The sequence below is a fragment of the Haloarchaeobius baliensis genome, from assembly GCF_052060055.1.
Classification (GTDB): Archaea; Halobacteriota; Halobacteria; order Halobacteriales; family Natrialbaceae; genus Haloarchaeobius; species Haloarchaeobius baliensis.
In genome coordinates, this window is the sequence record NZ_JBPPFR010000003.1 from 392,282 (window position 1) to 617,833 (window position 225,552).

Consider the following 225,552-nt stretch of genomic DNA (forward strand, 5'->3'; position numbering starts at 1 on the left):
CGTCTACGGGGCCGACGAGACCGAGGACCCCCGGGGGATCGATTCGTGGAGCGTCATGGTGGAGGGGTCGCTCAGTCGGATCCCCGAATCCGACCACGACCGCTTCGACACCGCGGAGATCAACCGCCGCTTCTCACCGATCCGCGTGTTCGACGAGGACATCGAGGAGATCGAGATCGTCATCGTCCGGCTCGATGCCGACTCGGTGACGGGACGGAGGACGTCGTTCGACTGACCGGGGGCAGCGCCCTCAGCGACCGAACTCCGTGACGACCTCCACCCCACGCGTCCCGTAGTCACTCATCGCCGCCAGCCGGTCCGACACCGCCGAGAGCGGGACGCGTCGGGTCACCAGTGCCCCGGGGTCGATGCGCCCCGTCTCCATCATCCTGAGGAGCTCGTCGTAGCGCGTCGGCGGCATCCCACGGGAGCCGAGGAACGAGATGTCCCAGCGCGTCATGGCGTCGATGGGCAGCGACACCTCGCCCCGTTCTGCCTCGGTCGTCAACCCGAGCTGGACGTGGGTGCCACGCGTCCGGAGGCAGTCGACGCTGTTGCGACACGTCTCCGCACGGCCCAGCGCGTCGACCGAGACGTGGGCCCCGTCGCCGGTCACCGCCGCGACCTCGTCCGGCACGTCGTCGACCGTCGAGGCGTCGACCGTCGTCGTGGCACCGAGGTCGCTGGCGAGTGCGAGCGGTTCCTCGCGGACGTCCACGGCGACGACCCCCGCCCCGAGTGCGGCGGCGAGCTGGACCGCCGCGAGGCCGAGTCCACCGCAGCCGTGGACCGCAACCCAGTCGCCCGCGGCGAGGTCGACGCGATGCGAGAGCGCGTGGAACGCGGTCACGTAGCGACAGCCGAGCGCGGCCATCTCCTCTGGCGCCACGTTCGACGGGAGCTCGACGGCGTTGTACTCGACGTGCGGGACGTGGACCGCCTCCGCGAACGCCCCCTGGGCGTCCATCTCGAAGCCGAGCGCGTGGCCGTCGTCGCAGACGTTGCCGTGACCGTTCAGGCAGTGCGGGCAGGCACCGTCGCCGAGGTTGAAGGGGACCGCGACCCGGTCGCCGACCGAGAGCCGGGTCACGTCCTCGCCGACCGCCACGACTCGGCCCGCGGGCTCGTGCCCGAGCACCTGCCCGAGGGAGACCTGGTCGTCCGCCCACTCGCCGTGGCCCTGCCACGCGTGCCAGTCGCTGCGGCAGATGCCACAGGCCTCGACCTCGACCACCGCTCCGTGGGGTTCGGGCTCTGGCTCCGGGACGGACTCGATGCTGAGCGGCTCGCCGTAGGCTTCGAGGACTGCTGCGCGCATACCCGGACGGAACGAGGGAGCCACCTTAGCTCTGCGGTCGGCCGTGGCGGTGCGGGACCGACAAGAGCTAAATGCCGGTGCCACACAGTGTCCACAGAATGGCTATCGCCGAGGAGACGTCGACCGCGTCCGCTCTCCCCGCCAGTGACGGGCAGGAGGGCTGGAGGGCTGTTCTTCGGCAGGTGGAACGATGAACCGACGGGCGTCGGGTGACCGGGAGGACCGCCCGTTCGCGGCGACCTTCGAGCGATACCTCCAGGACAAGGGCAAGGGTCGCGGCGGCCAGGGCGGGAACTACCGTCGGAACGCCGCCCGCGAGCTGGAACGCTTCGCGGACTGGGCACGTGGCGACCGTGGCCCCGACGACTGGGCCGGCATCGTCCCCGCCGATGACCGGGAACCGGCGTTCGCCGACCTCGACGACAGGGTGTTCCGTGAGTACGCACGCCACCTCGCCGGCGACCGCGGGCTCAAGCCCAACACCGTCCAGACGTACTACGCGTACGTCTCCGCCTGGTGCGGCTGGTGCGTCAATGAGGGCTACCTGAGCGCCCACCACGCCCAGCGGGCGAGTGCGACGGCCCCGTTGCCCAGCGACGACGGGCGCAAACCCGGCGACCAGCAGGCCTGGACCCCCGAGCAGCGCCACGCCCTGACCCGGCACGTCGACGCGGCGGCCCGGGAGGCGGTCGAGTCGTTCACGACCCTCCCCGACGACACCGACGCGCTCGACCGCGGGCGGGCCCGGTACCGCGCCATCCGTGCCGCGAGGGACCGCGCACTCGTGTTCGTGGTCGCCTACACCGCCGTCCGCATCGGCGAGGTGCTCCGTGACCCGGACGACCCGCGCCGACGTGGCGTCCGCTGGAGCGAGGTCGACCTCGAATCGGGGAGCATGGAGGTCTACCGCAAGAAACAGCAGTGGGACGCGGCGAGCCTGCCCGACCCGGTCATCGGGCCGCTGCGTCGCTACCGTCGGCTGCTCGACCCGCCGAGCGACCGCTGGCCGGTGTTCCCCACCTTCGACCAGCGGACCCTCGCCGACCTCGTGCGGGAGGAGCTGGCCGACCGGGGGCTGCGACCCGCGGAGATCGACGCCCGCCGCGACGAACACGCCCGAGATCTGCTGCTCGCGCTCGACGCGGACATCCGCCCCCCGTCGCTGACGACCGACGGCGGCCGTTCGGTCCTGCGGCGGGTGACCGAAGCGAGCGACGTGTCCATCGACCACCCGAAACACGACTACCTCGCACCTCACGGTGGCCGTCGCGGGATGGGCGAGGTGCTCGTCCGGGCGTTCGGCTACACCGTGGCAGCCCGGTACCTCGACAACTCGGAGGAGATGGTCCGGGACCGCTACTCCCACATCGAGGCGGGCGAGCTCGGCGACGTCGCGACGGAGGCCCTCGACGAGGTGGACCTCTGACCGGGGCGGGTCGCCCCCGCGGTACCCTCGGTCGACTCAGGGCGACCCGACGACGTCGATTATCTCTGGCGCCTCGTACACGCGGTACCGTTCCCCGCCGGATATCTCCTCGACGATTCCCTCCGCCTCCAGTGCCTCGATGGCGTCGTACACCGCCTGTCGTGACCGGCCGGTGGCGTCTATCGCCCGGCTGGCGGTCAGGTACGGCTCCTCGAAGACGTAGTCCACCACGTCACGGACCGCCGGGCGGTTCGGGAACAGGTCGTGGTACTCGGCCTGGAGCGCCTGGAGCTCGACCCCACAGTCGTACGCGTCGATGGCCTGTTCCGCGACCGCGTTCAGGACGAACGTGATCCACTCCTCCCACGCCCCGTCCTGACTCACCGCCAGGAGGAGGTCCAGGTACCGCTGCCGTCGCCGGTTGAAGTACGCGCTCAGGTAGAGGTACGGCTCGGGGAGCAGTCCCGCCTGGTAGAGCTGGAGCATCATCAGCAGCCGGCCCAGCCGGCCGTTCCCGTCGCGGAACGGGTGGATGGTCTCGAACTGGTAGTGGGTGATGGCCACGTCGACGAGCGGCGGGTACGACCCACGGTTGATGTACGCGACGAGCTGCTCCAGGAGCAGGTCGACCGTGTCGGGGTTCGCCGGGACGAACCGGGCGCTCTCGGCGGAGCCGTCCGGCGAGCCGATGTACACCGGCACGTCCCGGAGCTCGCCCGGATGTTCGTCGACGCCCCGGGTGTCGTGGAGCAGTGTGTCGTGGAGCTCCCGGATCAGATCGACGCTCATCTGCTCACCGTCACCCAGGCGCTCGAACCCCTGCCTGACCGCGTCGACGTAGTTGTACGCCTCCCGCACGTCCCGCGAGTCGGCCGCCGACCGCTCCGGAGAGCCGTCGATCTCGTGCAGGATGATGTCCGAGACGGTGACGTTCGTGCCCTCGATCTGCGAGCTCATCGCGGCCTCGCGGACGACGAACGGGGCGATGAGCAGGTTCTCGTTGTCCACGTTCCGGTGGAGTGTCGCCAGCCGGCCGAGCGCGTACTGCGCGTCGCCGTACACCCGGAGCAGGTCGTCGGTGTACTCGATCTCCGGTGGCAGACTGGCCGGACGGTAGCACGGGAGGCCGTCGTACTCGTCTATGGTTCCCGGCCCGGCCGCGAAGTCCTCGGGGTCCATCTTGACGCAGACTCCGAACCGAACCCTTCTAAATCTACTGGATCGTGGAGTAGAAGATTTAGCTGCGTTCCGAGTCGCGCTGCGTCAACGGCGACTGCTCGCGGGCGAGACCGGCGCGGTCGAGCTTGACACAGACCGGGTACGGAGCGCTCTAAATCCACCGAGTTCCAGAAAGATGATTTAGCGGGCTATGAGAGCAGTCTGTGTCGGCCAGCGGAATCGGTTCGGAGACCGGTGAACCGCTGCATCCAACGTCGAACCCAGGGATTTCGACGAGTACACGCCGGCAGCCCTGGCTGGATACGCGTGCCACCTACGCCGTGGATTCGACCTCGTCCGAGACCACGTCCCACTCGGCAGGGTCGATCTCGTGGCCCTCGAACGACGACTGTTCGGGGTACGCCGTACAGACGACCCGGTCCGAGCGGTCCGAGAGGTAGTCCACGAGGAGGTGGAGGTTCCGGTCGGTCAGCCCACCGAGGCTGTCGACGAGGATGACCGGGACCCTGTCCGCCACGTCGTAGGCCTCGTAGCCCGCGAGTGCGGCGACCAGGCCGAGCAACACGACCTCACCCTCGCTGAGCGCGTCGAGCGACGCCTCGCGACCGTCCCGGGCGACCACGAGATCGAAGTTCGAGGTCAGTCGCGCGCTCTCGTAGCTAGTCTCGAACGTCTCGATTATCTCCGAGATCGCTTCGGAGAACGCCTCACGCGTCTCCGCCTTCATCCGCTCACGGCGGGTCCGGAGCGTCTCGATCTCGTCGGAGAGGGACTGACGCTCCTCCTCCAGCATCGACTGCTGACCGGCCTGGTCTTCGAGTGTGTCGACCTCCGAACGGAGGTCGGCGAGCAGCTCCTCCGTGTACTTGATCTCGCTCTCGACGGCCGTCAGTTCGCTCTCCTGCTCGGAGACCGTCTCTTCGAGCTCCTCGACCCTGTCTGTGACGTCCGCGAGGGAGTCGCGCTTCCGCTCGAGGCTCTCACGACGCTCCTCGAGCTGGGACTCGAGGTCCCCGATCTGCCGTTCGAGCTCCCGCTCTCGCCGCTCCTGCTGTCGCTGTTCGTCCTTCTTCGACTGCAGTGCTCGCTTCTCGGCCCGGTACGCGTTCGCGTCCTCCTCCAACTCGGTGATCTTCTCCTGGAGGGCCTCGAGTCGGGCATCGATGGTTCCACGTTCCGTCTCCGAGCCGCAGATCCAGCAGGACATCGAGTCCTCGACGAGCCCCCGGTCGATGTCCGAGACGAGCTCCGTACGGCCCTCCTCGACGATACGCCTGTTCGCGCTGTAGACGGATTTCAGCAGTTCGACGTCCGACTCGTGCTCCTGGACCCGCTCCTCGAGACGCGCGAGGTCATCGTCGATAGCGGAGTGGTCGGGGACTTCGAGGTCCGCCAGCTCGGCCTCGTGTTCCGCGAGGTTCTCCTCGATACGGTTGATACTCTTCTCGAGTCGCTCGATCTGCCCCTCGATGCGGTCCTGGTCGGCCCGCGCACTGCTCAGGTCGTCACGTGACCCGGCGTCTTCGGGTGGTTCCTCGATAGACTCCCGCTGAGCCTTTAGCTCCGCGAGTTCCTCCTCGAGCGATGCGATGCGCTTCTGTTTGGAGACGAGGTTCTCGCTGGCCGACTGCGCTCTGTTCAGCTCTGACTCCACCTGCGACCGCTCCGCTTGGAGGTCGGCGATCTGCTCGTTGATGTTCTCGAGTTCGAGCGGCTTCGTCAGGTACGCTTCGAGGTTCTCGCCGTTCTGCACCGCCGCCCGGATCGGGTTGTCCTCGGTCAGGAATGCGTAGAGGGAAGCACAGGTACGGTCGTACTCGTCCGCGAGATACGGCGTCCCATCCCGGGCGACGGTACGTCCTTCACGGCGCAGTCTGACCTCGTACTCGTCGGTGTCGGTCCGCAACGTCACGCGACCCTCGGCCGCGCCTTCTGTCAACGGCGACCGGGTCCCCATCGCGGTCTGTAGCGACCGGATGAGGCTCGACTTGCCGCGCCAGTTCTCTGCTCGCACCGCGTTCAAACCGGGCTCGACGGTCGTCTCCCCGTCGAGGATGCCGGCGATGTTCTCGATATCCAGGGTCCAGGTCATGCTTGTGGGTTGGTGTGTACGGTAGTTAAACTCGTGGACGGGACGCTGGGGGGTTGGAGAAGCTGTCGCCGACCTGTCACAGGCCGAACGACGGCTCCTGTCTGTGGTGGACCGACGTCGACCAGTGGAACGAGTCGTTCGCGTTCCCCATGAGTTCGACGGACCGCTCGGCTTCCTCCGGGGCGACCGACCGGTGGTCCGGACAGACGTAGTTCCGGTTGAGTGCGACGTCGAGTGGGACCCGCGAAGGGCACTCGCTGCAACAGAGCTGTATCCGGACGTCGACCTCGATGTCCTGCTCGTCCTCGATCCGTCCCTTCGATTTGAACGACTTCAGTGCCTCCTTCACCTTCGCCGTGCTCCGTTCGCGGGCGATCTCGATGCTCTCCCGCTCCCAGTCGGTGTCGGCCTGTTGCTGCTCCTTGCTCGCCCCCAGGCACTCCTTCAGGTGGTTTCGCATGGTGCTCCAGGAGATCATATCGTCGAGGACCGCCTCGCCGTCGACCCCCTCGGCTGCGAGCTCGTCGAGGACCTCCATCTTCTCGATACCGTCGTCCGTCAGCGCCTCGTAGTCGCCGTCGATACGCGCATTGATCGTGGTTCTGCCCGCCCGTTCGTACGCTTGCCGCAGCAATCGCTTGTTGAACCACTCGGTGAGCGTCCGATAGCCGACAGCAGACTGCCGTCCCGTTCCGAGCCACCGCGAGACCAGCTGGTCGTCGATGTCGTCGGTCGCCTCACTGGAGTCCAGATCGTACTCGTCGACGAGTAAACCGACTTTGCAACAGGCCGTGTTGGTCACTACGGGCCCTTGGAGAAACGGATTAATAAAGGTACCTGCTAGAAACGCGAGACGACCATCTGGCGGTTCATCGGAGAACCGAGCACCCGCCCCCAGGGCAGACTGCTAGAGTACCAGATACCTATATTTATCGGACACGTTTGGGCGCTCAGGAATCTAGCAGGTTCCCAGGAACTGGAGCGATTGTTGTCGGAAGTTCCCGTTGTCGGCCGGATTCGAGCGCGTTCCCGTTCGAAAATTCTCCGCCAGCTAGTCCAACGTCAGCGGAGGCGGCTCGCTCACGTTCCGGCCGAGAGTCGAGCGAAACGAGCGGAGTACGGACACATTGTATCATTGAACGAACACCCAGCGCGTGCCAGACACCAATAGTAAGTTGGCGAATACCTCCCCAGACAATCTAGTTTCCTTATATTTCGTGGCGGAGCTCCAGTCACGCCACCGCGAGGCCGTCGGACTCGTCTTCCGGGAGAGAAAACACACCTTACTACGGGCTCGGGTGAGTGCTCGAACGACCCACCTCCGGTCGGGGCGGTCGACGGGCCACCACGCCGAACGCAAATCATGAAGTACGTTGGCATCCAACGAGGCGCATGCCTCTGAGCGCGGAGTATGGGCTGTACATCGACGGAGATTGGCACGGGAGAGAACGTCAGTTCGAGGTCCTCGACCCGGCGACGAACCAGTCGCTGGCGCGGGTCGCGTCCGCGTCTGCCGAGGACACAGAGCTGGCGATCGACTCGGCCGCGACGACGTTCGAGGAGTGGCGGCAGGTGGACCACAGCGAACGAGGGAGACGACTGCTGCAGGCGGCCGATCTCCTGCGAGAGCATCGCGAAGACCTCGCCCGGACCGAGACCCTGGAGACCGGGCGACCCCTCGCGCAGTCGAGGCGACGGATCGGCGGTGCAATCGGCTTCTTCGACTACTACGGCGGGATAGCCGACAAGATCGAGGGCGAGACCATCCCCATCGACGGTGACCGCCACAGCTACACCGTCCGCGAACCGCTCGGCGTCACCGGCCACATCGTCCCCTGGAACTCGCCCAGTATACTTGCAGCACGGAGCTTCGCCCCGGCGCTGGCCTGCGGGAACACGGTCGTCGCGAAGCCCTCGCCCGACGCGCCGCTGACCGTCCTGCGGCTCGCTGAACTCCTGACAGAGGCTGGCCTTCCGCCGGGGGCAGTCAACGTGGTGACCGATGCGGACGCCGCCGCAGGCAAGGCGATCACCGAGAGCGAGACCGTCGCCGGCATCAGCTTCACCGGCTCGCGCACCGTCGGCAAGCAGGTGATGAAGACCGCCGCGGACACACTCACACCGGTCGACCTGGAACTGGGCGGGAACACACCGTGCATCGTCTTTCCCGACGCCGACCTCGACGCTGTCGTCCGGGACGGGGTCAAGGCGTACGACAACGCGGGACAGATCTGCTTCACGATCTCGCGCTTCTTCGTCCACGCGGACATCTACGACGAGTTCGCCGACCGGTTCGCCACGGCCGTCGACTCGCTGGAGGTCGGCCCCTGGGACGAGGAACCCGACGTCGGGCCAGTCATCTCGCCGGCCTCCCGCGACAGACTCGCCGACTACGTCGACGAGGCGGTCGGCGACAGTGCCCGGCTCCTCGCCGGCGGTACGATTCCCCGGGCGGAGGGCAACTTCTACAGCCCGACCCTGCTAGACAGGGTCGACGATACGGACCCCGTCGCCTGCGACGAGCTGTTCGGCCCGGTGAAGACGCTCCACGAGTTCGAGACCGAACCGGGGGTCATCGAGCGTGCCAACGACACCGAGTACGGCCTGTACGCGGTCATCTGGACGGACGACGTCTCGCGGGTCCACCGACTGGTAGACGCCATGGAGACGGGCGTGGTCGCGGTGAACGAGTTCCCGATACTGGCCCCGCAGACACCGTTCGGCGGCTACAAGGAGAGCGGAATCGGTCGCACGAAGGGTCACCACGCCATCGAGCACTTCACGCAGGTCAAGAGCGCGACGATCAGCTACCAGTGAACTGTCGTTCCGTCATGGCCGCTCGTCGAGTCGGAGATGGACCACCGCGGGCGAACCGTGATCGACCGCGGTGACCGCCTCCTCGAGACAGGCTTCGAGCTCCCGCTCGTTCTCAGCGATGGCCGTGTGCGCATCGACGATTCCCGCCGGGGCAGTGAGCGAAGGTGGGGGGTCGAACCGCCTCTCTGGCAGCCCGTCGTTCTCGACGACCCCCTCGGGGTACTGGCTCACCGTCGCCCGTTCGACCGCGTTCCAGCCGCCGTTGTCGTAGATGACGGTCAGCGTCGGCGCGCCGACGGCGGCCGCCAACCACGCCGAGACGGCGGGGTGCGTGAACAGGTACGCTCCGTCACCCACGATAGAGACGACCCGAGCGTCCGGCCGCGCGAGCTTCGCACCGACGGCGGCACCCCCAGCCCAGCCGAGCCCGGCCCCACCCTTGGAGAGCATCCCGTCACCGACCGGCACGTCGAGGTACTCCCGCAACGCGCCCATGGAGGTGACGGCATCCTCCACGACGATCGTCGAGTCGTCGACGATCTCGTTCACCACGTCGGTTGCGACCTCGGGGGTCAACGCCCCGGCTTCGCGATGGTGTTCGAGCGTCTCGGTGCGGTCCACCCGTCGCCGTTCGGCCAGATCGGCGAAGGGGAATCCGTTCGCCCGCCCCCCGTCGAGTGTTTCGACGAGTCTGTCGAACGTCTCTCCGGGATCGGCCGCGATTCGCTCGTCCACGCGGAAGTTCCAGACGGGGAAGGTGCGCTTCGTGGGCTCGGGGTCTATCTGCACGACCGTCGCTTCCGGAGCGGGTCCATCGCGTGACGGAATCCAGGGGACCTCGACTGACGCGAGCACGATAAGGTCGGCCCGGTCGAACGTCGGGGCAGGGTCGAAGCCGAGATGCTGTGGGTGGTCCCGGGGGAAGCCGACCCTCGTCGGGGCGTGTTCGACGACGCCGGCACCGGTCGCCTCTGCGAACGCGACGAGGCTCTCCGGGTCGCACGTGCCGCCAGTGATCACGACGGGTGCCTCGGCCGCCGAGACGGCGTCGGCCACTCCGGCGACGGACTGTGCACTGGGGCCTGGCGCAGCGGCCGTCGTCACCGACCGCATCGGCGGGAGCTCTCCCTCCTCGAAGCGGGCCTCCAGTGCCTCCCGTGTCGCGGTCAGATACACGGGGCCTGGTGGGAAGTCCTGCGCCCGTTCGAGCCCACGGGCCACGAGGTCTGCGGGGTCGGCGGGGGGGCGGTACTCATAGGTCCAGCGACAGTACTCCCGGACGATTCCCGTCTGGTCGAACACGTCCTGGTGGTAGTGGACGAAGTGGTTCCGCGACCCGAGGTGGCCCGCGTCGGTGACCGGCGCGAGCCCCGCCGCGACGAACACCGGCACGTTCGCCCGATGGGCGTTGTGCATCGCCGCCCCGAGGTTCTGTGTGCCGACGTCGACGTGGACGAGGACCGCCTGCGGCCGCCCCGAGACGGCCGCGTGGCCGTGCGCCGCGCTCATCGCGACGAACTCGTGGGGGCAGACCACCACAGCGGGGATCGCCTCGGCATCGCCACGCTCGCGGAGCCGTGCCGTCGCCTCGAGCAGCGGCGCATGGTCGGTCCCGAGGTTCGCGAAGATGTACTCCACGCCGTGTTCGCGCCACGCCCTGAGCAGTCGTTCCGCCGCGCTCGTCAGGGTCGACTCCGCGGTCTCGTCGGGTGGCTCTCGCGGGACGTCCATGGTCATTCAAGCGTCGCCCGGAGCTTATAGTTTGGTAGTACACCGCACGGTTCGGCCACGGCCGGCCATCCGACACTCAGGCGCCGAGCGTGTCCCCACAGATCGTCGCGAGGACCGAGGCCGGGTCGGAAGGGTCGCTGGTGCCGCGCCACGCGACGTGCTGGTCCGGGCGGACCAGCAACAGTGGCGCATCGTAGTCGTGCGAGAGACGATCTCCGTTCACCGTGACGACGGAGAGTGGGAGCTCCCTGTCCGCAGCTGCACCCCGGAGGCCGTCGACCGACAGCCCGGCGTCGAGTCGCAGGAGGGTGAGCCCCGGCCCGAGTTCGTCGTACAGCGAGCGGTCGGCCTCGCGTTCGAGCCAGCTATGGGGCAGGCGCGCCCCCGGATACGTCGTCTGGACGTGTTCGGTCCGACTCAGCGGCGGTGCCACCGTTCCGTCGTCCACGACGACCGGGGAATCGTCGTACCGGTAGCCGAGCACCATCCCGAGGCTGTGGAACTCCAGCTTCTTCTTCTCGTAGATTTCGGCGGCGAGTTCCCCGTAGTCGCTCGTCGCAACCTCTCCTGCATCACCGACGTGACCCGACACGAGATCGGCGGGCGAGGACTGCATGTTCTCCGTCGAGACGTCGACGACCTCCTCGTGGACGCCACGACGCTCCGTCTCGTACGTCTCCAACAGTGCGGGGTCTGCCCACCCGTTCAGCACCGCACCGAGCTTCCAGCCGATGTCCACCGCGTCGGCGACCCCCGTGTTGTAGCCGTGACCGCCCCACGGAGGATTCAGGTGGGCCGCGTCCCCGACGAGGAACACACGGCCCTCCTGTGCCTCGTCCACGAGCAGCATCTTCGCGGACCACGGGTCGGTCGTCAGCACCGTCATCTCGAACTCGTCGCCGACCATCTCGTGGACCAGCGACTCCGGGTCGACGGCGTCGAGGTCGTCGACGCCGACGGCGATGAGCCACCAGCGGTCCTCCAGGTCGAGCCGGCCCATGAATCCCTGCACGTCCGGCGTCAGGGTCCAGTAGTGGACCGCTGGACCGAGGCCGTGGCGCTCCGCGAGATGTGGCGCCCTGAACACCACCCCGAGGTTCTGGCGGGGGCTCGCGTCCCCTTCGTAGGCGGAGCCGATCTCCTCGCGGACTGTGCTCCTGACGCCGTCGCAGCCGAGCAGGTACTCGGCGCGGATCGCTCGTCGCTCGCCACGACCGACGCGCATCCGTTCGACCGTGCTCTCGACCGTCGCCGTCACGCCTCCATCGTCCTGTTCGAGCGAGACGAGCTTCCAGCCCGTCGTCAGCGTACAGTGCGGGTCCTCCTCGGCGACGTCCCGCAGGGTATCCTCGGTGAGGAACTGCGGAATCTGCTGGGCCGGCTCGGCGTACGATTCGGACGGCTGCATGCCGAACACGTTGTCGAACCGCGCGAGCTCGTCGCCGAGCAGGGCCGTACAGAAGACGACCTCCTGCGACCAGCCGATGGGGAGGTTCGCCGCCTCGCGGATCCGGTCGGCGACGCCCCAGCGACGGAAGTGCTCCATCGTCCGGACGTTCGTGAGCTTCGCCCGGGGGTTGGTGTGGCTCACGTACGTCCGTGGCTCGACGATCACGCTCTCGATACCGTGCAGGCCGAGTTCGGCTGCGGCCGACAGCCCTGTCGGTCCGCCACCGACGACGAGGACCCGTGTCTCGGTCGGGGGTACTGACACTCAGACCAGCTCCATCCGTCCGATGCTCGACGGCACCGACCCGACGGTCACGTAGGTGCCGTCCTCGTGGCGGCGCAGCACCTGCCCATCGACGTCGAGCCGGGGATCGGGGATGTCGAACAGCCCCCCGCCACAGAGCAGGGTCCCCGCGTCCTCGACGACCCAGTCCTCGATGACGTCGCGGGGCTCGCCGGGATAGTCGACGCGCTCGAACGTCCGGCCGAAGTTCGTCGACTCGAACAGCGCCGCCTCGTGGCTGTCCGTCTCCCAGTCCGGCGGCGCTCCGTTCGCGCCACTGAAGATGACCGTGCCGTCGTGCGTGAACGCCCGCCGGATGTAGGAGTACTCGTTGCCTGGCTCGAGGCGAGTCCACGTGTCTCCGGCGTCGGTCGTCCGGAACAGCCCGCCCCAGCCAGTCGCGTGGCCGAGGCCGGTCTGGAGCCCGACGTGTTCGAGTTCGAGGTCGAAGTAGCCCGTCGCTGCGAGCCAGCAGTCCCGGGTCAGCGGGAGGACGTGGTGCACGTCGTCCTCGACGCCCTCGCGGCAGTCGCGCCACGTGTCGCCCCCGTCGTCGCTGACGTGGACGCCGCCGACCTCGATGGCGACGACGATCCTGTTCGGCGCATCCGGCGGCTGTTCGATGTTCCGGATGCGGGCGCGCTTCGGGTCCTCCGGGGACTCCCAGTGCGGCTGTGATTCGAGCTCACGGAAGGTCCGGAGCTCGTGCCACGAATCGCCGTCGTCGTAGGAGCGGTAGAGCGCCGGCTGGTTCGTCCCCGCGAACAACGCGTCCTCGGTCGCCTGCACGGAGAAGACGATGTCGTCGCCCTCGAACCAGTAGCGCCCGCCAGTCGGGACGTCGAGTTCGTCCCATGTCTCCCCACCGTCGGTCGACCGGAAGACACCCGCAGTCGAGCAGACGAACACAGCCTCGGCGTGTGTGAGGTTCTCGACCTGTGTGACGCGGCCGCAGTCAAGGACCTGCGCCGCCTCGCCCTCGCCGAACGGCACGTCGGTAGCTCGGTACAGTCCGTCGTCTGTCCCCATGAGGAGTGCCATCATATCACAATCACGGAGGGACTACTTAGCCGTTGTCTCAGGTTCCCGGTACGTTCGAGCGGTTGTCTCGGGCCCCCGGTTACGGATCGCCCGTCCCACGAGTTCGGATCAACCCCGAGTCGGCGTAGGAGATGACCCGCTCCCCCTCGTCGTCGAGGGCGGTGACGACGAGCCGGTAGATGCCTCTACTCGGGTCGCTCTCGGAGCGTCGGGCGTCCGCGACGGTCAGTTCGACGGTGAGCTCCTCGCCCGGCCGGACCGGAGCGTACCACCGAAGCCCGTCGATGCCGAGCCCGGCGACGACCGCGAGGTCCCGTTTGAATCCCTCCGTCACGACGCTGTTGACCGCCGAGAACGTGTGGAAGCCGCTGGCGATGAGCCCACCGTGCTCCGACCCGCGTGCGAACTCCGGGTCGGTGTGTATCGGCAGCGGGTCGTACTGCCCCGCGAACTCGATTATCTCGTCCTCGGTCATCCGATAGGTGCCGAGCGTACCGACCTCGCCCGCCGGCAGGTCCTCGAAGTACGTGACCATCTCAGAGCAGGGCCTCCAGGTTGTCCCGGTAGATGGCCTGCCGTGTTCCGTCGCTCTCGACACCCTCGACGAGGTCGACCGCCTGCCGCATGAAGCGCCGTCCACCCTCCGGCCCGAACGGGTAGTCCGTGCCGAACAGGACGTGGTCGTCGCCGAAGAACGCTCTCCCACACTCGAAGGCGGCCGGCTCGCCGCCGATGACGGTGTCGCCGTAGAACTTCTCGAACTGCTCTCGAACCGTCGTCGAGAACTCGGGTGCCTCGAACGCCGGATACATGTCCGGGTTGTTCACCCGCGCCTCGAAGAACGTCGTGAGTCGGCCGATGAAGTACGGCACCATCGCGCCCATGTGATGCGTGATGACCGTGAGGTCGGGGTTGCGCTCGAACGCGCCGCTGAAGACGAGTCGCGCCATGGCGAGACTGGTGTCGAACGGCCAGCCGAGTGTCCGATGCAGCTCGAACTCCGAGTCCCACGTGTGCCACTCGTGTAGCTGGGGGTGGAGCCACACGGGTCTCCCCTCGCTCGCGGCGACGTCGTAGAGGGCCATGTGCGCCGGCGAATCGATGGGACGCCCCGCCTCGTTCGAGAACAGCTGGACGCCCTTCATGTCGAGGTCGGTGATGCACCGTTGGAACTCGGCCACGTAGTCGTCGGTGACGTACGGGAGCGTCGCCACGGGGATCAGCCGGTCCGGATACTCGTCGGCCATCTCCCGGACGAGGTCGTTCGCCAGTCGTGTCATCGGCAGCGCCTCCTCGGGCGACATGCCGCGCCAGATGGGCGGGTTGGCGAGCGAGAGCACCTGTCTGTCGATGCCGTGGTCGTCCATGTCCCGAATCCGCACGTCGAGGTTCCAGATGGGTTCGAAGTAGAGGTTCTCGAGCGCGGCCGTCGGGTGTACCTCGCGCATCTCCTCGTAGAACGTCGGCGGTGTCACGTGTGCAAACGCGTCTATCCGTCCTGCCATGTGGTTGAGTCTCTCTAGCAAACGAAATAGGTTTGGGTGACTCGCGTCGCCCGTGGCAGTGGGTGTCTGCTGTCGCCCGTTTTCCTCCCGGCTGTCGCCAGCGTTCGTCCGTTCTCGCGTCTTCGTCCGTCGTCGCCCGGTGCCTCCTCGTGGGTGCCTACAGGTCGACGACGACCTGGTCGCCGTCGACGCTCACGTCGAACGTCCGGAGTCCGACCCGGTCGTCGACGACGCTGCGACCGGACTCCAGGTCGAACTCCCAGAAGTGCCACGGACAGTGGACGGACTTCCGGTCCTCGTCGATGCTCGGGAGGTCCGAGTGCAGGACGCCCTTCCCGAGCGGCCCGCCCTTGTGGACACAGCGGTTCGAGATGGCGTGGAACTCGCCCTCGACGTTGAAGATGGCGATTGGGAGCCCGTCGACCTCGACCGCACGCCCCGAGCCCTGCTCGAACTCCTCGACCGCACCGACCACGTGCCTCGTCATATCCGAAACACGCGCTGGGCGTTCTTCGAGAGGATCTGCTCGCGCAGCTCCTCGTCGATGGCGCTGTGCTCGAAGGTCCAGTTGTGGAGCTCGGTCGTGTAGTGCGGGAAGTCCGTCGCGAACAGCAGGTTCTCCTTGGCGTTGATCATCTCCAGCGTCGCCTCGAAGTGACGTGGGTTCTTCGGGATGCTCATGGGCTGGCTGGAGAACGAGAAGTTCTCGTCGATGTACTCGCTCGGGAGCTTGTCGAGGTACACCTCCCCCATCTCGTGCATCCGTTCGACCATCTGGATGTCCTCGGGGTGGTCCTGGTACATCTCGTCGAGGCGCTGGCCGACGAACGGTACCCAGTTCACGCCGCCCTCGATCATCGCGATCTGGAGTTCGGGGAACTTGTCGAACACGCCGGTCATGATCATGTTGCCGGTCATCATGATTGCACGGACGGGGTGGACGAGGCCGTAGGCACACGACCAGGTGCGCAGGGACTGCCCGATGGGGTCCTTCTGGTTCCAGTTCGCGGTGCCGCCCCCGTGGAGGGCGAGTGGCAGGTCGCGGTCGACCAGTTCGGTGAACAGCTCGTCGTACTCCTTGTTCCCGAGCAGATCGTAGTGGCCGAAGAAGCCGTACATCCCGACGATGTCCTCCTCGTCACCGATGCGACGGACCTCCTCCGCGGCGAGTTCGGGGTCCCACTGCGGGATGAGCCCGACCGCCTTGATGTTCTCGTGGGTCGGCAGGACCTCGTCGATGACGTAGTCGTTGTACGCCATCGCGATCTCGGTCTTCATCAGGGGGTACTGGGAGTCGGGGAGCTTGTTGTAGCCCGGTGTGAGGATGGGCATGTCGATACCCATCGCCTCCATCACCTCGACGATGTCGTCGCCGTCCTCGACTGTCCCGTGGGCTTCCAGCCCGCCCTCCCCCATCGGCGTCGCGTAGCCGGGGTACCAGTACGACGTCGTCGGCGGGAAGCCCGTTATCTTCAGGTTGCGCTTTACGACGTCGCTCCGGATGTGGGGCAGGAGTTTCTCGACCGGTGCCCGGAAGTGGAAGTCGACGTCGACCACGAACGCCTCCTCCATCTCCTCCGTGAGCGGAAATCGCTCTGACTCTATGACTGACATGCACACCCACGTTTCTCGTTTGAATACATAAGTCTGCCGTCATTTATCAGTACTTTTTACCTTCCAATGTGGGAGTTCTAGAACTTCTACACGAGGATTCTCCCGGTTTCGGCGAGGGAGCTGGTGGAAACGATTAAGGGCATGTGAGGCAAGGTCACGCCATGCGATACGAGGGCCCGACAGAGCTGTATATCGACGGGGACTGGACCGGTGCAAAGTCGGAGGCGACCATCGAGACGGTCGACCCGGCAACCGAAGAACCGTACGCGACCATCGCCTGTGCCGAGGCAGCGGACGTAGATACCGCGGTCGAGGCCGCGGCCGTCGCGGGCGAACGGGCAAGCGAGTGGCGGACGCTCGACCCCGCAGACCGCGGCCGGTACCTCCACGCCTTCGCAGACGCACTGGAGGAGCTGGAAGAGGAGATCACGATGGTCGAGTCCCACGACAACGGCAAGACACCGTTCGAGGCCGGGCTCGACGTCGGCATGGCCATCGATACGTTCCGCTACTACGCCGGCTGGACCGACAAGATAGAGGGCGACACCATCCCGGTTCCGGGCGACCGTATCGACTACACCCGACGCGAACCCGTCGGTGTCACGGCCCACATCGCGCCGTGGAACTACCCGTTCCAGCTCGCCGGGCGTTCGCTCGCCCCAGCGCTGGCCTGCGGGAACACGGCCATCCTCAAGCCGTCGAGCACCACCCCGCTCTCGGCGCTCTACTACGGCGTGGCTGCCGAGCGCGCGGGGCTCCCGGACGGTGTGCTCAACGTCGTCCCCGGGTCCGGGCGGGAGGCCGGCACCGCACTCGCGACGAACGACGCCGTGGACCACATCGCCTTCACCGGGAGCACCGGCGTCGGCACGACCATCATGGAGCACGCCGCCCAGAACATCACCGGCGTCACGCTCGAACTCGGCGGGAAGGGGCCGAACATCGTCTTCCCCGACGCCGACCTCGACGCCGCCGCGGGCGGCTGCTACTACGGCATCTTCATGAACTGCGGCCAGATGTGCTGGGCCGGTTCGCGCCTGCTCGTCCACGAGGACGTCCACGACGAGGTCGTCGACCGCATCGTCGAACGGGCAGAGTCCACCCCCCTCGGTGGCGGCATCGAGGACGACGGCCGCATGGGGCCGCTCGTCGCGGACTGGCACCGCGACGATGTGCTCGACTACATCGAGACCGGGAAGAACGAAGGTGCGACCCTCGCCACCGGCGGCGGCGTCCCCGCCGACAAGGAGACGGGCTACTTCATCGAGCCCACGGTGTTCACGGACGTCACGAACGACATGACCATCGCCCGCGAGGAGATATTCGGGCCCGTCCTTTCGGTCATCGAGTTCTCCGACACCGCGGAGGCCATCGATATCGCGAACGACTCGCCGTACGGGCTGCTCTCGGGTATCTGGACCAAGCACATCGACACTGCCCACCACGTCGCCGAGTCGCTCGACTACGGCATGGTCAGCGTGAACGAGTACCCGGTGACGTTCCCGCAGACGCCCTTCGGCGGCTACAAGCAGTCGGGGTTCGGCCGGGAGCAGGGGACGCCGGCCATCGACGAGTACACCCAGGTCAAGAACGTCAACCTCAACATCGACCGGTAGGCCAGTGACGGCAGCATGCACCGGATCCAGACAGGGGGCGACACGCAGCCATGGTTGACGCCGTCGGCGTCGGTCTCTCGGTCCTCGCGGCGCTCGCACTCGGTTCGACGTCGATACTGGTGCGGCTGGGTACGCGGGCGGGGCGCTCCAGGGACGTCGTGATGTACACGTTCGGGATGAACCTCCTGCTGGCGGTGCCGGTCACACTGGTGTATCACTACCCGGACTACGGCCTGACGTGGCGGGCGGTCGGGGCGTTCGCACTCGCCGGCCTCACGGGGACGCTCTGCGGTCGTGTGCTGTTCTACCGGAGCATCCAGGAGATCGGTGCGAGCCGCACCGAACCGGTGAAGGCGACCCAGCCGCTCCACGCGGCCGTCGTCGCCGCGCTCGTCCTCGGCGAGGTGCTCACGGCAGCGAACCTGCTGGGCATCGCCCTCATCATCGCCGGGCTCGCGGTCGTCTCCCGCGAGATCGTCACCAGCGAGGAGAACGTCGTGGACGTATCACCCGTGATGCTCGTGGTCCCGCTCGGAGCCGCGTTCTTCTTCGGCATCGAACCCACCTTCGCCAAACTGGGGTTCGCGGAGGGGACGCCGGTGCTCGTCGGTCTCGTCGTGAAGGTCGGCGCGGCCGCCCTCGGGATGGTGCTCTACCTTCGGTATCGTGGCATCGCCGTCCTGCCGTCACCGTCTGCACTCGAACCGAGTGCCAGGAAGTGGATACTGCTCGCCGGCGTCACGAACACCTCGTTCCTGTTCGCGTACTACGCCGCGCTGGCGGTCTCGCCTGTCGTGATGGTGGTACCCATCGTACAGATGAGCCCACTCGTGGTCGCGCTGCTCTCGTTGTTGTTCCTGCCGCGTGTCGAGCAGGTGACCGCGAGGCTCGTCGGGGCTGCGGGAATCATCGTCGCCGGCGGCATCATCGTGACCCTGACGACCTGACGGTCGCGAGCACCCCCGTCAGGACCCACCGGGCGACGAGTCCTTCGAGAGTGCCCAGACGATGATGCCGTCGACGGCAGGGCACTCGACGTAGAGCTTTCGGAACCCCAGCCCGGGACTGAACCCGTCCGGGTCCTCGCGGACGGTGTGACTGTCGGCACAGTGTGGACAGTCGAACTCGTCACCGGGCAGCTCCATGGCGCCGGTCACTCGTGCATGCAGGTCATGACGGGGCGGTCGGTGTTCAGGAGGATCGACTGCGTCGTACTGCCGAAGAGGGCCTTCCCGACGGGTGACCGCTTCCGGCCACCGATGACCAGGTACCGGGCGTCGGTCCGTTCGAGCTCCTTGGCGATCTCCTGGGTCGCTTCGCCGACCCGTCCCCTCGTCCTGACGGTCACATCTGGGTCGTCACCGATGGCGGTATCGACGACCTCCCCGGCGACCGCGGCGGCGTCGTTCGCGGCAGCGTCGACGGTGTAGCCACCGCCGCTGTTCCCGCCCCCGGATGAGACCGTTATCTGTCCCTTCGTCTCGATGGGGTAGGTGACCGCGTCTTCGGACGAGAGCCGCCCACGGACGCTCTCGTAGTGATTCTCGGACATCACGTGCAGTACCACCAGCTCCTCGTCGAACGCACGAGCGAGGTCCGCGGCGGTCTCCACGGTGACCGCCGAACCGTCCTCTCCGTCCACTGCTGCCAGGATTACCATGCCATCGCTTCGGTCAGCACCGTCATAATTGTTGCTCCGGACCGGTACCCTGCCGCTCTGACTCCAGAGACGGTTCGGGGGCGGTTCGAGCGAGGACGAGTCCGATGCCAGAGAGCACGATCACGTACCCGAAGACCGCGGTGTAGGAGTCGGTGTACTCGAACAGCGCACCCGTGACGAGCGGACCGAGCGTGGCCCCGAGCACCGCGACTGCACTCGTCACCGACACCGCGGTCGCGGAGAGCGAGGGCGGCACTATCTCCCTCGCGTAGGCGAAGAAAATCCCGATTCCGAGCTGGATCGAGAGTCCGGCCACACAGAGCACGACCACGAGCAGGAGCGGGTCACTGACGAGTGCGAGCACGACGAACGCCGGCGTCGCGACGAGGAACGACCAGAACACGACCGGTCGTCGACGCCCGTCGAACCAGGTGTCCGAGAGCACCCCGCCACCCCACCTGGAGGCGATCCCCATCGCCGGGAACAACGCGACGAACGCCCCGCTGAACACCAGCGAGTAGTCGAACTCCGCGACGAGGTAGCTGGGCATCCAGTTCGTGAGCACGAGGAAGGCCGAGAACGAGATGAACGCGAGGATGGCCACCTGCCAGACCTGACGGTCGACGAGGGCACGGCGGAACTGATCGCTCGTCGGTGTCTCAGTCTGTGGGGTCGTCGGTGTCGCACAGTGCCGGGCGGCGAACGTCAGGGCGACGTAGATGCCGGCACAGGCGACGCCGTAGACGACGAAGCTCCAGCCCCAGCCGTCCGTCGCCAACAGCGGCCCGGTGAACTGCCCGAGTGCGAATCCAGCGGGGGCGCTGGTCGTGAAGAACCCGACCACGGTTGCCCGGCGCCCGACGTCGTACAGCCCGTTGGTGACGGTGATCCCGGCGGTCCACATGACGACGGTGACGATACCACCGAGGAACCGGGACCCCAGAAGCGACCAGTACGCGTCCGCGGACGCCGCGTACCAGCCCCAGACGGCGACGAACAGGAGCCCTGCCGTCGCCCACCCCACGAGCCTGACGTTGTGATAGCGGTCGAGCAGGACGCCGACCGGGACGTTGGAGAGTACCTGACCCGCGAGCGTGACGCTGATGAGCGCACTCGCCGCGAACGGACCGATACTCATCGACTCCCGGACCAGCGGAAGGACGCTGCTCGGCACGATGATGTACGCGTAGCCGACGGTCGTCAGGAGCCAGAGCGTCACGACGACGGGTAGTCTGTCGTCGAGCCAGCCGTCCTGATGCTCACCCATCGGACCGTTGGGGGCCACTCCTCGCAGTACTGGTTCTTGGTCTCATACACACGGGTATCTCGTCGGTCGCTGCTTAAACCTTCGCTGTGGGGTGGGAACGGGCGTTACCGGGCCTGTGTACGGTAGGACCGTGTCGGCGACACACCACCGCCACCAGAATATATACACCCTAAGGGTGTGTTTCTGACCGTGCCTGCTGTGTCTGTCGAACCTGTCGAAGCGGTTTACTCGAGGAAGCGACGGTCGACCAGCGTGCTCGTGTCGGGGATCTCCGAGATGAGTTCGGTCTGCTGTGAGAGCTCCAGCGCGAGCTGGATCTTCGCCTCGGTGAGCTGACTCGACTTCTCCTGGGGGAACATCTGGTCCTCCTTTGCGATGTCGATGGTCTCAGCCCAGACGTCCGCACCGAAGTCCGGGAAGTTCGTCGGCGAGTTCAGGGCGCTATTGGCCAGTTCTGTCGAATCGCCGCCGTAGACGTCGTTGTACGCGGCCTGCATCTCGTCGAAGATGACCTGATACATCTCCTCCTGCTCGTTGATCTGGTCCTCCAGCAGCGTCCACTGGGCCAGCGTCATCGGGTCGGTGTCGTCGTTGAGGTTGTAGAAGATCTTCGCGATGCCGCGGTTCTGGGCGCTGATCGCGCCACTGGTGAACACGGTCGTGGCGAGGGTGTCTCCGGACTCCATAGCGGCGATCCGGTTCGGCGTCCCGATGATGTACCGGTAGTTCACCTCGTCCGCGCTGCCGAGGTTCTGCCTGACAGCCGTCTTCAGCACCAGCGCAGAGAACGACTGCGGCGAGTGTGCGACGAGCGTCTCACCGCGAAGTTGCTCCCAGTCGTTGACCTCCTCCTGGACGATGACCTGCTGAGAGAACCGCTGCGAGAGCTCCATCACGGAGCGGATCGGGAACCCCTGCGAGGTTGCGTTGACGAGTGACGGCGGCGTGGTGTAGGCGAGGTCGACCTCACCACTGACCATCCCCGCGACCACGCCGGTGAATCCGCTGAACGTCTGGGGTTCGATGGTGACACCGCGATCCTCCATCCGGCTGAGGAACGTCGTGTACGTCGGGAGGTTGTACACCGGCCGTGCCGGCGACGGGTGGCCGATGCGCAGCGTGTCCGGCAACTCGACGGAGTCGTCGCCGCCGTCGGTCGTTCCACCGCCGCCACCACCACCGCCGCCGCCGCCGTTGTCGTCGGGTTCCGTCTCGGTGTCGTCACCGCCACCACCACCGCCGAGGCAGCCCGCGAGACCGACGAGTGCACCACCACCGGCGACCTGCAGGAATCGTCGCCTCTTCGATGCGCCAGTTCCACCTGCTGTCCGCTGGACTCTATCTGGTCGTTCGACCATAGTACCTTAACTCATAGTAGAGGATATAATCCTTTGGGTAATGTTATTACATGACACTCGCCGGCATGAAAGGTCGCCAGTGGCCGTGAATCGCAGTAGGTAGGTGGCTGTCCGATTCACACTCCGTTCGAGCCGACCGGAATGAGAATCGCCAACGGCTACTCCTCCGTGCGCTCCTCGTACGCCTCCAGACCCGGCCTGTATCTGCGTTCCTTGAACTGGCCGATCCCCTCTTCCACCCACTCGTCCTGCTGGTAGTACTTCATCTCCTCGCTCTTGCCCCGTTCGTAGTCCAGCGCGCGGTCGAAGTCCATGTAGCGGACCCGCTCGAGAACGGCGGTGTTGAACTGGAGTGCGACAGGGTTCTTCTCGACGAGGGAGTCCAGGAGGTCGCCGACAGCCGACTCGTACTCGTCTTCCGGGACGGACATGGTCACCGCACCCATCTCGTCGGCCTCCGCCCCGGAGAACGGCTCGCCGGTGGAGGTGTAGTAGAGCGCGTCACGCCGGTTCATGGTGTTCACGGCCGCCCACATCGCCCCGCCCCCGGGGATGATACCGAAGTTGATCTCGGAGAGGCCAAGCGTCGCCTCGTCGGTCGCGACGGCGAAGTCACAGACTGCCTGGAGGCAGTAGCCCGCACCGAACGTCCAGCCGTCGACCTTCGCGACCGTCGGCCGACGGTAGCCGTACAGAGTCGTGAACAGTTTCCCGGTCTTCCGACCGGCCTCGTAGAACGCACGGGGCCCCTCCTCGCGTGGCTCGTGGAAGCGCTTCTCCAGGTCCATCCCGGCACAGAACGCCTCACCTTCGCCCTCGACGACGACGACCCGTACCCGGTCCTCGACCCGTTCCAGCGCGTCGACGAGCTCAGTCGCGAGCTCCGGGACGATCGCGTTTCGTTTCCCGGGGCGGTCGAGCGTGACGGTCGCCACACCGTCCTCCTCGGTCAGCCGCACGTATTCGTAGGTCACGGTATCTGGAACCTTCTCCAGCGGCCCACCTCAATGTGTCGGTCGTCAACATCCCACGTGATTCTGTCCGCCAGACGACCCCCGACCGACGGTGAACGTTTCGGACGCAAACAGGTATTAGCTACTCTGCCGAACGCTACTCGCATGGCGTACGGAACGACCCTGCTTGACACCATCGCGTCGGGAGCCAGATGGTATCCCGACCGGCCTGCGCTCGTCCAAGGTGAGCGAGACCGGACCGTCACCTACGGGGAACTGCTCGAGGCCAGCCGTGCGGTCGCCCACGGGCTCCGGTCCAGGGGTGTCGAACCGGGCGACAGGGTTGCGATGGTCGACCGGTCGACGGTCGAGCACACCGTCGCGTTCCTCGGCGTGCTGTGGGCGGGTGCGATTCCCGCGACGGTTCACTTCCGCGAGTCACAGACGACGATCACGGAGATGATCGACAGACTGGACCCGACCGCGGTTGTGTTCCAGCCCGACCTGCAAGACACCGTGTCACCCCTCGTCGACGACCTCGACTCGGTCGAACTGTACGTGGCGCTGGACGACCTCGGTCCCGTGCCGTCGTTCGCGCACCCGATGACGGAGCTCCGCGAGGCCGAGCCAGACGACCTACCGTCGGTAGCGCGGGGGGACAGGGCGTTCATCAACTTCTCGTCGGGCACCACCGGAGTACCGAAGCCCGTGGTACATACGCACGAGGGTATCGTCGAGAGCAGTCATCTCGCCATCTTCAAGAAGCAGATCGGGCCGCGGACCCGGACGCTGAAGACGAACACACCGTCGTTCATCGCGTGGGCAAACGCGACGTTCCCGTCCCTGACCGCAGGTGCGACCGTCGTCTACCTCGAACGGTCCGAACCCGGGGAGATACTCGCGACGGTCGAGGCCGAACGGATCACCTCGATGGTGCTCGTCCCCACGGTCTGGAGGCGCGTCGTCGATGCTGCACACGAGGAGTGCGACCTCTCGTCCGTCGAGCTCGCGGGATACGCGGGCGCCCCGCTCGACCCGCCGCTGTTCGAAGCCATCCGGGACGCTATCTGCGAGCGCATCACGACGATGTACGGCACCACGGAGACGATGTCGTCCTCGACCGTGCTGTTCCCCGAGGACGTCACGACGGAGACACTCGACAGCATCGGCTACCCAGCCCCGAACACTGAACTCAGACTCGTCGAACCAAACTCGCGGGACCCGGCTGCCGAGGTCGAACGTGGGGAACCGGGCGAGGTTCTCATCCGTGGCCCCTCGGTCTCGGACGAGATCTGGGACGACCCGGAGGCGACCGCCGACAGCTTCCACGAGGACGGCTGGGTCTACACCGGGGACGTCGGGTCCGTGGGCGACGACGGGCTGCTCTACCTGCTCGGGCGGGCGGACAACATGATCGTGAGCGGTGGCATCAACGTCTACCCAGAGCAGGTCCGGGCGGCCCTCGTCGACCATCCGCGAATCGAGGATGCCGCCGTGGTCGGCGTATCCGACCCGGAGTGGGGAGAGACCCCGAAGGCGTTCGTCGTCCCGGCCGACCCGGAACTCGGCGAGGCCGACCTGGAGGGACTCTGCCACGAACTGCCTGCACTCGCGGACTACCAGCGCCCCCGCCGCTTCGAACTGGTCGACTCGCTCCCCCGGACCGGGACGAACAAGCTGGACTACACCTCGCTTCGTGGGTCCACGTCGAGGTGAGTGCGGCCGTATCCAGTCCCCGTGAGCACCCGATTTCCGGCGCTTGTTGCTGTGTTATTCCAAATTCCGTGTATCTATCATGAAAATTACCAAAGTGTATATGGCACGTCGAAACATGGGTGCCACCATGGCACAACGGAGCATGCAGCATGACCTGCGGGCGTGGCTCTCCGAGGTGGAACAGGCAGACTCGTTGAAGCGGGTCGACAGCGAGGTCGACTGGGACGAGGAGATGGCCGCCATCACCTACATCTCGCACAAGGAGGAGGGAGCCCCGGCTCTGCTCTTCGAGAACGTGAAGGACTACCCGGAAGGGTACCGGGTTCTGTTCAACATGTTCTCCTCGAGTCCAACCCGACTGGGAATCGCGATGCGGGAAGGACCGGATCTGAGCGAACACGACCTCATCCAGTCCGCCCGGGACAAACTGACAGCACGGAAGGAGCCGACACAGGTCTCACGGGACGACGCCGCAGTGTTCGAGAACACCGACGAGGGTGACGATGTGGACCTCTGGAAGTTCCCGGTCCCGAAGATGTGGCCCGGTGACGGCGGCCGGTTCATCGGGACGGCCGACCTGACCATCACCCGGAACCCCGAGACGGGCGCACTCAACATGGGGACGTACCGGCAGATGATCCACAACGAGAACCAGACCGGACTCTTCACCTCGCCGGGGAAGGACCTCCGCCTGCACATGAAGAAGGCGTGGGCGAAGGGCGAACCGCTGGAGGTAGTCGCTGTCTACGGGGTGTTACCCGAACTCTATCTCGCGTCGCAGCTCACCTTCGGGGAGGACCTGTCCGAACTGGAGGTCGCGGGCGGCATCCGCGACGCACCCATCGAGGTCACGGAGGGACAGATAACCGACCTGCCGATCCCGGCGAACGCGGAGATCGCTGTGGAGGGCAAGCTGTACCCGAACGAGCAGAAGATGGAGGGACCCTTCGGCGAGTTCACCGGCTACTACGGCCGGCCGGAGGAGCCAGCGGAGGTCCACACGGTCGAGGCGGTCCACCACCGCGACGACCCCATCCTGACCTGTGCGCTGATGGCCGACTACCCGGGTTGTGACATCAACCTGACCTACAGCGTCGGCCGCTCGGCCCGTATCTGGAACGACCTCGACTCCCTCGGAATCCCCGGTGTGAAAGGTGTCTACGCGCACCCCGCGGGCGCGTCGGGGATGTCGATGACGGTCGTCTCCGTCGAACAGCAGTACGCCGGCCACGCCAAACAGGCGGCGACGCTCGCCGCACAGTGCCCCGGCGGCGCGTACTTCAGCAAGTTCATCGTCGTCGTCGACGAGGACGTGAACCCGGCCGACACCAACCAGGTCATCTGGGCGATGGCGACCCGGTGGGACGCCGAACAGCACACGGACAAGCTCACCGATACCTGGAGCACGCCGCTCGACCCGGCGCGGAACCCACCGCAGGACCGCCCGTACGGCTCGCAGCTGCTCATCGACGCGACGAAGGAGCACAAGTACATCGACGACTTCCCGCCACGGACAGCGGTCCGGGAGGAGATGTACGAGAACGTCGTCGACCGGTGGGACGAGCTCGGCTTCGACTTCGACCCGCCGAGCCTCCCGCTGTTCTTCGCGGACACCGGCACCCCGGGAAGCGCCGACGACACGACCGACGACGGCCACATGGAGATGTGAGACGGAGGGAGCCAAGCAATGCCAAAAGACATCGAAGTCGACAAGATCTCGAAGACGTACGGGTCGGGAGACGGTGCGGTTCACGTACTGGACGACATCGAGTTCCACGTCCCCGAACGGGAGTTCGTCTGTGTCCTGGGCCCCTCTGGCTGTGGCAAGACGACCCTCATGAAGATGATGGACGGACTCGTCGAACCCACCAGCGGGCAGATCAAGATCGGCGGGAACGTCGTCACCGAGCCCACCGACGATGCCGCGGTCGTGTTCCAGAACTTCGAACTGTTCCCGTGGCGGAGCACGCTGGACAACGTCGCCCTCGGCCTCGAGATACGGGGGATGGGCGAGGAGAAGCGCTACGAGGTCGCGAGGGAGTGGATCGACAAGGTCGGTCTCGGCGGGTTCGAGGACAGCCTGCCCTCGGAGCTCTCCGGTGGGATGCAACAACGCGTCGGGCTGGCACGCGCACTCGCCGTGGACCCCGAGGTGTTGCTGATGGACGAGCCGTTCGGTGCACTCGACGCCCAGACCAAGGACCGGATGCAGACCCAGTTGCTGAAGCTCTGGGAGCGCGAGAAGAAGACGGTCATCTTCGTCACCCACGACATCCGGGAGTCCATCTTCCTGGCCGACCGGGTGCTCGTCATGGGTGAGAAGCCCAGCGGCATCGTCGCCGACATCGACATCCCGTTCGAACGTCCGCGCTGGAAGGACCGCATCTCGGTGGAGAACGACGAACGGTTCGAGGACATCGAGCGCGAACTCAGGGCCCATCTGGGCCTCGTCGAGGGCGGGTCGGAGGACACGCTGGAGGCCACGTGATGCGAGACCTCCGCGAGTTCATCGAGACGCTCGACGCGGACGACCTGAAGCACGTCGAACGCGAGGTTCGTCCAGCGGAGTTCGACGTGACCGGGCTGCTCCAGAACCTCGAGGACCGGGACGAGTACCCGGCCGTACTGTTCCAGAACCCGACCGACATCGAGGGCCGACCGACCGACATCCGCCTCATCAGCAACGTCTTCGCTGACAGGCGCCGCATCGCACAGGCACTCGACCTGCCCCGCGACGAGTGGCGGATGGAGACGAGCCTGGAGTACGCCCGTCGCGAGCAGCACCGAATCGAGCCGGAGGTCGTCCCACGGACCGAGGCGCCGGTCGGCGCCATCGAGGTGCCAGACCTCACGTACCTGCCGGTCGTCCGCCACCACCGACTCGACCCGGCGCCGTACGTGAACATGACCCCGACGATGAAGGACCCCGAATCGGGGGTCTACAACGTCGCCTTCCTGCGGAACATGGTGAAGGGCCCGAAGAAGATGGGCATCCACATGTCCCCGCGACACAACTACCGCATCTACCAGACCAACAAGAAGCAGGGCGAGCCCACCCGGATGGCGGTCGTCTGCGGCCACCACCCCGGCTACTACCTCGGCTCGCTTACCCTCGCCGGCTTCGAGGTCGACGAGTACGACGTCATCGGCGGGATGTTCGAGGAGCCGCTGCGGCTCACGCCCTCGGAGACGTGGGGCGACGAACTGCTCGTCCCCGCAGACGCGGAGGTCGTCATCGAGGCCGAGATCCGTCCGGACGACATGGAGGTCGAGGCACCATTCGGCGAGTTCCCCGGCTACTACGGCCCCCAGCGGCTGAAGCCGGTCGTCGACGTACGTCACATCAGCCGGCGCGAGGACGCCATCTTCCAGCACACGTTCGTCGGGCACCGGGACGTGCGCATCCTCGGCTCGGTGCCGAAGGAGGGCGGCATCTACCGCGACATCGCGGGCCGCGTGCCCGGCGTCGAGCAGGTCTACCTGCCGGGCTCTGGGTGTGGTCGGTTCCGGTGCTACGTGAGCATCGACCAGGACACCGAGGGCGAGGCGAAACACGCCGCGCTCCAGGCGCTCGCGAGCTCGGACTTCATCAAGCAGGTCGTGGTCGTCGACGACGACGTCGACGCCTTCGACGAAGAGTCCGTCCTCTGGGCGGTTGCGACCCGGATGCGCCCGGACGAGGACATGGACGTCATCACCAACGTCAAGGGCAACACGCTCGACCCGAGCGTCCGCGGCGAGGTCGCGAACTCGAAGGTCATCATCGACGCGACCATCCACCCGGACGAACAGTACCCGCCGCGCCTCGATATTCCCGAGGACGCGCTCGAACGCATGCAGCCGGAGGAGTACATCGACTGATGCCACGAGTGTTCTGGGCCCAGTGCCCGAAGTGCGACGAATCGTTCCAGGCTCACTACAACGAGCTTCGCAACAGCGGCATCAAGCTCCTCTGTCCGACCTGCGGTCACCGGTTCCAGGACAGCGAGGCGAAATCTATCACCGAATAACGATGGCATACTCAGAAGACGTACAGAAAGGCTTCCGTCGGGTGAGCGAGCTCCCCGGAATGAGCTGGCTCGCCCGCCACAGAGGGATCATCGTCAGACTGTTCGCGGTGCTCGTCGGGCTCGCCGCCTGGGAGCTCTACGCGCGGGGGCAGCCCCAGTACCTGTTCCCCGGACTCGAGCTCATCTGGGAGGCGTTCGTCGAGCAGTACGAGGAGTACGACCTCGTCGGGGCGTACCTGGAGAGCCTGAAGTCGATGTTCGCCGGCTACATCATCGCGGCCGTGCTCGGCATCGGTATCGGGCTCCTGATGGGGCTCGACCGACGGATCGACGTGATGCTCAACCCGTACATCAACGCGGTGTACGTCGCACCGGTGTCCGCACTGGTGCCCATCTTCATCCTCGTCGGCGGGCCTACCTTCGAGGTGCGCCTGCTCATCGTGTTCCTGTTCGCGTTCTTCGAGATCACCATCGACACGTACGAGGGCGTGAAGACGACGCCCGAGGGGCTGCTGGAGGCCAGCAAGTCCTTCGGCGCGAGCAAGTACTTCACCGTCAGACACGTCATCCTGCCCCACGACCTGCCGTACATCACGGCGGGCCTCCGGCTGGGGCTGGGTCGGGCCGTGCAGGGGATGATCCTCGCGGAGATCCTCGTCGAGTTCGTCAACCTCGGTGCCATCATCCGGACGTGGTCCAACCTGTTCCGCATCTCGGGCGTGCTCTCCATCGTCATCGTCCTGATGCTCACCAGTATCGTCCTGACGCGGCTGCTGCAGGTCGTTGAATCCCGCATGCTCGACTGGAACCCGGAGGTGGAGGTCTGATGCTCGACATGGAGCAGCGGTCCCACCGAATCGGCCTGCAGGCCGGGTTCGGGATCTTCCTGTTCGCCGTCTACGTCGTCGCGGCGATGACGTTCGTCGAGCAGCTCCCGATGCCCGACCTCATCCTCGACGCGTTCGTCCAGCAGGTCGAGGAGGAGGGGATGATCGACGCGTTCGCCTACGCGATGCGCGCCATCCTGCTCGGCTTCTTCACGGCCGTCGTGGTCGGCATCCCGCTCGGCCTGGCGATGGGCGTCAACCGGTTCGTCGAGGAGTTCATGGACCCGTACGTGAACGCGCTGTACGTCGTGCCGTTCGCGGCACTCGTGCCGGCGTTCATCATCTGGTTCGGTACCGGTCTGCAGGTCCGCTGGGTCATCGTGTTCATGTTCGCGGTGTTCCCCATCATCATCAACACGTTCGAGGGCGCGAAGACCGCGCCCGACAACCTGCTCGAGGTCGCCGACTCGTTCAACGCCGGCCGGCTGTTCAAGATCAAGAGCGTCATCGTGCCCCACGAGATACCGTACATCCTCGCCGGGCTCCGGCTGGGTATCGGCCGTGCCGTGAAGGGCCTCGTCGTCACGGAGATCATCGTCGCCGTCTCCGGTATCGGCGGCATCCTGAAGGCGTGGAGTGCGGCCTACAAGCTCGAAGGGGTCATCAGCATCGTCCTCGCGCTCATGGTGCTCGGCATCGCGCTCCCCTGGCTGCTGAAGGTGATCCACCAGCGCATCATCTGGTGGGACCCCAGCCACTGAACCCGGAGCCAGGACCCGGCTACTCTTCTATCGGTTGCGAGACTTCGATGACGTAGCCGTCCGGGTCGCGGACGAGGAACATCCGACGCCCCCAGTCCACGTCACGCGGTTCGATGAGGGTGTCGGCGCCGTGTTCCTCGGCGGTCTCGTAGACGGAGTCGACGTCAGCAACCTCCAGAACGATCACGACCCCATCGCCACGTGACTCCCCGGGCGGGCTGAGCCCGAACGCGGCGAGGGTCCCCTCGTCGAAATCGCGCTCGATCTTGAGTGTACACGGCCCGGTGTCGAACGCCGCGCTCCGGTCGCCACGCTCCGTACACCTGAGCCCGAGCGACTGCTCGTAGAACTCGACCGAGGCCTCGAGGTCGGCCGTCATGAGGTACACCTGGTTCGTTGTCGGTGCCATGCAGAGAGCGGGTCGCCGACGCTCATAAAATGTCGGGTGGACGGGCCGGTTCTGGTCACGTACCCGTACGAACCGGGCTGTGTCGCCGGATTCGCCGACCAAATCTATATACTACTGCGATTCGAACCAGATTGCGTGACAGAACGTATCGTGGTCGGGATGACGGGTGCCACCGGGCAGATCTACGGTATCCGTGCGCTCGAACTCCTGACGGACACCGAGTACGAGACCCACCTCATCCTCTCGAACGCGGCGAAGGTCAACCTCAAACAGGAGGCGCGCACGGAGGTGAACGAGGTCCTCGCACTCGCCGACGAGACGCACGACGTGAAGAACATCGGCGCGAAGACCGCGAGCGGATCGTTCCGGACCGAGGGGATGCTCGTGGCGCCGTGTTCGATGAAGACGCTCTCGAACATCGCCCACGGCGACGCGGGGAACCTCATCACGCGCTCGGCGGACGTGATGCTCAAGGAACGACGACCGCTCGTGCTGATGCCCCGCGAGAAGCCGTTCAACCGCATCCACCTGAAGAACATGCTCGAGGTGACCGACGCGGGAGCCATCGTCTTCCCGCCGTTCCCCTCGTTCTACCAGAAGCCGTGGGACCTCGACGAGATGATCAACCGGACGACCGCCCGGGCGCTCTCCCAACTCGACGTCGACGTGACCATCGAGGAGTGGAGCGGCATCGAGGCGCGCGACATGGAGTGAGATGACGGCTCCCGACGAGGCCACGGCGACCGGCCGGGTGGTCGGCGGCGAGGGCGACGCCGCGAGCTTCATCGAACAGGTGTCCGACCTGCTGGAGGACGCCGTTGGCATGCGTGTGTTCCCCGGGACACTGAACCTCGTTGGCGTCGCATCGCTCGACCATCTCGAGACCGAGCGGTACCCACTCCCGGGCGACGACCACTGCGACGGCCTCGACATCAGCCAGTGTCGCGTCGGGGGCGTTCGAGCGGCGGTGATCCGGCCGCTGGTCCCGGGCTACCCCGAATCCAAGACAGAGCTGGTCGCCCCTGTCCCGCTCCGGTCGGTCCTCGACATCGAGACTGGCGACGAGCTGACGGTCACGGAACCGGCCAGCTGTGAACCGACGCCACGAATCGACGGGCTGGCGGCGGACGCCTTCGACGGCGTGGTGTTCGACCTCGACGGGACGCTGGTCGACCTGGGCGTCGACTGGCCGGCGGTGCACGAACGGCTCGAAACGCTCCTCGAACCCCACCTCGACGGCCCTATCACCGACTACAGCCGCGTCGAGGTGTTCGACCTCGCGACCGAACACGGGCTCTACGACGAACTCGAGGACGTAGTCGGCGGTGCGGAGGTCGCACGTGCCGAGACGGCGCGGAAGCTGCCAGCCCTCTCCGTCCTGCCCCACATCGACTGTCCGGTCGGCATCTGCACGGCCAACGCCGAGGAGGCGGCACGGCGGGCGCTGGAGCGCTTCGGCGTGCTCGACCACGTGGACAGCGTCGTCGCCCGGGACACGATGGCCGCGGACAAACCCGAGCCGGCGACGCTCGCGCAGTCGCTCGACGAACTCGGAGTCCAGGCCGGGAACAGCCTCTACGTCGGCGACGAGGACGGCGACCGCGAACTCGCCGTGGCAGTCGGGACCTCCTACTCCCACGTCGAGCAGTTCTCTGTCTGAAGACGGGAGTCGGCACGAGAGCGTTCTGGAGACCGCCTACCAGACGTCCCTGAACAGCCGTTCGTACTCCTCGATTCGACCCTCGGGTGCCTGGTCGGTCGCCGCCGAGACGACGACCATCGCGACGACCTGCATCACGAGCAACGGCACGAACGGGAGGAACCCGAAGGTGAGCGAGTCGGGGAGCACGCCGAGTTCGAACGCCCAGAGGCCGACGAATCCGAACAGGAGGCCGACGAGGACGCTCTCCTCGGAGGAGTTCCGCCAGTAGAACGCGGAGACGAACGGGACGAACAGCAGCGCGTATCCGGAGAACGCGAACGTCGCGGTGTCGACGATGCTGTCCTTCGTCACCAGTGCACCGACGTACGCCAGCGCGAAGATGACGACGAGGAACGCCCGGGTGAGCCACACCTCCCGCTCGTTGCTGTCGATGTCGAAGAACTCGCGTGCCACGTCCTCGGTGAAGAACGTGCTCAGGGTGAGCACCTGTCCGTCGAGGCTGGACATGAGCGCGGCGAGGATGCCGGCGAGCGCGAAGCCGACGACCCAGACCGGCAGGAACTCGGCGACCATCGTCGGCAGGACGAAGTCGGGGTTGGCGAGTTCGGGGAACTGTGCGATGCCCCAGAACCCGAGCATGACCGCCGGGACCCAGACGACGACGACCGCGATGGGGTACAGCAGCGAGGTCTGCTTCAGCGTCTCGACCGACTTCGCGGTCATGTAGCGCATGATGAGGTGCGGGAACATGAACGCGCCGAAGGCGACGATGAGCCCCTGCGACAGCCAGGTCCGCGTCCCGAACGGCGGGATGCCGCCCCGGTTCAGGAGCACGCCGTTGTTGATGCCGGCCACGGCCTCGGTCGCCGCGCCGAAGCCACCGATACGGCTCGGCACCCAGACGACCATCGCCAGGAGGAACGTGATGAACACCGCACCCTGGAACGCGTTCGTCCAGCCCGTGCCGCGCATCCCGCCCTGGTAGACGTACAGTCCGACGACGACCAGCACGATGAGGGCACCGAGCCAGTAGGGGATGAGCCCCTCGGTCAGCGCCTCGAAGACGATGCCGCCGCCCTGCACGCCGACGAGCAGGTACGGGATCGTCCAGATGGTGAACATCGTCATGATGACCACGCCGAGGTACGACGAGTCCCAGCGGTGGTTGACGATCTGGCCCGGTGTGATGTGCCCGAAGCGCTTCCCGACGAGCCAGATGCGGTAGCCGACCGTCATCAGGAACATCGGGAAGAGGAACGCGAACAGCGAGACGAAGAAGCCGTACGCCCCGGCGCCGGCGCGGTACGCCAGCCCCGGGGCCCCGATCATCACCACGGCGGTCATGTTCGTGGCGAACAGCGCCGCGAGCAGGATGATCGTGTTGAACGAGCGGTCCGCCATGAGGAAGTCCTCGCGGCTCGTGCCTGTCGCGCGGGCCGCGATGTAGCCGACCCCCAGCACGAGGAACAGGTACACCACCGTGATGGAGAGGATGACGACGTTGTCAGCGACCATCGCCCGTCACCTCCGACGGTGTCTCGGTCGACTCCGGGCCGGACGCCGGCTCGAAGACGTCGGTCGGTGGTTCGGGGGCGAGTCTGTACATCGCGTACAGCACGACCACCCCGAACAGGTTGAACAGGATGTCGTAGGCGAGCTGTATCGGGAGCCAGCCGAACACCAGTGTTGTGGAGTCGACGATTCCGACGACCTCGCTCTGATGCAGTATCACCATCGCCAGGATGACCAGTAGGACGAGCCCGCGTCGTGGCTCGTCGGGCCACCAGAAGCTCTCTTTGAGCATCTGCGAGCTATGGTTCAGAACAATCCTAAATAAACATGTGGGTCGGTGTCAGCCGTTCATTCGTCGGTGAACTCCGCCGACCGACGCTCGCGGAACGCGGCGATGCCCTCGGCGTGGTCGTCGCTGTTGCCGAGGATGGCGTTCGCCCGCGCCTCGTTCTCCAGCGCCTCCTCGAACGTCGCGTTGACGCCCTCGTGGAGCAGCTGTTTGGACAGCCCGAGTGCGGCCGTGGGGCCGGCGCGCAGCTGGCCGACCAGTTCGTCCACCTTGTCGTCGAGTTCGTCGGCCGGGACGGCGTAGTTGACGAGGCCGATGTCCTCGGCCTCCGTGGCGTCGACGGGGCGGCCCGTCATCACGAGCTCCTTGGCCTTCACGAGGCTGGTGCTGTGGGTCAGCAGGTACGAGCCGCCGCAGTCGATGGCCAGCCCGACGTTCTTGAAGCCCTCGCTGAGCGTCGCGTCCTCGGCAGCGACGATGATGTCACAGGAGAGCGCGAGATTCGACCCGGCCCCGATGGCGTCGCCCTGGAGACGACAGACGACGGGTTTGTCGAGGTCCATCAGCGCCTTCATCGGCCGGTGGATGCCTTCAGTGATGTACTCCCGGCGCTCGACGCCGGTGGCATCCTCGTCGAGAAGCTCCCCGAGCGCCTTCACGTCGCCGCCACCGCAGAACAGGTCGCCCTCCGCACCGAGGACGACCACCCGCACGCCGTCGTCGGCGGCGGCTGTCTCGACGTGCTCGACCAGCCCCTCGATGACGTCGGCGTTCATCGCGTTCCGTGCTTCCGGTCGTGCGAGCGTGATCTCCGCGACGCCGTCCGAGACACTGTAGGTGACAGCTGACATGACACTACCATCGTGCAGGGGCGAATTAAAACTAGCGCCGAGAGACCCCCACATCGGCCACGTGAATCGGGTCACATATCGGGGTTGCGTAGATTTATTATGCAGTGGTGGGTTGTTTCTTCATACCATGGCCGGGTACGAGTCCGCGACACTGGACATCGACGGGTACGTACCGTTCCCCGAGGAGCGGTGCAGGCAGTACATCGAAGACGGGCACTGGCGGAACCTGACCTTCCACGACGTACTGGACAGGGCGGCAGCCGAACGGCCCGGACAGACGGCGGTCATCGGTCCACATCGGGAGCTCAGCTACGGGGCCCTCGAGCGACGCTCGCGCGAGCTCGCCGCCGGACTCGTGGAGGAGCTGGGGCTCGCTGTCGGTGACATGGCGGTCTTCCAGTTCCCGAACTGCACGGAGTTCGTCGAGGCGTTCTTCGCCTGCTCTCGTGCCGGCGTCGTCCCCGTGATGTTGCTCCCACGACACCGAGCAGCGGAGGCGACCCACGTGACGAACCTCACCGACGCGAAGGTGTTCTTCACTGCGGGAGACCGCTACGAGATGGGATTCGACCACGTGGGCCTCGTCGACGACATCGCCGACGACTGCGACTCGCTCGATCACAGGGTCGCCGTCTGCGACGGGGGTGCCCCCGACGGCTGGCACTCCTTCGACGAGCTGGCCGAAAGCGACGATACCGGCGTGGTCGACGAGGTCGACGTCAACCCGTGTGACCCCGGACTGATGCTCCTCTCCGGGGGCACGACCGGGATGCCGAAGGGCATCCCACGGACCTACAACGACTACGTGTTCCAGTGGGAGCACATGGCGACGGTCTCCGGGGTGGAGCAGGACTGGGTGTCGTTCCCGAGCGTCCCCATCGGTCACAACGCGTCCCTGAACTGCATCGTCGGAGCGACGTTCTGGGCAGGCGGCACGCTCGCCGTCGAACCCAACCTGAAACCGGAGTCGCTGATGGCGCTCATCGAACGCGTCGACGGCAACTACACCCTGCCGATTCCAACCCAACTCATCGACATCCTCGAGCACCCGAAACTGGACGAGTACGACCTCTCATCACTGAAGGTCGTGATGAGCGGTGGCCAGAAGGTACGACCGAAGGCCGTCTACGAGTTCGTCGACCGCTGGGACGTCGGCTTCGAGAACATCTTCGGGATGGCCGAGGGGCCGCTCATCTGCACGCGCCCGGACGACGACGTCGACGTGCAGGCCCACACCGTGGGCCGGCCCATCGCTCCGGACGACGACGAGGTGAAGATCGTCGACGAACGCCGTGAGGAAGAGGTTCCCCGTGGGGAGGCCGGCGAGCTCGCTGTTCGGGGGCCGGGATTCTTCACGGGCTACTTCCGGAACGAGGCGGAGAACACGGAGAACTTCGACGACGACGGCTGGTTCTACACCGAAGACGTGCTCCGAGTCAACGAGGACGGGCAGTTCGAGGTGTTCGGTCGGATGAAGGACACCATCATCCGTGGTGGCGAGAACATCTACGCACCGGGTATCGAGGACGAGATCATCGAGCATCCGTCGGTGATGAACGTCGCCGTCATCGGGATGCCCGACGAACGGCTCGGCGAGCGTCCCTGTGCGTTCATCGAGCTCGAACCCGACGCAGAGACCGTCACCGTCGATTCGCTCTCGACATTCCTCGACGAACGGGGCATCGCGGTGTTCAAACACCCCGAGCGGGTCGAGATCGTCCAGGAGATTCCGAGGACCGAGGTCGGCAAGATCGCGAAGGTGTCCCTGGAGGAACGCATCACCCAGCAGCTGAAAGCGGAGGGTGTCCTCTCCGAGGACTACTGATACCCCGACGCCAGGGTGCAACGGTCTCCAGCCGGCCCTCGTGGAATAATCTGCCGTTAGTGAAACCCTCGACCCGACTCGACTGTCGACCCGACTCGAGCGCCGAGAAACACACCCTAAGGGTGTATAATATCTGCGCCGGTCGTTACGGCGTGTCGTCCGAATGTACCTCGAGGTCCGAGAGAGGTCGTGCGACACAGGTCAGACAGTAGCCCTCTTCCTTCTCGCTCTCCGTGAGCATCATCGCGTCCTCCTGCCGGACCTCACCCTCGGCACGGGCCGCACACATCCCGCAGTGTCCCATCCGGCACTGGTACTGGAGGCTCAGGCCGTGTTTCTCGGCCATGTCCAGGATGCTGTCGGGACTATCCTCGTCCATCTCGAACGAGACGTCCTCGTTGACGAAATGAACGGTGTGCTCGGGCATGCTCAGAGCTCTCCTTCGTACGTGTGCTCGATCTGCTCCAGTCCGTACTCCTCGTATATCTCGCCGAGGTAGTGGTTCTCCGCGAGGACGTTCATCCGGTAGAAGGTGAGGTTCTTCTCGTGTTTGAACCACTCCTCAGCCTTGTCGAGGAGGGCTGCCTCGATACCCTCGCGCTGGTAGCCGCTCCGTACGTGGTGGCCGAAGATCATCCCGTGCTGGTCGAGCTGGAATATGGGATGGGCGCCCATCACTCTGACCTCGATGACTCCGAGAAGACCCTCGACCTCGGACGAGTCGGCGACGAAGACAGACGCCTTCGAGCTCCCGACCATCCGGTTGAGGAAGTAGTCACGCCACTGGTCACCGGCGTCCGCCTTGTGCTCGTAACGGGCGTCGAACTGCGAGAGATGGTCCGAATACTCGTACCACAGCGAGAGTATCTCGTCGGCGTCGTCCTCCTCGGCGTACCGTATCTCGTAGTTCATACTGTTGATTCGGAAGGGGATACCAAATGGTTTGCGGGAACGGGGTCCTGGGCGTGCATTCGTAGTGCTCGACCTCAGACCGCGATGCCGAGGGAGCGGAGCTGCATCTTCCCCTCGTCGGTCATCTTGTCCTTCGTCCAGACCGGGTCCCAGACGATCTCCACGTCGACGCTCTCGATCTCGTCGAACTCGCGGAGCCGCTCCGAGACCTCCTCGGTCATCAGCTGGGCGGCGGGACAGCCCATCGCGGTCAGTGTCATGTCGACCGACGCGTGGCCGTCCGCCACCGTCACGTCGTACACCAGGCCGAGGTCGACGATGCTGATGGGGAGTTCCGGGTCGGTCACGTCACGGAGCGCCTCGTGGCACTGCTCGTCCAGCGCGGCTGCTTCACCTGGCTGCATGCTACTGCGTAACGTCGTGAGTATATTATACCTTCTGGTGAGCCAGACCGGCGTTTCCCCGGAGAACACTCCGCTGCGGTACGTTTTTACCGTGGGCCGGCGATTGACTGTCCGTATGCGCACCGAAGTCAACGGTATCGAACTCGCGTACGAGGTCGAAGGTCGTGGTCGGCCGGTCGTCCTCGTCCACGGTCTCGGGAGCACACTCAACACGTGGGAGGGCGTGGCGGACTCCCTGTCCGTGGCATACGAGGTCTACCGGCTCGACCTCCGCGGCAGCGGCCGAAGCGACGTGCCCGAGGGCCCGTACGAGCTCGACGACTGGGTGAGCGACCTCCGGGCGTTCCTCGACGACCAGGAGCTCGACGCCGTCCACCTCGTCGGGCACTCGCTCGGCAGTATCGTCTCGATGCAGTTCGCCGCCGAGAGCCCTGACCGGGTCCGGACCCTGTCGCTCGCCGCTGCCGGACCGGGCATGCCCGACGAGAAGGTGGCCGAGCTGGAGTCCGTCGTCGAGGCCATCGAGTCTGAGGGGATGTCGGCCCACGCGGACGAGGAGACGGCGGAGTCGCTCTCTACCCACACGAAGGAGACGAAACCGGAGCTCGTCGGGCTCTACCGCGAGCTCGTCCTCTCGAACGACCCTGCGGGCTACGTGGCCTCGATGCGAGGGTTGATGGACGCCTCCGTGATGTCGGTGCTCGGGGACATCGAGGCACCGACACTGCTGCTGGCTGCGGAGAACGACACCGTGACGCCGCCCGTCGCCTCGCTCATCATCGCCGGGAAGATACCGGACGCGACGGTGACGGTGCTCGCCGACGCGGGACACATGGCCCATCTGGAGGCCCCGAAGGCCGTGGCGACGGAGCTGCACGAGTTCGTCGCGAACAACTAGTCGGTCCGGGCTGGGTCGGCATCGTCCCACTGGTACGGCTCGAGTGCGGACCGGAACTCGCCGGGTATCTCCTGGGTACCGTCGTCCCCGGTCGAGAGGCAGACCCTGGTCACGTCGATCCGGAACGCCTCGTGGTCCTGGGTCAGGTTCTCGGCGTGAGCCGTGACGTCGAAGGACTTCGTCCCGAACGACTCGACACCGACGTGGACCGCGACGTCGTCGCCAAGCTCGATCGGCCCCCTGAAGTCACCCTCCGCGTGTGCCATCGGGAACAGCACGCCGAGTTCGTCGGCGAGCTTCGGTATCGGGTAGCCGATGTGCTCGAACCACTCCTCCTCTGCCACGTGGGCGTAGTTGAACAGTCGGCCGTAGAACACCCGGCCGGCGTAGTCGATGTCGTCGAACCGTGCGGTTATCGTGTGCTCGAACATCGTCCGTACCTCCACAGGCGACGGGATGAATCTTGCCCCGGGCGGTGCGGAGCATCCAGAACCGCTGCTCGCCCGCATCGTGGTCGGCAGGGAAGTGTGCGAGAGCGTCGTTTTCTGCACGCTGTGGCGGGTGTGTTCGAAGCTAGCATTTAATACGGTGTAACGATGAGTATGACTCGATATGGGCGTCGTAGAACGTCAGTTAGAGGAGTTGAAAGCGGAGTGTAAAGCCGATGACGAGGCGGTCATCAGCAAGGTCTCCCGCGGCGAGAAGATCGAGACGATAGAGGAGATGAGTCCGGGCTATCTCCACACGCTCGTCGAGTTCATGCTCACCCAGCACGACACCGAGATCATGAGCGCCTGTGCGTACCACCCGGCGGCCACACAGAAGGCCCCGACGATGGACGCGAAGGTCTCCGGCAGCGCCGTCGTGCAGGACGAGATCGGTCACGCGAACCTCGGCTACCGCGTGCTCTCCGACCTCGGCTTCGACAAGGAGGCCCTGATGTACGAGCGCGACCCGAAGGAGTGGCGGAACATGCGGGTGTTTGACGAGCCGTTCGAGAACTTCGCGGAGTTCGCCTGCGGCGTCGGCTTCTACGACCGCGCCGGCACCATCCAGATCGGCGACATCGAGGAGAACTGCTCGTTCGGTCCGTGGAAGCGCTACGAGCGGAAGGTCGTCGCGGAGGAGGGGTTCCACAAGCGGCTGGGTGACATGTGGTTCAAACGTCTGGGCAGCGGCACGGAGCGGCAACAGGAGACGCTCCAGGCCGCCGTCGACAAGATGTTCCCGAAGGCTATCGCGTTCCTCGGGCACCCGGAGAAGGAGGGCAAGGCCATCAAGCGCATCCGCGAGTACAGTCTCCGGAAGGGCTCGAACCGCGAGCACCGTCAGGAGTGGCTCCGCCAGGTCGTCGAGACGTTCGACCCGCTCGAGGTCGACGTGCCCGCCAGCTACGACGAGGCGAACGACGAGTACGTCGTCGACCTCGACATGGACTGGCAGGGCGTCTACGAGGAGTGGAAGCAGTCCCCCGGCCCGGTCGACCACGTCCAGACCGTGAAGGGTGTCGCCTGATGAAGAAGACGACCTACGAGGTCCTCGGTCGCGTCTCCTCTGGCGAACCCATCCGGTCCGTCGGCAGCGTCGAGGCGCCCAACGACTCGTTCGCGACCCGCTACGCCGAGATGTTCTACGACGAGGAGGACTGGGACCTGCTGTTCGTCGTGGAGCGAGAGAACATGCTGAAGGTGAAGGGCCGGACCGGCCACGAGTACTCCGACACCGGCCGGGTGGAGGAGGCCGCGGTCGCCGCCGTTGCGGGTGATGGACGATGAGCACGGAAGTCAGCTCCGAGGGCCGCGAGGCAGCCTACGACCTCGCACTCGTCCTCGCAGATACCAAGTTCATCACCGCCCACCGGTACTCCGAGTGGGGGATGCTCGGCGCGCCCGACATCGAGGAGGACATCGCACTCTCCTCGGTCATCCAGGACGAACTCGGCCACGCACGGAGCGCGTACCGCGCCGCCGCGAAGATCGGCGCGGACGTGGACGGCGCGGCCGACGACGTCGACGAACTGCTCTACGAGCGCGAGACGGACGAGTGGCGCTCCGCAACGGTCCTCGACGGGGAGCTCGAGAACTGGGCCGACATCGTCGGCTCGCTCGCGTTCCTCGACTTCGCGACGGTGCTCGTCTTCGAGAACGTCCGCGACGGCACCTTCGACGCGCTCCAGGGCATGGCCGGGAAGGTGCTGCAGGAGGAGTCCCAGCACGTCCAGCACGGCCAGGCGTGGCTCGGAGTGTTCGCCGACCCCGACCAGGACGAGTTCGACGCCGCCGACATGCAGGCTGCCATCGACCGGTTCGTCCCCGGCGTCGCGGCCTGGCTCGGAACCGGCGGCTCGGAACTCGTCGACGCCGGCGTGTTCACCCGGACCAACGACGAGATGCGCGAGGAGTTCCTCGCGGAGATCGAGACGCTCGTCGAAGCAAACGGCTACGAGATGCCCGACATCCCCGAGGACTGGGACGACTGGGACGCATCGACCCGCCGAACTGCACCGCCGGACCCGGCCTCGTTCACGGAGACTGTCGACGAGGCCACGGGGCGGGAACACCGGTACCTCGCAGGCTGATGAGCGACGACACCAGGGCCGGTTCACGGCTCACGAACCAGCAGCGCGACGGCGTCGAGTGCCCGTACTGCGGCAGCGAGGAGACGACACTCGAGAGCCCGTTCGGCAGCACGGTGCTGAAGTCGCAGTACCACTGCGATGACTGCAACAACGTCTTCGAGCGCATCAAGTTCGAGGAGTAGGTCAGCGAGACGACCGCCGAAGCCAGACGGCACAGCACAGCCCGACCAGTCCGCTGAGTGCGGCGATGCCGAACGCGACCCGGTAGCCGACCAGCGTGTAGATCCGACTTCCTGCGACCGTCTCGCCCGTCCAGAACGCGTCGAGCGCGAGGCCCATGACGCCCGGCAGGACCGCCGCCCCGAAGAAGCCCATCCCGTTTATCGCCCCGGTCGCCGTCCCGCTGGTCGCCCCCGAGTGGCGCTCCTTGATGATGGTGAACGACAGGAGGAAGCCGCCGTGGAGGAACATGACGCCGAAGAACGCGACCGCGACGTACGCGAGCGGTGGCGTTCCGAGGAGCGAGATGCCGGCGAACAGCCCGGTGTAGAGCGTCGCGGTCACGACCGTTATCGACGTCCGACTGCCGAGCCGGTCCGAGATCCAGCCGACGAGCGTCGAACCGAACAGCAGTCCGAGGTTGCCAGCGAGCGGGAACAGCGACGCCGTCGCGACGGAGAGCCCGTACGCGTGGACCAGATAGGGTACCCCCCACAGCCCCATGACGGTGTAGTTCGTCCCGACTGCGAAGAACATCATCACACCGAGCACCCATGTCGTCCGCTCGGCGAACACGGTCCGGGCGTTCGCGAGCACCTGGCTCATCGTGAGGTCCGCCGACGCCACCGACTCGGACACCGGTTCGAACCCGGCGTCCGTCGGCGAGTCACGGACCGCGATGAACACGCCAGCTGTCGCAACGAGGCCGATGCCGCCGAGGAACAGGTAGGTAGTCCGCCAGCCGTACGCCGCGACCGCGAGGGCGAGCGGCGTCGTCGCGGCGAGCCCGCCGAGTGCCGACGCCGAGAGCGTCACCCCGGTCATCGTCGCGAACTCGTTCGACCGGAACCAGTTCGCGCAGTACCGCAGGATGCCGATGTAGACGACGCTGCCACCGAAGCCGATGAGCGCACGGCTGAGGAAGCCCACGACGTAGGCGTCGCTGCTGGCGAACGCGACTGCGCCGACGACCATGACGACCGAGCCCAGCACGGTGACCCGTCGGGTGCCCCGCTGGTCGACGAGCACGCCGGCGACCAGCTGCATCGGTGCGTAGATGTAGAAGAACGAGGCGTGGAGCAGCCCGAGTTCGGCACCCGTGGTGTCGAATGCCCCCGCGAGCGAGCTCGTCAGCACCCCGGTCGAGACTCGGTGAAAGTTCACCAGCACGAACACCGACGAGAGGACCGCCCACCCGAGCAGACGCCGTCGCTTGAACTCTCGCGTGAACGCCATGCTCGCAACTCAGAGGAGAGCCAGATAAAGATGCTGGCGCTGTCGGCTCACGGGTACACCGGAGCCGTGACGGAATATATAAGCTCTCAATAATAGAAACATGGATAGAAATTCTCTTGTATCATCTTGTGAGCCATCGTTTCGTGTTGCGTCCATGGGCCCAGGCAACGACCAACAGTGTCGCAACCTGCAGTATCGATCTTTCGTCGCATCGCCCCCGTCAGTGAACGGTTCCGGCACCAGTCGGCCATATCGGTAAGAGATTCTGTTCTGGGTGCCTGAATCGGAACATGTCGGTCGGTCCGGTCGCTCCCAAGGGGCCCTGGATCGACCGCGCCGATGAGCCCGGCACACGGCGGGACACGTCTCGTTCGACACCGAATGGCCACCCACATTATATTTAAAGAATCATATAACTTCCTATTCGTGCCAGTTTTCTAGTATTGTTGGAGGGCCGGTGCACTACATACCCGAAGAACCACTGTGATAGCGGTCAGTGGTCGAGACGGGTCCATATCTCGAGCCGGCGCTGAGGCGTACCGACCGACTTCGATGTACAGAAACGTGGCCGGCAACGCTGAGGAGCCATGGGACTGCTCGCAGAGTTCGAGATCGACTGCGATGTCTTGCCGTTCGTCGCGGTCCTCGAGTCCGTGCCAGCTGCGACGATCGAGGTGGAGCTGCAGCTGAACCACGGCGACACGCCGCTGTTCTTCGCCTATGTCACCGCGGACGACCACGCCGCGGTGGAGCGTGCGTTCGACGACGTCTCGTTCGTCGGTTCGTACACCCTCATCGGCGAGGCAGGTGGGACCCGCCGCTACCAGGTCGCCCCCGGTCCCGACATGGAGGCGCACATGGGCGACGCCATCGACGACCTCGACGGCCTGCGCGCGCTCGCCGAGACCGAGGCCATCATCGACCGCATCGAGGTGACCCGGACCGGCTGGGTGCAGGCGGGCTGGTTCGCCGACCGCGCGGCCTTCGACGAGTTCCGGTCGTTCTGGCAGTCCGAGGGCGGCTTCGTGCTCCGTCGGCTCACCCGTGACGGCGAGCCCGAACCACCGGGTGACGGGCTGACGGACCCACAGCGGGAGGCGCTCCGGACGGCGTACGAGCTGGGGTACTTCGAGGTCCCGCGCGGCGCGTCGCTGGCCGACGTCGCCTCAGAGCTCGACATCGGTGCCTCCGCCGCGTCCGAGAGACTCCGGCGCGCCCAGACCCACCTCGTCGAGACAACCGTGGCCTCGACGTGGCCGCCGCTGCCGGACTGACTTGAATGGCCGCACGATTCCGCGTCACCGTTAGCCGGGTCCGACCCCCAGAGACGACCACAGCATGCAGACCGTACCCTCCGCAGACGGGACACGCATCGCGTACGAACGACACGGCGAGGGACCACCGATGGTCCTGCTGCACGGCGACTCCATCGGCAAGGAGTACTGGGCCCCGGTCGTCCCACACCTGTCGGACGACTACGAGCTCACCATCTCCGACCGCCGTGGACGCGGTCGGAGCGGCGACAGCGAGGCCTACAGCCTCCAGCGGGAGGTCGAGGACGCGAGGGCAGTCATCGAGTCCGTCGACGGCGAGCCCGTCGTCTTCGGGCATTCCTTCGGCGGTCTCCAGGCCATCGAGGCAGCACGCGAGGTGTCGGTCAGGGCGGTGGTCGCCTACGAGCCCGCCATCCTCGTCGGGGAGTACCGCGAGCAGGCAGACCTCGCGGCACAGATGCAGGAACGGCTCGACGCGGGTGACCGAGAGGGGGCGATGCGGCTCCACGTCAGGGAGGTCATCCACGGCGGCGAGCTCGACGGTGCGGCCCTCGACGCCTGGCTCGCGGACTGGCCGGTCTGGCCCGAGTACGTCGCGTTCGTCGAGAACTCCGTCCGGATGAACCGGGCACTGGAGAACTACGAGCTCCCGGAGACCGTCGACGTCGGCGCACCGACGCTGCTCCTGACCGGCACGGAGGCACCGTCGCATCTCCGCGATGGCGTCAGGGCGGCACACGAGTCGCTCGTCGACAGTCGGCTGGTGGAGTTCGACGGACTGAGCCACATGGGACCGAGCGAGGACCCGGCGCGCGTGGTCGAGGCCGTCCGGTCGTTCCTCCCGGCGCCCGACGACGGGACGGCGGTGACGGAGTAGCCGGTCGAACGTCGGCCCCCTCGTGAACGGACGGACCTGCCCCGGCCGTCAGCACCATTCTCCGGGGCGTATGCGACCGATCGCCGGTGGAGATACGCGGGGTGTGCGCTCGACGACTCGGAGCCTATCGGTCGACACGGTCGACGGGGACCGCCGCCCGTCTGGCCGGCCAGACACGGAGCCGGACGTCGCCCGCGGTCTCGCCGGTGGTTCGCTGGTCGCTCCGTGCGGTCGCGGGGCCCTCGCGGTCCACCACGACCGCCTGTGGACCGTCGTCGTCACCAGCGGCTGCGGCAGATACGGCGTCCGCGACGGCGACGGCCGTCGGATGGAACTCGTCCGCCCCCGCGACCGTCACGGTCCCCAGAGACTCGACCGACGTTCCGGTCCCACCGTCGACGAAGACCACGTCGCACTCGACGTGTCGACGGACCCAGTCGCGCCGGTTGGTCGGCCAGCGACCGGACAGCCCCGGCGTGTGCCAGTCGAGCACCAGCAGGTCGACCTCCGCGTGGCGCACGTGGTTGGCGATGGCGTGCGCGATGTCGTGGCTGACCACCTCGCCGACCAGCACGTCCACGCCGGGACCGAGCTCCGTGGCGAGTTCTTGCGTGTCCGCCTCGAACTGGCGGTCGGCGTCCGAGAGCGTGGCGGCTGCGTGTTCGAGCGGCTGCTGGTCGGGCACCGTCTCGAACCGGAGGACGTGGAGTCCACGACCGCGACTGCGGGCGAGTGCGGCGCCGATGTCGAGCAACGTGCGCTCCCGGTCGAGCGTCGTGCCGGCGGTCGTGGCGACGACGACCTGGCCACGGCCGCCGTCGGCGATGGGGGCCGACGACCCACCGGCGCGGGCAGCGGCAGGCACAGCTGCTTCGGAGCCAGCTGCGCCGGGGGCGGTCCCGAGCCAGTCACGCGCCAGGTCGAGGACGAGCCCCTCGCGGTCGACCCGGTCGCGGCCGTAGACGAGGTACCAGCCGACGCCCGCGAGCACGATGAGGACCGCGCCGACGAGCGGGACGGTGCCGATGACCGCGAGCAACGCCAGGCTAGTGACGATGCCGAACACCTGGACCCAGGGGTACAGCGGCGCCCGGAACGGCGGCTCGTACTCCATCGAGCTCTCGCGGAACACGATGACGGCGAGGTTGACGAGCGCGAACACGAGGAACTGGAAGGCGCTCGCGAGCTTCGCGATCTCCGCGATGGGGACGAACGCCACGAGCACGAGCACGACCGCACCGGTCGCGGTGATGGCCGTCGACGGCGTCCCGAGTCGGTCGCTGATGGTCGCGAAGCCGTCCGGCACGAGCCTGTCGCGGGCCATCGCGAAGGGGTACCGGGACGCGGAGAGTACGCCCGCGTTGGCCGTGCTGACGAGCGCGAGGATCGCGGCGAAGACGACCGCTGCGACGCCGATGTCGCCGAGGGTCTGCTGGGCGGCGTCGGCCATCGGGGTCGCGGAGCCGGCCAGCTCCAACGCGGGCACGACGCCGACGACGACCGCCACGATACCAACGTACAGCAGCGTCGTGAACAGGAGCGACCCGATGATGCCGAGCGGGATGTTCCGGTCGGGCCGTTCGATCTCCTCGGCGACGCTGGCGACCTTCGTGACGCCCGCGTAGGAGACGAACACCAGCCCGATGGCCGTGGCGATGCCGCCGATACCGCCGGCGACGAACGGCTCGAAGCGTGCGGTCTCGACAGCGGGCCCGCCACCGACGACGAACCAGGCGAGGGCGACGAGCATCAGCGCGACGACGGCGACCTGCGTGAGGCCGGTCTGTTTCGCGCCGACGAGGTTGATACCCACGAGCAGCGTCGCCAGCCCGAGTGCGAGCGGCGTCACCAGCCCGTCCGGGACGGTGAACAGCAACAGCAGGTAGGGCACCCCGCCGACCAGCGCGAGCGCGCTCTTGAACGTCAGCGAGAACCAGGTACCGAGCCCGGCGACGGTGCCGAACAGGGGCCCGAGCCCGCGCTCGATGTAGAGGTACGCACCGCCCGATTTCGGCATCGCCGTCGCCAGTTCGGCCTGGCTGAGCGCGGCCGGAAGCACGAGCAGGCCGGCGAGGAGGTAGACGACGACGACGGCGGGGCCGACGACGCCGTAGGCCAGCGCCGGGAGGATGAAGATACCGCTCCCGATCATCGCGCCCATGCTGATGGCGACGACCGCCGGGAGCCCGAGGTCCCGTTCGAGCGTCTTCGTCATCTCAGCCTGCCCCCGAGTCCGTGGTATCGATGGCCCGTTCGAGGATGTGCTCCGTCCCGACGGCGTCGGCGAGCACCGACGCGGTGCAGACGACGTCGACACCGGGGATGTGGAACGCGTCGGCGTTCCGTGGATCGACGACGACCGCACAGACACTCGTGACGCCCAGCTTCGTCCGGAGGAGCTGGGTCACGAGGAGCGTGCGCGCGTCGTTTCCGGTGAGGACGACGACGAGGTCCTCCTCGTCCAGGGACTGCGCACGGAGCTCGCTGAGCGACGTGATGTCGGGGACGAACACCGTCTCCTCTCCGAGACGGTCGCCGGCGTCGGTAGTTCGGTCGGCGGTGGAGTCCATCGTGTCGATGTGGCGGACTGTGGCGTCTCCCGCGAGCATCTCCGCGAGCGCGCGGCCGACGTGGCCGCCGCCGACGAGGACGATGCTGACGGCTTCTTCGGTCTCCTGTCTCCCTCTCTGGGCCGGAGGTTGGTCCCCGTCCTCCGGCGGCGGCACGCGCTCGTCCGTTGCCGATCTCCCGTCGTTCGACGTGGTTGCCATACGAGCGCTTGGCCACGTCGAGCCTTAAGGCTTTCCCAAATTTTACCGAAACAGTAAATACTGCGGCAGTATTTTACCAGTACAGTAATGAAAGGCAGTTCTCGAGGGTCGGCCGGGAGCGTTCCTCGCGCGGAGCTTGGTCCATGACGACACTCGTCGTGGTTCTCACCGACCGGGGCCGGATCGTCGACACGGTCGAGTACGCCGTGCGCGAGGCCCGCGAAGCCGTCAGCGGCACGCAGCCGACGGTCCGGTTCGTCGTGCCGGCGGGCGAGGGGACCGATGCCCTCCCGTGGCCGACAGCAACCGACCTCGCGGCACGGGTCCGGACCGTCCTGGCCGACGGCGAGTTCGCCGACCTCCCCGTCCGCGTCGAGGTCGTCACCGTCCTCGGCGAGAGCCCGGGGAGCCGTGCGGCGTCGCTCGCCGCCCAGCTCGAGACCGACGACGCGAGAGTCGTGCTGCTGCCGAACCTGAAGGAGTTCGACCCGGCTGCCATGCGGGTCGCCCTCGACGCGACCGAGCGGGAGTCCGTCGTCGTCGAGCGTGCCCCTGTCGGACGGCAGGTCGTCCGGCCGCCGATCGCGCTTGCCAGGAGTCGACGCCGTCAGCTAGCCACCTTCGGGCTCGCCCTCGGCTTCTACCTGACCCTCGGGGACCCGACGAGACCCTTCGACGTCGCGACCGGGCTGGTCAGCGCGACCGTGGTTACGCTGGTCACCGGACGGCTGACGTTCGCGGCGGAGCCGTCGGTCGCCAGCCTGCGTCGGCTGGCGCGCGCCTCGGTGTTCGTGCCGTACCTGCTGTTCGCGGTCGTGCGCGCGAACCTGGCGATGGCGGCCGTCGTGCTCCACCCGCGGCTGCCCATCGAGCCGACCGTCGTCAGCGTGCCGGCCCCGCGGAGCAGGCTCGGACGCGCATTGCTGGCCAACAGCATCACGCTCACGCCCGGTACGCTCACCGTCGACGTCGAGAGCGACGCCCTCGTCGTCCACACGCTGACCGCGGCGAGCCGCGCCGACCTCGAGGCCGGCGCCCTGACCCGTGCAGTCGCGTGGGTCCTCGACGAGGAGCGGCCCGAGGAGCAGGGGCCCGAGACGCCGGGCACGACCGCAGAGGGAGGTGCCTGAGATGTCGGTGGAGCCGTTCGTCGCCGATGTCCTCGTCGCCGGCGCCGCAGGGGTCGTCACGCTCGCGCTGGTGCTGTTCGGCCGCATCGTGCTCGGCCCGACGACCCCAGACCGCGTCATCGCTGTCAACGTCGTCGGCACCGCGGCCGTCGTCGTCATCGCGCTGCTGGGCGCCGCCCTCGGCGAGCCCGGCTTCCTCGACGTGGCGCTCGTCTACGCCCTGCTGAACTTCCTGCTCTCCATCGGGCTGGCGAAGTTCACCATCGAGCGCGGGGGTGTGCTCTGATGGCCTGGGCCGACCCCGTCGTCCTCGCGGTCGCCGCACTGGTCGGTGCGAGCGTGTTCTTCTCGCTCGTCGCCGTCGTCGGCTTCTACCGGCTCCCCGACGTCTACGCCCGCGCCCACGCCGCCTCGAAGAGCGAGACGCTCGGTGCGCTGCTGGCGCTGTCGGCGGCCGCGGTTGCCTTCGGGCCCGGTGCCGAGACGGTCAAGCTCGTACTGCTCGCGCTGTTCGTGCTCGTGACCGGACCGACCGCCGCACACGCCGTCGTCCGGTCCGCGGCCGACGCCGGCACCGAGCCCTGGCAGTCCCCGCGGACGGACGCGAGCACGGCCCATGGTGCCGACGCCACTGCCACGGAGGACGGGGCGCGATGACCGTCCTCTTCGAGGCGGTCCTCTCGGTCGCGCTGCTGTCGTTCGTGCTCGCGGTCGCCGTCCTGACCGCCATCGTCCGTGACGTTCTCACCGCGGTCGTCGTGTTCGCGGCCTACAGCCTGGGGCTCGCGATGCTCTGGGTGCTCTACCGTGCGCCCGACGTGGCGCTCACGGAGGCCGCCGTCGGCGCCGGCGTCACGACGGCGCTGTTCCTGCTGGCGATCAGCCGGACCGTCCGGCCCGTCGACGCGGCCGGACTGGTCGACCGCCAGAGCGTCAGGCCCCGGTCGCTGCTCGTCGCCGGTCTCGTGGTCGCCGGCCTGCTGCTGACGGTGCCGGCCCTGCCCCCGGTCGGCGCGACCGACACGCCTGCGTTCGGCCCCGTCGCCGAGTACTACCTCAGCGACTCCGCCGACCGCGGCGTCGACAACGCCGTCACCGGCGTGCTCGTCGTCTACCGGGGGTTCGACACCTTCGGCGAGGTCGCGGTGGTCTTCGGCGCCGCCGTCGCCGTCCTCGCCGTGCTCGGTCGGGAGGTGATGACCTCGTGACGCGCGCACCCTACACCGACAGCCCGGTCGTCACCACGACGGTCCGGCTGCTCGCCCCGTTCGTGCTGACCTACGGCCTGTTCACGCTGTTCCACGGGACGTCCTCGTTCGGCGGGGGGTTCCAGGGCGGCGTCGTGGCGGCCGCGATGGTCGTCACGGTCGCGTTCAGCTTCGGCATCAAGCGGACGGCAGAGTGGCTCGACGACCGCGCACTGGCGGTCGCCGTCGCCAGCGGCGTCGTCTGCTTCGGGCTGGTCGCGCTGCTCGGGCTGACCGCCGGTGGCGCGTTCCTCCAGCTCGACGTGCTGCCTATCCCAAAGGCAACGGTGTACGCCACCGAGGCGATCGAGGTCGGCATCGGCGCGACCGTCGCCGCCGTCATCGTCGTGCTGTTCGTCCGCATCGCGGACGGCTACGAGGAGCCCGAACCGGCGGCCGAACCCGACGGCGGGTCCGAGACGCAGACTGCGGAGGTGCCGGCCGGTGACTGAGCTGCCGCTCGGCCTCGACGCCTGGTTCGCCCACGTCGTCTACGTCTCGCTGGTCGGCATCGGCCTCTACGTGCTCGTGAACGACCGGAACCTCGTCAAGAAGGTGATCGGCCTGAACATCTTCCAGACGGGCGTGTTCCTGTTCTTCATCACGAGCGCGTACCGGGCCGACGGGAGCGCCCCGCTGGTCACCGGCGAGGGCCCGTTCGTCAACCCGCTGCCGCACGTGCTCATCCTGACGGCCATCGTCGTCGGGGTCGCGGTGACCGCGGTCGCCCTCGCGCTGGTCGTCCGGCTGTACGGCGACCACGGGACGCTCCGGGAGGACGTCATACGGGAGCGCATGGCGGACGCCGCGACCGAGGAGACGGTCGCCGACGGCGGCTCGGGGGTCGCGGCGGCCGACGAGGAGGGGGTCGCGTGACGGCCGACCTGCTCGCGATGCTGGTCGCGGTCCCGCTGCTCGCCGCGGTCGTGCCGCTGTTCGTCGCGCTACGGAGCCGCCGGCTCGCCGCTCGCCTCGTGCTCGTCGTCCTGCTCGGACAGGTCGCGCTGGCGGCCGCCGTGGCGTGGCTCGTGCACACCGACGGGGCAGTCTCGTACGTCGTTGGCGCCATCCCCGCCGGGTTCGGCATCGGGCTCTACGCCGACCAGCTGTCGGCCGCGATGGTCCTGCTCGTCGCCGTCGGCGGTGTCGGGGCGTTCCTGACCGCCGGTCGCGAGCGCACCGGCCCCGAGTCGAGCCTCTGGCTCCTCCTGGTAGCCGGCCTCACCGGCGTGGTCGTGACAGCCGACGTGTTCAACCTGTACGTCTTCCTCGAGATTTCGGGGCTTGCGGCGTACGCGCTCGTCGGCACCGGCCGGGGGAGCGACGCCGCCCTCGCGGCGCTCACGTACCTGCTGGTCGGCACCGTCGGCGCGACGCTGTACCTCCTCGGCGTCGGCTACGCGTTCGTCGCGACCGGAACGCTCGCGATGGCCGACCTCGGCCCAGCGCTCGCGGCCGCCGGCTACGACTCGACGCTCGTCGTGACGGCCTACCTGCTGATGGCCGCCGGCCTGGGGGTCAAGCTCGCACTGTTCCCACTCCACGCCTGGAAGCCCGACGCGTACGCGGCGGCGCTGCCCGACGTGGCTGCCGTGCTCGCCGCGCTCGGCTCGACCGTCGCCGGCTACGCGCTGCTCCGGCTCACCTACGGTGTGTTCACGGCCGCGTTCCTGACCGCCGTCCCGTTCGTCCGGACGCTCCTGCTCGTCGCGGCGACGGTCAGCGTCGTGGCCGGCGGCCTGCTCGCGCTCCGGGCGACGGACACCCGCCGACTGCTGGCCTACTCGTCGGTGTCGCAGTTCGGCCTGTTCGGCGTCGGGCTCGCGCTCGCCACGCCGCTGGCGCTGACGGGCGCGTTCGTCAGTCTCGTCGGCCACGCGGTCGCCAAGGGTGGCCTCTTCGTCGCCGTCGGACATCTCGCCCGCGAGCACGACGCGACGACCGTCGAGGACCTCGCCGGGCTCGGTTCGCGCGCGCCGCTGGTCGCGGCGGCCATCGCGACCCTCGGCGTGAGCCTCGTCGGCCTCCCGCCCACCGTCGGCTTCGCCGGCAAGTTCGGGCTCGCTCTCGGGGCGGTCGACGCCGCCGAGTGGGCGGTTGCGGCCGTCGTCGTGCTCAGCACGCTGCTGTCGCTGGCGTACGTCGGTCGGGTCGTCGAGCGGCTCTACCTCGGCCCCGGCGGTGACGAGCCGAGCGTGGCCGTCACCGACGGCGGTGCGCGCCGGGCTCCCGACGCGCCGGTGGCCGTCGCCGTCGCGGCGGCGATCGCCGTCCTCGCGCTCGGGGTGGGCTCCAGCGCGCTCGCCGACTGGCTCGCGCCGGTCCTGGAGGTGTGGCTGTGAGCGACGTGTCCTCGCTGCTGCCTCTGCTGGCGGTGGTGGTTCCGGCGCTGGCGGTCCCGTTCGTCCTCGCCACTGGCGACCGGCCGCGGCTCCGGGAGGCCTGGACCGCACTCGCCGGCCTCGGGACGTTCGCCGTCGTCGTCCTGCTCGTGCGCTCGCCCGCGACCCACCGGACCGACCTCGGGTCGTTCGCCGGCGTCGAGCTGGCGCTCCGCGGCGACCCCGCCGGCCTGCTGTTCGCGCTGCTCGCGAGCACGCTCTGGCTCGCAACGAGCCTCTACAGCGTCGGCTACATGCGCGGCCTCGACGAGCACGGACAGACCCGGTACTTCGCCGCGTTCGCCGCCAGCATCGCCGCGACGATGGGCGTCGCCCTCGCCGCTGACCTGCTCACCCTGTTCGTGTTCTACGAGCTGCTGACGCTCGCGACCTACCCCCTGGTCGCCCACGCCGGCACCGCGGCGGCCCGGGCCGCCGGCCGCCGCTACCTCGCCTACACGCTCGGCGGCGGCGTGCTCGCCTTCGGTGGCATCCTGCTCGTGCAGGCGATGGCGTCCACGCTGGCGTTCGTCCCCGGGGGCATCGTCGCCATCGCGACGTCCGACCCGACGCTCGCACGGGCCGCCTTCGGCCTGCTCGTCGTCGGCTTCGGCGTGAAGGCCGCGGTCGTGCCGCTGCACGCGTGGCTGCCCGCCGCGATGGTCGCGCCGACGCCCGTCTCCGGGCTGTTGCACGCCGTCGCCGTCGTCAAGAGCGGCGCCTTCGGCGTCGCCCGCGCCGTGCTCTACGTCGTCGGCCCCGAGACCGCCGGCGAGCTGGGCGTCGCCCTCCCGCTCGCGGTGCTGGCTGCGGCGACGATGCTGCTCGCCGGGCTCGTCGGCCTCCGGCAGGACAACCTCAAGCGCGGGCTGGCGTTCTCGACCATCAGCCAGCTGTCGTACATCGTCCTCGGCGTCGCGCTGCTGACGCCGGTCGCGGCGTTCGGGGCGCTCCTGCACGTCGTCGCCCACGCGTTCATGAAGATCACGCTGTTCTTCGTGGCCGGGCTGGTGTACGTCGAGACCGGCGAGAAGTACGTCTCCGACCTCGCGGGCGTCGGCCGACGGCTCCCGCTCGCCATGACCGCCTTCGCGGTGGCCGCCGCGGGCCTCGTCGGCTTCCCGCTCGTCGCGGGCTTCGTCAGCAAGTTCCACCTGCTGCTCGGCGCCGCGGCCAGCGAGCAGCCCGTCTTCGTGGCCGTGTTCCTGGTCGCCGGCGTGCTGAAGCTGCTGTACTTCTGGCCCATCATCTACGTGGCGTTCTTCGGTGGCCGCGGGGACGCCGCCAGCGCGAGCAGCCACGCGTTCGCCCCCTCGCACCACGCCGACGGCGGGTCCGGCGGTGACGGCGCGCTCGGCATCCCAGTCGCCGCCGACGGCGGGCTGGCCGGCGCGAGCGCCCACGAGCGGGTTCCCACGGTGTTCGAGCGCCGCCCCGGCCGCGAGACCGCCGTCGCGTTGCTCCTGCCGGTGCTGTTCACCGTCGGGATGGCGCTGCTGCTCGGTGTCGTGCCCACCGCACTCCCGTTCTGGGAGCTGGCCGAGCGGGCCGTCGCGGAGGTGTACGCATGAGCACCCTCCTGCTTCTCGTGCCGCCGTACGTCGCATTCCTGGTGGCCGCCGTGGTCGCCTGGGTCGCGCCGCGCCGCGTCGGCTACGCCGTCGGCGTCCTCGCGACCGCCGTCACCGTACCGTGGCTGCTGCTCGCGCCCGACGGGACCGCCCTCTCGGTGGCCCCGCTCGGCTTCGAGCAGACGCTGCTGCGCGTCGACCCCCTCACCCGGCCCGTGGCCGTCGTGTTCGGGTTCGTCGCCGCCGTCGCGGTCGGCTACGCCTACGCGACCGACGCCGACGCACGGACGAACGCCCTCGCGCTCGCCTACATGGGCAGCTCCGTCGCGGCGGTGCTGGCCGGCGACTGGCTCACGCTCCTGCTCGCCTGGGAGCTGATGGCCGTCACCGCGACGGTCCTCGTCTGGCACCACGGCGGCGAGGCGGTCCGGGCCGGCTTCCGGTACGCCACGTACCACCTCGTCGGCGGCGCGCTCCTCGTCGGAGGCCTCGTGCTCCACTACGACGCCACGGGCTCGTTCGCGCTCGACGGCGGCATCACGGGGGGGCTCCCGACCACGCTGGCCGTCCTCGGCGTCGGGGTCAACCTCGGGTTCGTCGGCCTCCACTACTGGGTGCCCGACACGTACCCGCGTCCGCACGTCGCGTCCAGCGTCGTCCTCGCCGGGTTCACGACGAAGGTCGCGGTGTACGCGCTGCTCCGCGTCGCGCCGGACGGGCACCTCATCGTGGCCTGGATGGGGGGCGCGATGGCCCTGTACGCCGTCTGGATGGCGGTGCTCCAGACCGACGCCCGGCGGCTCCTGTCGTACCACATCGTCTCCCAGGTCGGCTACATGGTCGCCGCCGTCGGCCTCGGGACCGCTGCAGGGACCGCCGGCGCGGTCGCCCACCTGAGCACGCACGTCCTCTACAAGGGCCTGCTGTTCATGGTCGCCGGCGTGCTGCTGTACCGGACCGGTACGGAGTCCCTGAAGCACCTCGGCGGCCTCTGGCGGCGCGCCCCGGTGACGTTCGCGGCGTTCCTCGTCGCGGCGCTCGCCATCAGCGGCGTCCCCGGCTTCTCCGGGTTCGTCAGCAAGGGACTCGTCCTCAAGGCCGTCGACACGGCCGGGACCGAACTGCTCTGGTGGGCGCTCGTCCTCGCCAGCGTCGGCACCGTGCTGTCGTTCGCGAAGTTCGGCTACTACGCGTTCGTCCGCTCGGCACCCGAGCCCGTCGAACTCCGCCCCGCGCCGCGGGCACTGACCGCCGTGCTCGTCGTCGCCGCGGTGCCGAGCGTCGTCCTCGGCGTCGCCCCCGGGCTGCTCTACGGCGCACTGCCCGGCGACACCGCCGGCTTCGCCCCGTACGCGACGAGCGAGCTGACGAAGGCCGCCGCGGTCACCGCCGTCGGCGTCGTAGCCTTCGCCCTCGGACGGTCCACCATCGCCCGCGTGCCGGTCGTCGACGTCGACACCGTGCTCCACCCGCTGGCGTTCCGCCTGACCCGCGGACTGGCCGACGGCATCGACAGCGTCGGTCGCCGTGCGGCCGCCGTGCCCGTGGCCGCGGTCGCGGTCGGCGGTCGCCTCGTCTCGTCCGACGACGAGCCCACGACGCTCGGCGACGCACTCGCCGCCGTCGCGGTGGTCGTCGGGCTCGCACTGCTCGTCGGCCTCATCGGCTGACACCACGAAACCATGACCGAAGTACACCCGCACACCGACACCGGATCGCCCGCCGACTACGACGCCCTCGTCGCGTTCCTGCAGGAGCGCTACGCGGAGGAGCTCCGCTGGGTCGCGACGTTCCAGACCACGACCTACAGGTACGACGTGCGCTACATCAGGAGCGACCTGAAGACGGAGCTGTCCACGCACGACCTCGACACGGTAATCCACCGCAGCATCGCCCTGTTCAACCGCCCGTACCTCGAGAAGGTGTACACGCACCTCGGCCACGTCCGGTCGTTCGTGCTCCAGCACGAGCGCGCGACCGCCGTCCACCTCTACCTCGGCGGGGGCGAGGGTATCGTCATCAAGGTGCGACGGGGCGCAAGCGTGACGCTGCCCGACTTCGTCGACGAGTGCCTGGACGTGCTCTACGACCGGCCCCGGCGATGACCAGACGCCCGGCGACGGGACAGGGGAAGCTTGAACTACCCGACGGGCGGACGGGTAGTCGATGACGCTCCAGGGGATCGACGAGCTGGACCGGCAGATACTGTTCGCACTCCAGAGAGACGGCCGAGAGACCTCCTCGCGGGACATCGCGGAACGGATGGACGTCTCGCCGAGCACCGTTCGCAAACGCATCGACAGGCTGGAGGACCAGGGAGTGATCACCGGCTACCGCGCCGAGGTGGACTTCGACCGCGCCGGCTACCAGCTGCAGGTCCAGATCAGCTGCTCTGCGCCCGTCCCGGAGCGCGAGGCGCTCGCCGATGCCGCGCTGGAGGTCGACGGGGTCGTCTCCGTCCGGGAGATCGCGAGCGGCGAGGAGAACGTCCAGGTCAGGGTCGTCGCGACCGACAACGACGACCTCACGCGCATCGCCGGCGAGCTGAGCGAGCTCGGCCTCTCGGTATCCGGCGAGTTGCTCATCCGACGCGAGACGTTCACGCCCTGGGCCGGGTTCGACGAGCGTAGCGAGGAGTGACTCTCTCGGTCTGAGAATCACAGTTCTGCTATATCTCCGACGGGCGCGTACTAGCAGACGGTGCACAGACATGACCAGAACGACCACCTACACCGAACCCGCGGAGACACTCTCGCTCACGAAGTACGACGACCGCACGGTTGCTGGCCTGCTGCTGTTCGTGCTCGGTGCCGGGTTCATGACCGCCATCATGCTCGCGGCGGCGCTCGTCCCGGGCTACGACTTCCGCGGGGGCGCCATCAGCGACCTCGGCGTGTTCGCCGAGTCCGCACTGCTGTTCAACGGCGGTCTCCTCGTCGTCGGCGTCCTGAACCTCGCCGGGGGCTACCTGCTCTACCGGCGCCACGGCAAGCGGTGGCTGCTCGCCATCTACGCCCTCGCGAGCGTCGGCGCCGTCGGGACCGGGCTGTTCCCGCTCGACACCGGTGACGCGCACTCGCTGTTCGCGCTCCTGGCCTTCCTGTTCTTCAACCTGGAGGCCATCGGGACCGCGACGCTGCTCCGCGGCGCGATGCGCGCCATCTCCGTCCTCGCGGGCGTCCTCGGCATCGTCTTCCTCGTCCTCATGGCGATCGGGGACGCCGGGAACGCGACCGCCTTCGGCCCCATCGGCCACGGCGGCACCGAGCGCATGATCGTCTACCCGGTGATGCTCTGGCTGGTCGCCTTCGGCGGCTACCTGCTCGGGTCCAACCCCGCTCCCGCGAGCGAGTAGGCACCGGTTATCCTTCTCGAAGCTGTAATCGGACCGACCGAAATCTGCAAACCAAATGGCTGCGTAGCCGGACAGCAGATGACGGACCCCGTCGGCCTCGATGGACGCGACGAACCGGCACGGAACGGTGACGACCACTCGGAGCTGCTCTCGGAGCTGGACTCCCACGACCTCGCGTTCTCCCTCGAGGTCGTCGACACGGACGACGCGGACGTGTTCGAGCCCGACGCCGAGGGCGACCCGGACGAGCTGTTCCCCCAGTCGGTCGCGAGCGGTGGCCCCACCCCCACGGGTGTCATCCTCTGGACGCGCATCGCGCCGGACGCGTTCGACACCGACATCCCGCTCGCCGTCGAGGTCGCCGATGACGAGTCCTTCGAGGAGACGGTGTACGACGGCGTCGTGACCGACGCCGACAGCATCCGGTCGCACGACCATACCGTCAAGGTCGACCTCGACGGACAGCTCGAGTCCGGCAGCCGCTACTACTACCGGTTCGTCTACGACGGGGTCGCCTCGCGCACCGGTCGCTGTCGGACGCTCCCGCACCCGAACGACTCGCCCGAATCCGTCTCCTTCGCCGTGGTCGCCTGCCAGAACTACCTGAACGGCTACTACCCAGCGTTCCACTACATCGCCAACGAGGACGTCGACTTCATCGTCCACGTCGGCGACGCCATCTACGAGTCCGACGCGGGCGACTTCAAGGGGTTCGGCTCGTACGACTACCCCGGCCGCGAGAAGGACCTCCCGAGCGGCAACGACCGCGTCTGGGGCCTCGAAGACTACCGCTATCTCTACCGGACGTACCGCTCGGACCGGTTCTTCCAGGAGGCGCTCGAGTCCCACACGCTCATCGTCGGGTGGGACGACCACGAGCTCGTCAACGACGTCTACTGGGACAGCGAGACCGACGCGCCCGCCGGCGACCATCCCAGGGGTGACGACCCGGAGTTCATGACCGAGCTCGTCGCCGACGGGATGCACGCCTGGTGGGAGTTCATGCCCGCCCGCGTCGAGTACGACCCCAACGGCGAGTCGCTCCAGGACCGCTTCCGGCTGTGGCGCACGCTCCAGTTCGGCGACCTCGTCACGCTCGCGATGACCGACGAGCGGCTGTTCCGTGACCCACCACGGGAGGCCATCCCGACGGTCGACAACGTGGGGCCGCAGTACGAGCCGCCGGGACGCACCATGCTGGGCGAGGAGCAGCGCGAGTGGCTCATCGACACCATCACCGGCTCCGAGACGTGCTGGACCGTCTGGGCCGACGAGGTGCTGACGGTGCCGTTCCGGCTCGGCTCCGGCCCCCTGTCCGTCTACCCGGTACAGGGCGGGTGGGACGGCTACACGCGCGAACGCCACCAGATCACCGAGTCCATCGGTGCCGCCGACGTGGAGAACTTCGTCACGCTCACCGGCGACATGCACTGCTACGTCGCGGCCTACCAGCAGACCTCCTACCCCGGCCGCGTGACCGGCGGGGAGGGCGTCGCACAGGGCGAGCCCATCGGCGTCGAGTTCATGACGCCAGCCATCACGTCGCTCAACGCAGCCGAGGCGCTGCACCTCACGCGGGGCTGGCGCGGGAAGATCACCGAGCCACTCCTGACGAAACTCGTCACGGCGATGAACCCCCACATCGAGTTCTTCGACAGCCACAACTGGGGCTACTCCACCGTCGAGTTCACCCGGGACGACTGCACCTACGTCGGTTTCGCCGTCGACAAGACCGACGATTCGGAGTACGCCGCCCGCGACGTAGTCGCCGCCTACCGCGTGCCCGAAGGGACGGTGGAGCTGGAGGACGTGACGGGGATCTATCGGCGACGGCACCCGTCACGGTAGCGGTTCAGGCGCCGGTCCCCGTGCCGAGCTCGAGGTCGAGCGGGTCCTCGATCTCCCCCATCACCGCCTCGAGTGCGTCGGTGGCGGTCACGAGTCCGACCGCGGTGCCATCAGCGACCACGAGCGCGAGCTCCTGATGCTCGCGCTGGAAGACGTCGACGGCCTCGCTGATCGTCGTCTCCGCATCGATGGTCAGCGGGTCCGCCGCCACGTCCTCCCAGCTCGTCGTCCCCGCCCGGAGGTCGTCGATGTGGTCGACGACGCTCGGCACGTAGACGATGCCGACGAACTCGTCGGGGCCGTCGCCGACGAGGGGGAGGCGGGTGTGCGGACTCGACCCGATGCGGTCGAGGTTCTCCTCGACGGTGGCGGTCCGCGAGAGGAACACGACCTCGTCGACGTCGGTCATCACCTCGGCGACCGTCCTGCCACCGACGGTGAAGGCGTTGAGGATCTCCTGCTTGCGCTCGTCGCCGAGTTCGCCGCGGTCGAGCAGGGAACCGAGGCGGTTCCGGAGCTCCGCACGCGACTCGACGCGGTCCGACTCCGTCTCCAGCCACGCCCCGGTCATCTCGACGCCGAACAGGCCGAGCGTCCACTTCGCGACGCTGTCCCCGACGTAGATGGCCGGCGAGACGAGCGTCGCGAACCAGTACAGCGGCGTCGCACCGTAGCGTGCGACGAACTTCGTGCGCTCGACGCCGAGGTAGGTCGGCGTCTGCTCGCCGTGGGTCAGGTGGAGCAGGTTGATGATGAGGAACGCGAGTGCCCCACCCGCGCCGACCGACGCCAGCGCGCTGTTCTCGAGGAACGGCTCGAAGAGGGCCGCGAGCGCCGGTTCGGCGACGATGCCGACCGCGATGCTCGACGCGGTGATGCCGACCTGACAGCTCGTGAGGTAGATCTCCAGGTCGTCCGTCATCTCCCACGCACGGCGGAGCCCCGGTCTGTCGAACTCGGCCTCGGGGTACTGGCGAACCCGGGTCAGCGCGAACTCGATGGCGACGAAGAACCCGTTGGCCAGGATGAGCAGCAGGCCAGCGACGAGCCGGGCACCCACCTCGAACTCGTTCATGTGTGGCGTTTCTCGGAGGGGCTTCAAGTCTCTGCTGCCGGTTCCCACGGTCTGGGCCCGACTGCGGGGGGCGGGGCGGCTCCCAGCCCACGAGAATCGGGTAAACTGCCTTACGGCTGGGCGGCGAACCATCGACCGATGTACGACAGAATCCTCCTGCCGACTGACGGTGACACGAGCACGACCGACGCGACCCGTCACGCGGTGGACCTCGCTGCGGCCACCGGAGCGACGCTCTCCGTGCTGTACGTCGTCGACGAGGACGTCTTCGGCGCCTATCCCGGCGACGAGTACGTCCACGAGCACGAGGGGGCCGAGTCCGGGCTGGAGGAGGCGGGGCAGGAAGCTCTCGATGCCGTCGCCGAGCTGGCCGAGGCGGCCGACGTCCCCGTCGAGACGACCATGCGCTACGGCCACCCGCACGAGGAGATCCTGGACTACGTCGCCGAGACCGGCACCGATCTGGTGGTCATGGGCACGAGATCGCGGTCCGGCGAGTACCGACAGTTGCTCGGCAGCGTGACCGACCGTGTCGTGCGGCTCAGCGAGGTGCCGGTGACCGTCGTGAAGACCACGACCGGGTGAGAACTCCACCCACCCGACAGGAATGGTACCAGCGATTGGTGACCATGAGGCCGATTTTCTGCAGCGGGGCGAGCGCATCACAAAACGATTAATACGTATCATCCCGAATGGGTTCTCACGACCCTGGGCACGTTCGTACCCGTCGGTTCGTCGGCAGCGTCTTGGGCACAGTTCGCTGCCGACTCCGGAAGATGCATGCGGGTGGTGGAATCCAGATCCGACGATCGTTCACGTGACGCGGGGACATGGGGAGGCAGGTATCAGCCAATGCAAGACGATAGCCACACGAAGACGGGGGAGACCGAACGCCAGCAGTACGACTTCGAACGGACCGACCCAGCGGTCGCGGTCGTGAAGACGCTCGCCGACGCGACGGGCAAGGAGCCAACGGAGATGGAGTCGCTCTTCGGCCACATCGACCCGGACGCACTGAACACACTCCTCTACTCGAGCAACGGCTCCGAGATCGACCACGTCACCACGGTCACGTTCACCGTCGAGGACCGACAGGTGAGCGTCGGCAGTGACGGCTTCGTGGTCGTTTCCGCGTCGGGATGAAGCAGGTGCGGGCGACGGAGAACGGACCGAGAGCGACCGCACCGTCCGTCCCGCGGACCCGGAAGCGGGACTGACTACCGGTTCTGCCGGCGTGCAGCCACGATCAGTGCCACGGCCAGCACTGCGACCAGGGCCAGCGCCACACCGAAGCCGGGCGAGCCACCGTCCCCGTCGGTCGGGGTGTCGGTGGTTGCTGCGCTCGTCGATGGGGAGCCGTCCGTCCCGCCGCCCGCCGTCCGGGTCGGCGTCGACGTCTGGGTCGGCGTCTGGGTCGGCGTCTCCGTGTTCGGGCTGGACCCGGCCACCATCGTCTCGTTCACGACCACCAGATCGCTGACCGACGTGGTCGAACCGTCCTCGGCGAAGACGGTGACCGTCACACTGCGCAGTCCGGTCTCCTCGAACTCGTGGACGACGGTGCCCGAGGTGGTCCGCTGGTCGACCTGACCGTCGCCGTTCCAGTCCCACTCGTAGGCGGTGATCGAGGCGTTCGCGGAGCTCGCGTTGACGGCGAACTCCATCGCGCCGCCGTTCTGGACGACCGTCTCGTCCATGGTGGCCATCGGCGAAGCTCCGTCCGGACAGCCGCCGGAGCGGACCCGGACGTCGTTGTTCCGGCTGAGCTCCTGGACGCCGCCGTCGGCGGAGTGGAGGTACCACGCTTCGGTCCGGTTCTCGCCCTGCGCCCAGCTCCAGCTCCCCCACTTGTCCGCCTGCTCGTTGAAGCCGGGTTCGATGGTTATCCAGGAGCCGTTCGTCGCACCGATACCACGGAACGCCGCGCCGTCGTTGCGCTCGCCCGACCACTTCCAGTCGATGCTGGCCTCGGTACCGTTCGCGAAGTAGTCGAAGTTGTCCTCGCTCTCCGGGTAGCCGTCGTCCTCGACCGCCCACTCGCCGCTCTGGGGCAGCCCGAAGATGTCGAACGTGATGGTCCCGCCGTGGGCACCACCGATCCGGTCGTGGACCAGCACCATACTCGTTCCCTGGCTCCCCTCGTAGAACGCTATGAGGGAGTCCTGGTTGCCCTGCATGGACTGGGTTCCGTAGGAGCCCCACTCATCGCCGGGTGGGGTGGTGTTCGGCGTCCGGTAGTCGTAGAACTCCGACACTGATGAGCCGCCATCGCCGTAGGTCGAGACCTCCCAGCACTGGTCACCCTGGGAGACAGCGACGGTCTCTCCAGGTGGTGCTGTGGCGACTGCGGCGACCGATACGCTCGTCAGGACCATCGCGCACACGACTGCGACGGTCGCGACGACTCGCCGTTTCGCTGATTCGTTCGGGGACATTCGCCTCCGTCTTCCCCGAACGGAGGGTTTGTAATCGTGCGGTTACCAGGTCGGCCATCGACCGGTAGCAACCCACCATCGACGGTCGCGAACGATAGGCGGCTGCTACTCTCATGCCTTCGTGGATGTCACGGCGGGAGGACGGGAGATGCATCGAGATTAATTATAAATCAATCATCATGATTTGTCGGCGTAGTGATTCGACCTCCTGCTATCGATTCGAAACTGCCAACAGTGTTTTATCTGTGTAGTGTTATACTTCGACCATGCGGAGACCGGGCAAGCCATCGGACGGATGGCGGGAGGACGACAGTGCCGGTGTGATACGAGCGGAGTTCGACTGGTCCGAGACACCGCCCGCGATCGCAGTGGTCGAGACCCTGGCGGTCGCGACCGATACGGAGATACTCGGCGTCGAACCGCTGCTCGAGCACCTGGACCCCGACGCCCTGAACGCCCTCGTCGGAGACGAGAGCCGCCCCGATGCGGGGACGGTCGTCGTCTTCGCGATGGCGGGCCACGAGGTCTCGGTCCACTCCGACGGGCAACTCGTGGTCGCCCCGATCGAACCCACCCAGTGATGGTTCGAACCACCTACCGGTCGAAAGATGAACATATTCCGATAGATGTGTCGATGTTCTCTCCGTATCCCCGAGGTGTGACCCAGGGGATATCCACGAATCTCCGTATCCCGCGAATACCGCGTTAGGAACCGTCTACACCACCGTTCAGGCCTCGAAACGGACTCGCGTATTTATGCTCGTCAGCGGGAATCGAGATGCTGATGGTTCCGAGCCAGCAGCCTATGTCAGAGGAACGGAAGCGACGACTGTCACTGCCCGACGAGCTGTCGACCGCTCACTCGAAGCTGGTCTACCTCACGCTCGCGCTGGAGGGGGAGCACACCGTGCGCCAGCTGTCCACCCGGCTCCAGCTCGGGGCGAGCGAGATCTATCCGGTGCTGCGCGTCCTGCGCGAGGAGGACCTCGTCACCCGGCGTGGCGAGTGCTACGTGCTGGAGGAGGCCTGACCATGCCGGCGTGCAACAACTGCGGCCGCTACGTCTCTCACGACTTCGTCCGCGTCTTCGGACACGAGGGCGAGGTCGAACACTGCATCGACTGCGCGAGGAACGCGGACCTCCACGCCGGGGCGGCAGCCCGCTGAGCGCCCCGAGACGACCGTCACCCGAGACCACGGCGTGTTAGGTGGTCTATAGCAATGAGACGGCGGCCCCACGCCGGAGTGCATGCAGACCGTCATCCTCGCAGCCGGTGACGGGACCCGTCTCACCCCGTTGACCGACGCGACGCCGAAGCCCCTGCTGCCGGTCGGGCCCGGCTCGCTGCTCGTCGAGACTGCCCGGACGGCGGTCGAGGCGGGCGCATCGGCCCTCTACATCGCGGTCCCACCGGACTACAGATGCTTCCACGACGAGCTGGGCGACACGGTGGACGGAGTGCCCGTGACGTTCGCGGTACAGCCCAGGCCCGTCGGGACCGCCGACGCCGTCCAGCGGGCGACGCAGTACTTCGACGGCCCGTTCGCGGTGCTGCCGGGGGACGCACTCCTGGACCGTGCCTCCGTCCGAGCGCTGTTCGCGCACGCACCGGCGGTCGGCGTCGACCCCGACCGCGGTCCCGGTACGACGGCCGTCGGTGACGGCGGCCAGCCGGACGCGCTCCAGCGCGGCCGGCAGTGGGACCTGCCCGGTCGGCCCACCGGTGCGTGTGCGCTCCCCGCGTCGGCCCACGACCTGCTCGAGGTCGGTGTCGGCGAGACCGGCGAACGGGAGTTCGCCGACGCGCTGGCCAGTCTGGTCGACGAGGTCGAGCTGGAACCGGTCGAGCACGGCTACGTCGTCGACGTCGACCGACCGTGGGACCTCCTCGCGGCGTCCGAACTCGCACTCCAGGCGTGGGCCTCGGAGACTGGTGAGGCTACCTGCGCCGGTACCGTCAGCGACAGAGCGAGACTCGCGGGCGCGGTCCGGGTCGGGACGGATGCCCACATCAGCGACGGCGTGGTCGTCGAGGGGCCGGCTATCATCGAGTCCGGGGCCAGCATCGCACCGAACACCGTCGTCCGAGGGCCGAGCTACATCGGTCCCGACGTCGAGGTCGGCCCCGCCGCAGCCCTGTCCCGGTGCGTGATCCAGCGCGGCTCCACCATCGGCCACGGTTCGTACGTCGCCGACAGCGTGGTCGGTGCGAACGCGAGTCTGGCGCCCGGCACGACCGTCGCGAACCGCCGCCACGACGGCGACACAGTGATCGCCCGCGCCGGCGACGAGCGCGTGCCGACCGGGCGGTCCGCGTTCGGCGCCGTCGTCGGTCCGCGCGTCAGCACCGGTATCGACACGAGCATCGACGCGGGAGTCACCCTCTCGACCGGAACGCGGACCGAGCCCGACGAGTGCGTCCTGCGGGACCGCTGAGCGACAGTGTGGTCGCCAGCCGTCCCCGAATGGAACGTATAACAAAACGCCCGACAGCGCGTGCTACAACACCATGCGCGGGACGACCACATCGTTGCAGGACCTCGAACAGCTCGTCGACAGGCTGCGGGAACGGCTTGAGTCCCAGGAGGGCCTCCGGATGGAGGCCATCCCGGTCGACATCGCCGAGACCGACGACAGCTACGTCGTCACCGCCGACGTCCCCGGCTGCGACCGCGAGGACCTCGCGGTCCGACTGCTCGACCCGCAGACCCTCCAGATCGCGATGGACCACCGGGAGCACCACGAGGAACGGGGCGACCGGTACATCCGCCAGGAACGGGAGCACCGCAGCGCCAGTCGCACCCTGGAGCTACCGGCCACCGTCGACGAGGACGACGTGACCGCCAGGTTCGAACGCGGCGTGCTCACCGTCCGACTGCCCCGCTCGACGGCGCAGCAGTCGGGCACCGACATCGAGATCTCGGGCTGACGATGTACGAGACCCTCCTGGTCGCGACGGACGGGAGCGACCGTGCAGCGGCGGCTGTCACCCACGGGCTGGAACTGGCCGAGCGGGACGACGCGACGGTCTACGCCATCCACGTCGTCGATACGCGTCGGGAGGGCGAGCCGGCGCTGTCGAGCGCGGAGCTCGTCCTCGACGAGCGCGAGGACGAGGGCTGGCGACGGGTCGACGAGATAGAGCGACTCGCCGCCGAACGCGGCCTCGACGCGAACACGAAGGTCTGCCACGGCCGCCCGGCCGAGGAGATCCTCCGGTACGCCGACGAGGCCGACGTCGACCTCCTCGTGCTCGGCTACAGCGGGGAGGGCCATACCCGGACCGACACCATCGGCCACGTCTCCGAGCGGGTGGTGAAGGACTCGAACCGACCGGTACTGCTCGTCTGAGGCGGGTTCATCCCAGCCTAGTCGGTGCAGATTCTCCATAACAAAGCCCGACACTCGCCCAGATGCTCGCGTCACGTATCCCGGACCGACCGGGGGACCCGGCCTGACCCATGCAGCTGACAGTCAAAGAACTGCGAGATCGGACCGCCCGGAAGGACCGTGCGGCCGTCGATCTCGCCGCGATGTCGCGCCTCGGCCTGATGAGCGGCGAGCACGCCGAGGTGCGCGGACCCGACGGGGTCGTCCACCCACGGGTGTGGCCGTCGCACGTGGAGGACGAGGGGGCGAAACTGATCCGGCTGGGGCAGGAGCACCGACGGGCTGTCGGGGTATCGGTCGACGACACCGTGGAGCTCCACCCGACGGACGTCGACGAGGCCGAGGCGTTGCTGCTCGGTGTCCCGGACAGCTACGAGCTGACCGAACCGCTCGCACGGGCCATCAAGGACCACCTCGTCGGCTGTGTCGTCGAGACGGGCGACACCGTCGCCACGCCGACCAACGGCGAGGCTGCACGGGACCGGATTCCCGTCCGTGTGGCCGGCACGCGACCCGGCAGTCCCGTCTCCGTCGTCGACTCGACGGGGATGAAGCTCCAGACGTACAGCGAGCGAGCCGAGGCGGTCGACGACGGGCCGACGTACGCCGACGTCGGTGGGCTGGACGAGGCACTCACGCGCGTTCGCGAACTCGTCGAGCTCCCGCTCCGACAGCCCTCGCCGTTCGACGAGCTGGGGGTCGACCCGCCGACCGGGGTCCTCCTCCATGGACCACCTGGCACCGGGAAGACACTCATCGCCGAGGCCGTCGCCAACGAGACCGAGGCGAGCTTCGTCTCGCTCTCCGGCCCGGAGATCGTCTCTCGGTACTACGGCGAGAGCGAGGAGCAGCTCCGCGAGGTGTTCGAGCACGCCGCAGAGAACGCCCCGGCCGTGGTGTTCATCGACGAGATCGACGCCATCGCCCCGAAGCGGGGGGAGGCGAGCGGCGACGTGGAGCGACGGATCGTCGCGCAGCTGTTGACGTTGATGGACGGCATGGAGGCGGCCGACGAGGTGGTCGTCCTCGGCGCGACGAACCGGCTGGACGCCGTCGACCCGGCACTCCGCCGTGGTGGCCGGTTCGACCGCGAGGTCGAGGTGGCGGTCCCATCTGCGGCGGAGCGCCTCGACATCCTCGAGATCCACGCTCGAGGGATGCCGTTGGCCGACGACGTGGACCTCGAGCCCTACGCCGAGCGAACCCACGGCTTCGTCGGCGCCGACATCGCCGCCTTCACCCGGGAGGCGGCGATGCACGCACTGGAGCGTGTCGAAGGGGGCCCGGGCAGCGCCCTCGGGGCGACCATCCTGGGAACCCTTCAGGTGACCACCGAGGACCTCGATGCCGCCCTGGCCGCCGTCGACCCGTCGGCGCTGCGGGAGCTCTCGGTCGAGGTCCCGGACGTGAGCTGGTCGGACGTCGGCGGGCTCGAGGAGGTCAAACGCGACCTGCGCGAGGTCGTCGAGTGGCCGCTCAAGCACCCGGACGTGCTCGGTCGTGCCGGCATCGACGGTGGGCAGGGCGTCCTGCTCTACGGTGCTCCCGGCACCGGCAAGACGCTGCTCGCCCGGGCGGTCGCGAGCGAGTCCGACTGCAACCTGCTGTCGGTCCGCGGCCCCGAACTGCTCTCGAAGTGGGTCGGGGAGTCCGAACAGCGGGTGCGGGAGCTGTTCGAGCGCGCCCGCGACAACGCTCCCGCCATCGTCCTGTTCGACGAGATCGACGCCATCGCGGCCCAGCGAGGGCGGGCGACCGGCTCCGGCGTCGGCGAACGTGTGGTCGGCCAGCTGCTGACCGAGCTCGACGGCGTCGAACCGCTCACCGACGTGCTCGTCCTGGCGACGACCAACCGACCGGACCTCGTCGACGGGGCGCTGCTCAGACCGGGCCGCCTCGACCGCGAGGTCCACGTTCCGGTCCCCGACCAGTCGGCCCGACGGGAGATCTTCGCGGTGCACGCCGCGGAGTCGCCGGTCGCCCCGGCCGTCGACTTCGACCGGCTCGCCCGTCGGACCCCGGGATACGTCGGGGCCGACATCGCCGCCATCTGCCGTCGTGCCGCGACCAACGCGACCCGCGAGTACCTGCACGGCGAACGGGAGACGCTCGTCGTCGAGGCCGGCCACTTCGAGCGGGCGCTGGAGGCGGTCGACCCGAGCGTGGAGTCCTCGACCGTGGACCGGTACGAGAGCCGGAGCCAGCACCGGCCCGCGACCCAGGACGGTCCCAGTGGGTTCGAGTGAGTGGTCCGCGACGGCCCGCTCACTCGGCGTTTCTCGTCGCGAGTACGAGCTCGTGGAGGGACGCGGCGGCACGCTCGACCCCGGTCGCGACGGCCTCGGGTGGCACAGCCAGCGCGACAGCGCCACTCCCCGTGTCGTAGTCCACCAGACCGGCCTCGTCGAGCTTCGGCAGATGCGTGTGGTGGAGTTCGAGCTGTACGCGCTCGACCTGGCTATCGTCGTCGGACAGCTGTCGACCCAGCTCCTCGACGGACAGCGGCCCCTGTCCCGTCGAGAGGGTGGCGAGCACCTGTCGCCGTCGTCTCACCGAGAGCAGATCGAGGAGCCGGTCGTTCCCGACTACCTCCCTGCGGTCCGTGTCGTCCATATACCCGGACGGTTGTCATCGCGGGCTAAGGTTAGGAAGGTCCTGTCGATGGCCTCGTGCCGACACCTCCGGCCGTGAACTGTCCCGGCGCTGGCCATCGCGGAGACGGCATCGTTCAGCGTTTAGAAGGGTCCTACCGGCGTAACAGCGGGCGTACCAGACTGAACCGTTCTCGGGGTTTATGTTGGGCTCCGACATTGGCATCGCTCGCGGGCGAACTACCGGTCCCGTAACCGGACGTCCGCGACGCACCCATGGTTCGAAACTTCGAAGCCGGCGACAAGGGAAGCGAGGTGTACTCCGCCGACGGTGACATGATCGGCACCGTCACCGACGTGAAAGGCAACCGTCTTCACGTCAAACCCGACACCGGTCTGGCGGGCAACATCCGTCAGATGCTCGGTTGGGAGGGAGACGAGGAGGAGTACGAGCTCCGACACTCGTCGGTCGACAAGATCGCGGGGAACGAGATACACCTCAAGAAGAACATCTAGGGGGAGCGGCAGCGACGACCACGTCTGGGGGGACGGCAGCGACGGACCTGTCCGACGGGCGTGCCGGAATCACGTTTCCTGGACCCGTTTTTCGACCGCATCGAGGTGGTCCTGCCCGAGTATGGCGACCACCGAGCCCTCCGCGCGCAGCGACCGGAGTCGCGCGGCCATCGTCGCCTCGCGCAGCTGGTCCAGTTGCGCGACGTCCGGCGGGAGTTCGACCGCGTCGAGCAGCGACCGACTCCGCGAGAGCTGTCTGTACTCGTCCTCGGCCTGCGCCGCCGCCTCGTCCTCTGCAGAGACGTCGAACTCCGTCGGCACGTCCGGGACCAGCCTGAGGTGCGTCCGGGCGTCGAGGATCGCCGCCACACGGTACCTGAGCGCGTGACGGAGGATCGGCGTCGCACCGGCGAGCACGCCTGCCACGGTCTCCCAGGCCGGGCGCTCCGCTCTGACGTAGTCGGCGAGCTCGCGGACGAACCGCCGGCTGGGCGCGTCGATACCGACGACGCGACTGTCGCCCCGTTCGCTCAGCGCAGCGGCCATCTCGCCACCGTAACGCGGGGGCGAGTCTGCACGGTCCGCGTGGCGCTCGAACAGCGGGAGCCCGAGCTGGGGGAGCTCGAGCGCGAGCACCGACGGCTCGAGACGACGCACGGTCTCGGCGGCACGGTGGAGGCTGGACGGGTGGTCGTGGACGACCCCGACCAGCAGCACCCAGCCGTCGCCGTCGCTCGCCGGGATGTGTCTGAACCAGCGGTCGTGGAACCGTGGGTCGATATCGGTGGACGGCAGCGGGTCGGTCGTGTCGGGCGCGGACATCGGGGGAAGTGGGGTAGTTCTCTGCTACCCCGGTCTATCACGAATATGGGATGGCTACGTATGAATGTGTCGTGGGGGGCGGTGGCCATGCGCACTGTTGGCAATACAACAGTTCTTCGAGGGAGTCCGGCGAAAACGACGGTCTACCCCGGCTAGCGGTCGCATACTAAAACCGGTCCTCCGTGACCCCGGCAGTATGGACATCAGAGACGCTCACGGCATCGCGGAGGACGTCCTCGACGAGGTGACCGGGGCGGTCATCGCTGACCGCCAGGTCCTTCGAACCACCCTCACGGGGCTGTTCGCGCGGGGACACGTGCTGCTGGAGGACGTCCCCGGGACGGGGAAGACGCTCACGGCCCGCAGCTTCGCGAACGCGCTGGGGCTCTCGTTCAACCGCATCCAGTTCACGCCCGACCTCCTCCCGTCGGACGTGACCGGCACCTCGGTGTTCAACGAGCAGTCACGGGACTTCGAGTTCAGCGAGGGACCGATCTTCGCGAACGTCGTCCTCGCCGACGAGATCAACCGCGCGTCGCCGAAGACCCAGGCGGCCCTGCTGGAGGCGATGGACGAGAAGCAGGTCACCGTCGACGGCGAGACCCACGAGTTGCCGACGCCCTTCTTCGTCATCGCGACGCAGAACCCCGTCGAGCAGGGCCAGGGGACGTTCTCGCTGCCGGAGGCCCAGAAGGACCGCTTCCTCGTGAAGCAGAGCCTCGGCTACCCGGGCAAGGAGGGCGAGCTGGAGCTGCTGAACCGTCGCGAGGCGCGCTCGACGCCGCTCCCCGAGGTCGATTGCGTGGTCGACGCCGCGGACGTGCCACAGCTGCGCGACGTGCCCGAGACCGTCCGCATCGACCCGGACCTCAAGGAGTACATCGTCGACGTGGTCCACGCCACGCGGAACGACAACCGCGTCGAGGTCGGCGTCTCGCCGCGTGGCTGCCAGCGGCTGTTCGAGGCGGTCCGCGCCTACGCGGTGCTCGACGGCCGCGGCTACGTCGTCCCAGACGACGTGAAGACGCTCGGACAGCCGGTGCTCGCCCATCGGATCATGCTCACGCCCGACGCGATGGTGGACAACGTGAAGAAGCGCGATGTCGTCGAGGACGTGTTCGAGGAGGTCGGCGTCCCGACGGTGAACCGGGCGGCGAAGACACAGCAGTAGCGCCCCGCCGTCTCAGTCGTGGAGTGCGGCCGTCAGCACGAGCACCGCGACCACCAGCAGGACGAACGAGGGCAGCGACGCCGTGGGTGCCTGGACGCCGGCGACCTCCCGGCTGAGGCGGATGGCTACCCAGGCGACGACCAGCGTCGCGACGCCGTGCATCACCTCGATGCTCCAGGTGCGTGCCCGGCGGCCGAGCTGCGTGCCGACCGAGATGGCGTTCTCCCCGAGGTCCCACGCGACGATGCAGAGCGTGCCCATGAGCACCTGCTCCGCGCCGGTCGTCTCCTGCAGGACCGCGCTCGCGAGCACGGCGACGAACGCCAGGCCGACGCCGACCCGGAGCGACCAGCGCGAGCCCGTGCCACGGATGGGCGCGAGCGCCAGCCCGACCAGCGCGACACCGAGGAGGCCGGGTGCGACGTCGAGGAAGGCCGGTGGCCGGCCGAGCGACCCCAGCGCGTACCCGATGCCCGCGACGACGACCGCGAGCCCCGCCGCGACGACGACCAGCCCCACGACGCGCCACCCCCGCCTGGCGAGTGACGCCCCGAGCGCCACGACGACGAGCCCCCCGATCTCCACGCCGAGTCCCGTTCCGACGACGGACTCGTGGCCGACGAGCGACACCGCGTAGGCCACGACCAGCACGGCGAGCAGACTGCTCACCCACGCCGGGCGCTTCGAGACGGTGACCGCGTCGGTCACGACAGCCACCTCGTCTGGGTCGCGGCGACGGAGCGGCCGAGCGGCACCTCGGGGTCCCACTCGACGACCGGCACGTCGCCCGCCCGGAGCATCGTCACGCGGTTCGACCGCTCGATGGTCGCGAGCTGGCGCCCGAGCGTGTCGCTCTGGACCACCTCCGGGCTGACGACGCTCACGGGGTAGCCGTAGGCGTCGAGCCGCCGCACGGTCGTGACGATCCAGTCGTCACAGAGCGGCGAGAGCAGGATGATCTGTGCGCCGTCCGGCAGCCGCTCGCGCAGCGTCTGGAACTGCCGGTCCTCGTCGTCGTCGTCCGACGGCGGCACCGGGTGGAACGCGGGGTGGGTCGCGAGGGCCTGCTGGGTCCGGACGAGGTGCTCCCGACCGTTGCCCGCCGGCACCCAGCAGAACTCGCGGCCGAACGCGGCGACACCGGCCTGGTTGCGGTCGCCGAGCAGCTGGACGAGGAGCTGCTCGGCGGCGGAGACACAGAGCCCGACCGCGTGGATGTCGTCGTGCGTGGCGTGGTACGCACTCGAGCGGGCGTCGACGAGCACCACGACGTTCACCGAGCGCTCTGTCCGGAACTCGATGGTCGCCAGCTCGTTCGTCCGCGCGTAGCGCTTCCAGTCCACCCGGTTCTTCGCGTCGCCGTGTTTGTACTCGCGGGTGCGGTCGAACTCGATGCCCTGGCCGACCTGTTCCGAGAGGACGCGGCCGACGTAGTCGAGCGTCTGCGGCCGGAGCGGCGAGGAGTCCAGGTCGGCGGTGCAGTCGATCTCCGTCTCGCCGACCACGGTCGTCTCGAGCTCGTGCTCGCCGCTGAGGTCCCGGACGACGGCCGTCGCGGGCTGGAACCGGTGCTTGCCCCGCTTCGCCTCGACGGTGTAGGAGTACGTCACCTCGGCACCGGGTCGCAACACGGCACCCCGACGCGGAGAATCCGCGACGACCGAGAGCGCCGGTGGGACCCCGTCGACGAACCGGAGGTCGAACAGCGGCCGGTCACCGTCGTTGCGGACGGTCGTCTCCACCTCGACGTGCTCGCCGTTCTTCGGCGTGGTCTCGCTCAGCTGCCGGGAGACGGTCAGTTCGGGCTCCCAGGCGGGACTCACCGCCGGGTACGCGGCGTAGACGACGCCGACGGCCGCGAGGACGAGCAGCGACGGCCGGTTCGCCGCCAGTCCGACCACGAGCGCGAGCGCGGAGAACACGAGCACGCCGCGCCAGCGGTTCGTGTCCTCGAACCGGCTCACGAACCTGTCACCTCCGACTCAGGACCGGCGGTCGTCTCGGGACGCTCGGCCCGGCGAGCGGTCGCATCGACCTCCTCGCTGGCGTCGACCAGCGCGCGGGCGGTCCGAAGCGCGCCGACCTGGACCCACGGCCGGAGCCGGAGCCACGACCGGAGCATCGCGCTCGCCCGGTCCGTTCTGCTGCCGCCGTCCGCGAGGAACAGCGCTGCGTCGGGGTCGTCCGTCCAGTTACCGGTCGCGACCTGCAGTTCCGCCTCGGTCCGGCTGTAGTTCTCCGAGCGCATCAGCCAGTGGACCACGTCGGCGCGCAGGCGGTCGCGCATCCCGCTCCGGTCGGTCCCACCGACGAGGGGGACCAGGGCGATGCGACTCCCCATCGCGGCGTCGAAGTCGTCGCCCGGGACGGGGAGGGAGACGGCCCGCTCGGGGTCCGGCGTCGTCACCTCGTCGACGTTGCCGGGCCGCCCGGAGAGCACGAGCAGGAGCGCGAGCGCGAAGCCGACGGCCGCGACCGCGGCGACGACCAGGTAGTCGTTGCCCAGCAGCCCGACGGCGGCATCGACCGGGAGCAGCGTCGCGATGCTCCCGTCCGTCAGCAGGAAGCCCGCGACGGCGGCGATGCCGACCAGTCCGAGCCCCGCACGGCGGAGCTTCATGCCACGCCCCCGTACTGGCGCTTGAACTCCTCGACGGTCTTGCGGGCCCGGCGGGAGCGCTCCTCCGTCACCGGCTGTCCCGCGTACCGGACCTCCTCGTAGAGGTCGGTGAGCGTCCGGGCCAGCGACGGGTCGGCACCGGCCTCCCGCGCGGCTCGCTCGCACTCGCGTGGTGTCTTGGAGACGTCCTGGTCGAGGCCGAGCGTGCTGACCATCTCGTACCAGGCCGCGCTCACCTCGTCCTCCGGGTCCGCGACCCAGGTGACCGGCGCGGACTGGGCCGCCCGCTGGCCGTCGCGCCCGTCGAACAGCCCGGAGAGCCGGTCCCGGAACACGTACAGCAGTGCGACCGCACCGAGGAGCAGCACGAACGGCAGGAGGCGCCCGAGCAGCGCGAGGAGCCGGTCGAGCAGCGAGCGCTCCGGTTCGGTCGGCGTCGACCCCTGCCCCAGCTCGTCACCGGGTGCCTCCTGGTTCCCATCCTGGTCCCGGTTCGCACCGGCGTCGTCCTGGGGGTCACCGCCCCGGTCCCGTGGGATATCTCGCTGCTCGTCGCCGCTGCCGTCCTCGAGCTGCTGGCCACCACCTGGTCCCTCGCGGTCGGGGTCGACGGACTCCATCTCCCCGTCGTCGTCCGGGACGACGCGCTGGCCGGTGGTCCCGGGTTCGGTGCTGGGCCCGGTCTCCTGCTCCCCGGTCACGGCGTCGCGCAGCTCGCCGGCGTCGTCCTCGCTGAACGGCAGCGAGGAGTAGTCGACGTCGATCACCTCGTCCGGATCGGTCGTCACGGCGTCTCCGAGCGCGTTCGAACTCGCTCCGAGCGCGAACAGGAGACAGACCGCGAGCCCGACGCTCAGTAGGTTCTCTCGCTCCATGCTGGGGGTGTCTCGTCTCTCCACTGGGGGGTGCCGCTGTTAACTATACGGCGCCTTGTCTGCGTAAGCGGTGTCTGTCGTCGGAGCGGCGGTGACGGGGCGGACCTAATGGGTACCTTCCGATCCGGTGGTCGGTGACTGCTCTGCAGTAGTTCGGTGCCTTCGGGTGAGTAGCTCTATGCTGACATACAGCATGATTTCGTACGTCCACAATTACTATTCCCGGCTTCGCAGTCCCTTCGAGTATGTCCGGACGACTGTCCGAGGACGACTGGCGGCGCATCGAACGCTTCGCGAAAACCCCCGCATACGAGCGACAACCCGAGCAGTTACTGCCGGAGGGCGACGAGGAAGTCGAAGCTGAGTGACTCACCCGAGACTCATTCGACCAGGTTCTGGGCCTCGATCTGCTCCCAGATACGCTCGCCTTTCTCCGTGATGCCGTAGACGCGACCCTTGCGGCGGTTCTCCGGGACCAGCAGCTCGACGAGGTCACGGTCGCGCAGCTCGTTCAGCGCACGTGAGACGTGCGTGATGGCGACGTCCCACTCGCCGGCGATCTGGGAGGGGGTCGCGGGCCCCTCGTCGAGCCGTCTGAGCACGGTGACCCGATAGTTCGAGCTGATGACGAAGCCGATGTCGTTCCACTCGTCGCTCACGCCGACCACCCCGTAGCGCTCGGATAACAAAGCGAGGGGACGGCCTGTGAGTAACCGTCCCATGGAACGCGTACATCCCCACGACGGCACCGACGCGACGACCTGCGAGAACTGCGGCACTCACGTCTCCGCCAGCTTCGTCCGTGTCTTCGGAGACAACGACGGGACACTGCACCGGTGCTCGGAGTGCACGACGGTGAGCGAGCTGATGGACGGGCTGGGGTCTGACCCACAGCGGTGACCCCCGGCCGATGCCGGGTCGTAGGTTGCCGCATCAGCGACCACCCCGCTGGACCGGGATTCTGTCCATCTCACTGTTCCGACGACGGTTCGTGACGAAGTGTACTGTTGACAACATGGCGAACGCACCGACGATGATGACGCCTGCGACGGGCGTGCTCAACGCCCCGAAGACCGGGACGTTCGCGACGACGAGCAGGAAGAACGCGGCCGACAGCCCGGCGAGGGCTATGTAGTACCGGTGCCAGGGTGGCTCCGGTTCCTCCTCGTCGGGCATGTACCGGTCGATCTCCCGAGCACTGTCGGAGAGCTCGATGAGGCCGGAGTCGGGATCGTACGTGATGAGCCCCACCGACTCCAGCTTCGGGACGTGCGTCTGGTACACCGAGACGTAGACGCGCTTGCTCTGTTTGTCGGTGAGTTCTTCCACGGTGGTGTCGTTCTCCCAGGCGGCGATCTCGTTGGCGAGGTCCATCAGCTCGATCGGTTCGTCCCTCTCCTGCAGTCGTGAGAGGATGAACCGGCGACGCGAGTTGCTGAGGATGTCGAACACGACGTCCTGGGTCAGCCCCTCTCCCTCTGTTCCTGACATTACTGGGGATTGCGCCGCCACGTGCAGTGTGGCCGGATACGACGGTGTACGGGTGAGGCCCGCTTTGTTATCGAGCGATTAGCGCTTGTATGCCAGCGATACCTCACGGCCCGGGTCGAGTCCGGCAAGGGTTCGTTACTCATCTGTTCACTCCACCGTGACGCTCTTGGCGAGGTTCCGTGGCTTGTCGATGTCGCGCCCGAGGGCGTCGGCGACGTGGTAGGAGACGAGCTGGAGCTGCACGTTCGCGAGGAGCCCGCGCAGACACGGCGGTGCCTCCGGAATCGGCAGGACGTCGTCGACGACCGTCGTCACCTGGTCGTGGTCCGGGTGGGTGATCCCGACGACCGGCGCGCCGCGGGCCTTCACCTCCTGGACGTTCCCCAGGGTCTTCTCGACGTTGCGGCCCGTGAAGACCGCGAAGACCGGCGTCTTCGGCCCGACGAGCGCGAGGGGGCCGTGTTTCAGCTCGCCCGCCGCGAAGCCCTCGGCGTGCTCGTAGGTTATCTCCTTGAACTTCAGCGCCCCCTCCAGCGCGACCGGGTAGCCCTCCGCGCGCCCGATGAAGAAGTACGCGTCCTGGTTCCGGTAGCCCTCCATCAGGTGCGCGACGTCGTTCGTCCCGAGTACAGACTCGAGCTGGTCCGGGAGTGCCTCCAGTCCCGCGAGGAGGGTCTCGAGCGAGTCGCTGTAGGAGCCGGTGCGGTCACGGGTGAGCACCTCGGCGAGCAGCGCGAGGGTCACCACCTGCGAGGAGAACGTCTTCGTCGCCGCGACGCCGATCTCGGGGCCGGCGCGGATGAACAGCGCGTCGTCGAACTCGCGGGCCGCCGTGGAGCCGACCACGTTCGTCACCGCGAGCGTGCGGGCCCCGGCGGACTGCGCGTGCCGGAGCGACGCGAGCGTGTCGGCTGTCTCGCCGCTCTGGGTCACCCCCACGACGAGCGTGTCCTCGTCGAGCGGCGGCGGGTTCGTCGCGTACTCGCCGGCGCTGTGCACGTTCGACGGGATGCCCCGGTCCAGCAGGAACTGGCGCGCGTACAGCGCGGCGTGGTAGGAGGTCCCGCAGGCGACGAACTGGACGTCGCGGACGTCGTCGAACTCGCCGGGTTCGAACTCGTCGAGCGCGACGTGCCCCAGCCCGTCCGGGATGCGCCCCTGGATGCTCTGTCTGACCGCGTGGGGCTGCTCGTGGATCTCCTTGAGCATGAAGTGGTCGTAGCCGCGCTTCGTGGCGTCCTCCGGGTTCCAGTCGACCGTCTCCCGCTCCGGTGTCACGTCCTCGCCGATCGGGCTGCTCACCGTCGGGCCGTCCCGGGACAGCACGACCACGTCGCCGTCCTCGATGTACACCACGTCGTTCGTGTGTTCGAGGAACGCCGGCACGTCGCTCGCGAGGTAGAACTCGTCCCCGTCGAGTCCGAGGACGAGCGGCGACCCCTCGCGGGTCGCGAACAGTCGGTCGTCGTCCGCGAACAGCGCGACCAGCGCGAAGCTGCCCTCCAGCCTGTCGACGGCGTACCTGAACGCGCGCTCGTGGTCGTATCCCTCCCGTCGCGCGGCCTCGATGAGGTGCGGGACCACCTCCGTGTCGGTCTCGCTCTCGAACTCGTGTCCGGCGGCCTCGAGGTCGCGGCGGAGCTCGTCGTGGTTCTCGACGATACCGTTGTGGACGACCGCCACGCGCCCGTGGCAGTCCGTGTGCGGGTGCGCGTTACGGTCGCTGGGCTCGCCATGGGTGCTCCAGCGAGTGTGTCCGACGCCGACGCTGCCCTTCAGCGACCGTCCGTCGAGTGCGGCCGCCAGCTCCGATATCTCACCCTCGCGCTTGCAGACGGTGATGTCGCTGTCGCGCACGGCGACACCCGCGGAGTCGTACCCCCTGTACTCCAGGTTCGCGAGCCCGTCGAGCAACGTGTCGACGGCGTCGTCCGTCCCGACGTAGCCGATGATGCCACACATCAGTCGGCCCCACGAGCGGTGCGACGGTCGAACGGTTGTAGTAATGCGAGCGTGTTCATGGTAGATCTGCCCCGCGGTCTCGCGGGGAATACGATACCGAACCGTCCGTGAGTATCCGTTTAGTTATACGTCAGTTGGGTCGGCACAGAAACTCGTTGTGTGCGGTAGTTCGCTCCTACAGGAGCGCGGATTGTTCGTTGGCACGGGTCCACCGCACACCGGACCGTGCTGGCGACCGTCGGTGCAGCAACGACCTCGAATCGCGACGGAGAAAACTGTCAGTCTGTCGTCCGCTGCAGGCCCAGACTGGTTCCGCTGAGTGCGAGCACCAGCAGCGAGGTGAAGACGACGATCCCACCCGCGACGACACCAGGGAAGCCGCCGAACGCCGCCAGGGCGTAGCCGATGACGGCCACGCTGCCGAGGACGAGTGCCTGGCGCGAGCCGTCGTCACGACTCGTATCCACGTTGAGATACGGTTCGAGCTGGTCCACGTTCGGCCCCTGGGAGATCGTCCCGCGGTTCTTGTCGAACTCGACGATACCGGAGTCCGCCATCTTCGGCAGGTGACACTGGTAGAGCCCGACGTAGACGCGCTTGCGTTGCTGTGCGGACAGTGCCTGTTCGGTCGTGTCGTTCTCGATGGCGGCGATGTGCTCGGCGAGGTCGCCCAGTGCGACCGTCTCCTCGTCCGTCTCGTCGAGGTACCGGAGCACCAGCCGTCGACGCTCGTTCCTGATTATCTCGAAGACGATGTCGAGAGGGAGTTCGCGGGCGTCCGCCGACGATGGCGACTCCTGTCCGCCCGCGTTCAGTTCCTCCCCCCGTTCGACCTCTGTAGGTGATTCTCCACTGTCCGTCGAAATCGTATCATTCTGGGCACTCATTTTCCGTTGTTTCGTGGTCTCAGATCGTTCGAACTCCCTGTCAACTGGTCCCAAAGCAGCACCAGACGGTCGCCTACTGCAACGGGCGCGAGGCGGGTATGCCACCGTTCGCCAAGGCGCCCAACCATGCATACCAATGACAAGGTGGAATATAAAATTAATTCCACGAATCTTACCATAACCGCATCTGACCGTCGTTGTCATACACGGATTAATGAAGTGTGGCGGGGCCTCACCCGCTACACTGCCTGCCTGCAGTCTCCGTATGACATATGTCGGCAATAATCAAGAATTGCCGGGTCGAGTCTCAGACCTGTGTGATCTCGATGCTCCCGTCCCCGGAGACGAATACCCGACGTCCCTCGTAGAGAAAGGAGACGGAGAGTGGGGAATCAGCGGACCGGACGAGCGAATCCAGCGCCTCGCAGTCGACTGTCTCCCCGAGTGGGTCTAGATCCATTACGTCCCGTTCTGTGACCTCTGCCACGGCTACCGCGACAGTCGTCGCGACCGATTCGTCGCTCTGCTGTTCGAACCGAGTCTCGTACTCCTCGATGGTGCCCGCATCGCCGTTCGTAGTGCTTCCCTGGGTCATAGTCGTTCCCCGAGTGTCGCCGATGCCTACTGCCGCCGGCGCTTACTATCAACAATCACGACTGTGTCCTTGCCCGATGGCGAATCCTCGGATACCTGCTATAGAAAGTCCCCTGTTGATAAATCACCCGGAATCGTTCTCGACGCGCTCCCGGTTTATATCGTCGAGATGACCGTTCCGCGCCCGGTCCAGTACCATCGCGAACAGCACCGCCGTCACCGAAACCCGGGCGAGTCTGTCGGTCCACTCGGTCCGGCCCAGCAGGCGGGCCAAGAGGGTGACGACCACCCCGACGATCCCGAGCGCGTAGAGGGCGGGCACGTCGCGCACGCGTCTGTCGAGGTACCGGACCCTGAGCCGCCAGAGGAAGCTCCGGAGCAGCATCGCGGACACCCGTGGCACGTACGAGCCGAGCGAGATGCCGCTCTGTTCGTCCCCGTAGGTGACCGGTCTCGGCACGTCGACCACGGTGCACTCTTGGACGTTCAGTCGGACGAGCAGCTCGTTGCAGTAGCCGTAGTACTCGTAGAGCTCCTCGATCTCGACCGCGTCGAGCGCCTCGAGCGAGATGGCGGTGTAGCCGCTCTGTGGGTCGCCCGTCGCCCAGTAGCCACTCGCGATGCGGGTCAGCAGCTCGAGCAGCCGGTTCCCGACGCGTCTGAGCCGCGGCATCCCCCGGATGTCGTCGTCCGAGACGAAGCGGTTCGCCTTCACGTAGGCCGCGTCGCCGTCGACGATGGGGTCGAGCAGGCTGTCGAAGATCTCGACCTCCATCTGCCCGTCGCCGGCCATCACGACCGTCACGTCGGTCCGGTCCTGCCGGGCGCGCAGGTAGCCGGTCTTGATGGCACCGCCGACGCCCCGGTTCGCCTCGTGTCGGATCGTCTCCACGGTCGGCCCATCCTCGCGCGCGTTCCAGCTCGATGCGGCCGCCTGCATCTCGCGGAACGTTCCGTCCGTCGAGTGGTCGTCGACGGCGTACACCCTGTCGACGAAGGGTGGAACCGTCTCGATGACGTCGCCGACGAACCCCTCCTCGTCGTACGCGGGGACGACGACCCCGATAGTCTGACCTTCGTACATGGTGGTTGTGCGGGACTTCGTGGGACTGGAGCCAGCGTGCGGCCATTGTTAGCCGGCGGTTGCCGGCGGCGGTGCCAGCGGGCGCGACGACAGGCAGCCAGTACCCGGTCCGGGGACGGGACCCGCATCCGGAGCATAACAATGGGTCGACTCACCGCAGACCACCGCGATGTACGAACCGGACACGACCGAGACGGACGGAGAACGACGGGCGGGACGTGCTGCGGCAGTGGTCCGGAGCCGCACCGTTGTCGCGCTCCTCTTCGTCTGTCTCGCGGTCCTCCTGGGTGCTGTGGTCGTCGGTGGCGCGACCGCTCCGCCCCCGAACAGCTACGCCGTCGTGCAGGGCGACCGCTGCGTCGCCGTCTCCCCCGTCACCGGCGGCCAGTCCGTCGAATCGGCGTACGACTACCGGAACCCGTACCCGAACGAGACCGGGAACCCGCCAGCCAGCGACTACAGCGCACACGGCTTCCGGCAGTACCAGCGCGACCGCACCAGCACGCTGTTCGTCTACCGGGGGACGAGGGGCGACAGCCTGGTCGCCCTCCACGGCCGACTGGACAACGGCGGCGGTGGCGGCAGCACCGTCACGTTCGAGTTCCGCAACCTGCCTCGGAGCGGCTCGTGGGCCGTCCAGGACGACGATTACCCGGGACGGGACGACGACTGGGCGGTGGGTGCGACCGACGCGACGGTCACCTGGCTCTGGGGGCCTGCCCGGACCGACGGTGGCGCGTTCCGCGGCATCGGATCGGCGACCGAACCCATCGTCGTCCGGCCGGCGTTCAACGAACGGGCACCGGCCTGGGGCACGTGGGAACACTCCGGGACGCCCGACCATCGGGTCCAGCGGTGGCTGCTGGTCGGCGGTGGCGGCCGGACGATCACCCTCGACATGAGCGAGCCGGTACTCGTCGCCCCCGGCGGCTGTGCGGGCTTCTCGCTCCCGACGCCGTCGGTCGGTGCGTCGCCCGCGGAGGTGCCACGTGACCGCCCCGTGACGCTCGATGCGACCGCGGACGGCGGTGTGGCCGCCACCAGCTACCGGTGGGACGTCGACGGCGACGGCACCGTCGACCGCGTCACGGAGACCCCCACCACCGAGGTCCGGTACCAGCGCGCCGGGACGTACGACGCGACGGTCGTCGCCGCCAGCGCCGTCGGCACCAGCGCCCCGGCGTCGGTGACCGTCCGGGTCGGTCAGTCGGACGAGCCGGCGATCAGCGTCGCCAGCGTCGAGGCCACCACGGCTGTGGCCGGCGAGCCGACGCCCGTCAGCGTCACCCTGGTCAACGACGGTGGTGGCGAGGGCAGCATCCAGGTCGACGTCGTCGCGGACGACGAGCGGGTCGGGTCCCGGGAGGTGTCCGTCGAGGCGCTGTCGAACGAGACCGTGACGCTGAACGCGACGTTCCCCGAGCCCGGCGAGTACGGCGTTCAGGTCGGCGGCGCGCGGACCGAGGTCGCGGTGGCCGAGGCCCAACCGGAGCTCTCCGTGTCCGCGGTCGCTGTCGACGATCCGGTCCGCGTCGACGAGCCGTTCACCGTCACGGCCACCGTCGAGAACGTCGGCAACGCCCGGGACGAGTTCGACGTGCGCCTCGAGCTGTTCGGCGAGGTCGTCGACTCCCGGGCGGTCGACCTGCCGGAGGGCGAGCGCCGCGAGGTGACGTTCGACGTGACGGTCAGCGCGCCGGGCACCTACACCGCGCGGGTCGGCGACCAGCAGACCGAGGTCGTCGTGCGCGGGAGCGGCGAGTCGACCGACGAGCCGACCACCGGCGCAGGCGGTGCCGGCGACGGGGGGACCCCCGGCTACGGTGTCCTGGCCGGGCTGTTCGCACTCGCTGCCGTGCTGGTCCACCTGCTCCATCGGGCCGGCAGGTGACTCCCCGCCACGGGAGCGCGTGTAGGATTCGCCTGCGGGACCCGATAGCAGCCTGTTACCCCGGACAGCTACTCGGTAACAAAGCGACGAGCATCGGAACGCCGGCGTATGCGACTCAGACACCTGAAGTCGTCGAGCGTCGTCGTCGAGGAGGGCGACACCCGCGTCCTCTGTGACCCCTGGCTCGTCGACGGGGCGTTCTACGGCTCGTGGGCGCACTACCCGCCGCTGTCGTTCGAGCCCGAGGACTACGCGGACGTCGACTACATCTACGTCTCGCACATCCACCCGGACCACTGCCACCCGGAGACCCTCCAGCGGCTCGACACCGACACGCCGGTCATCGTCCACGACTACCAGTGGGACTTCCTCGCCGACAACCTCCGCCGCTGGGGGTTCGACGTCATCGAACTGCCCCACGACGAGCGGATGCACCTCGGCGACGACCTCCACCTGAACGTGCTGGCCTCCGACGACTGCGACCCGGAGGTCTGCGGGAAGTACTTCGGCTGCGGCTGGTTCATGGACGACGTGACCGGCGGCACCGAGGGCTCGACCCAGATCGACTCGATGGGCGTGTTCGACGACGGCGAGCACGTGCTGGTCAACGCGAACGACTGCCGCTGGCCGATGACCGCCGCCGCCAGCCAGCGCGTCCTCGACCGCTACGGCGAGGTCGACATGCTGCTGATGCAGTACGGCGCGGCGAACTTCTACCCGCAGTGCATGCTCGACTACAGCCACGAGGAGCGCCTCGAGGCCGCCGACGATGTCGCCGTCGAGATGTGCCAGGACGCCGAGTCGTTCATCCAGGTGTTCGAGCCCGACTACTACATGCCCTTCGCGGGGAGCTACACGCTCGCCGGGCCGCTATCGGACCTGAACCAGTACGTCGGCGTCATGCGCCGTGCCGAAGCGAAGGAGTACTTCGAGGGGAGCGAGAACGTCCCCGACGACTCGACCTGCATCCTGCTCAACAGCGAGGAGGCGTTCGACCTCGAGACGGGGACGCAGTCGGCGCCGTACACGCCGGTCGACCCCGAGCGGAAGCAGGCGTACATCGACGCGGAGCTCGCGGACCGGTCGTTCGACTTCCACGACGACGAGATGCCCTCCCTGCAGGAGCTGCAGGAGCTGCTGCCGCAGGCGTACGAGCACATGGAGGAGAAGCGTCGTGGCATCGGCTTCGAGAGCGATACGACCGTCCTGCTCGACCTCGTCGAGGACACGACGGCGGCGCTCTCGCTCCAGGGCGACGGCATCGAGTACCTCTCCCGCGACGAGGCCGCCGAGGTCGAGGAGTACGTCCGGATGCGCATCGACCCCCGCCTGCTGCATCGCATCCTGAAGGGACCGGCACACGCCCACTACAACAACGCCCAGATCGGCTCGCACGTCCACTTCGCGAAGGAGCCGGACGTCTACGAGCGGCCGGTGTACTACTGCATGAACTACTTCCACGCCTGAGGCCGGCACGCCGCACCGACGTGGGGTGTCGTCCGGGCAGGTGCGTCGGTCAGGAACCGACGTACCGACGCCGGGGCAGGTCCTCGGTCACCGTTCCCCACTCGCCACGACAGTAGGTGAGCGGCGGCGCGGAGGCGTCGAGGACGGCCGCGTCGACGACCCGGCCGACGTGGAGCACGTGGTCGCCCAGATCCACCGTCTCCACGTGCTCGCAGTCGAGGAAGGCGACGGCGTCGTCGAACACCGGCGCGCCCGAGCGGCTCGTCGTATGCGACCGCCGGAACGGCTCCCCGAGGTCTATCATCCCAGCGAAATGTTCCGCGAGGTCCCGCTGGTCTGCGGCGAGGAGGTTGACACAGAAGCCCGTCGCCTCGCCGCGCAGTCGTTCGTTTGTCTCCGACTCCCGGTCGAGGCCGACGACCACGAGCGGGGGTTCGAGCGACCCGCTCGCGAACGAGCTGACGGTGATGCCGTGCGGGTCGACACCCTCGTCATCCGAGACGGTGACGACGGTGACCGCGGAGGGACTGTTCGACAGGGTGGCTTTGAGCGTCTCCGGTTCGACCGGTGTCCCGACCATGGCAACTATTCACACACAGGGCAGATTGTTAGTCGCGGCGTTTGCCCACTCCCGAAACCGCCTCCCGTCGACCGCGCGAGGTAGGCGTCCCATTACAATGCGACGGTCGGCCCAGGGAGCGAGATAGTGACCCGAATCGACAGCATCGCGCCCCCCTCGACCGAACCGGCGAGCCGCCATCCAGTCCACCGATGAGCGACGCGCACGTCGGTGGCGAGAACACCACGACTCGGGAGGCGACACGGAGCGACCCCGCGCCGCGGTACTCCTACGACCTCGCGTTCCTCGTGGGGTTCGTGCTCGGTGCGGCCGTGCTCCTCTCGGTGCTCGACAGCGTCCTCCTCCGGACAATCGTCGGGGTACCGGTGGTCACCTTCGCACCGGGGTACGCGCTGGTGGCCCTGCTGCTGCCGGTCCGCGCGCCGGACGCGACGGACCCCGGGAGCCTCGACCGCGTCGAGCGCGTCGCCGTCGCCGTCGGCGCGAGCGTCTCGCTCGTCGTCCTCGGCGCCCTGCTGCTCTCGCCGGTGTTTCCGGGGGGACTGGCCACCGTCCCGTTCCTCGAGCTGCTCGTGACCTGGACCGTCCTCGGCGCCACCGGAGGCTACCTTCGCCGCAGGAACCACCCACCCGAGCGACGCGACGGCGTCGCCGATCCGCGCACCCTCGTCGCCGAGGGCCGGTTCGACCGCCTCGACCTCGTCCTCCTGCTGGCGATGGTGGTCGCCGTCGCGTCGGTCGGTCACGGGCTCGCCGCGCCCGGCCCGGACGCCGCACACACCAACGTGACACTCGTCACGCAGGACGACTCCGGCGAGTACGTCGCCGCCGACTACCCACGGTCGGCGACGGTCGACGAGTCCCTGGAAACGCCCCTGCTCGTGGAGAACGGCGAGGGCGAGCGCACCACCTACACCGTCGTCGCGGTGCTGGAGCGGCTCGGCCCGTCGGACGAGGTCGTCCAGCGGAGCCGACTCGAACGCGAGACCGTGACCGTCCCCGCCGACCAGCGGGTGGTGCGAGAGCTCTCGGTGCGCCCCGACCTGCTCGGTGAGTCGCTCCGCCTGAGCTACTACGTGTACCGGGGCGAGGTCGCGGCGAACCCGAGCCCGGAGGCCGCGGACCACCACCTCTACCTCTGGCTCTCCGTGGAGGAGGCGGGCGGCGGTTCTGCCGACGCCCCGGTCGACGACGGCGGGGAGGAAGACAGCGATGATGACGAGGACGAGGACGACGATGACGACGATGACGACCGTATCGCCCGGCACCACGCCCACACCGCAACGACGACGGTCGGTCCGGGGGGCCACTGACCGTGTGGCCCTGGGAGCACGTCGCGGTCGCGTACGTGGCGTACAGTCTGGGGAGCCGACTGGCCGGGCGCAGGGTGACAGGCGCCGCCGCCGTGGCGGTCGCCTTCGGGGCGCTCTTCCCCGACCTCGTCGACAAACCGCTGTCGTGGGTGGTCGGCGTCTTGCCGGGTGGGCGGTCGCTCGCGCACTCGCTGCTCGTCGCCGTCCCGGTCGTCCTCGCCGTCCAGCTGCTCGGGCGCGACCGACGGACGGGACTGGTCGCGACCGCGTTCTCCGTGGGTTACCTCAGCCACCTGCCGATGGACGTGCTCGCGTCTGGGGTCCTCGGCGGCGAGTTCGACACCGGCTTCCTGCTCTGGCCGCTGACGCCGACGGCGACCGGACAGCCCGCCAGCCCGGCGTTCGTCCACCTGCTCGAGCAGCACCGCGAGTTCATCGCGTTCCTCACCGGCCCGACCGGCCGCCGGTACCTCGCCTTCGAGCTGGCGTTGCTCTCGGTCGCGACGGTCTGCTGGTGGCGCGACGGGGTCCCGGGGGTGAGCTGGCTCCGGCGGCGGGCCGGCGGGCTCCGGAAGCTCGTCCACGGATCGTAGTCGGGGCACGACAGTCCGCCAACCTGCAGCCGTAGCCCGATGCTACCGGCGGACTGCCGCCACATAACGAAACCCGTTCCACGGTCCATGGCAGGTAGCATGACGCTCACGACCGCAGTCGTCGGTGCCGGAACCGTCTCCGAGACCCACCTCTCCGGGCTCTCGGCCTGTCCGCGAACCGACCTCGTCGCCATCGCCGACCTCGACGGAGACGCCGCGCGCGCCGCGGCCCGCCGGCACGCCATCACGCCCTACACCGACCTGGACCACATGCTCGACACCGAGGAGCTCGACTGGCTGCACGTCTGCACGCCGGTCAGGACCCACCGGGACATCGCCGTCACCGCCATCGAGCGCGGCATCCCGGTGCTCATCGAGAAACCCGTCACCGAGACGGTGCGTGCCGTCGAGGACATCGCCGACGCCGCGGAGGCGAACGACGTCCCGGCCTCGGTCGTCCACAACCACCTGTTCGGGCCGGCGGTCCGGGCCGCCCGCGACCGCATCGAGGCCGGCGAGCTCGGGACCGTCCGTGGCGTCGACCTGCTCTACACCGGCTCGACCCGGCCGGACGTGCCGAACCGGGGCGAGTGGAGCTTCGAGCTGGTCGGCGGCGAGTTCGAGGAGGGGCTGCCGCATCCGCTGTACATCCTCCTGAACGTCGGCGGCTATCCACGGGACGAGGACGCCGTGCAGGCGACGACGACCCTCGGCGGCGAGTACGAGATGGACTTCGGCTACGACGGGGCCACCATCCAGTACCCGACGGCCGACGGTCGGCTCTGCTCGGCGACCATGCTCTCCGGCACCGTCCCCCACCGCTCGCTGTACGTCCACGGCGAGGAGGGCTCGCTCGTCGTCGACCTGGTCTCGCAGTCGCTCGTCCCGCTGGAGCGCGACTACAAGGCGTCCTCGAAGGCACGGGCGATGAAGAACGCCGACGAGGTCCTCGCCCGCGGACGGTCGACGCTCGGGAACCTGCGGTCTGTGGCACGGCGGGCGCGCGACGGGAGCTGGGAGTCCGAGATGCAGCTCAACGGCCACTACTACCAGTACGACGAGACGGCCAGGGCCATCGAGGCGGGCGAGCCGATGCCCGTGCCGCTCTCCGAAGGGCAGTGGACGGTCCGGCTCCAGCAGGCGATCCGCGACGCCGCGACCGGGGCACAGGAGGGCGGCACCGAGCAGCCGCTCGTCGACGGCGAGTGACCGTGCAACGGACCGCTCGTGCGCCGGCTGCAGGCTCTGATCGCCACGCAGCCGTGCCTCGAGAGGTGTCGGCTGCAGGAAAAGGGGTGGCGAAGCGGATGTTGAATCCCCGCCGAGCGTGGGCGGAACGTGAACCCCGGAGTCGGTGGATGGGTAGTGACGACGTTCAGTCGCAGGGGGTCTGGGGGGTTGAGAGACTGGTGACTCTCGACCACGGAGCGCCGCTTCTCGGCCACCCCGGCCTTTGCTTGGAGCGCGAGCCGAATAGTTATAGAGTTGTTTTACAGCACCAGTATTCAGACATAACAGAAAACAGTACGTTACTGTCGAGGTATGTTCGCCAGGGTTGAACGTGCCGTCAGGGCACTCGGCCGACGCAGCGTTTCCGCCTACCCGTGGACCGCTCGGCCGCTCGGACACGCGCGCTCGCTCTACGCCGGCTCGTACCTGGCCTGGGTCCGTCTCCGGTCGTACCTGTCGGACGACGCACCGATCGACCCGTTCCGCGTCGACCGCATCCGTCCGTCGGCTGTCGAGCGCACCGCGGAGTTCTTCGACCACGCGCCGAAGTACCGGCGGGCGGGTCGGGTCGTCGGCGGGAACTGGGACCAGCACCCGGAGCGGTTCACCGACCGGACGCTCTACCGGTCGTTCGAGGCCCACTTCGACGACGTCGTCCCGTGGACGGAGACGGCGTTCTTCGCGGAGACCATGGCGCGGATCGAGGACGGCGAGCGCCCGTGGGGCTGTGACCGTCGGGCCGACCTGGAGCGTCGGTGTACCGAACTGGACGAGCTCTACGAGTCGATCGCCCGCAACGGCGTCCTGTCCCAGGCGGAGCTGCTCGGCGGCGACGGCAAGGAACCCGCCCGCAAGGACCGCCCGAACGGGCTGGCCCGTCGGATAGAGGACGAGATCGCCGTCCACGTCGGGCGCGACGGCGAGTTCCTTTTCTGCGACGGCCGGAACCGGCTCGCCATCGCGAAGCTGCTCGACGTCGACTCCATCCCGGCCCGCATCATGGTCAGACACGAACGGTGGCAGTCCTTCCGCGACGACGTGGCCGCGGGGCGGGTCGAACCCGGCCGACACGCCGACCATCCGGACATCCGTCCGCTGCTGGACTGAGTCCGCGCCGTGGTCACCCGTCCGGGTCGGCGGCGAGACGCTGGATGCCCTCCTCGAGCCCGACCGTCGCATCGAACCCGAGTCGTTCGCTCGCCTTCCGGACGTCAGCACAGCTGTGCTCGATGTCGGCCGGTCGCGGATCGTCGTGAAGTACGTCGACCGACCCGGGGACCGCCTCCTGGACGAGCCGTGCGAGCTCCCGAACGGTCGTCGAGTCGCCGGTGCCGACGTTGAACGCCTCGCCCGTGGCGTCGGTCGACGCGGCGGCGAGCACCGCCCGGACCACGTCGTCGACGTGGACGAAGTCGCGCGACTGGGTCCCATCGCCGTGGATCACGAGCGGCTCACCCTGCCGGGCACGCGAGAGGAAGGTCGCGAGGACGCCGTTCCGGTGGCCGGGGCCGTAGACGTTGAAGAACCGCAGGCTGACCGCCGACACGTCGTACCAGTCGGCGTACCGGCGTGCGTAGCGGTCGGCGGCGAGCTTCCCCACCCCGTACGGACTGCGCGGGCGGAGCGGCGCATCCTCCGGGATCGGCGTCTCCGCCGGCCGTCCGTACACCGCCGCGCTCGAAGCGAGCACGACCCTCGCATCCTGGGCCCGGGCCCGCTCGAGGATGGCCGCGGTCCCGACGGCGTTCACGTCGAGCGACCGGGTGGGCTGCTCGAGCGTCGCGGGCACCGACGAGAACGCCGCGAGGTGGAACACGACGTCCACCCCCGCCATCGCCGCGGCGAGGTCGGCCGGGCGCGTCACGTCCCCCTCGAGCACCGCGACCTCGTCCGGAAGCTCGGCCCGACGGTCGCCCGTCGAGTGGTCGAGCACCCGCGTCTCCGCGACGGGCGCGAGCCGCTCGACGAGGTGCCGGCCGATGAAGCCCGCGCCGCCGGTGACGAGGACGGTGGCGTCCGCGAGTGCTGCTGTTGGGTCCGACGTCGATTCCTCCGCGGGTCGGGCCGCGCCAGCGGCGCGGTCGTAGCTCGACGGCATCCCCCGCACTGGGTCGGGCGAGGGGATTTGTTATGCACCGACTGCAGTCCGGAACGACGTGCCTGCCACGGTGAACGGTCCAGCGGTTTTTCCCGCTCCCGTCGCGCCCCTCTACACGACCGACCGAGTCGGTCAGACCCCTACCCACCATGCGCCCGAACGAACTGGAACCCTACCTCGGCTTCGCACTCGACTACCCCGTCGACGCCGACGACGTCCGGCGGCGGCTGGGGCTCGTCGAGGTGAGCGCTCCCGGCGTCGACGCCACGACGACCATCGACGACCTGCTTCGCCCCGCTGACGGCGCGACCTTCGACAGCGCCACGGCCCTGTACGAACAGCTCGTGTGCAACCTCGACGAGCGTCACGTCGGGCGGAAGTTCTACGACGACCGGGGTGGGCAGGCCGCCTCGACGGGCGGGCCCCGCGACGAACGCAACACCTCCTTCTAGCCGGCCGCGTCGGCGACCACACGCCGACGGTCACCGGACGAACGTCCGGAGCTGGTCCACGTCCAGCAGGCCCGAGCTCACCCCGAGCACCGCCCAGACGCCGACGCCCATCCCGACGACGCCGAACAGCGTCCCCAGCCCGCCCACGAGTGGGAGCGCGAGCGTGACGACGGCACCCATCCCGAGCGCGATCCCACAGACGACCGCCGCGCGGCGGACGAGTCGCAGCGGGCGGAGGCCGAGCTCGGTGTGGATGACGTAGACGTTCGTCCCCGTGTAGACGGTGTAGGTGAAGACCGTGGCGGCGGCCGCACCGACCGCCCCGTACACCGGGATGAGGAGCACGTTCAGCCCGGCGTTCGAGACGGCCATGGCGCTCTTGACGGCCGCCCTGGCCCGTGCCCGCCCCATGTAGTCGAGCGCGTCGCTCGTGATCTTGTTGATCGCGTTGACGAGGATGAAGCCGCTGAACACCTGGACGACCGGCACCGCGGGCGCGTAGGCCGTCCCGAACACGTAGACGACGGTCGGTCGAGCGACCAGCACCAGCCCCAGACACGCCGGCACGTAGCAGAGCAGGACGTACGTGAGCGACTGTTCGTAGAGCCGGGCCGCACGCTCGCGGTCGCCGGTCCCGGACTGCTCGCCAAGCACCGGTGAGAGGGCGAAGCCGAACGACGCCGCCGGCATCGACACGATGTCCGAGAGCTGCTTGGCGACCGTGTAGTAGCCGGCAGCGGCGAGGCTGGCGAGGGAGCCGACCAGCACCACGTCCACCTTCTTGTCGAGGACGTTCGCGCCACGGGTCGCCGTGAGCGGGACGGCGTACTCGACGAGCCGTCGACCGAGGCCGGCCTCCATCTCCGCTGCGGCGTCACCGGCGTCGTAGACACGGCCGAGGAGCAGAACGCCACCCACGGCGACGGCGACGGCGTAGCCGGCGACGTAGCCGAGGAACGCCCCGTAGGCACCCAGCCCGATGGCGACCAGCCCGACCGCGAACGCCACCCGGGCCACCCCGTTCACCCCGGCGGTCAGGGCGCTGAGGTCGACGCGGTTGACCCCCTGGAAGACGGCGTTGAGGAACTTGAATCCGGCCCGGACGGCGACGTACAGCGTGCCGACGAGCAGGAACGGTGCGACCGTCGGCTGTCCGAGCAGGTCGGCGATGGGGCGGTGGAACACGGCCAGCGCGAGGACGACGACGACGGTCGTCAGGCCGACGGCCGTCGCACCGGTCCGGAGGACGTGCGGGACCTGTCCCGAATCGCCGTCGAGGTGGTCGTTGACGTAGCGTGCGGTGGACTTCGGCAGCCCGAGCGTCGCCAGGATGGAGACGACCGAGAGCGCGGCGAGGGCGACGTTGAGCAGGCCGTACTCCGCGGGCGTGAGCAACACCCGTGCGAGCAGGACGACGAGGACGACGTTCGCGACCTTGTCGAGGACGCTCGCCGCGAGCGAGGCACTCGCGCCCCGGCGGAGCGTCGCGATTGGGTCGTCCGACACGTCAGACACACCCGCCGGCGGTCGGCGCTTCGTCACCCCGGTGCCGGTCGGACCGCTCGTCCAGTCCCGGACACGCGACCGCCGCCGTGCCCGACTCCCCGTCGGCCTGGCCGTCGCCGTAGAGGTAGTACAGCTCCAGCCCGCCGTTGCTCGACACCCGGTTCACACCGGGGTCGGTCTCCAGCTTGGCGAACCCCGTCGCGTTGTACCGGAGGCCCTCGAACAGCACCACCTCGCGACGGTAGCCGCCGTCCCCCACGGTGAAGTAGCGGTCCCTGTTGAACTCGTAGCCCAGGCCCCGTTCGAAGGTCGGTCCCGCGACGGCGTCCTCGTAGCCGGGGAACTCGAGGCGGTTCCGTGCCTGCTCGGTCCCGTAGACGGCGTCCACGTAGCGCTGTGGGCCGCCGCGGATGCCGGTGAACTCGACCCCCTCCGCCCGCACGTCGAAGGCGTGCGAGTAGCCCTCGTAGTCGAGTTCGGTGACCTGCGAGTTCGACTGGTAGACGTACGGGGAGCCGAACAGCGCTGGCACCCCGAGCGGGACCAGCGCGAGCAACAGACACGCCATGAGCACCCGTGCGGGGACCGGGAACTGGTCACCGAGACCGTCGGTACCGAGCCAGCGGACGAGTGCCACCCCACCGAGGATCGTGACCGGCACCATCAGCAGCCCCTGGTAGCGGAAGTACATGTCACCCGGTCCGCCGAGGAACATCAGCAGGAACAGACCCGTGAGCGGGACGAACGCGACGCCGAGGTACCGGGCGAACTGGGTCCGGGCCGCGTCGGCCGCGGTCGACCGTCCCAGGAACGCCAGCGCGATGGCCGTCGCGGCGAGCAGTGACAGTACCACGTCGGGTAGGAACAGCTTCACGAACAGCTCCGGGACGGAGCCTCCCACGGCGGTGAGCGACGTCGACTTCTGGGTGACGACCTCGGAGCCGCCCCCGGAGCCGTACACGAGGTTGTACGCGATGGAGCTCGTGTTCCCGCCGACTCGCTGGAACCGCGGTGCCCAGACGACGAACGCGAGGGCGAAGATGATGGTCTGGACGTACACCGGCCGCTGGCTCGCCGCGGTGCTCTCCGGGAACAGCACCCGGGCGAGGAGCTGGATACCCGCCACCGTCGCGAAGACGAGGAGGAGGTTCGCCGCCTGCTGTGGATGCACGAGCGTCACCGACAGGGAGGCGAGTGCGAGCAGCACACCGACCGCAGTCGTCGGGTTCCGCGCGGGACGCCAGCCGTCCTGCTCGAGGTAGACGAACAGGAGGAACAGGACGAACGGGGCGTACATGACCGCCTGACTGGAGGTGTGCGGGAGCATGTGCATGGCGATGACGTTGATCGGGACGAACAGCAGCCCGAGGAACGCACCGACGAGGAGCCCCTCGTCACGGCCCGAGAGCAGCCGGACCGACAGCGAGACGAACAGCACGAACAGCGTGGCGAACAGGAGGACCACCCAGAGCATCGTCAGCCGGAACGTGACGCCGGTGACGCTGCCGAGGACGACCGTGAGCTCGTGCACCCCGGGGTAGAGGAGCTGGTACGGCGAGAGCGAGCCGCCGGCCAGCTCGCGCGCCCAGCCCAGGTGGCTCAACGAGTCGCCGGAGCCGTAGAAGTAGTACTCCCGGAGCAACGGCACGCCGGCGAGCGAGACACCGGAGAGGACGACGAGTCCGGTCGCCGCGAGCCGTCGGCTCCGGGTCACCCCGGGGGAGAGCCCGGCGACCGCGGCCGTCACGAGCGCCGTGGCGATGCCGAGCCAGAAGCCGGGCGGCGTCGCCCCGTAGATCGAGAGTTCGTACCCACGTGCCGGGGACCCGTGGGCGAGTGCGGCCCCGCCCCCGAGTGCGACGTACCCGACCGCGAGCAGGGCCGTGCGGGCGGCGCGTTGGCTCGTCATCGTGCCGATCCGACCCCGGGCAGCAAGTCGGTCGAGACGCTGTTCTCCCCCGAACACACCGGCAGTGACCGGTGCGTGTCACTCGTCGCGACGAAGCGTCGCATACTGTCCCGCCCGTCGGTGAGTCCGGCCTTTGTTATTCGACCGATACGGGTGTCGGTGCGATGGCAGGCCGCCCCGAAGGCGAGTGCGGCGCCGGCCTCGCGCTCGGGACGGTCTGGAGCGGCTCGGAGGGCTTCGATGGACACGTGAGTGCGCGGTCCCGACGGTACCAGGCGCCTACCCCCGTCGGGCGGTCGCTAACAAACATCCCCCCTCGTGCAACTCGCGCACATGGTCGAACACGTCCCGTTCACCGAGATACACGTCACCGACGACATCGTCGACCGGACGGCGTCTGTCGTGCGAAGCGGCAGATACGTCGACGGACCACAGCTGGACGCCTTCGAGGCCGAGTTCGCGGACACGTTCGACGTCGACCAAGCGGTCGGTGTCAGCAGCGGCACGGCGGCACTGTCGCTGGCGTTGCGAGCCGCCGGCGTCGGCGAGGGCGACGCCGTCCTGCTGCCGGCCCACACCTTCTTCGCGACCGCGAGCGCGGCGATGAACCTCGACGCGAAGCCCGTCTTCGTCGACGTCGACCCCGAGACGTACGCCATCGACGCGGAGGACCTCGAGGCGAAGGCGTCGTTCGCGTCCCGACCGGCCGCGGTCGTCCCGGTCCACATCTACGGGCAGCCGGCCGACATGGCTGCCGTCACCCGCGTCGCTGACGACTACGGCATGACGGTCATCGAGGACAGCTGCCAGGCCCACGCGGCCCGGTACGACGGCTCGTACGCCGGCACCATCGGCGACGTCGGCTGCTTCAGCTTCTACCCGTCGAAGAACATGACCGTCGGGGGCGACGGCGGGATGCTCGTCACCGACGACGCCGAGCTGGCCGACGCCGCACGGCGACTGCGGAACCAGGGCCGGAACCCGGCGGGCGTCCACGTCGACCTCGGGCTCAACTACCGGCTGGACGAGTTCAAGGCGGCGTTCGGCCGCGAACACCTGCAACAGGTCGAGGAGTGGGGACGGATGCGCCGCGAGAACGCCGCGCTCTACGACGAACGACTCGCCGACGTGCCCGAGATCGAGACCCCGACCGTCGCGGACGAGCGCGAGCACGTCTACCACCTCTACGTCGTCCAGGCGGCCGAACGGGACGCGCTCCGGACGTTCCTCTCGGACCGCGGCGTCGAGACCGGTATCCACTACGAGCACGCCCTCCACCAGCACCCGGCCATCGTCGACGAGGCGGACGGGACGCCCCGGCTCCCTGTCGTGGAGCGGCTCGTCGACCGCATCGTCTCGCTGCCGATGCATCCCTGGCTGCAGGAACGGGAGGTCGAGCACGTCTGTACCGCTATCGAGGACTTCTACCGGGGTGAACGGCCGTGAAGCTCGCCGTCGTCGGCACCGGCTACTGGGGGTCGAACCACGCCCGCATCGCCGGGGAGTTCGTGGCCGAGGGTGTCGTCGACGACGCCATCGTCTGCGACGCCGACCCCGACCGTGCCAGGAGCGTCGCGACCGAGCACGGCCTCGACTACGTCACCGACCACCGGACCGTCGCCGACCAGGGCGTCGACGCCGCCATCGTCGCCACACCGTCGCCCACCCACGAGCCCGTCGTGACCGACCTGCTCGCCGACGGCGTGGACGCGATGGTCGAGAAGCCCCTCGCGCTGTCGGTCGAGGCCGCGAACCGCATCGTCCGTGTCGCCGACGACCACGACCGCATCCTCGGCGTCGGCCACGTGTTCCGCCACCACCCGGCGCTGGACGCCGTCCGCGAGCTGGTCAGGGAGGGCGACCTCGGCACCGTCTCGCACCTCCGAACCGCCCGGCACGCCTGCCAGCCGGCCCGGCCGGTGGGCGCGCTCCACTCCCTCGCCGTCCACGAGGTCGACATCTACCGGTACCTGCTGGAGCGCAACCCCGACACTGTGTACTGCCGACTCGACCAGGCGGTCGCCACCGAGACGCACGACACCGTCACCCTGGTGCTCGACTTCGGCGACGTGACGGGCGTCGTCAGCGAGTCCTGGTCCATCCCCGTCGCCGGGAAGCGCCGCGAGCTCGTCGTCGTGGGGAGCGACGCCGTCGCCGCGGTGGACTACCTCGAGGACACGGTCGTCGAGCTGTACGACGTGCCGCCGTCGAGCCAGCCCGCGGGGACCCGCCAGAGCCACATCGTCGAGAGCGAGGCGCCCGCCGAGATCGTCGAGCTCGACGGCGGCGAGCCACTGAAGGCGGAGGACCGGGACTTCGTCGAGGCGGTCCGCGACGGCCGCGAGCCGGTCACGACCGGCGTCGACGGCACCTGGGCGGTGAAGCTCCTCGCGGACGCCGAACGGTCGGCCGAACGCAACGCCGTCGTCGACGTCCGCGGCGACGCGATGGTCCAGCCGCGACGGTCGGTCCGGTCGCAGAACTAGCCGGCCTCGGCGCCGGGACCGCCCCCGTCGGTGCTCAGTTCCGGAAGCCGACTACCTCGGCGGGGTTGCCGGCGACGATGGCGTTCGCCGGGACGTCCTCGGTGACGACCGCGCCGGCGCCCACGAGCGCGTTCTCACCGACCTCGACGGGCAGGAGCGTCGCGTTCGTCCCGATTACCGCCCCGTCCCCGACGGTCGTCGACTCCCAGTCGTCGGCGTCGCCGCTCGGCGGGTGGCGGTCGTTGATGAACTTCGCGCCGTGGCTGACGAACACGTCGTCGCCGAGCGCCACCCCCGAGCAGACGAACGCGTGGGTCTGGAGTCGGCACCGGTCGCCGACGACGGCGTCCGCCTGCACCTCGACGAACGAACCGACCATCGACTCGTCGCCGATCTCGCAGCCGTAGAGGTTGGCGTACCGCCAGATATGGCAGTCAGAACCGAGCTCGCAGTCGACGACGGTGGAGTACGGTGCGATGGTCGTTCCATCCCCGACACTGCTGTCCCGGACGTCGCCGGCCGGCTCGCTGGGGGTCTGCCTGGACATACCCGCATCTCGGAAGAGGTGCTTGCTAAGAATGCGGGTCCTACCCGGACGGACCGACGCGTACCGGGACGGTTACAATGCCGCACCGGCACCCGGTTCGGACCGTCATGGAAGCGATCGTACTCGCGGCGGGTCGCGGGAGCCGGCTCCAGCCACTCACCGACGACCGGCCGAAGGGACTCGTCAGGGTCGGCGGCCGCCCGTTGCTCGCCGACTGCCTCGACCAGCTGCTCTCCGTCGGCGTCGACCGGTTCGTCATCGTCGTCGGCTACGAGGCCGGACAGATCATCGACCACTTCGGCTCCGAGCACCGCGGCCGACCGATCAGCTACGCCCACCAGTCAGAGCGCGACGGCGTCGCCTCCGCGCTCCTCGCCGCCGAGGAGTCCGTCACGGACGACGAGTTCCTCGTGATGCTCGGCGACAACGTGTTCCGCGCGAACATCGGCGCAGTCGTCGGGGCGTTCGAGTCGGACGGGACGGACGGCGCGGTGCTCGTCGAGGAGGTCCCCGCCGAGGAGGCGAGCCGGTACGGTGTCTGTCGACTCGACGAGGACGGCCAGATCGAACACATCGTCGAGAAGCCGGACGACCCGCCGTCGACGCTCGTCGCGACCGGGCTGTACGCCTTCACCGACGACGTCTTCGACGCCTGTCGCCGCATCGAGCCCTCCGACCGCGGCGAGTACGAGATCAGCGACGCGATCAACGAGTACGTGACGGGGCACGACGTGGAGGCGGTCTCCCTCGCCGGCTGGCGCGTCGACGTCGGCTACCCACGTGACAGGAACGAGGCGGACCGCCGCCTCGTCGGCGACACGCCGACCCCGGGCGAACGCGCCGGCGCGTCGGAGTCCTTCGAGTAGCTCCGCGGCAGCAGCGGTCGCGGTTATGCGTCGATGACAGACCGGTAGACGGACTCGATACGTTCGCCCATGCGGTCCAGCCCGAGCTCCGTGACCGCCCGTCGCTCACCGCCCGGCTCGCCCTCGCTCGGCAGCACCTCGGCGAGCCCCGCGACGAGTTCCTCGTCGGACCGGCAGACCCGCGAGCGCTCGGTGCCCGCGACGCGCTCGGCGACGTCGCCCACGTCGACAGCGACGACCGGTGTGTCGCAGGCCAGCGCCTCCTTGACCGCGTTCGTCGACCCCTCGTGCCGCGAGGTGAGCACGAGCGCGTCGCTGGCCGCGTAGTACCGGGCCATGTCGTGGTGGTCGACGCCGGTGACCGTCGTGAGCTCCACGGGGCGGTCGAGGAACCGCGCGGCCTCGTCGACCACCCGGCGAGCGCGCGGGTAGTCCTTGACGGCCCGGTCCTTCGAGTACGGGAACAGCACGTAGTAGCGGTCGGACCGCCAGCCGAGCCGGTCGCGGGCCGCCGCCTGCGGCATCGGTTCGAACACGTCCAGGTCCACCCCGTGCGGGATGACGTGGGCGTCGGTGTCGAGCGCCGCCGCCATCCCCTCGGTCATGACGATGACTGCGTCCGCCCGCCTGGCCGCAGTTCGCGAGACCGCTCCGAACCGGCCGAACAGGTCGGTGCCCCAGAGCGAGACGACGACCGGGAGCCGCGACTGTGCCAGCGCAGCCGGTGTCGTCAGGCCGTTGTTCGCGTGTATCAGGTCGAAGCCGTCGCGTGCGCGTCGCACCGCACGGGGTACGAGTCTGGCGTACGAGAGCGGTGAGCGGTGCTCGTCCGCTTCCGGGCTCTCCGGGACGGCGACGGTCTCGAGCTCGATCCCACGATCTGCGAGCGTGCTGCACTGCTTCTGGAAGAACGTCGCCTCCGCGGTCGTGACGAGGTTCAGGACCCGCACGGTCATCGTCTCACGAACTCGTAGACGCGCTTTGCCACGGCCGTCGGTGCGCCCCCCGACTCGACGACGTGGTAGGGCACGAGGTCGGCCCCGAACTTGCTCTTGTACTTCGCGAGACGCTCCGTGTCGGCACCCATCAGGTCGTAGCCGGTCAGCGAGTCGAGCGGCGTGCCGGCGGCGACGTCCTCGACGATGCGCCAGTGCAGCAGCGCGTTGACGCTGGTCCCCTCGTAGTCGGCCCGGGTGCCACCCAGCCAGTACAGCGCGTCGTCGTTCGAGAACAGGGCGACGATGCCGCTGAGGAACTCGCCGTCGGGGCCACGGACCACGTAGACGCGGGCGCGGTCGTCGAGCCAGGTCACGAGGTCCTTCACGTACTGCCAGGGCAGGGTGAACGACCGACCCTGCTCCTCGTACCGTTCCTTCGTGCGCTCGAAGACCTGTCTGGCAGCCTCGACACCCTCGACGGACACCGAGATGTCGAGCTCCCGCCCGTCGCGGACCGACCGCCTGAAGCTCTTGCTGGCGGCTGCGAGGGCCTCGTCCGGCGTGGTGTCGGCGAGGTCGAGCCGGTACGTGAACGACATCGAGACGGCGTCGTCGTCCCAGATGTACGGTCGGGGATCGCCGTACGCTGGCGAGCAGACGAACCGGAACATCGTCGTGGAGTCGTCGAGCGAGAGCTCGTCACGGACCCCGCGGACGAACTCCTTGTTGGTCCGCTCCTGTTTTCGTCGTTTCGGGCTGAGCGGGGTGACGAGCGGGCCGAGTTTCGGGACGTTCATCGAGGGGGGCGGAGAGGTGACGGTCCGACCGACGGTCCGGTCTGTCACGAAGACCGGGAACTGGCCGACGGTCTGCCCGCCGTGGGAGGCGACGAACAGCTGCAGCTCACCGTCGGTGTGGTCTTCGAGCACTCGGAGCGCTGCTGGCAGGTGGAACACCTCGAACCCACTGTCTGGCAGTGCATCCCCCCACTCCGAGAGACCGACTCGTTCGATGTCCATGATGTTGGCGGGGAATCGCGTGAGCCACCCATTGTTACCGTCCGGCTACCCCTCGGCGCGAGGGTCGTGCGTCGGACGCGGCTGAGGGCCACTCGAGCAGTTCGTACAGTCGCCCCGGCGGGCCGACCCAGGCACCCCTGTCGAGCGCAGTCTCGACGAGTCGCCGGTAGAGTCGGGTGTGGCCGGGGAAGTCGGATTCGGCGAAGAAGCGCGGGTGCCAGAGGACGGTCATCACCGCGTCGTTGGCCGCGGCCTCGTCCAGCAGCTCCTTCAGTGCCGCCCAGGCACGGTCGAACTCCGCACCCGGGTCCGGGAGTGCCGACTCCATCACCGTCAGCGGGAAGACCACGAACTCGTCGTCGAACGGGCGACGGATGCCGTACTCGCCGTCGAACCCGAACGTCGACGAGGTCCCGGGCGTCGCGTCGTACCGCAGGCCGACGGCTCGCTGGTGTCGCCACGTCGCCGGCTCGTCGAGGTTCAGGTAGTGCTGGCGGCCGCCCAGGACGGGCTCACCGAGGATCGAATCGAGCCTGCGCTTCTCGCGCTCGAGCCTGTCCCTGTCCCGGTAGGAGTGATAGGAGCCGTGGAGTCCCACCTCCCAGTCAGCCGCCGCGAGCGACCGGACCAGCGCGACGATGTCCTGGTCGGTCAGGGAGTACCGGCCGCAGAACAGCCGCCAGCTCTCCGGATCGAACCAGCGCCGGACGGGGAGGTCGGTCAGCGTCCGCTCGTCCATGAAGTAGAACGCGGAGCGAACGCCGAGGTCCTCCTCCAGCTCGCGGACCGCGTCGAACGTCCAGAACGGGTTCTCGCCGTAGAGGAACTCACCGACCTGTGCGGGGTCGCGGTCCCGGAGCGCGTAGTACAACGACTGGTAGGTCTTGTACGGCCGGTCCACGTCGTGGGTGAGCAGCAGCGCGAACTCGTGGTCGTCGGGTACCGCACTCATCGTTCGGCCTCCAGCTCGAGCAGATCGAGCATGTAGCCCGTCACGTCGACCTTGTCGGCCAGCAGCCGGTTGCGTCCCTCGCGCCAGCGCGCCGCGGCCGCTGCGGGCTGTCTCGCCACGCCGTTGACGAGTTCGAGCAGCCGGTCGCCGTCCTCGGTCGACTGGACGAGCCCGTACTCCGACTCCAGTTCGACGAAGTTCTGGAGCGCTCCGGCACCGAAGGTGTCGTAGCGCAGCGCGGGCGTGCCGAGCAGGCCGGCCTCGGCCGCGGTCGTGTTCGAGTCGCCGACGTAGCAGTCCGCGAACCTGAGGAGGTCGTGGAGGCGCTCCGGCGGCACCGGCAGCGGTTCGGTCCCCGGCGGTGCGCCGCCATCGCCCTCGACGGACGCGTACACGGGGCCGAGGTCGCCGAGCGTGTCGACGACGCGCGACCGGACCTCCCCTGGCAGTGCGTCGTTCCCGTAGTCGTGGTGGGCGTCGCCGGCGACCAGCCGGACGACCGAGTAGGGTTCGTCGACGGCGACACCGTTCTCTCGCAGTGCCTCCGGAGACGGGTCGAACCGCGACGGGTGGAGGTACGCGAGCTCCTGGTACCCCTGGTAGCGACGCTGGCCGCCCCACCGTTCGTCGAACCCCGCCGGCGTACAGACCACGTCGGCGAGCGGGAGCGTCGAGCTCGCGAGCCAGCCAGCCGGTTCGGTGTCGTGGAAGACCACGCTCGGCGTGTCCGTCAGCCGTGCGGCGTGGACCGCGGCCGGATTGAGGCGGCTCACGACCACGTCGGGGTCGAAGCGTCTGACCTCGCGGAGCACACGCAGCTCGCGACCGAGCCACTCCCGGGCCAGCGCGAGCGGCGACTCGCCCTTCCTGGAGAGCGACCGGTGCTCGATACCCGCCGCGTCGAGCAGGTCCGTCGTCACCTCCTTCTCCCGGGAGAGGACGCGGACGTCGTGGCCCCCGCGGTCGAGCTCGGCGATGGCGTGTTTGAACAGGTGGACGTGGGCCGGGTGGGTCACGTCGAAGAGCGCTCGCATCGGTGCTCACTCCAGGTAGCCCAGGTCGGCCAGCCGGCGCTCGACGCCGGCGCTGTCCCCACCGCCGCCCTCGTGGTCCTCCGGGAGTGGTTCCCGGGTCCGGACCGGTGTCTTCCCGGGGACGGACTCGGGGTCGAACACGTCCAGCACCCGGCCGTCCATATCCGCCGGCACCGTCATGCCCATGGTGTGGAGGAGCGTCGGCGCGAGGTCGACGATCCGCGCGTCGAGGGTCAACCCCTCGGCGCGGAACGACGGGCCGGAGAACAGGAACAGCCCACTGGACTCGTTGCCACCCCGCCAGACGCCCTCGTCGGCGTACCACAGCCCCGCGCCGACGGCGTCGCTGGTGTGGACGTTCGGCCCCTGATCGAGGATGAGGTCCGGAGCGTTCTCGGCGTAGGGGCCCTCGTAGTGCTCCTCGCCGCGGTGGACCGCCTCGACGAGGGGCGCACCCGTCTCGGGATGGGTGAGGCCGGTGAGCTTCTCGACGAGTTCCTGCCGGACCGTCTCGTACCGGGGGTCCTTCTTCGACAGCGTGAGGTAGATCGGCCCCTGGTTGCTCGCGACGGCCGTCGTCCGCTCCCAGTTCACCGCAGAGAGGACCCGGTCCCGCTTGACGCCCTCCTCCCACGGGACGACCTTCTGGACCGACTCCGGGACGACCTTGCTGAGCGTGTCGACCATCCCGAGCTTCTTCGCGACCGTCAGCGCACGCTCGCGGGTGACACCCACCCTGCGGAACAGCTGGTCGACCGTCGTCCCGAGCGAGAGGTAGCCCTCCTCTGCCAGCCAGCGATTGATGTAGAACACCGTGTCGACGCGCTGGGTGCCGTGGTCGGACATCACGAGGATGTCGTGGTCCTGCTCGGTGAACCGCGTCAGGTTCTCGTCGATGCGTCGCCACGCCCGCTCGACCGGGGCGTCGCGCCAGAAGTAGTGCTGGAGCGCCATCGAGTAGAACACCGTCAGGTGGAGGAAGTCGGGCTGTTCGCGGTCGAGCAGCTGCTCGGCCGCCTCGAACCGCATGTCGATGAGTTCGAGGATGGCGTCGACCTCGTCCTCGCCGGTGTCCGACGGCGAGATCATCGGTGTGGGGTGGACGCTGTAGTCGAGCTCCTCGTCGAGGTAGCGCTCCACGTCCGCTGGCGTCGCGTAGCCGCTCTGGAGCGACCGGTACTCGGAGTCCGAGGCGTCGGGGCCACCGGCGACCATGAACCCGTCCATCTCCTTCGGCGGGTACGTCGACGGGACGTTGACGACGCCGGCACGGAGCCCCTCGTCCTCGACGTAGTCCCAGAGCTCGGCGCTCCGGAAGTCCGTCGCGTCGTGGAACACGTGCTCCCGTTCGTCGGTGTCGATGCGGTCGAACCGGAACACGTCGAGCTTGCCCGGGTTCTTCCCCGTCGCGTAGCACTTCCAGTTCGGGACGGTCAGCGGCGGGAGACAGCTACGGGAGGTGCCGCCGATGCCGTCGTCGATGAGTCGTTGCAGGTTGGGGAGTCTACCCTCGTCGAGCCACTCCCGCAACAGGGGCCAGTTCGCGCCGTCGAGTCCGATCACGATGGTGGTCATGGTAGTTGGTGGAGTCCGTGTTTGACGATGTTCGTCGCGGTGTCTTTCGTGCGCTCGACCAGCAGCTCGACCACGTCGCCCGCCCACCGGTTGGGATGCGAGAGGACGCACGCGCGGGAGACCCGGTGGTTCCGGAACAGCGTGGCGAGCTCGTGGGTCGTGTCGGCCGAGACGCGCTTGTCGCCCTCGCCCATGGTGTGGTCCTTTATCTTCAGGGCGCCATCTCGCCAGGTCCGGCCCGTGTCCGAGAAGTAGACCACGTCCTCGAAGTCCATCGAGAGGTACGCCTCGCCGAGCAGGTCGAACTCGGCGAAGCCGGCGTGGTCCCAGAGGTCGCGGTTGTCGTGCGGCGTCAGCGGGTTGCCGTGCATGCAGACCGTGTCGACCGAGACGAGGCTGCGCAGCATCGACAGGTTCCGGCCGAAGACATCGCGGGCGAGCTTCGGGTCGCCGTCGGCCCGGTCCATCGACTCGTAGTGCAGGCCGACCTCGTGGCCGAGCGACTCCAGCCGCCGGATGAGGTCGGGGCGGAACACCTCGTCGGTGGTCCGGACGTAGTAGGTGGACTGGATGCCTCGGTCGGCCTCGAGCTCCGCGAAGACGAGCGAGTTCGCGGGCTTGCGGTCCACGTCGTGGCGGTGGACCACGAACGATTCGGGCAGCTGCTCTCGCTGCAGGTACTCCCGCATCGTGAGGCTCTCGTAGCCGCAGGCGTCGAGCGTGTCCAGCAGCAGCCGGTAGGCGTCGTACGTGAAGTCGGCCGGGGGCTCGCCCGCCACGATCAGTCACCTCCCACGGTGTAGACCCGGTGGTCGGTGTCGGCGAGGTCGAGCGCCTGCCGCCCGTCGACGACGGCGAGTCGGTCGAACGCCGCCCAGTCGAGATCGTCGAACTCGTCGTGGGCCGTGACGAGGACCGCCCCCTCGATGTCGCGGTCGGACAGCTCGTACGGGTCCAGGACCTCGTGGGGGAACCCGGGGACGTGGTCGACGAGCGGGTCGACCCCGAGCACGGTCACCCCGGCGTCGGCCAGCCGGGCGGCGAGCGGCTTCGCCGGCGTCGCCCGCACCTCCGCGACGCCCGGCCGGTAGGTCAGCCCGAGGACGGCGACGGTGGCATCCTCGGGCGATGTCCCGACGGCGTGGAGCTCGTCGAGCAGCCGCTCCGCGACGAACGCGGGCATCCGGTCGTTCACCGCGCGGGCGGTCCGGAGCAGCGGCGCATCGGGTTCGAACTGCCCCATGACGAAGTGCGGGTAGTACGGGATGCAGTGCCCGCCGACGCCGGCGCCCGGCGTGTGGATGTCACAGAACGGCTGGGTGTTCGCCGTCTCGATGGCCTCGGTCACGTCGATGCCGAACGCGTCGGCGAACTGCGCGAGCTCGTTCGCAAGCGCGATGTTCACGTCGCGGTACAGCCCCTCGAACACCTTCACCGCCTCCGCGGTCGTCGCGTCGGTGACCGCGTGGACGCCGGCGTCGTTGATCTCCCGATAGACCCGCCGGGCCAGCTCGGTGCTCGCCGGGTCGACCCCGCCGACGACCTTCGGGTAGCTCCCGCGGATGTCCTCGATGGCCCGACCGCTCATGGTGCGCTCCGGGCAGAACGCCAGGCCGAACTCGTCCGGATCGAGGCCGCTCTTCGCGACGAGCGCCGGCTGGAGCCGGTCGACGCAGGTACGGGGTGGGACCGTACACTCGACGAACACCGCGTCGCCCGGCTGGAGGCCGGCCGCCACGTCATCGATTGCGGCGTCGAGTGCACCGAGTTCGGGCTCGCCGTCGGTGACGAGCGTCGGGACCATCACGACGTGGATGCATGCGGACGCAGCCGCCCGTTCGCCGTCGGTCGTGGCCCGGAGCGCCCCCCGCTCGACGGTCCGCGAGACGAGTTCGTCCAGCCCGGGCTCGCCTGCGACGTGGCTCTCGCCCGCCTCGACGGCGGCGACGACGCCCTCGTCGACGTCGACGCCGACCACGTCGCCGGTCGCCTCGGCGAAGACGGCCGCCAGCGGGAGGCCCATCTTCCCGAGCCCGTACACCGCGACCTGGTACTCGCCGAGACCGAACGCCCAGGGGAACGTCCGTTCGTCACCGTGGGGCGGGTAGGGTGCCTCGGGGACGGTCTCGCTCACGGCTCGGCCACCTCCGTCCGGCCGAGCGCGCCCTCGACCTGCTGTGCCAGTGCCACCGCGCGGAGCCCGTCCGCCGCCGTGACTATCGGCTCGGAGCCGTCCCGGGCCGCCTGCGCGAACGACCGGAGCTCGTGTTTCAGCGGCTCGCCGTTGTCGACGATGGGTCGCTCGACGACGCTGGCAGTGCGGTGGCGGACCCCCGACGACCCGGCGACGACCTCCGAGAGCGAGTGCCGGTACACCTCGACCGACTGCGCGAGGTAGTCGAGCGTGACGTAGCACTCGCCAGCGGTCAGCGTCAGCTCCCTGACCTTCTGCTGGGTCGCCCGGCTCGCGTCGACCGTCGCGACGGTGCCGTCCGCGAACCGGAGCTGCGCGGAGACGTGCTGGTCGGCGAGCGTGCCGACGGCGGACACCTGGCGGACCTCGCTGTCCACGATGGAGGCCACCACGTCGAGGTCGTGGACCATCAGGTCCAGCATCACCGAGTCCCGCCCGCCACCGCTCGGAGGCGGCCCCAGCCGGCGCGCGGACATCGCCACGACGTCGAGCTCGTCGACGAACGACTGCAGCGACCGGACGGCGGGGTTGAACCGCTCGACGTGGCCCACCTGCAGGGTGACCCCCGCGGCCTCCGCCCGCGCGGCCAGATCGCGTCCGGCCTCGATGTCGTGGACGAACGGTTTCTCGACGAGCACGTGGACGCCGGCGTCGATGCACGCCCGTGCGGTCTCGACGTGATACTGGGTCGGGACGGCGACGGAGACGACGTCCGCCCGGGCGAGCAGTTCGGACTGCGGGAGCGCCGGGACGTCGTGTCGGTCCGCCACGGTCGCGGCCGTCTTCGAGTCGGCGTCGGTCACCCCGACGAGGGTCGTCTCGGGGAGTTCGTCGTAGACGCGGGCGTGGTTTGCACCCATGTTGCCGACGCCGAGCACGCCCGCCGCGAGCACGTCGTCAGGCACGGTAGAACCCCCTGACCGCCTCTGCGACTGCCCGGGCCTCGCGGTCGTCGAGTCCGGGGTGGACCGGCAGCGAGAGCACCTCCTGGGCGAGGCGCTCCGCCACGCGGCAGTCCGCCTCGACGGACTCGAACGCCGGTTCCCGATGGACCGGCGTCGGGTAGTAGACGCCGCTGTCGATGCCGCGGCGCTCCAGGTGGTCGGCGAGGGCCTCGCGCTGTTCCGTCAGGACGGTGTACTGGTTGAACACGTGCAATCGGTCGGCTGGCGTCCGGGGCGTCCGGATCGGCAGCCCGGTGAGCCGCTCCGTCAGCGTCGCCGCGTGGGCACGGCGCCGACGGTTGAACTCGGGAAGTCGACGGAGCTGTTCCAGGCCGATGGCCGCCGCGATGCTCGTCATCCGGAAGTTGTGCCCGGTCTCGACGAAGCGCCCGGTGCCGTCGCGGCCGTGGTCGACGAACCGACGGATGCGGGCGGCGACCTCGTCGTCGTCCGTCGTCACCATCCCGCCCTCCCCGGTCGTCATGTTCTTCGACGGGTAGAAGCTGAAGCAGCCGGCGTCGCCGTGGGAGCCGACCGGTTCCTCGTCGACGGTCGCGCCGTGGGCCTGGCAGGCGTCCTCGACGAGGGTGAGGTCGTGTTCCGTCGCGAGCTCGCGGAGCCGGGGCATGTCGGCCGGCAGCCCGAACAGGTGGACCGGGACGACCGCGTCGACGTCCCGACGGCGGGCGACCTCCGCGACGGCGTCTACGTCGATGGTGTACGTCGTCGGGTCGACGTCGACGAACAGCGGCTCCGCGCCGACGTGTCGGATGGCGTTCGCCGTCGCCACGAACGTGAAGGGTGACGTGACGACGGTGTCGCCCGAACAGACGCCGCAGGCGACGAGCGCGGCGTGGAGCGCGGTGGTCCCGTTCGACGTGGCGACGGCGTGGTCCGTGCCGCAGTAGTCGGCGAAGGCGTCCTCGAACGAGCGGACCGTCGAGCCGTCGGCGAGCTGGCCGTCCGACAGGACCGACGCGATCCGGTCCCGTTCCCTGTCGCCGACGACCGGGTCGACGAGGTCGATCATGGCTCGGCGTTCCCCCCCTCGAGCTCGTCCGGCAGCGGCTGGAACGTCGCCGGTACCCCCGTCGCGAGCGTGTCCGGTGGGACGTCGCGGGTGACGACGGCGCCCGCAGCGACGAACGACCGCTCGCCGACGGTCAGGCCCGGGAGCACCGTCGCGTTCGCTCCGATGGACACGTCGTCCTCGAGTCTGGGCCCGACCAGCTCCACCTCCCGGCGCGTCGGGTACGGGTCGTTCGTCAGGGTCGCGTTCGGGCCGAGGAACACCCGCCTCCCGAGGTCGGAGTTCGTCGGCACGTAGGCGCCGGTCTGGAGGCTCGTGCCGGAGCCGACGGCGGTCTGCCCGTCGACGACGGCTCTGGTCCCGACGACCACGTCGTCACCGAGCGTCGTCCCCTCCCGGACGAGCGCGTGGTGGCCGGTCTGGAGGTTGTCGCCGGCGACGACGTCCGAGTAGATGACCGTCCCTGCCCGCACACGCGGGGCGTGCCCGAGGGTCGGTGGCTCACCGTCCGGTGGTGTCCCGAGGACGGCCGTCTGGTCCACGTGGCCCTGTTCGCCGACGGCCGCACGCGTCCGAGTCCGGTCGCTCATCGCACTCCCCTCCGGTCACGTCGCCGGTTCCCCACCGCATCGAGAACGATACTTCGTGGCATGATGGTCGATCACCGGCCCCTCGGCCGGAACTGGTTCGCTGGTCAGTTGGACTACCCTTTGTTATGGTGTAGTTGCGACTTCGTCGTCTCCGTCTAACCGATATCGACGATTGCGTCTCCGCGCGAGGTCCACTCCGTCTGGCGGTCTCTCGAGGGCTCGTCGTGCGCCCCGTCTCGGACGCGACCGGTCTGGCCGGACGGACACGAACCGGGCGGCTGCCTTCGGTCGTGCCAGCGCGATCCGGCCGACACGCGATAGTGGCCGCATACTAACGGTACGTCCGCACCGGACCCGGCACATGGGAACGGTCGTACTGTCGGTCGATGCGGAACTCGCCTGGGGCTTCCACGACAAGTCCTCACCACCGATGGCCCGGATAGCGGCGGCCCGTGAGGGATGGCGGGCGCTCCTGGACGTGTTCGACGAACACGAGCTGCCCGCGACCTGGGCGGTGGTCGGCCACCTGTTCCTCAGCAGCTGCGACGGCTCCCATCCCGACATCCCGGCCCCGCCGGGGTGGTTCAGTGCGGAGCGCGACGGCGACCTCGCCGACGAGGTACTGTTCTGTGCCCCCGAGCTCGTCGGCGACATCGGCCGGGCCGACACCGAGCACGACCTCGGCATCCACACGTTCTCGCACGTCCAGTTCGGCGCGCTGGAGACCACGGCCGCGCTCGCCCGGACCGAGATCGAGCTCGCCGTCGACGTCGCCAGACAGGCGGGCTTCGACCCCGCGTCGTTCGTCTTCCCCCGGAACGACGTCGGCCACCGGTCAGAGCTGGCGGACTCACCCATCCTCTGCTACCGCGGCGTCCGACCCACCGACGGGGGTGGACTCGGGAGCCGCAGTGGCAAGGTCAGGGCCGCGGCCTTCGGGCCGACGGCACCACCGCTGGTCGAACCGAGCATCGACGAGTTCGGCCTCGTCGACGTCCCCGCGTCGCTCTACCTGTACGGCTTCCAGGGCGTCGGCTGTCGGATGGCGTCGCTGCTGCGGGAGGACCCCGTCGTGGCGGCCGTCAGGTCGGGACTGGACGCGGCAGCCGAGCGCGACGGCGTCCTCCACCTCTGGCTCCACCCGAACAACCTCGTCACCGAGCGCGACCACGAGCGGCTCGGACAGGTCTGTGAGCTCGTGGCGCGCTACCGGGACGAGACGGACGTCGCGGTCGAGACGATGCGGTCGGTCGCCCGACGCACGCTCGCGGCCCGGTCCGACACGGCCGGCGACGACCCGACGCCGGCCGACCCCCAGTCACCGTGAGTCGTGCTCGCTGAAGGTGAGCGCCCAGTTCTCCGGTCGGCGGATGTCGAGCCCACCGACCTGCCAGGCCTGCTCGCCGGCGTCGGCGAGGTCGTAGGCGATCTGGCGTGACGGTGACGCGCCGAGCGAGAGCGGTCGTCTGTCGTCCGGCAGGAAGCCGAAGCGACGCAGCAACCCGGGGTCGACGGTGTCGCCGGCGACGGCGACGAGGGTCGAGTCGCTCGCGTCCTCGACGACGGCCGCCAGGAGTGCCCGCATCGCGGCCCGCGGCCGCACCGTCCGGTCTATCGGGACCGGCTCCATCACGTTGGTCACCGTCCCACGCTCGGTTCTCGCGGTTCCCGTGATCAGTGCAGCGACCGCCTCGCCGTCCCGTTCGGCGACGTAGCTGTCGTACGACCAGCGCGGGTTAGCGAAGCGCCAGCGGTAGAACGGTTCGTCTCGGACCGCGTGGACCCGCCGTTCGGTCGCCCGGCTGGCCAGCCCCGCGAGGCGCTCTGCCGGCGGGTCCTCGTACCGAACGACGCTCCCACCGAAGTCGACGTCGCGCAGGGTCCGCTCGGCCGTCCGCGCGGCCGAGACGACCCGACCGCCGACCGAGGCGAGACTGTCGGCGCCAGCGGGAGACCCCTCGTCGATGACGCTTCCGGGGTCGTGGACACGGTACCGTGTCACCAGCTCCTGGACGAGTTCGCCGCCGACGTTCCGGTAGCCCGGCTCGGACAGCGAGTTAGGGAAGTTGAACGCGAACCGGGGGGGCTGCCCGGAGTAGTAGTCCATCGCGAACGCCGTCGTCCGGGTGAACAACCCCTTTCGCCGGTGGTCCTCGTGGACGATGGTGTCGCCGAACCGGAGTGCGAGGGTCCGGGTCTCGCCCGCCTGCATCCGGTAGGGTACCTGCGGCCGCGCTGCCACGACGCCGTCCGTGTCGTCGACCGCGACGACGACCGGAACGTGGGCGACGTACGGGTTGTCCTCGTACTTCCAGCGGAACCAGGCCTCCGTCGCCGGTCCCATCACGGACCGGTAGAGGCCCAGGAAGTCGTTTCTGTCCGCCGGTTCGAAGAATCGAATCGTGTAGTCGTCACCCCCCGACTGGCCGTCGCCCATCAGTCCGTTGCCGGGCCGTCAGACTCGACGAGCCTCCCAGCGACGTTCTCGGCGGTCGCGTCGGCCTCGACCTCGGCGTGTGACTGGAACACCGGGCAGTCGGTCGCGTGGTGGAACTCGAACCTGTCGTTGCAGATGTCCGCCCGCATCGGCGAGACGAACGTCTCCTGGATTGCACAGTACGGCCGCTCGTGGTCGAACTCGACATCGTCGTCGGCACGGCGGTACTCGAGGTACGGACACGGCATACTCCCCCCATCCGGATGTGGCGTCAATGTAATAGCACCGTTATCGGTTCTAAGGGGTTGCTTCGACGAATCCGGTACGGACGGACGACACCGCCCCGCTCAAACGCGACGTTCGAACCGGTTAGCAACCGTATGCGTCCGCCGGGGGGCACGTACGGACCACATAACGAGATGCTGCTCTCGGTAAGCTGACCGTGATGAAACCGACCGTTCACCAGCGAACTGTCGCACGCGACGGAGGTGACAGACCGTGACCGCCGACCTGGACGTCGAGGTGATCGACAGTGTCCACGAGGTCAACGAGAACCAGTGGAACAATCTGGTCGAGCAGGCGGACCTCGGCTCCGTCTTCCACCGCCACGGGTGGCTCGCGCTCGTGGAGGAGCACGTCCCAGAGTGCCGGCCGCTGCACGTCGTCGTCACGAAGAAGGGCAACCCTGTCGGTCTGCTCCCGAACTTCGCCGGACCGATCTACCTCCCGACGGCGACGCGGCTCGGGAATCGCCTCCCGCTTCGTGAGGTCGTCAGCGTCGACCCCGGCTTCGGCGGGCCGGTCGTCTCCAGCGACGAGCGGGACTGTCTGGAGCTGCTGTTCGACGCCCTCGACGGGGAGACCGGCGTCGGGACCCTGTACCACGCCATCAGGACCAACGACCTCGGCTACGTGCGCTACGGCAAGTGGCTCGCGAAGCGGGGGTACGAACCCACGCTCGTGAACTGCCGGTTCCGGATCGCCCTGGACGAGGACTGGTCGGCCATCAAGTCGGAGATGCAGAGCGGGCGGCGACGCGCGCTCAGGCAGGCCGACGAGGACGGCGTCGAGGTCGTCGAACGGGCTCCCGACCAGGCGACCGCGAGAGAGCTCTACGACGACTACGTCGCGAACGTCGAACGCGTCGGTGGCGTCCCGTACGAACGGCCGTTCTTCGAGGCCCTGCTGACCGAGTTCTCCGACCGGGTCCGCGTGTTCAGTGCGGTCCACGACGGCGAACCGGTCGGCTCGTACGTCAACATCCTCGACGACGAGCAGAAGACGGTCCACTTCTACTTCTCCGCCATCCCGGACGAGGACTGCTTCTCGCACCACCCCTCCGAGGTCCTGCATAGACGGGGCATCAGATGGGCCCTCGACAACGGCTACCGCTACTACGACTTCGGGGCGACCGGTGCCCACTTCGACGAGACGGTGTTCAGGTACAAGTCCCGCTACGGCGGCGAGGCCGTGCCGACGCTCCAGTGGCGGAAGGGCCACTCCCGTGTCGGCTGGCCGGCGTTCAAGCTCGGCCGGAACGTCTACCAGAAGGCGACGTACTGAGCCGGCTTCGGTGGGTGTCGGCCCGACGGGAGGAGTGTCGAGTACCGTATATCGGACAGACGACTGTCGTGACACGGACTTGTCCAGGTCCTGTTGTACGCGGTTCCCGTGCAAAGTCCGGTCATTCAGATGCTGAACCTGTTTCCCCCACCTCTCATATACCGACGAGAGCTTACAGGAATTTTATATAATTTCCGCCAGCACTTACCGTATGGGAAGTCGTCTTTCGAGACTCTCTCCGTCCCCCGTCTTCGTGTTCTTCTTCGTGGGGGTCGTGCTCCTCCTCGTCGTCTCGACTTCGTTCGGAATCGGAGCGATCCGGTACGAGTTCAGCTACGTCGGGACGGTCGACGACCCGACCGATGCACGCTGGCGGTTCGACTACGAAGATCTCACGGCCGAGGACAGACGGGTCGTGCAGCGGGCGATGGAGGGGGAGCGGTTCGTATTCGAAAGCGACGGGCAATTGCCCGGGCCAGGACGTGGAGATATCGCATTCAGGTATCAGGGGGAGTGGCATCTGTTCGAGCGGCGGATGTACTTCGAACCGGAGTCAGCGTTCGGAATCGCGTCGATTGCGAGTGGGCTGGCTGGGTTCGCCTGTATCGGGGAATCAGTTCGACGGAAGCGACGAGCGTGAAAAGCAGGATTCGGAGCTGCATCCTCACGATGGTCGACGGCACTGTCCGGTTCCGAATCCGGAACAGACGCCGTCTCGACGTGTCGTCCGTGTCCCTCGTACCCGTGGTATCGGATTCGACCGCCCTCAGTCCATCCCGAGCATCTCGCGGGCCTCGTCCGGCGTCGCGAGTTCCCGACCGAGGTGGTCGACGATGTCGACGGTCCGACGGACCAGCTGCTGGTTGCTCTCGGCCTGTGCGCCACGCTCGAAGTAGAGGTTGTCCTCCATCCCGATGCGCACGTGGCCCCCGAGGATGGTCGCGAACAGCGTCAGCGGGAGCTGGTGCCGGCCGGTCGCGAGGATGTTGAACTCCGAGTCCTCCGGGAGCGTGTCGACCAGCGCCTGCACGTGCCGCGGGTGTGGCGGGGTGAACACCTGCCCGCCGAAGATGATGTTGATGTAGTACGGCGGGTCGAGGAGGCCATCGTCGATGAGCCGCTTCGCCTCCTGGAGCTGGCCGCTGTTGAAGCACTCCAGCTCCGGCTTGATGCCCTTGTCCTGCATCTCGGCCGCGAGCCGGTCGATGTTGTGGCGGGTGTGCTCGGTGATGATGTGCTGGTCGCGCTTGAACGGCCCCAGGTCGAGCGACGCCATCTCCGGGGCCGGCTCGGTCCGGATCCCCTGGATGCGTTCGGGCAGTGTCGCCTGCCCGCCGGTGGTGTTCTGGATGATGATGTCGTCGCAGCGCTCCCGGATGGCGTCGTTGACCGCCTGGAGCCGGCTCGCGTCGTTCTCGCCGTGCTCGTCGCGGCCGTGGACGTGGACGATGGCGGCCCCGAGTCGTTCGCACTCGGCGACCTGACGGGCGATCTCGTCCGGCTGCTCCGGCAGGTTCGGGTTCGCGTCCTTCCCGTGGACACCGCCCGTGGTCGCGACGGTGAGGACGAGTTTCTTCCCGGACAGATACTCCTCGTAGGTCATGCTGACCGGGTTCGAGGGGACGCCCCGGTTTTGTATTGAGCCGGGTACCGGTCAGTACGGACGGTAGCCAGTTCCTGACGACCGGAACTGTGTTTCAGGACGAGCCGCAGCAGGGAACGTGAAGCGGCGGCAGTGGCGCCGGTGGAGTGGCCGCGTCAGCCGGGACCTGCAGGGGACCGCCGGAGCGTCGCGACCCCTCCCGGGAATCTCGGACTGCTCACGCCATGTCCGAGAGGTCGACGAGGTCGTTCTCGCCGACGACCATGAAGGCGTCGTCGTGGAGCATGTCCTCGTCCTCCGGGAGCAGCAGCAGCCGCTCGTACCGCTCTGCCTTCACCACGCTGATGGAGAGGTACTCGTACTCGAGGTCGGTCTCGGGGTGGGGGTGCGGTGCAGCGTCCTCCCACTTCTGTTCGAGGTCGGTCATGGCTGCTCACCCCCGAACCGGATGTCGACGTGGCCGTTCACGGAGACCTCCTCGATCACACCCGAGTACCGGTAGACGTGGGTATCGCCGTCGACGATGCCGACGACCCGCCCGTTCGTTGGCGAGCCGGGCTGTTCGACGGCTTCGGCGGCCGAACTCGCGTCGCTGTCCGGCCGGATGCTCCCCGAGACCGACACCGTGTAGGTCGCGTCGTCGTGGGTGTCGCTCCCGTCGACGACGAGCCGGCTCGGAAGCCCATCGGCGGATCCGGCCGGCTCCGCTTCGGCCTCCTGGCCCGGGTCCCGGACGTCCGTTCCTTCCGTGCGGTCGCCATCGGGAACCTGCTCGAGGTCCGTCCCATCCGTTTCCTCGGTGGCGTCCTTCCAGTCGACCTCCACGTCGACCACGAAGCCGTCAGATGCTTCGGTGATCGAGACCGACCGATGGTTCTCGTCCGACCTCTCGTTCGAGCTCCCCGGTTCCCGTCTCCTGTCTGCCATTTCAGACACCCTGGAGCGTGATGTCGGCGTTCCCGTCGACCGTCACTTCGGTGACCGAACCGGAGTAGCGGTAGACGTCGGTGCCGTCGTGGACCAGCCCGATGACCTTGCCGTCGCGGGCGACGTCCTCGAAGCGGTCGAACAGCCCGGCCGCCGAGCTGTCGGCGTTGTCCTTGACGATGTCGCCGGAGACCGTCACCGTGTACGCCGTGACGCTGTCGGCGTCGGTGCTGTCGACGACCAGCTCGTTCGGGAGCTCCTCGTCGCTGCTCCCGTCGTCGGCCGACCCATCGTCCGTGGAGTCGTCCGTCGAATCGTCGCTGGAGCCGTCGTCCGAGCCGCTATCGTCGCTGCTCCCGTCGTCGGCCGACCCATCGTCCGTGGAGTCGTCCGTACCGTCGTCGGTGGACCCATCGTCCGTCGACCCATCGTCGGCGGCGTCGTCCGTCGAGTCGTCGCTGGACTCGCCGACGAGTTCCGCGAACGTGGTCGGTTCGCCGTCGACGGCGACCGAGACGTCGTAGCCGTCGGAGACGCTGTAGTCCACCGGCTCGCCGCTGAAGATGAACGAGTCGACCGCATCGGGGTCGAGCGCGCGGCTCGCGATGGTCGTCGTGCCGTCGTCGTTCTCGCTGACGACGTCCTCGTCGGTCTCGGACTCCGGGCCGTACTCGGCGTCGCCGGTGACAGTGACCGACACCTCGGGCACGTCGCCGTCGTTATCGGCGGACGCGGAGATGCGGAGCTCGTGCTGTTCGGTCGTGTCGCCCGAGCCGTCGTCGCTGGAACCGTCGTCGGTCGGCTCCTCGCCGACCAGCTCGGCGAACGTCGTCATCGTCCCGTTGAGCGAGACGTCGACCGTGTAGCCGTCCGGAACGCTGTAGTCGACGACGTCGCCGTCGAACAGGAAGCTGTCGAGTTCGTCGGGGTCGAGGTCCCTGCTGGTGATCAGCGAGCCGCGGTCGACCACGTCGAGACTGTCGCTGTCAGACTCCGCGTCGCTCCCGAAGCCGGCGTCGCCCGTGACCGTGAGCGTGACCTCCGGCACCGCCTCCTCATTGTCGGGGGAGGCGTGCAGCACGACGTTGTTCTCGTAGTCCTCGGGTGTCGGCTCGCTATCGCCGCCCGAGTCGGGCTCGCTTGCCCCGGCGTCGATGGGCGCCCCGAGGAACTCCTCGAAGTCGGTTCGGGGCGGCGTCGCGCCGTCGCCGCGGGTCACGTCCACCTCGTCGACGCCCTCCATCTCGAGGTCGCCGCCACCGGAGATGTGGACGTTCTCGGCGCTCCAGCTCGCGTCGTCGCTCTTGTTCCGGACGACCGGCTGGCCCGTCTCGTTCAGAACACGGCAGTTCCGGAGCACACCGCTCGTCTCGGAGGCCCTGAGCTCGACCGGCGAGCCAGTCCCGGAGACGTCGCGGTAGACGAAGTCACAGTTCTCGATGACGTGGTCGCCCGGTTCGCGCAGCCGGATACCGCGAGCGTTGGCCGAGTTCTGTCCGTCCGTCGGCACCTCGCCGTCGATGATGACGAGCGAGTTGTACACCTCGCTGTCGCCGAAGCCGAGTCGGATGCCGGCGATGTTGTTGTTGTGCGAGACGCAGTTCTCGTAGACGACGCGACCGTTGTCGGTGTAGGCGCCGTTGTTACCGAACCCCTGCCAGTAGCAGTTGCGTACGAAGGCCTCGCCAGCGTGCTCGCTGTCGGCGTAGAGGAAGCGGTCCTCCTCCTGGCTCGCGCCGTCGGGGGCACGGATGTGCTCGAACCGGAGGGTGCCACCCTCGCCCACGGCGAAGGTAATGCCGGCCTTCGGCTCGGGGTTGGCCCCACGGAAGGTCACGTTCCGGAACAGGACCGTCCCGCTGCCGTGTGCGAACTCGCCGCCCAAGGTGCTGTTAACCCTGAACTCGACGTCGCCGATCTCCCCGTCGCCGACGAGCGCCGCGTCGCCGTCGTCCGGGCCGGAGAGGGTACCGTTCCACTCGTACTCGCCCGGCGGGATATGGACCTCGTTACCACTCTGGAAGTACTCGTCGATGTAGGGGTCGATCTCGTCGCCCGACGAGAGCCCCTCCGCACCGAGGTCGACCACGGTCCCGAACTCGCCGTTAGGCGCCGCCGAAGCAGCAGACCCGAGCGCCCCGAGCGACGCCGCCGAAACGGCCGCTGTCCCCAGGAATCGAAGGGTTTCACGCCTGCTTACTCCACCAGTCTGTTCGTCACCGTTGGCCTTGTCAGATGCCATGGGCCAGTAGCCCGGCACTACCCCATTAGTAATTTTCACCAACTCGCACCCGAACAGTACCCGACTGCAACCGGTTGACGGCACGATACAGACCGATTACAGACCAGTTACCGTCGGTTCGCTGTGGGTTGTGGACCGGTAGTCACCGGTATTCCGGGGCCCGCGAAAGCAGGCGTTTCCGTGGGTAACCGTCGTCTTTCGTATCCCCGGCACCGGTTCTCGTGGCCGAAAACGTCTCCATACCTCGCTGTATCGGGGTCCTAACCGCCGGTTCGCCGTCGTTCGCCGCACGGTGAGACCACCGCAGACCGGGCGAGAACTCAGGCGCAGGCCGGCTGAGAACACAGGCGCAGGCCGGTTGAGAACACAGACCAAGGCTGGTCGAGAACAGCGACACCGACAGGCAGAGGACACCGACACGGCGTGTCATGCGTTCACCTGTCGGCGGCGGTGTATCCGGTTCACCGAACTGCAGCTGCTGGGACCACGACCGCCGGCTGCAGTGAACTGCCCTCCAAGCCCACGCTCCTGGGGTCGCGAACCCGTCCAGCAGATCCCTCGTTTCCAGCGGGACACAGACGCTCGTCGTCCACCGGCTAACGCGGGGCCGTCCCCCACATATGGCTGCATAACAAAGGGTCGAGGTCCGCTCTCAGCGTCCACATGCCAACCGAGTCGGACGCGGGTCTCGAGACACTGCTCGTCGGTCTCGATGCCGCCTGTCCACGGGTCCTGGACGAGCTCTTCGAGGCCGGCGTGACGCCGAACCTGGCCGCGTTCTACGACGAGGCCGCGAGTGGTCCGCTCGCCTCACAGCTCCCCCCCTGGACCCCGAGTGCCTGGCCCTCGATCTACACCGGAGTGAACCCCGGGAAGCACGGCGTGTTCGGGTTCCTGCGCTTTCGTGGCTACGACTGGGACATCGTGAACTACGACGACGTCCGTGAGTTCTCCCTCTGGGAGCTCCTGGGCCATCAGGAGAAACGGAGCGTCGTCGTCAACGTTCCCGTCACCGGGCCACCCCGTTCGTTCCCCGGCGCACTCGTTCCGGGCTACGTGGCGCCGGAGAACCCGACCTGTCACCCCGAGGGACTGCTCGACGAGCTCCGCGAGGTCGTCCCCGAGTACCGCGTCTACCCTCCCGATGCGGACGATCGCGACGAACAGGTCCAGCACTATCGCGACTGCGTTGCCGCCCGTGGCGAGGCGTTCGACTACCTCGCCGGGCGGTTCGACCCCGACTTCGGGTTCGTCCAGTTCCAGGTGTGTGACACCGTCTTCCACCAGAATCCGGGGGACTGGGACGCCGTCGAATCGGTGTACGCCGCCATCGACGACGTGTTCGGCCAGCTCCTGGTGGAACACGACCCCGAGACGGTCATCGTCGCGAGCGACCACGGCATCGGTGAGTACGACGGCTACGAGTTCCGGGTGAACGAGTACCTCGCCGACAGAGGCTACGTCGAGACGACCCGTGACGGGACCGGGATGCCGTCGTGGTCGAGCATCGCACGCGAGCGGTTCCACACGGACGACGGACAGGGTGGGAGCCTGACCGACGCCGTCGACCAGGCGGCCCAGCGAGCTGTCGCGACAGCCGCCCGCGCCGGCGTCACCGCAGACCGGGTCTACCGCTATCTCGACCGTGTCGGACTGGCCGAACCGGTGGCCGACAGGCTCGATCCCGAGCTCGTCCGGGCGGGCACCCGTCGTGTCGACTTCGGTGAGTCGATGGCGTTCATGCGCGACCGGATCGAGCTCGGCATCCGCCTGAACCTCGTCGGACGTGAGCCCGACGGTGTCGTCCCGACCGACGACTACGACTCGGTCCGGACCGAACTCATCGACACACTCGAACGCGCTCGGACACCGAACGGCGAGCGAGTGTTCGAGCAGGTCCTCCCGCGCGAATCGGTGTTCCACGGCCCCTACATCGAGGAGGCGCCGGATCTGATCGTCGTGCCGGCGGGCTTCGACCAGTTCCTCTCCGCCTCGCTCCGTGGCGAACAGTTCAGTGAGCCGACCGAATCCTGGAACCACAAACCGACCGGCTCGGTCGCCGTGGCCGGACCGAACGTCGACCAGCAGCGGTCCATCGGCGAGCCCGGGCTGCTCGACATCGCCCCCACGGTGTGTGCGTCGGTCGGCGTGCCCGTCCCGCACCGGATGGATGGGGAGCCACTGACGGTCGTCCCGACCCCCCCTGAGGAGCGGTATCCGCCGTATCCCCACGGTGGCGGGAGCGGGGCGAGACAGCGCTACACTGCCGGTACGGACGGCCGTGAAACACGCGGGGAGGTAGAATGAGCTACCACTGTGAGGAACTCGACCCGACCGACCGAGACCGATGGAACGAACTCGTCGAGACCGCACCCCAGGGAACGCCCTTCCACCTGTTCGAGAGCCTCGAGGTGTTCGCTCGCGACTCCGGGACCGCGCTCCACCCACTCCTGGTGAAGAAGGGACAGGAACCGATCGGTCTGTTCCCGGTCTTCGATCGGCGTGTCGGCCCCGTTAGGGTGGCGTTCTCCCCGCCACCGGACCTGAAGATCGAGTACATGGGCCCGGTGCTCGTCGAGCGCCAGCAGCTGAAACCCCGCCGGCGCGAGAAGCGGCTCGCACGACTGGTCGAAACGAGTCTCGACTGGGTCGACGACGAGATCGACCCGCGCTTCGTACACGCCCGAACGGGGGCGAGGTTCGACGACCCGCGACCGTTCGTCTGGCGCGACTGGCAGGTCGTCCCGAGACACACCTACGTGATCGACCTCACGCGGGACCTCGACGACCTGTTCATGGCGTTCAGCTCCGATGCGCGGTCGAACGTGCGGCGAGCCGAGGAGTACGACGTCGTCGTCCGGGAGGGCGACCGCGACGACATCGAGCCCATCATCGACATCGTCCGCCGTCGCCACGCCGAACAGGACGTGGCATTCCCCCTGAGAGCCTCGACAGTGACCGCTCTCTACGACACACTCCCCGAGGGCGTGGTCAGACCGTACGTCTGTGAGCTGGATGGGTCGTTCGTCGGCGGGCAGCTGTCGCTCGAGCTCGACGACGACCACATCGTCTGGACCGGCACGAGCGAGCGTGACATCCCCGTCGACCCCAACGACCTCATGGACTGGCACGCGATCCAGGAGGCTGCCGGGCGGGGCGTCGAACGGTACGACTTCCTTGGTGCGAACAACGAGCGGATCACGGGCTACAAGGCGAAGTTCGCGCCCGATCTCGAACGGTACTACCGACTCGAACGCTCGACGCTCCCGACCCGTGCCGCAGCTAGCATGTACCAGCTGCTCTCGTGAGCACGGTGCGGAACGGGGTCCGCTCAGGTCGACAGCTGCACGATGAGTAGTCCGTTGTGCGTCGCGGCCGCCGCCGCCGTTACCGTTGGGATACCGTAACCAACGTACCGGACCAGCCGCGCTGGCCGGTCCAGACGCTCACAGAGGAGTACCCCGAACTCCGTGATGACGGTGACCAGCAGGACACTGGCGACGGAGAGCCAGAACAGCGCCGGGAAGACGCCGACGGTCTCGAACCCGGCTTGGATAACTGGATTCACCTCCTCGGTGTCGTCGAACATCGAGAGACCGACGAGCGTCGTCAGGGCATCGAGTGACTTCGCGACCGTCACCATGAGGATGCCAGCGCCAGCAGTTGGGCGCCTCGCTCCTTGCACGGGGGATGCGATGGCCATTCGCCCGTTCGGACGCTCGGGGCGTCCTTGGTTAGCTGGCGAGTTCAGCTAGGTCCGGCTTACGGGCCGGGGTCGACACTCCGGCTCTGTGAACCGTCCAGTCGTCGTCGGTAGCCGACCGCCCGATGTGGATATGAGGGTCCTTCCAGGCACGTAGCCGGTCTGTAACAAAGCATCCCGACCGTGTGAACTCCGACCGTATGTCGCGCAGCCCAGAGTTCGACAGGCCGGATCGGCAGAAGGTAGGCGACTGTCCACACTGTGGGACGCGACTAGGACGGGGGGATGTGCTTATCAGCTACATCGAGGACGAGCGACGACGCCACTGGGCCGACTGTCCCGACTGTCGAGAGGTAGTCCACCCTCAGCGACCGTGAACGGGACAGGTTCCAGTGACTGTCAGCCGTGGCGTCCCTGCCCGGAGCCAGGCGCCTGCCTGCCGCGCGTCTGCCCCGGACACCTGCCGCGCACCTGCCAGCAGCACAGCTGCGTTGGAGGAGAACCCGAGGACCGTGGTCAGTGACCGGCCACGGGAAGGGGACGCTCACTCGTCCACCGTAGCGAGGGGACGCTCGCTCGTCCACCGTAGCGACGACGTACCAGAGCACCCGGGACCCAGAACGCAGGCACGACGGCGAACCGGTCCCGCAGGGAAGGGGTCTCTCACAGCGCGACTCCCGTGTTCGATGGCGACCGACTTCCGGTGGGGGAGCTGCGATCTGCGGTCTGCGGTCTACAGCCTGCGGTCTGCGGTCTCCGGCCTGCGATCTGCAGTCTGCTGTCTGCGGTCGTCTACCACCCGTGCAACCCGAACGAATCATGATCCAACAATACGATACGACGCTCGACAGCGACTCGCTGACAGTCGAGCTGTTCGTCTGCGCATCGATGTACGGAACGTACGAGAAACAGACCGAGGTCATCCAGCGGATCGAACGACTGGTCGAGCGGGATGTGGTCGACGAGTTCGCCCGCCACACGTGGGCCCGCGAACTCTCACCCGCCGCCGAGGACACCTGGTGCCGGTTCGCTCGCGACAAGTACGACGAGTTCACCCGCTGGGCGGATGCGACCGGCCGGACGCTCGAACCGGCGTTCACGAGACGGACCGTCACCAACGAGTACGTCGGTGAGCGGTACGAGGTCATCCAGTTCCCTGTCATCTCGGTGGCGGTCTACGACGGTGATACCCTTGTCCGACTCTCCCCGTCGGTCGACGGAGATGGCGTCGCCTACACCGTCGAGGACTGCCTCGCCGAGCTCGAACACCTGGTCGAGACCGAGCGTCACCAGCCGCAGCGCGTTCCCGAGCCGTAGCGAGACACCCACCACCGTTTCAGCAATTCTGGACAGCCTCAACTGTCCCCCTGCACCGGTCCCATGTGTCGACGGTCGTGCGGCCGTCCCGACTCGAGTTCCAGACGGACAGCTGGAAGTCCGCCACACACCCACCACCGTTTCGGCAATTTCACAGTAATCCGGAGCTACTCCAGGGAACGACGAATGCAGTTCTACGGGTCGGAACACCCACCACCGTTTCGGCAATTCGGTGTACCGTTTCACGGATCAGTTGTGCTGTCTCACGGATTAGAGCCCGGCTATTCCACGCGTTCTCCGGGCTGAAGCGGTCCTGAACAGACGGGTGACGTTCCAGACCAACTGCCGGGGGGACACCACCGTTTCAGCAATTTCGCGGGTGAAAACGTCGGTGGGTAAGTCGCTGCTACCGACTCCACCAGCGAACACACCCACCACCTTTTCAGCAATTCCACCCCCCTTTCAGCAATTCAGGGGGAGCTTCGGACCTCGAGACACTGGCGGAGGACGCCTGTCGTGACGACCCGTGTGCCCCGGTCAGGACACAGGTCGAGAAGACCGGTCGATGGGGTGGACGAATCGCCCGAGACACCCACCACCGTTTCAGCAATTCACGTGCAATCGCGAGACTCTCTCGGTTCGCCGATCCGGGCGCTGTCGGGCCACGCTGACGGACTGAGCGGTCGCTACGACGAACACACACCCACCACCGTTTCGAGAATTCATCGGCTGACCGGGTCATCGGTGAACGAACGACTCGACCAGACAGCTGGCGGAACACACACCCACCACCGTTTCACGAATTAATCGAAGACAGAGCGTCAGCACAACCGGGTCACGTACGAAGAACAGCAACACGTGAGGATGAGCGGTCGAGGATGATGGGATGGACAGTAGTAGATGATGGGGTGGGCGGTAGCAGCAGATGATGGCGGGATGAGCGGTAGGAGTTGGTGAGGAACGAGAGGTGACGGACGATAGTGCACAGTGAGAGAGAACGGACGTGGACCTGTGTGGAGACAGCGGATCTTGCGAGAACAGGGACGGTCGGTGATGTGGGACGTGTGGGACATGTGGGACGCCTGGGACATGTGGGACGTCTGGGAGGTGGCGAGTGCCGATCGGAACGAGGGAGTCGAGCGGCGCGAGGGGCTCGGTGTGGTAACGAGACACGACGTGAGCGCGACACACCCACACCACCGTTTCACGAATTCACGGCAGGACAGGTGGGGTGGGTTCCGACGAAACTCGGGGAAAACCTGTCGGCTATGTGTGATGAATCAGTGTTTTATATATAAAGTGTCGTAGATTTTGGATTGAGTCCCTCTGAAGCTGCTTCAGATAGCGTCTACTCTCCCCCTTACTACTACTAACCGTTAACGTTATAATATATAATAATAGGAGGAAGGCCGTCATATGACCGAGATCGACCGTATCAACCCATCGAGAACCCCGTATCTGGTGTCTTCCCACGTCTCACCGACTGTTCTCCCCCACCCCACCCTTCTCCCGAGAATTCACGAAACGGTGGTGTGGGTGTGGTGGGACCCCGACAGCAAAATTCCAGACGTTCTCGACATTCTCGAAACCGGGGTTTTATGTTGTAGGCCCGTGTGGAGTCTCGGTAATGACTCAGTTCTCCGAGACCTCGCCGATCTTCAAGCGGGAGGAGGTCCTCCGTGAGGAGCACTATCCGGACGAACTCCCGGAGCGGAAGGGCGAGATGGACGACCTCCATATGTCTCTCGCCCCTGCAGCGCGAGGTGTCGGTGCGAACAACGTGTTCCTGCACGGAAAGGCAGGACAGGGGAAGACGGCCGCAGCCCAGGCGAAGCTCTCCGAGCTCCAGCAGCACGCCGAGGAGGAGTCCGACCATCTGAATCTCACCACCTGCTACGTCTCCTGCGAGTCACACGACCTCTCCACCTCCTACAAGGCTGCCTCTCGTATCTACCAGGAACTCACCGGCGAGACCAGACCGACGGGGTACGCCACGGACGTCGTGATGGACATGATGTTCGAGGCGATGAACGACATCGGGGGCACCATCATCATCGTCCTCGACGAGATCGACACACTGGGCGACGACGACCGCATCCTCTACAGTCTCCCCCGGGCTCGTGCACAGGGCTACGTCGACGACCACGTGTTCCCGAGCATCATCGGCATCAGCAACGACCTGCAGTGGCGGGACAACCTCAGTCCGAAGGTCAAGAGCTCGCTGTACGACGACTCGGTGCTGTTCTCCCCGTACGATGCGACGCAGCTCCAGCAGATCCTCCGACGACGGGCCGCGAAGGCGTTCCGCGATACGGAACTCGTTCCCGTCGATGCAGATGCTATCGACAAGGACTCCACGGAGGACGGTCTACCCGAGGGCGAGGACCCTGCGACGACGGTCGACGAGGTCGCGGCATCGGTGGACTCCGAGTCGACGGGCGAGCAGGAGTCCGCCCCCGACACGTCGGACGGGTCGGCGTCTGGGGAGGAAGGCGGTGACGGCACCGAGTCGACCGACGTCGAGGCTGAGGATCTCCCCGAAGGAGACTCCGACACGCCGATAGAGGGAACCCCGGTTCAGGTCGACAACTCGGGTCGCGAGTACATCTTCCGCAGCGGGATACTCACAGACGACGTTATCCCACTCATCGCCGCGCTGTCGGCGCAGGACACGGGGGACGCTCGGCAGGCCATCAAGTACCTCCGGAAGGCGGGGGAACTGGCGGACAAGAGCGACCAGCCGATGGTCACCGCTGAACACGCTCGCGAGGCCCAGGCGCTCGTCGAACGCGAGGCGGTCGTCGAGGCGATGCGCGAGATGACGACCCAGGCACACCTCGCGCTGGCGGCGCTCACGGCACTCGAGCTCTCGGGGGACGCCCCCGTCCGCGCGAAGCCGATCTACGGCGTGTACAAGAGCATCGCGTCGGAGGTCGACGCGGACAAACTCGGCCAGCGACGGTTCAAGGACCATCTCCGAGAGCTGGACATGCAGGGAATCGCCGACGGCGAGAAGGTCGCAGCCGGCTCTATCGGCGGCCCAGCCTGGCAGTACCAGCTCCAGGTCGACACCGAGATCGCCGTCGAGGTGCTGAAGGACACGACCCGCGTCGCGAACATCAACTTCAAGACCATCCGGGAGGACCGCTCGCTCCCCTGAGCGTCGGCTCCCGTCAACCTCCCTACGCTCTCCGTCGGTCCATCGATTCTCCGTCAGTCCATCGATTCTCCGTCGGTCCGATCGGGCCGTCCTTCGGCTCCCTGCCGGTCGGCCGCAGCTGGGCGACTGGTCCCCGGTCCGTGTCATCGTGTGCGAGACCGGTGCCGTACCCGCCATCAGTGGACCACATCCTACTCACACGAGCCTGATTCCCGACACACACCCACATCCACACCCACACCACCGTTTCGAGAATTACGTGGGTGCAGTCACCTGATTTCCCGGATGAATCTCGCCCTGCCCCCGGCGAGTCTTGTGGCTGTCGCGACTGTGCCAGCCCCGTAGACATCGGCCACCTCACGGACCGTCCTGCCGCCGGCTCTCGGAGGTCGGGGACCGGCACCGGTCTTTAACGTAGTGCACGTGGAATCCCCGGACGAGAACGATGTACGACACGGTCCTCGTTCCGTCAGACGGCAGCGACCACGCCGTCCGCGCCGCGGAACACGCGAGCTATCTGGCCGGCCTGTTCGACGCGACGGTGCACGTGGTCTCGGTCTCCGACGCGTCGGGAGATGCCGGCACGCAGAACTGCGACGATGATCAGGACGCACGCGGGCGTCCGGATACCCACCCAGAGGCCGCGACCGATGCAGAGGCCGCAATCGATACCGTGATCGGGGTGCTGGACGATTCGCTCGAGGTAGAGCGGGCAGTGCTCAGTGGCACACCCGCCGAGTCGATCCTCGGGTACGCCGACGACCACGGGATCGACCTCCTCGCGATGGGGACCCACGGCCGGACCGGGGTCCACAGATACGTCACGGGGAGCGTGACCGAATCGGTCGTCCGCCACGCGACCGCGCCGGTCCTGACGGTCCGCGCCGTCGAACGGAGCCGGGTCGAGGGTTCCTACGACGAGATACTGATCCCGACCGACGGGAGTGAGGAGGCCGGTGGTGCGGTCGAACACGGACTCCGGATTGCCAGGCAGTGCGACGCCCGGGTGCACGTCGTGAACGTCGTCGACGTCGTCGGCCTCGGTGGGAGTCCGGAGTTCACCATGCCGACGAACGTGCTCGAGGATCTGGAATCCGCCGGGGAGTCCGCGGCCGTAGCCGTCGCGGAACGAGCCAGAGCGGACGGACTCGAGGCCACGACGGCGGTCCGACACGGCTCGCCGGCGTGGAAACTGCTGGACTACGTGGCGGAGCACGACGTCGACCTCGTGACGATGGGGACCGCGGGCCGGTCCGGAATCGACCGGTTCCTCCTCGGGAGCACCACAGAGCGGCTCATCCGTCACGCGGACGTGCCGGTCGTGGCGGTGAACACCGGTCCCGACGGAGTGGAGTGAGGGGGGCGGAGCGCGGATACTACAGTCTTAACCAACAGACGTCGTTGTTGGTTAAACTCTCGATGGCGAACGACGTCAGCCGCCGGTGAGTGCATCCGCGACGGCCGCCAGTGACTCGGTCTCCAGGTCCGGCGACGGTCCGAACGGCTCCCACGGGACGCCGTGACGGTCGACCCACGCGGCCTGCATTCCCGCGTGGACGGCCCCGAAGACGTCGAACCAGCCAGCGGTGACGTGAAGCACGTCCCCGATGGGTGTTCCCGTTCGCGCAGCGGCGTGCCGGTACAACGTGGGGTCTGGTTTGAACGTCTCGACCTCGTCGGCACTGATGCAGTCGACGACGAGGTCGCCGATATCCGCGTGCGCTACCATCGACCGGAGCATCTCGGGATCGCCGTTCGAGACGACGTAGGTGGGGATTCCGGCATCGTGGAGTCGCTCGATACCGTCGCGGACGTCCTCGAAGACGTCGAGCTCGTGGTAGACCGCGAGGATCTCCTCCCGTTCCTCCGCCGGCAGCTGCACGTCGTTCGCGGCGAGCGCGTACTGGAGGGCATCCCGCAGGATGTCGTAGAAGGGCACGTAGCCGTCGATCTGGTTGGCGACGAAGGTGTACTCGAGCGAGCGCGAGCGCCACAGTCGTGAGACTGGCTCGGGCTCCGGAACGCGGTCCGCGAGCGCGTTCGTCGCCGCGGTCACGTCGACGAGGGTGCCGTAGGAGTCGAACGTGACCGTGGTGACGCGTGATGGATCGAGCGACATACTGGACAGTCTCGGGCCGGGACCGCATAGTTCTCGGGGGGTCGTGCAGGCGCCGGACCAGGCAGGAGAAGGTGGGTGGCAGGAGATAGGAGGGTGGCAGGAGGGGTCGGTTACCCGGCGGACACTCGAACAGTTACAAGCGAAGCGTCCGAGGGTAGCCGTATGTCGGACCCGTTCGTCATCGTCGGAGGGGACGCAGCTGGACTGAGTGCGGCCAGCAAACACAGGCGAGAGAACCCGGACCGGGACGTCATCGTCTTCGAGAAGGGGCGGTGGGTATCCTACGCCGCCTGTGGGATGCCGTACTACGTGAAGGGCGAGGTCGAGTCGCTGCTGGATATGCTCTCGTTGACGCCGGAGGAGGCAGCCGAGCGCGGCATCGACCTGCGACGGGAGCACGAGGTCGTCGCCGTGGACACCGAGGCGAAGGCCGTCACCGTCGAGGGACCCGACGGTCGGTTCGAGCAACCGTACGGAGACCTGCTCGTCGCCACCGGCGCACGCGCCGTCTCGGAACCCATCGAGGGGTCCCGGCTCGATGGTGCGTTCACCATCCACAGCATGGACAGTACGGCGGCGGTGCGGGCGTTCCTGACAGACCCGGCGGACCCCGGGTTCGCCGAACCGGACGTTCCCTACGTCGACACGGAGCTGGTGGAGAGCTACCTCGAAAGAGAGCCACCGGAGACGGTCGCCATCGTCGGCGGTGGCTACGTCGGCGTGGAGATGGCCGAGGCGTTCGCCGCCCACGAGCTGGACGTCCATCTGTTCCAGCGACCCGACAGACTCCTGGAACCGTTCGGGGAGGCTGTCGGCGAGACGGTCGCCGAGGCACTCCGCGACGAGGGTGTCTCCCTCCACCTCGGTGAGGAGGTGGATCGCATCGAGTCAGACGACGAGGGCCGCGTGGCAGGCGTCTCATCGACCGGAGGGACTGTCGATGCCGAGCTGGTCGTCGTCGGTATCGGCGTCCGTCCGAACAGTGGGCTGGTCGCCAACACGCCGGTGGAACTCGGCGAGTCCGGCGCCATCGCGACGGACCGGTACGGCGAGACCAGCGTCGATGGGGTGTACGCAGCCGGTGACTGTGCACAGATGCTGCACACGGTCACGGGCAGCCCGGCATGGGTGCCGCTCGGACTGACGGCGAACCGGGCGGGACGGGCGGTGGGCCAGACCGTCGCGGGCGACCCGACCCCGGTCGGAGGCATCGCCGGGACGGCGGTCGTCAAGGCGTTCGACGTCGAGTGCGGGCGCACGGGGCTGGTGGACCACGAGCGGGTCCGTGAGGCGGGGTTCGACCCGGTCTCGGAGACCGTCACCGCGGGCTCTCGCTCCGGTTACTATCCCGGTGCGGCGGAGACGACGGTCACGCTGACGGCGGACCGCGGGACCGGTAAACTGCTCGGTGGGAGCATCGTCGGGACCGACCGGGCGGCGATACGCATCGACACCGTCGCGACGGCACTCGAGAACGGCATGACGGTCGCCGAGCTGGAGCGGACGGACCTCGCCTACGCGCCGCCGTTCAGCCCGGTCTGGGACCCGGTGCTCGTCGCAGCGAAGGTCCTGAACGGGACGCTCGAGGACTAGGTCACTCACCGACTGGCACACCCCGCGCGTTGAGGGCGGACGAGCGCGGAACGAGTCGCGTTCCGGGGACTCACTCCGAGGGCTCTGTCAGATGTTCGAGCCCCCAGTCCCGCATCGCCACGATGACCGGCTCGAGGGAGGAACCGTGTTCCGTCAGGGAGTACTGCACGCGGAACGGTTTCTCGCTGATTATCTCGCGGTCCACCAGCCCCTTCTCCTCCAGGTTCTCGAGACTGTCCGAGAGTACCTTCGAGGAGATGCCGTCCACGTCGGTCTTCAGCTCGTTGAACCCGCTCGGCCCGTGTTCGAGCAGTCGATGGACGATGACCGGGTGCCACTTCCGGCCGATGAGCGACGCCGTCGTGGTAACCGGACACCAGTCCTCGCCGGCACACCAGACCTCGAGTTCCTCGAAGGTTTCCTCCGCTGACTGGTCGGTCATACGTGTCCAATCTCGGCGGCGGAGCTTAATAGTGAGCAGGAGAAAGCAGGTTTCGAAGCGAAACCCGGTTCGGAACAGTGTGACGGGCTCTGCACGAGTGTGACGGGCTCTGCACGGTGATCGGTTCCAGGCGAGCAGGTGACTGCCGTGTCCCGGACCGACGTGCCGCACGTTATCTCGACGCTTACTATCTAGTATTTGACCTAGAGCGACGTATCTCTCGTATGAACAGACGAAGCTTCCTCGGAGCAGGCGCGCTGGTCCTCGCGACGGGCGTCGCCGGCTGCACGACCTTCGAGATGCGGAGCAGCGAGTCGACGCTGGAGTCGGTCCCTGCGGCGGGTATCGAGCGGATCCGTGTGAGCAACGCGGTCGGCGACGTCAGCATCACCGGCGCCGACATCGACCACATCGAGTACCGTGCGGAGAAACGGCTCCGCGGCGACGAGAGCGACTTCGACCGGCTCACCGTCACGGCTGCACAGTCCGATGAACTGTGGGAACTGACGGGCGGGTACAGCGGGTCCGCGTCAGTGTTCGAAGACCGGGGTAGCATCACGTTCGATATCAGGGTCCCACGGGACATCCTCGTCGAGTCCGTCGACGTCGACGTCGGTCGGGTGAGCCTGCGAGATACCGTCGGCGACAGCATCGTCCACGTCGGAGTGGGTGCCATCGAGGCCCGTCGCGTCGACGGATTCCTCGACCTCTCCACCGAGACCGGGGACATCGAGGCGTTCGACATCACCGGGCTCGACCACGCGAGCACCGACATCGGCGACGTGACCGTCGAGGTCCGCCAGCTGCGTCGGGACGTGGACGTGACCGCGGACATCGGCGAGGTGGAGGTGAGTCTCCTCGGCGACCTCGACCTGGATCTCGACCTCCGCGGGTCGTCGGTCTCGAGCGAGCTGCGCCTCGAGGAAGAGATCCGAGAGGACGACCACATCACCGGCCGGCTGAACGCCGGCGGCCACCGACTCCGTGTCCGGACCGACCTCGGTGAGGCCCGGGTTCGGGAGCTCTGAGCGTGGGTCGGACTGACACGCCGCAGCGTCGCTCCAGACTGTTCTACGAGGGGGTCGCGCTTCACGGACGGCCGTGGCGAGCCAGCCGTCGCGTCCCACCCCGAGCGACGGGCGCGCCCCAGAAGCCACCGGTTCGAGACGACACCACAATAGGCGACGCATACCTGCGAAATCCTGGGGGTAGAACGCTCTTACCACGGTAACCAGTTCATTCGACCCGAACGCCCCCCGACCACTGCATCTGGTCTGTATCCATCGGTGTCGCTCGCCATCTGGTGGTGAACGAGACACAACCGCGCGGACAGTCGTGAGTTCCCGGTCTAGAGTGGTAACTACGCTTAAGGGGTAAATCCCAAATTACTGGCTCGATGTCCGAAGAACCGCCCGACGATTCGACAGGTAGCGACCTCGTACCCGGGACTCAGGGGCCGGAGTCCCGGCTCCGCCGGCGGTCGTTCCTCACGGCCGTGGCCGCGGCGAGCGCGGGGCTCGTCGCGGGCTGCAGCGAGACAGGTGATTCGACAGGCCCGACGTCCTCGCCGCCCGAGACGACCCACGGGTACGGTGGGGTTCCGACCACGGAGCAACCATCCACCACGACCACCAGACCGGCCCCGACGACGACCACCGGGCCGGGAGGGGACGGGACGACCGAACCGGAGACGGAGACGCCCGGGACCACGACGACCGACGGAAACTCCGGGTCCGGAGACGGTGACGACCCCGACGACACCGGAGGGAACGGTGCCGGCGGATCGAACGGCGGCGCCGGTACCGGCGGCTCGGGGAACGGCGACGCGACGGGAGTGCCCGAGGTACCGACCGTCGAGAACGGCGAGGCAGTCACGCGCCGGCTCGGTCGTGGCGGGACCGCCTGGGTCGCCCTGGGCGTCACGGCGCCGGCGTCCCTCGTGGCAGCCGCACGCCGAACGGCCGGGAGCGAGGCCTTCGCGGTGACCCTGTACGGCCCGGACGGCTCGCTCCTGGCACACGAGTTCGTGGACGGTTCGTCGACGACGCTCCGTGCGCGGGCCGACAAGACCGGGGCGCAGTACTGCCGGCTCTCGAACCTCGGGCAGACCGAGATCGAGTGCGAGGTCGCCGTCGAGACGTCCAACCCGAGACCGCTGACCCCGGGCGAGACCGACCCCAGCGAGGGCGAGGACTCCTTCGAGGTGACGCCGATCCAGACCGGTGACCCGGTCACCGAGACGGTTCCGGCACGGAGCACCGGCTGGTACCGGGTCGACTTCGACGCGGACGTGCTCGCCAGCGTCTCCGCGGACACGACTGCAACGGACGGTAGCTTCGCCCTCTCGCTGTACGAGCCGGCAGGCGGACTGCTCGACCACCGCAGCACCGAGAGTGGGGAACTGACCGTCGAGGCGGTGACGACGGCTGCTGGCGGCCATCTCGTCCGCCTCTCGAACACGAGCGCCGAGTCGCTCACGGTGGTGGTCTCGGCGAGCGTCGACCGCCTCGACGACGGAGGCTCCGGCACGACGACGACCACCGCCACCCCGACGACGGCTCAGCCGACGACGACCGCTGGGACGACCACTGCTGGAGGCACCACCACTGCAACGACCACCGCGGCCACCGCGACCACTACCACGAGCGGCGGCTCCGGCGACGACGGCGGACTCGCCCAGCTCGGCTTCGGGATGGGTGGCTACGGTGGCGCGACGAACTGACAGACGAACGACCACAGACACACACCGATACCAACGATGACCGACTACCACGGCTACAACACCCCCTCGCAGGGGACGATGGACTGGCACGTACCGCTCAACGAGAACTTCGAACAGATCGACACAGATGTCACCGTCTGGGACGCAGCGGACAACCGCGGCGACTACGCACCGAAGGACGGGGCGCACTTCGTCGCAGAGGACACCGGTGCAGTGTACCGCGGCGACGGCAGCTCGTGGACCCGGATCGGCTCCATCGCCGACAGCGACACCGGCGACGCTCCTGGCTCGGCCTACTACAACAAGGTGACCTCGTGGGGGGACCTGCAGGGTGCAATCGACGCCGCCCACGAGTCCGGCGGCGGCACCGTCCTCCTCGCGGCGGGCGAGTACGGCCCGCTCGGCGTCGACGACCAGATAACGATGAAAGGTGGCGTTACCCTTCGCGGCGAGGGCCCCGGCGTGACCCACATCGTGTACGAAGGTGGCGACGACTCCCTCATCGGTGACAGGCAGGCGGCCGACTCCGACATGGTCCTCGGCGACCTCTCCGTCGCCGGTAACGGCGTCGCCGACGGCGCCATCCACTGGGGCTACGGCAACGACGACGGCGTCTACAACGAACGCAACTACATCGAGAACGTCCACGTCACCCAGTGCGCGAACGGTGGCATCGGCTTCCGGCACGTCCACGACGGCGCGTTCCGCGACTGCGTCATCGAGGAGTGCGGCAAGGTGAGCATCAACGCCGCCGTCGAGTGCCAGGGCGTCGTCATCGCGAACTGCGTCATCAACGACTGCCGGACCTGGCCCGACTCGACCGACGACTTCCTGCACGGCACCAGCGTCGAGCAGTCCAGCGAGTGCATCGTCGAGAACTGCGTCGTGAAAGGCGGTGGCGGCGACGGCGCCTCGCCGGCGTTCAACTTCAACACGGTCAACAACTCCACGCTGACGGGCTGTGTTGCCCACGACGTCAACTGGGGCGTCGAGAGCGTTCGCGACGCCTACTCGAACACGTTCGTCGGCAACACGTTCACCGACATCAACGAGTACGGCATCTACGTCCAGCACTACACCGCGGACTCCGAGAACCCCGACCGCGAGGTGCTGTACAACCAGGTCGTCGGGAACAACTTCCGGAACCTCGGCGGACCGGCGTACGAGGGGGCCTACGGCTTCAGCTGCCAGTTCACGAACAACACCATCGTGAACTACGGCCAGAACACCAACACGGACGCCCAGCACGCCGTCTGCACCTACAACTCGCCGCTGCTCCACACCGAGGGGAAGGTCAGCGGGAACATCATCCGGGGCGGCGCACAGGACGTCGCGGCTATCAATCTCGGGGCGCCGGAGACGACGAACCAGCTCCACATCCAGAACAACTACTGCGACAACGACATCGTCGCCGAGGTGAACGGCACGCTCGCGACCGGGAACGACGTCGAGGGCGACATCGCCCTCTCCGGTGGCGACACCGCCGCGATGAACAACCGGGCCAGCGGGTCGGTGTCGGCGGATTCGGCCCAGGGCAACGTCTGAGACGGTCCGGTCGAACCGCGACCGCCCGAAACACGGACGGTCCCCCGTCCGAGGACTGCCGACGGGACGCTGCGTCGCCCGTGGTCACGATTCTCTCGACCACGCGCGGCGCAGCTCGTTGGTAGTCTTCGGACCGTGGCGGCGTGTGTCACTCCCTGTGCACGTCGTCACCATGCGGTCCGTCTGCGGTGACCCCGGAGTCGGGTGAACGGGACGCCGGTGTCCGACGTCGTTGCTGTCGTCGAAACGGCCAGTCCACGTCGATGACGCCAGTTCAAGACGATCGGTCGGCGACGAGTCAGTCGTGCGACGCCGGTGTCGTCGTCTCGGCGAGTCCGTTCACGAGGTTCTCGATACAGCGCTCGTTCGTCCGGTGGACCGCATCGTGCGTGTTCTGCGCGTTGTGCGAGCCCAGGAGCACGTCGTCGAGTTCGGTCAGGGGGTCGTCCGATGGGAGCGGCTCCCGCTCGAACACGTCCAGCGCGGCACCGGCGATGGTGCCGTCGCGGACTGCTTCGACGAGTGCGTCCTGGTCCACGATCTCCCCCCGGGAGGTGTTGACGAGGTAACCGTCCGGACCGAGCCGCCGGAGCGCCGCGCGGTCCACCATCTGCTCCGTCTCCGCGGTCAACGGACAGTTGATGCTGACGACGTCCGCCCGCTCGAACAGCTCCGCACGCCCGACGCGAGTGATACCGGTGTCGGCGATGAGTTCGTCGTCGAGTGGCACCACGTCGTACCCGAGCAGGTCCATCCGGTGTGCTGCTGCACGCCGGGCGACCGCGGAGCCGATGTTTCCGACGCCGACGATGCCGAGCGTCGCGTCGCGGAGCGACCTCCCTCGGGGGCAGTACCAGTCGCCAGCCCTGACCGCGTCGTCGACGTCGTGGAGGCGACGGGTGAGCATGGTGGTGTACCCGAGCACCACGTCGGCGACCTCGTCCGAGAGCGTGCCGGGCGTGTTGAAGACGGCGATCCCCTGGTCCGCCGCCGTCTCCCGGTCGATGTTGTCGGTGCCGACGCCCCACTTCGCGATGACCTGCAGCCGGTCGGCCGCGCGGAGCACCCGGCCGGTGAGCTCGTCGTCGCCGGCGAGGATGGCGTCGTACTCGTCGATGCAGGCGAGCAGGTCTGCTTCCGAGAGCTGCTGGTCGACGTCCGGCACGTCGTACGCGATGCCGTGCGAAGCGAGCGTCTCGTCGAACTCGTGGATGGTGTCCTGGATGAGCGGACAGGAGATGAGGGCCAGGTGCTGGGACATGGGGTACACACCGGTAGTTCGAGAACGATGAAATAGCTTCGAGAGGGTTCTAGGCTGCTGTACGGCGGTAATCGGCTCCTATCCGGGTACGCCGGATATAACAAAGCCCGTGTCTCGGCACCAACGGCGCATGCGTACCGTCGCCGTCATTCCTGCACGGATGGGCTCGACACGGTATCCCGGGAAGCCGCTCTGTGACATCCACGGCCTCCCGATGATCGAACACGTCTACCGTCGGACCTGCATGAGCGACAGCCTCGACGCGACGTACGTCGCGACCCCGAACGAGGAGATCAGGGAGGCGGCAGCGGAGTTCGGCGCGCCGGTCATCATGACGGGCGAGCACACCCGCTGCACCTCGCGCGTCGCCGAGGCGGCCGAAGGGCTCGACGCGGACGTGGTCGTCGTCATGCAGGGCGACGAGCCGCTCATCCGTCCCGAGATGGTCGACACCGCCGTGGCACCGATGCTGGAGGACCCGGACATCGGCTGTGTCAACCTCGCGAGCCGCATCCACGACCCGGCGGTGTTCGCGGACGAGAACACGGTGAAGGTCGTGCTCGACGGGAACGACCGGGCGCTGTACTTCTCGCGCGAACCCATCCCGAACCTCCACGACGTGGGCTTCGAGGAGGCGCGTGTCTACGAGCAGGTGTGTGCGATGCCGTTCCGTACGGAGTTACTCCAGACGTTCGTGGAGCTCCCGGAGACGCCGCTCGAACGGGCCGAGTCCATCGACATGCTCCGGCTGCTGGAGCACGGCTTCGACGTCCACGTCGTCGAGACGGACGTGGAGACCCACGCGGTCGACACACCAGCCGACCACGAACGGGTGAACGAGATGATGGCGGGCGACGACCTGTTCGCGGAGTACGCCCCGCGCGAAGCCTGACCGTCGCATGGACACGGCTGAATCGTCAGAGACGGCGGACGACGGTCCCGACCTCGGCTCGCTGCTCTACGGCTTCGCCCGGGGGAGCGGCATCCTGTTCGTCGCACTGGCCGTCGAGCTGGTGTTCCGCTTCCTCGGGAAGGTGCTCATCGCGCGGGTGCTCGGGCAGGTCGCGTTCGGCGTCGTCGTCATCGGCATCACCACGGTCACCGTCGCCTCGATGATCGCGACGGTCGGGCTGAACAAGGGCATCGGTCGGTTCTACCCGCGCTCCGACGACGGGGCGTACCGACGCGGTGTCGTGGTCTCTGCCCTCCAGATCGCCGTGCCGGTCTCGATACTCGCCGGGGCCCTCGTCTTCCTGCTCGCTGGGCCGATGGCGACGCTCGTCTTCGACGACCCGACGCTGGTGCCGGTGTTCCGCATTACCGCCCTCGCCATCCCCTTCGCCGTGGTCGTGAAGATGGCCGTCGGAGCCGTGCAGGGACGCGAGCTGACCCGGCCGAAGATCCTCGTCCAGAACGTGGCGATGCCGTTCTTCCGGCTCGCGTTCTTCGCCTGCGCCCTGCTGCTCGGTGCACGAGCGGTCGGCGTGGCCTGGGCCTACACCCTCGCCGTGGTCCTCCCGGCCTGTCTCGGCATCTACTACATCCATCGCTACACCGACGCGTTCTCGCCGGGGGAGTGGCGACCGATGCACCGCGAGATGCTGTCGTACTCCTCGCCGCTGATGCTCCGGAGCACGATGACGATGGTGCTCGTACAGGCCGACACGTTCCTGCTCGGTGCGCTGGCGACCGTCGCCGCGACGGGCGTCTACAACACGGTCTACCCCCTCGCGATGCTCATCACCATCGGGCACAAGGCGACCGACTTCCTCTACCTGCCGCTGGTCTCCGGGCTCCACGCCGACGACGCCAGGCAGGAGATCGGCACCATCTACCGGCTCGTCTCGAAGTGGCTGTTCGTCGTCAGCGTCCCCCTGCTCGTCGTGTTCGGCGTGTTCCCGGAGCTGGCGATCCGCTGGACCTACGGGCCGGAGTACGTCTCTGGGGCGCTTGCGCTCACCATCCTCGTCGCCGGCTTCTTCGTCGACACCGTCGCCGGCGTGAACGGCCGGACGCTCGAAGCCATCGGCTCGACCAGGGTGGTGATGTACGCGACGGCCATCGCGGCGACGGTGAACCTCGCCCTCAACTGGCTGCTCATCCCCCGGTACACCGTCGTCGGCGCCGCCATCGCGACGACCGTCGCCTACCTCCTCCTGAACGGCATCTACACCGCGAGACTCTACCAGGAGACCGGCATCGTCCCGGTCGACCGGACCATCGCCCGCTTCGGCGTCGCCTCGCTGGCGCTCGTCGCGCTGTTCGCCGTCGTCAAGTTCGCCCTGCTCGACCCCGGTCTGTCGGGGAGTCTGCTGCTCCTGACCGGGTTCGGACTGTGCTATCCCGTGGTCGTCGTCGTGCTCGGGCTCGACCGACCGGACGTGGAGCTCCTGATGCGGGCTGAACGCGAGCTCGGGGTCGATCTGACGCCCGTGAAGCGGGTCGTCGCACCGTTCGTCGACCGATGACGGACCGCGGTCGCCGTCTGAACCCGTCCGGGTCAACTCAGCTGCCCGCTGTGGGTGTCGCCGCAGGGCGCTCCGCCGCCAGCACCGAGTCGACGACGGACCGGATGGTCCGACGGAACCGTTCGCGGCCGAACGCCGACTCCACGTCCGGGAGCTGCTCGCGGAGCCGGTCCTGTTCGGCGCCGGAGTCGAGCACCGTGGAGATGGAGTCGACCGCCTCCTCGGCGGAGCTGTAGAGCAGTGCCGGCAGTTCGCCGACGACCTCCCGCTGGCCGCCGCTGTCGGGAACGAAGGGGAGCATGCCGCTCGCGACCTGCTCGGCGACCGCGATGCCGAAGTGCTCGGGCTCACGGCCGTGGAGGCCGTACCGATGACTCCCGAGCAGCGACAGCAACCGGTCACGGTCGACCTTCCCCTCGTACGTGACGAACTCGAGGTCCGACGCCCGTCGCTCGACCTGCTCCGTGTAGCGTCTGTCGTGGGCGGGGCCGACGATGTGCAGGTGGACGTCGTGACCACGCTCGGACAGCCGCTCGACGATCTCCACGTTCCGGAGGACGTTCTTCTCGGGGGCGATGCGGCCGACCGTGACGAACCCGGATTCGCGCTCGGGCCACGGCCGCCCAGCGGGCAGGTCCGTCGTGTCCACGGGCGGGTAGCAGACGGTCGGGCGCGTGCCGTAGTCCCGGGCGACACGGTCGGCCGTCCAGTCCGAGTTCGCGAGGATCGCGCCGTCCGGCCGAGCGGTGCCGGCGCCCGACGTCAGGAGCGCCGACAGCCACCGTCGACCACGGTCCAGCGTATCCGTCGCCGGCAGGTCGTGCTTGTGGTAGTAGACCACGGTCGGGGGCTCGAACGGGAACTCGCCGGCCGTCGAGACGACGAGGTCGGCGTCCCGCGTCTCCCGCTGGACCCACCGGACGAACGCCGCCCGACGGAGCGACTGCAGCGCGATCCCCAGCCGCCGGTCGGTGGCCTCGCCGAGACGGGCGAGCGTTCGCTGGGACGAGCGACCTCGCCCGGTCCTGAAGCGCACCGTCGACCGATCGATGGTCGTGCCGTAGAACTCGTCGAGCTCCGCGACCGGGGGTAGCGCCCGCGTGAACACGGTCAGCTCGTGTTCGTCCTGGAGCGCCTCGATGGTGGCGGTACAGACCGCCTCACCACCGCCGAACAGGTCGAGGCGGTCGTGGAAGATTGCGATGTCCGACATCTGGTTGGTTCTGCCCTCCCGACGGCGCGCTGGTACATAGGAATGGGCCGACTTTCGACGGAAAGCTGCCGTTACCCGCGTTCGGGCAGCAAAGTCGCCGCCTACTCAAGAGCCACGAGTCCGTGAACCGCCTGTGATTCGCGTATCGACCGACCGGCAGCGTCCGGGGCGTACAGGGAGGGACCGAGGATGGAACTGACCCGTCGAGACGCGGTCGTCGTGCTCGGGCTCACGGGCGTGGGTGCCGGTGTCTCGGGGCGACTGGTCGAACAGCTCGACGACGACCCGTTCGCCGAATCGGTGGCCGCGCTCGCGGGGACCGTCTACCCGTCGGCCGTCGACCTCGACGGCGAGTTCGTCCGGACGTATCTCGCGGGCCGACTGGAGTCCGAACGCTCCGAGTACGCCTACGTGATGGACGCGTTCGACACGCTCGACGAGCACGCGATGCGTCTCTACAGCCGAGAGTTCACCGACATCGGGGTCGGTCGGCGAGAGGACGTGCTGCGCGACCTCGGCGTGGACGCGGCGAGCGCCGAACGACACGGGTCGGTCCCCGAGCGGATCCGGTACCTCGTCGACGAGCTCCTGTTCGTCCTGTACACGTCGCCGACGGGGGGCCGCCTCGTGGGCAACGAGAACCCGACGGGGCATCCGGGCGGGCTGGAGTCGTACCAGCAGGAGCCGTGAGATGTCGGGGACAGGACAGCCACCACGGACCCCGTCCAGGGACCCCGACGTCTGCGTCGTCGGGTCCGGCCCGGCGGGTGCCATCCTCGCCGACTCGCTGGCCGGCCGCGGACACGAGGTCGTCGTGCTGGAGGCCGGGCCGCGGTTCGACTCGAGCGAGCGCCTCGACCGCATGGAGACCTCGATACGGGGGTCGAAGCCGAAGGCGGCGGTCTGGGACATGGGTGGCGACCGCGACCGCTACCGGATCGACTCGAACATGCCGTACCGCCTGAACCTCGCCAGGGTGAAGGGAGTCGGGGGGACCTCGCTCCACTGGGGAGGTACCGTTCCGCGCTTCCACGAGGTCGACTTCGAGCGGGAGTCCCGGTACGGGTACGCCTCCGACTGGCCGTTCTCGTACGAGGAGCTGCGGCCGTACTACGCGGCCGCCGAGCGGGAGATCGGCGTGGCCGGAACGGACGACTCGCCGTTCTCGCCGCCCCGCGAGAACGACTTCCCGGTCGCGCCGTTCCCGCCGAGTTACTCGGACCGCATCCTGGCCGAGGCCTGTGAGGACCTCGGTATCGCGGTCCACACCATCCCACGCGCCCAGGTCACGGAGCCGTACGAGGGCCGGTCCGTCTGCCTCGGCTACGGTACCTGCAAGCCAGTCTGTCCGTCCGGGTCGAAGTACGACGCGACCATCCACGTCGACCGGGCGGTCGAGAAGGGCGTCCGGGTGCTCGACCGCGCCCCGGTCCAGCGCCTCGAACACGACGCCTCGGGCGACCGGGTCACACACGCGGTGTACGAGACGCCGTCCGGCGAACGGTTCCGTCAGCCGGCAGACCACTTCGTCGTCGCCTGCGGCGCGGTCGAGACGGCTCGGCTGCTCCTGCTCTCCGACTCGGAGACGTACCCCGACGGGCTCGCGAACTCCAGCGGGCAGGTCGGTCGGAACTTCATGTCCCACCCCTACGTGACGGGCTTCGGCCGACTGGACCAGCAGACCGGACAGAACAGGATCGGCTTCTCGACGACGATGACTCACCAGTTCTACGAGAGCGAGGACGGACGTCCCGGGAGCATCCAGATCGAGTTCCTCAACAACGCCGAACCGGCCCTCGGGACGCTGGCGACGGCGAAGTCGTCGATCCTCGACGACTTCCTCGACCTGACCGCCGCCCCCGACCGGATCGGTGTCTGGCAGGACCTGCTGTCGGAGCCCATCGGGACGACGTCCTGGGGCGACGAACTTCTCGAAGAGATGCGGTCGGTGTACGGAACGCACCTCGGTGTGACGGCCACCGTCGAGATGCTCCCCGACCCGGAGAACCGGGTCACCCTCCATCCGACGCGGACCGACGACCACGGCAACCCCATCCCGGACGTGTCCATCCACACCGGGCAGTTCGCCGAGGAGACGCTCTCGTTCGCCGAGGACCGGATTCGGGAGATACTGGCGGCGACCGGCGCGGAGGAGATCGGCACCGCGCGCGGCTGGTCCCCGCACCAGTCGGGCACCGCCCGGATGGGGGAGGACCCGGCGACCAGCGTCGTCGACGCCCGGCTCCGGGCCCACGACCTCGACAACCTCTCCATCGTCGGGGCGAGCGTCTTCCCGACGGATACGGCGATCAATCCGACGCTCACCATCGTCGCGCTCTCGCTTCGCGCGGCCGACGACCTGCACGCGTCGCTGGGGTGAGCTGTCGCCGGCCGACCCGTCCTACTCGCTCCCGTCGCCGGCGGTCACGGTCCGGCCCGTGTGGCCATCGTCGGCTACAGACTTCACGGGACGTTCGTCGTCCTCGCCCGCAGACACGGCTGCGGTCGGTAGCAGTCCGACCACGGCGACGAGCGACACCGCCGCGATACAGAACTGGAGTACCTGACCGACCCACAGGGTGTGCGCCGCGAACTCGACGACGCCCACGATGCCGTGTGGGACGTACTGCTCGACGACCGCCGGCGGGAGGAGCGCCAGGTCGTTCACGACCGTGTCGGTGGCGGTCGCGACCCCCAGCCAGCCGATGCCGACGATCGCCAGGAGCAGCCCACGTTCGACCGAGGTGTTCGGAATCCAGTCAGTTCCCGGTCCCACCGACTCCGGGAGGACTTCGAGACGGTCGAGGAGGACGTAGCCAGCGGCGAGACCGACCGTCGAGACGACGGTGCCAACAGCTCCCTCGACCGCCAGCGGCGCGAAGGGGTACCCCTCGACGGTCGCGGCGAGCCCGCCGAACAACGCGTTCCCGACGCTCGCGGCGGCGACAGTGCAGACGAGGAAGGACAGCACGACCCGCCGGCGACCTCTCGGGACGTCCCTGTCGTCGCCGGGGACCCAGCAGCGCCACGCGACAGCCGCCGCGGCTCCCAAACCGACCACCATCGAGAACGAGTAGGCCAGGCCACCACCCACGAACAACGCCTCGACGACCGCACCGCCGACGACGCCGACCACTCCGACGGGACCGGCGGCGATCCCGAAGAGCACGGGAAGGCCGGCGGATGGTCTGAGGATGACGTGATGCGGGCCGCTCGTCGTCACCAGCGGGTCGACGACGAGCGAGACGAGTGCGTAACCGACGGCGAGCACGACGGCTGTGGCTGGACCACCGGTGGGCGCCACTCGCCACGACCCCCGGGCCATGGCTGTTGTACGGGGCTCCTGCAGGATAACTACCTGCTGGTTACTGGCACCGCGACCACGAAATCGGCACGTACCTGACGCCGGCGGAACCGTCCTCGTTGCACGGGGTCCATAACAATCCCCCTCGGCCCAGGGGACCCTCCATGGACGCAGTGCTCCTCGCCGGGGGCTACGCCACCCGGCTCTGGCCACTGACCCGCACCCGACCGAAGATGTTGCTCCCGCTCGGCAATGGGACGGTGATGGACCGGGCGCTCTCGGCACTGGAGGCGGAGGAGCGCGTCGACACCGTGTACGTCAGTACGAACGCACGCTTCGAGGCGGAGTTCGAGCGGTTCCTCGATCGGAGCGACTACACGAAACCGGTGCTCTCCGTGGAGGAGACGACCGGCGAGGACGAGAAGCTGGGGGTCGTCGGCGCGCTCGCACAGCTCGTCGACCGGGAGTCCGTGGACGACGACCTGCTCGTGGTCGCGGGGGACAACGTGGTCGGGTTCGACCTCGAGTCGTTCCTCGACTTCTTCGAGCAGGTGGGAACGACGACGCTCGCGGCCTACGACGTCGGCTCGCGGGAGGCGGCGAGCGCGTACGGCCTCGTCGAGACGGACGGGACTCGCGTCGTGGACTTCCAGGAGAAACCGGCGGACCCACGGAGCACGCTCGTCTCCATCGCCTGCTACGTGTTCCCCCGACCCGTCGTCGGGCTCCTCGACCGGTACATCGAGGCCGGCGAGGACCCCGACGAACCCGGCTGGTTCGTCCAGTGGCTCCACGACCGGCGGCCGGTCCACGCCTACGTCTTCGACGAGCAGTGGTTCGACGTCGGCACCCCGGAGAGCTACCTCGACGCGGTCGAGTGGACGCTCGACGGCGACGTGGCGGTCGCACCCGACGCAAAGGTGGTCGACTCCGAGCTGGGCCCCAACGTCCACGTGCTCCCCGGTGCCACCGTCGTCGACAGCGAGCTGCGATCGACCGTCGTCTTCCCACAGGCGGAGGTACGGAACGCCTCCCTCGACCGGTCGCTGGTCGACGAACACGCCCGGATAACCGACATCGACCTGCAGGGCTCGCTTGTCGGTCAGTACACCGAGCTACCCGGTGCGTGACAGCTGGGCGGAGAGTATGCTCCCGCGCCGACTGATTCTGGCCCGCAGGCTCCCGCCCCGTCGACTGCTTCTGGCCCACAGGTTCCCGCCCCGTCGACTTCCGACCCCACCGGTTACTGACTGGTTTCCGGTCGTGGAGACAGATACGGGTGGAATAACAAACAGCGGGCTCGGCGAACGCGTCGGTGTGTTCCGTACCGTTCGCCGGTCGCGAAGCCCCGCGTGGCACGTACCGAGACGGGGTCGCCGTCCCCTGGCTGGTCGCTCCCCGGTGAGTAGGAGCTGCGGTCGAGACCAGCCATGACCGAGACGAGCGTCGTCATCCGGTCGTTCAACGAGGCCGACACCATCGAACGAGTGCTCGACGCGGTCGAGGCCCAGGCCTACAGCGACTTCGAGGTCGTGCTCGTCGACTCCGGCTCGACCGACGGCACCCTCGACGTGGCTGCCCCGCGTGTGGACACCGTGGTCGAGATCGACCCGCGTGACTTCACCTTCGGCTACTCGTTGAACGTGGGCTGTGACGCGGCCGAGGGCCGGTTCCTCGCGTTCCTCTCCGCACACGCCATCCCGACCGACGAGCACTGGCTCGGGCCGATGGTCGAGAACCTCCGCGACGACGACGTGGCGATGACGTACTCGAAACAGCGCGGGGTCGAGTCGACGAAGCTCCCGGAGGAGCGCCACTTCGAGGAGCTGTTCCCCGACGAGCGGACGGTCCAGACGCCGCCGGACTACTTCGCGAACAACGCCAGCTCCGCCATCGAACGGTCGCTCTGGGAGCAACACCAGTTCGACGAGTACCTCACCGGGCTGGAGGACATCGAGTGGGCGAAGCACTTCATGGACCGCGGCTACGTCGTCGTCTACGAGCCGGCGGCCTGCATCTACCACATCCACGACGAGAGCTGGGAGCAGGTGTTCACGCGCTTCGAGCGCGAGGCCATCGCGGCCCGCGAGATCGGCGTGCGCTCGCCCGGCGACGCGGTCCACGAGTACGCGAGACTCCCCGTGGACATCGTCGGCGACGTGCTTGCGGCGGCCCGCCGCGGCGAACTCGACGGCGAGACGCTCCGGAACGTCCTCGGCTTCCGCTACCACCAGCGCCGGGGGGCGGCGACCGGCCTGCGCGCGGAGCCCGAGCTGCAGGAGAACCGGTACGAGTTCTTCTACGGTGGCGCGAACGAGCACGTCGTCGTCTCCGAACCCGGCGTCGCGTCGGTCGAGCGCGAGCCGCTCCCGGCGGTCAAGCCGAACGACGTCCTGCTCGCGGTCACCCACGTCGGCGTCAGCGACGACGACCTCGCGCTCTACCACGGTCGCTCCCCACCGGTCGAGCCCGACACCTACCCCGTCACACCCGGCAGGGAGTACGTCGGTCGCGTCGTCGATGCCGGGGCGAACGTCGAGCGCGTCGCTGAGGGCGAGGTGGTCGTCGGCGAGGCCACGCTCCACTGCGAGACCTGCGAGCACTGCACGAACGGGGACCGTGGCCGCTGTCCGGACCGCCAGCGCCTCGGTCTCGACGTCGACGGCAGCTACAGCCACTACCTCGTGGTCCCGTCCGATCACGTCCACGCCGTGCCGTCGTCGCTGGCTCACCAGACCGCGACGCTGGCCCGGCCGCTCGCGACGGTCCTCGACGGCCTGGAACGGGTCGGTGGGCTGCAGAACGGGCAGTCCAGTGTCGCCGTGCTCGGCGGCGGGCTGCTCGGCAACCTCTCCGCCCGTCTGCTCGCGAGCGAGGGAAGTGACGTGACCGTGTTCGAGGGCCGCTCGACCCTCCGCGAGGCTCTCCCTTCGTCGGTCCACGCCGAGGATGCGGCGGCCGACCAGCTCACCGCGTTCGACCTCGTGCTGGAGACCGACGGGTCGACCGCCTCGCTTGACGCGGCGGTCGGCTCCGCCGCGCCACGGGTCGTCCTGCTCGGTGCACCCTATCCCGACGAGTCGCTGACCGCGGACGGCGGTGCCGCACTCGACCGCGACGTGACGGTGGCGACGGTCGTCGACCCGTCGCCGTCACAGTACGATGCGGCGCTCGACCGGCTCACCGGGCTGCGGGCCGACGGGCTGACCGGCCAGGTGCTCCCGTTCGAGGAGTACGAACGCGCCTGGACGGTGGCGGACCGCGAGCTCCGGACCGTCCTCGCCGTCAACGGCCGCTGACGGTCCAGATGCCGTGGCGTGACCGGTCAGGAATCAATCGTGCCGGTCGGTCCCACCGTCGCCGACCGTCGGTGCCTGTTCCGCGCTGGCCGCCTCCCCGAGCGCCTCGAGGATGCGGACGGTGTCCCGTGCCTCGTCGAGGGTGACGGGTGGCGCCCGGCCCTCCCGGAGCGCGCGCTGGTGGGCGTCGATCTGCTCGTAGTGGCTCCGGTTCGGAATCGGCGGCTCGTCGTTCACCCTGGCGTCGTACAGCTCGGCGAGACGCTCCCCGACCTTCCCGACGACGTTCCGGGTGGCGCCGAGTCCGAGCCCGGCGTTCGACCGCAGGAAGTCGAGGACGCCCACCGAGTTGTCCTCGTTCGCGACGCGGTCGGTGAACAGACCGCCGCGGATGAAGTCGATGGTGAGCTCGGCGTTCCGCCCGTGGACGAGCAGCTGGTCCTTCGAGGTCGAGCCGGTGAGCACCTTGATGGTGACGAGCCGGTCGCCGCTCCCGTCGAGGGCCTCCAGCGCCACGCCGTCGAAGGAAACGTCGTCGTAGCCGCCGTAGTTCTGGGTCGTCACGCACGAGACCTCGCCCAGACCGTCGACGAACGCGAGCGGGAGGTACGCCTGGTGGGCGATGCCCTCGCCGATCTCGCCGCCGGGCAGGCCGAACACCCAGTCGCCGCGGTCGCTGAGGCTCAGGTCACGTGGCTCACCGAACAGCATCGTCACGGAGACGGGGTCGCCGATCTCGCCGCGGTCCACCTTCCTCCGGGCCTTCGTCACGAACGGCGTGAACAGCTTGTTGTGCACGACAGAGGCGGTCGTCCCGGTCTCCTCGCTGATGCGGGCGAGCTCGTCGACCGCCTCGACGGAGTCGGCTGCGGGTTTCTCGACGAGCACCGGGATGCCCGCCTCGAGGACGGGTTCGGCGACGGCGACGTGCGTGTGGGGTGGCGTGCAGACGTGGACCGAGTCGAGCGACTCGGCGGCGAGCAGCTCGTCGAGGTCAGTGTAGCGCGACACGTCGGCGTCCACGTCCACCGACCGGAGCCGCGACTCGTCTGCGTCGCAGACGGCGACGAGTTCGAGGTCCGGATGCGCCTCGACCACGGGGACGTGGATCTGGCTCCCGGCGATGCCACAGCCGACGACGGCGGTCTGGAGTTCCCTCATGGGGAACCACACCGGGTTCTGCCGTTTCGTAATAGCGGCGTTACCGGCCGGGCGACGGCTCAGGAGTCCACGGGACCGTGCCGGTCCGGCTCGCCGGTCGCCGACCGGAGCATCCGCGTCAGCCCCTCCCGAAGCCCGACCGAGGGTTCCCAGTCGAGGTCGCGCCGGAGCCTCGTCGCGTCGGCGACGATGCCGAACTGGTCGCCGGGCGTCCCGTCTGTCACCTCCACGGGGCCGGGGTCGCCGTCGTACACCTCGCCCATCGTCTCGAGGAGTTCGTCGACGGTCACCCGCTCGCCGCGCCCGAGGTTGTACGTCTCGCCGTCGGTGGCCGGTTCGTCGAGGGCCCGGACCCACGCGTCGACGACGTCGTCGACGTAGACGAAGTCCCGGAAGCGGTCGAGCGGCCCCTTCACGACGATGGGGCCGTCGTCCAGGCAGAACGAGAGGAAGATGCTCACCATGCCCTGTTTCATGTTCGCCATGTTCTGGCCGGGCCCGTAGACGCTGAACAGCCTGAAGACGGTCGTCTCCATCCCGAGGTTGTCGAACAGCCGGACGTACGCCTCGGCGCCGCGCTTGCCCGCGGCGTAGAACGTCTTCGGGTCCGACGGGTGGGACTCGTCCACCGGCAGGTACCGCGGGTCGCCGTAGACGCTCATCGAGCTCGCGTACAGGAGGCGGTCGATGTCCCGCTCGCGGCACCATCGCAGCAGCTCGAACGTCCCGATGACGTGGCTCTCCAGATCCGCGACGGGGTCGTCGAAGGACGCCTCTCCGGAGGACTGCCCGGCGAGGTGGAACACGGCGTCGACGTCGGAGACGCTCTCGACCGCCTCGTACGTCGCGGGGTCCGCGGTGTTCCCCGCGACGAACGTCGCACCCGCCGGTACGTTCTCCCGTCCGCCGGTCGAGAGGTTGTCGACCACGACGACCTCCCGGCCGGTGTCGAGCAGTCGCTCCGCCATCGCGGAGCCGATGAACCCGGCCCCACCGGTGACGAGCACCGTCTCTGTTGTCATCCGTTCCGACTGGTCGCGGGGTCCGGTTAGTAAGTCGGCCGTGATTCGGGTGCTGGCAGGGTAGGCCGTCGTTAGCTCGTGGCCGGCACCTGCTCCAGTCGCCGGTCGCCGAGTCGCTCGCGGATCCGGTCGAGCACGAGCTCCGTCGAGCTCGACCCGTCGACCTCGAACGCCGAGGGCGTGTAGCAGAACCGGCGGAGGTACTCCCGCTGGGTCTCGACGGACCGCTCGGCGGCGGCCCGGTCGAGGTTCTCGGTCCCCGGTCGGACCTGCACGATGTGCCGGTGGGTGAACGGCTCGAACGCCTGGTGGGTCTCCGTGTCGTCCCACGGCACCGTCAGGACGCCACAGACCTTCCCCTGGACGACCCCTTCGAAGAGCGCGGTCGAGTGGCTCGCGAGGATGACGTCGTAGTCCGCGATGTCGGCCGCGAGGCTCGGCTCCGACGACACCGCGACCTGCTCCCGGTAGCGGTCCATCTTGGCCGCGGAATCCTTCGGGTGCGGGCGGACCGTCACGTCGGCGACCTCGTCCAGCCTGCCGAGCCGGTCGACGTGCCAGTCGAGGTTCTCCTCGGTCCAGAAGCCGCTCTCGTAGGTCTGCTGGGAGAGGTAGAGCACCGAGTCCGTCCGCGGCTCGTACGGTTGGACGCCGCCATCGAACTCCGGCGACCCCGTGACCGTCACCGGGGTCGTGCCGTCGCAGGGGTACTCCTCGCGGAGTGCGGCGATGCGACGCTGGAAGAACGTCCCCATCGCCAGGACTTCGCCGACGAAGGGGTTGGTGTAGACGGAGAAACCGTAGGGGTAGAGCAGCCGTCGCTTCAGTCGCTCCAGCGGCGGGAACACCGGATCGAAGCTCGGCGAGAGGACGCCGTTGCGCACCGCCAGCACGCTCGCGTCGAGGTTGTTCGGGTACACGCCGTGCTGGAGGACGAGCGTCTCGACGCCGCGCTCGCCGGCGTCCCTTACGAGGTGCCGCAGGAACGGGATGGAGTCCATCGCGGCGACGAGGACGTCCGGGTCGGCGGCGTCGAGGTAGCCCGCGGTGTCGTAGAACGGCCGGTGCGAGAGCCGGTCGACGAGGAGCTTCTGTACCATCGCGTCGCGGAGGCCGTCGGGGAACCGGGTGAACACGGGCTCGTCCCGCTTCATGAACGATTCGGCCAGCCGGTGGTCGTGCCGTCGGTGGACCTTGGCCGGGACGCGGCGACCGCTCTCCGGCGGGTACAGCGAATCGAGCCAGAGGACCTCGCAGTCGACGGTGTCGTCGCCTTCGAGGGCCTCGACGAGCGGTCGCAGCGCGTTGTAGCTGGTCGTGTCCTCGATGGCGAATGCGACGGTGCCTGCTGCTGGCATCCCCGGCGCTTCGCCCCCGACCGACATTGGAATGCACCGGGAACGCCGAGTAAGCAGCTGCTACCCGACAGTTCGCGCTCTATCTCGCTCCCCGGTGTCCGGCCGGCGACGCCCGACGACCTCCTCGTAGAACCCCGCGAGCCGGTCGACGCTCCGCTCCCAGGCGTAGTGTTCGCGGGCCAGGTTCCGGGCTGCCTCGCCGAGCCGTCGGCCGAGCTCACCGTCGGTCGCGACCCGCGCGACGGCGTCCACGAACGACTCGTCCACGTCGGCGACGACGAGCGCGTGGTCGCCGTCGACGAGCGCGATCCCCTCCGCGCCCTTCACGGTGGTGACGATCGGCAGGCCGACGCCGAGGTAGTCGAACACCTTCGTCTTCGTCCCGCCACCGTGACGGATAGGTACCACGGCGACGTCGGCAGCTGCGAGAGTTCCGTACAGGTCCTCGACGAAGCCTGCCGTGGTCACCGCGGGGTCGTCGACCGCCGGCATCCCGTCGCCGACGAGGAGCAACTGGGCATCGACGCCGCGGTCGCGGAGTCCCGGCAGCACGCGGGTCACGAGCGCCGAAACGGCCTCCCGGTTCGGCGGGTGCGAGTACGAGCCGTGGAACACCAGCGTGGGCCGGTCGTCGAGCTCTAACTCGCGTCGTCTCCCGGCCGAGTCCGCGAGGGCCGCCGGCTCCGGCACGGTCGTCCCGGTCGGTACAGCCAGAATCCGGGCGGGGTCGACGCCGAACTGCCGGACGAACGTCTCCCGGTCGCGCTCGCTGACCGTCGTGACGTAGTCGGCGGCGGCGAGTGAGAGCCGCTCGATGCGCGGGATGAGGCGGGGGCCGACGAGTCGTTTGTAGACGGGGAGCGTCGGGTCGTCCACGTCGCGGGCGTGCTCGGCCTCGACGTTCTGGGCGGCGTAGACGACCGCGGCCTCGTGGCCGCCTGCCCGGACGGCGAGTTCGCTGGCGACGACACCCTTGGGGAGCGCGACGTGGAGCACGTCGAACGGCTCGCTGTCGAGGGCGCGACGGACCGCACGCAGGAACAACGGGTTGAGGTCCGTCAGGTAGCCCGGTCCGATCCGGTCGAAGCCGTACGTTTCGTCCACCCAATCCGGCGGTTCGGCCGCGAACTCTACGGGACAGAGGACCGAGACGCGGTGGCGCTCGGCCAGCCGGGAGGCCAGTTCGTGCAGGCGCGCGCCGGTCCCGGTCGTGGGTTCGAACACGTCGTGCGACGGTGAGACGACCAGGAGTCGGAGCGAGGTCCCGCGGGTCACCCCCGGCCGTTCCGGCGCACCGGCATTAGCTATGCAGCCGGTACCCGAATCTTGATTCGGTAAAAAGGGCTTACTGGGTGCATAAGACAGTCGATATCGGCGTTTGACTGGTTGGCTTGAAGTAGCTGGAAGGTGAACGTGCGGCCACCGAATGTCCTCCCCGTTCGAGGGCGTCGACGGTGGACTCGACGCCCTCCCGGCGCGACGGTTCGAGGCCGCGATAGCCGCCGTACTGCTGGGATTCGTGGTCGGTTTCGTCGGCGACGTGCCGCTGCTCAGGCCGGTGGCGGGCACGCTGCTGGTCCTCGTGGTCCCCGGTGTGCTCGTCCTCTCGCTACTCGGCGTGCGTCTCGACCGCGCCGAGTCGGCGGTGTACGTCGTCGGAACGAGCATCGCGGTGGTCCTCATCTTCGGGATACTCGGGAACGAGCTGCTGACCGGGCTGTTCGACCCGGTCACCTCGCTCGAACCCTTCGCCCCGGTGACACTCGCGGCCGGGTTCACGGCGCTCGGGCTCGTCGGGCTGGTACTGGTCTGGCTCTCCGGCACCGTGCCGCGGTTCCCCCGGCTGGCCGTCCTCGACGACCGCGACGTCCGCTTCCTGCTGTTCGGGCTGCACCTGCCGTTGCTCTCCGCACTGGCCGCCGTCGCTTTCCTCGTCCTCGGCACCAACCTCCCGTGGATGCTGGCGATGGCCCTCGTCTCGCTCGTCCCGCTCTGGGTGGTGGTCCGCCGCACGCCACGCCCGCATCGCTGGCTCGGCCTCTGGTGTGTCGGACTGGCCCTGTTCTACCAGGTCACGCTCTCGACGGCGTACTTCTCGGGTGGGGATGGCTCCATCGAGTACTTCTTCGGACACCTCACGCTGACCCACGACAGCTGGTTCGTGGGCTTCGAGGCGACGAAGGCGTCGCTGCTGAGTCTGACCATCTTCCACCCGACGGTCGCGGCGGTGACGGGACTGCCGTTGCGCTGGGCCATCAAGCTCGTCTACCCGCTCGTGTTCGCGCTCACGCCGGTCGCGATCTACCTGTTCCACCGGCGCCACGTCGGCGACACGACCGCGCTGCTCTCTGCGGTGGTGCTGCTGTTCCTGCACCCCTTCTTCAACCTGCTCGCCCAGAACACGCGGACCGGGCTCGCCATCTTCTTCCTGTTCTCGTTCGCCCTGGTCGTCGTCGACGAGTCGCTCCAGCCGCTCGCGCGCGGGCTGCTCTCCGTGCTGTTCCTCGGCGGTATCGTCGTCTCGCACTACGGCGTGTCCGCGATGTTCCTCGGACTGGCCGGCGTGGCGTACGTCCTCACTCGGGCAGACGACGTTGTCGGGTGGGCACACGTCGACCGGCCGGCGGTGTTCTCGCTCGCCACGGTCGCGTTCCTCGGTGTCGGCTTCTTCGCGTGGTACCTCTTCACCGCCACCGGGACGAACTTCTACAAGCTCGTCGGGGTGTTCGTCCAGGACGTGCTGTTCGGCTTCTCCGACTTCTTCTCCAGCGAGTCCAACAGCGTGCAGGCGGTCACCCGACCGCAGGGCGACTCGTTGACGTTCCAGCTCATCAAGGCCCAGTTCATCGGCCTGACGCTGCTCGGGGGCATCGGACTCGCCCGGACCCTGCTGGCCGCCCCGGTGCTCTCCCGGCTGCTCGGCGACCGGTTCCCCTGGCTCGACTCGCTCCGGCGTTCGACAGCCCCCGACGACGCGGTCGTCCACCCCGTCGCCGTCGCCTTCGCCGTCGGTGGCGCCATGCTCCTGTTCGTCTCGTTCACGCCCGTCTCCATCGTCGGCGTGGCACGCATCTACGCCGTAGCGGGGCCGTTCATCGTCGTCTTCGGCGTCGCCGAGGCACGGCGGTTCCTCACCTGGCTGTTCGGCAACCGGACCTCGCTGCCGGCGCCGCCGTCGGACTCCCTGCTCGCGGTGGCGTTCGCGGGGATGCTGCTGGTGAACGCGGGCGTCATGTCGGCCGCCGTCACGCACGACCGTTCGCCCCAGCCGCACTTCGACCGCGAGTACATCCTCGAGGACGGCACCGAGCGCGAGGTGTACCACTACTACCGGAGCTTCACGCCGCCGCCGGACGTCGCGGCGACACGCTGGGCGATCGACCACCGCGCGGCCGGGACCACCATGTTCTCCGGCATCCGCCACGGCGGCTACGAGGCGAACCTCGTCTCCACGCAGTACGGGACGTACCACCCGCCGGGGCCGCCCTACCAGCCGTTCACGTGCGAGGAGTACCGGACCACCCGCGGCTACTTCATCGACTCCGAGTACCAGCACCGCGAGGGACAGATCAACCTCGTCTACAGCTCCGAGGGGTCGTACCCGTACATCCGGTTCACGGACCTGTCGACCCTTCGGCTCCCGGACCGGTCCAGGGTGTACGACAACGGCATATCGTCGGTGTACTACAGCGACGGGATACCGACGAGGGAACCGGCGTGTGGTGGTTGACACCGACGACGAAGCACGCTGGGAGGGCGGCGGTCGCGGTCAGCCGTCCGCACCGTCGCTCGGTTCGTCGGCACCCTCGCCGTCGGCCCGCATCGCACCGACCGCCTGTTCCTCGCGTGCCGCCTCGATGCGTTCGAGCAGCGTCACGCACCTGATGCCGTCCGCGGCGGTGACCGGCGGCTCGCGGTCGTGGACGATGGCGTCGACGAACTGCTCGACGAGTGCGTAGTGCCCGGGCGCCGCGTACTTGCTCCCCGGGCCGCGCTGGTCCAGGGCGTAGCCCAGCACGTTGCCGACCGTGCTGGTGACCAGCTGCCCCGCGGCCCTCGCGTTGTCGGCGACGATGGAGACCGCCGAGCGGTCGACCGTGCTGTACTCGACGGCGGCGTAGTTGAACAGGTCGACGACGGCGAGCCGGTCCTCGCCGATGACCGTCGCGCGCTTCGACGGGATGGCGTGCTCGGAGGCCGTGATGGTCCCGCTCAGGCCGACCCGGTCGTCCTGCGAGAGCGCCACGGTCACCCCGAGGACGTCGCCGTCGTCCGTCGTGCTCGTGATGGTCACGTCCGCGTCCGACACGTCGTCCATGAAGTGCGTGACGAGGTAGATCGGGTGCGGGAGCCGGTCGCCGATGGGGCCGCCGTGGGAGTCGTCCGTCCAGCCGCGGTGGGGCGCATCCGGGTTCGGCTGGCCACCGAGGAACGAGCGGACGGTGACCAGGTCGCCGTACTTCCCGTCGGCGACCCGCTCCATGACGGCGCGCATCGGGTCGAAGAAGAGGTTGTTGTGGACGACACAGAGCTTCCTGCCGGTCTCCTCGGCGGCCGCCTGCATCTGCTCGCACTCCGCGACCGTCATCGCCATGGGCTTCTCAACGAGGACGTGCGAGCCACCGTGGAGCGCCCGCTTCGTCAGCTCCGCGTGGGTGAACACCGGCGTGTTCACGTGGACGATGTCGGGGAGGCTCTCGTACGCCTCGTCGACGTCGTCGTACCAGGGCACGTCGTGCTCGACGCCGGCAGCCCGGGCCGTCTCGGTGTCGAGGTCGCAGACCCACGCGAGTTCGACCCGGTCCAGAGCCTCGACGACGGGGAAGTGGTACTGCTTCGACGCCTTGCCGCAGCCGACGATGCCGACCGTCAGCACGGCAGACCACCCACGAAGCGGAGTTCGTCGCGGTAGGCGTTCGCTCTCGATTCCCAGCTCAGGTGTTCTGTGGCGTAGGTTCGTGCGTTCATCGCGTCTCTGGTGTTCGGTCGTTCGAGGTACGTTGCAGCCGAGGAGGCGGCCGCCGCCGGGTCGTCGAACTCCAGCACCCGACCGCAGGCCGCCTCGTCGACGAACCGATGCACGGGGAGGTCCGAGACGAGCGCGGGTAGCCCGGACGCCAGCGCCTCGTACAGCGCCAGCGGCTCGCCCTCGTATCGCGACGGCAGGACGAAGTAGTCCGCCGCGGCGTAGATCGCTGGCTTCTGGTCCTCGTCGACGAACCCGAGGAAGTGCACGTCCGGAAGGGCACGCTCGTCGACGAATCGCTCGGCTGCGGCCCGGCGGGGGCCGTCACCCGCGACGACGAGCGAGCAGTCGACCCCGGCCCGCTGGCGGAGCGTCTCGTAGAACCGCAGCAGCGTCAGCGGCCGCTTCTGTTCGGTCAGGCTGCCGAGCGAGAGCAGTCTGACCGGCTCCCGGCCCGATGGAACCGGCGAGCGGTCCTCGTCGTCCCCGTCCTCGCCGTCCTCGTCACCGCCGTCGCCGTCGAATGGTTCGTCCGGTGGGTAGACACCCCGACCGCCGCCGTCGGGTTCGGGAACGATGCGCTCGACGCGAGGCGTCGCCAGCATCGGGTACCGCCCCCCGTCGAGGTCGGCGACCCGCGCCGGGGCGAACCGCTCGACGTCCACGCCGTTGCCGACGTATCGGACCCGCTCCGGCGGGACGCCGGCCGCCCGGAGCTCGCCGACCACGTCGCGGGCCACCCCCGTGTAGCGCAACGCCGGACTCGCGTGGATTCCACGGCGCTCGACGGCACCGAACAACCGGTAGTAGACACGGGCGAGCCCGTCGTGGTACGCCGCCTTGGCCCCGCGGAGGTGGTTGTGGTAGGTGACCAGGCAGTGGTCGGCGACCGCGTCGGGGAGCAGCGGCAGGAGCCGCGGGTTGTGCAGCCAGACCGCGTCGTACTCGGCGTGCTCCCGGGCGAGTCGGCGGTACGCCCGGACCCAGAAGCCGAAGATGGCGTAGCCGAGGTAAGCCGGTTCGACGTCGCGGAGACGGTCAGTGATGGCCGCCGACCCGAGCGTGCTCGCCGTCACGCCTTCGGGGACCGGCATCGACGGCCGGGTCAGGTAGTGGTACTCGTTGTCGTGGTCGTCGTCGCTCACCAGGGCCGACAGCACGTCGTGGACGACGTGTTTCACGCCGAGTTCGGCCGTGGAGACGACGAGGACCTTCATCCCGGGCCTCCTCGTGGGGCGACGGCCCGTCGCGGGCCGGTGTCGTCGATCTCGACCGCCGCGTCGCGGATGGCGAGCTGTTCCCGTTCGTGCGCGAGTCGACGGCGGGCGAGGGCTTCGAGGAACTCCGTCGTCGGTTCCCCGTCCCCGTACAGGTTCGTCCGTTCGCCCGGGTCCGCGGCGAGGTCGTAGCACTCCCGACGGCTGCCGTCGTCCGTGTCGACCTGGAGGTACTTCCGGTCGCGCGTGCGGACCGCCGTGAGGTTCCGGCCGAGCCTGCCGTCGTACTCCGTCGCCACCGCCCAGTCGTCGCCGTCCGGGAGAGCCGCGCCGCGGCTCGCGGCGTCGACGACCGCGGGGATGCTGGCCAGGGAGATGGGGTCCGTCACCGTCCGTGATTCGACCCCCGGTCCGTCGACGACCAGCGGCACGTGGACGTTCTCCTCGTAGAGGTCGGCGAACAGGTGACCGTAGACGCCGCGCTCGCAGAACGCCTCGCCGTGGTCGGCGTGGACGACGAAGACCGGGTCGAACTCGGCCAGCCGGTCGCGCAGCTCGGCGACGAACCGGTCGCCGTACCGCAGGGCGTCGTCGTACAGGTCGATGATATGCTGGACCTGCGAGTCGGACAGGTCCAGTCCCGTCTCGTCCATGATGCGGTTGCAGAGCCAGTTGTAACGGTACTGGTCGAGCGTGCCCGACCAGCGGCGATGGCCCCGTGGCGTGATGTACGGGAAGTGGGTGTCGAGCGAGAACGCCCACAGGAAGAACGGTTCGTCGTCGTCCAGCGAGCGCACCCAGTCCTCGATGTCGTCGACGTACGTATCCCAGGTCTTGAACGCCTCCTGCCGGCGGACGAAGTTCCGGGCGTTCCGCAGCGCGGTGAACGCGCTGGAGCTCCCCAGGTGGTTCGAGAAGACGCACTGGTACCAGTCCGAGGTGAACAGGAAGTCCTCGTAGTGGTCGAATCCACGGTCGAAGCCGTAGTACCGGGAGGCGTACGCGTTGGGGTTGAACGCGGCGGTGGCGTAGCCCCGCTCGGCGAGCGACTCCGCGACGGTGCCGTGCCGCCGGAGGTGGCTCCGGGAGTGCCGCGGGTCCGAGACGCGCTCGCGGACGACGAGGGGTTCGCCGGTGAGGATGCCGGCCATCGAGGGGTTCGTCCGCGAGGCCGGGGCGATGGCGTTCTCGTACGTGGTCCCGTCGGCCGCCAGCCGGTCGAGCGTCGGCGTGGTGTCGCGGTCGTAGCCGCCGAAGCCGCAGTGGTCCGCACGGACGCTGTCGAACGTGAGGAGGACGACGTTCCGACCGCTCACGTCGCCTCGACCTCGTCCCTGGCGAGCAGCGACTCCAGTCCGTCGACGAGCCCGACCGTCGGCTCCCAGCCCGTCACCGCGGTCGTCCGGCTGATGTCGGCCTGGAGGTGGGGACGGTCCGACGCACGGACCCGCTCCTCGTCCTGTGTCACCTCGATGTCCGCGCCGAGGGCCATCGAGACGGCCTCGACGACCGCACGGACCGAGTACGCCTCACCCGTTCCGATGTTCAGTGCGGCCGGGGCCTCGTCGGCGTGTTCGACGAGCTGCTGGAGCCCGCGGCTCACGTCGGTGACGTGGATGTAGTCGCGCCGCGGCGTCAGGTTCCCGAGCTCGACCGTCCGGCTGCCGTCCCGGAGCTGCTCGAGGATGGCCGGGATGAGGTGCGGGTTCGTCTCCCCGGGGCCGTAGACGTTGAACAGCCGGGCCGAGACGGTGTCGACGTCGCTGCGCTGGTCGAACAGCTCGACGAGCTCCTCGGCGACCAGCTTCGACTTGCCGTAGGGGTCCATCGGACCGGGTCTGACGTCCTCGGAGAGCGGTTCGTCGATGGGTGGGTAGACGGCAGCCGACGAGACGTTGACGAGCGTCTCCAGGGTTTCGAGGGTACGGGCGGCGTCGAGCAGCGTCCGCGTCCCGAGGACGTTCACGTCGTACGTCTCGCCGGGGTGCTCGTCGCAGTACGGCACGTAGTGGATCGCCGCCAGGTGGACGACGACGTGCGGGTCGAACGACTGGAGGACCGGCTCGAGTTCGCGGGACCGGACGTCGATCCTGTCGAGCGGGACGCCCGAGGGGAGTCGGTCCGCGCTGCCGACGGAGCAGTCGTCGACGACGCGGACGTCGTGGCCCGCCTCGACGAGGTCGGTGACGAACTGCGTGCCCACGAAGCCGGCGCCGCCGGTCACGAGGACGCGCTTTGCTGACTGGCTCATTCGAGCGTTCATTCCGCAACCGGCTGTTTGAGTATACGCGTGCTACCTGGCGGATTCGGCGAGAACGCCGGAGTAGACCCGTGTTACCCGGTCGACGATGGCCTGCCAGTCGTGACGGCGGCCGAACTCCCGGGCGTTCCGCGACAGGCGCTCGCGCTCGGTCACGTCCGTGACGACCCGCCCGATGGCGTCGGCGATGGGTCCCGGCCCCTGTCCCGTGATGTAGCCGGTCTCGCCGTCCTCGACGACGGCCGTGCTGCCGTTCTCCGGTGCGTCGACGACGATGCTCGGGACGCCACAGGCTGCGGCCTCCAGGATGGTGTTCGGGAACCCCTCGCGGATGGACGGGAGGACGAACGCGTCGGCGGCCGCGAGGTTCGCGATGACGTCCTCGTCGGCCTCCACGAAGCCGAGGAAGTCCACCGCGTCGGCGACGCCGACCGATTCGGCGTGGGCCGTCAGTGCCTCGCGCTCCGGCCCGTCGCCGACGACGACCGTCCTCGGGACCCGACCGATGTCGTCCCGCAGCTGGGCCAGCGCGTCGAGCAGCCAGTCGACGTGCTTGTGCTCGGAGAGCCGTCCCACGTAGGCGAGCTCGTAGGGGGTGTCGACCGGCTCGATGGCCCGGAGTCGCTCGAAGTCGACGCCGTTCGGGACGACGGAGACCCCGCGGTCGCGGCCGATCCCGCGGAGGTCGTCGCGGATGGCGTCCGAGATGGCGATGACGTGCGGCGGCAGGTCGACGCTCACGCGCTCGACGAGCCGGCCGCCGTAGCCCTTCCAGCCGACGTACTCGTTCCAGTACGGCCCCCAGACCTCGTACCAGGTGGCGACCATCCGGGACCGCCCGAGCATGTCGTGGAGCTTCGCGGCGAACAGCGGGAAGTACGGGAACTGCTGGCAGTCCACCACGTCGAACGACTCCCGCAGCAGCGGCGTGCCGACCGCGGCGGCGAACCGCATGGCCTGCGGGATGGAGCGTCGCCCGTCGGTGTACAGGTCCATCGGCTCGCAGACGCCGTGGAAGGTGACGCCCTCGCGCTCCATCACGCTGGGGCCGTCCCAGTAGTGCATCCCGTAGAGGTGGACGTCGTGGTCGTCGGCCATGCGGCGGGCGATCTCCCAGACGCGCTTCTGTGCGCCGCCCTTCTCCCACGGGTACACCGCGTCGTAGACGTACGCTACGCGCATGGGTCCTCCTCGAAGTAGTGCCGGCCAGCGGCGACGGTCGCGAACAGGAGCACGCTCGCGACCCCGAAGCCCTGGATGAACGGGTACTCGCGCCCCTCGGTCCGGATCGGTGCGGCCTCGAGACTCACCAGCGGGCCGTGGACCGACACCGGGAGCGGCCCGTTCCAGAACGTGATGACGGCGGGGAACTGCAACCCGATCCCGCTCTCGACGACGGGGTACAGCAGCGTCACCGGCCCCCCGTCGAGCAGGTCGAGCACGAGGTGGCTCGCGAGGAACGCCGTCGCGAGCGTCGCAAGCACCCGTGTCCCGCGGAGCACCTGCTCGGCGCCGAACAGCGCCAGCGAGAGGGGGACGAGCAGGAGCAGCGACTGGAAGTACCCCCCGGTGCCGAACAGCTTGTCCGCGTCCGGGACCAGCGTGAACGCGCTCGTCGCGAGCATCGGCGGCGACCGGAGCACGCTCGGCGCGATGGCGACGGTCGCGGCCAGCGGCAGACCGACGTGTGTCAGCAGGTCCATCGTGGGGGCCTCACGATTCGAGGTACCCGAGCGACTCGAGCCGGTCCCGTACCTGTTGCTCGTCCACCTCGGCATCGGTCGTCCGGTCGTCCGTCTCGACCTCGTCGAGGACGACGGTGAGGACGTAGTCGACGTACGCGTCGACCGATTCGAACTCGGTGTGTGGGAGTCGATCGTCGATGCGGTCCGCCACCGACGGGGAGAGACGGACGTCTCTGCTGTCGGGCATGGGTTGCCGGAAGAGGGCACAGCGAGGGCTTCGTAATACTGCCCCTTCCCGTGGTACGTGGGAGTTACGCGGTGGCGGTCGGCGGCTGCGACCGGCGTCGGCTCACCCCTCGGGTCCGGTCACCGTCACCCAGAGCCTGACCTCCAGGTCGGGTGGTCCGGTGGTGTCGGTCCCGGTCCAGAGCCTGACCGCGAACCGGTACCGTCCGGGTGGCCCGTCGGGGGTGAAGCTGACCGGGAAGCGGCGCTGGGAGCCGGCGCCGACCGTGACCGTGCCGCTGCTGACCGACTCGTCGTCGAACGTCGCGACCACGGTGTAGCGCCGCTGTTCGTCCGCGTTGTTCGTGATCTCGACGACCGTCTGTCCCGCCTCACCGACCGCCAGCTCGGTCGGATAGCCGGCGGCTGTCCCCGTGTCGTCGACCAGTGCGAGCTCCGTGGGTCTGTCGGGGCCGACGGGCTGGACGAGCGCGATGGCGCTGGCTGTCGCGAGCAGGAGGAACAGGCTCGTGGCGAGCAGAACCGCCTCTACGTGTGTCCGGTCGTGGGCCATCCACGGTGAAGCTTGAAGGGTGCAGCGCCCAATAGTAAGAACACCGTATACCGTATGTCAGCCGACCTCCCTCCGCTCGACGCGGGTGCGGCGATGCGGCGTCGTAACGCCCGCCCACTGCTCGTCGCGACCGTCCTCGGGCTGCTCGTCAGCGAGCTGTTCGTCGTGGTCGGACCGGTCGAGACCGGCCTGTTCGGCTACGTCCTGGTGCTCGCGCTCGCCGCGGTCGCCGGGACCGGCTCCAGGGAGCACCGGGTCCTGCTCGTGCCGGCGACGCTGGCCTCGTGTCGGCTCGTGACCGTCGGCGCGCCCGACATCGCCGGTGTCCAGCCGGTCGTGGTCGCCTACGTCGGGACGTTCCTCGCGGCGCTCGTGCTCCTGGACGCGGACACCGTCGGCGTCGTGGACAAACCGACGAACCTCGTCCTGGCGAGCGCCGCGGGCGTCCTCGGCTTCGGCTTCGGCGCCCTCGCCGTGGCGGGCCTCGGGGGCTCGCCGGCCTCGTTCGGCTTCCCCGCGTCGCTCCCGGCGCTGGTGGTGTTCGTCGTACTGGTCCCGCTGGTGGTGCTGGTCGAGGAGCTGCTCTTCCGACGACTGCTCTACCCCGCGCTTCGTCGCTCGTTCGAGCCCGTGTCGGCGTTCGTCGGGACGACTCTCCTCTACGCTGTCGCCGCGCCGGCGACGGGCCAGTTCCGGTCGGTGTCGCTCGCGCTCGCCGCCGGGCTCGTCCTCGGGCTGGCGTACGAGTGGACCGGCGACACCGTGACGGCGGTCGCGCTCCACGCCGGCATCGTCTCCGGGCTGGTCGTCGCCCCGGTCCTGTTCTGAGCGCTACTGGCCGACCCCGGTGACGGCGAGGAAGAGCACGAGGGAGCCGAAGGCGACCAGCAGCGGGATGAGCGGGGCGAGCCGCTCCACACCGAGGTCGTGTGCCCCCTCCGTCTGTCGCACCGAGAGCACCGCGAGCAGGACGAGCAGGCCGAGGGCGACGTAGACGCCGCCGTCGGGCGCCGACTGGAGCGGGATCACGGCGACTCACGCTCCCCGAGCACGCTCAGGAAGAAGGAGTCGAACACGGTGAGGACACCGAGGACCAGGACGGTGAACGCGACGGTGTCGACCGCGGAGAGCGGGACGCTGTCGCCGTTGAGCCAGCCGACCGCGTTGACCGCGGTGTAGGTCCCACCGACGACCAACAGCACGGCGCCCAGCGCGAGGCCGTGTTCGAGCCTGAACCGCTCGGTGACGAATCTCGTGAGGGGGTCCGACGGCCGCCGGATGGGGTTCGCGACGATGGCGCTCGTGGTCGCCAGCACCGCCGTCTGGTGCGCCACGATGAGCAGGAGACAGCCGACGACGACCGCCCGGGCGCCCAGCCCGAGGGACGCGATCGTGCCGTCGGCGGCGACCGCCCCCAGCAGGCCGAGCCCCGCGGTACCGGTCACGACCGCCGGGATGGTGAACAGGTAGTCGGGGGCGTTGACCAGCATGAAGCGGACGTGTCGCCAGCCGTCGCGGAAGCTCTCCAGCGTCGCGTCACCGGTGCGCTCGCGGTACGTGATGGGCACCTCCCGTATCTCCAGCCCGGTGGAGGCGGCCTTCATTATCATCTCGCTCGCGAACTCCATCCCGTCGGTCCGCAGGTCGAGCTCCTCCAGGGCGTCACGCGAGATGACGCGGAAGCCGCTGTGGGCGTCGCTGATGTCGGTCCCGTAGAACACGTTGAGGAACCGGGTCAGGAGCGGGTTGCCGACGTAGCGGTGGAGCGCCGGCATCGCACCGCTCTCCATGTCGCCGTTCAGCCGGCTGCCCATCGCCATGTCGGCCTCGCCGGACTGGACCAGCGACAGCAGCTTCGGGAGCTCGCGGAAGTCGTAGGTCGTGTCCGCGTCCCCGATGACGACGTACTCGCCGCGGACCTGCTCGAAGGCGTACCGGTAGGCGTAGCCGTAGCCGCGCCGGTCCGGCGTGACGACGATGGCGCCGTGCTCGCGGGCGATCTCCGGGGTCCGGTCGGTCGAGCTGTCGCTGACGACGATCTCGCCGGTCACGTCCAGCTCGGCCAGCGCGGTCTTCGCCCACTCGATGCACTCCGCGATCCCCTCCTCCTCGTCCATGGTGGGCATGACGAAACTGACGGTGGGGGTCTGCTCGCTGTGGCGCGGGAGCAGCAGGGAGTCGGCGTCCCGGACGGCCCGCTCCGGTGACGGCTCGGACATTGTGGTACCGATGCCGCTACGCTGGGTCGGTACTTCGTTAGCCAGCTGGAACTCTGGAAACGGTCGGCTTCCACCGAGTACGCCCCGATTAGTCGGGGGGAAGCGGTCGCGTGCTTTCAGTGGATCCCGCCAAGCTGCGGGAACAGGGCGTCGACATCGGGCTCCCCGTCGAGGAGCTCGTACTCGCTGTCCGAGACCGCCACGTGGTCGGCAGTCCGGAGATGTTCGAGGTGCGCGTACGCCTCACCGGGACCGTGGAGGATGTGGATGCCGGCGAGGTCGCCGAACAGGTGTGCGCTCACGGTCCACGCGTCGGCCGGGCCGTGTTCGGCGAGCACGTCGACGACGCGACCGGTGCGCTCCCGGTGGTGGTCCAGGATGTGTCGCGCCCGCTCGGCGGGCTCTTCGATGGGTTCCCGATGGCCGGGGTAGGCGACGTCGAACCCGCCCTCGACGATGCGGACGAGTGCGTCGAGGTAGTTTTGCAGCGCGTCCTCGTCCCTGACGTCCGCGCCACCGACGTTGGGCGTGTACTTCGGGAGCAGCGCGTCGCCGCTGAACAGCGCCCGTTCGTCGCCGTCGTCGAGCACGAAGCCGCACTGGCCGACGGTGTGCCCGGGGAGGTGCCAGACCTCGACCGTACGGTCGCCGACGGCGAATCGTTCCCCGTCGGTGAACGGCTCGACGTCGGCGTCGCTGTCGGACCAGAGCGCGTCGTCGGCGAGGCTCGCTCGGAGCTCCGCCGCCGCAGACTCTGGCATCCCCCACCGGTCGAACAGCGCTGCATGCCGGTCCTCGTACTCGGCGAGTGCCGTCGGGTCGCGCGTGACGAGCGGCGCGTCGGCCTCGTGGACGCGGACCACGGCGTCGCTCGCGGCCTGGACAGCACCCGCCCCGCCGGCGTGGTCGCCGTGGAAGTGCGTGAGCAGCACCTGGTCGATATCGGCCACCGAGACGCCGACTGCGGCGAGTTCGTCCGCCAGCGCCGTCCGTACGACCGGCTGGGCGGTCGCGGTGTCGACCAGCGTGGTCGGGCCGTCGTCCCCGGCCCCGAGCAGGTAGACCGCGTTCGCCCCTTCGAACTCCCTGTTGTCCAGTTGTACCCTGTGCACGGCTACTGCGTCGGAAGGGGGCGAGGGGCCTTAGGTTGTCGTCATCCGGTCCTGCTGTGGGAGGTGTGCACAGTACGGCTGAATTAACCAACATAGCGAAGTGGAGCCGGTCCGTTGGATAACGGAGGCGCCCCAGATGCCGTTCGAACCACCCACCCCACCCGCGGAGATACCGCCCGAACTCGTCGAGAGCCTCGAGGACTGCTCGCCGACGCAGCTGCGCGAGGCGGCGAACTACGCGTTCGCACTGGCGACCTACCGAGAACGCGAGTCGCGGCTCGACGACGGCGACAGCGGGGAGGCACCGCCGGAGCCGATCAGCCGGCCGGCAGAGGTGCCCGCGAAGGCCAGCCTCACCACGAAGACCATCAACGAGAACCGCTACTACTACTGGCAGTGGCGCGAGGGCGACCGGGTGAAGTCGAAGTACCACGCGCCGGTCGACGAGTGAGGTCGCGAGTCCTCAGGGTGGAGCCGTTGCCGTCGGCAAAAAGACATATCCGGCACTGAGACGACGCCCCTGTCGTGACAGACCAACGGCGTCGCGCGTATCTGAAACATCTCTCTGCGTTCGGGCTGTCTGCTGCCCTCGCTGGCTGCTCCTCACGGGATCGGTCGTCCGGAAGCGAACGGACGACCCCCGAAACGACCCCCGAACAGACCACGCGCGGTCCGTCACGGGAGACGACCGCAGGTGGGCAACCGTCGTTCACGACATCGGTATCGCACCCCGGGGAGGCATCCGTCGGCGACACCGTGACCGTCACCGTCGACGTGGAGAACACGGGGGACGGCGCCGGGGCCGTCAGTCTCGCGCTCGGCATCGGCCGCGACGAGGTCGACACGGCGTCGGTGACACTCGACGGCGGGGCCTCCACGAGCGTGCAGCTACAGGGGACTCTCGACGAATCCCCTGCGGACCGAACGACTGCATTGACCCTGAACGGCGAGGTGGTCGGTGAGCTGACGGTCGTCCCGGCGACCGATGTCGAAGGCGACCCGGTCGGGGACCGGTCGCTCCCGCGACGGGTCGGTGCTTCATACACCGGTCCCAAGTACCGGGTCGACGAGTCGCTCGACACGGTCAACGACGGGGCGAGCAGCCTGGAATCGCTGGGCAGTCGCGTGTTCAAGGGGTGGATGGACGACCCCGACCTCCAGTACCCCTTCGTCGACTGGCCGTCGTTCGACTCCATCGTCGAGGTGTTCCAGCATCCCCGGTACCGCGAGCTCTTCGGGCGCGACTTCGACACCTACGTCTTCACCGGGAACGCCTACACGCAGGCGCGAGCCACCGGCGGGGGCGGGTACTTCTACCACGAGTTCTCCGAGGAGTACGCCGAGATGGAGACCGAGGCGTTCTACGACATCACGCGCCACCTGCTGGAGACGTACGATGGGACCGGGTTGGAGTTCGTCCTGCAGAACTGGGAGGGCGACTGGATCGTCGTCGGCGGCGCCGGGCGGGAGGGCCCACCCGACCCCGACGTACTCGACCGTGCGAAGCGATGGTTCAACGCCCGTCAACGGGGCATCGCCCGTGCCAGGGCGGAGGTCGAGAGCGACGTCGCCGTGCTCGGCGCGTGCGAGATCAACCGGGTCCGGCAGGCGATGACCGACGGCGAGGGGTGGATCGTCAACACCATCCTCGGCGACCTCGACGTCGACCTCGTCTCCTACTCGGCGTGGGGCCTCTGTGGCCATCTGGGTTCGTACCCCCGATTGAACGAGGAAGCGAGACGATCTGTCCGCGAGACGCTCGACTACGTGCAGTCACACGCTCCGGAGCCAACGGACTACGTCCGTCGAGTGCTCGGCGACGACGCGAAGACGGTGTACGTGGGGGAGTACGGCGGCGCAATCCAACGGTCCGGCGTTGACCCGGTCATGCGAGCGGTTCGGGGCGTCACCGAGGAGGCACTCGACTGGGGGGCACCGTACACGCTGTTCTGGACGACCTACGACAACGAGGTCCACATCGACGGCGAGCGCGTCGTGGTCGATCCGGACATCGAAGAGCGGCTCCGGGCCGCGTTCGATGACGGACCGGATATCGAGGACGTGCTGGGGTTCTACCTCGTCAGACCGGACGGCTCCCGGGCCCCAGCCTGGTTCTACCTCGCCGAGGTGCTCGGGACGAACGCGGCCGACTTCGTCCGCCTCGACCTCGAGTTCGAGCGCACCGTACCGGAGAACGAACTGAACGACGACATCCCGCCGGAGAGCGCACGTCAACTCGCGTTCGCCTGTTTCGAGGTGGGGGTGGAGGCGGTCGACGGCGGGACCACGCTCGACATCGGGACCATCGGTGACGAGGCCGCCCTGGCCAGCGGCGTGTACGACCCGGAGGAGACCGACGACGAGACATTCCGCTGGTTCGGGAGGTCTGCTGGCAGGACGACCGTCTACCTCCACAGGGAGGAACACGGACTCTCCGGGGCGCTCCAGCGGCTCCGGTTTGTCGGGAGCGGGGCCGACGATGGCCTGTCCGCTGCTGTTCGCCTGGACGGAACCGCCGTCGGCTCGGTCAGCCTCTCCCGCGGCCGAGAGCGCTACGATGTGGACCTGCGGACGGAGGAACGGTCCGGTCGCCCCGGTAGCTAAGTCGCAGTTGCCCCTGCCAGCCACGGAATCGAGTCGGCCGACTCGCCACCACCCCGGGCCGAGCCTAATCGACGGACACGCCTATGCCGCTGGAGCACTCGAGTTCGACCAACGCATGTCGTCGCCAGCGTCGGCCCGGGTCGCCGCCGCGAGCCCGGTGTTCGTCGAGCGAGCCACGGCCGCGGAGCTCGACGACTGGCTCTCGTACTTCGAGCCGGACGTGGTCGCCCTGGCCGGGACAGAGCCGGGCCGCCGGGCGAGCAGCACACTCCGGCGCACGACCGACGACGACACGCTCGTCTTCGACCCGAACGGGCACGACCCGGTCCGTGGCCCCCGTCGTATAGCCGGCGTCCAGTTCGTGCTCGCGCCGACGGTCGCCGACCTCGCCGATCTGGACATCGGCCGACCGGCCGTCGTCCTCTCCGGCTTGCTCTCACTGAACGTCGACCGTGCCGCGCTGTCGACATCGCTCGCGGGCCTGGACGAGTACCGCGAGGCGGTCGGTCCCACCGCAACCGACGAGTTCGTGCACCTCTCGACCCGGCTCCCCGCCGGCTACCGACGCGACTGGGACGGACTGAGGGTCGTCGGTGCCGGGGCCGACGCGGGTGTCGGCGACGAACCGCTGGTCGCGTTCGACTGCCGGGCCGACGGGCAGGTCCTCGAACACTCCCTGCGACGCTCGAACCTCGGACTGCAGGCGCTCGATGGCGTCGGCGACACACGTGCCCGGCGACTCAGGGAGGCCGGCCTCGACAGCCGACGTGCCGTCGCCGATGCCGGGGCCGAGGAGCTGGCAGAGCTCGACGGTCTCGGGGACTCCTCCGCCGACCGGATCGCCGAGAGCGCCCGGGCAGTCACGGACGGGGCGGTGATCCGGCGTACCGACGCCCGACTCCCTCCTGGCGACCCCCTGTTCGTCGACATCGAGACGGACGGGCTCTCGCCGACCATCACCTGGCTCGTGGGCGTGCTCGACGGCGCCGGCGCGGACGCGACGTACCGTTCGTTCGTCCAGCGCGACCCCGACGACCCCGGCGGCGCCATCCGCGAGTTCCTCTCGTGGTACGACGCCGAGGGCGACGGCCGGCCCGTCGTCGCCTACAACGGCTGGTCGTTCGACTTCCAGGTGCTGGACGAGCACGTCGCCGAGCACTGCCCCGAGTTCGCGTCCGTCTGGGACGGGATGGAGCGGTTCGACCCGTACCGGTGGGCGGTCCGGGACGACAACGCGGTCCTCCCCGGTCGGACCAACAGACTCGAGGACGTCGCGGCCGCCGTCGGCCACGAGTCGACCCAGACCGGGCTGACCGGGGCCGCCGTCGCCCGCGCCTACCGCGCCTGGATGGACGACCAATCTCCGGAGACGGAACTGGACTGGGAGCGATTCGACGCCTACTGCGAGGACGACGTGCGCGCGCTCGCGGCGATCTGGACCGCGCTCGATGAGAGCGGCCGGGTCGTCTCCGAGGCGACCGGCGGGGCGGGCACGGACGAGACCACCCAGGGAACGCTCTCGGACTGGTGAGACACGATGAGTCAGGACACACCCACGGACGCACCGACATCCGCCGACCGGCTCCGGGAGTCGCACCCCGACTACGAGGGCCAGCTCCAGCACGCCGAGACGATCCCGGCGCGACCGGCCCACACCGTCGACCCGCACGAGGTCCTGCGCGCCGACCTCGCGACCCGGTTCGCCGACGCAGTCGGCTCGCTGTACACGCATCAGTCGCGCGCACTCGACCAGCTCGCCGACGGGGAGAACGTCTGTGTCGCCACCTCGACCTCGTCCGGGAAGACGTACGTCTACGCGCTGCAGATCGCCCGGAACCACCTCGCCGACCCGGCGTCGACCGCGCTGCTCGTCTACCCGACGAAGGCGCTCTCCCGCGACCAGGAGCAGGAGCTCAACGAGTTCTACGCCGACCTCGGGCTCGACCTCTCGGTGCAGGTGTACGACGGCGACACACCGAGCGACCGTCGGCGGCACATCCGCGACACCGCCGACGTCATCATCACGAACTTCGCCGGCGTGAACGCCTACCTCGGCCACCACGGCGGCTGGCGACGCTTCTTCGCGAACTGCGAGCTGCTCGCGGTCGACGAGTCCCACACCTACACCGGCGTCCACGGGATGCACGTCGCGTGGACCATCCGCCGCCTCCGCCGCATCCTCGCACACTACGGGAGCGACCCGCAGGCCGTCTGCACGTCCGCGACGGTCGGCAACCCGGCCGAGCACTCCGAACGACTCGTCGGGAAGCCCTTCGCGGTGGTCGACGCGGACGGCTCGCCACGCGGGAGCCGCGACGTGGCGTTCTGGAAGCCGCCCGTCGACGAGGACGAACTCGACGACGACGCCGACTTCGAGGCGTTCAAGTCGGCCACCACCAGCCCGGTCTGGGAGGGCGCGTCGATCCTCGCCCACCTCGGCCTGCACGGGCTCCAGACGCTCATGTTCGCCCGGAGCCGGAAGAACGCGGAGCTGGGCGCGAAGTACGCCGGCGACGCCGCCAGCAAGCACCCGCGACACGGCTACGTCGACGTGGCGCCGTACCACGCGGGCCTGGGCAAGGAGACCAGACGCGGCACCGAGTACGAGTTCAAGACCGGCCAGCTCGACGGCGTCACCTCGACGAACGCGCTCGAACTCGGCATCGACGTGGGGTCGATGGACGCCACCGTCCTCACGGGCTACCCCGGCACCAGACAGTCGTTCTGGCAGCAGGTCGGCCGCTCCGGCCGCGGGACGAGCGACGCGCTCTCGGTGTTCGTCGCCCGTGCCGACGCCATCGACCAGTACATCCTCGACAACCCGGAGTACGTGCTCGGCGACGCCATCGAGGACGGGGTCGTCGGGCTGGAGAACAACCCCGTCTACGCCGAGCACGTCCGCTGTGCCGCACACGAGAAGCCCCTGACCGAGGCCGACCGGGAGTGGTTCGATGGCGACCGCCTGGATCGCGCCGTGGCGATGTGGCGAGACGCCGGCCAGCTCGCCGGCGACCTCGACCGGGCAGTCCGCTACACGGGCCCGCCGAGACCCCAGTCGGAGGTGTCGATGTACGGCGCGGCGGACACCCAGTTCGTGGTCAGGTGCGCCGACGGCGACATCGACATGGAGCCGGTCGACCGCGACCGGGCGTACCGCGACCACCACGAGGGCGCGCTGTTCCTCCACGCCGGCGCACAGTACCTCGTCACCGAGTTCGTCGAGGACGCCCCACAGCCGTACATCACGGTCGAACGCGTCCGCACCGACGAGTACACCGAGACCAGCTCGGAGAAGACGATCCGCGAGCTCGAGGTTGCCGAGCGCCGCGAGCTCGGCGACGGCTACGCCATCGCCCACGGTACGGGCACCGTCGAGATTCACTACACGCACTACCAGCGCAAGAACATCAGCACGGGACAGCCCACGACGCCGCTCCAGCCGACCGGTCTGCCGCCGGTCGAGCTCCGGACCGACCTCATGTGGATCGAGACACCGCCGGTGCTGCGCGACGAGATACTCGCCGACGTCGGCGGACTGGACCCGACAACCGCCTCGGAGGGCGAGGTGATGGACATCTTCGGCGGCGGCCTCCACGGCGCGGAGCACGGGATGATCAAGCTCACGCCACTCGAACTCAGGCTCGACACGGGCGACCTCGGGGGTCTGAGCACGCCGATGCATCCCGAGACCGGCGTGCCGACGTGGTTCATCCACAGCGCCGTCGAGGGTGGGCTCGGCTTCGCGCGGCGCATCTACGAGCGCGCCGAACCGCTGGCGCGTCGCACCCGCGAGCGCGTCGCAGCCTGTGACTGTTCGGGAACTGGCGGCTGCCCGGCCTGCATCATGGACTCGCAGTGCGGCAACCAGAACCAGTACCTCCACACCGACGCGACCGTGGCGGTGCTGGACGAGGTCCGCTCGCGGCTATAGCTCGCCTTCGGTGCCGACCGCCCGCTCGTGCTCGCTCCAGACGTGCCGGAACTTCCCGCTCTGGGGGTCCCGCTGGGGACCGCTGGCCCCGCGCTGGATCGAGAGGTCGGTCACGCCCTGTGACGCGAGGTGGGCCTCCAGCTCGTCGTGCACCTGGTTCCACACCTCGTCCCGGTCTCGTGAGGTCTCCAGCCTGACCTGCAGCGTCCGCCTGCCGGTCCGGAGGATCTGGGTGCGGACCACCCCCGGGACCGCCTCCACGACGGTCGTCAATGCCAGCGGGAATACCGTCGCCAGCTCGCCCGTATCGGTCTCGAACCGCAGGACGTCGCCCTGGCGTCCTTCGACCTCGAGCACGGGGAACGGGCTGCCACAGTCGCATGGCTCTTCGAACATCGTGACGCTGTCGCCCAGGTCGTACCGGACGAGCGGCTGGATGTGGTTCGCGAGGTTCGTCAGCAGCACGGTGTCCGAGGGGGTACCCGGCTGGACTGGCTGGTAGTCCTCGTCCACCGGTTCGAGAACGACCCAGTCGGTGTTCACGTGGAGCCGGCCGTGTGCACACTCGCAGGCGATGGCGTAGAACTCGCTGGCGCCGTACAGCTCGCGGACGGTGCAGTCGAACGTCCGCCGGAGCAGCCGCTTTTCGTTCTCGGTGATGCCCTCACCACCCGGGACGACGAGGGCGGGCGCGATGTCGAGCCGTCCCGCGCGCTGTTCGCGCGCCAGCTCGACCAGCACCGTCCCGTAGCCGATCAGCAGCGCCGGGTCGAACTCGTCCAGCGCCGTCACGAGTTCGGGAAGCGGTCGCGTCGGTGAGAACAGTTCGAGTCGGTCCCGGAGGAAGGCGTGCTCGCGACGGAACATGGCAACGCCGGAGGCCGCCGCGAAGTGGCCACCTGACACCGCGATCTCGGCGATCCGGAAGTCGTGCCCGAGGAACCGTCGGAGGGTTCGAGGGGCGAGCAGCACTGGAAACGTCCAGCGGTCGCTCACCGCGTCGGCGGCGGTCATCGCGCGCTCGTCCTGGAGGAAGACGCCGGGGTCGCCCGTCGTCCCCGAGGTCGTCCACACCGGGTACCGGCCCTGGAATCGACGGCCGATGTTCGACCGCTGCTGCATGAACGCTTCGACGTCGCCCCTCGTGACCGCGGTGTCGGTGACCACGTCGTCGAACTGCGCCATGAGCATCCGCTTGGTCACGGGCGGCAGCGACTCGAGCTCGGTGATGGGTCTGTCGACGTCCTCGTAGTGGCGCCTGTAGAAGCGGGACTGGCGGATCACGAACTCGAGGAGCGACTCGAGCCGTCGCCGTCGTCGTGACGCGATCTCGTCCGCCGTCACGCGGTTCGCGCGGAGCGCATCCGCCCGCACGCGGAGTTGCTCGAGTGGTCCTGGGTCGTGCATTGCTGTGTCCCTCTCGGCCCGCTCCCTGATTGGTATGCGCACGATTCCCGAGGTGTCGGTGGAAGACCCGCGTTACCGTCTCGCCTCGCCGCCGGGTGCGAGCCCGGGCGTCGGTGACGTCGCGTCGTTGCGGAACGGGAGTAGCACCGAATTATCCCGGGTTCGTGACTGATAACAAAGGTCGGTCGGCGCGACCAGTCCTGCGGAACGCGGCCGGTTCGAGACGACCGCGACCGCCGTCGCTAGCGGGGGCCGTGGTGGTGCCACGCAGGCAGACGACGACCGCACGACACTGACTCCCGATCCGAGGTGACAAGATTTGGCATCGACAGACGATAGCGAGGCGACGTACCGCGTGCTCGTCCCGGTGAGCGACAACGAGGCGAGCGCACGGGGGCAAGCGAACTTCGTGGCCGGGCTCCCCGCCGCGTCGAGTCGGGTCGAGGTGCTGCTGACGCACGTCCTCCACGGCGAGGAGCTGGAGGCGTCCCGGGACGGACGGACCGCCCAGCGAATCGGGACGGTGGTCCACGTCCGCGATACGCTCCGCGAGCGTGGCGTCGAGGCGCGGGTCGTCGAGGCAGAGGAGGTGTCCCGTCCCGTCGAGGCCATCGTCGACCTCGCCGACCACTACGCAGTCGACCTCATCGTGCTCGGGGGCGGGATGCACGGCCTGCTGGAGGACCTGCTCGAGGGCCACGTCGCCCGCTCTGTCGGCAGACGGACCGACCGGCCCGTCGCGGTCGTGGTCCCCGTGGCAACGGACGAGGGGCACGGCGGCGGGTGACGGTCACGAACCAGCATTCTCACAGAGAGATGACTCAGCAATCACACCCCATCGACGAAGGGCCGACCGACGAACTCCTGAAACGAACCCGTGGCGACGTGCTCCGACCGGACGACGAGGGGTACGACGCGGCCAGGCAGGTCTGGAACGGGATGATAGACCGCCGGCCATCCCACATCGTCCGCTGTACGGGGACGGCCGACGTCGTCGCGGCGGTCGACTTCGTCCGGGAGACGGACGCCGACGTGTCGATACACGGCGGCGGACACAACGTCTCGGGCAGTGCCGTCTCGGAGGGTGGCGTGATGATAGACCTCTCGCCGATGGACGGCGTCCGGGTCGACCGGGATGCACGGACCGTCCGTGCCCAGGGCGGGGCCCTGCTCGGCGACGTGGACCACGAGACCCAGCTGTTCGGCCTCGCGACCCCGCTCGGTGTCGTGACGGAGACGGGCATCGCCGGGCTGACGCTCAACGGCGGCTACGGCCACCTCACCCGGGAGTACGGCCTCGCTGCGGACAACCTGACCGAGGTCGACATCGTGACCGCGGACGGCACGGTCAGGACGGCGAGCCCGACGCGGCACGAGGACCTCTTCTGGGCGATCCGTGGCGGCGGCGGGAACTTCGGGGTCGTCACCTCCTTCGAGTACGAGCTCCACGAGGTCGGCCCGGAGCGGCACCTGTTCCTCGTCTGGGTCCACGCCGACGACGGCGCGGCCGCACTCGGCCGCCTCCCCGACTGGACGGCGTCCGCCCCCCGGTCGGCCAACATCCTCGCCTTCGGCGCTCACGTCCCCGAGCTCGAGGAGTTCCCGCGGGCGGCGTGGGGCGAGCCGGCGGTCGCGTTCGTCGGCTCCGCCCCCGTCGACGAGGGCCACCTGTTCGAACCGCTCGTCGAGGGACTGTCGCCCATCGCGGACTTCAGCGGCGCGTCGACGCACGAGGAGATACAGTCGGTCTTCGACGAGGACTACCCCGACGGGCTGCGCTACTACTGGAAGTCGACCTACCTCACGGCGCTGACCGACGAGGTCGTCGACCTGCTGCTCCGGTACAACGCGGAGGCGCCGTCGGCGCTCTCGACCATCGACCTCTGGTCGCTCGGGGCGGCCGTCGCCGACGTGCCACGGGACGCGACGGCGTTCTGGCACCGCGACAAGCCGTACATGCTCAACTTCGAGGCCAACTGGGAGGACCCCGACGACGACGAGGCGAACATCGAGTGGGTGCGGGAGGGGCTCGCCGCCATCGAGGCGCTCCCGGTCGCCGCCGGCCGGTACGGGAACTTCCCCGGCTTCGCCGACGACCCGGCAGCGCTCCAGTACGGCGAGAACCTCGACCGGCTGGCGACGGTGAAGGCGAGGTACGACCCCGAGAACCGCTTCCGGGCGGTCACCGGCATCGAACCCGGGGTGGCGCGGGACTGATGCACGGCCGGTCGCGTGGCCGCCGCGTCCCCGTGCCCGCTGTCACCGACCGCCGCGACAACGAGTTCCCCCACGATGGCCGCGACTGAGGGCGTCCCATGGCGGTCGCGCACCGTGCAGGTCGTGCTCTGCAGCACCGCGGTCGCACCGCTCGGCGTGCCGCTCATCAGCCCCGCACTCCCGGCGTTCCGTGACGCGTTCTCGTTGACGGAGGCCCAGACGAGCCTGCTCGTGAGCGGCTACTTCCTCGTCGGCATCGTCCTGTCGCCGTTCGTCGGCATCCTCGTGGACAGGCTCGGCCGGCGGCGCGTCCTCGTCGCCGGACTCCTGACCTTCGGCGTGCTCGGTGGTGCCATCGCGTTCGCGCCGTCGTTCGAGGTCGTCATCGCGCTGCGTGTGGTGCAGGGGACAGGGGCGGCCGCCATCTTCATCGCGACGGTGACGATAATCGGCGACACCTTCGAGGGGGTCCAGCGGACCGCCGTCCTCGGCGTCAACGTCGCCGTGCTCTCCGCGATGGCCGCGCTCTTCCCGGTCGTCGGCGGGCTGCTCGTCGGCATCTCCTGGAGCGCGCCGTTCCTGGCCTACCTCGTCGCGGTCCCCGTCGCGCTGTTCGCGTTCCTCGGGCTCGACGAGGCGCCACACTCCAACGCCGGATACGGGCTCTCGGCGCTCGCCGACGCGGTCGTCGGCATCGCAACCCCGGGGACCCTCGCGCTGCTCTGTATCACCTTCCTGACGGAGTTCCTCGCGTTCGGCGTGGTGTTCACGACCCTGCCGTTCCTGCTCGCCCCGGTGCTGACGGCGGTGCTCATCGGACTCCTCATCCTCGCCGCCGAGGTCGCCTCGATGGCCGCGGCGGCGACCAGTGGCCGACTCGCGCGTCGGTTCTCACCGATGCAGCTCGTCGCGGTCGGGTTCGTCGGCTACGGCTCCGGCTTCCTGCTCCTCGGCGCCAGCTCGTGGCTCCCGCTCGTCGTGCTCTCGATGGGACTGGCCGGCGGTGGGATCGGACTGCTCTTGCCGAGCGTCGACGCGGCCCTCACCGCCCGGGTCCGACCGGAGCACCGGGCCGGGGCGTTGAGCCTCCGGAACAGCACGACGTTCCTCGGTCGCTTCGCCGGCCCGATCACGTTCGTCGGCCTCGCGGGCCCGGTGGCCGGCCTCGGCTACCGGCCGCTGCTGTTCGGCGCCGGCGTCGTCGCGCTCTGCGTGGCAGGCCTCGTCGCGCTCGGTTCGCGCCGTGCGTAGGCCCTACCACCGGTGGCTCCCGACGCGCACGACCGCACCACAGTTCGCACACTCCGTCACCTGCAAGGGGTCGTCGGCGGAGTGCCTGACGACGACGTCCGCTGGTCCGATCGGACCGTTGCACCGTCTGCAGACGACCGTTCTCGCGTCGCTCATGACTGGTTCATCTCGGCAGTCGTACGTCGCCGGCGGGGATAACCCGGCACAGCATACCGTCAGGGAACGGACGTTCCGGCGGTCGAACTCGGGGGTCGGTCACGCCGGTGGCGAGAACACTCGCACCACGTCCCGTTTCGTCGACCCAGACGCGACCTCGGTGAGCCCGCAGTCGGTGAACACGTCGTGCCAGTCCCGGTAGAACAGCGGAATTCCACCGCGGACCGTCGTCCTCGTCCCGAACTCCCCGCTCTCGTTCTCGACGACCACGAGCAGCGACCCCGTCACCCGTGCGATCTCCGCGAACACCCAGGCCTCGTCTGGGTGGACGTGCTGGAGGGTCTCGACGGTGAACACGGCGTCGAACGCTCCGTTCGGGAGCTCCGGGAGGAACTCCTCGATGGCGGCGACTTGGAACGTCCCCGTCGCTGCCAGTTCCTCGAAGGTGTCGACGAGCACGTCGATGGCCTCTGCGTTCACGTCCACGCCGGTGAGGTCCGAGAAGCCCGCCGCTTCGAGCGCGGCGAGATGGCGACCCGAACTGCAGCCGAGTTCCAGCACGCTCGCGTCGGTCCCCACCCGCTCGGTGAGTGTCGAGACCAGCAGTTCGCTCGCCTCGTCCGACCCGCGGTAGGCGTAGTACTCCGGCGAGTACTCGCCTGAGCGCTCCGCCCACTCGCGTCGGACGTCGTTAGAATCCACGTTCGGTACGGGCGACGTGGCCGTAAAGGTCTGCCGACACGTCCGCCGCCCGCTGGCCGGACCGACCGCGCCCGACTACAGCTCGACGGTACCGAGGTCGGACTCCAGGTCCGCGACGAACTCGTTGTAGGCGTCGACGAAGCCCGCGAACCGGGGTGCGTACTCACGCACGTCGGCCGCCGAGGGCTGGTCGTACTGCGAGAGCAGGTAGAGGCCGCCCGAGCCACCCACACGGAGGTACGACGTGCCGTCTTCGTCCCACTTCAGCTCCCAGCGGTCGCCGTCGACCCGCTCGGTGAACGTGCCGTAGTCGCCGCCCTCGTAGCGGCGCAGCTCGGCCGCGATGGTGTCACAGACCTCCCGGATGCGGTCGGTGACGCGGTCGCGCTCGGCGACGACGGCGTCGGTGCTCGCCACCTCGGGGAAGTCGGTCGACACGTCGTCGAGCACACCGCTTCGCTCCTCGACGTAGCGGTCGAACGCGTCGACGAACGCGTCGTAGTCGGCCATCGCCGACGCCAGGGGCTCCGGCTCGGGTGGCTGCTTCGTCGAGATGACGTACACCTCGTCGCCGCGCCCGGGGTCGAACAGCAGGAACTCCAGATCGCCGCCCTCGTACTTCACGGTCCACTCGCCCTCGTCGGTGTCGAACGTCTCGCGGCCGTAGTCGCCGCCCTGGAGGCGGGCGAGCTGGTAGGCGATGCCGCCGGCGTGGTCGCGCACCGCGGCGACGAGTTCGTCGCGGTGCTCGATGGCGTCGGTCGGGTCCGCGGGTTCGCGTGGTGGCCAGTCTGTCACAGTCGCCAGAGTCACGCGATGGGCATAACCGACACGGTGTCGTCCGCCCGCCACCGAACATTCACCGATGAATGTACACGATGAACACGACCAATGAACATCATTCAGTCCCCCGGTTCTCTCCCGGACCGGTCAGTCGAGAGCCGCGGCCAGCCGGGCGAGGACCTCGTCCCCGCGCGCCGTGATCGGGTCCCCGTGACCCATGCACGCGAACTCGAACCCGAGGCCCCGGTCCGCCAGCGACCGGATGCTCTCGTCGTTCCGTCTGTCGTCGTAGGCGAGGGGCCAGGGGAGCGTTCCCAGCGAACCGTCCGTCTCGCGCACCAGATCACCGAGCATCGCCACGCCGAGCTCCGGATGATGGTAGACGGTGTGTCCGGGGGTGTGTCCCGGCGTATGGTAGGCGGTGAACCCACCCACCTGCTCCCCGTCGGTCACCCGCTCGACCGGCTGGTCCGGGAGGGTCAGCACGAGGCCCGCCGCACGCTGGAACAGCCCCTTCCGATTGCCAAGCGGTGGCTTGCGGCTGCCGGCGACGAAGCTCGCGTCGGGCTCCATCGCGTAGCACGGACAGTCGGGGTCGAGGCCGGCGATGCCGCCGACGTGGTCCAGGTCGAAGTGCGTGACGAGCAGCCGGTCGAGGTCGTCCACCGCGTAGCCGGCCGTCGCGAGCCCCGACCGGAGCCTGTCGACCGAGCGCGGCGTCCCGGCATCGACGAGCGTCACCTCGCCGTCGTCGACGAGGTATGCGTTCACCGACCCGAGGTCCAGCCGCCAGAGCCGCTCGTCGTCGTCGAGTGGGCTAGCGACCCTCATCCTTGGAAGAGGTTCACGACCTCGTCGGCCACGTCGGGCTCGACGGCGACGATGTACGTCTTGCCGACCTCGAGTCGCGTGTCCGACTGGGCCGCCCGGTCGCCGGCCGCGCCCGAGACGACGAGGCTCCCCCGCGGGAGCGCGATCTCCGCCAGCGTCCGGTTCGCGACCGGCGCACCCTCGAGGACCTCTATCTGGAGGATGTCGAGATCGCCGGCCATGCTCTCGAGCGTCTGGACGTCGCGCTCGATGAGGTTGACCGCGGCACGAGCACCGGCGGCCTCGGTGAAGATGACCTCGTCGACCATCCGGTCGTACTCGTCCCCGACGTCGTACTCGGTCCGCATGATGGTCCGCAGCCCCGGTTGGAGATGTCTGGCGGCCATGCAGATGGCGAGGTTGGTGCCGGTCTCCTGGGTCAGCGCGGCGAGCGCGTCGGAGCGGTCGAGGCCGGCCTGCCCGAGGATGCTCGGTCGGGTCGCGTCGCCCGAGATGACCGTCGCCACGTGCTCCTCCTCGAGCAACGCGACCTGCTCGGGGTCGTTCTCGATGACGACCACGTCGTGCCCCCGGTCGTCGAGGAGGTTGGCTGCTCGTCTGCCTACAAGTCCACCGCCAGCGATCACGATGCGTCTCTGTGTCATGGTCAGTCGTTCCCTCCGGTGGTGTCGCCGGTCGCGTCCGGACCGGCATCGTCGGTCGTCGGGGCGGTTCGTCCCTCGGTCGGCGTGCCCGGCTCCCTGAAGTACAGGAGGTAGAACACGACCCCGAGGAGTATCCACGCGACGCTCAACACGAGCGCGAGTGGGTCGGTCCGCAGCAGGTACTCCACGAGGACGCCCGTCAGCACGAGGTTCAGTACGATGCCCATGATGGGCGGTACCGGGTAGTAGGGCATCTCGTACGGCCGGTTCATGTCGGGGCGCTCGCGGCGGAGCTTGATGACCGCACCGTTGACGATGACGAAGGAGAGCAGGAAGAACAGGCTCGACATGTTCCCCGCGCTCTTGGTCGGCAGCCCCACCGAGAGCAGCATGACGACCGCGCTCGCCAGGATGGCGACGAACGGCGTCCCGTACCGGTGGTGGATGTTGCCGACCCGACCCGGCAGCTGGTCCTCGCGCCCCATCGCGAACGCCACGCGCGACGAGGCGATGACGACCGCGTTCAGGGCGGTGATGGTCGAGAAGATGGCACCGAAGACGATGATGGCGCCGCCGTTCTTGATGACCGGCAGCCCGGTCGGCATGAACGAGGTCGCCGCCGCCGCGATGCCGGCCTCGCCGGCCGCCGCCAGCCCGCCCGCGCCGAGTGTCCCGATGGCGACCGTCACGACGAGCATGTAGACGACGACGGTCACCGCGAGGCTCACGAAGATGGCCTTCGGGATGTTCTCGCGGGGGTTCTCCACCTCCTCCGTCACCGTCGTGATGAGGTCGTACCCCTCGAACGCGATGAACGTCAGGCCCATCGCGGGCAGGATGCTGAACGCGCTCTTGCCCTCCGGGAACAGCGGGTCGAAGTTCTGGAAGGTGAAGCTCGTCTCGCCGCCACCGCCGGCCGAGAGGAAGCCGAACGCGACGAACACGAGCAGGATGGTCACCTTCGTCGCCGTGAAGATGGTCTCGATGCTCCCGCTGGCGGCCGTCGAGACGGCGTTCACCGAGACGAGCAGGAGCACCGCGCCGAACGCGAGTGCGACCTTCGCGGGGATCGCGACCGGCAACAGCCCGAGCGTCACGGCACCGACCTCGCCCGGCGGCGGGACGACCCCGTAGACGTGCAGGAACTCGAGGAAGTTGGGTGCGAACCCCAGCGCGTACAGCGCCCCGGCGATCATGTACGCGAACCAGAGCATCCAGCCCATCACGAACGAGGAGAGGTCGTCGAAGATCTCACGGACGAACGCGTACCCACCGCCGCTCTTCGGGATGGACGACGCCAGTTCGGCGTAGCACAGGCCGGTGAACGCGGTCACGACACCGTTCAGGATGAAGACGAGGATGGCGGCCGGCCCGGAGATCTCGGCGGCGAGCCCGGTCAGCACGAAGATGCCCGCGCCGATCATCGCGCCCATGCCGATCATCGTCGCGTCGAGCAAGCCCAGCTCGGCGGCCGGTTCACGTTGGCTCATCGATTTCCATCTGGAACTCTATGGCAGAAGGGAAAGGAGTTGCCCCCAACGGCGCCCCGAAACGGACGACGGGTGCGGCTTCGCCGCTGAGGCTCAGGTGGCGCCGGATCGCTGGTCCTCGGCCGAATCTCGCACCTCGAGGAGCCGCAGTTCGACCTCGAGTCGCTCGCCCGCGAGTTCGTGGTTGAAATCGACCGTCACGGTCTCCTCGGTCACGTCGGTGATCCAGCCGATCTCGCCCGTCGCGCTCTGGACGAGCCGCCACGGCCGGGCGTCACGTCCACTCCGTGTCTCCAGCTCTCCTCGGGAGACCTCGACGACCCGGTCGTCGCTCCGGTCGCCGTACCCGTCCTCCGGGTCGACCGTGACCGTCCGCTCGTCCCCGACTTCCATCGCTCTGACCGCCGCATCGATTCCGGGGAAGACCTCCCCGGCACCGACCTCGAACGAGATGGGTCTGTAGTCGCGATGCCCGTGGTAGATGCCTTCCGAGAGGGCGACGTCGACGTCGGACGTGTCGAACACCTCCCGGGACTCCTCGCCCGTCGCGAATCGACCGACGTAGTGGACGACCGCGACGTCACCTGGTTCGACCATGTCGGATCACTCGACGGTCACGCTCACCGCGTGGGGCATGTAGGCGTTGTTGATGTAGCCGTCCTGGTTCCACGGGAACTGGTCGTTCTGGATACCGCGGAGGTTCTGGTCCGGGCTGGAGATGGTGGCCGGCTGGGTCCGGTCCAGCGCGTCCGTCGCTCGCGAGACGAGCGTGTACTCGCCCGGCTCGGGCGACCAGACGTAGCGGAAGAGCCGCCAGGAGAACGGTCCGAGGTCGGGCCGGAAGAACTCGGCCTGGTTCCACGTCTCGCCGCCGTCGTCCGAGATCTCGACGCTCTCGACGGCGTTGTCCCCGGCCCAGGCGACCCCGATGACCTCCACGCTGCCGTCGGCCCGCCGGGTGACGGTGCTGTCCTCGCCGGGGAACCCGATCATCGACTTCACCAGCTGGTCGAAGACGTAGGCGTTCCGGATCTGGTCCGGGTTCTGCATCTGCTCGTACGTGTCGTAGGTGTCGATGGTGCGGTACTGCTCGGCCGCCTCGTCCTGCACGGGGATGATGCGGTAGGAGTACTGCTGCCAGTGCGTGTACAACCGCTGGTCCTCGGTCTCCCACTCGTCGCCAAACACCATCATGTCCATCACGTGCATCCGGTTCACCCACTTGACGTTGTTGTTGCCGTACCAGCCCGGGACGACCAGCCGGACCGGGAAGCCGTGGTCGCCCGCGAGGGCCTGGCCGTTCATCTCGTACGCGAGGAGGCAGTCGTCCATCACCTTCCCCATGGGGAGCGACCGCGTGAAGATGTCCTCGCCCTCGGGGGCCTCGCCGCCCATGAACGACACCCACATCCCGTCGCTCGTGTCGGCGCCGTATCGCTCCAGGATGGCGCTCACCGGCGTGCCCGTCCACTCGGCGTTCCCGACCGCGCCGAACGTCCACTGGTTACCGCCGACCTGCGGGTCGAAGTACGCTCTGCCGTTCCCGGAGCACTGCATGACGTGGAACACCGTCTCGGTCGGGAACTCGCGCTTCAGCTCCGCCATCGACAGCTCGACCTCCTCGTCGAGCATCCCGGTCAGCGAGACGGTCCACTCGCTCTCCTCGATGTCCGGCGTCGGGTAGTGGTTCCGGATGTAGAACTCCTCGAGGGGCGTGATGAGCGTCGTGTAGGTCGCCCGCGCGGCGGCCTCGGCGTTCTCGGGTTCGGGCGAGAGGATGCGTAACCCCGGATATCGCTCCTCGAGCGACTGGCCCGGCTCCTCCGTCTGCTGTGTCTCGGTCGCCGTCTCGGTGGGCGGTTCGGTCGCGGGGGCAGTCGTGGGTTCGGTCCCAGTTGGCGTCCCCGTCTCAGCTCCCTGGTTCCCTCCACAGCCAGCGAGCAGGGCAGTTCCCCCGACCGCGCCGGCCGCTCTCAGGAACCGTCGGCGCTCCAGATACCGGTCCCGTAACGATGGCTCCGCGTCGGATTGCTCTCCCATGACTGGCGATATCGTCACTCCGTCTGTTTTGTTATAGCCAGCTATCCCGGCGTATGGTCGCCTTATCGTGGTCGAGCGAGAACACCCTCGATTCACACCGGCGGGAAGACCGACAGCCGGTGGACAGAACGGTCGTCCGGGCCGGGGACTGCCACGTTCACTCCTCGTCGTCCTCCGAGACGATCACAGTGCCGACCATCCCCTGGCCCGCGTGGGGTGCACAGACATAGACGTACTCGCCAGGCACGTCGAACGTGTGCTCGAACGTCGTGCCGACATCGTTGATAGCGAAGTGCTGTGTCCCCTCGTAGGAGGCGAACGGCTCGGCTCCCTCCGGATTCCTGACCTTCTCCGACGCCCCCGGCAGGGACGTGACGTTGTGTCCGGCGCTCTCGAACGTCCACCGGACCGTCTCCCCGACGAGTATCTCGACCGTCTCGGGCACGAACCGGAGGCGGCCCTCCGGGCCGGCCGCCACGTCGACGATTCCGGCTCCCGTCGGCGTCTCGGTCGGTTCGGCCGTCGCTGTCGGTGTGGACGCCGGCGAGGTCGTCGGCGCACCAGTAGGTTCTCCGGTGCCACTCTCCCCGATGCAGCCGGCCTGCGCCACCGCCCCCACGACAGCGAGGCGCTGGAGATACGTCCGTCTGTCCTCCATGGTCGGTCAGATGCCACGGATCACTGTTGTTACGAACCGCTTTCGTGCGGCCAGAGGGCGCAGGTGCTCGTCAGTCGGGGGACCTCCCGAGCGCGACGGACCGGGCGAGCGAATGCGACGGTCCCCGTCCCGAAGCGGAGAGTACCAGCCGCGGTAGGAGCCGACAACCCGCACAAGCCACCATTACCACTCACCCTGCCGTTCGGGTGGGGTCTGCGCTGGACCGGCGAATCGGATTCGCCCGACCCACCCGACCCACCCGACCCACCCGACCCGCGCACCGGTTTCAGACATCGCTCGCCGGGTCCCCACCGTCGAGCTGCTCGTACAGGTAGTAGGAGTACACGACGGTCACGACCGCCGTCGACAGCGCGGGCACGACCAGAAAGAGCACGGCGTACTCGCCGAACGCAAGCCCGACGACCGCGAGGACGGCGGTCAGTTTGAACAGCCGCGCGCCGAGCGCATGGGTCCGCCGCCACACCTCGTCGCTGCTCATCGTCCAGGGCGTCCGGATGCCGACGAACCAGTTTCGCTCCGCGTTCTCCAGCAGGATGCTGAGATAGTAGAACAGCCCCGCCACGCCGGCGAGGACGAACAGCGTCATGTCGAACGCGTAGCCGAGGTTGAACGCGACGATGCCGGTGTGCAGGACCGCGAGGTACGCAGCGAACACGACGACGAACCAGTCGTAGTACCGCCGGAAGGACGCGATGTTCTCACGGAGCGGGTCGATGCGTGGAACGAGCGCGAACAGGCCGAGCAGAACCGCTCCCAGACCGGGGACGAGCGCGAGGGCGGCCGTCTGTCCCATCGTCCCGTTGGGTTCACCGCCCGGGCCCCAGTTGGTCACCAGCTGGTCCGGGAGCTCGGGTGCGGCGAGGAGGCTCACCACGGCCGAGAGCGCGACGAAGGCGGCTGCGATGACGAAGCGCTGTCTCGTGTTCATGTCCCCGGAGAGGACGGCGAGACGGAAAAACCCACCACGGGCTGGCGGTCGCTCCCGACGACGCTCACTCGAAGTGGGTCGAGAGTTCGTACCCCCACGAGAGATTTCCGGAGCCGGTCGGGGGTGCGGACCGGTAGGTGACGGTGACGGAGTCGGCGTCCTTGGACGAGACGTAGTGGGCCCCCGCGGCGTCGGCGCTCTCGGCCCAGACGTTCGCCACCTCCGGCGTCTCGACCAGGTCGTGCGGGATGTCGAACGACCGGCCGCCGCTCCCGCTCGCGGTGTGGGTCCCGCTCGACTCGGTCCGATAGCCGAAGTTGTGCCTGACGACGGTGGAGTCGTCTGACGTCTCGATCCCCCGCTCGATGTCGTTCTGGGCGATCATGCAGTTGGTGGAGTCGATCTCGTTGACGTCAGACCCGCCCGTCTGCGTGAAGTTGTTGTTCGTGATGCAGACGTCGTCGGCCTCGTAGACGAGGATGGCGTCGTTGCTCCCCCGGGAGAAGCTGTTCCCGGTGACCAGCCCACCGGCACGGAGCAACAGCCCGCGGCTGGTGTACCGGTTGAAGTCGTTCGTGCCGATGAGGTTCGGGGAGCCGCCGAGGATGGCCGCGTAGGAGCCACTGACCTCGGAGATGGAGTTGTCGAGGAACCGGACCGGCCCGGTCACCGACCCGGCCGAGACGCCGTAGTTGCTGACGTCCTCGATCTGGTTGCCAGAGATGGTCACGTCCTCGATGCTCGAATCACCGATCTCCGAGAGACTGAACGCGGTGCTCCCGCAGGTCCGGACGATGTTCTCCGTGATGCTGACGAGCTGGGAGGTGTAGCCGTCGGGCGTCCGGAACCGCATCACGTTCCCGTTGACCCGCTGGAAGTCGTTGCCGGCCACGGCGAGCTTCTCCAGCCCCGTCGGGTTGCTGTAGAGGTTGATCGCCATCCCGTTGATCGCCTCGAACTGGGAGTTCCGCACGACCAACTCCCGGGGCTGCCCCCGGTTCTTGATGGCGTCCCCGGCGAGGTTTCTGAAGTCGCAGCCGTCGACGTACGTCTCGTTCGCGCCGGTGATGATGCCACCGCTCCCGTTCGCGAAGCGGTTGTTCACGAACTGGACGACACCGGCGAAGTGGACGTCCGCGTCGTCGTGGTAGTACTCGTTCGCCCGGAACGTCAGCAGCCGTGGGAGGCCGTCGTTCCCGGAGCCGCCGACGGTCGTGCAGTGGTTCTTCGTGTCGTAGATGACGTTGTTCCTGATGTTGATGTTGCGGACGGCGTCCGAGAGCGTGACCCCGTAGCCCACGCCGCGGCCGTCGTAGGCGATGTCGTACAGCTCGCACTCGTTGACGGCCGAGAAGATGGACGACGACATGAGGACCCCGGAGTGGGGCAGGTCGTGCATCTCGGCCTGGGAGACGAGCAGGCCCTTGGCGTAGGTCGCGGTGACCCCTGCACGGAACACCGACCGGTCGCTGCCGACGATCTCGAGGTTCCTGACGGTCACTCCCTCGACCATGTCGAGTCCCACCGCGGTCGCACCGTTCTCGGGGCGGTAGTTCTCGAACAGCCCGCCGTCCGAGATCGCGATCTGACCGTTGGCGGCGTCGACGGAGAGGACCGTGTGGATCTCCCCGTACGGCTGGTCCCGGTACGACGTCGTCCGGTCAGTGGTGATGAGGACGTGCTCCCCCTCCTCGAAGGGTGACGTGTCGTCGACGGGGATGGTATCCCCGCCGACCCGCGTCGTGATGTCCGCGCTGCCCGTCCGCTCACCCTCGACGTTGAAGGCGGCGCTCCCGGCGACCTCGATGGTCGTGCCGCGACCCATCCCGGTGACGACCGTGTCCGACTTGAGCTCGATGGGTTCCTCCGCGACGAACTCACCGCCCTGGATGACCAGTTTCGAGAGCCCGGCGTCGACGGCCTCCTGGACGACACGCGAGAAGTCGGTCCCGCTCGCCACCGGCTGTTCCTCGGCGTCGGCGTATATCGTCCCGTCGTCGTCCTTCCACACCACGGCGCTCGCGTTGCGCGACTCGGTGAGGAGGTGGTCAGTTCGGACGGTCTCGACGTCGACGACACCCGGGGTGCTCTCGCTTCCCGTCCCGCGCTCCGTCTCGACGTTCGTCGGGTCGTCGCGAGTGGTCGGCGTCGACCGGTCGGTCGGGTCGCCGAGGCAGCCGCCGAGTGCTGCCAGGAAGCCACTCGACTGTAGGTACTCCCGTCTGTTCATGTCGTGGTCGTCTTCCATGCACCCTACTATCGGCGTTTAACGGATTGCTATAGGCTTGTTAAGTCTCTAAACTGTCGGGCGGTGACGGCGCCGTGACTTCCGGAAACCGGTGTCAGAGCGGGTTCAACCATCTGAAAACTCGGCTCCGACCCGGTCCTCTCTCCGAAGCGAGTGGTCCGACCGTCGAGCGCAGTCGTCGACCCCGCGAAGAACACCTTACCAGCCCGATAATAAAGCGGGTAGCGGACCTCTCACCGATAGCGTGAAACCACCTGAATCGACGTCCCGAACGAGACGTACCGCTCTCAAGTCACTCGCATCCGCGAGTCTACTGGGGATCGCCGGTTGTCTCGGCGGATCGGACACCACGGACCAGCCCACGGACACCCCCGTCGATACGACGGGCCAGCCCACGACGGCGAACACCACCGACAACTCCTCCACCACCGAGAACGACCAGCAGGAGTCGCCGGAGATCGCGGAGTCGACGCTCGTCGACGACTTCGAGGACATCTCGAGGTGGGAGGTCGAGAGCGGCTCGATGCATCCCGACAGCGCACAGACGTACACGGGTTCGCAGTCGGCCCGTCTGGAACGCGACGACGGGCCGGTCGTGGTCTCCCGACCGGTCGACATCGACGCGTCCGCGAAGGACCTCTCGCTGGCCTTCCGGATGGAGTCGTCCGGCAACGCGGTGCCGCAGGTGAAGCTGTACGCCCCCGACGAGGCGAACTCGCTCGTCGTCGGCGAGGGCATCCGCGAGGGCTCCAGCGGCAACTGGTTCCGCCTCGACCTCGGCGCCCGCCGCGTCGAGGGCCTCCCCAACCTCGAATCCGTCGAGCGTCTCGAGATCCGCATCCGTGGCGGCGGACGGGACACCCGGTTCTGGGTCGACGACCTCCGGACCACCCCGTCTCCCGACCAGGGCTACGCGTTGCTGTTCTTCGACGACGGTCTCAGCTCGGCGTACGAGAACGCGTACCCCATCCTCGACGAGCGCGACATGCCCGCCGCTGCGTCGGTCGTCACCGGACAGGTCGGTGCCGAGAACCACATGACGCTCGAAGAGCTCGAGGAGCTGCAGTCCAGCGGCTGGGAGATGGTGTCGCACACGCACTCCCACCAGAACCTCCAGGGGATCTCCCGCGTCGAGGCCGAACGCGAGATCGTCAACGCAAAGGAGTGGCTCGTCGACAACGGCTTCGAGACCGGTGCGCAGTCCATCGTCTACCCGTACGGTGGGTTCAACAACGCCTCTGCCACCTTCGCGAGCCAGTACCACGACCTCGGGTTCCGCTACATGGACACCCTCAGCATCGGCTCCGGCCGCGTGACAGGGAACATGACCGCCTCCCGTGGCGACGCCAGCGACCTCGACACCGCGAAGAAGATGGTCGACCTCGGAAACCTCTACTCCGACCTGGAGCTGTTCACGTTCCACGAGATCGGTGGCCAGAGCCAGGGGCTGCAGATGTCGACGTCCGACTTCGAGGAGTTCGTCGACTACCTCGACGACAGCAACCTCGAGGTCATCACGCCGTCGACCGTCAAGAACCGGCTCCAGGCGAGGACGCCGAAGGACTAGCGCGCGAGCCCGTCCCGCGAGTTGCACCGTCTTCGACCGACCGACTGTCATCCCACCTTCCCACCTTCGAACATGACCGACCTCGACATCGACCCCGACGGCGTCCTCGCCGTCGACAAGCACAGACCGAGCATCGAGCGGACGGACGACCACCCACCGGATGCGATCCGCGAGCTCAGCAGCTTCCAGCGCGACGTGCTCTTCGTCGTCGCCGGTGCAGAGTCCCCCAGCGGACAGGAGATCAAGCGAGAGCTGGAGGCGACGACGATGGACATGGTCCTGCCGGGGCAGCTCTACCCGAACCTCGCCGACCTCACTGACCGGGATCTCGTCGAGAAGTACGCCAGGGACGGACGGACGAGCGCCTACGACCTGACGGCGGACGGCTCGACGGTCCTGGCCGAGCTCTGTCGCTGGCAGCTCCGTCGCATCCAGGCGGATGCCAGCCCGGTACCGCTCGATCACTTACCGTCCGTATAATAAGGGCCGCCCCTGCCCTGGGCTAGGACGATCACAGAGCCCATGTACCAGGGCGACACCATCGCTGCGGTTATTCCAGCGTACAACGAGGAATCGTTCGTCGGCGAGGTCATCGAGACCCTCCCGTCGTTCGTCGACCGAGCCTACGTCGTCGATGACTGTTCGACAGACGACACCTGGGAGGAGATAACCCAGCACGCGTCGGCGGTCAACGGCGGAGACCCACCACAGGCACCGCTCCCCGACGGCGGAACCGACCGGGGGACACAGGTCGTACCGATACAGCACGACCAGAACCGCGGCGTCGGTGGTGCCATCAAGACCGGCTACCAGCGCGCGCTCGACGACGACATGGACGTGACTGTCGTCGTCAGTGGCGACGGGCAGTCGGAACCGGACATCGTCGAGCGCGTCCTCCAGCCGGTCGTCGATGGAGAGGCCGGCTACGCGAAGGGCAACCGACTGCGCGGGGAGGACCGCGAGGCGATGCCGCGGTTCCGCCGCGTCGGCAACTTCGCCCTGACGTTCCTGACCAAGATCTCGAGTGGCTACTGGCGGTCGATGGACCCACAGAACGGGTCGACCGCCATCTCGCAGGAGGCACTCTCCACCGTCGACATCGAGGAGATGTACGAGGACTACGGCTACTGCAACCACCTCCTGGCGATGCTCAACGCCGAGAACGTGACCGTCGCCGACGTCCCCCATCGGGCCGTCTACGACGACGAGGAGAGCCACATCCAGTACCGGACCTACGTGCCACGGGTCTCGTCGCTGTTGCTCCGGAACTTCGTCGGTCGACTGCGCTCGAAGTACATGGGTCGGGAGTTCCACCCACTGCCGCTGTTCTACCTGTTCGGTGCGGCCGGCTCCGCGGCCGGGCTCCTCGCCCTGGCAAAGCGCGCACTCGACGGTGACGAGGGCGGTGTCGTCGCGCCGCTGGCGCTCATCGTCCTCGGTGTCTTCGGCATGCTCGCGGCGGCGGTCCTGGACTTCGAGGAGAACCGCGACCTCACGGTCCGGACCGAGGAACGGTAGCGACGCGTCGCGGGCCGGCTACCCGCGTTCGAACGGCGGTCAGTTCTCTTCTGACGTGACCAACCGCTCGTACAGTGCGCCCAGCGGGGGGACACCGTCGGCGATCCAGAGTCCGAACACGACGGTGAACAGGACGAGGTAGAGGGGGACGTAGACGCCGAGGTCGCCGTCCGCCAGCTGCACGAGGAACGCCTCGAGGTAGTAGGCGACGCGCTCGACGAAGCCGTAGTCCCGGGAGTAGCCCGACGGGTCCGACAGCGGCCAGACCACGCGACCGAACGGGTCCTCGACGCCGAAGGCCAGCCCGAAGAGCACGTCGCCGAGGAGGTGCGAGAGGTAGCCCACGCCGAAGGCCCACCCGAGTTCGTCGTGGTCGACGGCCGCGGCGACCAGCCCGGCGACCAGTACCAGCGGCACCGCGAGGAACAGCGAGTGCGCCACCCCGTAGCCGGTGGTGAACACCTCGAACGACCACGCGAGCGGTTTGTCGACCAGGTCCGGGAGCTGCGTCGCCAGCGCGAGCACCACCACCGGGAGGGCGGCCGGTGCCCGCCCGCGACGGAGGCGCGCGAGGACCGAGTAACAGAGGTAGCCGAAGGCGAGGTGTCCCCAGGGCCACATCGTCAGCTCGGGGCCTCGATCTCGGTCTCGACGCTCGATTCGGTGACGGTCACCCAGAGGCGGACCGACCGATACGCGTTCTCGCGCGTCGGGTTGTTCGGGGGTTCGCCCCGGTAGAGCAGGTAGACGACCCGGTACTCCCCGCCGGAGTCGATGGGGCCGAGCGAGTGGTCGAACCGGACCTGTTCGCCCGGCGCGACCGTTCGTTCGAACCGGTCCAGTCGCTGGCTCGACTCGACGCGGACCCCGCCGTCGGCCCGTTCGGCGCGCTGGAGCATCGTGACCACGGTGTACGTCTGCTGTTGACCCTCCTGGTTGGTAATGGATACGGAAACCGGCTCCTCCGTCCCGGACTGGATCGTGGTCGGCAGCGCCTCGACGGTATGGTTGCCCGACGCGTTCTCCGCGGTGATGGAGAGCTCGGTGAAATCCTGCCCGTCGGCCGGTGCCGCGTACGCGAACGCCGCAGTCGCGGGGAGCAGGAGGAGCGCCACGACGACGAGCCCTCGCAGGAGCTTCTCGGTGGTGCCCGACCGTCTGGAGCTCTGGCTGGCGAGTGTCCCACCACGACGCGAGTCGCGTGCGCCACGGTTCCCACGCCCCGACAGCGGGACGCCACCGCGGCGTTCCTGTTCGAGCATCGCCCGTCTGGCGAGCCCGATCACGGCCAGGAACAGCGAGAGTCCGGCGATTCCCAGCAGGACCGGACGGGCGCGGACCCCGAGCGGCGTGAAGTTGAGGACGAGCGCGACGAGCGGTGTGAGCACGGCACTGATGAGCATCGAGAGCACGAGCCGTTCCCCGAGGGGGATGCCGGCCTGTGCACGTCGGGCAGCGAGTGGATGCGCCGCGTCCCGACTCGTCGTCGACTCCTCGTACCGCTCCGGGTAGACCGCCGCCAGGAACACGTATCCGGGGACGAACAGCAGGAACGGCAGCGTGATGGCCGCGCGTGGGAGTCCCTGCAGTCCGACCACGAGGACCGCGGCCGGGACGAGGAGTGCCAGCGCGACAGCGAAGACGAGATCGACTGTCCATTCGAGAGAGCGTACTGCCATCGTGTCGGCGTTCGGCCGGTCGCTGCATAGTTACACGGCTGGTAGGCGCGCGCGGGCCCGGCAGGCGACGATTATGGAAGGGGTAGTCGCGGCACTCCTGCGACCGGCTGGACACCGCCTGCAGCCGGGGGGTCACGAGCATCCGTATAATGACAGCGCAATATCTAGTTCGGGCGTTCACTATCGTTGCAGCGACGTGCAACAGTTGATTTCAGCGTCCGAGGGGCCTGACAGTCCCGGGTGCCGAGCACTCGGTCTGTTCAGTATAAACCGGCCATAGAACGGCTCTAAACCCGTTCAAGAGTGTGAAAGAGTCTGCAACGACTTCTCCCCTTTATTTATCCCCCGGCTCTTGGGGGGAACAGAAGCATGATCGCAGACCAACCCGACGAACCCACGGACATGTCGACGGACTGCAAATCAGGCCCCGCGCAGACACGGCTGAGCCACGACAAGGTGTTCCACCTGCTACAGAACGAGCGACGTCGCCGCGTCATCAGGTACATCAGCGACAAGGAGGGCAAGACGGACATGCGCGACATCGCCGAGGCCGTCGCCGCCTGGGAGCACGACAAGACCGTCCGCACGCTCTCGTCCGACGAGCGCCAGCGCGTGTACATCCCGCTCTACCAGAACCACCTCCCGAAGCTCGACGAGGAGGGCGTCATCGAGTACAACCAGAGCCGCGGGACCGTCGAGCGGACCCCGCTCGCGGACCAGCTCGAGACGCACCTGTACGAGCGCGAGTCCGAGGACGAGACGGATGCCGACGACCAGGCGGACGAGCAGGAGGAGATGTCGACGCAGAACATCACGCTCGCCGCATCCGGTGTCTCGGCCATGCTCCTCCTCACGGCCGCGCTCGGGATCCCCGTCGTCTCCTCGCCCCCCGACCTGTTCTTCGGCACCCTGATACTCCTCGTGTTCATGGGTGCGGAACTGCTCCGGAACACGCCGCTGCCCTCGATCAGGTGACAGGGCGAAATCCGGGTTCCGGCGGACAGTACCGGGGTTCGTCTCTCGCGGCCACCGTCTCCACCGGAACGGCCTGCGTTCCACTTCCTCCCGATACCCAAAGTTGATACCCCGTCGGTTTAGTATTCACAGTTCAAGAAGTTCCTTATAAATCTCGCAACCAATATGCCACGCTCCAACGTCTCGGTGTCGCTGTTCCTCGTCTGTCTCCTCTCGCTAGCGATCTTCGGCGCCGCCGCGCCTGTTGGGGGAACCGAGTTCCCGCAGCTCGGCGCGAACGGCGGTTCGAACCCCGCGGCCGACGCTGCACCGTCCCAGGACGGGCCGTCGATACTCAACGTCACCACGACGGGCGAGGCCCACCCCAACGTCTCGTCGACCCGGTTCGTCTACTGGAGTGGACAGCAGGCCCGGCTGAACGTGACGGTCGCGCCCCCGAACGGGACCGTGTTCAGGGTCTGTGTCAGCAGCGACGGCTCCGACCAGGAGCTGGGGTGCGAACAGTTCGACGCCCAGAACGAATCGACCGTCAGTAACGTCTTCTATCTCGACGGCTGGCAGGTCGATCGAGCGATGCGGTCCAACTTCACCGTCGAGCTCCTCGAGGGGACCACCGTCCTCGACCAGCGCCGGATACCGTTCACCGTGATGCAGCCCGCCAGCGACGCCGACGAGGACGGGCTCGACAACGACGAGGAGGTCCTGCGGGGGACGAGCCCCTTCGAGGCCGATACGGACGGCGATGGCCTCCAGGATGGAGCCGAGGTCGACTCCCACGACACCGACCCGCTGCTCGAGGACACCGACGCCGACGGACTCCCCGACGCCGCCGAGGTGGACCGCAACACAGACCCCAGAGAGCCGGACACGGACAGCGACGGTCTGCGGGACGGCCCCGAGGTGAGCAACGGGACCGACCCGCTCAAGGCAGACACCGACGGCGACGGCCTGAATGACGGCATGGAGGTCGCCATGGGTTCGAACCCGCTGGTCGCCAACAGCGACGACGACGGCATCCCGGACGGGCGCGAGGTCGAACTCGGCCTCGACCCGACGAACATCGACTCCGACGGTGATATGCTGGACGACGACACCGAACGCATGCTGGGGACGAACCCGAAGAGCGCGCTGACCCCGGTGTACTTCGGTGTCGGTGGACTCGTCCTGCTGGGGGTGGTCGGTCTCGTGCTCCGGAGACGGGGCTGGAAGGCGGGCTTCCTGTGGACCCGCGGGGAACAGCTGTTCGCGCTCCCGGCGTGGGTCAGGAAGAACATGTCGGTCCGCCGGGAGCCCGTTCCCGACGCGGAAGCGACCGGCGAGACGACCGAGCAGTCGCCGGCTCAGCCATCGGCGGCCGACGACCAGCCCACGACGGAGGACGGTGACTCGCCAGAGGAGCGTACCACGCCGGACGACCGGATCTGGACCGACCGCGACGAGGTGCTCTCGCTCATCCAGGAGAACGACGGTCGCGTCAAGCAGCGGGAGATCGTCGAGCAGGTCGACTGGTCCGAGTCGAAGGTGAGTCGCACCCTCTCTCAGATGGAAGAGGACAAGCAGATCAGCCGCATCGAGATCGGCCGCGAGAAGATCGTCACCCTCTACGACGAGGAGCCGGACGTGTTCCAGACCGGCCCCGACTAGCTGTCGTTCGCGGCCGCATCGAACTGCCGCCTGGTCGCCTCGAAGTCGACCGTCGGCGCGGTCACCGTCGAGTCTATGACGACCCGCGGGACCGCCGAGAGGTCCAGACGCTGGACACTGCGAACCGTCTCGCGGAGTGGCCCGCTGTACGCGCCGTTCTCGACCGACTCCCCGAGATTCTCGGCGGAGTCGACGCCGGCAGCGCGAGCGAACTCGACCAGCCTGTCCGTCTGGGCCCACTCCTGTCGCTCCGGGGGTTGTCTGGCGAACACCGTCGCGAAGAACTGCCAGAACGCGTCCGGGTCGATCTCCCAGACTCCCAGCCCGAACCGTGTCGCCCGCGGTGCGTCGGCCCCCAGGAAGGGCTCGCCCTCGTGGTAGGCCAGCGAGCGGAACTCGATGGCCACGTCTCCCGTGCGGACGTACTCCTCCACGAGTGTCGGCAGGCGCTCCACGACGAACTCGGCGGTGAACGGACACTTCCAGTTCCCGTACACGGTCGCCGTCGGTGCCCCGGACGGGTCGCCCATGACGGCGTAGTCGTACGACGAGGGGTTCGACGGAAGCGGAACGGACTCCTCGAACACCCCGGGGTCGGCGCGCTGGACCGACTCGGTCTGTGTCTCCGTCGGCTCCTCCGTCGTGGGCTCCGGGTCGCCTGTCGTCTCCGTGTCGGTCCGCCGTTCTCCCGCAGTACTGGTCCGTGCAGCTGTCGGATCGGTACGCTCCGCCTCGGAGACGCTGTCGACGACGCTCGCACAGCCAGCGAGTGACGCCGTCAGGCCGATTCCACCGAGCCGGAGCAGCCTCCGTCGTGTCGAGTCTGACATCGGTCGAACGAGGAGCCACAGGTGCATTATTACCGGTCGGGTAAACCGTAGCAGCCGGCCAGACGGCGACCATCGGCCCCACCGGATGCTCGGCCAGCCGTCCATCTGCGGACCAGAGACCGTCTCTAATACATCTCTATGTGCTTCTTATCCCGAATATAGTAATGGACCGCTCGTGTGTTGGTCTGGTCATACCCGCGTCAAGCCCATCGGGGCGACAGCGTGCGGCACCCGAACACGTATGATAGACACCACAACCATCGAATCACGTCTGCTCGTCGACCAGCACCGACCGACCGAACCAGCCCACCGCGAACGCGAGGTGTTACGCTGAGATGTGTGGCATCATCGGGTGCGTCGGCACCGACGAGACCGTGCCGACGCTCATGGACGGGCTCAGCAACCTCGAGTACCGCGGCTACGACTCCGCCGGCGTCGCCGTCCAGAACGGGAAGGGGATCGCGACGTTCAAACGGTCCGGGAAGGTCGCCGAGGTGCGCAAGGCGCTTCCGGAGTCGCCGCCCAGCGGAACGGTCGGCATCGGACACACCCGCTGGAGCACCCACGGGCCGCCGACCGACCAGAACGCACACCCGCACACCGACCCCGAGAGTCGCGTCGCCGTCGTTCACAACGGTGTCATCGAGAACTACGACACGCTCCGGGCCGAGCTCGAGGCCACGGGCAACACGTTCGTCAGCGACACCGACACGGAGGTCATCCCGCACCTCGTCGCCCACTACCTCGATCAGGGGGACGACCACGAGACGGCGTTCCGCCGCACCCTCGACCGGCTCGACGGGAGCTACGCCGTCGCCGCCATCATCGACGGTGACGACACCATCTACTGTGCGCGTCACGGGACGCCGCTCGTCGTCGGCATCGGGGACGGGTCGTACTTCCTGGCGAGCGACGTGCCGGCGTTCCTCGAGCGAACCAGCGAGGTCGTCTACCTCGAGGACGGCGAGATCGCCCGAATCGAACCGGACGGCTTCTCCATGATGGACGTCCACGGCGACCCCATCGAGACGGAGATCGAGCACATCGACTGGGACCCCAAGGACACCGGCAAGGGTGCCTACGACCACTACATGCTCAAGGAGATCGACACGCAGCCGACGGCCCTCAAGAAGACGCTCGAGGGTCGCATCGAGCCCGAGACCGGCACCGTCTCGCTCGACGGGCTCGACCCCGGGCACTTCGAGGAGTTCGAGCAGGTCGACCTCGTCGCCTGCGGGACCTCGTACCACGCTGCCCTCTACGGCGCGAAGATACTGCAAGAGGCCGGTATCGAGGCCCAGGCACACCGTGCCAGCGAGTACGGCACCTCGTCGCAACTCGTCTCCGAGTCGACGCTCGCCATCCCCGTGACACAGAGCGGGGAGACGGCCGACACGCTGTCGGCGATGGCCGACGCGGCCGAGGCGGGTGCGACGACCGTCGCGGTGACGAACGTGATGGGATCGACGGTGGCGCGGCAGGCCGACGAGACGGTGTTCATCCGTGCGGGGCCCGAGATCGGCGTCGCCGCGACGAAGACGTTCTCCTCGCAGGTCGTGACGCTCCTGCTGCTGGCCCGACGGCTCGCCGAGGACATGGACGACGGAGAGCCACGGGAGGACTTCGACGAGGTCCTCGCGGCCCTCGACCGACTCCCGGACGACATCCAGCACGTGCTCGAGTCCTCCGACGCGCGGTCGGTCGCCCACAAACACATCGACAGCGACGCGTTCCTGTTCATCGGCCGGCACCTCGCCTTCCCGGTCGCCAAGGAGGGCGCACTCAAGTTCAAGGAGATCACCTACGAGCACGCCGAGAGCTTCACGAGCGGCCGTCTCAAGCACGGCCCCCTCGCACTCGTGACGCCCTCGACGCCCATCTTCGCGGTGGCCACGGGCGAGGTGCGCAGCAAGACGCTGACGAACGCGACCGAGGCGAAGAGCCGCGGCGCGCCCATCGTCCTCGTCACCGACGACTGCGATGCCAACGCAGACCTCGGGGACTACCACCTCGAGATACCGGAGACCCACGAGCTGCTCGAGGGACTGCTCGCGAACGTCCAGCTCCAGCTCGTCTCGTACTACGCCGCGAACCGCCTCGACCGCGAGATCGACAAGCCACGGAACCTCGCGAAGAGTGTCACGGTCGAGTGACCGTCGACAGCAGTGAACACTGAACTGTTCGGAGTGTTCGGTGACGCGACGGACCTCCGTTCGATCCGTGACACGGACACGTTCGACCGCGTCCTCGCGGGCCCGCGACTCGCCGTCGGTGTCAGCGACGAGGCGCTCGGACACCACGGCCGGACACGGGTCCACCAGACCGACAGCGGCTGCTGTGTCGTCTGGGGTGAGGCGTACCTGCCCGAACAGGACGCCGAGAACCCGGCGGCGTGGCTCCTCGAGCGATACCAGACCGACGGGGCCGACGCCGTCGGCGAACTGAACGGCTCGTACGTCGTCACCATCGACGTCGACGAGCAGCCCATCGTCGTCTCGGACCCGGTCCGCTCCTGGGAGTGCTTCCACACGGACGTGGGGGGCACGCGCGTCTTCGGGACCGACCCGACCGAGGTCGTCGCCACCGACCCGGACCCGACGGTCCACCGGCAGTCCCTGCTGGAGTTCCTCCACATGGGGGTCGTCCTCGGCGACCGGACGCTGTACGAATCGGTGGACCGGGTCCCGTTCGACGGCTACCTCACCGCCGACGCGAGCGGGCTCCTCGACCGGTTCGTCTACGAACCACGCCGCTTCGACTACGTCGACTCGCTGGCCGACCGACTCGAACGGGCTATCGACCGGCGGCGGTCCCAGCCCGGCCGGTCGGGCGTCCTCCTGAGTGCGGGTTACGACTCCCGACTGTTCCTCTCCGAGCTCGACGACCTGGAGCGATGCTACACGGTCGGCCGGCCGGAGAGCGACGAGGTCCGGATATCCAGCCGGATCGCCGACCAGTACGGTGTCCCGCACTCGGTCATCGACCCGGACGGCGGGTACATGAACACCGACGGCGACACCATCCAGTACGGAGGGAGCATCCGGGAGGCGCTGCACGTCCACCACGAGAACGGCGACGACGGGATGGCGGTGGATTCGGTCTACCACGGACTGCTGTTCGACACCTTCCTCTCTGCGCACTTCCGCCCCGAGCGGTCGACGGACGTGTTCGGTCTCTCCATCCCGCGCCGCGGGCTCGACCCGGACCCGGACCTCGCGGAGACGCTGCTGTTCGAGAAGTTCGGTTTCTGGCAGCTCGACGAGCTGCTCGAGTCGGTCGAGATGACGCTCCCGGAGGACAGCGTCTCGTTCTGTCGGGAGGCCCTGGAGGAACAGCGCGACAGGCACGCGCATCGCTTCGACTCAGAGTACAACGCCATCCCGATGGTCGGCATCCAGAACCAGCCGACCCTGTCGTTCCGGAACCACCTGGCGGACCAGTACGTGGAGTCGTTCGTCGCGGCCGACAGCGAGCTGCTGGCCTGGCATCTCCAGACGCCGCCGGAGCACCGGAGCCGTCAGACGTACCTGGACGCGCTCGAACGCGTCGACGACGACCTGCTCAGGCACAGGCCGCCGGACAGACCACGGAAGACGTTCCGCCGCAACCAGATCGAGAAGACCATCCGCCGCGCGGTACCCGGGGTGAAGTCGTTCGAGACCCCCTGGCCGGACCGCAAGGAGCACTACCGCAGGGAGCGCGTCGACGAGCGGTTCCTCGCCGACGCGCCGTCGGTCCACGACCTCCCGCCACGCGTGAAGCTCCGGTTCATGGACGTCCGCTGCTGGCTCAACGACCTCTCGGACAGCAGCGTCTCGAACCCCGTCACCCTGCTCGGGTGAGGGGCGGGACACGGGACGTCGTGTTCATCGCTACTTCTTCGAAGAACGAGGTCGACCGCCGGAGCTGCCTGTATCACCGTCCCCAGTCGGGGTGACTCACGACGAAGTAGCTCCCCCCACCACCGGTGGGCAACACGGGTACGCGTGCCTGGCGGGCGGGAGGCTGTCCTCGCGACGAGGTATACCGGGTGGGACGACTCACACCAGCAGCAACCGTGCGGGTGCGGAGCCGCACCTGTCGGGGCGCGTCTGAACAGCGGGAGGATGGCCGTGAACGACGAGTGTCCGTCTACTGCTTGGAAGGGGCCGCGCGGGAGTCCACGTCGGATGCATCGATGCCGACGCCGTGGTCCCCTACTCCTCCCGACGGCCTCGCCAGACTGCACCGAGAGCGAGCGTCGGGCCGAGGGTCAGCATCGTCGGGCCGATTCCCCACGAGCCGATCGTGCTGTGGAGTCGCATCTCGACAGCGTTCGAGTCGGTCGTCGAGTTGGTCGCGGTGGCGGTGCTCGACTGCGTGGTGGTCGGTGTCGACGTCGAGCTGGCGGTCGTCGTCGGCGTCGACGTCCGGGTTGCGGTCGGCGTGCTGGTCTGCGTCGGCGTCTGGGTTGCGGTCTGCGTCGGTGTCTGGGTTGCGGTCGGCGTGCTGGTCTGCGTCGGCGTCTGGGTTGCGGTCGACGTGCTGGTCTGCGTCGGTGTCCGAGTTGCGGTCGGCGTGCTGGTCGACGTGGGGGTGGCAGTCGCGGTCCGGGTCGGCGTCTCGGTGTCCGTCGGCGTCTCGGTGTCCGTCGGCGACTGGGTCGGGCTGCTCGTCCCTGTCGCCGTGTCCGTGGGTGACTGCGTGCTGGTCACCGCCTGGGTCCCGGTACCCCCGTCGGTCGGTGCCGTGGTGGCGGCCGGTGTCGTCGCGGTCTCGACGGTGGTCCCCTGGCCGGTGGGCGTCGCCGAACCGTCGCCGTCGTCCGAGTCGAGCAGCGGGACCCCGACCATCGCCGCGCCGCCGGCGGAGATGCCGATGCCGACGACGAACAGCACGATGCCGATGCCGAACAGCCACCGCTGGAGCTGCGAGCCCTCCGGACTACTGGTAGAGAGCCGTTCGATGACGGCGTCGGACCACTCCCCGAGCGGGTCCGTCAGCGACCGGAGGAAGTGGGTCAGCTCGGCGACGTCGAGCGCCCCCGTGAGGAAGGCGACCGTCGTGTAGGTCAGCAGCCCCACCGGGGGGACGACGACGAGCGCGAGCAGGTCCGGCGACACCGTCTGGGAGAGCCAGAGGATCGGGACCGCGGAGACGAGGACCGTCACGGAGGTCCGAACCGGGCGGATGTCCGCCAGCGGGTCGAACCCGATGCGTCGGGCGCTCCAGACGTGCAACAGCAGCATCGACCCGTAGGCCGTACTCGTCGCGACCGCGGCGCCGGTCGCCCCGAACCGCGGGATGAGCAGGACGTTGAGGACGAGGTTCAGCCCGGCCGCGACCGCGACCGAGACGACGAGCGACCGGAGCCGGCCGCTGCTCTGTCCGATGGCGAGTATCGGTCGCGCGACCGCGAAGCCGAACGCGCCGGGGAGGAGTATCAGCAGCGGCAGGATGCTCGAGGTGAACTCCTGTGAGTACAGCATCGGAACCACGGTGGGTGACAGGCCGGCGATGCCGAGCCCGAGGAGCGCGGTCAGCAGCACGGTGTAGCGCGTGATCCTGGCCGAGATTGCCTTGATGTGGGCGTACCGGTCGCGTTCGAACAGCCGGGAGGTCGACTGGAGCAGCACCGTCTGGAGCGCCAGCGGGACGAACCAGAGGAACTCGGCGAACAGCAGCGAGACCCGGTAGTACGCCGTGACGGCCTCGCCGCTGTAGAAGCGGAGCAGTATGACGTCGACGTGGTAGAGCGAGGTCAGGAGGACGATGAGCACGACGCTCAGGTTGTTGAACGTGAGCATCTCCCGTCGGGGGAGCCCTTCGCTCGACGACCACAGGACGGCCCCGAGTTCGACCTGCGTCGAGAGCAACACGAGTCCGACGAGTGTCACGACCACGCTGGTCAGGATGTGGCTCACCAGGACGCCGGTGACGCCGTACCCGAGTGCGACGAGGACGATGGCGCCGGTCAGGAACCCGACCTTGTAGATGACCCTGAGCGACTCCGAGTAGTGCTCCAGTTCGAACCCGAGCAGCCCGCGCTGGACGTACGCCCGGAACTGCGAGGTCACCACGAGGACGACGAGCAGGTTGAGGTGCAGGACGAGCTGGTCGCTCTGCAGGTAGCGACCGAGGATGCCGACGTTCGCGATGGCCCAGAGCACGGCCGCACCGAGCAGTGCCGCGACCGTGGCGTACCGCAGGTAGAAGCCGAGGACGCGCTCGTCCCACTCGGTCGTGTTCCTGTCCTCACCCAGGTACTTCCGGACACCGTCACTGACGCCGGAGCTCACGAGGGTCATGTAGAGGCTGAACAGGGAGAACAGGAAGACGTAGCTCCCGTAGGGCTTCGACCCCAGGAGGTGGACGAGGAACGGAGACACCGCGATCCCGAGGACGAGGACGAGCACCTTCGCGCCGACCACGAACGTGAAGCCGGTTGCGAGTTCCCTCGCCACACTAGCGCTCACCCCGGAACGGCCCGTGGTGGTCCACCGCAGCGGTCGTCTCGTCGCTGTCCGACCGCCGTGCTGCTGTCGACGTCATCGGTCGGTTACCACCGTCTCTCCCGGGGCGGTGGTGGCACCGGTCGAGAGCTTCACCCCGGCGTTCAGGTTCGTGTCGATACCCGTCTTCGCGCGGTCGCCGACGACGACACCGAACTTGCGGCGACCCGTCGACACGGACTCGCCCTTCACGTCGACCCGGACCGGCTCCTCGTCGTGTCGCAGGTTCGCCACGGTCATGCCGGCACCGACGTTCACGTCGCGGCCGAGCACGCTGTCGCCGATGTACGAGAGGTGTTCGACGCTCGCGCCCGCCATCAGCAGGCTGTTCTTCACCTCCACGGCGTGGCCGACCGTCGCGTCCCGGCCGATCAGGGTCGACCCGCGGACGTAGGCGTTCGGACCCAGCGTCGCCCCGGAACGGATGCGCGCCGGCCCTTCGATCACCACGCCGTCGGCGACGGTCGCGCCCGCCTCGACGACGACGTCACCCTCGATGCGGGCGTCGTCGCTCACGTCGCCGTCGAGCCGTCGGCCCGACCGTCCGATCCGTCGCTCGTTCGCCTCGAGCAGCTCCCACGGCCGCCCCACGTCGAGCCACTCGTCCAGCTCGACCGGCGTGACGTCCGTCCGTTCGATCGTCGTCGCCAGGACGTCCGTCAGCTCCCGTTCGCCCCGCTCGCTCTCCGGGACCGAGAGCCAGTCGCTGGCGGCCGCCGGGAAGACGTAGACACCGGCGTTGACGTGCGAGGAGGGCGGGTCGTCGGGCTTCTCGACGATGCTCTCGACCGCGCCGTCCGCGAGAGTGACCACGCCGTAGTTAGAGGCGTCGTCGACCTCGTACACGCCGAGACTCGGTCCGGCTTCGACGAGGTCGGCCACCGAGTCGTCGTCGTAGATGCTGTCCCCGTTGAGGACGAGGAACTGTCCGTCGATGTGGTGGGCGGCCGAGGCGACGGCATCTGCGGTGCCGTCCGTCGACGCCTGTTCGGCGTACTCGACCGGCACCCCACGGTAGGTCTCCCCGAAGTACTCCGTCAACGTCTCGGGTTCGTACCCGACGACGAAGACGAGCTCGTCGACACCCGCCGAGACGGCGGCGTCCGCGGCGTGTGCCGCGAGTGGTCGGTCGTCGACCGGCAACATCGGTTTCGGTCGCTCTGCCGACAGCGGGCGCATCCTGGTACCGCGACCGGCAGCGAGAACTACGGCTTGCATCAGTATCGAACCATACGCAGTCGTGTGGTTTTATTATAGAGCAGGTAAGCACCGAATCGGTTTTTTCACACGTCGGGAGTGCACACGTCGCCGTCGTCCCTGGTTGCTGTTGGCCGTCGGAACGCATCTCGAATCACGAATTCGTCTGTTTTCGGGCCTTAGAGGCTTGCTAAGTGCCTGAACGATGGTCGGGCCTTACGGTGGCGGCGGTGCACTTCCACGACGATGGATCAGTTGACCGCACTGCAACGTGACATGATGTTCGCCGTCGCTGGACTCGACTCGCCGAACGGCCGCGAGGTCCAGCGGGAACTCGAACGGACGCAGGACCGGGAGTTCGTCTCCGGACACGTCTACACCGTCTTCGAGGAGCTCGTGACGGCCGGGTTGCTGGAGAAGTCCCGGCGGAACGGTCGCTCCAACGAGTACCGGCTCACCGAGACGGGACGCTCCTGGCTGGGATACCGGTGTCGCTGGCAGAACTCCTACGTCGCGCTTGCTGGCCTGGCGGGCCGGAGCGGTCTGCAGACCGCCCAGGACTGAGCATGGCGCACCTTCGACTGCTCCTCGCCGACCCGGAAGCGAGACGCTTCGAGGGGGCGGAGGGGACCTGGTTCGTCTCCGGTCTCCGGACCGAGGCGATTCGACGCCTCCTCGCGGACGCCGAGAGCCTGCGCGCGGTCGCCGACGACCTCGCAGCAGTGACCGACGACGCCGTCGTGATCCACGTCTCCCGGACCGCCAACGGGGGTACGGTCGAGGCCTACCGAAGCGTCACCAGCTCCCGGCCGCTGTACTACCTCACGGGCTCCGACGGCCTCGTCGTCATCGCGGATCACTTCCGGAACGCGCTCGCGCAGCTGGACGTGTCGGAGCGCCGGACCTCTCGCGAGGCGATCGCCGACCACCTGCTGTTCCGGTCGCCGGTCGCCCCGACGACGTACGTCGAATCGGTCCGACAGCTCGGACGCGGCGAGCTGCTCAGCTGGAACGGGAACAGCGACGGCTGGTCGCGCGACCTCGTCGACAGGCTGGCCGTCGAGGCGGAGTGTCGGCCCGAGACGGCACGCGACCGGGTCGACGACGCGCTCTCGGCGGTGCTTGACGACGGTGCCTCGGCGACCACGGCGACCATGTTCTCCGGCGGTGTCGACTCCACGCTGTTGCACACGTACCGGGACGACGCACCCGCGATGCACGTCGCCGTCGAATCACCCGAGTTCGAACGGGAGACGGGGGCGCTGGACGAGGCAGCGAGCCTCCTCGACGTCGAGCCGGACGAGGTCACCGTCGCCGAGACGGCGTTCCTCGAGCATCTGGAGCGAACGGTCGACGCGCTCGGACTGCCGCCCCGGTACAACCAGACGGTGTTCACCGACGCCGCGTTCCGGTCGCTGGACGCCGGCCGCTTCGTGAACGGGCACGGGGCGGACGCGCTGTTCGGGCTGCAGGGACTGAAGGCGGCCCGGATCGCGGACTGGCTCGGGCCGTCGATCTCGATGCTCGGGCCGCTCGTCGACTCGCTCCCGGGTCGGGAACCGGACTCGGTGCGGGCCCTGCGCGAGCGACGGGCGCAACTGCAGGTGCCGGCGTCGACGCCGCACTCGCTCGCCCAGGACCTCGCCTCGGACATCCATCCCGATGCAGTCGGCGATATACTCGACGACAGAACCGTCTCCGAACGGGTCGCCCGTCGGAGCGAGTACGGTCATCGCCGTGCCGAGTTGACCGCCGACACCACGTTCGGGCGGCAGGTCGAGTCCGGACACCTCGTCGACTTCCTCGCCGACGACGGGGTCGGCCAGTGGCGCCAGCTCGGCTACGCACGCGACCAGAGGCTCGTCGCGCCCTTCCGGACGAGACGGCTCGCCCGGTGTGCCCTCTCGGTCCCGCCTGAACGGCGGTACGTCAGGGGGTTCGACGACGTCCCGGACCTCCGGCCGAAGTACCTGCTGAAGTCGCTGTTGTCCTCGCGGCTGCCCGCGTATCCGGTCGACAGTCGGAAGGGGGCCGGCTCGCTCCCCATCCGTCGCTACGTCGAGTCCGGGCCGCTCGCGACGGTGTTCGAGGAGTACCCGCCACCGAGCTTCCTGCACCGGGTGGCCCGTTCCCGCCACGTCGACTCCTACGGGCCGCTCACCTGGGCGCTGCTGACGTTCGCCGTCTGGCGGGACCGCGTCCGGGACGAGCCTGACCTCGGCCACGTGCTGGGGACGGAGAACTACTTCGTCAGGCTCCCCCGGGACCCACCCACCCCGGTCCCGGGCCGTCGGACCCTTTAGTGACAGTATAGTAAATCGCCTGCCGGTTCTGCCCTTCGGCATGGACGTCGCGACCGCGAACGAACTCGGAGGAGAGGTGCTCGACGAGGTGTCGAGCGTCGTCATCGCCGACGATCAGGTGCTCGAGAACGTTCTCACCGCACTCTACGCACGAGGCCACGTACTGCTGGAGGACGTCCCCGGGACGGGGAAGACGCTCACGGCGCGGACCGTGGCGACGACGCTCGGACTGTCGTTCTCGCGTGTCCAGTTCACCCCTGACCTTCTGCCGGCCGACATCACCGGCACGAAGACGTTCAAGGAGGACACCGGCGAGTTCGAGTTCACTCCGGGCCCGGTGTTCGCGAACATCGTGCTGGCGGACGAGCTCAACCGAGCGTCGCCGAAGACGCAGGCGGCGTTGCTCGAGGCGATGGAGGAGAAGCAGGTCACCGTCGACGGCGAGACCTACGAACTCCCCACGCCGTTCGTCGTCATCGCGACGCAGAACCCCGTCGAGTCCGGCGAGGGGACGTTCCCGCTGCCGGAGGCCCAGCAGGACCGCTTCCTGCTCAAGGAGAGCTTCGGCTACCCCGACATGGACGGCGAGCGGACACTGCTGGACCGACGCGAACGTCGGACCGACCCGCTGCCCGCTGCCCAGCGCATCCTCTCGCCCGAGATGGTCCGCGACCTCCAGGCGGCGCCGGAGCACGTCGACGTACACGGCGACCTCAAGGAGTACATCCTCCGCGTCACCAGGGCGACGCGGGCCGACGACCGCGTCGAGGTCGGCGTGTCGCCACGCGGGACACAGCGACTCTTCGAGACCGTCCGGGCGAGGGCCGCACTCCACGGTCGCGACTTCGTCCGGCCGTCGGACGTGAAGACGCTCGCCGAGGCGGTCCTCGCCCACCGGCTCGTCCTCGAGACCGACGCGATGGTCGACGACGTGAGCAAGACTGACGTGATCGAGGACATCCTCTCCGACGAGCCCGTCCCCCGGCTCAGTCGTGGAGGGCAGCCGTGAACAGCAACGCGCCGACGAGCACGAGGGTGAACGACGTGAGCGAGAGCGACGGAAGCGAGACGGTCTGCAGGCCGTAGCTGAGGCCGACGGCGACGGCTGCGACGGCCACGCTGCCGGCGAGATGGACGAGTTCACTTCTGTACGTGGCGACGTCCCGGCCGAGCTGTTCGCCCACGTTCGTCGCGTGTTCTCCGGCGTCCCACGTCAGCACGGTCCCGGCCGTCCCGACGAGCAGGACCGGGAACGACGCCTCGTGGAGCAGCCCGAGCACGAGCACCGTCAGGAGGAGACCGGTCGCTCCTGCTTTGAGGAGTCCCCTGGAGCCACTTCCACGGAGCGGTGCGACCGCGGCAGCGACGACGGCGACGCCGAACATGCCGGGAAGGACGGCGACAGTTCGGGAGAGTCCACCGGCCAGTGACGCACCGTACGCCACCGACAGTACGGCGATCGTGACTCCGACCCCGGCGAGGACCAGCCCCGGGAGTCGGCGGCCGCGCCTGGCGAGCGTGAGTCCACCGACCGCCGTCGCGAGTCCGACGAACTCCACCCCAAGCGGTGCGACCAGCGTCGAAGGCCCGACCAGCGCGAGGGTCGCGACGGCGACCAGGACGGCCACGGTGCCACTGAGCCACGTCGGCCGGTGGCTGACCGTGACGTGGTCGGTAGGCTGGTCGGTCATCGGCTCCACCGTCTGGCCGCGCGGTCGAGCGCGGTCTCGAGTGCCTGGTCGTCGCTCCACAGCACGACGCGAACGCCCGCATCGCGGAGCTCCATCTCCCGGTTGCGTCGTTCGACCCGGGCGAGGCGTCTCCCGTCGCTCCCCTCGTCCGTCGGGTCGGGCGTGATGACCGTGACCCCGTGGCCGGCGACCTGGAGCCGCCGGGCGAAGCGGACGATGTCGTCGTCACAGAGCGGCGACAGCAGGACGAGCTGTGTGCGTTCATTCAACGTCGAGCGGAGCTGGGTCGCCTGCGCCTCGAAGTCGACGGAGTCCGTCGGGCGGCGCGAGTCGAAGGTCTCGTGGGTCGCGAGGATCCGGTGCGCGCGGCGCGTGTGTTCCCTGCCGGTGTCCGGTTCCAGCAGGCAGTAGGACCGACCGAATCCGACGATTCCGACCGGGTTCCGCGTCCCATCGAGGACGTCCACCAGGCGTCGGGCTCCGGCGACGCATCTGACGACGGCGTGGGTCTCGCCTTCAGGGCCGCGGTACGCGGTCCGCCGGGCGTCGACGGCGACCAGGACACTCGTCGCGCGCTCCTCGCGGTACTCGGTGGTCGTCAGCTCGCCGGTCGCCGCGTAGCGGTTCCAGTCGATGCGGCCGAGCGAGTCACCCGGACGGTACTCGCGGGTCCGGTAGAACTCGGTCCCGGTGCCGCCGGAGTCCGCCGAGATACGGCCCACCTGCTGGAGGGCCTCCGGTCGGACCGGCGCGGCCGAGAGGTCTGCCGTGCAGTCGAGCTCCGTCCGGTCGTCAGCCCCGACCGTCGTCTCGACCTCGACGGCGCCGGCCACGTCGCGGGCCACGACCGTCGCGGGCTCGAACCCGTGGGTTCCGCGTTCGGCCCGGACCGTGTAGGTGAACGAGTCGGACTCGCCCGGTCGGAGCGCGGTCCCGCGTCTGGGGAGCGCGTCGACGACGGAGAGTGCCGGTGGGACGCCGTCGAGTATCCTGAGGTCGGCGAGGGTCCCGTCGCCACGGTTCGTGACCGTGACCGTCACGTCGACCTCGTCGTCGGGCTCGGGGGAGGATTCGCTCACGGCCCGCTCGAGGTGGAGCTCCGGTTCGGCACGCGGTGCCAGGTCCGGATAGGCGGCGAAGACGACGCCGACGCCGGCGAGCAGCAGCAGTGGGGGGCGCTTCGCGACGAGCCCGACTGCGCCGACGAACAGTGCCACGCCGACGACGCCGCGCCACCGCTTCGTCCTGCGTTCGGTCACGTCTCGCCCCCTCCGGTGGCGTCCCCGGCGTCGAGGGCCTCGATGGCGTCGACGGTGTGTCTGGCGTACCGGGGTGCACGCACCGTCGCTCCGAGCGTGAGGTGTCCGTCCGCCACGAACGCGGCCGCGCGCTCGTCGTCGGTCCACTCGCCAGCCGCGACCTGCTCGGCGGCGTCCGTCCGGCTGCAGCTGTCGGTGCGTCTGACGGTGCCGACCGCAGCCGACCGGAGGCGGTCACGGACCGCTTCGCGCGACTCGGCGCCGAACAGCGGGAGGCGGAGCTGCCACGTCGACAGCCGCTGGTCGAGTCGGTCGCCCGCTGCCGGCACCGTGACCGGCCCCTCGGGGTCGGGAGTCGACACCTGGTTCATCGTCTCGGCGCTCCCGGAGGCCGTCGCGAGCATGGCGCCCGCGGCGGCGACGCCGCCGACCGCGACGAGCAGGAAGTAGTCGTTCCCGAGGGTCTGGACGACCGACGAGACCGGACCGCCAGCGCCGGTGCCACTGGTCACCACGCCGAGGAGCATCGCGAGTATCCCCCCGGCTGCGAGCAGCCGCCGCATCAGCGGCCCCCGTTCCGGGTGTGGGAGTCGGTGCAGATCCGGCGGGACTCGGAGGCCCGCTGCCGTCGGCTCTCGGTCACCGGTTCGTCGCCGTACCGAACCTCGGTGAACACCTCGGTCAGTGGTTCGATGGCGGCTCGCTTGCCCCCGCGCTCGATGGCTCGTCGTGCACACTCTGCCGGTGTCTTCGACCGCGCCGAGGCGAGCCCGAACTCCTCCATCGTCCGGTACCAGGCCTCTTCGACGGCGTTCCCTGGTGTCTCCGGTGGGACGGTGTCGTCCTCGTCCCGGACCGGCTGACCCTCGCCGGGTCCGTCGAGGAGCGCGGCCAGCCGCGCCAGCAACCGGCCACGGTTGCGGTACGCCGCCAGCGCGCCGACGGCGAGCAGGCCGAGCGCGAACACGACGCCCAGTGCAGTTCGGAGGAGCGCCAGCAACCGTTCCAGCAGCCCGGTCGACGGCTCTGCGGGGACTGTCACGCTGTCGTCGCCCTCGCCGGGCGCCAGTTGTTTCGACTCGTCGGTCTGGGAGTCGGCCAGGTCCGACGAGTCGGCTGGTTCGTTCGGGGACTGCTGCGAGGAGTCCACCGTGGACTCCCCACTGTCCGCGTCGCCGCTGTCGGTGTTCTCGGTCGGTTCCCTTCCCTGGAGCTGCCGCTTGATGCCCTCGGTCGCGTCCGCACCGATCGGGAGGAGTCCGGAGTCGATGTCGACTGCGTCGTCCGGTTTCGTGGAGATGGCCGAGTCGACGGAGCCGGCGGACGTGGCCAGGGCAAGCAGACAGCAGCCCAAGACTGCAAGCGAGAGGAGTCGGTGGTTCATCGTGGTCGGTGTCGAGTACGGTCGATGCTGTCCGTCGTCGGACGAGTCGGTCCCTGGAGGCCTCGGTCAGCGGGGCCGAGCCTACGCGCTCGCTGGCTCTTCGACCGTCGTCTCGGTCGAGTCCTCGGTCGCTTCGACGGTGTCCGTCTCCGTCCCGCCGTCGGCGCGCCAGACACGGCGGGCGAGAGCGACGAGGAAGACGATTCCGAGGGCGAGCGTGACTCGTTTCGTGATGCTTGTGTCGTCGAACATCACGGCTAGCTCGGGAGGCCACGGTGTTTATTATCGGTCTCCTAGTACTCACTGCCCGGACTGTTCGACCCGGCTTCGCGAGAAATGGGAGGGGCACGGAAGCCCGCAGTCGTCGTCTATTCCGTCGTTGCGGTGGTGCCGTTCGTGGTGGTGCCGTTCGTGGTGGTTCCGTCGGTCGTCGTCCCGTCGGTCGTCGTGCTATCCGAGTCGTCCGTGGTGGTCTCGGTGCCGTTCATCGACCCATCGCTGGTCGTTCCGTTCGTCGTCGGTCCGTCGGTGGGCCCGGTCGTCGTCAGCTCGTCTGTCGAGTTGTTCGCTGCCGGGTCTTCGTCGCCGGAGGGGCTCGAACAGCCGGCCAGTGCGATCAGGGCAACCACACCGAGTATCAACACGTACCGTCTCGACGCGTCAAGTTCGTCGAACATCATCTGTTCCGAGGGGAGTGGTGTTGTTTACTACTGAGTCGGTAAACCCGGGTTTAACACCCGTCTAAGCTCGCATCACCGAGTGGCTCGGTTCGGCGAGCGGTGCCTGGCGAGCGCGCCGGAGCGTTACCAACCGCATAGTAAACCGTCGACATCCCCACGTACTGGACAAGGATGACAACCGTCAGTATCGTGGTTCCGACGTACAACGAGGCCGGTGTGCTGCACCGGAGTATCGACAGCGTTCTTGACCAGACGTACGACGACTTCGAGCTCCTGGTCGTCGACGACGGATCGACGGACACCACGGCCTCCGTGGTGCGGTCCTACGAGGACGACCGTATCGCGTACCTCGCACACGGGACGAACCGCGGTGCCAGTGCGGCCCGGAACACGGGCATCGAGGCGGCGTCGGGCGAGTACGTCGCGTTCCTCGACGCCGACGACGAGTGGCACCCCGAGAAGCTGGAGCGACAGGTCGCGGAGCTCTCGACCCGACCGGCGTCCTGGGTCGCCGTCTACTGCGGCGTCGAACTCGTCACCGACGACGACGACGGCCCGCTCGACAGCATCCTCCCGCGGCGCTTCACGCGGATCGACGAGACCGAGGGTGCGGAGGGCGGCGAGTCACTCGTGAAGGACGTGCTGCTGGACAGGCTCCACACGAGCGCCGGCTCGACGCTGCTGGTTAGGCGCGAGGTCGTCGAAGCCATCGACGGGTTCGACGAGTCGTTCGACCGGTTCCAGGACTCGGAGTTCCTCATCCGCGTGCTCCGTCAGGGGCAGCTCGCATACGTGGACGATACCCTCGTCTCCCGGTACGACACGGGTCGTCCGTCGGCCGAGTCCATCGAAGCCGCCGACGAGGCGTACCTCGAGAAGTTCTCGGACACCGTCGACCGGCTCGAACGCCAGGGGTACGACATCAGGGGGACGCACGACTACTTCCTCGCGAAGTTCTACTTCCAGGAGGGCGAGCTCACCGAGGGGTTCCGCCACCTCCGTGACGCCTGCTGGCCGGAGACGCGCCAGTACCCCGGCCTGTTCTACTCGATGGCGACCGGGACGGTAACCTCCCTCTTCGGAGGCCGGGCGAGGCGTTCCTGACCCGGCTGGCGGTTTGAACCGCCGCTGCTTTGAAAAGGCGCAAGCACGACACCCCGAGTGGGAACGTATCTCGTGCTCCACCCGGTGTTCGGACGATGACAGGGTCCATCGGTCCGCGGTCGACGGACGATAGCCGTGGCCCCACCCGCCGCCGCCAGTTCATCATCTCCTATCTCGACGACGTAGAGACGCCGGTGACCCTCGACGAACTCACAGACGCCGTCGTCGCCTGGGAGCACGAGGAGGGAACTGCTGGGCCGACAGAGCGCGACCGACGGACGGTACGGGAGGAGCTGTACGAGGTCGACCTGCCGGGGCTGGCCGACGATGGCCTCATCACGTACAACCGCGAGGAGGGACTCCTTGGCTCGTACAGGGGCGACGCGTCGTCCCCCGATTCGGTCGACAGCGATTCCGACCCCGAGCCCCCGGTCATGAGCGCACAGCGAACGACCGGTCGGAGCCTGCAGGAGCGACACGCCGGCGCGGGGATGACGCTCCTGACGATGGCGAGCCTGGTCGTGGCTGCCCCGCAGCTCTCGAACGGCAACAGCAGCGCCTCGATCCTCGTCGGAGCGGTCCTCGTCGCCGCCATCGTCGCGCACGGGGCCGCACGGTGAGGGCCTGTCCTCCGTTCGAGGGGTCTATGAAATCTATAATAAAGGCCTCACCGTCGCGAGTGGGCGGTACAGATGGTCTGGAACCAGCGGAGTGTGTCACGTCCGGACAGCGGCCCCGGCGCTGCACAACTCGCGACAGTCTCGAACGAGAGCGAGGTCGCTCCCGTGTCGTCGACTGGGGAACGTCCCCGGCCTGCCGGCCCGCGACCGGGCCGCGAGCGGCTCGAATCTCCTGTACTGCGTCGTAATCACCGGACGAGAGACTCCGGGGTGGTCGCACGATGAGCGAACCCGCGCCACCCAGCGAACGGGTCCCGATCGCGGACCCCGACGTCGGCGACGCAGAGATCGACCGCGTCGTCGACGTCCTCGAATCCGGACAGCTCGCGTCCGGTGCCGAGGTCGATGGCTTCGAGTCGGCGTTCGCCGACTACTGCGGTGCCGACCACGCGGTCGCCGCCGCGAACGGCACCGCGGCACTCCACGCCGCGCTGGAGGCGGTCGACATCGAGGCCGGCAGTCTCGTCGTGACGACGCCGCTCTCCTTCGTCGCCAGCGCGAACGCGATCCGGTTCGCCGGCGGCATCCCCGTCTTCGCCGACATCGACCCGGAGACGTACACGCTCTCGGCTGAATCGGTCCGGGAGACGATCAAGGAGTCGCCGCGGGCGGTCGACGCCATCGTCGCCGTCCACCTCTACGGGCTGCCGGTCGACGTCGAGGGCCTGCAGTCGATCGCCGACGAGCTCGACATCCCGCTCGTCATGGACGCGGCGCAGGCCCACGGCGGGGCGTACGACGGCGAACCGGTCGGCACCCACGGCGACGTGAGTTGCTTCTCGTTCTATCCCACGAAGAACATGACCACGGGCGAGGGCGGCATGGTCACGACGGACGATCCGGAGATCGCAGACGCCGTGCGCCGGTTCATCAACCACGGTCGCGAGACGGCGGGCTACGAGCACGTCGAGCTCGGTCACAACTTCCGGATGACGGATATGAACGCGGCCCTGGGTCGTGCCCAGCTGGGGGAGCTGCCGTCGTACAACGAGGCCCGTCGGCGGAACGCCGCCAGACTGGACGAGGCACTCGAGGACACGCCGCTCGTCACGCCGACGGAACCGTCGGACCGTCGCCACGTCTACCACCAGTACACGGTCCGGTGTGGCAACCGAGACGAGGTGATATCGGCGCTCGACGACCACGGTATCGACGCGGGCGTCTACTACCCGTCCACCATCCACGAACTGGAGGCGTTCGACGGGTTCGAATCGCGGTCGCCCGTCGCGGAGCGGGTCGCCGACGAGGTGCTCTCGCTCCCGGTCCATCCCGGCGTCTCCCGTCGCGAGATCGACTACGTCGGACGAGTGCTTCGCGAGGAGGTGTCGATCGACCATGTCTGACGTCGTCCAGGACCCGCAGGCGCGACTCGCCGCCGGCGTCATCGGCGTCGGGAGCATGGGCCGGAACCACGCCAGGGTGTACGACGACCTCGCGGAGACGCGCCTCGCCGGCATCTACGACGCCGACCGGGAGCGGAGCGAGGCGGTTGCCGAGGAGTTCGACACCTCCGCCCGCGAGATAGACGCGCTCCTCGACGTCGTCGACCTCGTCTCCATCGCGGTCCCGACGGAGTACCACTTCGAACTGGCCCGGCGTGCGATACAGGCCGGCGTCGACATCCTCGTGGAGAAGCCGTTCGTCCAGGACCTCGACCGCGGGCGCGCACTGGTGCGGATGGCCGACCGGCACGACGTCACCATCCAGATCGGCCACGTCGAGCGGTTCAACCCGACCGTCTCGGTGCTCAGTCAGGTCGTCGAGGACCTCGACGTCATCGCCATCGAGGCCGAGCGACTGGGGCCACCACCGGAGCGGAACATCCCCGACTCGGCGGTCATGGACCTCATGATCCACGACGTGGACCTCGTGTGGAGCCTCCTCGACGGTTCGGTCGAGAGCTGCAGCGGGTACGAGACCGCCGACGGCCGGTACGCGGTCGGGACCCTGGAGTTCGACACCGACGCACTGTGTACGTTGACCGCGAGCCGCGTCTCTCGCGAGCAGGTCAGGACGCTCAGCGTGTCGGCGCAGGACTGCCGGGTCAAGGCCGACCTCCTCGAACAGCGGGTGGAGGTGCACCGGAAGAGCGACCCGAAGTACGCGGCCCGCGACGAGTCCGACTGCCGCGGTGGGGACGTGGTCGAGCACGTCTCGGTGGCCGACGGCGAGCCGCTCGAACGCGAGCTCCGCTCGTTCGCACGGACCGTCGACGAGGACGGCACGCCCACCGTCAGTGGGGAGGACGGGCTTCGTGTGCTGGAGATGACACGCGCCATCGAGGAGTCGACGGACGGCGTCGACACCGAGCCGCTCGCGCCCCACTCCGACTGAACGCCAGTCGATTCTCCCTCTGTTCGTCCGATTTCGTGCTTATCAGTCCCATAAGACGACGCTTACCCGAACTATAGTAATCCGCGTTGGGGTCCGTTGTCCGACCAGACGATGACAAACCTGAACGATAGCTCGGTGGAGCGTTCACTCCGAGCAGAGACGTCACCGACCGTCGGACCGGGTGACCGGGGCCGACGAACCGACGCACCGCCCTCGACGACGGTACCATGACGGGGCTTCGAGCCGGGGAGCGGTGCGAGATCGACGCGGGAGCGACAATCAGCTACGAGTACGCCAGCGACGGAGGCAGGACGCGGATCGGCGACGACGCGGTCGTCAGGCACGGCACCATCATCTACGGCGACGTCAGCATCGGCGACGGCTTCGTCACCGGCCACGACGCCATCGTCCGCGAACACACGACGATCGGCGACGACGTGCTCGTCGGCACCAAGACCGTCATCGACGGCCGGTCGGAGATCGGCGACGACGTGAGCATGCAGACCGGCGTCTACGTGCCCACCGAGACCACCATCGGCGACGACGTGTTCCTCGGGCCCCACGCAGTCCTCACGAACGACCCGTATCCCCTCCGGACTGACCACGACGTTGTCGGGCCGACCATCGAGGACGGCGTCTCGCTGGGCGCGAACACGACGATACTGCCCGACGTGACCGTCGGCGCGCGCTCGTTCGTCGCCGCCGGCGCGGTCGTCACGGAGGACGTGCCACCGGACTGCCTGGCCGTCGGTTCACCTGCCCGGTTCAGGGAACTGCCCCCGGAGCTCCGGGGAGGGAACGGCCGATGAACGACGTCGCCTCGCCGGTCGGTCTCTACCGGTCGGAGCTCGCGAGCGACAGTCAGCAGTCCGCGTTCCGCTCGGGAGAGGTGCCGGTCGCCGTGTACGGACTCGGCAAGATGGGGCTTCCGCTCGCCGCCGTCTACGCGAAGACGACGGGCAACGTACTCGGCGTCGACGTCGACCCCGAGGTCGTCGACACCATCAACGCCGGCGAGTCCCACGTCGAGGACGAACCCGGCCTCGACGAACTCGTCCACCAGACGGTCGCCGAGGGCGAGTTCCGGGCGTTCACCGACGGCGCGGCAGTGGCTGCGGAGGCGGCCGTCCACGTCGTCATCGTGCCGACGCTCATCGACGAGGAAGACGACCCCGACCTCGCCCTGGTCCGGTCGGTCGCGAGCGACATCGCGAGCGGCCTCGACCCCGGCGACATGGTCATCTTCGAGTCGACGCTCCCGCCCCGGAGCTGTCGCGACGTGCTCCTCCCCCTCGTCGAGGCGGAGAGCGGTCTCGAGCGCTCCCAGTTCGGGTTCGCGTTCTGCCCGGAGCGGACCTCGAGCGGCCGTGCGCTGACTGACATCCGGGGCGCCTACCCGAAGATCGTCGGCGGTGCCGACCACGAGAGCACCCGGGTCGCCTCGCTCATCTACGAGGAGATCACCCAGAACGACGTGATCCAGATGGAGAGCATGACGGCCGCCGAGGCCGTGAAGGTGTTCGAGGGGGTCTACCGCGACGTCAACATCGCCCTCGCGAACGAGCTGGGCATGATGGCTGACGAGCTGGGGATCGACGTCGTGGACGCCATCGACGCGGCCAACACCCAGCCGTTCTGTGACATCCACACGCCGGGGGCCGGTGTCGGCGGGCACTGCATCCCGTACTACCCGTACTTCCTCATCGGGGAGCTCGAGTCCTCGACGCAGCTGCTCGAGACCTCCCGGAGCGTGAACGAGATGATGCCGCTGTACACGATGGAGTTCGTCCTGAACGGGCTCCGGACCGTCGGGAAGGCACCGGCGGAGTCGTCGGTGCTGGTGCTCGGACTGACCTACCGGCCGGGCGTCGCAGAGACCCGCGCGACTCCCGCGCTCCCCATCATCGACCACCTCGACGACACCGGTGTCGACGTGCACGCCGTCGACCCGGTGCTCGACGAGTACGACGAGTTCGAGGCCGCCGGGGCCACGATAGAACAGCTCTCGGATCTCGAGTCCGACGTCTACGACGGCGTCGTCCTCGTCACCTCTCAGCCCGAGTTCGAGGCGCTCGACGTCCACGAGCTCCGCCCACCCGGCAGTCGACTCGCCGTGGTCGACGGCCGGCAGGCGCTCACCCACCTCCGGGACGACATCGAGATCGAGTACTGCGGGGTGGGCCTCGATGACTAGCCCGGCCGACGACGTCGTCTGCGTGGTCGGGCTCGGCTTCGTCGGGCTCGAACTCGCGGTCGCGTTCGACGAGGCCGGGAAGGGGGTCGTCGGCTACGACATCGACACCCAGAAGGTGAACAAGCTCGCGGACGGGACGGACCCGATCGACGAGGTCGGCGACCACCGCGTCGCCACCTCGGACGTCCACTACACCGACGACCCCACCAGCATCGGCGATGCGGACTACGTCCTCATCACGGTCCCGACCCCGGTCGACGACCTCGGCACGCCCGACCTCGACGCCGTCGAGTCGGCGAGCAGGACCGTCGGCCGGAACCTCAACCCGGACACGACGGTCGTGCTGGAGTCGACGGTCTACCCCGGTGTCACCCGGACCGTCATGGTGCCGACCATCGAGGCGGCCGGCGACCTGACTGCGGGGGAGGAGTTCGAGGTGGCCTACTCTCCGGAGCGGCTCTCGCCGGGGATCGGCGGCCGGACCCTGGAGGCCGTCACGAAGGTGGTCGGCGCGGGCTCGGACTCCGTCCGCGACGACGTCGCATCGCTCTACGAGGAGGTCGTCGACGCCGGCGTCTATCGCGCCCCGGACGTCGAGACGGCGGAGGCGTCGAAGGTCATCGAGAACGTCCAGCGCGACATCAACATCGCCCTCATCAACGAGCTCGCGATGGCCTGTGACCACATGGACCTCGAGACCGAGGAGGTGCTCGACGCCGCCGGCACGAAGTGGAACTTCCACGACGAGTACGAGCCGGGACTGGTCGGCGGTCACTGTATCCCGGTCGACCCGCTGTACCTGGCCCATCGGTCGGAGAAGTCCGGCTTCTCCCCGAAGCTCATCCACCAGGGACGGGAGATCAACGAGCACGTCCCCCGGCACGTCACCCGGCGACTGGTCCGGGCGCTCAACGAGTCCGGTCGCGTGCTCCAGGACAGCGAGATACTCGTCCTCGGCACGTCGTACAAGGCGAACGTCAGCGACGTGACCTCCTCGGAGACGAAGGCGCTCGTCGAGGAGATCCGTTCCTACGACATCGACGTCACCTGTTTCGACCCGCATACGGACACGGGAACGGAACGGACCCACCTCGACGTCGACGTCGCGGCCGAGTTCGACCCCGCGGGCTACGACGGCGTCCTCGTCGCGACGGCCCACGACGAGTTCGCCGACGTCGAACTCGCAACGCTCGCCGACCAGCTCGCGTCGGAGCCGATACTGCTCGACCTCCCCGGTATCTACGACGGCGACGTCGCCAGCAGCCAGGGGTTCGTCTACGACAAACTATGACAGACACATGGGACCGGACGGCCGACGGTGTCGACCTCGAGCAGGCGCCGCCGAAGACCATCGTCCTGACCGTCCAGCATCCGGCTCACGTCCACTTCTTCCGGCACGTCCACGAGCGCCTCGTCGATGCGGGCCACGACGTGTCGGTGTTCGCCCGCAGGGTGCCGATCATCACGGCACTGCTGGACCGCTACGACATCCCCCACGAGACGCTGGTCACCCCGCGGGAGCACCGTGGCGGGCAGGCCGTGATGCAGGCCCGGTACGAGTGGCGGCTCCTCCAGCGTGCCCGGGAGCTCGACCCCGACGTCATCGCCGCCATTGGGGGCGTCGCCGCGGCACACGTCGCGTCGGTCGTCGGGGCGCGCAGCGTCGTGTTCACCGACACGGAACACGCAACGCTCTCGAACCGCCTCGCGTTCCCGTTCGCGGACACCATCTGCACGCCCTCGTGCTACCGTGACGACATCGGGTCGAAGCAGTTCGAGTACGACGGCTATCACGAGCTGTCGTACCTGCATCCGTCCCGGTTCACTGCCGACCCGTCCGTGCTGGCGAGACTCGACCTCGCACCGGACGACGGCTACGTCGTCCTCCGGTCGGTCGACTGGGCCGCCGCCCACGACGCTGGCGAGGGTGGCTTCGACGACGTCGCCGACGTGGTCGAGCGCCTGGAGGCGACCGGCGTCGAGGTGCTCGTCTCCGCCGAGGGGGCGCTCCCGCGGGCGCTCGCCGAGCACCGCGTCGACATCGCCCCGCACCGGATGCACGACCTGCTCTACTACGCCGACTGCGTCATCGGCGAGGGCGCGACCATGGCGATCGAGAGCGCCGTGCTCGGGACGCCCGCCGTCTACGTGAACTCCCTCGAGACCGGTGTCACGGACGAGCTCGCCGAGGAGTACGGGCTGCTGTTCTGCTGTCACGGCCCGGACCGCCAGCTCGAGGCCATCGACCGCGCCGTCGAGATACTCGAACGGGAGGACGACGTCGACTGGGAGCGGCGACGCGTCGAACTGCTCACCGAGAAGGAGGACACGCTCTCTGTCGTCCTCGACCGTCTCGGGGTGACCGCGTAGGATGCACGTGCTGCAGGTCGTCACCACCGCGTCACCCTTCTTCGAGCAACAGGTCGAGGCGCTCGAAGCGCACGGGGTGGAGTGCACGACGGTGACGGTGCCGGAGACGGGGTCGCTGGTCGAGTCCGCCGACGCGTACCGTCGGTTCTACCAGCGGGTCCTCTCCCGTGGCCTCGACTCGTACGACCTGGTCCACGCCAACTACGGGCTGACAGGCCCGTTCGCGCTGGCACAGCCGACCCGGCCCGTGGTCCTCTCGGTCTGGGGGTCGGACGTGATGAGCGACTCGACGGCGCTGACCGCGACGACCGAGCTGGCAGCCAGGGGGAGCGACGCCGTCGTCGCACCCTCGGAGGCCATCTCGGAGTCGATGTCGGTCCCGCACGAGGTCGTGCCGTTCGCGCTCGACACCGAGCGGTTCCGCCCGGTCGACAGAGAGCGGGCGCGGGAGGCGGTCGACTGGGACCCCGACGGCCACGTCGTCCTCTTCCCGTACCACCCGGACCGCGACGTGAAGGACCACGAGCGGGCGGAACGGGTCGTCACCCAGGTCGAGGAGCTCATCGACGAGCCGGTCGACCTGCGGTGGATATGGGGCGTCGACCACGACCGCGTCCCGCTCTACATGAACGCGAGCGACGCCGTCCTCGTCACCTCGCGTCGCGAGAGCGGGCCCATGGTCGTCAAGGAGGCCGCGGCGTGCAACGTTCCCGTGGTCTCGACGGACGTCGGGTTCGTCGACGCGGCACTCGACGGCGTCGAGAACTCACACGTCGCCGGGACCGATGCCGGGCTCGTCGACGCACTCGCCTCGGCACTCCGGTCGGACGGACGCTCGGACGGGCGCACCGAGACGGCGTTCCTCACCCCCGACCGCATGGGTGAACGGCTCGCCGACCTCTACGCCGACGTCCTCGCGTCGTCGTGACCGTTGCCGTTCGTCGGTGCTACAGCCGGGCGGCGACCCAGGACTCGAGCGAGCCCCGGACGTTCCGTGGCCCCGTCGAGTCGCCAGCGAGCTCCAGTCGCGGGAGGTACGTGACGTCGAGGTCCGCGGCCGCCGCGACGCTCTCCTGCATCGGCGCCTCGTAGTAGCCCTCGTCGACGTAGACGCTGACCTTCCCCCAGTTACGGATGCCCGCGTCCTGGAGCAGGCCGGTCAACGCGTCGGACGACGTCCAGTCGAGGCCGTCGCGGTTCGCGAGCAGGTACTCGACGAACGACCAGTAGTTCTCCGGCTCGACGTCCCAGACGCCGAGACCGTACTGCGAGACGAGGCCGCTCGGGCCGTCGTCCAGGATGTACGGCTCGCCGGGGTTCCAGGGCTCGTACGGGACGTCCCGGTAGCGGACGTTGAGCAGCCCCTCGTCGACGAACGAGCTCCGCAACGTCTCGACGTGTCGGGCCAGGAAGTCCCGGGTGTAGGGACACTTGAAGTTGCCGTAGACGGTCAACGTCGGGTTGTCGGCGTCGGTCCCCATGGTGCCGTACGACATCGAGCCCAGTCCCGGCGGGAGCGGCGGCGCGCCGTCGCTTGCGATGGTCGCCCCGTCGTATTCCCCGTCGTTGGGGGAGGCGCAGGTCCCGTGCCGGCCGATGTCGCTCGTGTCGACGCTCCCGGTGCCCGTGATGGCGAGCTCGGGGACGTCGATGTTCGCGTTCACCACCGCGTTGTCGGCGGAGTCGTCGAACACCAGTCCGTTCCGTTCGCGTCCGGACTGGTGGATGCACACGTCCTCGATGGTGTTGTGGTCGCGCATGAAGATCGCGGCCCCCCGGTAGGTCCCGCCGCCGGTGATGGCGACGCGTTCGATGGTCCGCGAGCCCGGGTCGTCGATGCCGGTGGGTTCGTCGACGTAGATCGCGAAGCTCGTCGCGGTCCCGTCGGAGCCGATGACGTAGTACTCCGGGCCGACGAAGATGCGGGAGTTCTGCAGCACGAACGAACCGCCCGAGTAGGCGTTGACGACGCCACCACCACCCGGGCCGCGCTCCATGTGGATGTCGCAGTTGTCGATGTACACCGGCCCCGGACCGTCGGAGATCCGGATGCCACGCATGTTCTTGTCGGTCGGACGCGGGTCGTCGACCGCGATTATCGCGTTGCTGACCGTGCTCCCGGGGCTCCCGAGTCGAACCTGTGCGATGTCGTTGTTCCGGTAGATACCGCCATCCACGTGCACGGGGCCGTTCGAGAGCGAGGCGTAGAGGCCGTTGTTCCCGAACCCCTCGATGTGGCAGTTCCTGAACGTGAGTTCGCCGTCCGTGGCGACGTACGTCGCGACCGCCTCGGGGATGCTCCCGTCGGCCATCGTGACGTTCTCGATGAGGCCGCTGCCGTCCGGGTCGGAGATATCGAAGCCGAACGCAGTGTTCGACCCGTCGTGGTAGCCGACCTTCGTCACGTCCCTGACGACGAGGTCGTCGATGGCCGTGAAGCCGACCGTCGGGTGGACGTCGTCGCCCGTGTGATCGAGCGTGAAGCCCTCGAAGACGAGGTTCTCCACGTCTGCACCACCGATCCAGACGTCTGTCGAGTGGTCCGGCCCGGGGACCAGTGTCGCGTCACCGTCGCCCACCATGGCGAAGTTCGACCTGCCGTAGAGGATGAGCTCGTCGATGAGGTACTCCCCGTCGGGGAAGTAGATCGCCGTATCGTCCTGGTTGTACTCCGCGAGGACGTCGTCGATCGGTTCGCTTCCGGTCGGGTCCGCACCGGCATCCACGATGTTCACCTCGGTCTCGTACTGCCTGGTCGTCGTCTGTTCGGCACCGCCGGTCATCGTGGCCCCAGCCCCGATACCGACAGATGTGCCCACCAGTTCCAGTGCCCTGCGTCTGCTCAATGCCTTCCACTGTGGCATGGGATGCACAATTCTACTGGGGTGGATATATCCATCGGAAATGCAGAATGAAATTTGCTGTTCAGATGTTTATCCCGACAGTAATCGTCGGTCCTCCCCGGTGGCCTCGTGACCGAACCGGTTTACAGACCGTATAGTAATCCAACCGACTGACCAACGTCTCGGACGATGGGACGATTGGGCCAAAGTAGCCTCTCGAAGTGGATCGACCGGAGACGTCTCGACCGTACTCTCGCGCTGTTCGGACTGGTGTTCGCGCTCGCGCTCCTCCCGATGCGGACTCTCGTCTCGCACATCTACGCGACCACCCTCCCCGTCGTGCTTGGGCTGGCGTCGCTCCTCTACCTCCTCTCGACGCGCGGCGAGTCGTACGACAGCTATCCGTTACCGACCTTCTCGACGGTCGGTGCCAGGCTTCTCGAGTTGGTCGTACTGCTCTCTGTGAGTCTCCTGTTCGTCCTCGGGGGCCTCCTCGGGCAGCGGACCATCCTCTTCCTGAACGTGGCCGGGGCGACAGGGACGGTCCTGCTGTTCCAGCTGCTGTTCGTCGACGAGGCCGACCTGCGACCGGGCGTACTGCTCGTCGAGCTGCTCGCGTTCGCGTTCGCAGTCAGATTCGTCGGCCTCTACTCGGTGGCCGGCTACATCGGCATCGACGTCTGGACGCACATGAGCTTCGTGAACGGGATCCGGGTCCAGAACTCGCTCGTCGCCATGGAGTCGAAGTACATCGCCGCGCCGCTGTACCACCTGCTCGTCGCGGTGGTGACCGACGTGAGCGGCCTCGCGCCCCGGAACGCGCTCTATCTCTCGGTCGGTGTCGCGCTCACGCTCTCCGGAGCCATGGTGTACTACGGGGCCAGACAGTTCATCGAGCCCCGGTGGGCGCTCTTCGCGATGGGCCTCTGGTTGATGAGCTCGCAGGTGATCCGCTGGGGGCTGCACGTCATCCCGACGAGCCTCGGCATCGCCTTCTTCGTCCCGCTCATGGCCTACCTCGTCCGCTTCCTCGAGGAGTACCGTCCCCGAGACGTGGGGATGCTCTCGCTGTTCGTCGTCGCGATCACCCTCACACATCAGGTGTCCGCGTTCGTCGTCATCGTGGTGCTCGGGCTGGCGTTCGCCGTCCAGGTCATGATGCCACTGCTCCCCATCGAGACCGGCGACGAACCCACCTCTGTCAGGGGTATCCTGGGCTTCTCCGTCGGCTTCGTCGCGCTCGACTGGAGCCTGACCCCCTACTCGGGCGGCTCCTTCGTCCAGGTGATGCTGGACCGGCTGCGGACCACCATCTTCCAGGAGGTCGGGCTGCTCCAGGTCTCCAGTTCGAAGAACGTCGCCTCGACAGCCGGTGACGCCGGCACCTCGATGCTCGTGAAGCTCATCGCCTACATCAACGTCTACGGCTTCCTCGTCCTCCTGCTGCTGACCGGTATCGGGGCCCTCTGCGTGCTCAAGTACGGCCACCGCACCCACGGCCGGCTCCTCGACGTGGGTCTCGTCTCGGTCATGTCCGTCTTCGTGATGGCCCTCCCCATCCTCGGGGTCAGCCTGTTCCTCCCCGGCCGCTGGTACGCGTTCATGTACGTCCCGATGGTGTTCCTCGGGGTGTTCGGGCTGCGCCACCTCGTCGGCCACCTCGACCGGCGGCTCGTCGTCGTCGGGCTCCTGCTCCTCGTCGTCTCCTACCCGAGCATCATGCTCGTCTCCGGTGCCGCCACGCTCGACAGTCCGGTGTTCGAGTCCAAACAGCAGCGCTACGCGTTCACCGAATCGGAGGTCGACGGCGCGCGGAGCGTCGGGAACATGATCGGCGGTCGGCTGCCACCCGTCTACACCGACGCACCGTACACCGCCGTGTTCAGACGGACTGACAGTCACCTCGCCGGGCTCGTGGACGTCCCACGGGACTCCCGGGCATCACACGGGCTCGTCGTCTATCGGGGGTATCAGACCGAGGGTGCGCCACTCGTCGGCGGCGTGAACAACTCCACGAAGCTCAGCCAGGTCTCGAAGGACCGGATCTGCAGTCCGTCCCGGAGCCGACTCTACACTAACGGGAACGTACTGCTCTGCAGCGACGGCGACGTGGCGTAGGTCGCGCCTGATTTAATGCGTCTGTATCTTCTGGGAACCGCAGCTTAACGCGTCCATAGCAAAGCCATGCCCTCCCGTTGGCGGAGAAAATGAGTGACGCACCTCATCCATCGACCGACTTCCCGTCGACCCCCCCGCACCAGGACCACATCGTCCACCACCCCACCCCGCGCGAGATGGGGCGCTTTACGGGTCGAACCCTCCGGTTCGGCGCCAAGGCCCTCGTCCGCTCCCGCGGCCGTGTGCTCCTCGTCAGGGAACGTCGCCCCGACGGGTCCTCGTTCTGGACGCTCCCCGGCGGCGGCATCGAGCCGGGAGAGACGATCCGGGCATCGCTCGAGCGGGAGGTCTGGGAGGAGATCTGCTGTCGCTGCTCGCTCGGCGCCATCGTCGGCCGCTGTCGCTACGACCACACGACCCGCCCGGACACGACGACCGTCTACTCGGTGTTCGAGGCGACCCTCGACGGCGACCCCGTTCCGGACCCGAAGGAGGGTGTCGTCGAGTATGACTGGTTCGAGATGACCGACGTGCCCGATGGGACGCTCGACCCCATCGAGTCGGTGCTTTCCCGGACTGCCCTCGACGACTAGCCCCGGTCGCCATCTGTCCGGCCCTCGCCAGAGAGCCGGCGGGTGGGGTCTGGAGTACGGGTTGAGTCGGGGTCGCGACCCGCCTCCTGGTCACCACGGAGGAGGCAGCGAGGATACACGGCACGCCCCGATAAATTATATCGAGATACGTGGGTATATAGACTCATTTCGATAATCAGTAACGTCCTCGGCTGCACGGACGACCGGCCAGACGGTCATCGACGACTGTCGCGTCCAAACCCCTATAGCCCTGTTCTCTGAACAGGACTCTATGCCCGAACTACTCGATGGCAGGACGGCGGTCGTCACCGGTGCTGCCAGTGGGAACGGTCGAGCGATCGCGACGAAACTGGCCGAATACGGCGCCGACGTCGTCGTCGCGGACATCCGCGAGGACCCTCGCGAAGGCGGCGTCCCGACCCACGAGCGGATCACCGCCGAGACGGACGCCCGAGCGGTGTTCGTCGACTGCGACGTGACCCGGTGGGCGGACCTCGTGTCGGCAGTCGAACGCGCGGCGGACCTCGGCGGACTCGATATAATGGTCAACAATGCAGGTATTCTCCGGAGTGGACCGGTGACCGAGCTCACCGAGGACGAGTTCGACCTCGTGATGGACGTCAACGTCAAGGGGACCTTCCTCGGTTCGAAGGCCGCCGCCGAGGCGATGCTGGACGGCGACGGTGGCTCCATCATCAACATCTCGAGCATGGCTGGACTGGTCGGCGGCAGCGAGAACAGCATCTACTGTGCGTCGAAGGGTGCGATCCGGCTGCTCACCTACTCCCTGGCAGCGGAGCTCGGGCCGCAGGGCATCCGAGTCAACGCCATCCATCCCGGTCCGATCGAGACGAAGATGATCTCGGAGGACATCTCCATCGTCGGCAGCGACCGGGCGGACGACTACCGGGAGTCCATCCCCCTCCAGCAGTTCGGCGCTCCTGACGACGTCGGCAACGCCGCCGTCTACCTCGCCAGCGAGCTGTCTGAGTTCGTCACCGGCTCCTCGCTGGTGGTCGATGGGGGACTCTCGAACACCGGTGGTGTGAACTAGCCGGCGGTTACCGTCCCCTACGTCTGCCGCCCGAGTTCGTGTCCGTGATAGACCGCGTCGGCGATGCGCCGGGGGGAGACGCAGTCGCCGATCGCGTGTATCTCCTCGATCTCGGTCTCCGCCGTGAGCGTCTCCTCGTCGGCCTTCAGCTCGCGGTAGAGGTCGTCGTTCGACTTCCGCATCGTGGTGAACACGACGTAGTCGGCGTCGAACGTCGACGACTCGCCGGAGTAGACGTTCTTCGCGGAGACGGTGTCCGCGTCGATCCCCGTGAGGGCGTGGTCGGGGACGAACTCGACGCCGGCCGAGTACAGGTCCGAGTAGATGGTCTTGCGCTCGAACGTGTGGAGCGTCTCCTGGAACGCGCTCGTCCGCGGCGTCACGAAGGTGAGGTCGTTGTCGTCGGCCAGCGTCTGCGCGACGCCGGCGCTGACGTTGTAACCCTCCTCGTCGAAGATGACGACACGTTCGTCCGAGAGGTCCGCGTTCACCGCCTCCTCGGGGGTCAGGACGTGGTCCTGGTCCCAGCCCGGGACCGGCTGGTGGGTGCCCGAGGTGACCCCCTTCTCGGACCAGTGACCACCCGTCGCGATGACGACGATCTCCGCGCCGTACGTTCTGACGTCGTCGTAGTCCATCTCCGCACGGCTGCCCGTGTGGACGGCGACGTCGAGCCGGTCGAGCTCCGTCTCGCGCCAGTCGCGGACGCGCTTCCACTCGCCCAGGCCCGGGAGGCTCCCCTCGAAGTTGACCCGGCCGCCGAGCTCGCGCTCCTTCTCGTTGAGGTGGACCCAGTGGCCGCGCTCGGCGGCGACCCGCGCGAACTCGGTTCCGGCCGGCCCGCCGCCGACGACGAGGACGCCCTTCGGTTCCTCGGCCTCGTCGTACTCCTCGGGTGCCCAGCGCTGCTCCTCGCCGACGGTCGGGTTCTGCGTGCAGATGAGCGGGATGCCCTGCCGGGACTGCGAGACGCAGATGTTGCAGCCGATGCACTCGCGGATCTCGTCGACGCGGCCCTCTCTGGCCTTCTTCGGCCAGTGCGGGTCCGCGATGGACTGTCTCGCCATCCCGACCATGTCGATCTTCCCGCTCTCGAGCAACCGCTCCGCGTCCCGGGGGTCGGTGATGCGCCCGGTCCCGCCGACGGGCACGTCGAGGACCTCGGTGGCCTCCTCGATGAACTCCATCTGGTAGTTCTTCTCGTGGCGGCGGCTCGGCCCGATCATGTCGTCGATGGACTGCTTGACGCCGATGTCGAGGTCCCAGAAGTCCATGTCGTCGCCGATTCGCTCGACGATCTCCAGGCCCTCGCCGTCGGCACGCAGCCCGCCCTCGACGCGCTCGTCGATGGTGAAGCGGGCGCCGAACGCCATGTCGTCGCTGATGGCGTCGTCGACGCGCTCGATGACCTCCTCGAAGAAGCGCATCCGGTTCTCCAGCGAGCCGCCGTACTCGTCGTCGCGGTCGTTGTAGAACGGGGAGAGGAACTGGGAGATGAGGTAGCCGTGAGCGGCGTGGAGTTCGACGCCGTCGTAGCCGGCCCGCCGGGCGCGGTCTGCGGCGGTGCCGAACGCCTCGACGATCTCCGCGATGTCCTCGTGTTCCATCTCCTTCGGCGTGTAGTAGTTGCCGCTGGGGGTCTGCGAGGACGACAGCGGCGGGTGGCGGCTGTCGTAGTTCGACGCGGTGAGCCCACCGTGCCAGAGCTCGACGAACAGCTTCGAGCCCTGGTCGTGGACCGCCTCCACCATCTCGCGCTGGGGTTCGATGGTCTCGTCCGTGTGGAGGAACCCCGGGTCGACGGGCGTGACGTCG

214 protein-coding genes and 2 pseudogenes (2 of these 216 only partly in view) are annotated in these 225,552 nt (G+C 68.3%); 109 read left to right on the forward strand and 107 right to left on the reverse strand.

All coding sequences use genetic code 11. The features are described 5' to 3' along the window. Nucleotides 1-235: the 3' portion of a pyridoxamine 5'-phosphate oxidase family protein gene (locus ACSG06_RS18720; RefSeq protein ID WP_440991810.1), read on the forward strand. It extends 227 nt beyond the left edge of the window; 235 of the gene's 462 nt are visible here — the last part of the coding sequence; the start codon falls outside the window, past its left edge; its stop codon occupies nt 233-235. 15 nt (nt 236-250) lie between these two features. Here the strand turns inward: ACSG06_RS18720 and ACSG06_RS18725 are convergent, their stop codons facing one another. Beyond that, a complete protein-coding gene (locus ACSG06_RS18725; RefSeq protein ID WP_440991811.1) occupies nt 251-1,318 on the reverse strand; it encodes a zinc-binding dehydrogenase in 1,068 nt (355 codons plus the stop codon). A gap of 190 nt (nt 1,319-1,508) precedes the next feature. Between ACSG06_RS18725 and ACSG06_RS18730 the strand changes: the two genes are divergently transcribed. Then, nucleotides 1,509-2,744: a site-specific integrase gene (locus tag ACSG06_RS18730; protein WP_440991812.1), complete on the forward strand. Its 1,236-nt coding sequence runs from the start codon at nt 1,509-1,511 to the stop codon at nt 2,742-2,744. 36 nt (nt 2,745-2,780) lie between these two features. Here the strand turns inward: ACSG06_RS18730 and ACSG06_RS18735 are convergent, their stop codons facing one another. The 3 genes from ACSG06_RS18735 to rdfA form a co-directional block, all read right to left on the reverse strand. Next, nucleotides 2,781-3,923 carry a Fic family protein gene (locus ACSG06_RS18735; RefSeq protein WP_440991813.1) on the reverse strand — a complete coding sequence of 381 codons (1,143 nt, stop codon included), beginning with the start codon at nt 3,921-3,923 and terminating at the stop codon, nt 2,781-2,783. 313 nt (nt 3,924-4,236) lie between these two features. Continuing rightward, the gene (locus ACSG06_RS18740) at nt 4,237-6,015 is read right to left on the reverse strand and encodes an archaea-specific SMC-related protein (protein WP_440991814.1); all 1,779 of its coding nucleotides are present in this window, start codon (nt 6,013-6,015) and stop codon (nt 4,237-4,239) included. Nucleotides 6,016-6,091: 76 nt separating this feature from the next. Continuing rightward, on the reverse strand, nt 6,092-6,817 hold the full coding sequence (gene rdfA / locus ACSG06_RS18745; RefSeq protein ID WP_440991815.1) for a rod-determining factor RdfA: 726 nt from the start codon (nt 6,815-6,817) through the stop codon (nt 6,092-6,094). Nucleotides 6,818-7,407: 590 nt separating this feature from the next. On the opposite strand from rdfA, the gene ACSG06_RS18750 reads away from it, so the two are divergent. After that, nucleotides 7,408-8,832 carry an aldehyde dehydrogenase family protein gene (locus ACSG06_RS18750; protein WP_440991816.1) on the forward strand — a complete coding sequence of 475 codons (1,425 nt, stop codon included), beginning with the start codon at nt 7,408-7,410 and terminating at the stop codon, nt 8,830-8,832. A gap of 12 nt (nt 8,833-8,844) precedes the next feature. Here ACSG06_RS18750 and ACSG06_RS18755 read toward each other — a convergent pair whose 3' ends face one another. From ACSG06_RS18755 to ACSG06_RS18785, 7 genes are all read right to left on the reverse strand, one after another. Further along, nucleotides 8,845-10,563, reverse strand: coding sequence for a thiamine pyrophosphate-requiring protein (locus ACSG06_RS18755; protein ID WP_440991817.1), 1,719 nt, complete (start codon nt 10,561-10,563; stop codon nt 8,845-8,847). 76 nt (nt 10,564-10,639) lie between these two features. Then, nucleotides 10,640-12,277 (reverse strand): FAD-dependent monooxygenase, encoded by a 1,638-nt coding sequence (locus tag ACSG06_RS18760; protein WP_440991818.1) that lies wholly within the window; start codon nt 12,275-12,277, stop codon nt 10,640-10,642. Continuing rightward, nucleotides 12,278-13,336: a WD40/YVTN/BNR-like repeat-containing protein gene (locus tag ACSG06_RS18765; protein WP_440991819.1), complete on the reverse strand. Its 1,059-nt coding sequence runs from the start codon at nt 13,334-13,336 to the stop codon at nt 12,278-12,280. A gap of 79 nt (nt 13,337-13,415) precedes the next feature. Continuing rightward, nucleotides 13,416-13,871, reverse strand: coding sequence for a MaoC/PaaZ C-terminal domain-containing protein (locus tag ACSG06_RS18770; RefSeq protein ID WP_440991820.1), 456 nt, complete (start codon nt 13,869-13,871; stop codon nt 13,416-13,418). A gap of 1 nt (nt 13,872) precedes the next feature. Continuing rightward, nucleotides 13,873-14,841, reverse strand: a complete 969-nt coding sequence (locus ACSG06_RS18775; protein ID WP_440991821.1) for an amidohydrolase family protein — start codon at nt 14,839-14,841, stop codon at nt 13,873-13,875. A 157-nt stretch (nt 14,842-14,998) separates the two neighbouring features. Then, nucleotides 14,999-15,328: a Rieske (2Fe-2S) protein gene (locus tag ACSG06_RS18780; RefSeq protein ID WP_440991822.1), complete on the reverse strand. Its 330-nt coding sequence runs from the start codon at nt 15,326-15,328 to the stop codon at nt 14,999-15,001. Next, nucleotides 15,325-16,455 (reverse strand): amidohydrolase family protein, encoded by a 1,131-nt coding sequence (locus tag ACSG06_RS18785; protein WP_440991823.1) that lies wholly within the window; start codon nt 16,453-16,455, stop codon nt 15,325-15,327. Before ACSG06_RS18785 ends, ACSG06_RS18780 begins: the two co-directional genes overlap by 4 nt. Before the next feature lie 161 nt (nt 16,456-16,616). Between ACSG06_RS18785 and ACSG06_RS18790 the strand changes: the two genes are divergently transcribed. Next, the gene (locus ACSG06_RS18790; protein WP_440991824.1) at nt 16,617-18,071 is read left to right on the forward strand and encodes an aldehyde dehydrogenase family protein; all 1,455 of its coding nucleotides are present in this window, start codon (nt 16,617-16,619) and stop codon (nt 18,069-18,071) included. 50 nt (nt 18,072-18,121) lie between these two features. Beyond that, the gene (locus ACSG06_RS18795) at nt 18,122-19,018 is read left to right on the forward strand and encodes a DMT family transporter (RefSeq protein ID WP_440991825.1); all 897 of its coding nucleotides are present in this window, start codon (nt 18,122-18,124) and stop codon (nt 19,016-19,018) included. Nucleotides 19,019-19,036: 18 nt separating this feature from the next. On the opposite strand, the gene ACSG06_RS18800 is transcribed toward ACSG06_RS18795, so the two are convergent. The 5 genes from ACSG06_RS18800 to ACSG06_RS18820 form a co-directional block, all read right to left on the reverse strand. Next, nucleotides 19,037-19,216, reverse strand: a complete 180-nt coding sequence (locus ACSG06_RS18800; protein WP_440991826.1) for a hypothetical protein — start codon at nt 19,214-19,216, stop codon at nt 19,037-19,039. Between the two features lie 8 nt (nt 19,217-19,224). Further along, nucleotides 19,225-19,731: a universal stress protein gene (locus tag ACSG06_RS18805; protein ID WP_440991827.1), complete on the reverse strand. Its 507-nt coding sequence runs from the start codon at nt 19,729-19,731 to the stop codon at nt 19,225-19,227. A 22-nt stretch (nt 19,732-19,753) separates the two neighbouring features. After that, on the reverse strand, nt 19,754-20,998 hold the full coding sequence (locus tag ACSG06_RS18810) for an MFS transporter (RefSeq protein ID WP_440991828.1): 1,245 nt from the start codon (nt 20,996-20,998) through the stop codon (nt 19,754-19,756). A 224-nt stretch (nt 20,999-21,222) separates the two neighbouring features. Next, complete coding sequence (locus ACSG06_RS18815; RefSeq protein ID WP_440991829.1) at nt 21,223-22,356, reverse strand: ABC transporter substrate-binding protein; 1,134 nt, start codon at nt 22,354-22,356, stop codon at nt 21,223-21,225. Between the two features lie 158 nt (nt 22,357-22,514). Continuing rightward, entirely contained in the window at nt 22,515-23,330 is an 816-nt protein-coding gene (locus tag ACSG06_RS18820; protein ID WP_440991830.1) for a p-hydroxycinnamoyl CoA hydratase/lyase, read from the reverse strand. Between the two features lie 144 nt (nt 23,331-23,474). On the opposite strand from ACSG06_RS18820, the gene ACSG06_RS18825 reads away from it, so the two are divergent. From ACSG06_RS18825 to ACSG06_RS18855, 7 genes are all read left to right on the forward strand, one after another. Beyond that, complete coding sequence (locus ACSG06_RS18825; protein WP_440991831.1) at nt 23,475-25,025, forward strand: class I adenylate-forming enzyme family protein; 1,551 nt, start codon at nt 23,475-23,477, stop codon at nt 25,023-25,025. Nucleotides 25,026-25,152: 127 nt separating this feature from the next. Continuing rightward, nucleotides 25,153-26,694 (forward strand): UbiD family decarboxylase, encoded by a 1,542-nt coding sequence (locus ACSG06_RS18830; protein ID WP_440991832.1) that lies wholly within the window; start codon nt 25,153-25,155, stop codon nt 26,692-26,694. 18 nt (nt 26,695-26,712) lie between these two features. Next, nucleotides 26,713-27,513: an ABC transporter ATP-binding protein gene (locus tag ACSG06_RS18835; protein ID WP_440991833.1), complete on the forward strand. Its 801-nt coding sequence runs from the start codon at nt 26,713-26,715 to the stop codon at nt 27,511-27,513. Beyond that, nucleotides 27,513-28,886 carry a UbiD family decarboxylase gene (locus ACSG06_RS18840; RefSeq protein ID WP_440991834.1) on the forward strand — a complete coding sequence of 458 codons (1,374 nt, stop codon included), beginning with the start codon at nt 27,513-27,515 and terminating at the stop codon, nt 28,884-28,886. Before ACSG06_RS18835 ends, ACSG06_RS18840 begins: the two co-directional genes overlap by 1 nt. Next, entirely contained in the window at nt 28,886-29,035 is a 150-nt protein-coding gene (locus tag ACSG06_RS18845) for an MJ0042-type zinc finger domain-containing protein (protein WP_440991835.1), read from the forward strand. Before ACSG06_RS18840 ends, ACSG06_RS18845 begins: the two co-directional genes overlap by 1 nt. Before the next feature lie 2 nt (nt 29,036-29,037). Beyond that, a complete protein-coding gene (locus ACSG06_RS18850) occupies nt 29,038-29,862 on the forward strand; it encodes an ABC transporter permease (protein WP_440991836.1) in 825 nt (274 codons plus the stop codon). After that, nucleotides 29,862-30,623, forward strand: a complete 762-nt coding sequence (locus tag ACSG06_RS18855; protein WP_440991837.1) for an ABC transporter permease — start codon at nt 29,862-29,864, stop codon at nt 30,621-30,623. Before ACSG06_RS18850 ends, ACSG06_RS18855 begins: the two co-directional genes overlap by 1 nt. A 19-nt stretch (nt 30,624-30,642) precedes the next feature. Here the strand turns inward: ACSG06_RS18855 and ACSG06_RS18860 are convergent, their stop codons facing one another. After that, nucleotides 30,643-31,032: a VOC family protein gene (locus tag ACSG06_RS18860; protein ID WP_440991838.1), complete on the reverse strand. Its 390-nt coding sequence runs from the start codon at nt 31,030-31,032 to the stop codon at nt 30,643-30,645. Nucleotides 31,033-31,167: 135 nt separating this feature from the next. On the opposite strand from ACSG06_RS18860, the gene ACSG06_RS18865 reads away from it, so the two are divergent. Beyond that, nucleotides 31,168-31,746 carry a UbiX family flavin prenyltransferase gene (locus ACSG06_RS18865; RefSeq protein WP_440991839.1) on the forward strand — a complete coding sequence of 193 codons (579 nt, stop codon included), beginning with the start codon at nt 31,168-31,170 and terminating at the stop codon, nt 31,744-31,746. A 1-nt stretch (nt 31,747) separates the two neighbouring features. After that, on the forward strand, nt 31,748-32,692 hold the full coding sequence (locus ACSG06_RS18870; protein WP_440991840.1) for a DUF120 domain-containing protein: 945 nt from the start codon (nt 31,748-31,750) through the stop codon (nt 32,690-32,692). A 36-nt stretch (nt 32,693-32,728) separates the two neighbouring features. Here the strand turns inward: ACSG06_RS18870 and ACSG06_RS18875 are convergent, their stop codons facing one another. Genes ACSG06_RS18875 through ACSG06_RS18885 form a run of 3 tightly spaced genes read right to left on the reverse strand, consistent with a single transcriptional unit; the run spans nt 32,729 to nt 35,347 of the window. Then, entirely contained in the window at nt 32,729-34,210 is a 1,482-nt protein-coding gene (locus ACSG06_RS18875) for a sodium:solute symporter family protein (protein WP_440991841.1), read from the reverse strand. Further along, the gene (locus ACSG06_RS18880) at nt 34,200-34,499 is read right to left on the reverse strand and encodes a hypothetical protein (RefSeq protein ID WP_440991842.1); all 300 of its coding nucleotides are present in this window, start codon (nt 34,497-34,499) and stop codon (nt 34,200-34,202) included. The genes ACSG06_RS18875 and ACSG06_RS18880 overlap by 11 nt, the downstream gene beginning before the upstream one ends. A gap of 56 nt (nt 34,500-34,555) precedes the next feature. Then, nucleotides 34,556-35,347, reverse strand: a complete 792-nt coding sequence (locus ACSG06_RS18885) for an enoyl-CoA hydratase/isomerase family protein (protein WP_440991843.1) — start codon at nt 35,345-35,347, stop codon at nt 34,556-34,558. 127 nt (nt 35,348-35,474) lie between these two features. Between ACSG06_RS18885 and ACSG06_RS18890 the strand changes: the two genes are divergently transcribed. Further along, nucleotides 35,475-37,172 carry a (2,3-dihydroxybenzoyl)adenylate synthase gene (locus tag ACSG06_RS18890; protein WP_440991844.1) on the forward strand — a complete coding sequence of 566 codons (1,698 nt, stop codon included), beginning with the start codon at nt 35,475-35,477 and terminating at the stop codon, nt 37,170-37,172. A 145-nt stretch (nt 37,173-37,317) separates the two neighbouring features. Here ACSG06_RS18890 and ACSG06_RS18895 read toward each other — a convergent pair whose 3' ends face one another. The 3 genes from ACSG06_RS18895 to ACSG06_RS18905 form a co-directional block, all read right to left on the reverse strand. Beyond that, nucleotides 37,318-37,599 carry a 2Fe-2S iron-sulfur cluster-binding protein gene (locus ACSG06_RS18895; RefSeq protein WP_440991845.1) on the reverse strand — a complete coding sequence of 94 codons (282 nt, stop codon included), beginning with the start codon at nt 37,597-37,599 and terminating at the stop codon, nt 37,318-37,320. A gap of 2 nt (nt 37,600-37,601) precedes the next feature. Continuing rightward, nucleotides 37,602-38,084 carry a GNAT family N-acetyltransferase gene (locus ACSG06_RS18900; RefSeq protein ID WP_440991846.1) on the reverse strand — a complete coding sequence of 161 codons (483 nt, stop codon included), beginning with the start codon at nt 38,082-38,084 and terminating at the stop codon, nt 37,602-37,604. Between the two features lie 74 nt (nt 38,085-38,158). After that, nucleotides 38,159-38,488 (reverse strand): metal-sulfur cluster assembly factor, encoded by a 330-nt coding sequence (locus ACSG06_RS18905; RefSeq protein WP_440991847.1) that lies wholly within the window; start codon nt 38,486-38,488, stop codon nt 38,159-38,161. A 115-nt stretch (nt 38,489-38,603) separates the two neighbouring features. Between ACSG06_RS18905 and ACSG06_RS18910 the strand changes: the two genes are divergently transcribed. Continuing rightward, the gene (locus ACSG06_RS18910) at nt 38,604-39,386 is read left to right on the forward strand and encodes an alpha/beta fold hydrolase (protein ID WP_440991848.1); all 783 of its coding nucleotides are present in this window, start codon (nt 38,604-38,606) and stop codon (nt 39,384-39,386) included. Here the strand turns inward: ACSG06_RS18910 and ACSG06_RS18915 are convergent. Further along, nucleotides 39,383-39,817 carry an acyl-CoA thioesterase gene (locus ACSG06_RS18915; protein WP_440991849.1) on the reverse strand — a complete coding sequence of 145 codons (435 nt, stop codon included), beginning with the start codon at nt 39,815-39,817 and terminating at the stop codon, nt 39,383-39,385. The two genes, ACSG06_RS18910 and ACSG06_RS18915, sit on opposite strands and share 4 nt — an antisense overlap. A gap of 181 nt (nt 39,818-39,998) precedes the next feature. Here ACSG06_RS18915 and ACSG06_RS18920 point away from each other — a divergent pair, with 181 nt between their 5' ends. The 4 genes from ACSG06_RS18920 to ACSG06_RS18935 are packed head-to-tail and all read left to right on the forward strand — an operon-like array spanning nt 39,999 to nt 42,146. Further along, a complete protein-coding gene (locus tag ACSG06_RS18920; RefSeq protein ID WP_440991850.1) occupies nt 39,999-40,901 on the forward strand; it encodes a 1,2-phenylacetyl-CoA epoxidase subunit PaaC in 903 nt (300 codons plus the stop codon). Beyond that, entirely contained in the window at nt 40,901-41,161 is a 261-nt protein-coding gene (locus tag ACSG06_RS18925; protein WP_440991851.1) for a hypothetical protein, read from the forward strand. The genes ACSG06_RS18920 and ACSG06_RS18925 overlap by 1 nt, the downstream gene beginning before the upstream one ends. Beyond that, nucleotides 41,158-41,964, forward strand: coding sequence for a 1,2-phenylacetyl-CoA epoxidase subunit PaaC (locus ACSG06_RS18930; protein ID WP_440991852.1), 807 nt, complete (start codon nt 41,158-41,160; stop codon nt 41,962-41,964). The genes ACSG06_RS18925 and ACSG06_RS18930 overlap by 4 nt, the downstream gene beginning before the upstream one ends. Further along, on the forward strand, nt 41,964-42,146 hold the full coding sequence (locus ACSG06_RS18935; RefSeq protein WP_440991853.1) for a PaaD-like zinc ribbon domain-containing protein: 183 nt from the start codon (nt 41,964-41,966) through the stop codon (nt 42,144-42,146). The genes ACSG06_RS18930 and ACSG06_RS18935 overlap by 1 nt, the downstream gene beginning before the upstream one ends. Before the next feature lies 1 nt (nt 42,147). Here the strand turns inward: ACSG06_RS18935 and ACSG06_RS18940 are convergent, their stop codons facing one another. Next, nucleotides 42,148-43,419: an MFS transporter gene (locus tag ACSG06_RS18940; protein WP_440991854.1), complete on the reverse strand. Its 1,272-nt coding sequence runs from the start codon at nt 43,417-43,419 to the stop codon at nt 42,148-42,150. Nucleotides 43,420-44,006: 587 nt separating this feature from the next. Here ACSG06_RS18940 and ACSG06_RS18945 point away from each other — a divergent pair. Both ACSG06_RS18945 and ACSG06_RS18950 read left to right on the forward strand, forming a co-directional pair. Continuing rightward, nucleotides 44,007-44,693 carry a helix-turn-helix domain-containing protein gene (locus ACSG06_RS18945; RefSeq protein ID WP_440991855.1) on the forward strand — a complete coding sequence of 229 codons (687 nt, stop codon included), beginning with the start codon at nt 44,007-44,009 and terminating at the stop codon, nt 44,691-44,693. 64 nt (nt 44,694-44,757) lie between these two features. Beyond that, the gene (locus ACSG06_RS18950) at nt 44,758-45,570 is read left to right on the forward strand and encodes an alpha/beta fold hydrolase (protein ID WP_440991856.1); all 813 of its coding nucleotides are present in this window, start codon (nt 44,758-44,760) and stop codon (nt 45,568-45,570) included. Nucleotides 45,571-45,694: 124 nt separating this feature from the next. Here the strand turns inward: ACSG06_RS18950 and ACSG06_RS18955 are convergent, their stop codons facing one another. Beyond that, a complete protein-coding gene (locus ACSG06_RS18955; RefSeq protein ID WP_440991857.1) occupies nt 45,695-47,785 on the reverse strand; it encodes an amino acid permease in 2,091 nt (696 codons plus the stop codon). Between the two features lies 1 nt (nt 47,786). Beyond that, nucleotides 47,787-48,341: an NAD-binding protein gene (locus tag ACSG06_RS18960; protein ID WP_440991858.1), complete on the reverse strand. Its 555-nt coding sequence runs from the start codon at nt 48,339-48,341 to the stop codon at nt 47,787-47,789. A 143-nt stretch (nt 48,342-48,484) separates the two neighbouring features. Between ACSG06_RS18960 and ACSG06_RS18965 the strand changes: the two genes are divergently transcribed. From ACSG06_RS18965 to ACSG06_RS19025, 13 genes and pseudogenes are all read left to right on the forward strand, one after another. Next, nucleotides 48,485-49,471 carry a Na+/H+ antiporter subunit E gene (locus ACSG06_RS18965; RefSeq protein WP_440991859.1) on the forward strand — a complete coding sequence of 329 codons (987 nt, stop codon included), beginning with the start codon at nt 48,485-48,487 and terminating at the stop codon, nt 49,469-49,471. Nucleotide 49,472: 1 nt separating this feature from the next. Beyond that, nucleotides 49,473-49,757, forward strand: a complete 285-nt coding sequence (locus ACSG06_RS18970; protein WP_440991860.1) for a monovalent cation/H+ antiporter complex subunit F — start codon at nt 49,473-49,475, stop codon at nt 49,755-49,757. Further along, nucleotides 49,757-50,128, forward strand: a complete 372-nt coding sequence (gene mnhG / locus ACSG06_RS18975; RefSeq protein ID WP_440991861.1) for a monovalent cation/H(+) antiporter subunit G — start codon at nt 49,757-49,759, stop codon at nt 50,126-50,128. The genes ACSG06_RS18970 and mnhG overlap by 1 nt, the downstream gene beginning before the upstream one ends. Then, entirely contained in the window at nt 50,125-50,679 is a 555-nt protein-coding gene (locus ACSG06_RS18980) for a DUF4040 domain-containing protein (RefSeq protein WP_440991862.1), read from the forward strand. Before mnhG ends, ACSG06_RS18980 begins: the two co-directional genes overlap by 4 nt. After that, the gene (locus ACSG06_RS18985; RefSeq protein ID WP_440991863.1) at nt 50,676-51,170 is read left to right on the forward strand and encodes an MnhB domain-containing protein; all 495 of its coding nucleotides are present in this window, start codon (nt 50,676-50,678) and stop codon (nt 51,168-51,170) included. The genes ACSG06_RS18980 and ACSG06_RS18985 overlap by 4 nt, the downstream gene beginning before the upstream one ends. A 1-nt stretch (nt 51,171) precedes the next feature. Then, nucleotides 51,172-51,522, forward strand: a pseudogene (locus ACSG06_RS18990) (cation:proton antiporter subunit C); the annotation flags it as partial. Nucleotides 51,523-51,590: 68 nt separating this feature from the next. After that, nucleotides 51,591-53,060: a complex I subunit 5 family protein gene (locus ACSG06_RS18995; RefSeq protein WP_440991864.1), complete on the forward strand. Its 1,470-nt coding sequence runs from the start codon at nt 51,591-51,593 to the stop codon at nt 53,058-53,060. Next, nucleotides 53,057-54,670 (forward strand): complex I subunit 5 family protein, encoded by a 1,614-nt coding sequence (locus ACSG06_RS19000; RefSeq protein WP_440991865.1) that lies wholly within the window; start codon nt 53,057-53,059, stop codon nt 54,668-54,670. The genes ACSG06_RS18995 and ACSG06_RS19000 overlap by 4 nt, the downstream gene beginning before the upstream one ends. After that, nucleotides 54,667-56,340 carry a Na(+)/H(+) antiporter subunit D gene (locus ACSG06_RS19005; protein ID WP_440991866.1) on the forward strand — a complete coding sequence of 558 codons (1,674 nt, stop codon included), beginning with the start codon at nt 54,667-54,669 and terminating at the stop codon, nt 56,338-56,340. The genes ACSG06_RS19000 and ACSG06_RS19005 overlap by 4 nt, the downstream gene beginning before the upstream one ends. 12 nt (nt 56,341-56,352) lie before the next feature. Next, nucleotides 56,353-56,775, forward strand: a complete 423-nt coding sequence (locus tag ACSG06_RS19010) for a DUF7522 family protein (RefSeq protein ID WP_440991867.1) — start codon at nt 56,353-56,355, stop codon at nt 56,773-56,775. Between the two features lie 61 nt (nt 56,776-56,836). Beyond that, nucleotides 56,837-57,310, forward strand: a complete 474-nt coding sequence (locus ACSG06_RS19015; RefSeq protein ID WP_440991868.1) for an Lrp/AsnC family transcriptional regulator — start codon at nt 56,837-56,839, stop codon at nt 57,308-57,310. A gap of 70 nt (nt 57,311-57,380) precedes the next feature. Next, the gene (locus ACSG06_RS19020) at nt 57,381-58,025 is read left to right on the forward strand and encodes a DUF998 domain-containing protein (protein WP_440991869.1); all 645 of its coding nucleotides are present in this window, start codon (nt 57,381-57,383) and stop codon (nt 58,023-58,025) included. 78 nt (nt 58,026-58,103) lie between these two features. Then, nucleotides 58,104-59,873 carry an alkaline phosphatase D family protein gene (locus ACSG06_RS19025; RefSeq protein ID WP_440991870.1) on the forward strand — a complete coding sequence of 590 codons (1,770 nt, stop codon included), beginning with the start codon at nt 58,104-58,106 and terminating at the stop codon, nt 59,871-59,873. Nucleotides 59,874-59,877: 4 nt separating this feature from the next. Here the strand turns inward: ACSG06_RS19025 and ACSG06_RS19030 are convergent, their stop codons facing one another. After that, complete coding sequence (locus ACSG06_RS19030) at nt 59,878-60,948, reverse strand: CNNM domain-containing protein (protein ID WP_440991871.1); 1,071 nt, start codon at nt 60,946-60,948, stop codon at nt 59,878-59,880. 138 nt (nt 60,949-61,086) lie between these two features. Between ACSG06_RS19030 and ACSG06_RS19035 the strand changes: the two genes are divergently transcribed. Then, nucleotides 61,087-61,533 (forward strand): universal stress protein, encoded by a 447-nt coding sequence (locus ACSG06_RS19035; RefSeq protein ID WP_440991872.1) that lies wholly within the window; start codon nt 61,087-61,089, stop codon nt 61,531-61,533. A gap of 267 nt (nt 61,534-61,800) precedes the next feature. Then, nucleotides 61,801-62,091 (forward strand): HalOD1 output domain-containing protein, encoded by a 291-nt coding sequence (locus tag ACSG06_RS19040; protein WP_440991873.1) that lies wholly within the window; start codon nt 61,801-61,803, stop codon nt 62,089-62,091. A 74-nt stretch (nt 62,092-62,165) separates the two neighbouring features. Here ACSG06_RS19040 and ACSG06_RS19045 read toward each other — a convergent pair whose 3' ends face one another. Further along, nucleotides 62,166-63,323, reverse strand: a complete 1,158-nt coding sequence (locus ACSG06_RS19045) for a PKD domain-containing protein (RefSeq protein ID WP_440991874.1) — start codon at nt 63,321-63,323, stop codon at nt 62,166-62,168. Nucleotides 63,324-63,649: 326 nt separating this feature from the next. Between ACSG06_RS19045 and ACSG06_RS19050 the strand changes: the two genes are divergently transcribed. The 7 genes from ACSG06_RS19050 (at nt 63,650) to ACSG06_RS19080 (ending at nt 69,020) form a co-directional block, all read left to right on the forward strand. After that, a complete protein-coding gene (locus tag ACSG06_RS19050) occupies nt 63,650-63,964 on the forward strand; it encodes a HalOD1 output domain-containing protein (RefSeq protein WP_440991875.1) in 315 nt (104 codons plus the stop codon). Between the two features lie 224 nt (nt 63,965-64,188). Further along, nucleotides 64,189-64,413, forward strand: a complete 225-nt coding sequence (locus ACSG06_RS19055; RefSeq protein WP_440991876.1) for a helix-turn-helix domain-containing protein — start codon at nt 64,189-64,191, stop codon at nt 64,411-64,413. A gap of 2 nt (nt 64,414-64,415) precedes the next feature. After that, a complete protein-coding gene (locus ACSG06_RS19060; protein WP_440991877.1) occupies nt 64,416-64,550 on the forward strand; it encodes a DUF7563 family protein in 135 nt (44 codons plus the stop codon). Nucleotides 64,551-64,632: 82 nt separating this feature from the next. Further along, the gene (locus ACSG06_RS19065) at nt 64,633-65,820 is read left to right on the forward strand and encodes a sugar phosphate nucleotidyltransferase (RefSeq protein WP_440991878.1); all 1,188 of its coding nucleotides are present in this window, start codon (nt 64,633-64,635) and stop codon (nt 65,818-65,820) included. A 73-nt stretch (nt 65,821-65,893) separates the two neighbouring features. Next, complete coding sequence (locus tag ACSG06_RS19070; RefSeq protein ID WP_440991879.1) at nt 65,894-66,313, forward strand: Hsp20/alpha crystallin family protein; 420 nt, start codon at nt 65,894-65,896, stop codon at nt 66,311-66,313. 2 nt (nt 66,314-66,315) lie between these two features. Continuing rightward, entirely contained in the window at nt 66,316-66,735 is a 420-nt protein-coding gene (locus ACSG06_RS19075) for a universal stress protein (RefSeq protein WP_440991880.1), read from the forward strand. Nucleotides 66,736-66,845: 110 nt separating this feature from the next. After that, nucleotides 66,846-69,020: a CDC48 family AAA ATPase gene (locus tag ACSG06_RS19080; RefSeq protein WP_440991881.1), complete on the forward strand. Its 2,175-nt coding sequence runs from the start codon at nt 66,846-66,848 to the stop codon at nt 69,018-69,020. Between the two features lie 19 nt (nt 69,021-69,039). Here ACSG06_RS19080 and ACSG06_RS19085 read toward each other — a convergent pair whose 3' ends face one another. Continuing rightward, a complete protein-coding gene (locus ACSG06_RS19085) occupies nt 69,040-69,387 on the reverse strand; it encodes a DUF7344 domain-containing protein (protein WP_440991882.1) in 348 nt (115 codons plus the stop codon). A 254-nt stretch (nt 69,388-69,641) separates the two neighbouring features. Here ACSG06_RS19085 and ACSG06_RS19090 point away from each other — a divergent pair, with 254 nt between their 5' ends. Beyond that, nucleotides 69,642-69,881, forward strand: a complete 240-nt coding sequence (locus ACSG06_RS19090) for a DUF8593 domain-containing protein (RefSeq protein ID WP_440991883.1) — start codon at nt 69,642-69,644, stop codon at nt 69,879-69,881. A gap of 69 nt (nt 69,882-69,950) precedes the next feature. On the opposite strand, the gene ACSG06_RS19095 is transcribed toward ACSG06_RS19090, so the two are convergent. After that, a complete protein-coding gene (locus ACSG06_RS19095) occupies nt 69,951-70,703 on the reverse strand; it encodes a hypothetical protein (RefSeq protein WP_440991884.1) in 753 nt (250 codons plus the stop codon). A gap of 196 nt (nt 70,704-70,899) precedes the next feature. Here ACSG06_RS19095 and ACSG06_RS19100 point away from each other — a divergent pair, with 196 nt between their 5' ends. Then, complete coding sequence (locus ACSG06_RS19100) at nt 70,900-71,874, forward strand: AAA family ATPase (protein WP_440991885.1); 975 nt, start codon at nt 70,900-70,902, stop codon at nt 71,872-71,874. Between the two features lie 12 nt (nt 71,875-71,886). On the opposite strand, the gene ACSG06_RS19105 is transcribed toward ACSG06_RS19100, so the two are convergent. From ACSG06_RS19105 to ACSG06_RS19120, 4 genes are read right to left on the reverse strand one after another with little or no spacing between them, the layout of a single operon-like run. Continuing rightward, a complete protein-coding gene (locus ACSG06_RS19105) occupies nt 71,887-72,582 on the reverse strand; it encodes a DUF7519 family protein (RefSeq protein ID WP_440991886.1) in 696 nt (231 codons plus the stop codon). Next, nucleotides 72,579-73,838 carry a DUF58 domain-containing protein gene (locus ACSG06_RS19110; RefSeq protein WP_440991887.1) on the reverse strand — a complete coding sequence of 420 codons (1,260 nt, stop codon included), beginning with the start codon at nt 73,836-73,838 and terminating at the stop codon, nt 72,579-72,581. The genes ACSG06_RS19105 and ACSG06_RS19110 overlap by 4 nt, the downstream gene beginning before the upstream one ends. Continuing rightward, complete coding sequence (locus ACSG06_RS19115; RefSeq protein ID WP_440991888.1) at nt 73,835-74,494, reverse strand: DUF7269 family protein; 660 nt, start codon at nt 74,492-74,494, stop codon at nt 73,835-73,837. Before ACSG06_RS19115 ends, ACSG06_RS19110 begins: the two co-directional genes overlap by 4 nt. Then, nucleotides 74,491-75,369, reverse strand: a complete 879-nt coding sequence (locus tag ACSG06_RS19120; protein WP_440991889.1) for a DUF4129 domain-containing protein — start codon at nt 75,367-75,369, stop codon at nt 74,491-74,493. The genes ACSG06_RS19115 and ACSG06_RS19120 overlap by 4 nt, the downstream gene beginning before the upstream one ends. Before the next feature lie 245 nt (nt 75,370-75,614). Between ACSG06_RS19120 and ACSG06_RS19125 the strand changes: the two genes are divergently transcribed. Continuing rightward, a complete protein-coding gene (locus ACSG06_RS19125) occupies nt 75,615-75,737 on the forward strand; it encodes a hypothetical protein (RefSeq protein WP_440991890.1) in 123 nt (40 codons plus the stop codon). Between the two features lie 12 nt (nt 75,738-75,749). Here ACSG06_RS19125 and ACSG06_RS19130 read toward each other — a convergent pair whose 3' ends face one another. Further along, nucleotides 75,750-76,028, reverse strand: coding sequence for a winged helix-turn-helix domain-containing protein (locus ACSG06_RS19130; RefSeq protein ID WP_256301069.1), 279 nt, complete (start codon nt 76,026-76,028; stop codon nt 75,750-75,752). Between the two features lie 61 nt (nt 76,029-76,089). On the opposite strand from ACSG06_RS19130, the gene ACSG06_RS19135 reads away from it, so the two are divergent. Next, a complete protein-coding gene (locus tag ACSG06_RS19135; RefSeq protein ID WP_440991891.1) occupies nt 76,090-76,269 on the forward strand; it encodes a DUF7563 family protein in 180 nt (59 codons plus the stop codon). Between the two features lie 33 nt (nt 76,270-76,302). On the opposite strand, the gene ACSG06_RS19140 is transcribed toward ACSG06_RS19135, so the two are convergent. From ACSG06_RS19140 to ACSG06_RS19160, 5 genes are all read right to left on the reverse strand, one after another. Then, on the reverse strand, nt 76,303-76,860 hold the full coding sequence (locus tag ACSG06_RS19140) for a DUF7344 domain-containing protein (RefSeq protein ID WP_440991892.1): 558 nt from the start codon (nt 76,858-76,860) through the stop codon (nt 76,303-76,305). 147 nt (nt 76,861-77,007) lie between these two features. Next, on the reverse strand, nt 77,008-78,822 hold the full coding sequence (gene glmS, locus ACSG06_RS19145; RefSeq protein WP_440991893.1) for a glutamine--fructose-6-phosphate transaminase (isomerizing): 1,815 nt from the start codon (nt 78,820-78,822) through the stop codon (nt 77,008-77,010). Between the two features lie 278 nt (nt 78,823-79,100). After that, nucleotides 79,101-79,709: a DUF7344 domain-containing protein gene (locus ACSG06_RS19150; protein WP_440991894.1), complete on the reverse strand. Its 609-nt coding sequence runs from the start codon at nt 79,707-79,709 to the stop codon at nt 79,101-79,103. A gap of 307 nt (nt 79,710-80,016) precedes the next feature. Beyond that, entirely contained in the window at nt 80,017-80,304 is a 288-nt protein-coding gene (locus ACSG06_RS19155; protein ID WP_440991895.1) for a HalOD1 output domain-containing protein, read from the reverse strand. Between the two features lie 123 nt (nt 80,305-80,427). Next, nucleotides 80,428-81,387, reverse strand: a complete 960-nt coding sequence (locus ACSG06_RS19160) for a glycosyltransferase family 2 protein (RefSeq protein WP_440991896.1) — start codon at nt 81,385-81,387, stop codon at nt 80,428-80,430. Between the two features lie 169 nt (nt 81,388-81,556). Between ACSG06_RS19160 and ACSG06_RS19165 the strand changes: the two genes are divergently transcribed. Both ACSG06_RS19165 and ACSG06_RS19170 read left to right on the forward strand, forming a co-directional pair. Then, nucleotides 81,557-83,278 carry a CARDB domain-containing protein gene (locus ACSG06_RS19165; protein ID WP_440991897.1) on the forward strand — a complete coding sequence of 574 codons (1,722 nt, stop codon included), beginning with the start codon at nt 81,557-81,559 and terminating at the stop codon, nt 83,276-83,278. Between the two features lie 108 nt (nt 83,279-83,386). Beyond that, the gene (locus tag ACSG06_RS19170) at nt 83,387-84,745 is read left to right on the forward strand and encodes an MBL fold metallo-hydrolase (RefSeq protein WP_440991898.1); all 1,359 of its coding nucleotides are present in this window, start codon (nt 83,387-83,389) and stop codon (nt 84,743-84,745) included. 49 nt (nt 84,746-84,794) lie between these two features. Here ACSG06_RS19170 and ACSG06_RS19175 read toward each other — a convergent pair whose 3' ends face one another. Further along, nucleotides 84,795-85,325, reverse strand: coding sequence for a flavin reductase family protein (locus ACSG06_RS19175; RefSeq protein ID WP_440991899.1), 531 nt, complete (start codon nt 85,323-85,325; stop codon nt 84,795-84,797). 191 nt (nt 85,326-85,516) lie between these two features. Here ACSG06_RS19175 and ACSG06_RS19180 point away from each other — a divergent pair, with 191 nt between their 5' ends. The 4 genes from ACSG06_RS19180 to ACSG06_RS19195 all read left to right on the forward strand — a co-directional run bounded on the left by ACSG06_RS19180 (nt 85,517) and on the right by ACSG06_RS19195 (nt 89,568). Further along, complete coding sequence (locus tag ACSG06_RS19180; protein WP_440991900.1) at nt 85,517-86,638, forward strand: DUF1616 domain-containing protein; 1,122 nt, start codon at nt 85,517-85,519, stop codon at nt 86,636-86,638. A gap of 2 nt (nt 86,639-86,640) precedes the next feature. Further along, nucleotides 86,641-87,231 carry a metal-dependent hydrolase gene (locus ACSG06_RS19185; RefSeq protein WP_440991901.1) on the forward strand — a complete coding sequence of 197 codons (591 nt, stop codon included), beginning with the start codon at nt 86,641-86,643 and terminating at the stop codon, nt 87,229-87,231. Between the two features lie 99 nt (nt 87,232-87,330). Continuing rightward, the gene (locus tag ACSG06_RS19190; protein WP_440991902.1) at nt 87,331-88,440 is read left to right on the forward strand and encodes a Gfo/Idh/MocA family protein; all 1,110 of its coding nucleotides are present in this window, start codon (nt 87,331-87,333) and stop codon (nt 88,438-88,440) included. Between the two features lie 333 nt (nt 88,441-88,773). After that, nucleotides 88,774-89,568, forward strand: coding sequence for a hypothetical protein (locus tag ACSG06_RS19195; RefSeq protein WP_440991903.1), 795 nt, complete (start codon nt 88,774-88,776; stop codon nt 89,566-89,568). Between the two features lie 13 nt (nt 89,569-89,581). Here ACSG06_RS19195 and ACSG06_RS19200 read toward each other — a convergent pair whose 3' ends face one another. Next, a complete protein-coding gene (locus ACSG06_RS19200) occupies nt 89,582-90,559 on the reverse strand; it encodes an NAD-dependent epimerase/dehydratase family protein (RefSeq protein WP_440991904.1) in 978 nt (325 codons plus the stop codon). Between the two features lie 149 nt (nt 90,560-90,708). On the opposite strand from ACSG06_RS19200, the gene ACSG06_RS19205 reads away from it, so the two are divergent. After that, nucleotides 90,709-91,011, forward strand: a complete 303-nt coding sequence (locus ACSG06_RS19205) for a DUF5789 family protein (protein ID WP_440991905.1) — start codon at nt 90,709-90,711, stop codon at nt 91,009-91,011. 30 nt (nt 91,012-91,041) lie between these two features. Here the strand turns inward: ACSG06_RS19205 and ACSG06_RS19210 are convergent, their stop codons facing one another. Both ACSG06_RS19210 and ACSG06_RS19215 read right to left on the reverse strand, forming a co-directional pair. After that, a complete protein-coding gene (locus ACSG06_RS19210; protein WP_440991906.1) occupies nt 91,042-92,553 on the reverse strand; it encodes a lipopolysaccharide biosynthesis protein in 1,512 nt (503 codons plus the stop codon). Then, nucleotides 92,519-94,426, reverse strand: coding sequence for a hypothetical protein (locus ACSG06_RS19215; protein WP_440991907.1), 1,908 nt, complete (start codon nt 94,424-94,426; stop codon nt 92,519-92,521). The genes ACSG06_RS19210 and ACSG06_RS19215 overlap by 35 nt, the downstream gene beginning before the upstream one ends. Nucleotides 94,427-94,759: 333 nt before the next feature. On the opposite strand from ACSG06_RS19215, the gene ACSG06_RS19220 reads away from it, so the two are divergent. Both ACSG06_RS19220 and ACSG06_RS19225 read left to right on the forward strand, forming a co-directional pair. Beyond that, nucleotides 94,760-95,872 carry a DegT/DnrJ/EryC1/StrS family aminotransferase gene (locus tag ACSG06_RS19220; RefSeq protein ID WP_440991908.1) on the forward strand — a complete coding sequence of 371 codons (1,113 nt, stop codon included), beginning with the start codon at nt 94,760-94,762 and terminating at the stop codon, nt 95,870-95,872. Continuing rightward, nucleotides 95,869-96,912 carry a Gfo/Idh/MocA family protein gene (locus ACSG06_RS19225; protein WP_440991909.1) on the forward strand — a complete coding sequence of 348 codons (1,044 nt, stop codon included), beginning with the start codon at nt 95,869-95,871 and terminating at the stop codon, nt 96,910-96,912. The genes ACSG06_RS19220 and ACSG06_RS19225 overlap by 4 nt, the downstream gene beginning before the upstream one ends. Nucleotides 96,913-96,961: 49 nt before the next feature. On the opposite strand, the pseudogene ACSG06_RS19230 reads toward ACSG06_RS19225, so the two are convergent. After that, a pseudogene (locus tag ACSG06_RS19230) lies at nt 96,962-97,108 on the reverse strand (DapH/DapD/GlmU-related protein); the annotation flags it as partial. 458 nt (nt 97,109-97,566) lie between these two features. On the opposite strand from ACSG06_RS19230, the gene ACSG06_RS19235 reads away from it, so the two are divergent. After that, a complete protein-coding gene (locus ACSG06_RS19235; RefSeq protein WP_440991910.1) occupies nt 97,567-98,325 on the forward strand; it encodes a sugar phosphate nucleotidyltransferase in 759 nt (252 codons plus the stop codon). Nucleotides 98,326-98,348: 23 nt separating this feature from the next. On the opposite strand, the gene ACSG06_RS19240 is transcribed toward ACSG06_RS19235, so the two are convergent. Genes ACSG06_RS19240 through ACSG06_RS19285 form a run of 10 tightly spaced genes read right to left on the reverse strand, consistent with a single transcriptional unit; the run spans nt 98,349 to nt 108,601 of the window. Next, entirely contained in the window at nt 98,349-99,281 is a 933-nt protein-coding gene (locus ACSG06_RS19240) for a glycosyltransferase (protein WP_440991911.1), read from the reverse strand. Next, complete coding sequence (locus ACSG06_RS19245; RefSeq protein ID WP_440991912.1) at nt 99,278-100,282, reverse strand: GNAT family N-acetyltransferase; 1,005 nt, start codon at nt 100,280-100,282, stop codon at nt 99,278-99,280. The genes ACSG06_RS19240 and ACSG06_RS19245 overlap by 4 nt, the downstream gene beginning before the upstream one ends. Before the next feature lie 34 nt (nt 100,283-100,316). Next, entirely contained in the window at nt 100,317-101,234 is a 918-nt protein-coding gene (locus ACSG06_RS19250) for a polysaccharide deacetylase family protein (protein WP_440991913.1), read from the reverse strand. Next, nucleotides 101,231-102,268 carry a DUF354 domain-containing protein gene (locus tag ACSG06_RS19255; protein ID WP_440991914.1) on the reverse strand — a complete coding sequence of 346 codons (1,038 nt, stop codon included), beginning with the start codon at nt 102,266-102,268 and terminating at the stop codon, nt 101,231-101,233. The genes ACSG06_RS19250 and ACSG06_RS19255 overlap by 4 nt, the downstream gene beginning before the upstream one ends. Nucleotides 102,269-102,274: 6 nt before the next feature. Beyond that, nucleotides 102,275-103,843, reverse strand: a complete 1,569-nt coding sequence (locus ACSG06_RS19260; RefSeq protein WP_440991915.1) for an alkaline phosphatase family protein — start codon at nt 103,841-103,843, stop codon at nt 102,275-102,277. After that, nucleotides 103,840-104,622, reverse strand: a complete 783-nt coding sequence (locus tag ACSG06_RS19265; RefSeq protein ID WP_440991916.1) for a hypothetical protein — start codon at nt 104,620-104,622, stop codon at nt 103,840-103,842. The genes ACSG06_RS19260 and ACSG06_RS19265 overlap by 4 nt, the downstream gene beginning before the upstream one ends. Before the next feature lie 2 nt (nt 104,623-104,624). Continuing rightward, on the reverse strand, nt 104,625-105,977 hold the full coding sequence (locus ACSG06_RS19270; protein WP_440991917.1) for a nucleotide sugar dehydrogenase: 1,353 nt from the start codon (nt 105,975-105,977) through the stop codon (nt 104,625-104,627). Continuing rightward, the gene (locus ACSG06_RS19275) at nt 105,974-106,942 is read right to left on the reverse strand and encodes a Gfo/Idh/MocA family oxidoreductase (RefSeq protein ID WP_440991918.1); all 969 of its coding nucleotides are present in this window, start codon (nt 106,940-106,942) and stop codon (nt 105,974-105,976) included. The genes ACSG06_RS19270 and ACSG06_RS19275 overlap by 4 nt, the downstream gene beginning before the upstream one ends. Beyond that, nucleotides 106,935-108,011 (reverse strand): DegT/DnrJ/EryC1/StrS family aminotransferase, encoded by a 1,077-nt coding sequence (locus ACSG06_RS19280; protein WP_440991919.1) that lies wholly within the window; start codon nt 108,009-108,011, stop codon nt 106,935-106,937. The genes ACSG06_RS19275 and ACSG06_RS19280 overlap by 8 nt, the downstream gene beginning before the upstream one ends. Continuing rightward, complete coding sequence (locus ACSG06_RS19285) at nt 108,008-108,601, reverse strand: acyltransferase (RefSeq protein WP_440991920.1); 594 nt, start codon at nt 108,599-108,601, stop codon at nt 108,008-108,010. Before ACSG06_RS19285 ends, ACSG06_RS19280 begins: the two co-directional genes overlap by 4 nt. A gap of 361 nt (nt 108,602-108,962) precedes the next feature. On the opposite strand from ACSG06_RS19285, the gene ACSG06_RS19290 reads away from it, so the two are divergent. Further along, nucleotides 108,963-109,928 carry a polysaccharide deacetylase family protein gene (locus tag ACSG06_RS19290; protein ID WP_440991921.1) on the forward strand — a complete coding sequence of 322 codons (966 nt, stop codon included), beginning with the start codon at nt 108,963-108,965 and terminating at the stop codon, nt 109,926-109,928. Here the strand turns inward: ACSG06_RS19290 and ACSG06_RS19295 are convergent. After that, nucleotides 109,920-111,038, reverse strand: a complete 1,119-nt coding sequence (locus ACSG06_RS19295) for a GNAT family N-acetyltransferase (RefSeq protein WP_440991922.1) — start codon at nt 111,036-111,038, stop codon at nt 109,920-109,922. The genes ACSG06_RS19290 and ACSG06_RS19295 overlap by 9 nt on opposite strands. Beyond that, a complete protein-coding gene (locus ACSG06_RS19300) occupies nt 111,038-111,286 on the reverse strand; it encodes a hypothetical protein (protein ID WP_440991923.1) in 249 nt (82 codons plus the stop codon). Before ACSG06_RS19300 ends, ACSG06_RS19295 begins: the two co-directional genes overlap by 1 nt. A 250-nt stretch (nt 111,287-111,536) precedes the next feature. On the opposite strand from ACSG06_RS19300, the gene ACSG06_RS19305 reads away from it, so the two are divergent. Both ACSG06_RS19305 and ACSG06_RS19310 read left to right on the forward strand, forming a co-directional pair. Beyond that, on the forward strand, nt 111,537-112,601 hold the full coding sequence (locus tag ACSG06_RS19305) for a GNAT family N-acetyltransferase (RefSeq protein ID WP_440991924.1): 1,065 nt from the start codon (nt 111,537-111,539) through the stop codon (nt 112,599-112,601). A gap of 253 nt (nt 112,602-112,854) precedes the next feature. Beyond that, nucleotides 112,855-113,241 carry a DUF7979 domain-containing protein gene (locus ACSG06_RS19310; RefSeq protein ID WP_440991925.1) on the forward strand — a complete coding sequence of 129 codons (387 nt, stop codon included), beginning with the start codon at nt 112,855-112,857 and terminating at the stop codon, nt 113,239-113,241. A gap of 126 nt (nt 113,242-113,367) precedes the next feature. Here ACSG06_RS19310 and ACSG06_RS19315 read toward each other — a convergent pair whose 3' ends face one another. The 4 genes from ACSG06_RS19315 to ACSG06_RS19330 form a co-directional block, all read right to left on the reverse strand. Further along, the gene (locus ACSG06_RS19315; protein ID WP_440991926.1) at nt 113,368-114,204 is read right to left on the reverse strand and encodes a beta-keto acid cleavage family enzyme; all 837 of its coding nucleotides are present in this window, start codon (nt 114,202-114,204) and stop codon (nt 113,368-113,370) included. A gap of 217 nt (nt 114,205-114,421) precedes the next feature. Next, nucleotides 114,422-114,631 (reverse strand): hypothetical protein, encoded by a 210-nt coding sequence (locus tag ACSG06_RS19320; protein WP_440991927.1) that lies wholly within the window; start codon nt 114,629-114,631, stop codon nt 114,422-114,424. Continuing rightward, on the reverse strand, nt 114,628-115,131 hold the full coding sequence (locus ACSG06_RS19325) for a hypothetical protein (protein WP_440991928.1): 504 nt from the start codon (nt 115,129-115,131) through the stop codon (nt 114,628-114,630). Before ACSG06_RS19325 ends, ACSG06_RS19320 begins: the two co-directional genes overlap by 4 nt. 1 nt (nt 115,132) lies before the next feature. Then, entirely contained in the window at nt 115,133-117,373 is a 2,241-nt protein-coding gene (locus tag ACSG06_RS19330) for a hypothetical protein (protein WP_440991929.1), read from the reverse strand. 663 nt (nt 117,374-118,036) lie between these two features. On the opposite strand from ACSG06_RS19330, the gene ACSG06_RS19335 reads away from it, so the two are divergent. Together ACSG06_RS19335 and ACSG06_RS19340 are read left to right on the forward strand one after the other, a co-directional pair. Continuing rightward, nucleotides 118,037-119,680 carry an alkaline phosphatase family protein gene (locus ACSG06_RS19335; RefSeq protein WP_440991930.1) on the forward strand — a complete coding sequence of 548 codons (1,644 nt, stop codon included), beginning with the start codon at nt 118,037-118,039 and terminating at the stop codon, nt 119,678-119,680. Beyond that, nucleotides 119,677-120,681 (forward strand): lipid II:glycine glycyltransferase FemX, encoded by a 1,005-nt coding sequence (locus tag ACSG06_RS19340; RefSeq protein ID WP_440991931.1) that lies wholly within the window; start codon nt 119,677-119,679, stop codon nt 120,679-120,681. The genes ACSG06_RS19335 and ACSG06_RS19340 overlap by 4 nt, the downstream gene beginning before the upstream one ends. Nucleotides 120,682-120,704: 23 nt before the next feature. Here ACSG06_RS19340 and ACSG06_RS19345 read toward each other — a convergent pair whose 3' ends face one another. Continuing rightward, nucleotides 120,705-121,016, reverse strand: coding sequence for a hypothetical protein (locus tag ACSG06_RS19345; protein WP_440991932.1), 312 nt, complete (start codon nt 121,014-121,016; stop codon nt 120,705-120,707). A gap of 260 nt (nt 121,017-121,276) precedes the next feature. Between ACSG06_RS19345 and ACSG06_RS19350 the strand changes: the two genes are divergently transcribed. The 4 genes from ACSG06_RS19350 (at nt 121,277) to ACSG06_RS19365 (ending at nt 126,910) form a co-directional block, all read left to right on the forward strand. Then, nucleotides 121,277-121,453: a DUF7837 family putative zinc-binding protein gene (locus tag ACSG06_RS19350; protein ID WP_440991933.1), complete on the forward strand. Its 177-nt coding sequence runs from the start codon at nt 121,277-121,279 to the stop codon at nt 121,451-121,453. A 424-nt stretch (nt 121,454-121,877) separates the two neighbouring features. After that, a complete protein-coding gene (locus ACSG06_RS19355) occupies nt 121,878-122,393 on the forward strand; it encodes an HTH domain-containing protein (protein ID WP_440991934.1) in 516 nt (171 codons plus the stop codon). Nucleotides 122,394-124,020: 1,627 nt separating this feature from the next. Beyond that, nucleotides 124,021-125,553 (forward strand): Cdc6/Cdc18 family protein, encoded by a 1,533-nt coding sequence (locus tag ACSG06_RS19360; RefSeq protein WP_440991935.1) that lies wholly within the window; start codon nt 124,021-124,023, stop codon nt 125,551-125,553. A 445-nt stretch (nt 125,554-125,998) separates the two neighbouring features. Beyond that, nucleotides 125,999-126,910, forward strand: coding sequence for a universal stress protein (locus ACSG06_RS19365; RefSeq protein ID WP_440991936.1), 912 nt, complete (start codon nt 125,999-126,001; stop codon nt 126,908-126,910). A gap of 75 nt (nt 126,911-126,985) precedes the next feature. Here the strand turns inward: ACSG06_RS19365 and ACSG06_RS19370 are convergent, their stop codons facing one another. Further along, the gene (locus ACSG06_RS19370; RefSeq protein ID WP_440991937.1) at nt 126,986-127,672 is read right to left on the reverse strand and encodes a haloacid dehalogenase type II; all 687 of its coding nucleotides are present in this window, start codon (nt 127,670-127,672) and stop codon (nt 126,986-126,988) included. Between the two features lie 162 nt (nt 127,673-127,834). Here ACSG06_RS19370 and ACSG06_RS19375 point away from each other — a divergent pair, with 162 nt between their 5' ends. After that, a complete protein-coding gene (locus ACSG06_RS19375; protein ID WP_440991938.1) occupies nt 127,835-129,265 on the forward strand; it encodes an FAD-dependent oxidoreductase in 1,431 nt (476 codons plus the stop codon). A 70-nt stretch (nt 129,266-129,335) separates the two neighbouring features. Here the strand turns inward: ACSG06_RS19375 and ACSG06_RS19380 are convergent, their stop codons facing one another. Beyond that, complete coding sequence (locus ACSG06_RS19380) at nt 129,336-129,707, reverse strand: winged helix-turn-helix transcriptional regulator (protein WP_440991939.1); 372 nt, start codon at nt 129,705-129,707, stop codon at nt 129,336-129,338. A gap of 224 nt (nt 129,708-129,931) precedes the next feature. Here ACSG06_RS19380 and ACSG06_RS19385 point away from each other — a divergent pair, with 224 nt between their 5' ends. The 3 genes from ACSG06_RS19385 (at nt 129,932) to ACSG06_RS19395 (ending at nt 133,974) form a co-directional block, all read left to right on the forward strand. Next, nucleotides 129,932-130,735: a DUF4097 family beta strand repeat-containing protein gene (locus ACSG06_RS19385; protein ID WP_440991940.1), complete on the forward strand. Its 804-nt coding sequence runs from the start codon at nt 129,932-129,934 to the stop codon at nt 130,733-130,735. A 368-nt stretch (nt 130,736-131,103) separates the two neighbouring features. Then, nucleotides 131,104-132,429: a hypothetical protein gene (locus ACSG06_RS19390; protein ID WP_440991941.1), complete on the forward strand. Its 1,326-nt coding sequence runs from the start codon at nt 131,104-131,106 to the stop codon at nt 132,427-132,429. 36 nt (nt 132,430-132,465) lie between these two features. Then, nucleotides 132,466-133,974, forward strand: coding sequence for a right-handed parallel beta-helix repeat-containing protein (locus ACSG06_RS19395; protein WP_440991942.1), 1,509 nt, complete (start codon nt 132,466-132,468; stop codon nt 133,972-133,974). Between the two features lie 298 nt (nt 133,975-134,272). On the opposite strand, the gene ACSG06_RS19400 is transcribed toward ACSG06_RS19395, so the two are convergent. After that, a complete protein-coding gene (locus ACSG06_RS19400; RefSeq protein WP_440991943.1) occupies nt 134,273-135,235 on the reverse strand; it encodes a phosphoglycerate dehydrogenase in 963 nt (320 codons plus the stop codon). 130 nt (nt 135,236-135,365) lie between these two features. On the opposite strand from ACSG06_RS19400, the gene ACSG06_RS19405 reads away from it, so the two are divergent. Both ACSG06_RS19405 and ACSG06_RS19410 read left to right on the forward strand, forming a co-directional pair. Next, nucleotides 135,366-136,127 (forward strand): 3-deoxy-manno-octulosonate cytidylyltransferase, encoded by a 762-nt coding sequence (locus ACSG06_RS19405; protein WP_440991944.1) that lies wholly within the window; start codon nt 135,366-135,368, stop codon nt 136,125-136,127. A 7-nt stretch (nt 136,128-136,134) separates the two neighbouring features. Continuing rightward, on the forward strand, nt 136,135-137,703 hold the full coding sequence (locus ACSG06_RS19410) for a flippase (RefSeq protein WP_440991945.1): 1,569 nt from the start codon (nt 136,135-136,137) through the stop codon (nt 137,701-137,703). 37 nt (nt 137,704-137,740) lie between these two features. Here ACSG06_RS19410 and ACSG06_RS19415 read toward each other — a convergent pair whose 3' ends face one another. After that, nucleotides 137,741-138,916: a glycosyltransferase family 4 protein gene (locus tag ACSG06_RS19415; protein WP_440991946.1), complete on the reverse strand. Its 1,176-nt coding sequence runs from the start codon at nt 138,914-138,916 to the stop codon at nt 137,741-137,743. A 189-nt stretch (nt 138,917-139,105) separates the two neighbouring features. On the opposite strand from ACSG06_RS19415, the gene ACSG06_RS19420 reads away from it, so the two are divergent. Beyond that, nucleotides 139,106-139,606, forward strand: coding sequence for a gluconate 2-dehydrogenase subunit 3 family protein (locus ACSG06_RS19420; RefSeq protein ID WP_440991947.1), 501 nt, complete (start codon nt 139,106-139,108; stop codon nt 139,604-139,606). Between the two features lies 1 nt (nt 139,607). Continuing rightward, nucleotides 139,608-141,296, forward strand: coding sequence for a GMC family oxidoreductase (locus tag ACSG06_RS19425; protein ID WP_440991948.1), 1,689 nt, complete (start codon nt 139,608-139,610; stop codon nt 141,294-141,296). Between the two features lie 21 nt (nt 141,297-141,317). Here the strand turns inward: ACSG06_RS19425 and ACSG06_RS19430 are convergent, their stop codons facing one another. Beyond that, complete coding sequence (locus ACSG06_RS19430; RefSeq protein WP_440991949.1) at nt 141,318-142,220, reverse strand: hypothetical protein; 903 nt, start codon at nt 142,218-142,220, stop codon at nt 141,318-141,320. A gap of 164 nt (nt 142,221-142,384) precedes the next feature. Here ACSG06_RS19430 and ACSG06_RS19435 point away from each other — a divergent pair, with 164 nt between their 5' ends. Together ACSG06_RS19435 and ACSG06_RS19440 are read left to right on the forward strand one after the other, a co-directional pair. Continuing rightward, nucleotides 142,385-143,350, forward strand: a complete 966-nt coding sequence (locus tag ACSG06_RS19435) for a nucleotidyltransferase family protein (protein ID WP_440991950.1) — start codon at nt 142,385-142,387, stop codon at nt 143,348-143,350. Nucleotides 143,351-143,650: 300 nt separating this feature from the next. After that, nucleotides 143,651-145,519: a glycosyltransferase gene (locus ACSG06_RS19440; RefSeq protein ID WP_440991951.1), complete on the forward strand. Its 1,869-nt coding sequence runs from the start codon at nt 143,651-143,653 to the stop codon at nt 145,517-145,519. 33 nt (nt 145,520-145,552) lie between these two features. Here ACSG06_RS19440 and ACSG06_RS19445 read toward each other — a convergent pair whose 3' ends face one another. The 4 genes from ACSG06_RS19445 to ACSG06_RS19460 all read right to left on the reverse strand — a co-directional run bounded on the left by ACSG06_RS19445 (nt 145,553) and on the right by ACSG06_RS19460 (nt 150,335). Further along, the gene (locus ACSG06_RS19445; RefSeq protein ID WP_440991952.1) at nt 145,553-146,680 is read right to left on the reverse strand and encodes a Gfo/Idh/MocA family protein; all 1,128 of its coding nucleotides are present in this window, start codon (nt 146,678-146,680) and stop codon (nt 145,553-145,555) included. Between the two features lie 59 nt (nt 146,681-146,739). Continuing rightward, nucleotides 146,740-147,702 carry an NAD-dependent epimerase/dehydratase family protein gene (locus ACSG06_RS19450; RefSeq protein WP_440991953.1) on the reverse strand — a complete coding sequence of 321 codons (963 nt, stop codon included), beginning with the start codon at nt 147,700-147,702 and terminating at the stop codon, nt 146,740-146,742. 71 nt (nt 147,703-147,773) lie between these two features. Further along, on the reverse strand, nt 147,774-149,087 hold the full coding sequence (locus ACSG06_RS19455; protein ID WP_440991954.1) for a hypothetical protein: 1,314 nt from the start codon (nt 149,085-149,087) through the stop codon (nt 147,774-147,776). Nucleotides 149,088-149,120: 33 nt separating this feature from the next. Beyond that, nucleotides 149,121-150,335 (reverse strand): glycosyltransferase family 4 protein, encoded by a 1,215-nt coding sequence (locus tag ACSG06_RS19460; RefSeq protein ID WP_440991955.1) that lies wholly within the window; start codon nt 150,333-150,335, stop codon nt 149,121-149,123. 151 nt (nt 150,336-150,486) lie between these two features. Here ACSG06_RS19460 and ACSG06_RS19465 point away from each other — a divergent pair, with 151 nt between their 5' ends. After that, on the forward strand, nt 150,487-152,790 hold the full coding sequence (locus ACSG06_RS19465; RefSeq protein ID WP_440991956.1) for a DUF2206 domain-containing protein: 2,304 nt from the start codon (nt 150,487-150,489) through the stop codon (nt 152,788-152,790). Between the two features lie 39 nt (nt 152,791-152,829). On the opposite strand, the gene ACSG06_RS19470 is transcribed toward ACSG06_RS19465, so the two are convergent. The 8 genes from ACSG06_RS19470 to ACSG06_RS19505 form a co-directional block, all read right to left on the reverse strand. Continuing rightward, the gene (locus ACSG06_RS19470) at nt 152,830-153,936 is read right to left on the reverse strand and encodes a Gfo/Idh/MocA family protein (protein ID WP_440991957.1); all 1,107 of its coding nucleotides are present in this window, start codon (nt 153,934-153,936) and stop codon (nt 152,830-152,832) included. Further along, nucleotides 153,930-155,243, reverse strand: a complete 1,314-nt coding sequence (locus ACSG06_RS19475) for a glycosyltransferase family 4 protein (protein WP_440991958.1) — start codon at nt 155,241-155,243, stop codon at nt 153,930-153,932. The genes ACSG06_RS19470 and ACSG06_RS19475 overlap by 7 nt, the downstream gene beginning before the upstream one ends. Next, nucleotides 155,240-156,559 carry a sulfatase family protein gene (locus ACSG06_RS19480; protein WP_440991959.1) on the reverse strand — a complete coding sequence of 440 codons (1,320 nt, stop codon included), beginning with the start codon at nt 156,557-156,559 and terminating at the stop codon, nt 155,240-155,242. The genes ACSG06_RS19475 and ACSG06_RS19480 overlap by 4 nt, the downstream gene beginning before the upstream one ends. After that, complete coding sequence (locus ACSG06_RS19485) at nt 156,556-157,494, reverse strand: NAD-dependent epimerase/dehydratase family protein (RefSeq protein ID WP_440991960.1); 939 nt, start codon at nt 157,492-157,494, stop codon at nt 156,556-156,558. Before ACSG06_RS19485 ends, ACSG06_RS19480 begins: the two co-directional genes overlap by 4 nt. A gap of 42 nt (nt 157,495-157,536) precedes the next feature. Continuing rightward, on the reverse strand, nt 157,537-158,685 hold the full coding sequence (locus ACSG06_RS19490; protein WP_440991961.1) for a glycosyltransferase family 4 protein: 1,149 nt from the start codon (nt 158,683-158,685) through the stop codon (nt 157,537-157,539). Continuing rightward, nucleotides 158,676-159,206 carry a hypothetical protein gene (locus tag ACSG06_RS19495; protein ID WP_440991962.1) on the reverse strand — a complete coding sequence of 177 codons (531 nt, stop codon included), beginning with the start codon at nt 159,204-159,206 and terminating at the stop codon, nt 158,676-158,678. The genes ACSG06_RS19490 and ACSG06_RS19495 overlap by 10 nt, the downstream gene beginning before the upstream one ends. A 10-nt stretch (nt 159,207-159,216) precedes the next feature. Next, nucleotides 159,217-159,435, reverse strand: coding sequence for a hypothetical protein (locus ACSG06_RS19500; RefSeq protein ID WP_440991963.1), 219 nt, complete (start codon nt 159,433-159,435; stop codon nt 159,217-159,219). A 102-nt stretch (nt 159,436-159,537) separates the two neighbouring features. Then, nucleotides 159,538-159,987 carry a DUF1616 domain-containing protein gene (locus tag ACSG06_RS19505; protein WP_440991964.1) on the reverse strand — a complete coding sequence of 150 codons (450 nt, stop codon included), beginning with the start codon at nt 159,985-159,987 and terminating at the stop codon, nt 159,538-159,540. 54 nt (nt 159,988-160,041) lie between these two features. Here ACSG06_RS19505 and ACSG06_RS19510 point away from each other — a divergent pair, with 54 nt between their 5' ends. Continuing rightward, the gene (locus ACSG06_RS19510; protein ID WP_440991965.1) at nt 160,042-160,815 is read left to right on the forward strand and encodes a CPBP family intramembrane glutamic endopeptidase; all 774 of its coding nucleotides are present in this window, start codon (nt 160,042-160,044) and stop codon (nt 160,813-160,815) included. A 3-nt stretch (nt 160,816-160,818) separates the two neighbouring features. On the opposite strand, the gene ACSG06_RS19515 is transcribed toward ACSG06_RS19510, so the two are convergent. The 3 genes from ACSG06_RS19515 to ACSG06_RS19525 all read right to left on the reverse strand — a co-directional run bounded on the left by ACSG06_RS19515 (nt 160,819) and on the right by ACSG06_RS19525 (nt 163,318). Then, nucleotides 160,819-161,016: a hypothetical protein gene (locus ACSG06_RS19515; RefSeq protein WP_440991966.1), complete on the reverse strand. Its 198-nt coding sequence runs from the start codon at nt 161,014-161,016 to the stop codon at nt 160,819-160,821. Next, the gene (locus tag ACSG06_RS19520) at nt 161,013-162,206 is read right to left on the reverse strand and encodes a glycosyltransferase family 2 protein (RefSeq protein ID WP_440991967.1); all 1,194 of its coding nucleotides are present in this window, start codon (nt 162,204-162,206) and stop codon (nt 161,013-161,015) included. The genes ACSG06_RS19515 and ACSG06_RS19520 overlap by 4 nt, the downstream gene beginning before the upstream one ends. Before the next feature lie 116 nt (nt 162,207-162,322). Then, nucleotides 162,323-163,318 carry an MBL fold metallo-hydrolase gene (locus tag ACSG06_RS19525; protein ID WP_440991968.1) on the reverse strand — a complete coding sequence of 332 codons (996 nt, stop codon included), beginning with the start codon at nt 163,316-163,318 and terminating at the stop codon, nt 162,323-162,325. Nucleotides 163,319-163,454: 136 nt separating this feature from the next. Here ACSG06_RS19525 and ACSG06_RS19530 point away from each other — a divergent pair, with 136 nt between their 5' ends. The 4 genes from ACSG06_RS19530 (at nt 163,455) to ACSG06_RS19545 (ending at nt 169,853) form a co-directional block, all read left to right on the forward strand. Continuing rightward, on the forward strand, nt 163,455-163,769 hold the full coding sequence (locus ACSG06_RS19530) for a DUF6788 family protein (protein WP_440991969.1): 315 nt from the start codon (nt 163,455-163,457) through the stop codon (nt 163,767-163,769). A 74-nt stretch (nt 163,770-163,843) separates the two neighbouring features. Beyond that, a complete protein-coding gene (locus tag ACSG06_RS19535; RefSeq protein WP_440991970.1) occupies nt 163,844-165,922 on the forward strand; it encodes a CARDB domain-containing protein in 2,079 nt (692 codons plus the stop codon). A gap of 115 nt (nt 165,923-166,037) precedes the next feature. Continuing rightward, entirely contained in the window at nt 166,038-167,453 is a 1,416-nt protein-coding gene (locus ACSG06_RS19540; RefSeq protein WP_440991971.1) for a ribonuclease H-like domain-containing protein, read from the forward strand. A 6-nt stretch (nt 167,454-167,459) separates the two neighbouring features. Beyond that, nucleotides 167,460-169,853 (forward strand): DEAD/DEAH box helicase, encoded by a 2,394-nt coding sequence (locus tag ACSG06_RS19545; protein WP_440991972.1) that lies wholly within the window; start codon nt 167,460-167,462, stop codon nt 169,851-169,853. Here ACSG06_RS19545 and ACSG06_RS19550 read toward each other — a convergent pair. Further along, nucleotides 169,848-171,260 carry a phenylacetate--CoA ligase family protein gene (locus ACSG06_RS19550; protein ID WP_440991973.1) on the reverse strand — a complete coding sequence of 471 codons (1,413 nt, stop codon included), beginning with the start codon at nt 171,258-171,260 and terminating at the stop codon, nt 169,848-169,850. The two genes, ACSG06_RS19545 and ACSG06_RS19550, sit on opposite strands and share 6 nt — an antisense overlap. Before the next feature lie 319 nt (nt 171,261-171,579). Here ACSG06_RS19550 and ACSG06_RS19555 point away from each other — a divergent pair, with 319 nt between their 5' ends. From ACSG06_RS19555 to ACSG06_RS19565, 3 genes are all read left to right on the forward strand, one after another. Continuing rightward, complete coding sequence (locus ACSG06_RS19555) at nt 171,580-172,047, forward strand: universal stress protein (RefSeq protein WP_440991974.1); 468 nt, start codon at nt 171,580-171,582, stop codon at nt 172,045-172,047. Between the two features lie 29 nt (nt 172,048-172,076). After that, entirely contained in the window at nt 172,077-173,477 is a 1,401-nt protein-coding gene (locus tag ACSG06_RS19560) for an FAD-binding oxidoreductase (RefSeq protein WP_440991975.1), read from the forward strand. 75 nt (nt 173,478-173,552) lie between these two features. Further along, nucleotides 173,553-174,728: an MFS transporter gene (locus ACSG06_RS19565; protein ID WP_440991976.1), complete on the forward strand. Its 1,176-nt coding sequence runs from the start codon at nt 173,553-173,555 to the stop codon at nt 174,726-174,728. A gap of 3 nt (nt 174,729-174,731) precedes the next feature. Here ACSG06_RS19565 and ACSG06_RS19570 read toward each other — a convergent pair whose 3' ends face one another. The 11 genes from ACSG06_RS19570 to ACSG06_RS19620 form a co-directional block, all read right to left on the reverse strand. After that, nucleotides 174,732-174,884: a hypothetical protein gene (locus ACSG06_RS19570; protein ID WP_440991977.1), complete on the reverse strand. Its 153-nt coding sequence runs from the start codon at nt 174,882-174,884 to the stop codon at nt 174,732-174,734. A gap of 99 nt (nt 174,885-174,983) precedes the next feature. Beyond that, the gene (locus ACSG06_RS19575) at nt 174,984-175,586 is read right to left on the reverse strand and encodes a class I SAM-dependent methyltransferase (RefSeq protein ID WP_440991978.1); all 603 of its coding nucleotides are present in this window, start codon (nt 175,584-175,586) and stop codon (nt 174,984-174,986) included. Nucleotides 175,587-175,661: 75 nt separating this feature from the next. Beyond that, the gene (locus tag ACSG06_RS19580) at nt 175,662-176,384 is read right to left on the reverse strand and encodes a profilin-fold protein (RefSeq protein WP_440991979.1); all 723 of its coding nucleotides are present in this window, start codon (nt 176,382-176,384) and stop codon (nt 175,662-175,664) included. Between the two features lie 132 nt (nt 176,385-176,516). Further along, nucleotides 176,517-177,200 (reverse strand): MBL fold metallo-hydrolase, encoded by a 684-nt coding sequence (locus ACSG06_RS19585; protein ID WP_440991980.1) that lies wholly within the window; start codon nt 177,198-177,200, stop codon nt 176,517-176,519. Next, entirely contained in the window at nt 177,197-177,844 is a 648-nt protein-coding gene (locus tag ACSG06_RS19590) for a potassium channel family protein (RefSeq protein ID WP_440991981.1), read from the reverse strand. The genes ACSG06_RS19585 and ACSG06_RS19590 overlap by 4 nt, the downstream gene beginning before the upstream one ends. Nucleotides 177,845-177,846: 2 nt before the next feature. Further along, nucleotides 177,847-179,334, reverse strand: coding sequence for an APC family permease (locus ACSG06_RS19595; protein WP_440991982.1), 1,488 nt, complete (start codon nt 179,332-179,334; stop codon nt 177,847-177,849). 93 nt (nt 179,335-179,427) lie between these two features. Continuing rightward, nucleotides 179,428-179,931: an FKBP-type peptidyl-prolyl cis-trans isomerase gene (locus ACSG06_RS19600; protein ID WP_440991983.1), complete on the reverse strand. Its 504-nt coding sequence runs from the start codon at nt 179,929-179,931 to the stop codon at nt 179,428-179,430. Nucleotides 179,932-179,937: 6 nt separating this feature from the next. Next, nucleotides 179,938-181,374: a molybdopterin-dependent oxidoreductase gene (locus ACSG06_RS19605; protein ID WP_440991984.1), complete on the reverse strand. Its 1,437-nt coding sequence runs from the start codon at nt 181,372-181,374 to the stop codon at nt 179,938-179,940. A gap of 157 nt (nt 181,375-181,531) precedes the next feature. Continuing rightward, on the reverse strand, nt 181,532-182,032 hold the full coding sequence (locus ACSG06_RS19610; protein WP_440991985.1) for a plastocyanin/azurin family copper-binding protein: 501 nt from the start codon (nt 182,030-182,032) through the stop codon (nt 181,532-181,534). A gap of 286 nt (nt 182,033-182,318) precedes the next feature. Continuing rightward, nucleotides 182,319-182,981 (reverse strand): SdpI family protein, encoded by a 663-nt coding sequence (locus ACSG06_RS19615; RefSeq protein ID WP_440991986.1) that lies wholly within the window; start codon nt 182,979-182,981, stop codon nt 182,319-182,321. 64 nt (nt 182,982-183,045) lie between these two features. Next, a complete protein-coding gene (locus tag ACSG06_RS19620; RefSeq protein WP_440991987.1) occupies nt 183,046-185,229 on the reverse strand; it encodes a right-handed parallel beta-helix repeat-containing protein in 2,184 nt (727 codons plus the stop codon). A gap of 244 nt (nt 185,230-185,473) precedes the next feature. On the opposite strand from ACSG06_RS19620, the gene ACSG06_RS19625 reads away from it, so the two are divergent. From ACSG06_RS19625 to ACSG06_RS19635, 3 genes are all read left to right on the forward strand, one after another. Then, nucleotides 185,474-186,796 carry a polysaccharide deacetylase family protein gene (locus tag ACSG06_RS19625; RefSeq protein WP_440991988.1) on the forward strand — a complete coding sequence of 441 codons (1,323 nt, stop codon included), beginning with the start codon at nt 185,474-185,476 and terminating at the stop codon, nt 186,794-186,796. Between the two features lie 72 nt (nt 186,797-186,868). After that, complete coding sequence (locus ACSG06_RS19630; RefSeq protein ID WP_440991989.1) at nt 186,869-187,276, forward strand: PadR family transcriptional regulator; 408 nt, start codon at nt 186,869-186,871, stop codon at nt 187,274-187,276. 42 nt (nt 187,277-187,318) lie between these two features. Beyond that, entirely contained in the window at nt 187,319-188,314 is a 996-nt protein-coding gene (locus ACSG06_RS19635) for a glycosyltransferase family 2 protein (RefSeq protein ID WP_440991990.1), read from the forward strand. A 39-nt stretch (nt 188,315-188,353) separates the two neighbouring features. Here ACSG06_RS19635 and ACSG06_RS19640 read toward each other — a convergent pair whose 3' ends face one another. Beyond that, entirely contained in the window at nt 188,354-188,935 is a 582-nt protein-coding gene (locus ACSG06_RS19640; protein ID WP_440991991.1) for a metal-dependent hydrolase, read from the reverse strand. Between the two features lie 2 nt (nt 188,936-188,937). After that, nucleotides 188,938-189,993 (reverse strand): DUF1616 domain-containing protein, encoded by a 1,056-nt coding sequence (locus ACSG06_RS19645; RefSeq protein WP_440991992.1) that lies wholly within the window; start codon nt 189,991-189,993, stop codon nt 188,938-188,940. Nucleotides 189,994-190,362: 369 nt separating this feature from the next. Between ACSG06_RS19645 and ACSG06_RS19650 the strand changes: the two genes are divergently transcribed. Then, nucleotides 190,363-190,968 carry a DUF7344 domain-containing protein gene (locus tag ACSG06_RS19650; RefSeq protein ID WP_440991993.1) on the forward strand — a complete coding sequence of 202 codons (606 nt, stop codon included), beginning with the start codon at nt 190,363-190,365 and terminating at the stop codon, nt 190,966-190,968. Nucleotides 190,969-191,133: 165 nt separating this feature from the next. After that, nucleotides 191,134-192,612, forward strand: coding sequence for a helix-turn-helix transcriptional regulator (locus tag ACSG06_RS19655; protein WP_440991994.1), 1,479 nt, complete (start codon nt 191,134-191,136; stop codon nt 192,610-192,612). On the opposite strand, the gene ACSG06_RS19660 is transcribed toward ACSG06_RS19655, so the two are convergent. Continuing rightward, nucleotides 192,609-193,442: a DsbA family protein gene (locus tag ACSG06_RS19660; protein ID WP_440991995.1), complete on the reverse strand. Its 834-nt coding sequence runs from the start codon at nt 193,440-193,442 to the stop codon at nt 192,609-192,611. The two genes, ACSG06_RS19655 and ACSG06_RS19660, sit on opposite strands and share 4 nt — an antisense overlap. 335 nt (nt 193,443-193,777) lie before the next feature. Between ACSG06_RS19660 and glmS (ACSG06_RS19665) the strand changes: the two genes are divergently transcribed. Together glmS (ACSG06_RS19665) and ACSG06_RS19670 are read left to right on the forward strand one after the other, a co-directional pair. Continuing rightward, nucleotides 193,778-195,595: a glutamine--fructose-6-phosphate transaminase (isomerizing) gene (gene glmS, locus ACSG06_RS19665; RefSeq protein ID WP_440991996.1), complete on the forward strand. Its 1,818-nt coding sequence runs from the start codon at nt 193,778-193,780 to the stop codon at nt 195,593-195,595. A 12-nt stretch (nt 195,596-195,607) separates the two neighbouring features. After that, entirely contained in the window at nt 195,608-197,284 is a 1,677-nt protein-coding gene (locus ACSG06_RS19670; RefSeq protein ID WP_440991997.1) for an asparagine synthetase B family protein, read from the forward strand. 354 nt (nt 197,285-197,638) lie between these two features. Here ACSG06_RS19670 and ACSG06_RS19675 read toward each other — a convergent pair whose 3' ends face one another. Then, complete coding sequence (locus tag ACSG06_RS19675; protein WP_440991998.1) at nt 197,639-199,885, reverse strand: lipopolysaccharide biosynthesis protein; 2,247 nt, start codon at nt 199,883-199,885, stop codon at nt 197,639-197,641. 84 nt (nt 199,886-199,969) lie between these two features. Then, nucleotides 199,970-201,151, reverse strand: coding sequence for a bifunctional sugar-1-phosphate nucleotidylyltransferase/acetyltransferase (glmU, locus tag ACSG06_RS19680; RefSeq protein WP_440991999.1), 1,182 nt, complete (start codon nt 201,149-201,151; stop codon nt 199,970-199,972). Nucleotides 201,152-201,376: 225 nt separating this feature from the next. On the opposite strand from glmU, the gene ACSG06_RS19685 reads away from it, so the two are divergent. The 3 genes from ACSG06_RS19685 to ACSG06_RS19695 are packed head-to-tail and all read left to right on the forward strand — an operon-like array spanning nt 201,377 to nt 204,442. Then, nucleotides 201,377-201,694: a helix-turn-helix transcriptional regulator gene (locus ACSG06_RS19685; RefSeq protein WP_440992000.1), complete on the forward strand. Its 318-nt coding sequence runs from the start codon at nt 201,377-201,379 to the stop codon at nt 201,692-201,694. A 2-nt stretch (nt 201,695-201,696) separates the two neighbouring features. Then, complete coding sequence (locus ACSG06_RS19690; protein WP_440992001.1) at nt 201,697-203,433, forward strand: asparagine synthase-related protein; 1,737 nt, start codon at nt 201,697-201,699, stop codon at nt 203,431-203,433. A gap of 40 nt (nt 203,434-203,473) precedes the next feature. Then, a complete protein-coding gene (locus ACSG06_RS19695) occupies nt 203,474-204,442 on the forward strand; it encodes an AAA family ATPase (RefSeq protein ID WP_440992002.1) in 969 nt (322 codons plus the stop codon). On the opposite strand, the gene ACSG06_RS19700 is transcribed toward ACSG06_RS19695, so the two are convergent. The 5 genes from ACSG06_RS19700 to ACSG06_RS19720 form a co-directional block, all read right to left on the reverse strand. After that, nucleotides 204,420-205,124 (reverse strand): DUF7519 family protein, encoded by a 705-nt coding sequence (locus tag ACSG06_RS19700; protein WP_440992003.1) that lies wholly within the window; start codon nt 205,122-205,124, stop codon nt 204,420-204,422. The two genes, ACSG06_RS19695 and ACSG06_RS19700, sit on opposite strands and share 23 nt — an antisense overlap. Next, entirely contained in the window at nt 205,121-206,383 is a 1,263-nt protein-coding gene (locus ACSG06_RS19705) for a DUF58 domain-containing protein (protein ID WP_440992004.1), read from the reverse strand. The genes ACSG06_RS19700 and ACSG06_RS19705 overlap by 4 nt, the downstream gene beginning before the upstream one ends. Then, a complete protein-coding gene (locus ACSG06_RS19710) occupies nt 206,380-206,946 on the reverse strand; it encodes a DUF7269 family protein (RefSeq protein WP_440992005.1) in 567 nt (188 codons plus the stop codon). Before ACSG06_RS19710 ends, ACSG06_RS19705 begins: the two co-directional genes overlap by 4 nt. Continuing rightward, nucleotides 206,946-207,767 (reverse strand): DUF4129 domain-containing protein, encoded by an 822-nt coding sequence (locus ACSG06_RS19715; protein WP_440992006.1) that lies wholly within the window; start codon nt 207,765-207,767, stop codon nt 206,946-206,948. Before ACSG06_RS19715 ends, ACSG06_RS19710 begins: the two co-directional genes overlap by 1 nt. A gap of 81 nt (nt 207,768-207,848) precedes the next feature. Continuing rightward, nucleotides 207,849-208,019: a hypothetical protein gene (locus ACSG06_RS19720; RefSeq protein ID WP_440992007.1), complete on the reverse strand. Its 171-nt coding sequence runs from the start codon at nt 208,017-208,019 to the stop codon at nt 207,849-207,851. Nucleotides 208,020-208,103: 84 nt separating this feature from the next. Between ACSG06_RS19720 and ACSG06_RS19725 the strand changes: the two genes are divergently transcribed. The 10 genes from ACSG06_RS19725 to ACSG06_RS19770 all read left to right on the forward strand — a co-directional run bounded on the left by ACSG06_RS19725 (nt 208,104) and on the right by ACSG06_RS19770 (nt 218,057). Further along, on the forward strand, nt 208,104-208,481 hold the full coding sequence (locus ACSG06_RS19725; RefSeq protein ID WP_440992008.1) for a hypothetical protein: 378 nt from the start codon (nt 208,104-208,106) through the stop codon (nt 208,479-208,481). A gap of 137 nt (nt 208,482-208,618) precedes the next feature. Then, complete coding sequence (locus ACSG06_RS19730; protein ID WP_440992009.1) at nt 208,619-209,551, forward strand: glycosyltransferase family 2 protein; 933 nt, start codon at nt 208,619-208,621, stop codon at nt 209,549-209,551. A 95-nt stretch (nt 209,552-209,646) separates the two neighbouring features. Continuing rightward, a complete protein-coding gene (locus ACSG06_RS19735) occupies nt 209,647-210,171 on the forward strand; it encodes a DUF7344 domain-containing protein (protein ID WP_440992010.1) in 525 nt (174 codons plus the stop codon). A 281-nt stretch (nt 210,172-210,452) separates the two neighbouring features. Next, nucleotides 210,453-211,574 (forward strand): DegT/DnrJ/EryC1/StrS family aminotransferase, encoded by a 1,122-nt coding sequence (locus ACSG06_RS19740; RefSeq protein WP_440992011.1) that lies wholly within the window; start codon nt 210,453-210,455, stop codon nt 211,572-211,574. Beyond that, on the forward strand, nt 211,567-212,565 hold the full coding sequence (locus tag ACSG06_RS19745; protein ID WP_440992012.1) for a Gfo/Idh/MocA family protein: 999 nt from the start codon (nt 211,567-211,569) through the stop codon (nt 212,563-212,565). The genes ACSG06_RS19740 and ACSG06_RS19745 overlap by 8 nt, the downstream gene beginning before the upstream one ends. A gap of 227 nt (nt 212,566-212,792) precedes the next feature. Next, nucleotides 212,793-213,374, forward strand: coding sequence for an acyltransferase (locus tag ACSG06_RS19750; RefSeq protein WP_440992013.1), 582 nt, complete (start codon nt 212,793-212,795; stop codon nt 213,372-213,374). Beyond that, nucleotides 213,371-214,759: a nucleotide sugar dehydrogenase gene (locus ACSG06_RS19755; RefSeq protein WP_440992014.1), complete on the forward strand. Its 1,389-nt coding sequence runs from the start codon at nt 213,371-213,373 to the stop codon at nt 214,757-214,759. Before ACSG06_RS19750 ends, ACSG06_RS19755 begins: the two co-directional genes overlap by 4 nt. Then, the gene (locus tag ACSG06_RS19760) at nt 214,752-216,050 is read left to right on the forward strand and encodes a nucleotide sugar dehydrogenase (RefSeq protein ID WP_440992015.1); all 1,299 of its coding nucleotides are present in this window, start codon (nt 214,752-214,754) and stop codon (nt 216,048-216,050) included. Before ACSG06_RS19755 ends, ACSG06_RS19760 begins: the two co-directional genes overlap by 8 nt. Next, a complete protein-coding gene (locus ACSG06_RS19765; protein WP_440992016.1) occupies nt 216,047-217,129 on the forward strand; it encodes a DUF354 domain-containing protein in 1,083 nt (360 codons plus the stop codon). Before ACSG06_RS19760 ends, ACSG06_RS19765 begins: the two co-directional genes overlap by 4 nt. A gap of 1 nt (nt 217,130) precedes the next feature. After that, nucleotides 217,131-218,057, forward strand: coding sequence for a glycosyltransferase family 4 protein (locus ACSG06_RS19770; protein WP_440992017.1), 927 nt, complete (start codon nt 217,131-217,133; stop codon nt 218,055-218,057). A 19-nt stretch (nt 218,058-218,076) separates the two neighbouring features. Here ACSG06_RS19770 and ACSG06_RS19775 read toward each other — a convergent pair whose 3' ends face one another. After that, the gene (locus ACSG06_RS19775; protein WP_440992018.1) at nt 218,077-219,912 is read right to left on the reverse strand and encodes a hypothetical protein; all 1,836 of its coding nucleotides are present in this window, start codon (nt 219,910-219,912) and stop codon (nt 218,077-218,079) included. Nucleotides 219,913-220,161: 249 nt separating this feature from the next. Between ACSG06_RS19775 and ACSG06_RS19780 the strand changes: the two genes are divergently transcribed. From ACSG06_RS19780 to ACSG06_RS19790, 3 genes are all read left to right on the forward strand, one after another. Then, nucleotides 220,162-222,090, forward strand: a complete 1,929-nt coding sequence (locus ACSG06_RS19780; protein ID WP_440992019.1) for a putative glycosyltransferase family protein — start codon at nt 220,162-220,164, stop codon at nt 222,088-222,090. 89 nt (nt 222,091-222,179) lie between these two features. Then, nucleotides 222,180-222,683: an NUDIX hydrolase gene (locus tag ACSG06_RS19785; protein ID WP_440992020.1), complete on the forward strand. Its 504-nt coding sequence runs from the start codon at nt 222,180-222,182 to the stop codon at nt 222,681-222,683. Between the two features lie 271 nt (nt 222,684-222,954). Then, nucleotides 222,955-223,737: an SDR family oxidoreductase gene (locus ACSG06_RS19790; protein ID WP_440992021.1), complete on the forward strand. Its 783-nt coding sequence runs from the start codon at nt 222,955-222,957 to the stop codon at nt 223,735-223,737. 17 nt (nt 223,738-223,754) lie between these two features. Here ACSG06_RS19790 and ACSG06_RS19795 read toward each other — a convergent pair whose 3' ends face one another. Further along, nucleotides 223,755-225,552, reverse strand: partial view of an oxidoreductase gene (locus tag ACSG06_RS19795; RefSeq protein WP_440992022.1) — the 3' portion only. The gene runs 191 nt beyond the window's last position; only the last 1,798 of its 1,989 coding nucleotides appear in the window; the start codon falls outside the window, past its right edge; it ends in the stop codon at nt 223,755-223,757.

Excerpts from the sequence above, each read along its gene's own strand:
- ACSG06_RS18725 (WP_440991811.1), bottom strand. The coding sequence starts at position 1,318 with ATGCGCGCAGCAGTCCTCGAAGCCTACGGCGAGCCGCTCAGCATCGAG.
- ACSG06_RS18730 (WP_440991812.1), top strand. The coding sequence starts at position 1,509 with ATGAACCGACGGGCGTCGGGTGACCGGGAGGACCGCCCGTTCGCGGCG.
- ACSG06_RS18735 (WP_440991813.1), bottom strand. The coding sequence starts at position 3,923 with ATGGACCCCGAGGACTTCGCGGCCGGGCCGGGAACCATAGACGAGTAC.
- ACSG06_RS18740 (WP_440991814.1), bottom strand. The coding sequence starts at position 6,015 with ATGACCTGGACCCTGGATATCGAGAACATCGCCGGCATCCTCGACGGG.
- ACSG06_RS18750 (WP_440991816.1), top strand. The coding sequence starts at position 7,408 with ATGCCTCTGAGCGCGGAGTATGGGCTGTACATCGACGGAGATTGGCAC.
- ACSG06_RS18755 (WP_440991817.1), bottom strand. The coding sequence starts at position 10,563 with ATGGACGTCCCGCGAGAGCCACCCGACGAGACCGCGGAGTCGACCCTG.
- ACSG06_RS18765 (WP_440991819.1), bottom strand. The coding sequence starts at position 13,336 with ATGGCACTCCTCATGGGGACAGACGACGGACTGTACCGAGCTACCGAC.
- ACSG06_RS18770 (WP_440991820.1), bottom strand. The coding sequence starts at position 13,871 with ATGGTCACGTACTTCGAGGACCTGCCGGCGGGCGAGGTCGGTACGCTC.
- ACSG06_RS18775 (WP_440991821.1), bottom strand. The coding sequence starts at position 14,841 with ATGGCAGGACGGATAGACGCGTTTGCACACGTGACACCGCCGACGTTC.
- ACSG06_RS18780 (WP_440991822.1), bottom strand. The coding sequence starts at position 15,328 with ATGACGAGGCACGTGGTCGGTGCGGTCGAGGAGTTCGAGCAGGGCTCG.
- ACSG06_RS18785 (WP_440991823.1), bottom strand. The coding sequence starts at position 16,455 with ATGTCAGTCATAGAGTCAGAGCGATTTCCGCTCACGGAGGAGATGGAG.
- ACSG06_RS18790 (WP_440991824.1), top strand. The coding sequence starts at position 16,617 with ATGCGATACGAGGGCCCGACAGAGCTGTATATCGACGGGGACTGGACC.
- ACSG06_RS18795 (WP_440991825.1), top strand. The coding sequence starts at position 18,122 with ATGGTTGACGCCGTCGGCGTCGGTCTCTCGGTCCTCGCGGCGCTCGCA.
- ACSG06_RS18800 (WP_440991826.1), bottom strand. The coding sequence starts at position 19,216 with ATGGAGCTGCCCGGTGACGAGTTCGACTGTCCACACTGTGCCGACAGT.
- ACSG06_RS18805 (WP_440991827.1), bottom strand. The coding sequence starts at position 19,731 with ATGGTAATCCTGGCAGCAGTGGACGGAGAGGACGGTTCGGCGGTCACC.
- ACSG06_RS18810 (WP_440991828.1), bottom strand. The coding sequence starts at position 20,998 with ATGGGTGAGCATCAGGACGGCTGGCTCGACGACAGACTACCCGTCGTC.
- ACSG06_RS18815 (WP_440991829.1), bottom strand. The coding sequence starts at position 22,356 with ATGGTCGAACGACCAGATAGAGTCCAGCGGACAGCAGGTGGAACTGGC.
- ACSG06_RS18825 (WP_440991831.1), top strand. The coding sequence starts at position 23,475 with ATGGCGTACGGAACGACCCTGCTTGACACCATCGCGTCGGGAGCCAGA.
- ACSG06_RS18830 (WP_440991832.1), top strand. The coding sequence starts at position 25,153 with ATGGCACAACGGAGCATGCAGCATGACCTGCGGGCGTGGCTCTCCGAG.
- ACSG06_RS18835 (WP_440991833.1), top strand. The coding sequence starts at position 26,713 with ATGCCAAAAGACATCGAAGTCGACAAGATCTCGAAGACGTACGGGTCG.
- ACSG06_RS18840 (WP_440991834.1), top strand. The coding sequence starts at position 27,513 with ATGCGAGACCTCCGCGAGTTCATCGAGACGCTCGACGCGGACGACCTG.
- ACSG06_RS18845 (WP_440991835.1), top strand. The coding sequence starts at position 28,886 with ATGCCACGAGTGTTCTGGGCCCAGTGCCCGAAGTGCGACGAATCGTTC.
- ACSG06_RS18850 (WP_440991836.1), top strand. The coding sequence starts at position 29,038 with ATGGCATACTCAGAAGACGTACAGAAAGGCTTCCGTCGGGTGAGCGAG.
- ACSG06_RS18855 (WP_440991837.1), top strand. The coding sequence starts at position 29,862 with ATGCTCGACATGGAGCAGCGGTCCCACCGAATCGGCCTGCAGGCCGGG.
- ACSG06_RS18860 (WP_440991838.1), bottom strand. The coding sequence starts at position 31,032 with ATGGCACCGACAACGAACCAGGTGTACCTCATGACGGCCGACCTCGAG.
- ACSG06_RS18870 (WP_440991840.1), top strand. The coding sequence starts at position 31,748 with ATGACGGCTCCCGACGAGGCCACGGCGACCGGCCGGGTGGTCGGCGGC.
- ACSG06_RS18875 (WP_440991841.1), bottom strand. The coding sequence starts at position 34,210 with ATGGTCGCTGACAACGTCGTCATCCTCTCCATCACGGTGGTGTACCTG.
- ACSG06_RS18880 (WP_440991842.1), bottom strand. The coding sequence starts at position 34,499 with ATGCTCAAAGAGAGCTTCTGGTGGCCCGACGAGCCACGACGCGGGCTC.
- ACSG06_RS18885 (WP_440991843.1), bottom strand. The coding sequence starts at position 35,347 with ATGTCAGCTGTCACCTACAGTGTCTCGGACGGCGTCGCGGAGATCACG.
- ACSG06_RS18890 (WP_440991844.1), top strand. The coding sequence starts at position 35,475 with ATGGCCGGGTACGAGTCCGCGACACTGGACATCGACGGGTACGTACCG.
- ACSG06_RS18895 (WP_440991845.1), bottom strand. The coding sequence starts at position 37,599 with ATGCCCGAGCACACCGTTCATTTCGTCAACGAGGACGTCTCGTTCGAG.
- ACSG06_RS18900 (WP_440991846.1), bottom strand. The coding sequence starts at position 38,084 with ATGAACTACGAGATACGGTACGCCGAGGAGGACGACGCCGACGAGATA.
- ACSG06_RS18905 (WP_440991847.1), bottom strand. The coding sequence starts at position 38,488 with ATGCAGCCAGGTGAAGCAGCCGCGCTGGACGAGCAGTGCCACGAGGCG.
- ACSG06_RS18910 (WP_440991848.1), top strand. The coding sequence starts at position 38,604 with ATGCGCACCGAAGTCAACGGTATCGAACTCGCGTACGAGGTCGAAGGT.
- ACSG06_RS18915 (WP_440991849.1), bottom strand. The coding sequence starts at position 39,817 with ATGTTCGAGCACACGATAACCGCACGGTTCGACGACATCGACTACGCC.
- ACSG06_RS18920 (WP_440991850.1), top strand. The coding sequence starts at position 39,999 with ATGGGCGTCGTAGAACGTCAGTTAGAGGAGTTGAAAGCGGAGTGTAAA.
- ACSG06_RS18925 (WP_440991851.1), top strand. The coding sequence starts at position 40,901 with ATGAAGAAGACGACCTACGAGGTCCTCGGTCGCGTCTCCTCTGGCGAA.
- ACSG06_RS18930 (WP_440991852.1), top strand. The coding sequence starts at position 41,158 with ATGAGCACGGAAGTCAGCTCCGAGGGCCGCGAGGCAGCCTACGACCTC.
- ACSG06_RS18935 (WP_440991853.1), top strand. The coding sequence starts at position 41,964 with ATGAGCGACGACACCAGGGCCGGTTCACGGCTCACGAACCAGCAGCGC.
- ACSG06_RS18940 (WP_440991854.1), bottom strand. The coding sequence starts at position 43,419 with ATGGCGTTCACGCGAGAGTTCAAGCGACGGCGTCTGCTCGGGTGGGCG.
- ACSG06_RS18945 (WP_440991855.1), top strand. The coding sequence starts at position 44,007 with ATGGGACTGCTCGCAGAGTTCGAGATCGACTGCGATGTCTTGCCGTTC.
- ACSG06_RS18950 (WP_440991856.1), top strand. The coding sequence starts at position 44,758 with ATGCAGACCGTACCCTCCGCAGACGGGACACGCATCGCGTACGAACGA.
- ACSG06_RS18955 (WP_440991857.1), bottom strand. The coding sequence starts at position 47,785 with ATGACGAAGACGCTCGAACGGGACCTCGGGCTCCCGGCGGTCGTCGCC.
- ACSG06_RS18960 (WP_440991858.1), bottom strand. The coding sequence starts at position 48,341 with ATGGCAACCACGTCGAACGACGGGAGATCGGCAACGGACGAGCGCGTG.
- ACSG06_RS18965 (WP_440991859.1), top strand. The coding sequence starts at position 48,485 with ATGACGACACTCGTCGTGGTTCTCACCGACCGGGGCCGGATCGTCGAC.
- ACSG06_RS18970 (WP_440991860.1), top strand. The coding sequence starts at position 49,473 with ATGTCGGTGGAGCCGTTCGTCGCCGATGTCCTCGTCGCCGGCGCCGCA.
- mnhG (WP_440991861.1), top strand. The coding sequence starts at position 49,757 with ATGGCCTGGGCCGACCCCGTCGTCCTCGCGGTCGCCGCACTGGTCGGT.
- ACSG06_RS18980 (WP_440991862.1), top strand. The coding sequence starts at position 50,125 with ATGACCGTCCTCTTCGAGGCGGTCCTCTCGGTCGCGCTGCTGTCGTTC.
- ACSG06_RS19005 (WP_440991866.1), top strand. The coding sequence starts at position 54,667 with ATGAGCACCCTCCTGCTTCTCGTGCCGCCGTACGTCGCATTCCTGGTG.
- ACSG06_RS19010 (WP_440991867.1), top strand. The coding sequence starts at position 56,353 with ATGACCGAAGTACACCCGCACACCGACACCGGATCGCCCGCCGACTAC.
- ACSG06_RS19015 (WP_440991868.1), top strand. The coding sequence starts at position 56,837 with ATGACGCTCCAGGGGATCGACGAGCTGGACCGGCAGATACTGTTCGCA.
- ACSG06_RS19020 (WP_440991869.1), top strand. The coding sequence starts at position 57,381 with ATGACCAGAACGACCACCTACACCGAACCCGCGGAGACACTCTCGCTC.
- ACSG06_RS19025 (WP_440991870.1), top strand. The coding sequence starts at position 58,104 with ATGACGGACCCCGTCGGCCTCGATGGACGCGACGAACCGGCACGGAAC.
- ACSG06_RS19030 (WP_440991871.1), bottom strand. The coding sequence starts at position 60,948 with ATGAACGAGTTCGAGGTGGGTGCCCGGCTCGTCGCTGGCCTGCTGCTC.
- ACSG06_RS19035 (WP_440991872.1), top strand. The coding sequence starts at position 61,087 with ATGTACGACAGAATCCTCCTGCCGACTGACGGTGACACGAGCACGACC.
- ACSG06_RS19040 (WP_440991873.1), top strand. The coding sequence starts at position 61,801 with ATGCAAGACGATAGCCACACGAAGACGGGGGAGACCGAACGCCAGCAG.
- ACSG06_RS19045 (WP_440991874.1), bottom strand. The coding sequence starts at position 63,323 with ATGGTCCTGACGAGCGTATCGGTCGCCGCAGTCGCCACAGCACCACCT.
- ACSG06_RS19050 (WP_440991875.1), top strand. The coding sequence starts at position 63,650 with ATGCGGAGACCGGGCAAGCCATCGGACGGATGGCGGGAGGACGACAGT.
- ACSG06_RS19055 (WP_440991876.1), top strand. The coding sequence starts at position 64,189 with ATGTCAGAGGAACGGAAGCGACGACTGTCACTGCCCGACGAGCTGTCG.
- ACSG06_RS19060 (WP_440991877.1), top strand. The coding sequence starts at position 64,416 with ATGCCGGCGTGCAACAACTGCGGCCGCTACGTCTCTCACGACTTCGTC.
- ACSG06_RS19065 (WP_440991878.1), top strand. The coding sequence starts at position 64,633 with ATGCAGACCGTCATCCTCGCAGCCGGTGACGGGACCCGTCTCACCCCG.
- ACSG06_RS19070 (WP_440991879.1), top strand. The coding sequence starts at position 65,894 with ATGCGCGGGACGACCACATCGTTGCAGGACCTCGAACAGCTCGTCGAC.
- ACSG06_RS19075 (WP_440991880.1), top strand. The coding sequence starts at position 66,316 with ATGTACGAGACCCTCCTGGTCGCGACGGACGGGAGCGACCGTGCAGCG.
- ACSG06_RS19080 (WP_440991881.1), top strand. The coding sequence starts at position 66,846 with ATGCAGCTGACAGTCAAAGAACTGCGAGATCGGACCGCCCGGAAGGAC.
- ACSG06_RS19085 (WP_440991882.1), bottom strand. The coding sequence starts at position 69,387 with ATGGACGACACGGACCGCAGGGAGGTAGTCGGGAACGACCGGCTCCTC.
- ACSG06_RS19090 (WP_440991883.1), top strand. The coding sequence starts at position 69,642 with ATGGTTCGAAACTTCGAAGCCGGCGACAAGGGAAGCGAGGTGTACTCC.
- ACSG06_RS19095 (WP_440991884.1), bottom strand. The coding sequence starts at position 70,703 with ATGTCCGCGCCCGACACGACCGACCCGCTGCCGTCCACCGATATCGAC.
- ACSG06_RS19100 (WP_440991885.1), top strand. The coding sequence starts at position 70,900 with ATGGACATCAGAGACGCTCACGGCATCGCGGAGGACGTCCTCGACGAG.
- ACSG06_RS19115 (WP_440991888.1), bottom strand. The coding sequence starts at position 74,494 with ATGAAGCTCCGCCGTGCGGGGCTCGGACTGGTCGGCATCGCCGCCGTC.
- ACSG06_RS19120 (WP_440991889.1), bottom strand. The coding sequence starts at position 75,369 with ATGGAGCGAGAGAACCTACTGAGCGTCGGGCTCGCGGTCTGTCTCCTG.
- ACSG06_RS19125 (WP_440991890.1), top strand. The coding sequence starts at position 75,615 with ATGTCCGGACGACTGTCCGAGGACGACTGGCGGCGCATCGAACGCTTC.
- ACSG06_RS19135 (WP_440991891.1), top strand. The coding sequence starts at position 76,090 with ATGGAACGCGTACATCCCCACGACGGCACCGACGCGACGACCTGCGAG.
- ACSG06_RS19140 (WP_440991892.1), bottom strand. The coding sequence starts at position 76,860 with ATGTCAGGAACAGAGGGAGAGGGGCTGACCCAGGACGTCGTGTTCGAC.
- glmS (WP_440991893.1), bottom strand. The coding sequence starts at position 78,822 with ATGTGTGGCATCATCGGCTACGTCGGGACGGACGACGCCGTCGACACG.
- ACSG06_RS19150 (WP_440991894.1), bottom strand. The coding sequence starts at position 79,709 with ATGAGTGCCCAGAATGATACGATTTCGACGGACAGTGGAGAATCACCT.
- ACSG06_RS19155 (WP_440991895.1), bottom strand. The coding sequence starts at position 80,304 with ATGACCCAGGGAAGCACTACGAACGGCGATGCGGGCACCATCGAGGAG.
- ACSG06_RS19160 (WP_440991896.1), bottom strand. The coding sequence starts at position 81,387 with ATGTACGAAGGTCAGACTATCGGGGTCGTCGTCCCCGCGTACGACGAG.
- ACSG06_RS19165 (WP_440991897.1), top strand. The coding sequence starts at position 81,557 with ATGTACGAACCGGACACGACCGAGACGGACGGAGAACGACGGGCGGGA.
- ACSG06_RS19170 (WP_440991898.1), top strand. The coding sequence starts at position 83,387 with ATGCGACTCAGACACCTGAAGTCGTCGAGCGTCGTCGTCGAGGAGGGC.
- ACSG06_RS19175 (WP_440991899.1), bottom strand. The coding sequence starts at position 85,325 with ATGGTCGGGACACCGGTCGAACCGGAGACGCTCAAAGCCACCCTGTCG.
- ACSG06_RS19180 (WP_440991900.1), top strand. The coding sequence starts at position 85,517 with ATGAGCGACGCGCACGTCGGTGGCGAGAACACCACGACTCGGGAGGCG.
- ACSG06_RS19190 (WP_440991902.1), top strand. The coding sequence starts at position 87,331 with ATGACGCTCACGACCGCAGTCGTCGGTGCCGGAACCGTCTCCGAGACC.
- ACSG06_RS19195 (WP_440991903.1), top strand. The coding sequence starts at position 88,774 with ATGTTCGCCAGGGTTGAACGTGCCGTCAGGGCACTCGGCCGACGCAGC.
- ACSG06_RS19200 (WP_440991904.1), bottom strand. The coding sequence starts at position 90,559 with ATGCCGTCGAGCTACGACCGCGCCGCTGGCGCGGCCCGACCCGCGGAG.
- ACSG06_RS19205 (WP_440991905.1), top strand. The coding sequence starts at position 90,709 with ATGCGCCCGAACGAACTGGAACCCTACCTCGGCTTCGCACTCGACTAC.
- ACSG06_RS19215 (WP_440991907.1), bottom strand. The coding sequence starts at position 94,426 with ATGACGAGCCAACGCGCCGCCCGCACGGCCCTGCTCGCGGTCGGGTAC.
- ACSG06_RS19220 (WP_440991908.1), top strand. The coding sequence starts at position 94,760 with ATGGTCGAACACGTCCCGTTCACCGAGATACACGTCACCGACGACATC.
- ACSG06_RS19235 (WP_440991910.1), top strand. The coding sequence starts at position 97,567 with ATGGAAGCGATCGTACTCGCGGCGGGTCGCGGGAGCCGGCTCCAGCCA.
- ACSG06_RS19240 (WP_440991911.1), bottom strand. The coding sequence starts at position 99,281 with ATGACCGTGCGGGTCCTGAACCTCGTCACGACCGCGGAGGCGACGTTC.
- ACSG06_RS19245 (WP_440991912.1), bottom strand. The coding sequence starts at position 100,282 with ATGGACATCGAACGAGTCGGTCTCTCGGAGTGGGGGGATGCACTGCCA.
- ACSG06_RS19250 (WP_440991913.1), bottom strand. The coding sequence starts at position 101,234 with ATGAGTGCGGTACCCGACGACCACGAGTTCGCGCTGCTGCTCACCCAC.
- ACSG06_RS19255 (WP_440991914.1), bottom strand. The coding sequence starts at position 102,268 with ATGCGAGCGCTCTTCGACGTGACCCACCCGGCCCACGTCCACCTGTTC.
- ACSG06_RS19260 (WP_440991915.1), bottom strand. The coding sequence starts at position 103,843 with ATGACCACCATCGTGATCGGACTCGACGGCGCGAACTGGCCCCTGTTG.
- ACSG06_RS19280 (WP_440991919.1), bottom strand. The coding sequence starts at position 108,011 with ATGATCGACCTCGTCGACCCGGTCGTCGGCGACAGGGAACGGGACCGG.
- ACSG06_RS19285 (WP_440991920.1), bottom strand. The coding sequence starts at position 108,601 with ATGAGCGACCGGACTCGGACGCGTGCGGCCGTCGGCGAACAGGGCCAC.
- ACSG06_RS19290 (WP_440991921.1), top strand. The coding sequence starts at position 108,963 with ATGGGAACGGTCGTACTGTCGGTCGATGCGGAACTCGCCTGGGGCTTC.
- ACSG06_RS19295 (WP_440991922.1), bottom strand. The coding sequence starts at position 111,038 with ATGGGCGACGGCCAGTCGGGGGGTGACGACTACACGATTCGATTCTTC.
- ACSG06_RS19300 (WP_440991923.1), bottom strand. The coding sequence starts at position 111,286 with ATGCCGTGTCCGTACCTCGAGTACCGCCGTGCCGACGACGATGTCGAG.
- ACSG06_RS19315 (WP_440991926.1), bottom strand. The coding sequence starts at position 114,204 with ATGACCTACGAGGAGTATCTGTCCGGGAAGAAACTCGTCCTCACCGTC.
- ACSG06_RS19320 (WP_440991927.1), bottom strand. The coding sequence starts at position 114,631 with ATGACCGACCTCGAACAGAAGTGGGAGGACGCTGCACCGCACCCCCAC.
- ACSG06_RS19325 (WP_440991928.1), bottom strand. The coding sequence starts at position 115,131 with ATGGCAGACAGGAGACGGGAACCGGGGAGCTCGAACGAGAGGTCGGAC.
- ACSG06_RS19330 (WP_440991929.1), bottom strand. The coding sequence starts at position 117,373 with ATGGCATCTGACAAGGCCAACGGTGACGAACAGACTGGTGGAGTAAGC.
- ACSG06_RS19335 (WP_440991930.1), top strand. The coding sequence starts at position 118,037 with ATGCCAACCGAGTCGGACGCGGGTCTCGAGACACTGCTCGTCGGTCTC.
- ACSG06_RS19340 (WP_440991931.1), top strand. The coding sequence starts at position 119,677 with ATGAGCTACCACTGTGAGGAACTCGACCCGACCGACCGAGACCGATGG.
- ACSG06_RS19345 (WP_440991932.1), bottom strand. The coding sequence starts at position 121,016 with ATGGTGACGGTCGCGAAGTCACTCGATGCCCTGACGACGCTCGTCGGT.
- ACSG06_RS19350 (WP_440991933.1), top strand. The coding sequence starts at position 121,277 with ATGTCGCGCAGCCCAGAGTTCGACAGGCCGGATCGGCAGAAGGTAGGC.
- ACSG06_RS19360 (WP_440991935.1), top strand. The coding sequence starts at position 124,021 with ATGACTCAGTTCTCCGAGACCTCGCCGATCTTCAAGCGGGAGGAGGTC.
- ACSG06_RS19365 (WP_440991936.1), top strand. The coding sequence starts at position 125,999 with ATGTACGACACGGTCCTCGTTCCGTCAGACGGCAGCGACCACGCCGTC.
- ACSG06_RS19370 (WP_440991937.1), bottom strand. The coding sequence starts at position 127,672 with ATGTCGCTCGATCCATCACGCGTCACCACGGTCACGTTCGACTCCTAC.
- ACSG06_RS19375 (WP_440991938.1), top strand. The coding sequence starts at position 127,835 with ATGTCGGACCCGTTCGTCATCGTCGGAGGGGACGCAGCTGGACTGAGT.
- ACSG06_RS19380 (WP_440991939.1), bottom strand. The coding sequence starts at position 129,707 with ATGACCGACCAGTCAGCGGAGGAAACCTTCGAGGAACTCGAGGTCTGG.
- ACSG06_RS19385 (WP_440991940.1), top strand. The coding sequence starts at position 129,932 with ATGAACAGACGAAGCTTCCTCGGAGCAGGCGCGCTGGTCCTCGCGACG.
- ACSG06_RS19390 (WP_440991941.1), top strand. The coding sequence starts at position 131,104 with ATGTCCGAAGAACCGCCCGACGATTCGACAGGTAGCGACCTCGTACCC.
- ACSG06_RS19395 (WP_440991942.1), top strand. The coding sequence starts at position 132,466 with ATGACCGACTACCACGGCTACAACACCCCCTCGCAGGGGACGATGGAC.
- ACSG06_RS19400 (WP_440991943.1), bottom strand. The coding sequence starts at position 135,235 with ATGTCCCAGCACCTGGCCCTCATCTCCTGTCCGCTCATCCAGGACACC.
- ACSG06_RS19405 (WP_440991944.1), top strand. The coding sequence starts at position 135,366 with ATGCGTACCGTCGCCGTCATTCCTGCACGGATGGGCTCGACACGGTAT.
- ACSG06_RS19410 (WP_440991945.1), top strand. The coding sequence starts at position 136,135 with ATGGACACGGCTGAATCGTCAGAGACGGCGGACGACGGTCCCGACCTC.
- ACSG06_RS19415 (WP_440991946.1), bottom strand. The coding sequence starts at position 138,916 with ATGTCGGACATCGCAATCTTCCACGACCGCCTCGACCTGTTCGGCGGT.
- ACSG06_RS19420 (WP_440991947.1), top strand. The coding sequence starts at position 139,106 with ATGGAACTGACCCGTCGAGACGCGGTCGTCGTGCTCGGGCTCACGGGC.
- ACSG06_RS19425 (WP_440991948.1), top strand. The coding sequence starts at position 139,608 with ATGTCGGGGACAGGACAGCCACCACGGACCCCGTCCAGGGACCCCGAC.
- ACSG06_RS19435 (WP_440991950.1), top strand. The coding sequence starts at position 142,385 with ATGGACGCAGTGCTCCTCGCCGGGGGCTACGCCACCCGGCTCTGGCCA.
- ACSG06_RS19440 (WP_440991951.1), top strand. The coding sequence starts at position 143,651 with ATGACCGAGACGAGCGTCGTCATCCGGTCGTTCAACGAGGCCGACACC.
- ACSG06_RS19445 (WP_440991952.1), bottom strand. The coding sequence starts at position 146,680 with ATGAGGGAACTCCAGACCGCCGTCGTCGGCTGTGGCATCGCCGGGAGC.
- ACSG06_RS19450 (WP_440991953.1), bottom strand. The coding sequence starts at position 147,702 with ATGACAACAGAGACGGTGCTCGTCACCGGTGGGGCCGGGTTCATCGGC.
- ACSG06_RS19455 (WP_440991954.1), bottom strand. The coding sequence starts at position 149,087 with ATGTCGGTCGGGGGCGAAGCGCCGGGGATGCCAGCAGCAGGCACCGTC.
- ACSG06_RS19465 (WP_440991956.1), top strand. The coding sequence starts at position 150,487 with ATGTCCTCCCCGTTCGAGGGCGTCGACGGTGGACTCGACGCCCTCCCG.
- ACSG06_RS19475 (WP_440991958.1), bottom strand. The coding sequence starts at position 155,243 with ATGAAGGTCCTCGTCGTCTCCACGGCCGAACTCGGCGTGAAACACGTC.
- ACSG06_RS19485 (WP_440991960.1), bottom strand. The coding sequence starts at position 157,494 with ATGAGCCAGTCAGCAAAGCGCGTCCTCGTGACCGGCGGCGCCGGCTTC.
- ACSG06_RS19490 (WP_440991961.1), bottom strand. The coding sequence starts at position 158,685 with ATGCGCGTAGCGTACGTCTACGACGCGGTGTACCCGTGGGAGAAGGGC.
- ACSG06_RS19495 (WP_440991962.1), bottom strand. The coding sequence starts at position 159,206 with ATGGACCTGCTGACACACGTCGGTCTGCCGCTGGCCGCGACCGTCGCC.
- ACSG06_RS19500 (WP_440991963.1), bottom strand. The coding sequence starts at position 159,435 with ATGCCCGACAGCAGAGACGTCCGTCTCTCCCCGTCGGTGGCGGACCGC.
- ACSG06_RS19505 (WP_440991964.1), bottom strand. The coding sequence starts at position 159,987 with ATGGCCCACGACCGGACACACGTAGAGGCGGTTCTGCTCGCCACGAGC.
- ACSG06_RS19510 (WP_440991965.1), top strand. The coding sequence starts at position 160,042 with ATGTCAGCCGACCTCCCTCCGCTCGACGCGGGTGCGGCGATGCGGCGT.
- ACSG06_RS19520 (WP_440991967.1), bottom strand. The coding sequence starts at position 162,206 with ATGTCCGAGCCGTCACCGGAGCGGGCCGTCCGGGACGCCGACTCCCTG.
- ACSG06_RS19530 (WP_440991969.1), top strand. The coding sequence starts at position 163,455 with ATGCCGTTCGAACCACCCACCCCACCCGCGGAGATACCGCCCGAACTC.
- ACSG06_RS19540 (WP_440991971.1), top strand. The coding sequence starts at position 166,038 with ATGTCGTCGCCAGCGTCGGCCCGGGTCGCCGCCGCGAGCCCGGTGTTC.
- ACSG06_RS19545 (WP_440991972.1), top strand. The coding sequence starts at position 167,460 with ATGAGTCAGGACACACCCACGGACGCACCGACATCCGCCGACCGGCTC.
- ACSG06_RS19550 (WP_440991973.1), bottom strand. The coding sequence starts at position 171,260 with ATGCACGACCCAGGACCACTCGAGCAACTCCGCGTGCGGGCGGATGCG.
- ACSG06_RS19560 (WP_440991975.1), top strand. The coding sequence starts at position 172,077 with ATGACTCAGCAATCACACCCCATCGACGAAGGGCCGACCGACGAACTC.
- ACSG06_RS19565 (WP_440991976.1), top strand. The coding sequence starts at position 173,553 with ATGGCCGCGACTGAGGGCGTCCCATGGCGGTCGCGCACCGTGCAGGTC.
- ACSG06_RS19570 (WP_440991977.1), bottom strand. The coding sequence starts at position 174,884 with ATGAGCGACGCGAGAACGGTCGTCTGCAGACGGTGCAACGGTCCGATC.
- ACSG06_RS19585 (WP_440991980.1), bottom strand. The coding sequence starts at position 177,200 with ATGAGGGTCGCTAGCCCACTCGACGACGACGAGCGGCTCTGGCGGCTG.
- ACSG06_RS19590 (WP_440991981.1), bottom strand. The coding sequence starts at position 177,844 with ATGACACAGAGACGCATCGTGATCGCTGGCGGTGGACTTGTAGGCAGA.
- ACSG06_RS19595 (WP_440991982.1), bottom strand. The coding sequence starts at position 179,334 with ATGAGCCAACGTGAACCGGCCGCCGAGCTGGGCTTGCTCGACGCGACG.
- ACSG06_RS19600 (WP_440991983.1), bottom strand. The coding sequence starts at position 179,931 with ATGGTCGAACCAGGTGACGTCGCGGTCGTCCACTACGTCGGTCGATTC.
- ACSG06_RS19605 (WP_440991984.1), bottom strand. The coding sequence starts at position 181,374 with ATGGGAGAGCAATCCGACGCGGAGCCATCGTTACGGGACCGGTATCTG.
- ACSG06_RS19610 (WP_440991985.1), bottom strand. The coding sequence starts at position 182,032 with ATGGAGGACAGACGGACGTATCTCCAGCGCCTCGCTGTCGTGGGGGCG.
- ACSG06_RS19615 (WP_440991986.1), bottom strand. The coding sequence starts at position 182,981 with ATGAACACGAGACAGCGCTTCGTCATCGCAGCCGCCTTCGTCGCGCTC.
- ACSG06_RS19620 (WP_440991987.1), bottom strand. The coding sequence starts at position 185,229 with ATGGAAGACGACCACGACATGAACAGACGGGAGTACCTACAGTCGAGT.
- ACSG06_RS19630 (WP_440991989.1), top strand. The coding sequence starts at position 186,869 with ATGACCGACCTCGACATCGACCCCGACGGCGTCCTCGCCGTCGACAAG.
- ACSG06_RS19635 (WP_440991990.1), top strand. The coding sequence starts at position 187,319 with ATGTACCAGGGCGACACCATCGCTGCGGTTATTCCAGCGTACAACGAG.
- ACSG06_RS19640 (WP_440991991.1), bottom strand. The coding sequence starts at position 188,935 with ATGTGGCCCTGGGGACACCTCGCCTTCGGCTACCTCTGTTACTCGGTC.
- ACSG06_RS19645 (WP_440991992.1), bottom strand. The coding sequence starts at position 189,993 with ATGGCAGTACGCTCTCTCGAATGGACAGTCGATCTCGTCTTCGCTGTC.
- ACSG06_RS19650 (WP_440991993.1), top strand. The coding sequence starts at position 190,363 with ATGATCGCAGACCAACCCGACGAACCCACGGACATGTCGACGGACTGC.
- ACSG06_RS19655 (WP_440991994.1), top strand. The coding sequence starts at position 191,134 with ATGCCACGCTCCAACGTCTCGGTGTCGCTGTTCCTCGTCTGTCTCCTC.
- ACSG06_RS19660 (WP_440991995.1), bottom strand. The coding sequence starts at position 193,442 with ATGTCAGACTCGACACGACGGAGGCTGCTCCGGCTCGGTGGAATCGGC.
- glmS (WP_440991996.1), top strand. The coding sequence starts at position 193,778 with ATGTGTGGCATCATCGGGTGCGTCGGCACCGACGAGACCGTGCCGACG.
- glmU (WP_440991999.1), bottom strand. The coding sequence starts at position 201,151 with ATGCAAGCCGTAGTTCTCGCTGCCGGTCGCGGTACCAGGATGCGCCCG.
- ACSG06_RS19685 (WP_440992000.1), top strand. The coding sequence starts at position 201,377 with ATGGATCAGTTGACCGCACTGCAACGTGACATGATGTTCGCCGTCGCT.
- ACSG06_RS19690 (WP_440992001.1), top strand. The coding sequence starts at position 201,697 with ATGGCGCACCTTCGACTGCTCCTCGCCGACCCGGAAGCGAGACGCTTC.
- ACSG06_RS19695 (WP_440992002.1), top strand. The coding sequence starts at position 203,474 with ATGGACGTCGCGACCGCGAACGAACTCGGAGGAGAGGTGCTCGACGAG.
- ACSG06_RS19700 (WP_440992003.1), bottom strand. The coding sequence starts at position 205,124 with ATGACCGACCAGCCTACCGACCACGTCACGGTCAGCCACCGGCCGACG.
- ACSG06_RS19710 (WP_440992005.1), bottom strand. The coding sequence starts at position 206,946 with ATGCGGCGGCTGCTCGCAGCCGGGGGGATACTCGCGATGCTCCTCGGC.
- ACSG06_RS19715 (WP_440992006.1), bottom strand. The coding sequence starts at position 207,767 with ATGAACCACCGACTCCTCTCGCTTGCAGTCTTGGGCTGCTGTCTGCTT.
- ACSG06_RS19720 (WP_440992007.1), bottom strand. The coding sequence starts at position 208,019 with ATGTTCGACGACACAAGCATCACGAAACGAGTCACGCTCGCCCTCGGA.
- ACSG06_RS19725 (WP_440992008.1), top strand. The coding sequence starts at position 208,104 with ATGGGAGGGGCACGGAAGCCCGCAGTCGTCGTCTATTCCGTCGTTGCG.
- ACSG06_RS19730 (WP_440992009.1), top strand. The coding sequence starts at position 208,619 with ATGACAACCGTCAGTATCGTGGTTCCGACGTACAACGAGGCCGGTGTG.
- ACSG06_RS19735 (WP_440992010.1), top strand. The coding sequence starts at position 209,647 with ATGACAGGGTCCATCGGTCCGCGGTCGACGGACGATAGCCGTGGCCCC.
- ACSG06_RS19740 (WP_440992011.1), top strand. The coding sequence starts at position 210,453 with ATGAGCGAACCCGCGCCACCCAGCGAACGGGTCCCGATCGCGGACCCC.
- ACSG06_RS19745 (WP_440992012.1), top strand. The coding sequence starts at position 211,567 with ATGTCTGACGTCGTCCAGGACCCGCAGGCGCGACTCGCCGCCGGCGTC.
- ACSG06_RS19750 (WP_440992013.1), top strand. The coding sequence starts at position 212,793 with ATGACGGGGCTTCGAGCCGGGGAGCGGTGCGAGATCGACGCGGGAGCG.
- ACSG06_RS19755 (WP_440992014.1), top strand. The coding sequence starts at position 213,371 with ATGAACGACGTCGCCTCGCCGGTCGGTCTCTACCGGTCGGAGCTCGCG.
- ACSG06_RS19760 (WP_440992015.1), top strand. The coding sequence starts at position 214,752 with ATGACTAGCCCGGCCGACGACGTCGTCTGCGTGGTCGGGCTCGGCTTC.
- ACSG06_RS19765 (WP_440992016.1), top strand. The coding sequence starts at position 216,047 with ATGACAGACACATGGGACCGGACGGCCGACGGTGTCGACCTCGAGCAG.
- ACSG06_RS19770 (WP_440992017.1), top strand. The coding sequence starts at position 217,131 with ATGCACGTGCTGCAGGTCGTCACCACCGCGTCACCCTTCTTCGAGCAA.
- ACSG06_RS19775 (WP_440992018.1), bottom strand. The coding sequence starts at position 219,912 with ATGACCGGCGGTGCCGAACAGACGACGACCAGGCAGTACGAGACCGAG.
- ACSG06_RS19780 (WP_440992019.1), top strand. The coding sequence starts at position 220,162 with ATGGGACGATTGGGCCAAAGTAGCCTCTCGAAGTGGATCGACCGGAGA.
- ACSG06_RS19785 (WP_440992020.1), top strand. The coding sequence starts at position 222,180 with ATGAGTGACGCACCTCATCCATCGACCGACTTCCCGTCGACCCCCCCG.
- ACSG06_RS19790 (WP_440992021.1), top strand. The coding sequence starts at position 222,955 with ATGCCCGAACTACTCGATGGCAGGACGGCGGTCGTCACCGGTGCTGCC.